The 230,686-nt window shown below is 68.6% G+C and carries 202 protein-coding genes and 13 pseudogenes (1 of these 215 running past the window's edge); 111 read left to right on the plus strand and 104 right to left on the minus strand.

The genetic code is table 11. The features are described from left to right. Positions 1–180 precede the first annotated feature (180 nt). The 3 genes from ABUL08_RS04190 to ABUL08_RS04200 all read right to left on the minus strand — a co-directional run bounded on the left by ABUL08_RS04190 (position 181) and on the right by ABUL08_RS04200 (position 1,398). Complete coding sequence (locus tag ABUL08_RS04190; protein ID WP_350934681.1) at positions 181–366, minus strand: hypothetical protein; 186 nt, start codon at positions 364–366, stop codon at positions 181–183. Between the two features lie 424 nt (positions 367–790). Continuing rightward, entirely contained in the window at positions 791–988 is a 198-nt protein-coding gene (locus tag ABUL08_RS04195) for a hypothetical protein (RefSeq protein WP_350934683.1), read from the minus strand. A 182-nt stretch (positions 989–1,170) separates the two neighbouring features. Then, positions 1,171–1,398, minus strand: a complete 228-nt coding sequence (locus ABUL08_RS04200; protein ID WP_350934685.1) for a hypothetical protein — start codon at positions 1,396–1,398, stop codon at positions 1,171–1,173. A gap of 269 nt (positions 1,399–1,667) precedes the next feature. On the opposite strand from ABUL08_RS04200, the gene ABUL08_RS04205 reads away from it, so the two are divergent. From ABUL08_RS04205 to ABUL08_RS04225, 5 genes are all read left to right on the plus strand, one after another. Then, positions 1,668–2,585: a tyrosine-type recombinase/integrase gene (locus ABUL08_RS04205; protein WP_350934688.1), complete on the plus strand. Its 918-nt coding sequence runs from the start codon at positions 1,668–1,670 to the stop codon at positions 2,583–2,585. Between the two features lie 97 nt (positions 2,586–2,682). Beyond that, complete coding sequence (locus tag ABUL08_RS04210; RefSeq protein WP_350934689.1) at positions 2,683–4,260, plus strand: type I restriction-modification system subunit M; 1,578 nt, start codon at positions 2,683–2,685, stop codon at positions 4,258–4,260. A gap of 88 nt (positions 4,261–4,348) precedes the next feature. After that, positions 4,349–5,515, plus strand: coding sequence for a restriction endonuclease subunit S domain-containing protein (locus ABUL08_RS04215; protein WP_350934691.1), 1,167 nt, complete (start codon positions 4,349–4,351; stop codon positions 5,513–5,515). Then, positions 5,490–8,591, plus strand: a complete 3,102-nt coding sequence (locus tag ABUL08_RS04220) for a type I restriction endonuclease subunit R (RefSeq protein ID WP_350934693.1) — start codon at positions 5,490–5,492, stop codon at positions 8,589–8,591. Before ABUL08_RS04215 ends, ABUL08_RS04220 begins: the two co-directional genes overlap by 26 nt. Before the next feature lie 439 nt (positions 8,592–9,030). Beyond that, positions 9,031–11,259 carry a GmrSD restriction endonuclease domain-containing protein gene (locus ABUL08_RS04225; RefSeq protein WP_350934696.1) on the plus strand — a complete coding sequence of 743 codons (2,229 nt, stop codon included), beginning with the start codon at positions 9,031–9,033 and terminating at the stop codon, positions 11,257–11,259. 305 nt (positions 11,260–11,564) lie between these two features. Here ABUL08_RS04225 and ABUL08_RS04230 read toward each other — a convergent pair whose 3' ends face one another. From ABUL08_RS04230 to ABUL08_RS04240, 3 genes are read right to left on the minus strand one after another with little or no spacing between them, the layout of a single operon-like run. Further along, positions 11,565–12,011 carry a DUF6527 family protein gene (locus ABUL08_RS04230; protein ID WP_350934697.1) on the minus strand — a complete coding sequence of 149 codons (447 nt, stop codon included), beginning with the start codon at positions 12,009–12,011 and terminating at the stop codon, positions 11,565–11,567. Further along, the gene (locus tag ABUL08_RS04235; RefSeq protein WP_350934699.1) at positions 12,008–13,186 is read right to left on the minus strand and encodes a ThiF family adenylyltransferase; all 1,179 of its coding nucleotides are present in this window, start codon (positions 13,184–13,186) and stop codon (positions 12,008–12,010) included. Before ABUL08_RS04235 ends, ABUL08_RS04230 begins: the two co-directional genes overlap by 4 nt. Then, on the minus strand, positions 13,161–13,436 hold the full coding sequence (locus tag ABUL08_RS04240) for a multiubiquitin domain-containing protein (protein WP_350934701.1): 276 nt from the start codon (positions 13,434–13,436) through the stop codon (positions 13,161–13,163). Before ABUL08_RS04240 ends, ABUL08_RS04235 begins: the two co-directional genes overlap by 26 nt. A gap of 335 nt (positions 13,437–13,771) precedes the next feature. Between ABUL08_RS04240 and ABUL08_RS04245 the strand changes: the two genes are divergently transcribed. The 5 genes from ABUL08_RS04245 (at position 13,772) to ABUL08_RS04265 (ending at position 17,839) form a co-directional block, all read left to right on the plus strand. Further along, on the plus strand, positions 13,772–14,134 hold the full coding sequence (locus tag ABUL08_RS04245; protein ID WP_350934704.1) for a hypothetical protein: 363 nt from the start codon (positions 13,772–13,774) through the stop codon (positions 14,132–14,134). After that, entirely contained in the window at positions 14,131–15,093 is a 963-nt protein-coding gene (locus ABUL08_RS04250) for a hypothetical protein (protein ID WP_350934706.1), read from the plus strand. The genes ABUL08_RS04245 and ABUL08_RS04250 overlap by 4 nt, the downstream gene beginning before the upstream one ends. A gap of 220 nt (positions 15,094–15,313) precedes the next feature. After that, positions 15,314–16,567, plus strand: a complete 1,254-nt coding sequence (locus ABUL08_RS04255; RefSeq protein ID WP_350934707.1) for a hypothetical protein — start codon at positions 15,314–15,316, stop codon at positions 16,565–16,567. Continuing rightward, positions 16,564–17,589, plus strand: coding sequence for an ImmA/IrrE family metallo-endopeptidase (locus ABUL08_RS04260; RefSeq protein WP_350934709.1), 1,026 nt, complete (start codon positions 16,564–16,566; stop codon positions 17,587–17,589). The genes ABUL08_RS04255 and ABUL08_RS04260 overlap by 4 nt, the downstream gene beginning before the upstream one ends. A gap of 73 nt (positions 17,590–17,662) precedes the next feature. Next, complete coding sequence (locus tag ABUL08_RS04265) at positions 17,663–17,839, plus strand: hypothetical protein (RefSeq protein ID WP_350934711.1); 177 nt, start codon at positions 17,663–17,665, stop codon at positions 17,837–17,839. 483 nt (positions 17,840–18,322) lie between these two features. Here the strand turns inward: ABUL08_RS04265 and ABUL08_RS04270 are convergent, their stop codons facing one another. From ABUL08_RS04270 to ABUL08_RS04290, 5 genes and pseudogenes are all read right to left on the minus strand, one after another. Next, positions 18,323–19,177 (minus strand): tetratricopeptide repeat protein, encoded by an 855-nt coding sequence (locus tag ABUL08_RS04270; RefSeq protein WP_350934714.1) that lies wholly within the window; start codon positions 19,175–19,177, stop codon positions 18,323–18,325. A 237-nt stretch (positions 19,178–19,414) separates the two neighbouring features. After that, positions 19,415–20,110 (minus strand): NB-ARC domain-containing protein, encoded by a 696-nt coding sequence (locus tag ABUL08_RS04275; RefSeq protein WP_350934716.1) that lies wholly within the window; start codon positions 20,108–20,110, stop codon positions 19,415–19,417. A 390-nt stretch (positions 20,111–20,500) separates the two neighbouring features. Further along, a complete protein-coding gene (locus ABUL08_RS04280; protein WP_350934717.1) occupies positions 20,501–21,058 on the minus strand; it encodes a DUF6879 family protein in 558 nt (185 codons plus the stop codon). Positions 21,059–21,065: 7 nt separating this feature from the next. Next, the gene (locus ABUL08_RS04285; protein ID WP_334615858.1) at positions 21,066–21,287 is read right to left on the minus strand and encodes a hypothetical protein; all 222 of its coding nucleotides are present in this window, start codon (positions 21,285–21,287) and stop codon (positions 21,066–21,068) included. A 358-nt stretch (positions 21,288–21,645) separates the two neighbouring features. Beyond that, positions 21,646–22,308, minus strand: a pseudogene (locus ABUL08_RS04290) (DUF6879 family protein). A gap of 352 nt (positions 22,309–22,660) precedes the next feature. On the opposite strand from ABUL08_RS04290, the gene ABUL08_RS04295 reads away from it, so the two are divergent. Then, the gene (locus ABUL08_RS04295) at positions 22,661–23,080 is read left to right on the plus strand and encodes a hypothetical protein (protein WP_350934719.1); all 420 of its coding nucleotides are present in this window, start codon (positions 22,661–22,663) and stop codon (positions 23,078–23,080) included. A gap of 879 nt (positions 23,081–23,959) precedes the next feature. On the opposite strand, the gene ABUL08_RS04300 is transcribed toward ABUL08_RS04295, so the two are convergent. Next, a protein-coding gene (locus tag ABUL08_RS04300; protein ID WP_350938488.1) for an IS5 family transposase occupies positions 23,960–24,759 on the minus strand; the annotation gives its coding sequence in 2 pieces (ribosomal slippage) (positions 23,960–24,423 and positions 24,423–24,759; 801 coding nt in all). Between the two features lie 540 nt (positions 24,760–25,299). On the opposite strand from ABUL08_RS04300, the gene ABUL08_RS04305 reads away from it, so the two are divergent. Next, positions 25,300–26,556 carry an ArgE/DapE family deacylase gene (locus ABUL08_RS04305; protein ID WP_350934721.1) on the plus strand — a complete coding sequence of 419 codons (1,257 nt, stop codon included), beginning with the start codon at positions 25,300–25,302 and terminating at the stop codon, positions 26,554–26,556. Between the two features lie 152 nt (positions 26,557–26,708). Here the strand turns inward: ABUL08_RS04305 and ABUL08_RS04310 are convergent, their stop codons facing one another. From ABUL08_RS04310 to ABUL08_RS04330, 5 genes are all read right to left on the minus strand, one after another. After that, positions 26,709–27,452 carry a LysR substrate-binding domain-containing protein gene (locus tag ABUL08_RS04310; RefSeq protein WP_350934724.1) on the minus strand — a complete coding sequence of 248 codons (744 nt, stop codon included), beginning with the start codon at positions 27,450–27,452 and terminating at the stop codon, positions 26,709–26,711. A 79-nt stretch (positions 27,453–27,531) separates the two neighbouring features. Further along, positions 27,532–28,608 carry a GNAT family N-acetyltransferase gene (locus ABUL08_RS04315; RefSeq protein WP_350934726.1) on the minus strand — a complete coding sequence of 359 codons (1,077 nt, stop codon included), beginning with the start codon at positions 28,606–28,608 and terminating at the stop codon, positions 27,532–27,534. A 383-nt stretch (positions 28,609–28,991) separates the two neighbouring features. Then, positions 28,992–29,378, minus strand: a complete 387-nt coding sequence (locus ABUL08_RS04320; protein WP_350934728.1) for a hypothetical protein — start codon at positions 29,376–29,378, stop codon at positions 28,992–28,994. Next, positions 29,281–29,883, minus strand: a complete 603-nt coding sequence (locus tag ABUL08_RS04325) for a helix-turn-helix domain-containing protein (RefSeq protein WP_350934730.1) — start codon at positions 29,881–29,883, stop codon at positions 29,281–29,283. Before ABUL08_RS04325 ends, ABUL08_RS04320 begins: the two co-directional genes overlap by 98 nt. A 452-nt stretch (positions 29,884–30,335) precedes the next feature. Continuing rightward, positions 30,336–30,926 (minus strand): carbohydrate ABC transporter permease, encoded by a 591-nt coding sequence (locus ABUL08_RS04330; RefSeq protein WP_350934732.1) that lies wholly within the window; start codon positions 30,924–30,926, stop codon positions 30,336–30,338. A gap of 8 nt (positions 30,927–30,934) precedes the next feature. On the opposite strand from ABUL08_RS04330, the pseudogene ABUL08_RS04335 reads away from it, so the two are divergent. The 7 genes and pseudogenes from ABUL08_RS04335 to ABUL08_RS04365 all read left to right on the plus strand — a co-directional run. Then, positions 30,935–31,705: pseudogene (locus ABUL08_RS04335) on the plus strand (SAM-dependent methyltransferase); the annotation flags it as partial. A gap of 64 nt (positions 31,706–31,769) precedes the next feature. Then, a complete protein-coding gene (locus ABUL08_RS04340) occupies positions 31,770–32,000 on the plus strand; it encodes a hypothetical protein (protein WP_350934733.1) in 231 nt (76 codons plus the stop codon). A 35-nt stretch (positions 32,001–32,035) separates the two neighbouring features. Next, complete coding sequence (locus tag ABUL08_RS04345) at positions 32,036–32,281, plus strand: hypothetical protein (RefSeq protein ID WP_350934736.1); 246 nt, start codon at positions 32,036–32,038, stop codon at positions 32,279–32,281. A 465-nt stretch (positions 32,282–32,746) separates the two neighbouring features. Then, positions 32,747–32,899 (plus strand): annotated as a pseudogene (locus ABUL08_RS04350) (gamma-glutamyltransferase); the annotation flags it as partial. A 358-nt stretch (positions 32,900–33,257) separates the two neighbouring features. Then, positions 33,258–34,574, plus strand: coding sequence for an NtaA/DmoA family FMN-dependent monooxygenase (locus ABUL08_RS04355; protein WP_350934737.1), 1,317 nt, complete (start codon positions 33,258–33,260; stop codon positions 34,572–34,574). A gap of 401 nt (positions 34,575–34,975) precedes the next feature. Beyond that, on the plus strand, positions 34,976–35,455 hold the full coding sequence (locus ABUL08_RS04360) for an IS110 family transposase (protein WP_350934739.1): 480 nt from the start codon (positions 34,976–34,978) through the stop codon (positions 35,453–35,455). 1,091 nt (positions 35,456–36,546) lie between these two features. Further along, positions 36,547–37,746: an acyl-CoA dehydrogenase family protein gene (locus ABUL08_RS04365; protein ID WP_350934741.1), complete on the plus strand. Its 1,200-nt coding sequence runs from the start codon at positions 36,547–36,549 to the stop codon at positions 37,744–37,746. 12 nt (positions 37,747–37,758) lie between these two features. Here the strand turns inward: ABUL08_RS04365 and ABUL08_RS04370 are convergent, their stop codons facing one another. The 7 genes from ABUL08_RS04370 to ABUL08_RS04400 form a co-directional block, all read right to left on the minus strand. Next, entirely contained in the window at positions 37,759–38,313 is a 555-nt protein-coding gene (locus ABUL08_RS04370) for a GAF domain-containing protein (protein WP_350934744.1), read from the minus strand. Between the two features lie 34 nt (positions 38,314–38,347). Beyond that, the gene (locus ABUL08_RS04375; protein ID WP_350934746.1) at positions 38,348–38,932 is read right to left on the minus strand and encodes a GTP-binding protein; all 585 of its coding nucleotides are present in this window, start codon (positions 38,930–38,932) and stop codon (positions 38,348–38,350) included. Further along, positions 38,910–39,278: a DUF742 domain-containing protein gene (locus ABUL08_RS04380; RefSeq protein WP_350934747.1), complete on the minus strand. Its 369-nt coding sequence runs from the start codon at positions 39,276–39,278 to the stop codon at positions 38,910–38,912. Before ABUL08_RS04380 ends, ABUL08_RS04375 begins: the two co-directional genes overlap by 23 nt. Before the next feature lie 5 nt (positions 39,279–39,283). Beyond that, positions 39,284–39,718, minus strand: a complete 435-nt coding sequence (locus tag ABUL08_RS04385) for a roadblock/LC7 domain-containing protein (protein ID WP_350934749.1) — start codon at positions 39,716–39,718, stop codon at positions 39,284–39,286. Between the two features lie 32 nt (positions 39,719–39,750). Continuing rightward, complete coding sequence (locus tag ABUL08_RS04390) at positions 39,751–41,382, minus strand: sensor histidine kinase (RefSeq protein ID WP_350934751.1); 1,632 nt, start codon at positions 41,380–41,382, stop codon at positions 39,751–39,753. 516 nt (positions 41,383–41,898) lie between these two features. Continuing rightward, the gene (locus ABUL08_RS04395; RefSeq protein WP_350934753.1) at positions 41,899–42,567 is read right to left on the minus strand and encodes a GOLPH3/VPS74 family protein; all 669 of its coding nucleotides are present in this window, start codon (positions 42,565–42,567) and stop codon (positions 41,899–41,901) included. A 202-nt stretch (positions 42,568–42,769) separates the two neighbouring features. After that, positions 42,770–43,210, minus strand: coding sequence for a helix-turn-helix domain-containing protein (locus ABUL08_RS04400; RefSeq protein WP_350934755.1), 441 nt, complete (start codon positions 43,208–43,210; stop codon positions 42,770–42,772). 239 nt (positions 43,211–43,449) lie between these two features. Between ABUL08_RS04400 and ABUL08_RS04405 the strand changes: the two are divergent. Continuing rightward, positions 43,450–43,731: pseudogene (locus tag ABUL08_RS04405) on the plus strand (cytochrome c oxidase assembly protein); the annotation flags it as partial. On the opposite strand, the pseudogene ABUL08_RS04410 reads toward ABUL08_RS04405, so the two are convergent. Together ABUL08_RS04410 and aroC are read right to left on the minus strand one after the other, a co-directional pair. Then, positions 43,721–44,226 (minus strand): annotated as a pseudogene (locus ABUL08_RS04410) (shikimate kinase). The pseudogenes ABUL08_RS04405 and ABUL08_RS04410 sit on opposite strands and share 11 nt — an antisense overlap. Positions 44,227–44,246: 20 nt before the next feature. Continuing rightward, positions 44,247–45,425: a chorismate synthase gene (aroC, locus tag ABUL08_RS04415; RefSeq protein WP_350934758.1), complete on the minus strand. Its 1,179-nt coding sequence runs from the start codon at positions 45,423–45,425 to the stop codon at positions 44,247–44,249. Between the two features lie 260 nt (positions 45,426–45,685). Between aroC and ABUL08_RS04420 the strand changes: the two genes are divergently transcribed. After that, positions 45,686–46,870, plus strand: a complete 1,185-nt coding sequence (locus ABUL08_RS04420; protein ID WP_350934761.1) for an MFS transporter — start codon at positions 45,686–45,688, stop codon at positions 46,868–46,870. A gap of 135 nt (positions 46,871–47,005) precedes the next feature. Here the strand turns inward: ABUL08_RS04420 and ABUL08_RS04425 are convergent, their stop codons facing one another. The 13 genes from ABUL08_RS04425 to ABUL08_RS04485 form a co-directional block, all read right to left on the minus strand. Continuing rightward, entirely contained in the window at positions 47,006–47,335 is a 330-nt protein-coding gene (locus ABUL08_RS04425) for a nucleoside triphosphate pyrophosphohydrolase family protein (protein ID WP_350934763.1), read from the minus strand. Between the two features lie 49 nt (positions 47,336–47,384). Further along, positions 47,385–48,095, minus strand: coding sequence for an SDR family oxidoreductase (locus ABUL08_RS04430; RefSeq protein ID WP_350934765.1), 711 nt, complete (start codon positions 48,093–48,095; stop codon positions 47,385–47,387). A gap of 277 nt (positions 48,096–48,372) precedes the next feature. Then, positions 48,373–48,711, minus strand: a complete 339-nt coding sequence (locus ABUL08_RS04435) for a helix-turn-helix domain-containing protein (protein WP_350934767.1) — start codon at positions 48,709–48,711, stop codon at positions 48,373–48,375. A gap of 47 nt (positions 48,712–48,758) precedes the next feature. Then, positions 48,759–49,706, minus strand: a complete 948-nt coding sequence (locus ABUL08_RS04440; RefSeq protein ID WP_350934769.1) for a pseudouridine-5'-phosphate glycosidase — start codon at positions 49,704–49,706, stop codon at positions 48,759–48,761. A 53-nt stretch (positions 49,707–49,759) separates the two neighbouring features. Next, positions 49,760–53,725, minus strand: a complete 3,966-nt coding sequence (locus ABUL08_RS04445; RefSeq protein WP_350934770.1) for an amino acid adenylation domain-containing protein — start codon at positions 53,723–53,725, stop codon at positions 49,760–49,762. Positions 53,726–53,749: 24 nt separating this feature from the next. Beyond that, entirely contained in the window at positions 53,750–54,667 is a 918-nt protein-coding gene (locus ABUL08_RS04450) for an EamA family transporter (RefSeq protein WP_350934772.1), read from the minus strand. After that, complete coding sequence (gene upp / locus ABUL08_RS04455) at positions 54,664–55,335, minus strand: uracil phosphoribosyltransferase (protein ID WP_350934773.1); 672 nt, start codon at positions 55,333–55,335, stop codon at positions 54,664–54,666. The genes ABUL08_RS04450 and upp overlap by 4 nt, the downstream gene beginning before the upstream one ends. Positions 55,336–55,338: 3 nt before the next feature. Further along, a complete protein-coding gene (locus tag ABUL08_RS04460; RefSeq protein WP_350934775.1) occupies positions 55,339–56,079 on the minus strand; it encodes a phosphoribosylanthranilate isomerase in 741 nt (246 codons plus the stop codon). A 205-nt stretch (positions 56,080–56,284) separates the two neighbouring features. Next, entirely contained in the window at positions 56,285–57,304 is a 1,020-nt protein-coding gene (locus ABUL08_RS04465; protein ID WP_350934776.1) for a branched-chain amino acid ABC transporter permease, read from the minus strand. After that, entirely contained in the window at positions 57,301–58,179 is an 879-nt protein-coding gene (locus ABUL08_RS04470) for a branched-chain amino acid ABC transporter permease (RefSeq protein WP_350934778.1), read from the minus strand. The genes ABUL08_RS04465 and ABUL08_RS04470 overlap by 4 nt, the downstream gene beginning before the upstream one ends. Further along, complete coding sequence (locus ABUL08_RS04475; protein ID WP_350934780.1) at positions 58,176–58,922, minus strand: ABC transporter ATP-binding protein; 747 nt, start codon at positions 58,920–58,922, stop codon at positions 58,176–58,178. Before ABUL08_RS04475 ends, ABUL08_RS04470 begins: the two co-directional genes overlap by 4 nt. After that, complete coding sequence (locus ABUL08_RS04480; RefSeq protein WP_350934782.1) at positions 58,919–59,668, minus strand: ABC transporter ATP-binding protein; 750 nt, start codon at positions 59,666–59,668, stop codon at positions 58,919–58,921. The genes ABUL08_RS04475 and ABUL08_RS04480 overlap by 4 nt, the downstream gene beginning before the upstream one ends. A gap of 5 nt (positions 59,669–59,673) precedes the next feature. Then, positions 59,674–61,008 carry an ABC transporter substrate-binding protein gene (locus ABUL08_RS04485; protein WP_350934784.1) on the minus strand — a complete coding sequence of 445 codons (1,335 nt, stop codon included), beginning with the start codon at positions 61,006–61,008 and terminating at the stop codon, positions 59,674–59,676. A 316-nt stretch (positions 61,009–61,324) separates the two neighbouring features. Between ABUL08_RS04485 and ABUL08_RS04490 the strand changes: the two genes are divergently transcribed. Further along, the gene (locus ABUL08_RS04490) at positions 61,325–62,218 is read left to right on the plus strand and encodes a haloalkane dehalogenase (RefSeq protein ID WP_350934785.1); all 894 of its coding nucleotides are present in this window, start codon (positions 61,325–61,327) and stop codon (positions 62,216–62,218) included. 53 nt (positions 62,219–62,271) lie between these two features. On the opposite strand, the gene ABUL08_RS04495 is transcribed toward ABUL08_RS04490, so the two are convergent. Together ABUL08_RS04495 and ABUL08_RS04500 are read right to left on the minus strand one after the other, a co-directional pair. Further along, the gene (locus ABUL08_RS04495) at positions 62,272–64,044 is read right to left on the minus strand and encodes a class I adenylate-forming enzyme family protein (protein WP_350934787.1); all 1,773 of its coding nucleotides are present in this window, start codon (positions 64,042–64,044) and stop codon (positions 62,272–62,274) included. Positions 64,045–64,085: 41 nt separating this feature from the next. Continuing rightward, positions 64,086–64,916, minus strand: coding sequence for an aminotransferase class IV (locus ABUL08_RS04500; RefSeq protein WP_350934789.1), 831 nt, complete (start codon positions 64,914–64,916; stop codon positions 64,086–64,088). A gap of 323 nt (positions 64,917–65,239) precedes the next feature. On the opposite strand from ABUL08_RS04500, the gene ABUL08_RS04505 reads away from it, so the two are divergent. From ABUL08_RS04505 to ABUL08_RS04535, 7 genes are all read left to right on the plus strand, one after another. Then, positions 65,240–66,415 (plus strand): sulfotransferase family protein, encoded by a 1,176-nt coding sequence (locus tag ABUL08_RS04505; RefSeq protein ID WP_350934790.1) that lies wholly within the window; start codon positions 65,240–65,242, stop codon positions 66,413–66,415. Beyond that, positions 66,412–67,659: an ABC transporter substrate-binding protein gene (locus tag ABUL08_RS04510; RefSeq protein ID WP_350934792.1), complete on the plus strand. Its 1,248-nt coding sequence runs from the start codon at positions 66,412–66,414 to the stop codon at positions 67,657–67,659. The genes ABUL08_RS04505 and ABUL08_RS04510 overlap by 4 nt, the downstream gene beginning before the upstream one ends. Positions 67,660–67,695: 36 nt before the next feature. Continuing rightward, positions 67,696–68,616 carry a sulfate adenylyltransferase subunit CysD gene (cysD, locus tag ABUL08_RS04515; protein WP_350934793.1) on the plus strand — a complete coding sequence of 307 codons (921 nt, stop codon included), beginning with the start codon at positions 67,696–67,698 and terminating at the stop codon, positions 68,614–68,616. Then, positions 68,616–69,881: a sulfate adenylyltransferase subunit 1 gene (locus ABUL08_RS04520; protein WP_350934795.1), complete on the plus strand. Its 1,266-nt coding sequence runs from the start codon at positions 68,616–68,618 to the stop codon at positions 69,879–69,881. Before cysD ends, ABUL08_RS04520 begins: the two co-directional genes overlap by 1 nt. Positions 69,882–69,933: 52 nt before the next feature. Continuing rightward, complete coding sequence (locus ABUL08_RS04525; RefSeq protein ID WP_350938490.1) at positions 69,934–70,536, plus strand: mycothiol-dependent nitroreductase Rv2466c family protein; 603 nt, start codon at positions 69,934–69,936, stop codon at positions 70,534–70,536. An 87-nt stretch (positions 70,537–70,623) separates the two neighbouring features. Then, the gene (locus ABUL08_RS04530; protein WP_350934797.1) at positions 70,624–71,484 is read left to right on the plus strand and encodes an arylamine N-acetyltransferase family protein; all 861 of its coding nucleotides are present in this window, start codon (positions 70,624–70,626) and stop codon (positions 71,482–71,484) included. A 2-nt stretch (positions 71,485–71,486) separates the two neighbouring features. Further along, the gene (locus tag ABUL08_RS04535; RefSeq protein WP_350938492.1) at positions 71,487–72,062 is read left to right on the plus strand and encodes a DNA-3-methyladenine glycosylase I; all 576 of its coding nucleotides are present in this window, start codon (positions 71,487–71,489) and stop codon (positions 72,060–72,062) included. Between the two features lie 6 nt (positions 72,063–72,068). On the opposite strand, the gene ABUL08_RS04540 is transcribed toward ABUL08_RS04535, so the two are convergent. The 6 genes from ABUL08_RS04540 to ABUL08_RS04565 all read right to left on the minus strand — a co-directional run bounded on the left by ABUL08_RS04540 (position 72,069) and on the right by ABUL08_RS04565 (position 77,149). After that, complete coding sequence (locus ABUL08_RS04540; protein WP_350934799.1) at positions 72,069–72,770, minus strand: ABC transporter ATP-binding protein; 702 nt, start codon at positions 72,768–72,770, stop codon at positions 72,069–72,071. Next, positions 72,751–73,509: an ABC transporter ATP-binding protein gene (locus ABUL08_RS04545; protein WP_350934801.1), complete on the minus strand. Its 759-nt coding sequence runs from the start codon at positions 73,507–73,509 to the stop codon at positions 72,751–72,753. Before ABUL08_RS04545 ends, ABUL08_RS04540 begins: the two co-directional genes overlap by 20 nt. Further along, positions 73,506–74,480: a branched-chain amino acid ABC transporter permease gene (locus ABUL08_RS04550; protein ID WP_350934802.1), complete on the minus strand. Its 975-nt coding sequence runs from the start codon at positions 74,478–74,480 to the stop codon at positions 73,506–73,508. The genes ABUL08_RS04545 and ABUL08_RS04550 overlap by 4 nt, the downstream gene beginning before the upstream one ends. Then, positions 74,477–75,364 carry a branched-chain amino acid ABC transporter permease gene (locus tag ABUL08_RS04555; protein ID WP_350934804.1) on the minus strand — a complete coding sequence of 296 codons (888 nt, stop codon included), beginning with the start codon at positions 75,362–75,364 and terminating at the stop codon, positions 74,477–74,479. Before ABUL08_RS04555 ends, ABUL08_RS04550 begins: the two co-directional genes overlap by 4 nt. Positions 75,365–75,394: 30 nt before the next feature. Next, positions 75,395–76,591, minus strand: coding sequence for an ABC transporter substrate-binding protein (locus ABUL08_RS04560; protein WP_350934806.1), 1,197 nt, complete (start codon positions 76,589–76,591; stop codon positions 75,395–75,397). Between the two features lie 132 nt (positions 76,592–76,723). Next, on the minus strand, positions 76,724–77,149 hold the full coding sequence (locus ABUL08_RS04565; RefSeq protein WP_350934807.1) for a PPOX class F420-dependent oxidoreductase: 426 nt from the start codon (positions 77,147–77,149) through the stop codon (positions 76,724–76,726). A gap of 175 nt (positions 77,150–77,324) precedes the next feature. Here ABUL08_RS04565 and ABUL08_RS04570 point away from each other — a divergent pair, with 175 nt between their 5' ends. The 3 genes from ABUL08_RS04570 (at position 77,325) to ABUL08_RS04580 (ending at position 79,286) form a co-directional block, all read left to right on the plus strand. Beyond that, on the plus strand, positions 77,325–78,317 hold the full coding sequence (locus ABUL08_RS04570) for a glycine betaine ABC transporter substrate-binding protein (RefSeq protein ID WP_350934809.1): 993 nt from the start codon (positions 77,325–77,327) through the stop codon (positions 78,315–78,317). Between the two features lie 212 nt (positions 78,318–78,529). Then, entirely contained in the window at positions 78,530–78,847 is a 318-nt protein-coding gene (locus ABUL08_RS04575; protein ID WP_350938494.1) for an MmcQ/YjbR family DNA-binding protein, read from the plus strand. A gap of 4 nt (positions 78,848–78,851) precedes the next feature. Next, entirely contained in the window at positions 78,852–79,286 is a 435-nt protein-coding gene (locus tag ABUL08_RS04580) for a hypothetical protein (protein WP_350934811.1), read from the plus strand. Positions 79,287–79,723: 437 nt separating this feature from the next. Here ABUL08_RS04580 and ABUL08_RS04585 read toward each other — a convergent pair whose 3' ends face one another. Further along, positions 79,724–81,010, minus strand: coding sequence for a cation:proton antiporter domain-containing protein (locus tag ABUL08_RS04585; protein ID WP_350934813.1), 1,287 nt, complete (start codon positions 81,008–81,010; stop codon positions 79,724–79,726). 591 nt (positions 81,011–81,601) lie between these two features. Here ABUL08_RS04585 and ABUL08_RS04590 point away from each other — a divergent pair. The 19 genes from ABUL08_RS04590 to ABUL08_RS04680 all read left to right on the plus strand — a co-directional run bounded on the left by ABUL08_RS04590 (position 81,602) and on the right by ABUL08_RS04680 (position 104,137). Then, positions 81,602–82,228: an FMN-dependent NADH-azoreductase gene (locus tag ABUL08_RS04590; RefSeq protein ID WP_350934815.1), complete on the plus strand. Its 627-nt coding sequence runs from the start codon at positions 81,602–81,604 to the stop codon at positions 82,226–82,228. A 55-nt stretch (positions 82,229–82,283) separates the two neighbouring features. Further along, positions 82,284–83,129 (plus strand): SDR family NAD(P)-dependent oxidoreductase, encoded by an 846-nt coding sequence (locus ABUL08_RS04595; protein ID WP_350934817.1) that lies wholly within the window; start codon positions 82,284–82,286, stop codon positions 83,127–83,129. 48 nt (positions 83,130–83,177) lie between these two features. Next, complete coding sequence (locus ABUL08_RS04600) at positions 83,178–84,251, plus strand: hypothetical protein (protein WP_350934818.1); 1,074 nt, start codon at positions 83,178–83,180, stop codon at positions 84,249–84,251. Continuing rightward, complete coding sequence (locus ABUL08_RS04605; RefSeq protein WP_350934820.1) at positions 84,251–85,618, plus strand: aldehyde dehydrogenase family protein; 1,368 nt, start codon at positions 84,251–84,253, stop codon at positions 85,616–85,618. Before ABUL08_RS04600 ends, ABUL08_RS04605 begins: the two co-directional genes overlap by 1 nt. After that, positions 85,605–86,429, plus strand: coding sequence for an acyl-CoA synthetase family protein (locus ABUL08_RS04610; RefSeq protein ID WP_350934822.1), 825 nt, complete (start codon positions 85,605–85,607; stop codon positions 86,427–86,429). The genes ABUL08_RS04605 and ABUL08_RS04610 overlap by 14 nt, the downstream gene beginning before the upstream one ends. 122 nt (positions 86,430–86,551) lie before the next feature. Then, a complete protein-coding gene (gene pdxR, locus ABUL08_RS04615) occupies positions 86,552–88,090 on the plus strand; it encodes a MocR-like pyridoxine biosynthesis transcription factor PdxR (RefSeq protein ID WP_350934823.1) in 1,539 nt (512 codons plus the stop codon). Between the two features lie 182 nt (positions 88,091–88,272). Next, complete coding sequence (locus ABUL08_RS04620; RefSeq protein WP_350934825.1) at positions 88,273–89,490, plus strand: 3-deoxy-7-phosphoheptulonate synthase; 1,218 nt, start codon at positions 88,273–88,275, stop codon at positions 89,488–89,490. 45 nt (positions 89,491–89,535) lie between these two features. Next, positions 89,536–91,611: an aminodeoxychorismate synthase component I gene (gene pabB, locus ABUL08_RS04625; protein ID WP_350934827.1), complete on the plus strand. Its 2,076-nt coding sequence runs from the start codon at positions 89,536–89,538 to the stop codon at positions 91,609–91,611. A gap of 25 nt (positions 91,612–91,636) precedes the next feature. Further along, positions 91,637–93,532: an FAD/NAD(P)-binding protein gene (locus ABUL08_RS04630; protein WP_350938495.1), complete on the plus strand. Its 1,896-nt coding sequence runs from the start codon at positions 91,637–91,639 to the stop codon at positions 93,530–93,532. After that, entirely contained in the window at positions 93,529–94,953 is a 1,425-nt protein-coding gene (locus tag ABUL08_RS04635; protein ID WP_350934828.1) for a class-II fumarase/aspartase family protein, read from the plus strand. The genes ABUL08_RS04630 and ABUL08_RS04635 overlap by 4 nt, the downstream gene beginning before the upstream one ends. Further along, entirely contained in the window at positions 94,950–95,996 is a 1,047-nt protein-coding gene (locus ABUL08_RS04640) for a nitronate monooxygenase (RefSeq protein WP_377522271.1), read from the plus strand. Before ABUL08_RS04635 ends, ABUL08_RS04640 begins: the two co-directional genes overlap by 4 nt. 25 nt (positions 95,997–96,021) lie before the next feature. Further along, complete coding sequence (locus ABUL08_RS04645; RefSeq protein ID WP_350934829.1) at positions 96,022–96,246, plus strand: tautomerase family protein; 225 nt, start codon at positions 96,022–96,024, stop codon at positions 96,244–96,246. Positions 96,247–96,301: 55 nt separating this feature from the next. Further along, entirely contained in the window at positions 96,302–97,264 is a 963-nt protein-coding gene (locus ABUL08_RS04650) for a PLP-dependent cysteine synthase family protein (RefSeq protein ID WP_350934831.1), read from the plus strand. 29 nt (positions 97,265–97,293) lie between these two features. Then, positions 97,294–98,583: an ATP-grasp domain-containing protein gene (locus ABUL08_RS04655; protein WP_350934833.1), complete on the plus strand. Its 1,290-nt coding sequence runs from the start codon at positions 97,294–97,296 to the stop codon at positions 98,581–98,583. Continuing rightward, entirely contained in the window at positions 98,528–99,847 is a 1,320-nt protein-coding gene (locus ABUL08_RS04660) for an ATP-grasp domain-containing protein (protein ID WP_350934834.1), read from the plus strand. The genes ABUL08_RS04655 and ABUL08_RS04660 overlap by 56 nt, the downstream gene beginning before the upstream one ends. After that, positions 99,844–101,163, plus strand: coding sequence for an MFS transporter (locus ABUL08_RS04665; protein WP_350934836.1), 1,320 nt, complete (start codon positions 99,844–99,846; stop codon positions 101,161–101,163). The genes ABUL08_RS04660 and ABUL08_RS04665 overlap by 4 nt, the downstream gene beginning before the upstream one ends. Continuing rightward, positions 101,163–101,834: a TRM11 family SAM-dependent methyltransferase gene (locus tag ABUL08_RS04670; protein WP_350934837.1), complete on the plus strand. Its 672-nt coding sequence runs from the start codon at positions 101,163–101,165 to the stop codon at positions 101,832–101,834. The genes ABUL08_RS04665 and ABUL08_RS04670 overlap by 1 nt, the downstream gene beginning before the upstream one ends. Before the next feature lie 50 nt (positions 101,835–101,884). Then, on the plus strand, positions 101,885–102,937 hold the full coding sequence (locus ABUL08_RS04675; RefSeq protein WP_350934839.1) for a type III polyketide synthase: 1,053 nt from the start codon (positions 101,885–101,887) through the stop codon (positions 102,935–102,937). 669 nt (positions 102,938–103,606) lie between these two features. Next, positions 103,607–104,137 (plus strand): flavin reductase family protein, encoded by a 531-nt coding sequence (locus tag ABUL08_RS04680; RefSeq protein WP_350934840.1) that lies wholly within the window; start codon positions 103,607–103,609, stop codon positions 104,135–104,137. Positions 104,138–104,225: 88 nt separating this feature from the next. On the opposite strand, the pseudogene ABUL08_RS04685 reads toward ABUL08_RS04680, so the two are convergent. The 3 genes and pseudogenes from ABUL08_RS04685 to ABUL08_RS04695 all read right to left on the minus strand — a co-directional run. Next, positions 104,226–104,465 (minus strand): annotated as a pseudogene (locus ABUL08_RS04685) (IS701 family transposase); the annotation flags it as partial. 125 nt (positions 104,466–104,590) lie between these two features. Then, the gene (locus ABUL08_RS04690) at positions 104,591–104,899 is read right to left on the minus strand and encodes an STAS domain-containing protein (protein ID WP_350934842.1); all 309 of its coding nucleotides are present in this window, start codon (positions 104,897–104,899) and stop codon (positions 104,591–104,593) included. Beyond that, positions 104,896–105,420 (minus strand): ATP-binding protein, encoded by a 525-nt coding sequence (locus ABUL08_RS04695; RefSeq protein ID WP_350934844.1) that lies wholly within the window; start codon positions 105,418–105,420, stop codon positions 104,896–104,898. The genes ABUL08_RS04690 and ABUL08_RS04695 overlap by 4 nt, the downstream gene beginning before the upstream one ends. A 211-nt stretch (positions 105,421–105,631) precedes the next feature. Between ABUL08_RS04695 and ABUL08_RS04700 the strand changes: the two genes are divergently transcribed. Next, complete coding sequence (locus tag ABUL08_RS04700; protein WP_350934845.1) at positions 105,632–105,874, plus strand: hypothetical protein; 243 nt, start codon at positions 105,632–105,634, stop codon at positions 105,872–105,874. A 249-nt stretch (positions 105,875–106,123) separates the two neighbouring features. Here ABUL08_RS04700 and ABUL08_RS04705 read toward each other — a convergent pair whose 3' ends face one another. Beyond that, positions 106,124–106,495 (minus strand): ArsR/SmtB family transcription factor, encoded by a 372-nt coding sequence (locus tag ABUL08_RS04705; protein ID WP_350934848.1) that lies wholly within the window; start codon positions 106,493–106,495, stop codon positions 106,124–106,126. Positions 106,496–106,667: 172 nt separating this feature from the next. Beyond that, on the minus strand, positions 106,668–107,015 hold the full coding sequence (locus ABUL08_RS04710; protein ID WP_350934850.1) for a hypothetical protein: 348 nt from the start codon (positions 107,013–107,015) through the stop codon (positions 106,668–106,670). A gap of 489 nt (positions 107,016–107,504) precedes the next feature. Between ABUL08_RS04710 and ABUL08_RS04715 the strand changes: the two genes are divergently transcribed. The 6 genes and pseudogenes from ABUL08_RS04715 (at position 107,505) to ABUL08_RS04740 (ending at position 111,571) form a co-directional block, all read left to right on the plus strand. Continuing rightward, positions 107,505–107,891 (plus strand): hypothetical protein, encoded by a 387-nt coding sequence (locus ABUL08_RS04715; protein ID WP_350934851.1) that lies wholly within the window; start codon positions 107,505–107,507, stop codon positions 107,889–107,891. 20 nt (positions 107,892–107,911) lie between these two features. Then, positions 107,912–108,415, plus strand: a complete 504-nt coding sequence (locus ABUL08_RS04720) for a hypothetical protein (protein ID WP_350934853.1) — start codon at positions 107,912–107,914, stop codon at positions 108,413–108,415. A 66-nt stretch (positions 108,416–108,481) separates the two neighbouring features. Continuing rightward, positions 108,482–108,805: pseudogene (locus ABUL08_RS04725) on the plus strand (NF041680 family putative transposase); the annotation flags it as partial. Between the two features lie 213 nt (positions 108,806–109,018). Further along, the gene (locus ABUL08_RS04730) at positions 109,019–109,987 is read left to right on the plus strand and encodes an ABC transporter ATP-binding protein (RefSeq protein ID WP_350934854.1); all 969 of its coding nucleotides are present in this window, start codon (positions 109,019–109,021) and stop codon (positions 109,985–109,987) included. After that, positions 109,980–110,780, plus strand: coding sequence for an ABC transporter permease (locus tag ABUL08_RS04735; RefSeq protein WP_350934856.1), 801 nt, complete (start codon positions 109,980–109,982; stop codon positions 110,778–110,780). The genes ABUL08_RS04730 and ABUL08_RS04735 overlap by 8 nt, the downstream gene beginning before the upstream one ends. Next, positions 110,777–111,571: an ABC transporter permease gene (locus ABUL08_RS04740; protein ID WP_350934857.1), complete on the plus strand. Its 795-nt coding sequence runs from the start codon at positions 110,777–110,779 to the stop codon at positions 111,569–111,571. Before ABUL08_RS04735 ends, ABUL08_RS04740 begins: the two co-directional genes overlap by 4 nt. A gap of 633 nt (positions 111,572–112,204) precedes the next feature. On the opposite strand, the gene ABUL08_RS04745 is transcribed toward ABUL08_RS04740, so the two are convergent. Further along, on the minus strand, positions 112,205–112,765 hold the full coding sequence (locus ABUL08_RS04745; RefSeq protein ID WP_350934859.1) for a helix-turn-helix domain-containing protein: 561 nt from the start codon (positions 112,763–112,765) through the stop codon (positions 112,205–112,207). Between the two features lie 216 nt (positions 112,766–112,981). Between ABUL08_RS04745 and ABUL08_RS04750 the strand changes: the two genes are divergently transcribed. Next, positions 112,982–114,736, plus strand: coding sequence for a hypothetical protein (locus ABUL08_RS04750; RefSeq protein WP_350934861.1), 1,755 nt, complete (start codon positions 112,982–112,984; stop codon positions 114,734–114,736). 98 nt (positions 114,737–114,834) lie between these two features. Here ABUL08_RS04750 and ABUL08_RS04755 read toward each other — a convergent pair whose 3' ends face one another. The 5 genes from ABUL08_RS04755 to ABUL08_RS04775 all read right to left on the minus strand — a co-directional run bounded on the left by ABUL08_RS04755 (position 114,835) and on the right by ABUL08_RS04775 (position 120,682). After that, positions 114,835–115,536: a hypothetical protein gene (locus tag ABUL08_RS04755; protein ID WP_350934863.1), complete on the minus strand. Its 702-nt coding sequence runs from the start codon at positions 115,534–115,536 to the stop codon at positions 114,835–114,837. A gap of 465 nt (positions 115,537–116,001) precedes the next feature. Beyond that, a complete protein-coding gene (locus ABUL08_RS04760; protein WP_350934865.1) occupies positions 116,002–117,309 on the minus strand; it encodes a toxic anion resistance protein in 1,308 nt (435 codons plus the stop codon). A 14-nt stretch (positions 117,310–117,323) separates the two neighbouring features. Beyond that, positions 117,324–118,466 carry a hypothetical protein gene (locus tag ABUL08_RS04765; protein ID WP_350934866.1) on the minus strand — a complete coding sequence of 381 codons (1,143 nt, stop codon included), beginning with the start codon at positions 118,464–118,466 and terminating at the stop codon, positions 117,324–117,326. Between the two features lie 9 nt (positions 118,467–118,475). After that, positions 118,476–119,075, minus strand: coding sequence for a hypothetical protein (locus ABUL08_RS04770; protein ID WP_350934868.1), 600 nt, complete (start codon positions 119,073–119,075; stop codon positions 118,476–118,478). Further along, positions 119,072–120,682 (minus strand): vWA domain-containing protein, encoded by a 1,611-nt coding sequence (locus ABUL08_RS04775; RefSeq protein WP_350934871.1) that lies wholly within the window; start codon positions 120,680–120,682, stop codon positions 119,072–119,074. The genes ABUL08_RS04770 and ABUL08_RS04775 overlap by 4 nt, the downstream gene beginning before the upstream one ends. Before the next feature lie 344 nt (positions 120,683–121,026). Here ABUL08_RS04775 and heR point away from each other — a divergent pair, with 344 nt between their 5' ends. Continuing rightward, entirely contained in the window at positions 121,027–121,557 is a 531-nt protein-coding gene (gene heR / locus ABUL08_RS04780) for a heliorhodopsin HeR (protein WP_458329390.1), read from the plus strand. Further along, complete coding sequence (locus tag ABUL08_RS30590) at positions 121,554–121,691, plus strand: hypothetical protein (RefSeq protein ID WP_458329391.1); 138 nt, start codon at positions 121,554–121,556, stop codon at positions 121,689–121,691. The genes heR and ABUL08_RS30590 overlap by 4 nt, the downstream gene beginning before the upstream one ends. Before the next feature lie 361 nt (positions 121,692–122,052). Here ABUL08_RS30590 and ABUL08_RS04785 read toward each other — a convergent pair whose 3' ends face one another. The 3 genes from ABUL08_RS04785 to ABUL08_RS04795 all read right to left on the minus strand — a co-directional run bounded on the left by ABUL08_RS04785 (position 122,053) and on the right by ABUL08_RS04795 (position 127,841). Continuing rightward, a complete protein-coding gene (locus tag ABUL08_RS04785; RefSeq protein ID WP_350934873.1) occupies positions 122,053–122,556 on the minus strand; it encodes a hypothetical protein in 504 nt (167 codons plus the stop codon). A 179-nt stretch (positions 122,557–122,735) separates the two neighbouring features. Then, complete coding sequence (locus tag ABUL08_RS04790) at positions 122,736–126,578, minus strand: nSTAND1 domain-containing NTPase (RefSeq protein WP_350934874.1); 3,843 nt, start codon at positions 126,576–126,578, stop codon at positions 122,736–122,738. A 279-nt stretch (positions 126,579–126,857) separates the two neighbouring features. Beyond that, a complete protein-coding gene (locus ABUL08_RS04795; RefSeq protein WP_350934876.1) occupies positions 126,858–127,841 on the minus strand; it encodes an endonuclease/exonuclease/phosphatase family protein in 984 nt (327 codons plus the stop codon). 235 nt (positions 127,842–128,076) lie between these two features. On the opposite strand from ABUL08_RS04795, the gene ABUL08_RS04800 reads away from it, so the two are divergent. After that, positions 128,077–128,748 (plus strand): HNH endonuclease family protein, encoded by a 672-nt coding sequence (locus ABUL08_RS04800; protein WP_350934878.1) that lies wholly within the window; start codon positions 128,077–128,079, stop codon positions 128,746–128,748. A 62-nt stretch (positions 128,749–128,810) separates the two neighbouring features. Here ABUL08_RS04800 and ABUL08_RS04805 read toward each other — a convergent pair whose 3' ends face one another. Next, positions 128,811–129,062 carry a hypothetical protein gene (locus tag ABUL08_RS04805; RefSeq protein WP_350934881.1) on the minus strand — a complete coding sequence of 84 codons (252 nt, stop codon included), beginning with the start codon at positions 129,060–129,062 and terminating at the stop codon, positions 128,811–128,813. Between the two features lie 467 nt (positions 129,063–129,529). On the opposite strand from ABUL08_RS04805, the gene ABUL08_RS04810 reads away from it, so the two are divergent. Next, entirely contained in the window at positions 129,530–129,886 is a 357-nt protein-coding gene (locus tag ABUL08_RS04810) for a hypothetical protein (RefSeq protein ID WP_350934883.1), read from the plus strand. Between the two features lie 368 nt (positions 129,887–130,254). Here ABUL08_RS04810 and ABUL08_RS04815 read toward each other — a convergent pair whose 3' ends face one another. Next, positions 130,255–130,644: a hypothetical protein gene (locus ABUL08_RS04815; RefSeq protein WP_350934885.1), complete on the minus strand. Its 390-nt coding sequence runs from the start codon at positions 130,642–130,644 to the stop codon at positions 130,255–130,257. Positions 130,645–130,964: 320 nt separating this feature from the next. Between ABUL08_RS04815 and ABUL08_RS04820 the strand changes: the two are divergent. From ABUL08_RS04820 to ABUL08_RS04850, 7 genes and pseudogenes are all read left to right on the plus strand, one after another. Then, positions 130,965–131,327, plus strand: a pseudogene (locus tag ABUL08_RS04820) (tyrosine-type recombinase/integrase); the annotation flags it as partial. Between the two features lie 32 nt (positions 131,328–131,359). Further along, entirely contained in the window at positions 131,360–131,974 is a 615-nt protein-coding gene (locus ABUL08_RS04825) for a hypothetical protein (protein ID WP_350934890.1), read from the plus strand. Positions 131,975–132,438: 464 nt separating this feature from the next. Then, complete coding sequence (locus ABUL08_RS04830; RefSeq protein WP_350934891.1) at positions 132,439–132,816, plus strand: hypothetical protein; 378 nt, start codon at positions 132,439–132,441, stop codon at positions 132,814–132,816. Positions 132,817–132,926: 110 nt separating this feature from the next. Then, a pseudogene (locus tag ABUL08_RS04835) lies at positions 132,927–133,235 on the plus strand (helix-turn-helix domain-containing protein); the annotation flags it as partial. A gap of 325 nt (positions 133,236–133,560) precedes the next feature. Beyond that, the gene (locus ABUL08_RS04840; RefSeq protein ID WP_350934893.1) at positions 133,561–133,689 is read left to right on the plus strand and encodes a hypothetical protein; all 129 of its coding nucleotides are present in this window, start codon (positions 133,561–133,563) and stop codon (positions 133,687–133,689) included. Positions 133,690–133,738: 49 nt separating this feature from the next. After that, on the plus strand, positions 133,739–134,101 hold the full coding sequence (locus ABUL08_RS04845; RefSeq protein WP_350934895.1) for a YciI family protein: 363 nt from the start codon (positions 133,739–133,741) through the stop codon (positions 134,099–134,101). Positions 134,102–134,193: 92 nt separating this feature from the next. After that, positions 134,194–135,414 (plus strand): RNA polymerase sigma factor, encoded by a 1,221-nt coding sequence (locus tag ABUL08_RS04850; protein WP_350934898.1) that lies wholly within the window; start codon positions 134,194–134,196, stop codon positions 135,412–135,414. Here ABUL08_RS04850 and ABUL08_RS04855 read toward each other — a convergent pair. Then, complete coding sequence (locus ABUL08_RS04855) at positions 135,377–135,652, minus strand: hypothetical protein (protein WP_350934900.1); 276 nt, start codon at positions 135,650–135,652, stop codon at positions 135,377–135,379. The genes ABUL08_RS04850 and ABUL08_RS04855 overlap by 38 nt on opposite strands. Positions 135,653–135,805: 153 nt before the next feature. Here ABUL08_RS04855 and ABUL08_RS04860 point away from each other — a divergent pair. From ABUL08_RS04860 to ABUL08_RS04900, 9 genes and pseudogenes are all read left to right on the plus strand, one after another. Next, positions 135,806–136,105: pseudogene (locus tag ABUL08_RS04860) on the plus strand (barstar family protein); the annotation flags it as partial. Between the two features lie 102 nt (positions 136,106–136,207). Next, positions 136,208–136,858 (plus strand): hypothetical protein, encoded by a 651-nt coding sequence (locus ABUL08_RS04865; RefSeq protein WP_350934901.1) that lies wholly within the window; start codon positions 136,208–136,210, stop codon positions 136,856–136,858. Between the two features lie 5 nt (positions 136,859–136,863). Beyond that, positions 136,864–138,726, plus strand: a complete 1,863-nt coding sequence (locus ABUL08_RS04870) for an Hsp70 family protein (RefSeq protein ID WP_350934903.1) — start codon at positions 136,864–136,866, stop codon at positions 138,724–138,726. A gap of 50 nt (positions 138,727–138,776) precedes the next feature. Beyond that, entirely contained in the window at positions 138,777–140,756 is a 1,980-nt protein-coding gene (locus ABUL08_RS04875; protein WP_350934905.1) for a hypothetical protein, read from the plus strand. Positions 140,757–141,458: 702 nt separating this feature from the next. Further along, entirely contained in the window at positions 141,459–142,292 is an 834-nt protein-coding gene (locus ABUL08_RS04880; protein ID WP_350934907.1) for a DUF4253 domain-containing protein, read from the plus strand. Between the two features lie 313 nt (positions 142,293–142,605). Next, on the plus strand, positions 142,606–145,572 hold the full coding sequence (locus ABUL08_RS04885) for a BTAD domain-containing putative transcriptional regulator (RefSeq protein ID WP_350934910.1): 2,967 nt from the start codon (positions 142,606–142,608) through the stop codon (positions 145,570–145,572). A gap of 85 nt (positions 145,573–145,657) precedes the next feature. Further along, positions 145,658–146,683 carry a DUF2637 domain-containing protein gene (locus ABUL08_RS04890; RefSeq protein ID WP_350934912.1) on the plus strand — a complete coding sequence of 342 codons (1,026 nt, stop codon included), beginning with the start codon at positions 145,658–145,660 and terminating at the stop codon, positions 146,681–146,683. A 587-nt stretch (positions 146,684–147,270) separates the two neighbouring features. Beyond that, the gene (locus ABUL08_RS04895; protein ID WP_350934914.1) at positions 147,271–147,471 is read left to right on the plus strand and encodes a hypothetical protein; all 201 of its coding nucleotides are present in this window, start codon (positions 147,271–147,273) and stop codon (positions 147,469–147,471) included. 44 nt (positions 147,472–147,515) lie between these two features. Continuing rightward, a complete protein-coding gene (locus ABUL08_RS04900) occupies positions 147,516–147,692 on the plus strand; it encodes a recombinase family protein (RefSeq protein ID WP_350934916.1) in 177 nt (58 codons plus the stop codon). 72 nt (positions 147,693–147,764) lie between these two features. Here ABUL08_RS04900 and ABUL08_RS04905 read toward each other — a convergent pair whose 3' ends face one another. From ABUL08_RS04905 to ABUL08_RS04930, 6 genes are all read right to left on the minus strand, one after another. Beyond that, a complete protein-coding gene (locus ABUL08_RS04905) occupies positions 147,765–148,226 on the minus strand; it encodes a DUF4262 domain-containing protein (protein ID WP_350934917.1) in 462 nt (153 codons plus the stop codon). A 4-nt stretch (positions 148,227–148,230) separates the two neighbouring features. Continuing rightward, on the minus strand, positions 148,231–148,602 hold the full coding sequence (locus tag ABUL08_RS04910) for a hypothetical protein (RefSeq protein ID WP_350934919.1): 372 nt from the start codon (positions 148,600–148,602) through the stop codon (positions 148,231–148,233). 174 nt (positions 148,603–148,776) lie between these two features. Continuing rightward, positions 148,777–149,370 carry a hypothetical protein gene (locus tag ABUL08_RS04915; protein WP_350934922.1) on the minus strand — a complete coding sequence of 198 codons (594 nt, stop codon included), beginning with the start codon at positions 149,368–149,370 and terminating at the stop codon, positions 148,777–148,779. A 32-nt stretch (positions 149,371–149,402) separates the two neighbouring features. Further along, positions 149,403–150,416, minus strand: a complete 1,014-nt coding sequence (locus ABUL08_RS04920; RefSeq protein WP_350934924.1) for a hypothetical protein — start codon at positions 150,414–150,416, stop codon at positions 149,403–149,405. 613 nt (positions 150,417–151,029) lie between these two features. Further along, positions 151,030–151,989 carry a hypothetical protein gene (locus tag ABUL08_RS04925; protein ID WP_350934926.1) on the minus strand — a complete coding sequence of 320 codons (960 nt, stop codon included), beginning with the start codon at positions 151,987–151,989 and terminating at the stop codon, positions 151,030–151,032. Between the two features lie 52 nt (positions 151,990–152,041). Next, positions 152,042–153,049, minus strand: a complete 1,008-nt coding sequence (locus tag ABUL08_RS04930) for a DUF4192 domain-containing protein (RefSeq protein WP_350934928.1) — start codon at positions 153,047–153,049, stop codon at positions 152,042–152,044. A gap of 108 nt (positions 153,050–153,157) precedes the next feature. On the opposite strand from ABUL08_RS04930, the gene ABUL08_RS04935 reads away from it, so the two are divergent. The 5 genes from ABUL08_RS04935 to ABUL08_RS04955 all read left to right on the plus strand — a co-directional run bounded on the left by ABUL08_RS04935 (position 153,158) and on the right by ABUL08_RS04955 (position 155,480). Further along, positions 153,158–153,544, plus strand: a complete 387-nt coding sequence (locus ABUL08_RS04935) for a hypothetical protein (protein WP_350934930.1) — start codon at positions 153,158–153,160, stop codon at positions 153,542–153,544. Between the two features lie 363 nt (positions 153,545–153,907). Then, positions 153,908–154,105 (plus strand): hypothetical protein, encoded by a 198-nt coding sequence (locus ABUL08_RS04940; protein ID WP_350934931.1) that lies wholly within the window; start codon positions 153,908–153,910, stop codon positions 154,103–154,105. A 304-nt stretch (positions 154,106–154,409) separates the two neighbouring features. Further along, positions 154,410–154,676, plus strand: coding sequence for a hypothetical protein (locus ABUL08_RS04945; protein ID WP_350934933.1), 267 nt, complete (start codon positions 154,410–154,412; stop codon positions 154,674–154,676). A 22-nt stretch (positions 154,677–154,698) separates the two neighbouring features. Then, positions 154,699–155,166, plus strand: coding sequence for a hypothetical protein (locus ABUL08_RS04950; protein WP_350934936.1), 468 nt, complete (start codon positions 154,699–154,701; stop codon positions 155,164–155,166). 131 nt (positions 155,167–155,297) lie between these two features. Next, positions 155,298–155,480, plus strand: coding sequence for a hypothetical protein (locus ABUL08_RS04955; RefSeq protein ID WP_350934937.1), 183 nt, complete (start codon positions 155,298–155,300; stop codon positions 155,478–155,480). 315 nt (positions 155,481–155,795) lie between these two features. Here the strand turns inward: ABUL08_RS04955 and ABUL08_RS04960 are convergent, their stop codons facing one another. From ABUL08_RS04960 to ABUL08_RS05015, 12 genes are all read right to left on the minus strand, one after another. After that, positions 155,796–156,884, minus strand: a complete 1,089-nt coding sequence (locus ABUL08_RS04960) for a hypothetical protein (RefSeq protein ID WP_350934939.1) — start codon at positions 156,882–156,884, stop codon at positions 155,796–155,798. Positions 156,885–157,221: 337 nt separating this feature from the next. Further along, complete coding sequence (locus tag ABUL08_RS04965) at positions 157,222–158,817, minus strand: VWA domain-containing protein (RefSeq protein ID WP_350934941.1); 1,596 nt, start codon at positions 158,815–158,817, stop codon at positions 157,222–157,224. A 12-nt stretch (positions 158,818–158,829) separates the two neighbouring features. After that, positions 158,830–159,951 (minus strand): AAA family ATPase, encoded by a 1,122-nt coding sequence (locus ABUL08_RS04970; RefSeq protein ID WP_350934943.1) that lies wholly within the window; start codon positions 159,949–159,951, stop codon positions 158,830–158,832. A 260-nt stretch (positions 159,952–160,211) separates the two neighbouring features. Further along, complete coding sequence (locus tag ABUL08_RS04975) at positions 160,212–160,523, minus strand: hypothetical protein (protein WP_350934945.1); 312 nt, start codon at positions 160,521–160,523, stop codon at positions 160,212–160,214. 36 nt (positions 160,524–160,559) lie between these two features. Next, entirely contained in the window at positions 160,560–161,456 is an 897-nt protein-coding gene (locus tag ABUL08_RS04980; protein ID WP_350934947.1) for a DUF4314 domain-containing protein, read from the minus strand. A 185-nt stretch (positions 161,457–161,641) separates the two neighbouring features. Beyond that, positions 161,642–162,754: a C40 family peptidase gene (locus tag ABUL08_RS04985; RefSeq protein ID WP_350934949.1), complete on the minus strand. Its 1,113-nt coding sequence runs from the start codon at positions 162,752–162,754 to the stop codon at positions 161,642–161,644. After that, complete coding sequence (locus ABUL08_RS04990) at positions 162,751–163,242, minus strand: hypothetical protein (RefSeq protein ID WP_350934951.1); 492 nt, start codon at positions 163,240–163,242, stop codon at positions 162,751–162,753. Before ABUL08_RS04990 ends, ABUL08_RS04985 begins: the two co-directional genes overlap by 4 nt. 140 nt (positions 163,243–163,382) lie before the next feature. Continuing rightward, complete coding sequence (locus ABUL08_RS04995) at positions 163,383–163,949, minus strand: hypothetical protein (protein ID WP_350934954.1); 567 nt, start codon at positions 163,947–163,949, stop codon at positions 163,383–163,385. Positions 163,950–164,035: 86 nt separating this feature from the next. Further along, complete coding sequence (locus ABUL08_RS05000; protein WP_350934956.1) at positions 164,036–164,671, minus strand: GGDEF domain-containing protein; 636 nt, start codon at positions 164,669–164,671, stop codon at positions 164,036–164,038. A 93-nt stretch (positions 164,672–164,764) separates the two neighbouring features. Next, positions 164,765–165,529, minus strand: coding sequence for a MarR family transcriptional regulator (locus ABUL08_RS05005; protein WP_350934958.1), 765 nt, complete (start codon positions 165,527–165,529; stop codon positions 164,765–164,767). Between the two features lie 568 nt (positions 165,530–166,097). After that, positions 166,098–166,676 (minus strand): hypothetical protein, encoded by a 579-nt coding sequence (locus tag ABUL08_RS05010; RefSeq protein ID WP_350934960.1) that lies wholly within the window; start codon positions 166,674–166,676, stop codon positions 166,098–166,100. 133 nt (positions 166,677–166,809) lie between these two features. After that, on the minus strand, positions 166,810–167,460 hold the full coding sequence (locus ABUL08_RS05015; protein ID WP_350934962.1) for a hypothetical protein: 651 nt from the start codon (positions 167,458–167,460) through the stop codon (positions 166,810–166,812). 885 nt (positions 167,461–168,345) lie between these two features. On the opposite strand from ABUL08_RS05015, the gene ABUL08_RS05020 reads away from it, so the two are divergent. Further along, positions 168,346–168,912 carry a hypothetical protein gene (locus ABUL08_RS05020; protein WP_350934964.1) on the plus strand — a complete coding sequence of 189 codons (567 nt, stop codon included), beginning with the start codon at positions 168,346–168,348 and terminating at the stop codon, positions 168,910–168,912. An 83-nt stretch (positions 168,913–168,995) separates the two neighbouring features. Here ABUL08_RS05020 and ABUL08_RS05025 read toward each other — a convergent pair whose 3' ends face one another. The 7 genes from ABUL08_RS05025 to ABUL08_RS05055 form a co-directional block, all read right to left on the minus strand. After that, positions 168,996–169,814 carry a replication-relaxation family protein gene (locus ABUL08_RS05025; RefSeq protein ID WP_350938499.1) on the minus strand — a complete coding sequence of 273 codons (819 nt, stop codon included), beginning with the start codon at positions 169,812–169,814 and terminating at the stop codon, positions 168,996–168,998. Positions 169,815–170,177: 363 nt separating this feature from the next. Next, on the minus strand, positions 170,178–172,619 hold the full coding sequence (locus ABUL08_RS05030) for a helicase HerA domain-containing protein (RefSeq protein WP_350938501.1): 2,442 nt from the start codon (positions 172,617–172,619) through the stop codon (positions 170,178–170,180). Positions 172,620–172,687: 68 nt separating this feature from the next. Continuing rightward, entirely contained in the window at positions 172,688–174,478 is a 1,791-nt protein-coding gene (locus tag ABUL08_RS05035) for a VirB4 family type IV secretion system protein (protein ID WP_350934966.1), read from the minus strand. Further along, positions 174,475–175,395, minus strand: coding sequence for a PrgI family protein (locus tag ABUL08_RS05040; protein ID WP_350934968.1), 921 nt, complete (start codon positions 175,393–175,395; stop codon positions 174,475–174,477). The genes ABUL08_RS05035 and ABUL08_RS05040 overlap by 4 nt, the downstream gene beginning before the upstream one ends. Before the next feature lie 35 nt (positions 175,396–175,430). Further along, complete coding sequence (locus tag ABUL08_RS05045) at positions 175,431–176,336, minus strand: conjugal transfer protein TrbL family protein (protein WP_350934969.1); 906 nt, start codon at positions 176,334–176,336, stop codon at positions 175,431–175,433. Between the two features lie 2 nt (positions 176,337–176,338). Next, positions 176,339–176,719: a pilin gene (locus ABUL08_RS05050; RefSeq protein ID WP_350934971.1), complete on the minus strand. Its 381-nt coding sequence runs from the start codon at positions 176,717–176,719 to the stop codon at positions 176,339–176,341. A gap of 669 nt (positions 176,720–177,388) precedes the next feature. Continuing rightward, positions 177,389–178,246, minus strand: coding sequence for a hypothetical protein (locus ABUL08_RS05055; RefSeq protein WP_350938503.1), 858 nt, complete (start codon positions 178,244–178,246; stop codon positions 177,389–177,391). A 725-nt stretch (positions 178,247–178,971) separates the two neighbouring features. Between ABUL08_RS05055 and ABUL08_RS05060 the strand changes: the two genes are divergently transcribed. From ABUL08_RS05060 to ABUL08_RS05090, 7 genes are all read left to right on the plus strand, one after another. Continuing rightward, entirely contained in the window at positions 178,972–179,865 is an 894-nt protein-coding gene (locus ABUL08_RS05060; RefSeq protein ID WP_350934973.1) for a hypothetical protein, read from the plus strand. Positions 179,866–179,899: 34 nt separating this feature from the next. Further along, a complete protein-coding gene (locus tag ABUL08_RS05065; protein WP_350938505.1) occupies positions 179,900–180,817 on the plus strand; it encodes a TRM11 family SAM-dependent methyltransferase in 918 nt (305 codons plus the stop codon). A gap of 48 nt (positions 180,818–180,865) precedes the next feature. Continuing rightward, entirely contained in the window at positions 180,866–181,405 is a 540-nt protein-coding gene (locus ABUL08_RS05070; RefSeq protein ID WP_350934975.1) for a DNA cytosine methyltransferase, read from the plus strand. 241 nt (positions 181,406–181,646) lie between these two features. After that, on the plus strand, positions 181,647–182,027 hold the full coding sequence (locus tag ABUL08_RS05075; RefSeq protein WP_350934976.1) for a hypothetical protein: 381 nt from the start codon (positions 181,647–181,649) through the stop codon (positions 182,025–182,027). A gap of 458 nt (positions 182,028–182,485) precedes the next feature. Then, entirely contained in the window at positions 182,486–183,247 is a 762-nt protein-coding gene (locus ABUL08_RS05080) for a helix-turn-helix domain-containing protein (RefSeq protein ID WP_350934978.1), read from the plus strand. A gap of 376 nt (positions 183,248–183,623) precedes the next feature. Beyond that, positions 183,624–184,094 carry a hypothetical protein gene (locus ABUL08_RS05085; protein WP_350938507.1) on the plus strand — a complete coding sequence of 157 codons (471 nt, stop codon included), beginning with the start codon at positions 183,624–183,626 and terminating at the stop codon, positions 184,092–184,094. Positions 184,095–184,496: 402 nt separating this feature from the next. Beyond that, complete coding sequence (locus ABUL08_RS05090) at positions 184,497–185,048, plus strand: YrhB domain-containing protein (RefSeq protein WP_350934979.1); 552 nt, start codon at positions 184,497–184,499, stop codon at positions 185,046–185,048. 213 nt (positions 185,049–185,261) lie between these two features. On the opposite strand, the gene ABUL08_RS05095 is transcribed toward ABUL08_RS05090, so the two are convergent. Further along, a complete protein-coding gene (locus ABUL08_RS05095) occupies positions 185,262–186,116 on the minus strand; it encodes a helix-turn-helix transcriptional regulator (protein ID WP_350934980.1) in 855 nt (284 codons plus the stop codon). Positions 186,117–186,371: 255 nt separating this feature from the next. Beyond that, positions 186,372–186,893: a hypothetical protein gene (locus tag ABUL08_RS05100; RefSeq protein WP_350934982.1), complete on the minus strand. Its 522-nt coding sequence runs from the start codon at positions 186,891–186,893 to the stop codon at positions 186,372–186,374. A gap of 115 nt (positions 186,894–187,008) precedes the next feature. Between ABUL08_RS05100 and ABUL08_RS05105 the strand changes: the two genes are divergently transcribed. Further along, the gene (locus tag ABUL08_RS05105; RefSeq protein ID WP_350934983.1) at positions 187,009–187,524 is read left to right on the plus strand and encodes a GNAT family N-acetyltransferase; all 516 of its coding nucleotides are present in this window, start codon (positions 187,009–187,011) and stop codon (positions 187,522–187,524) included. Further along, positions 187,521–188,060, plus strand: coding sequence for a DUF4265 domain-containing protein (locus ABUL08_RS05110; RefSeq protein ID WP_350934985.1), 540 nt, complete (start codon positions 187,521–187,523; stop codon positions 188,058–188,060). Before ABUL08_RS05105 ends, ABUL08_RS05110 begins: the two co-directional genes overlap by 4 nt. 171 nt (positions 188,061–188,231) lie before the next feature. Here the strand turns inward: ABUL08_RS05110 and ABUL08_RS05115 are convergent, their stop codons facing one another. Continuing rightward, entirely contained in the window at positions 188,232–188,750 is a 519-nt protein-coding gene (locus tag ABUL08_RS05115; RefSeq protein ID WP_350934986.1) for a hypothetical protein, read from the minus strand. A gap of 224 nt (positions 188,751–188,974) precedes the next feature. On the opposite strand from ABUL08_RS05115, the gene ABUL08_RS05120 reads away from it, so the two are divergent. The 3 genes from ABUL08_RS05120 to ABUL08_RS05130 all read left to right on the plus strand — a co-directional run bounded on the left by ABUL08_RS05120 (position 188,975) and on the right by ABUL08_RS05130 (position 191,581). Beyond that, positions 188,975–189,541, plus strand: coding sequence for an RNA polymerase sigma factor (locus tag ABUL08_RS05120; protein ID WP_350934989.1), 567 nt, complete (start codon positions 188,975–188,977; stop codon positions 189,539–189,541). After that, complete coding sequence (locus tag ABUL08_RS05125) at positions 189,525–190,562, plus strand: CU044_5270 family protein (RefSeq protein WP_350934990.1); 1,038 nt, start codon at positions 189,525–189,527, stop codon at positions 190,560–190,562. Before ABUL08_RS05120 ends, ABUL08_RS05125 begins: the two co-directional genes overlap by 17 nt. Positions 190,563–190,846: 284 nt before the next feature. Beyond that, the gene (locus ABUL08_RS05130) at positions 190,847–191,581 is read left to right on the plus strand and encodes a hypothetical protein (RefSeq protein WP_350934992.1); all 735 of its coding nucleotides are present in this window, start codon (positions 190,847–190,849) and stop codon (positions 191,579–191,581) included. A 228-nt stretch (positions 191,582–191,809) separates the two neighbouring features. Here ABUL08_RS05130 and ABUL08_RS05135 read toward each other — a convergent pair. Beyond that, a pseudogene (locus ABUL08_RS05135) lies at positions 191,810–192,065 on the minus strand (ISL3 family transposase); the annotation flags it as partial. A 93-nt stretch (positions 192,066–192,158) separates the two neighbouring features. Between ABUL08_RS05135 and ABUL08_RS05140 the strand changes: the two are divergent. From ABUL08_RS05140 to fxsT, 3 genes are all read left to right on the plus strand, one after another. Then, positions 192,159–193,472, plus strand: a complete 1,314-nt coding sequence (locus ABUL08_RS05140) for a M48 family metallopeptidase (protein WP_350934995.1) — start codon at positions 192,159–192,161, stop codon at positions 193,470–193,472. Positions 193,473–193,751: 279 nt separating this feature from the next. Further along, positions 193,752–194,678, plus strand: a complete 927-nt coding sequence (locus ABUL08_RS05145; RefSeq protein ID WP_350934997.1) for a hypothetical protein — start codon at positions 193,752–193,754, stop codon at positions 194,676–194,678. Between the two features lie 342 nt (positions 194,679–195,020). Continuing rightward, a complete protein-coding gene (fxsT, locus tag ABUL08_RS05150; protein ID WP_350934999.1) occupies positions 195,021–197,348 on the plus strand; it encodes an FxSxx-COOH system tetratricopeptide repeat protein in 2,328 nt (775 codons plus the stop codon). A gap of 13 nt (positions 197,349–197,361) precedes the next feature. Here the strand turns inward: fxsT and ABUL08_RS05155 are convergent. Next, positions 197,362–197,549 (minus strand): annotated as a pseudogene (locus ABUL08_RS05155) (IS110 family transposase); the annotation flags it as partial. Positions 197,550–198,248: 699 nt separating this feature from the next. Here ABUL08_RS05155 and ABUL08_RS05160 point away from each other — a divergent pair. After that, positions 198,249–198,746, plus strand: a complete 498-nt coding sequence (locus ABUL08_RS05160; protein WP_350935001.1) for a hypothetical protein — start codon at positions 198,249–198,251, stop codon at positions 198,744–198,746. A 165-nt stretch (positions 198,747–198,911) separates the two neighbouring features. Continuing rightward, positions 198,912–209,648, plus strand: a complete 10,737-nt coding sequence (locus ABUL08_RS05165; protein ID WP_350935002.1) for a LamG-like jellyroll fold domain-containing protein — start codon at positions 198,912–198,914, stop codon at positions 209,646–209,648. A 419-nt stretch (positions 209,649–210,067) separates the two neighbouring features. On the opposite strand, the pseudogene ABUL08_RS05170 reads toward ABUL08_RS05165, so the two are convergent. Both ABUL08_RS05170 and ABUL08_RS05175 read right to left on the minus strand, forming a co-directional pair. Beyond that, positions 210,068–210,319: pseudogene (locus tag ABUL08_RS05170) on the minus strand (IS3 family transposase); the annotation flags it as partial. Positions 210,320–210,490: 171 nt separating this feature from the next. Next, on the minus strand, positions 210,491–210,910 hold the full coding sequence (locus ABUL08_RS05175) for a DUF4259 domain-containing protein (RefSeq protein ID WP_350935004.1): 420 nt from the start codon (positions 210,908–210,910) through the stop codon (positions 210,491–210,493). A 77-nt stretch (positions 210,911–210,987) separates the two neighbouring features. Here ABUL08_RS05175 and ABUL08_RS05180 point away from each other — a divergent pair, with 77 nt between their 5' ends. The 5 genes from ABUL08_RS05180 to ABUL08_RS05200 all read left to right on the plus strand — a co-directional run bounded on the left by ABUL08_RS05180 (position 210,988) and on the right by ABUL08_RS05200 (position 221,026). Next, entirely contained in the window at positions 210,988–211,425 is a 438-nt protein-coding gene (locus tag ABUL08_RS05180; protein ID WP_350935007.1) for a hypothetical protein, read from the plus strand. Between the two features lie 13 nt (positions 211,426–211,438). After that, positions 211,439–212,107: a CbrC family protein gene (locus ABUL08_RS05185; protein ID WP_350935009.1), complete on the plus strand. Its 669-nt coding sequence runs from the start codon at positions 211,439–211,441 to the stop codon at positions 212,105–212,107. A gap of 96 nt (positions 212,108–212,203) precedes the next feature. Next, positions 212,204–212,485: a trypco2 family protein gene (locus ABUL08_RS05190; RefSeq protein ID WP_350935011.1), complete on the plus strand. Its 282-nt coding sequence runs from the start codon at positions 212,204–212,206 to the stop codon at positions 212,483–212,485. Positions 212,486–212,493: 8 nt separating this feature from the next. Then, positions 212,494–215,910 (plus strand): tetratricopeptide repeat protein, encoded by a 3,417-nt coding sequence (locus ABUL08_RS05195; RefSeq protein ID WP_350935013.1) that lies wholly within the window; start codon positions 212,494–212,496, stop codon positions 215,908–215,910. Positions 215,911–216,004: 94 nt separating this feature from the next. Then, positions 216,005–221,026 (plus strand): NAD-glutamate dehydrogenase, encoded by a 5,022-nt coding sequence (locus tag ABUL08_RS05200; protein WP_350938508.1) that lies wholly within the window; start codon positions 216,005–216,007, stop codon positions 221,024–221,026. A 1,161-nt stretch (positions 221,027–222,187) separates the two neighbouring features. Here the strand turns inward: ABUL08_RS05200 and ABUL08_RS05205 are convergent. From ABUL08_RS05205 to ABUL08_RS05220, 4 genes are all read right to left on the minus strand, one after another. Beyond that, positions 222,188–222,535, minus strand: coding sequence for a hypothetical protein (locus ABUL08_RS05205; protein ID WP_350935015.1), 348 nt, complete (start codon positions 222,533–222,535; stop codon positions 222,188–222,190). Between the two features lie 180 nt (positions 222,536–222,715). Further along, a complete protein-coding gene (locus ABUL08_RS05210; protein ID WP_350935016.1) occupies positions 222,716–223,378 on the minus strand; it encodes a hypothetical protein in 663 nt (220 codons plus the stop codon). Between the two features lie 168 nt (positions 223,379–223,546). After that, entirely contained in the window at positions 223,547–224,386 is an 840-nt protein-coding gene (locus ABUL08_RS05215) for a DUF4352 domain-containing protein (protein ID WP_350935019.1), read from the minus strand. A gap of 175 nt (positions 224,387–224,561) precedes the next feature. After that, a complete protein-coding gene (locus tag ABUL08_RS05220; RefSeq protein ID WP_350935021.1) occupies positions 224,562–224,849 on the minus strand; it encodes a hypothetical protein in 288 nt (95 codons plus the stop codon). 35 nt (positions 224,850–224,884) lie between these two features. Between ABUL08_RS05220 and ABUL08_RS05225 the strand changes: the two genes are divergently transcribed. Continuing rightward, positions 224,885–225,157, plus strand: a complete 273-nt coding sequence (locus ABUL08_RS05225) for a hypothetical protein (RefSeq protein WP_350935023.1) — start codon at positions 224,885–224,887, stop codon at positions 225,155–225,157. Between the two features lie 25 nt (positions 225,158–225,182). Beyond that, positions 225,183–225,806 (plus strand): ABC transporter permease, encoded by a 624-nt coding sequence (locus ABUL08_RS05230; RefSeq protein WP_350935025.1) that lies wholly within the window; start codon positions 225,183–225,185, stop codon positions 225,804–225,806. A gap of 246 nt (positions 225,807–226,052) precedes the next feature. Here the strand turns inward: ABUL08_RS05230 and ABUL08_RS05235 are convergent, their stop codons facing one another. Beyond that, positions 226,053–226,967, minus strand: a complete 915-nt coding sequence (locus tag ABUL08_RS05235; RefSeq protein WP_350935027.1) for an alpha/beta hydrolase — start codon at positions 226,965–226,967, stop codon at positions 226,053–226,055. Between the two features lie 108 nt (positions 226,968–227,075). Between ABUL08_RS05235 and ABUL08_RS05240 the strand changes: the two genes are divergently transcribed. Further along, entirely contained in the window at positions 227,076–227,489 is a 414-nt protein-coding gene (locus ABUL08_RS05240) for a MarR family winged helix-turn-helix transcriptional regulator (protein WP_350935029.1), read from the plus strand. A 379-nt stretch (positions 227,490–227,868) separates the two neighbouring features. Here the strand turns inward: ABUL08_RS05240 and ABUL08_RS05245 are convergent, their stop codons facing one another. Then, the gene (locus ABUL08_RS05245) at positions 227,869–228,711 is read right to left on the minus strand and encodes an aldo/keto reductase (protein ID WP_350935031.1); all 843 of its coding nucleotides are present in this window, start codon (positions 228,709–228,711) and stop codon (positions 227,869–227,871) included. Positions 228,712–229,524: 813 nt separating this feature from the next. Here ABUL08_RS05245 and ABUL08_RS05255 point away from each other — a divergent pair. Further along, positions 229,525–230,487 carry a LysR family transcriptional regulator gene (locus ABUL08_RS05255; protein WP_350935033.1) on the plus strand — a complete coding sequence of 321 codons (963 nt, stop codon included), beginning with the start codon at positions 229,525–229,527 and terminating at the stop codon, positions 230,485–230,487. A 24-nt stretch (positions 230,488–230,511) separates the two neighbouring features. Here ABUL08_RS05255 and ABUL08_RS05260 read toward each other — a convergent pair whose 3' ends face one another. Next, a protein-coding gene (locus ABUL08_RS05260; protein WP_350935035.1) for a hypothetical protein crosses the window boundary here: on the minus strand, positions 230,512–230,686 show its 3' portion. Its footprint extends 707 nt past the window's final position; only the last 175 of its 882 coding nucleotides appear in the window; the start codon falls outside the window, past its right edge; it ends in the stop codon at positions 230,512–230,514.

The raw sequence follows: 230,686 nt of genomic DNA on the forward strand, positions 1-230,686 counted from the left end.
TACCCCCAGCCGGTCTTCCCCAAGGTCGTGGGACCGAATTCGCCGCGCGACGACGACGTCGAGTCGGCCGGCTGACGCCGGGGGCCGCTTCTGAGTCTCCGGAATCCCGGCCCTCCCCCGGTCATGCCTGCATAACTGATCTTCTTGAGGCGCGGAGGTGTTCACGCCAGTGGTGGTCAGTCACGACGGCTGCTGGCCCTGATGGGCCCGCTCGCGGCGTAGCAGGATGCGGGAGAGCCAGGGCAGCTCAGGTAGGTGAACGGTGACGCGTTGGTGGGACCAGGGGCGGCGGAGCGCGAAGAGGCTGCAGAGGGCGACGCCGGCGGTGGTGGTGCGGGCAGGGCCGGTGGTGGTGGCCCAGACCATCGCTGTGGTGGCGGCGCCGAATAGGATCCGGTCGAGGCAGGCGGCCACGGCCTGCCAGAAGTGGCGAGAAGGAACAGGGCGACGCCAGCGGCGCACAAGTCCACCACCAGGAAATGAGGAAGGCCCACCCGCGACGGGAGGGAGACCCTCCCTGATCGGCTGATCGTCTACGGCCTCCTCGTACCGGTGTAAAGCCCAACGGCAATGCTGGCCAGAACTGGCCCCGCAGGATCGCCAGGCTGCTCGTGCCGACAACCAGTTGAACAGCGTTGCCGTCGATTCCGAGCTGGAAACACGCTGGCTCCTGGAGCGACCTGCGTCCCGAACTTCGCCGCCGAGCCGCCCTTAACGCCCAGTCGCAGGCACGCCCTGCCCGAGTACACGGGCGCGCGAGACCAAGGCCTCGACCTGATGCGCGGCTGGCTCACCTACGTCGGATGGGGATGATCGACAGGAGCGCGGTGAGTGCGCGGCGGGCGTCGGCGCGACGCTCCTTGTCGGAGTGGAGCGTGGCTACCAGGGTGGTTAGCGCCAGGAGTGCGGCGTAGAGGGCCACGGCGGAGCCAACGAGGTACGCCAGGACGGGCGCCGCCACGATGAGGTCCTGCAGCGATGAGGGCATGGTGAAATCTCCCTATTTCAGGGGTTCTCCCAGCTATCGCTACGGTCGAAGAGCTTACCGTACGATGTCTGCCTCGGCGCGCGACCGCGGTAGCCAACGTGCCCGAAGGTCAAGAGCTTGACGCTCTGAGCGTGACGAGGAAGGCCGCGGGAACGACCCCGGCCTTGGGCGTGCACTCCGGGTCAGGCCTGCTGTTTGGCCTTTTCCGCCAGGAACGTCTGCACCCATGTCGGCCAGTGGAAGGCGTACCCGTCAACGGACTCCACCCACCGGGCGCCAGCGATCGGCTGACCCGAGCTCGAAACTCGCTCCACCACCTCGGCTGGCAGCGGGTCGGTGTCGATGTGCTGGATGAACAGGTCACGGTCACCCTCGGGCAGGCTCTGCCACCAGGCATTGAGGTCGGTCATGCATTCCACGGTATCCGGCACGGCGTGCCGGACCCGGACAACACCATCGGGCGCCGTGCCTCTACGGCGGTGCTCGGGCCCAGTGCCGGGCGTCGACTCGCTGCCATCCGCTGGCGCCTCACTGTTTCGGTTCGTCGCCAAGCCTCTGTCACTGAGTGGATAAGCTGCCTTATCCGTCGAGTGGTGTGACCATCTCAGCGGATAACGTGGTTTCGCCTTAGCTGAAAGTCCGGGCGAAACTCAGCGGATAAGAGGGGCGGTGGACCACAGTGGCCCGGACCGCGACCGCGAAGATCATTCCGCTACGCCCCGCCGACCCGACCGCAGCGGTCGAGTCCGCTCTCGCGGCGCTGCACCGGCACCTCGACCGGTGCGCCCTGGCAGCCAACCCCGCCAAGGCATACCGGGCCCGCGCCCGCGCGTACGCCGCCTGGCTAGCCCAGCACGTCGGCGAGCACCCGGTCGCCTTCGTCGACCAAGTCGGCGCCGAGTCCGCCGTCCCCGCCTGGCGCCGGCACCTCATCGCCACCAAGGCCAGCCCGTCCACCGTCAACAAGGCCCTCGCCGCCGTCGACCTCCTCTACGCGGTCGGCGCCGGCTTGCGGCTGAAGATCAAGCGCGCCCGAGTGCCCCGCCCCGGCGAGCCCGAGGCGCTCACACCGAAGGAGCAAGGCGCGGTGGAACGTGCCGACGACCGCCGCGTCAACCGCGACGCCGCGATCATCGCCGTGCTGCTCTGCACCGGCGCGCGGGCGGAGGAGTGCGCCCGCCTCGATGTTGACGACCTCGCCCTCACCGCCCGTACCGGCACCATCCGCCTACACGGCAAGGGCGACGAAGTACGTCAGGTCCCAGTGCCGGCCCCGGCCCGCGATCGGCTCACTGCCTGGATCCGCCACCGCGGCGGCAAGCCGGGACCGCTGTGGACCGGGCAGCGCGGCTGGCTCACCACCTCCGGCATCACTCAAGTCGTCCTGACCGTCGGTTCCGACGCCAACCTTCCCGGTCTGCGTCCGCACCGCCCTCGTCACACTTACGCCACCCCACTCCGCCAAGGCGGAGCCGACCCGCCCAGGTGCAAGCCCTGCTCGGCCACGCCTCTCTCGACACCACCGCCCGCTACTTCCGTGCCGGCGCTGCAGAGCAGGCGGCCGTGGTGGAACGAATCTTCGACTGGGCACCGGTAACCGGTGCAGAGTCGGTTGGATCCCAGAAATAGGGTGGCCGGCAGGAACACTGCGGCCTTCGGGTCGCTCCCTTTGACGAGCAAGGACACCCCCACTGATGGCAGTGACCCAGCAGGAGATCGAAAACCGGCTGTGGGACGCCGCCGACGAGCTGCGCGTGGCGATGCCGGAAGCGCAATACTCCTCGGTCGTCTTCCCGCTGATGTTCTGGAAGTACCTCTCGGACACCTGGGAGCACCACCACCAGGAGTTCCTGACCGACAATGAGGGCCTCCTGGACGGCCTCTCCGCCGAGGAGGCCCACGAGATTGAATACCGCGACTATCAGTCGTTCGAGATCCCGTGCATCCACCCTGGCACAGTCCAGCAGCGTCGCGCCTCCTGGTCATCCATCCTCGCCACCATCACCCAGCCCGGCCTCGGCCAGCGTGTCCGCGCCTCCCTGCAAGCCATCGAGACGGCCAACCCTGACAAGTTCTCCCGCCTGTTCGGGTCCATGACTTGGACCTCCGAGGAGGTGCTGTCGGGAGAGGTGCTGGCGGCGGTCATGCAAGCGATGGACCGCACCCCGAAGATGCACGAGGGCAATATGTCCCACGACGTGCTCGGTGGGGCGTACGAGTACCTGCTGAAGCGGTTCTCCGACGGGTCCGGCACCCGCGCCGGCCAGTTCTTCACCCCGCGCGAGGTCGTCGAGCTGATCGTCGAGGTCCTCGCCCCCAAGAACCGCGAGTCGGTGTACGACCCGACCTGCGGGTCGGGCGGCATGCTCATCGCCTCCGCGAACCTCCTGAAGGCCCACGGCGGGCGTGGCTACACGCTCCGCCTGTACGGGCAGGAGGCCGTAGCGGACACCGCGGGTGTGGCACGCATGAACCTCTTCATGCACAACCTCACCCAGTTCCAGATCGAGGTCGGCGACACCCTGAAGGACCCACGCTTCAAGAAGCCGGACGGGTCCCTCGCACAGTTCGATGTGATCGTCGCCAACCCGCCCTACAGCCTGAAATGGAAGCCCTGGACCAAGGACCCGCGCGCCATCGGCGGTGTCGCCCCCCAGTCGTCGGCGGACTGGGCCTTCGTGCAGCACATGATCGCGTCGATGGACCCGAGGAAGGGACGCGCTGGCGTCGTCTTACCCCACGGCGTCCTCTTTCGCGGCGGCCAGGAAGCAGTCATCCGCCAGCGCGTGCTGGATGATGACCTGCTCGAAGCGGTCATCGGCCTGCCTGCCAACCTCTTCTACAGCACCCCTATTCCCACGGCGATCCTGGTGTTCCGTGCGCTCGGCACCAAGACCCCGGAGCGGCAGGACGGCGTGCTGTTCATCGACGCCTCCAAGCGATTCGCCAAGATCAAGAACCGCAACGTCCTCACCGCGACCGACATCGCGGACACAGTGACTGCTTACCGCTCGGACTTCGACGCCGACGGCAGCCCAGTAGACCCCGACGGTGATGGCGGCCTGGCAGCGCGCTTCGTGCCCACCGCGGAGATCGTGGCGAACGGGTACGACCTCAATATCGGGCGGTACATCAAGCAGGCCGCCGCTGAGAGCGAAGACCTTGGCACCCTCATCGACGCCTACAACCTCGCCCGCGCCGAGCGGCAGAAGACCGAGGATCACATGCTCGCCGTGCTCGCCGACGCCGGAATCGAGGGCTTCGATGAGTGACCCGACGAGCAATGAATATGCCCCCCGGGTCCAGATGGCTTGGCTTCGGGCGCCTCTGGCACGGTTCCTCACGTTGAATGTGGAATCCGTGGACGTGGATCCGGGACAGATGTACCCATCCGTGGGGGTACTGAACAGGGGGCGGGGGTTGCTCTACCGCGATCCTGTCGCAGGGAGCTCGACTTCCTACAAGCAGCTTAACCGGATCCGCCCAGGCGTGCTCGTCTACAGTCGGCTCAAGGCGTTCGAGGGGGCGATTACCGTCACACCCAACGACCTGCCGGAATCGTTCGCTTCACAGGAGTTCCCCACCTTTACCTTCGCATCCGAGGCGGACCCTCACTTCTTTCGCATCCTCACCACGACACAGGGCATGTGGGATGCCCTTCAGAGGGCATCCAAGGGGATGGGTGGCAGGCGTGAGCGGGTGAAGCCCGCTGACTTCCTCAACATTGTCATGGACATTCCTCCGCTGCCGGTGCAGGAACGGATCGTCGAAGTCATTGGCGTGATCGACGACCAGATCGCGGCACTCGACAAAGAGGCCGAGACGCTGGAACGCATGTCGATGGCCATTGCCGAAGACTTGCTCTCTAACGAACGAATCGTGGCGCTCGGAACGATGCTCGATGACATTCAAGGGGGCAGGAGTCCCCAGGCGAACACGAGGCCTCCGGGCGCTGACGAGGTTGGTGTGTTGAAGGTCAGCGCGGTCACGCCCTTCCGATTCCTGCCGGAAGAGTCCAAGGCCCTTCTACCTGGCACCTCCATGCCAAAGTCTGCGCTTGTTCAGCCCGGCGACGTACTCATCACGAGAGCGAACACACCTTTGCGAGTCGGGGCCGTCGCGCGTGTCCCTGATGATGTTCGGAACGGTCTCTACCTCGCCGACAAGACTCTACGACTCGTGCCGTCGCCAAAACTGGACCCCGATTTCCTCGTGGTGGCGATGGCGCTCAAGTCGGCGCGGACGCACCTCACCAGTTCGGCTACAGGCACCAGCGCCTCAATGTTCAACGTCAGCCAGGATCGCATTCGTGAGACGCCGATCCCGCTTCCTGAGCTAGACCGGCAGCAGGAGGTTTCCTCCGCCGTGCTGTCCGTTCGTGCGAACGCCGATGCGGCACGTGCTGAGGTCGCCAGTCTTCGTCGGGTTCGAGCCGGCCTACTGTCCGGGCTGCTGAACCGCACCATCAACATCGAGTCCGCCGAGCTTGGAGGTCTGATCCGTGGCGAAGGGCATTCGGGAGCGTGAGTTCCAGAACCTGGTGATCCAGTGGTCCCTGCCGATGGGCTGGCGTTTCACGGCGGGCAGGTCGCTGCCGCGTGAGACGACGCAGACGGTGGTCGCCGGCCAGCTGCGGGACGCCATTGTCCGGCTCAACCCAGAGCTGATCGACGGGTTCGACGTGGATGCAGTGGTCGAGGAGATCATCGCCACGGTCAACGCCGTGGAAGGCGGGCTGGTGCGGGCCAACGAGCAGGTTCTACACCTGCTGCGGGGGCATAAGGAGTTCCGGGACGCCAACGGCGTGTGGTACGCCTTGAAGATCATCGACGTCGAGCACCCGACCGCCAACACGCTGGTCGTCTCGGACGAGGTGACCATCACTGTTCCCGGTAAGACCTCCCGACGCTTCGACCTCGTGTATTGGGTCAACGGGCTGCCCTTGGTGGTGGTCGAGGTGAAGTCGCCGACCGCGAAGTCCGGGTGGGTCGATGCTGCCCGCGAGATCAACGACGTGTACGCCGCTGAGTACCCGTGGTTCTTCACCCCCAACGTCTTCGCCGTCGCCTCGGACGGGATGAAGCTGCGGTTCGGTGCCGCGGGCGCGCCCATGAACCTGTGGCAGCCGTTCCGGTCCACCGCTGACGACGAGAAGCTGTCCGCACAGGCCGACGTGCAGCGCTCGGTCGAGCTGCTGCTCAACCCTGCGACCGTCCTGGACATGCTCGCCAACTTCGCTCTGTTTGATACCTCCGGTGGTGGGGTGGACAAGAAGTACCTGCCCCGCTACCCGCAGATGGAAGCCGCCCACCTGATTCACGAGCGAGTCGTAGCCGGCGGCCAGAAGGGCCTGATCTGGCACCACCAGGGCAGCGGGAAGACTCTGCTGATGGTGTTCGCCGCCTCGCTGCTGCTGGCCGACACCCGTACCGAGTCGCCCACGATCATCCTGCTCTCGGACCGTACCCAGCTCGTCCGGCAGACCTCCGGGGTGTTCACCTCGGCGATGGGGCACGCCTACTTCCACCAGCCCGCCACCGGCCAGGAGTTGCGTTCCCTGCTGGCCGACGACGTGCGTGGCGTCATCTCCACGACCGTTCACAAGTTCGCCGACGTCGGCAAGGACCTGTCGACCCGGAACAACATCATCGTGCTGGTCGACGAGGCGCACCGCACCCAAGCCGTCAGCCGGGACCGGGGGAGACTGCCCGGCAGGCCGACCCTGGCCGAGCAGATGCGCGCGGCACTGCCTAATGCGAAGTTCTTCGGGATGACCGGCACCCCTCTCAGGAACCTCGCCACCGACACCTTCGCCCTCTTCGGCGAGGAGACCGACCCGGGCAGGGTGCTGCACCGGTACTCCGTGTCGAGGTCTCTGCGTGACGAGGCGACCGTCCCGGTCATGCTGGACCCGCACCCGGTCTCGTTCGAGATGAACGACCAGGAGTTGCAGGCCGAGTTCGACCAGTTCGCCGACGACTTCGACCTCGACGACCCCGACCGTGAGGCCCTGTCCCGCAAGTTCGGGCGCCTCACCTCGGTGTTCGCCAACCCCGACCGCATCCACACGGTCTGCCAGGACATCGTGGACCACTACCTGGCCGGCGCCTACCGCAACGGCCTTAAGGCCCAGGTTGTCGCCTACAACCGTGAACTGGCCGTGGCGTACACCGACAAGATCAACGAGCTGCTGGCTGGCTTCGAGGCCTCACAGGTGCTCGCCGAGGTCGGAAAACACGACCGGATCATCGCCGAGGTGAACATCTCCGTCTCGGACTCCAAGGACGAAGATCCCTCCCTGCGGCCGTACCGCCTTTCGGAGGCCGAGGAGGAGGAACAGAAGCGGCGGTTCCTCACCCCGGACGACCCGCTGTGCTTCCTGGTGGTGACCGCGAAGCTGATGACGGGGTTCGACGCCCCCAACGAGGGCGTCCTCTACCTGGACAAGCCGCTGAAAGCCCACACCCTGTTCCAGACGATCACCCGCCCGAACCGCACCTGGGTGTCCCCGACCGGGTTCGTGAAGACCTCCGGCGTGGTCGTGGACTACATCGGCCTGGCCGAAGAGGTGCAGCGGGCCGTCGTCGACCCCACCGCGGAGGGGACCGGCAAGGGTGGCGGCTTCCTCACCGATGTTTCCGAGCTGGTCGCCGAGTTCCGCACCACCTTCGCCCGCATTGAAGACCTCCTCGCGGACGTCGACGACCTGGACCTCACGGTCCACGGATACGAGTCCGTGCGGGCCATCAACGTCTTCCTGGACACCAACCACGGTGCTGCCGAGGTGTTCTCCAAGGACTACCGGCTCCTGGCCCGCCTGTACCCGCTCATCAACACCGACAAGCGGGTCGCCAAGTACCGGGACGGCTTCGGGCTGTTCGGGTCCGTGTACACGACCCTGTTTAAAAAGTCCTCCGACGAGGAGAGGAAGGAACGGCTGGCCGAGCTGGGACCGATGGTTCTGGAGATCATCAACGCCCACGTCCACTCCTTCTCCGTGGTCGCCTCCCAGGAGGAAGCCCTCGTCCTGGACGCCCAGGGCATCACCATCCTCAAAGAGCTGATGTCCCTCGTCCGCCCCAAGCCCGGCAAGGACGACGGCGACGACAAGAAACGCCCGTCTGCGGCGGAGATCCTGGACCACATCAAGGCCGCCCTCGACAAGGGCGTCGAACCAGGGTCCGCGAAGTACACCGCCCTCGCTGAGCGGATCAGGCTGCTGCGGGACCGGATCATCCAGAACGCCCAGGACGCCCTGGAGTTTCTGGCCGAAGCGCTCCGGATCGCCCGCGCCATCGTCAACGCCGAGAAACACCCCGACGAAGCCGTCGTCGTGCTGGACGACGACCGTGTAGGCGTGCTGTCGCGGATCATCCACGACCACGCGCCGTCCGGCCTCACAGTCACGGAGAGGAACCTGGCTGAGGAGATCGACCAGGTGGTCACCCGGACCCTCGCCCAATCATGGGACAACGCGGACGCTCGCAACCGAGGCGTCCGCCGCGCTACCGCTGCGGTCTTCCGCCGGTACATGTTGAAGCCGGTGGGGGAGCCGTATGACTCCACCGTCGCCTACATCGAGGCCCACTACCTTGTTGACTGACGAATGCAGGAAGTCCCGGCAACCTGTGGCGGTCGCGGGGACTCGTTGCACTGCTCGGGCGCCGGAGCATGGCCGCGGCAAAGTCGTGAAGGCGTCCGACTTGGGGGCTTTGGGGAAGAGGCGCCTGTGCTGTTGGCAGCAGGGCGGGCACGGCTCGGTTACTTGATCACCACTGTGCTCTACACACGGTTGTTCGTCCGAAGTGGTCTCGGGCGCTACGCGCCTCGCCATCATCGCTAATTCGTCAGACAAGGCGTCAGCGGATCATCGTCAGACGCGGCACCCCGCACGGCTCCGGCCTGGCATCCGCCGCTTGGTGCAGCACAGCGCCCCACGATGACGACACTCGTGAGGCGACGGCCGGTCGCCGTTGCGACAGTGGCGTCGTCCCCTAGCTACACTACGCAGCACTGCCATCAGCACTCCATGGAGGTGAACAGTGCCTGAGGCTCCCATCCGCGGCGACGGCTTCACCGTTCAGGGGCTGTTCAGTACCTTTCAGTTCCGGCTGGACTCGTTTCAGCGGGAGTACAGCTGGGGCCGCCAGGATGTTAAGGCATTGATCGACGATCTGTCGGGCCACTTCATCCGGCAGTGGTCACCGGGGCAAGAGCGCCGGGATGTCCGGCTCTTCGAGCCGTACTTCCTGGGCCCATTTGTCTACTATCGCGACGATGAGTTCGCCGCGCTTGTGGACGGACAGCAGCGGATCACGACTCTGCATCTGCTTCTGGTGCATTTGCGTCGGCTCGCTGCCGAGGCTGATCGCCGGGAGTATGGCAACGATATAGCGGCCCTTGATCCGCTCATCGCTGGAACGTCCTATGGGGAGCGAGCGTACGCCATCGACGAGCCTGAGAGGGTTCCGCTGCTGGAGTCCCTCCTCGACGGCACGCTTTTCAGCGTTTCGGCCGAAGCCAGCCCGTCTGTGACCAACCTGTATGAGCGCAGTCAGGAGATCGACGAGCTGTTGCCGGAGACTGTCCGCGATGAGGCGCTGCCGCTATTCATCCACTGGCTTCTCAATCGGGTATGCCTAGTCGGTATCGACGCCGTCAACCGCCGTCAGGGTTGGGCGATCTTCGAGACGATGAACGACCGCGGTGTGCAGCTGGGTCCCGCCGACCTGCTCAAGAGCTTCCTCTTGCGGCGGGCCGACAACGTGCACAACCGGGCACGGCTCGGCGAGACCTGGCGCTCGATGCTGACGAGGCTGCATGCTGTCGGCACCCAGGCTACAACGCGGTTCCTCCAGGCTCTTCTCGTGGGGAAGTACGCGATCGACCAATCCGACGTGACCGACATTGCTATTTCCTTCCACGGCTGGGTCCAGTTGAACGCCGAAAAGCGGCTTGGCCTCATGCATCCTTCGGAATTCGCGCGCTTCATTGAGCGCGACCTCCCGGCCTTCTCCCGTCGCTTCGCAACTCTCGCCGCCGCCTCCAGGCGGCCCGATCAGGGTCTTGATCCGGTGTTCTACAACGCGGTCAACGAGATTGACCAGATGCCCTTCCTGCTGGCGACGCTTGGACCCGACGATACCGATGCGCAATTCCGGGACAAGGCTCGGCTTGTGGCGGCGTTCCTGGATCTAACCTACGTGCAACGGTTGATCAACAATGGGGACGACCGCCCAGACGCGGCGTTGCCTGAGTTTTTGGACCTGCTCCGTGATCTACGCGGCTGTCGCGACATCGAACAGATCAAGAAGCTGCTCGGCGACCGAACGGCAGGCCTCGACACGTCGTTCTCAGTGGTACGGCAGTACGGGCTCCGGCCAGATAACCGGGCGCAGGTCAGGTATCTGTTGGCTCGGATGACCGCGTTCGTGGAGTTGGAAAGTGGACGCCCGGACCAGATTGCCCGGTACCTGGAGAAGTCCGAACCGTATGAGATCGAGCACATTTGGGCGAACAAATTTGAGAGGTATCAGGCGGAAGTTAAGACGGAGGACAAGTTTCGGCTTCAGCGCAATCGTCTAGGGGCGCTCCTGCTGCTCCAGAAGTCGCACAATGCGAGCTATCAGGCTGCGCCGTATGAGGAAAAGGTCGAGTGGTACCGCGGGCAGAACCACCTTGCCGCGTCTCTGCACAAGGTCAACCATCAACGCAACAGGCCGTTCACCGACGGCGTCGTCAAAAAGTATGGCCTGGAGAAGCTTTTCCGATCGTTCGACAAGTTTGACATGAGCGCCATCGAGACACGACAGCTTCTCTACCAGCGGCTGTGCGAGCTGATCTGGGATCCACAACGGCTGGGCTTCGTCGTGCCGCCGAAGGCTTCGTTGCCCGAGCGGGCCACCGCCCGGGCGGTGGCCCACCGGACCCGCGCTCACTATGGTGCGATCACCGTCGCCCGCTTGGTCGGGGCGGAGGCGCTCAGCGTGGGCGAGGAGTTGACCCTGGTCTACAAGCAAGTTCGCCACACCGCTCGAATCAGTCTGGGTGGCCAGATTGAGCTGGCCACTGGCGAGCGGTTTGATTCGCCCTCGCCAGCAGGCACGGCCGTGACCGGTAAGCGGACGATGAACGGCTGGAGCTACTGGAAGGTCGACCGGGCCGGCAAGGCAGTTACCTTGTTCGACGTGCGTTCAGACGCTCTCGAGCGCGGCCTCCTCGAAACAGAGGAGCGGCATCCCGAGCAACCAAGCTCCACCGGTCTTTTCTGAACTTGGTCGTAACTTGAAGCCACGACCCGTACGTCGCTTCGCGGTCGGCGCGCGCATCGTGACGATCCAGCTCCGCCAAGGTGCGTCGGCGTCAAGCTGAGCGACCCGCTGGGCCACCGACAGCAGCGCCGGCCACCCCCATCGGCATACCTCATCAACCCCGCCTACGCCCATGCCCGTCAAGATCACGCCGACACGCAGAACCGTAGAGGACAGATCTGGCTGTTCAACATCTGTAGGGATCTCCTAGGGTGAGCTGGTCTTTGACGGTCCAGCAGGCGTCCTGGACATCGGTCGGTCACCTGTCACGAGGCGTCATCGGCGCGGCCGTGCCGCCTCAGCCACGCCCGCACCGTACCCATGAGCCGAGGGCCTTTGCCCACCACAGCACCCCCGGGATCCTGATGTTGCCGACCTGGAGCCGTTGACCCAACGGCACTGGCCGAGCGATGCCGGTCGGGGCCATCGTGAGAACGGTCCTTAGCCCACTCAATCCGGTTGCGCCGGATCCAGTAGTGCGATCGGCACGGGTAGTTCCAGTTGCCCACCGAAGGGTGCAGCGTCACGGACACCCCGTCGAAGGTGAGGCTCCACCCCTCCCTGCTGATCGGGGTGACGATCTCACTGCTGCAGCCGCACGGGCACAGGTGCAGCGCTGTGGCGTAGCGGATCGAGACGTACAGCACGCCGTCGTCGAGGACGTCGGGGGCCGAGTCGACGAAGCGGTGCTCGATGTTGGTCCGTCGGGTCATGTCTGGTCATCACCGACCAGGCAGTTGGTGGTGATCGTGTAGACGCTGTGGTGCTCGTGCTCGATATCGGCGTAGAAGCCGCACCACTTTTTCCACCTGATCACCGCGTAGGTGGCGTTCAAGGCGTTGAGCTCGGCGATCTGGATGTTGGTGCCGTAGTCGTCGTCGCCGTCGTCCTCGAACGGGATCCGCCGCTGGTCCCAGATGTGGTCCCGCTTCTGCGGGGTGCTCGTGGTGGTCCGCAGGTGCCCGGCGATCATGTCATCGACGGTGTAGAGGCCCATGCCGACGTCGACGAACGCGACCCCGGCCGCCTCCATCGCCTTGATCAGGTACTGCTTGGGTTCGCCCTGGTCCATGCAGAGGAACACGAACGACATCGACTGCAACTCGTCGGCGTTCGTCTCGTGGAGAAAGTAGGGGTGGGCGACGATGCCGCGGCGCATCGCGCCGTACATTTCGGCGTAGTGGTAAACCTTCTTGGGCCGCTGCCGCAGCTGATCGAGCGAGGGCGCGCCGGGGGCCCGGAAGGCGTTGTGCTGCAACAAATCGTCACCGTCGAACAGGTGGATCTCCCGAACTGGCGCCTTGGCGATTAGGTCCAGCACGTAGGAGCCGCTGCCGCCGAGCCCGACGACCGCAACCCGGGGCAGGGCCAGCTTCGCGTTGATGGCCGCGATCCCGGCGCGGCTGCTGGCCGTGTCGAGGTAGCGGAAGACCGACTCCGACGCGTCGGTCTCCACGACCCGGAACGTTCGGGCGGTCACCGACGGGTCGACCGCGGCCGCGTGCGTGGCCAGGAGGGCCACGTAGGTCGTGATCTTCGCGTAGTAGTCCGGGTAGCCGGCGTCGGGCTTGTTGGAGAACATGAAGTTCACCGTCAGCCCTGGGATGATCTGCTCCTGGACCGGGCTGTGGATCACCTTGCTGAGCGGCTGTCCGTTCGCGTCGCAGGGCTGCTCGCCGGCGAAGTGGACCACGTGGGTCTCCGGTGTGATCGTGGTGTCGCCGGCGAGGCTGAGCTTGGACACCAGGGTGCCGAGCTTGACCTCCCGCTGCGCGTTCAGGTACGGGACGTGGGCGACCACGAGGTGACCGTGCTCGACGGTCACCTCGTAGCCCTCGTCACGCAACCGGCGCAGGTCGGCGCTACGAGCGACGAGTGCGAGTGACATCGAAAGCGGTTCCGTCCTTGATGGTGACCGTGCCGCCCTCGCTGAGGTTGCCGTCACGCTGTGGTGCCACCGCGCGGTGGTAGGTGACCGTGAAGACCACCTCGGTGTCATGGGCGCCCGGGAACGCGAGGGCGACGACCTGGGCGAAGGTGAGCTCGCGGTCGTCGACGGTCTTCTGGCGGGTGTTGATGATGATCGTGTAGCGGCGCTGGACCCGCTGGTCCTGGTCCGCGATGCCGATGTCCGACATCATGTCCTCCTTGATGGTCTGGTGTGTCCAGGCGCCGGTGGTCCCGGCGTCCTGCTTCCGCCGATGCCTGACGGCGAACCGTCCCCGGCTGTCCGATCCCGAAAGACCGCGGAGGATGTGTCGATGATCACATTCGTCCGGACGACGGTTCGACCGGCTGGTCGCAGGGCGCGCGTCCCGAGGTGGCGGTGGGTGCCGACCCGTTCATTCCGGAGTGTCGGCGGGACCGAACGCGCCCGTGCCGGTGGCGAGGGGGGCGAGCGCGCAGCACGGTCCGTATGCTGTACGTCGCCGTTCGCCGGTTCCAGCCGAGCGGTAGGTAGGAGTAGCCCACGATGACGTGGCCCGGCCAGAGGGTGTGGCGGCCGCCTGTCGGCCTGGTCGCGGTGCTACCCCGCGACTACTACAACCCGCGCGACCCGCACGCCCGCAGACCGACGGTGGTCGTGCGGGTCCTGCCCGCGGACCGCGCGTGCCTGGTCGTGACCCGGACCAGCGACACCATGGTCGCGCACTCCAAGGACATCTGGCACGACAAAGATCCAGAGCTGCTCTGCGACCGCCAGGGCTGGTGGCAGCCCCGGCGTGTCCACCGGGTCGACTTCGGTGCCTACGACGACGAGGACACCAAACCACACGTGATCATGAGCGGGGATCTTCTCGACCGCATCCTCGCCGCCTACCAGGAGTTTTCATGAGCGCATGGGAGGAGTTGCAGCGCGACGGCGTCTTCGGCACCGAGGCGACCGCCGAGCTGTACCGGTGCGTCCGCGCGGTCGCCCGGGCCGGCAACTTCCCGCCGCCGACCGGTTACCACCAGTGGACCTTGGACGCGATCGAGGAGACCGCGCACGAAGTGTTCGCCGATGCGAAGGGCCCACAGCGTCTGGTCGAACTCGCGGTGAAGGCGCACGACGACACGAGCTTCCGCCGGCTGCTGGAGCAGGTCGTCCGCAACTTCCTGCGGGATCGGGCCCGGGCCACGACCAAGGGCCGGCTGATCCGGCGGCTGCGGGAGGTCCTAGACGGTGATTCCCGGTTCCGGTTCGTTCCCGATGGGCGGCCCGGCGCCGGCCGCAACGTGGAACTGGCCGACGGGACCACACCCGGAGTCTGGAACGGCCGACTCACCGACCTAGTCACCGCGGCCTACAAGGTGACCGACGTGACGATCGTGCGGTGGCGGCCTGATGCCCGCCGGGAGTCGCCGGTGGCCGACGCTGACAGCTTAGCCAACGTCTGCGAGGCGACGCTGCGGGCTGCAGGAGCGTCGCTCGCGCTGGCGGACCTAGCCGACGTGGTCGCCGCCCGGTTCGCCGTCGGGCCGACCCCGGTGGTGACTCCGGTCGACGACATCGACCCCTGGTTGCCCGGCGTCGACACCATCGAACTGGCCCAGGCCGAGGCCGAGATCCGCGCCGGCGCCGATCGGCTGCTCGCCCAGCTCACCAAGCGGGAGCAGTTAGTGCTCGCCTACCTGGACCAGCCTGTCCGGCAGATCGCCGATCGCACCGGCCTGGGCAAAAGCGTCGCCGCGCAGGTTGCCGCCAGGGTCAAGGAGATCGCCGGTCAGATACTCGGCGCCGAACCGCGTCGCGAGGACATGCTGAGCCTGGCGCAGTCGCTGGCCACCCCGCGTCCGCATGACGAGCATTAGCATCTCGGCGAAATCGGACGCACATCACCATGGCGCAAAGAAGCGCCGGCCGCGGCCGGACAGACCACGACGGTGCGCCGTTTCAACTACGTACACAGGTCAGATGGAGAAGGCATGAGAGTGCGGGAGATGACCTGCGGGAGGGTAGAGGCATGGTGACCCATCAGCCCATTCGCTCACGACTGCGGCGGACCGTCGCCAGCCCGACTGGTGTACGGCGATGACCGGCATTCCGTCGAACGACCACGGCCCGGTGTGGCACGTCTTCGCCGACGCCGACTTGAATCCTCCGGTGGCAGTCGCCGGAGGGCACCTGCTCGATGCAGATCTGGAAACATCTGGGCAGGGCGACCGCAAGCACTTGGCCGAATGCGGCTGGTGCCAGCAGCGCCAGCAGGCTGCACGGCGGCACGGTGAGGACCTCGATGACGAGGCGTTCCTGCGCGCGGCACGGCAGCGTGCTCTCGCTGGCGGTGCGGCCGCCCTAGCGTCGGTCACCCGGCTGTCCCCCGAGGTGCACGCCCTGACCGTCGACACCGGCGTCCGGAAGGACGTCATGGTGGGCCAGTTGTGGCGGCTGCGGTGGCAGGACGTCACCGAACTTGCGTTGGTCGTCGACGTCGATCGCTGGTGGGTGACTGTCGCTCCGGTCACCACCGATGTGAGCGCCGCCGATGAGTTCAGCCTCATCCTGCCCACGACCGCCAGCGTGCTGAATACGGAATTCGCGGTCTGCTTCAGCCTGGAAAGCACGGTTCCGCTGTTCGTGTTCGATCGCGAGATCACACCGGCGAGCCGTCCGATGCTCGATGAGGCGAAAGCCGCCGCCCAAATTCCCCCACCCGAGACCATCCGGGACGTGTGGCGGGCATGGCGCCGCGGCGTCGCCGGCCCCGCCCATCTGACCTATGGCACCTCGGTCGACGAGGCAGACCTGGATCGGCGCGAGCTGCGCAACGCCGTCGCCGCCGGATTCACCCAGCTCGCTAGCGCCGCCGCCTGCGTCCCGGGTGACCCGGTCGGGGACGTAGTGCCCCTGCTGCAACAGGTCAAGAGCCTGCGCCTGCCGCCGGACCAGCTCACCGCACGCTCCGGCCTCGACATGAACGTCTTCCTGAGGATCAAGAAAGGCGGCCGCGTCACCCGCAGCGAAGCAGCACAGCTGGCACAGCTGCTCAATACCGACACCCGCACCGTTCTGGACGCGAACCCACCGTTCGACGACGCATTGATCGCCGAGGTCAGCCGGCCCACACATCGCGCGTCCCTGCGGTTGCTGGCCGGGACACACAGCTCCGAAGACGAACAACGCTGGGAGATGGCCGAGACGGTGGCACCACAGGCTGCGCGGGCCGTCAGCACGGCGAAACCGTCCGACAGCGGTGCCGGACGCACCGACTGGGCGGCGAAGGTGTCGGTCTATCTTCAGCAGCGCCTTACCGCGCTCGGTGGCTCCCTTTCGGACCGGCCATGACACGTACCAAACAAGCCCTGATCGATGAACTGGTGCCGGCGATGCTGGCACACCTGGCCAGCCTCGGCGTCGACGGCCGCAAATTGGCCGCCGACCCGGCCGCAGTAATCGTGACCATCGACGGCATTGTCCTGGACTGGGTCGAGCCCGCCGCACTCGGCAGCGGCTGCTCGGTCGCGGCGCTCTACAGCGGAGGGGAAACCCCGCCACGAATTGCGGTGTTGCGCGACACGTCGGAAGGCCGGCGCAACTTCTCCTTAATACACGAGTTCGGCCACCACCTATGTCCGAGCGTGACAGCGGTCGCTGCCGCCCTGTGGGAGCTTCCTGACGGCGAAGAAGGACCGTTCGAGGAAGACCTGGTCGACGCATTCGCCGCAGCAGTCCTACTGCCCACCGACATTGTCAGCCGGATCTTTGCTGACGGTGTCACCGCGGCGTCGGTGATCCGCCTGTGGCAGAGCACGACAGCATCGCGGGAGGCGTGCTGCGTCGCCGCCGCACACCGCCTGCCCGCACCGGGCTACGTCATGCTGGTCGAGCCGAACAGCCGTAGCCAGTTCGCCGCCCGCCACGGCGACGTCCTGCCGATCGCCCGCGGCAGTGTCCAGTCCGCCACCCGGCTGCAATCCGCGGTGCGCGGCGGTACCGCCCGAGGCGTCGACCGGCCGACCTTCCGCAGCGGCGTCGCCGGCCCGCAGATGTACCTCGACGCCCAGGGGACCGATGGTTACACCATCGCCGTGTGGGTCACCGACTCACCGGACTGGCCCTCCCTGACCGCGCCTCTGGCCACCGGCCCGGTCGGCCACGACGGGCACTGCGCGGACTGCGGCGAGGACTTCACGTCGTGGAAGAGGCCCTGCGGTACGTGCGGCGAACCGTTGTGTCCGCAGTGTGGGGCCTGCGAATGCGCGGCCGGAGGCCAGCGCCCCATCGCCAACCGGCTGTGTACGAGCTGCTTCCTCTCCCTGCCGCTAACGGCCTTCCTCGGCGACTCGACCACCTGCAACCAGCACTAAGTGCGTCGGCCAGCGGCGGCCGCCGACCAGCGGGCGGCGTCCGGGCCGCGCGTATTCACGTAGCAGCTTGGGGGTGCGCGATTTCTGGGATCGAGTACCGCTGGCTGGTGGCCCCACGGAGCTGATGGCCGAGGGGCTGCTCCACCTCGACCTGCCCGAGGACGTGGCAGGCTTCTTCCCTAACGGCCGGCCAATGAGCGACGGAACCGGCGCCCGGAACTCGAGCTACGGATTCGGCGTGCGTTTCTGACCTGGGGGTACGGCGCGCCCCCGCTACCCACACCGGGCGGCACTGCCTCGTCAGCCAGCGCTACCCGCAGCGGCGAATGCGAAGACGATGGAGGTGAAAAAGTTGCTGCTGTGCGCTGCCACGAGCGGCTGACGGCAGGAAGCTCAGCAGGTGGCGGCGCTCAGTACCGTTCGACCCGATGGTGTACCAATAATTGTCATTATGGATGAGCCGACGCGACGACCTCCTTTGGGCACGTCGGTTTGGGTTAGCGTGGCCGCGAGGCGCTGGCCTCCAAGTTGGCGTCGGGACCGCCGGTACGAGTACGGACACTTGATGATCCGAGGTGACACACCAGGGCGGGCAGGAGCTGGGAGCACGTCTTCGCCGCGATGCGTGTGCTCGGGCAGCGTTCCGGTGATGAGCGAGGAGATGTTCTCTGCTGTGCGCCGTGACAGCACTTCGTCGAGGTGCAGACGCAGGGTCCGGCCGACACGACCGAGGTCACCCAGAAGCTTCGTTAGCACCGTTGTTTTGGGCGACAAGTTGCCGGACGGTGCTTGCGTGGGGGTCTCCGAGTGGATCGAGGATCTGGAGTGCCTGCTGCCAGCTGCGCTGCGCGTCGTCGTGTTGGCCGGTGGCGTAGAAGGTGTCGCCGAGGGCGGCGAGGGTGAGTCCTTCGCAGCGTCGGTCGTCGAATCTGCGGAAGAGTTTCAAGGCCAGCTGGTGCTGGTTGAGAGCCTCGTTGTGTTGGCCGGTCTGCTGGTAGGCCAGGCCGAGGGGGTAGGAGGCCCAGGCGACGCTCCATTGGTCGTTGATGCCGTCGAGGATGGCAACTGCTTGCTGGTAGTGGGCGATGGCGGTGTCGAGTTGTCCGCGGGCGCGGTGGCAGTTGCCGAGGCTGAGCAGGGACATGCCTTCGCCTCGGGTGATGCCGTGGTGACGGAACACCTCCCAGGCCTGACCGTACAGGTTGAGGGCTTCGTCTATGTGGCCGAGTTCTTCGTGGATGAGGCCCTGGCCTCGGAGGCTGAAGCCTTCAACCCAGTGGTCGTTGACGTCGCGGCTGGCGTTGGCGCCTTGGCGGTAGCAGTCCAGGGCGGTTTCGCGTTGTTCCATTCGCCAGTAGGCATCGCCGAGGCAGCGGAGGTTGGCGGCTTCGCCGAGGCGTGATTTGGCGGTCCGGGCGGCGCGTAGGCCGGTGAGGTGGATGTCGCGCCAGTCGGCCCAGTACGACTTGAGTTCGAAGAAGCCGTCGCTGACGACGGGTAGCTGCCAGGCGATGTCGTGGTCGCCCAGCTCGTCTGCTTGGCGGATGGTGTCGAGGAGGTTGAGTCGTTCCCGCTCGAACCATGCCATCGCCTCGGCCACCGTGCTGGGTGGGGTGAGTGGTACGACGGGTCCGGCCGGGGGAAGGGCGATGGCGTGGGAGTAGGGGAGTATGAGCTTGCGGCCTTCCTCTGCCATCCACAGGTACCAGGTGTAGACGCGGCGTCGTGATTGGTGTTGTTGTTCGGGGGTCTCTTCGGCTTGCGCGCGTTCGAGGGCGTAGGCGCGCAGGAGGTCGTGGAACAGGTATTGGTCGCGGGCGGGGTTCTACACGAGGTGCGCTGCGGTGAGTTGGTCGAGGAGGTTACGGGCGCGGGGGATGCTGACGCCGGCGATGGCTGCCGCGGCGGCGGCAGAGATGTCGGAGCCGGCGTGCAGCCCGAGGCGGCGGAAGAACCGCGCCGTGTCCCCGGGCAATGCCTGGTAGGACCAGGAGAACACGGCTCGGACGTCGGAGAGTTCGTCATCGTCGACGGTGAGGGCGTCGAGTTGATGGTCGACGAGCGCGAGGTCGGCAACGAAGTCGGCGAGGGTGGCGTAGGGGGTGCTGGCGATGCGTTCCCCGATGATCCGCAGGGCGAGCGGGAGGTAGGCGCATCGTCGGGCGAGTTCGGCGGCGGCCTGTGGTTCGGCGCTGACGCGGTCTCCGCCGATGCTGTCGCGCAGCAGCGTGATCGCTTCGTCGGGGGACAGGACGTCCAGGGTCATGCGTGACGCTCCTTCCCGCGCGACGAGGCCGGACAGCCGGCTGCGGCTGGTGATGATCGCCATGCAGGTCGGTGTGGCGGGCAGCAGCGGCCGAACCTGGCTGACGGTGGACACATTGTCCACCACGACCAGTACACGCTTGCCGGTCAGGACGGATCGGTAGAGGGCGGCGCGTCCCTCGGTGTCGGTCGGGATCTGCTCGGCCGGCACGTGCAGGGCGCGCAGGAATGTGTCCAGCGCCTGTCCGACGTCCAAGGCCGGTCCGGGCCCGTAGCCGCGCATGTCGACGTAGAGATCGCCGTCGGCGAACCATCGCCGGACCCGGTGAGCCAGTGCACGGCCAACGCTGTCTTGCCCACGCCGGGGGCGCCCGCGATGGCCGCGACGGCCATTGGCGGGCCGCCCGTAGCCGTGGCGTCATCGTGGGCGGGCAGTGCCGCGTCAAGTCGGGTGAGGGTCTGCTCGCGGTTGACGAAGCGGGTCGCGTCGAGGGGCAGCTGACGAGGCGGGGGAGAAGGCGGTCCCGCGCGCCCGAACAGGTTGATGCCGCCGTGCACCGTTCCGGCTTGAACGACAGCTTCGGCATCGCCGGACGACTCGTTGTGCGTGGTGGGCACGCTGCCTCCTCCCCGACGAGCGGCGGATCTATGGAGAGCTGGGCTGGAGCTGGCCTGCGTACGTCCGGTAGGGGATTGACGCCGAGACGGCGGCGTCACGCCAGAGGTTGGCCTGCACGATCTTCTCCGGCTCGCTGATCAACTCGCCGGAGACGAACCGTCCCTCCTCGTCGTAGTGCATCGCCACGAGCTGCGAGGAGTCGAACAACCAGTAGTCGTAGTGCGGCAACGCGGCCGGCCAATCATCGCCGGAGACCGCGATGAGACGGACGTCCTCGCCCGCCTCGACCGTGTGCTCGTAAGCCCAGCCGCATTCGAACCGGACGTAATCCGACAGCGGCTCGGCGACGACATGGACCCGGTGCATCCGCTTGCCCGCTGACACCGCTGCCCGCACCGTGTCGCACCAGGCGGCGATTCCGGGAAACTCCCCACGGGCCTCGCCCGCCAGGAACCGGGCGAACTCATCCTGCTCGTACGACACGTCATAGCGCTGAAGCGTCTCCAACCGGTAGGCCGTGTACCGGAAGTCGCGGAACAGTTGGTTGAACTCGGCGTCATCCAGCGACGTGAACGATCGGGTCAACCCTCGCTCACCGCTGCCCGGACTCGCGGTAGCGCTCGATCGCACCGAGCACCACCTCGGCAGAGATCCGCACCGCACCCTCACCGGGAAGAACGTTCTCCAACTCGCCGAAGGTGTCGCCGTCGACCAAGTGCCCCTGGACGACCAGCTCGCCACTGTCGGCGAGGTAGACCGTCGGGCAGCCGTTGCCACCGGACCCAGGGTCCTTGTAGAGCTTGGTCAACTTCACCGCGACCTCCTTCGAATCAGACGGCCAGCAAGTGCCGCCAGTGAGGACAGTAGTGCGTAGAGTAGCGGCCGAACAAGTTAATATCGTCTATCCGATCTTGGCGTCTTGGGCACGCGCATTGCCGTACACGTCCCGTCTGAAGGTCGGCCGAGTACGGGCCGGAGCGGCTGGCTGGGTCCGGTCCTCCCGACACCTCGGGCCGGCTCTGGGGCATGACCCCGATTCGTTTGGCAACCTTCAACGGCGTGTTTGCAGTTGCTGCGGTAGCTCCCGGGGAGCCGCTTCGCCGTGGAAGTGCACGCGGCCGTACACGTCGCGGGCTTGGACCAGCTCCGCCGGCCGGGCAGGTCGGACCGGTTCACCTGAGCCGGCCCGTGCCTGGTCCCGTCCGGCCCGACGCCTTCCACGTGTTACCCCGCGCGGGGAGGCTCCAACGGCGCCACCGCACGGGCGAGAACTCGTCCAGCGGCTCACCGCCTTCGTAGAGCGACTCGATGAAGGCTTGGCAGTGTGCCACCAGCTCGAGGTCATGCCAGCGACGAGCGGCCGCCAACACGCCGTCGGCGTCATAGACCGCCTCGTACATCACCTCGTTGCTGAGGGTGTAGACCTCCGGCAGCGGACCGCCCAGCTCGGCTGCCGCCACCGCGTCCGTACCAACGACCCGGGTCAACCCTCCGTGCTCGTGCCGCAGTCGCAGCACGTGCAGCTCCCACTGGGATAGGGGGTGAAAAGTTCCTCAACGACCTGCACCCGCCGGGTGGCGAAACCGTTCTCGGTGATCCGCCGATAAGTAGTTCTGGAACTCGGGGCGACGCGCCTCGAGGATCCGCAGCGAATTCTCCCACCGCCCGTCGGCGAATGCCTGCCACCCTTCGTCCCCGGGTTCCTTGAAGGTCTGCTGCCGTTCCAGCTTCCAGAAGCCAGGGGCGATGGTCTTCCAGAACCGATTCTCGAAATCGGCCCAGTAGCCTGCCAGGCTCAGTCGCTCGCCGGGGTCCCCGCGGAACAGGCCATGCATCAGGTATGTCCACCTTCGCCGCGATCATGGTCGACCGGGGAATGATGATAAGCCGCTCGCCCGGGGCCACCGAGCCCCCACCGGAAGTCGCCCCTCGTAGGTCTCGGTGAGGTCCTGCCCGATCACCGCGATGTCACCGTTGCTCAACTCCCAGACATCGGGACAGCTGCCGTCGCCGGACGTGTTACCCAACTCGTGTGAGGACTTACCCCAGCGGCGCGTGAGCTCGGCGGTAGGGTCCGCTTCGCAACGCTGTGCACTCATGCCAGCCCCGGTCTTGGTGTTCGTCCGCGCACTCCGAGTAACATCGAACTCGCTTGATAGCTGGTGAGCGATGTGGGGAGGCGGACGAATGGCAGACCCGATCATGGTCACCGCCGCGACGACGCTCGTCGCCTGGGCGACCACTGAGCTGGCTCAGAGCGGGCGCGCCGCTGTGGCCTCCCTGATCGAATTTCTGCGAACCCGCTTCCAGCACGAGCCGGCGACTCGCGCGGTCATCGAGGGTGCCTTACGGCAGCCCTCGCCGGAGGCCGTCGGCCGTCTCGCCGAGCTGCTGGACCGCGAGTCGCGCCGCGACGCGGCCTTCGGGGCCGAGCTGCGTGCCCGGTGGTCGAGGGCCGACGCCACGATCGCCGAGGTGGCTGGCGGCGTGGCGAACTCGGTCTCCGGCGATGTGCACGGCTCGGTGGTGCAGGCGCGGGACGTCCACGGCGGAATCCACCTCGGCGACGGTCCGACTCGATCCCGACGAGAAGGCAGGCGAGAATGAGAGATCCGGAGGGGCAACTGGCCAGTTTGGTTCACGAAGCGCGGCAATAGGCCCGCGGGCACCGAACCGGGCGCCTATCGCTTACAAGCTCTGTGCGTCCGCGTCCGGCGACGGCTGCACGCTCGGACGTTTGTCCGTGTCGGTGCTACTCAGCGTGCGGCCGTCCAGTCGGCTTGCTGTCAGCGTTGCTGTCGACAGCCATTCGGCGCGCTGGTCACGCGCGTCGCCACCGATTCCGTGAGTCGGTAGCCGAGGTGCGGCACCGCATGAGGGTTCCGTCACTGGTGAGTCCCATGGCGCCGGATGGTGAACAGAAGGCGCCCGGGTGCACGCCCTTGCGGGTGTACTCCGGCTGAGGGGCTTGGGTGGTGGGCCGCTTCGTCGTCGGCCTCGGTGGCGGCTTGGTGGTGGTCTTGACGGGAGTAGGCTTCTTGGATCTCGTCGGCGATGGTGCCGGCACTGACTTGGGTGAAGGGCTGATGGTTGGGGTTGGAGAAGGTGCCCCGCCGAGGACGCCACGGGTCGGAGCCGTCGCGCCGATCGCCGGGGCCGCCTTCTTGGTGCTGTCGTCGTCACCGAAGGCAGCGATGCCGCCGCAGCAGCAAAGTAGCGCCAATGTCGTGCCGATGATCGTTGCGTTGAGTTTCTTCCGGTTCACGGCGCCTCTATCGTCGTCCCTGCAGCTCCGGGGACATCGTGGTCCACCGGCGCAAGGCGTGGAGGCCCCCTATCGGTCACGATGGGATAGCGGAGCGTATTAGTTGTCATGCCGCAAGTAGGATGCTGGATCCCCGTTACGTCACGCTCGGCTCCAAGAGAGCGGCGTGCCGTGGCTCCGCATCAGCATCGTCGCTGGGGATCCTTCGCACCTAAGAGCTCCTAACTCTTTGAGCGTTGGAGTCGGCGCCAGCAGATGATGGCGCAGGCGAGGGTGAGGAACGCTTCGTGGATGTCGTCGCGGATCTCCCAGCGGATCCGCAGGCGGCGGAACCAGTGCAGCAGGGCGATGGTCTGCTCGACGACCCAGCGTCGGGTGCCGAGCCCGGAGCCGTGACCGACGCCGCGTCGGGCGATGACAGGTGTGATGCCCCGCGTGCGTAGCTCGCGGCGGTACTTGTCGAAGTCGTAGCCACGGTCGGCGTGGATCCGCTCGGGTCGTTGCCGGGGCCGGCCGCGGATGCCCTTGATTCTGGGAACCTTGTCGACCAGGGGCATGAGCTGGGTGATGTCGTGGTGGTTGCCGCCGGTCAAGGCCGTGGCGAGGGGGGTGTCGCCCGCGTCGGTGATGACGTGGTGTTTCGAGCCTGGCTTGCGGCGGTCGACCGGGCTCGGACCGGTTTTGGGCCGCCCTTGAGCGCCCGGACGTGGGAGCCGTCGATCACCGTCCGCGACATGTCCAACTGCCCGGCGGCCCGGAGTCTGCCCAGCAGGACCTCGTGCAGTCGTTGCCACACGCCGGCGTCGTTCCAGTCCCGCAACCGGCGCCAGCAGGTCATCCCCGACCCGAAGCCCAGCTCTTGGGGCAGGTACTCCCACGGGATCGCCGTGCAGAGCACGAACAGGATCCCGCACCACACCTTCCGGTCATCGAGAGGCCTACGGCCCGGGTAGCGGTGCCTGCGCGGTGGTCGGGGTGGCAGCAGCGGCACGATCTCGGCCCACACCTCGTCCGAGACGATCCACGGCGGCTGCTCACCCCTCCTCACGTTCAGACAGAACGATCCTCACGTCCCGAGGACACCCCCAACATCATTTCGTTAGGAGCTCTAACACGCTTCCGGTGCTACTCGGCTGGCATAGCCTGGCGATCGCCGCCTACGTCGTCGCCCTGAGCCACCAATCGCACGCGGGGGCGAGCTATGAATACTCGGACTGGGAGAGGCTGTGGATCTTTGGGGTCACCATCGGTGCGCCGCTACTTTTCACCGCCCTGCTCGCCGGCCTTATCCTGCTCCGAGGGCTTCCCAGAAAGGGCTGGATCAGCTCGGCGTCAGTCGCGGAACCGTCGTCGCCGCACCGATGCTCCTGCTGGTTGCGGCCTACTTCGAGTCGAGGTAGTCCCCGGCACGTGGCGACAGTCAGGCACCCGGTGCTGCTCTTGCTGACAGCCGGTTGACCAGCGTTGCCGTTGATTCGGGATGGAAGTCACGCCACGCTAATCGGGCATGCCATACCCGTCCTGCGCCACGCGATGGCCGCGGGACGAGAGATGAGACGAGATGTTGAGTAGTCACGAGGCCCGCGTTCTGGAGGCGATCGACGATGCGGAAGCCGTGAACCTGCTAGCTGAGGCCGTGAGGATCCCGAGTGTTACCGGTACGGCCGCCGAGTGCGAGATGCAGCACTGGTGCGCCCGCCTGCTCACCGAGGCCGGCCTGGATGTCGACCTCTGGGAGCTCGACCTCGCCGGGCTGCGGGACATGGCCGGTTTCCCAGGTACCGAGGCCCCGCGCACCGAGGCGTACGGGCTGGTTGGCGTCCTCGGCGGTGAGGGCACGCCGGCGCTCGTGCTGCAGGGGCACGTCGACGTCGTACCCACCGGTGACCTGGCCCGTTGGGAGGGCAACGACCCGTTCACGCCCTGGTTCACCGGCGACACCCTGCACGGCCGGGGCGCCTGCGACATGAAGGCCGGCCTGATCGCCAACCTGGCCGTGATCCGCGCCGTGAAACGATCAGGGGTGCGACTCGCCCGCCCGCTGGCCGTGCACTGCGTGGTGAGCGAGGAGGACGGCGGCCTCGGCGCCTTCGCCACCCTGGCGCGGGGCCATGGCGGCGAGGCCGCGGTGATCACCGAGCCGACCAACGGCACAGTCGTGACCGCCAATGCCGGCGCGCTGACCTTCCAGATCGAGATCGCCGGCCGGGCCGCGCACGGCGCCACCCGACGGGAGGGCGTCAGCGCCGTCGAGGTGTTCTGGCCGGTGTTCGCGGCGATCCGGCAGCTGGAGGCCAGCCGCAACAGCGCACTGCCGGCCCTGTTCGCCGGCAACACCCAGCCTTACCCCATCGAGGTCGGCACCGTACGCGCCGGCGACTGGCCCAGCAGCGTGCCCGACCTGCTCGTCGCCCAGGGCCGGATGGGAGTGCGGCTGGACGAGGACCCCGCCGACGCCCGTGCCGCCTTCGAGCAGGCAGTCCACGACATCGACCATCCCTGGTTACGCACCCACCCACCTACCATCACCTGGCCCGGCGGCCAGTTCGCCAGCGGTCGCCTCAGCCCAGGCCATCCACTGATCGACGAGATCACCAGGGCCGTCGCCGACACCACCGGCGTCACGCCCCCGGCTGCGGCCGCGCCCTACGGCAGCGATCTGCGGCTGTACAGCGCGGGCGGGATACCCTCCCTGCACTACGGGCCCGGCGACGTCCGCTTCGCGCACGCCCCCCGCGAGCAGGTGGACCTGCGCGAGCTCAGGACGGTGACCCGGGCACTCGCTCTCCTGACGGTACGGCGTTGCGGGATTCGCTGAAGGCGGGCTGCGGTACACCGGCCGCACCCATCCACTAACCGCTGCCCGGCCGGCTTGAGGCGCTGGTCGTCCCTGGAGGCGCAAGCGCATCTGCGACGTCATGATCCCCGGCCGGTTACCTCCCCGGACCGTCGGCACGGTCAGTGCTTTGCCTACTCGCCTCGGTGCGCCCGGTGGGCCTCCTGTTGGGCGTACAGCGGCCACCGGGTCGGGTCGGCCCGCATTTCGGTGAGCAGCTCCGGCCGGCACTCGGCGAGCCGCCGGACCTGTCCGTCGTGCAGCCAGCGCACCAGCCACCCGGCGGTCGCGGTGGCCGTGCTTCCGTGCCGCCAGCTCACGGTCATCCTGATGCGAACGTCTTCGGCCAGCCGGACGGTGTGCATCGCCCCTGCCGGGATCATGGTGGCGCTGGTGAGGGCCACCGCCCCGCCGTCCTCCAGGATCCGACGGCCGCTCGGCCCGTTGAGCGCGGTGAACCGGATCCGTGGTTCGAAGCCGGCTGCTCGGCACAGCGACACCACGGACTGGTGGTTGCGGGTGCCGGCCGGGCCGGTGAGCCAGTCGAGGTCGGCCAGGGGAAGGTCGGCGTACACACAGATGTGGGCGGCGAGCATCGCGGAAGCCCAGCCGGGACTGGCGATGTCGACGATGTGCTGCCGGACGTCTACCAAGGCGTCGTCGCGGAGCGCGTCGAGTAGCCCGCCGTAGCCGAACTCACTGGCCAGTTGCAAAGTTCCGGGCGGCACCGGTCGGCGTTCGCGACCGGTGACCAGGGAGACCACCGTGGCCAGGGGCACGCAGGTGCGCGAGCAGTTCGGCCAGCAGGCGAGCGGGCTGTACGCCGCCCTGGTCCGGTCGAACAGGGCGGCCCGCCACCGCCGTTCGATCCGCGCCACGCGGGCACTCACCGACGGTCGCGGCAACCCCAGCGGCCCGAGCCGGCCTGCGGGCCACGAAGGGTCCTGGTGCCCGGCTTTAGGGCTGTCCGTAGCGGTGACCGGGCAGGATCTGGGGCGCGGTCAGCAGGTAGGCGCCGCGGGAGTCCCAGTTAACCCGCCAGCCGGCGGTGAACGCATGCTGGAGCACGGCGCCCACGATGTGCTGCCAGGTGCTGGCCGCAGCCGGGTCCTCCCGGCGCAACGCGGCAATGTCGGCCGGCACTGCAACGAGCGCGGAGCGAGCGAGGGACCAGGCGTGATTGAGCACTGGCAGTCCCTCGACGGCAGCGACGGCCCACACCGGCTCGGCGTTGCCGTTGTCTGGTGTTTCGGATGCGCCAGCGAGACGCCAGGTGACGAGCAACCGGTCGTAGGGGAGTGAGGTGGGGGTGTCGGCGTCACGGAGACCTTCGTAACCGGGTACGAAACCCGCTACGGTAGCGCCGAGCCGGCGCAGGTTGAGGTTGGCGCTGACGGCGGCCATCGCGTCGAACGTCCAGCGGATCTCGGTGACGCCTCGCTCGAGAGCCCACGCTCGCTGGGCGAGCTTCAACGCTACTGCCACACCGCGGCCGCGCGCGGTGGGCAGTACCGCCATCGGGCCGGACTGTACTAGCGGCTGACCGCTGGCGGTCCACCCCGGCACGGCGAGCACCACGCCGACCGGAGCGTCACCGTCCCAGGCCAGAAGCATCGGCGCGCCGGCGGCGAGCAGGTTGCGTAGCAGGCTGGGTGGATAGAAGTGGTATCCCCGGCCCGGGGCGAAGACCCCGTCCAGGACGGTGACAGCGGCGGCGACATCGGCGTGCGTCTCGATGGGGCGGATCCCGACGCCGGCGTGGGAGGCGGCTGCTGCGGCCGGCTCGGCCGGTGCGGAGCTGGCAAGGGCTGCGATCGAAGCGGCCAATGGGTCAGGCGCGAACACCTGCTGGTTCGTCGCTTCAACCAAGTCGGTGATGGCGGCAGCAGCCCCGGCCGAATCGGTGGTGAGCGCCTGCCGGTCCTCGACGTGCCGCAGGTCGGCGATGACCTCGCCGATGACAGCTTCCGACGCGTCCGCGCACAAGACGGCGACGACGGTGCCGGCAACAGGGTCGGTGACGAGCTCAGACACGGCGGCCTGCCTTCGGCGTAACGGGAGATGTGGCAACCCCGATGGCCGCAGCCGGGGCGTTGGTCAGTCACTGTCCCGGCGTTGGTCGTCAAGCTAGTGACCATGCGGTAGCCCGCCGGTGAAAGGTTCCGGGAGGTCGTCAACGACCATGGGGCGGTCAGCGGCTGCGGGCAGTGCTTCGTCGTGATTCGTGCGCTCGTGAAGCGTTTCGGTGATGACGGTCTGTGCCTGGTCGTGTGGTTCGACCGGAGCTGGTCAACGCGTAGGGCCGGGCGGTGGCCGGCTTAGGCTGTGCGATCTTGTCACCCACAGTCATCAGGAGCTGTTTGATGGTCTTCGCGCGATGCTGGAGGCGGACACATGGCAGATCCTGCGGCTTGGGTTCACTCGGTGACAGGCGCCAGGTGTGGCGGTTCGCCGCCGGTCTTGAGGAATGTGACCGCTAGTTGGATCGCCGTCTCGGGCCGAAGTTGTAGGTGCTCCGCCGGGTATTCGGTGGGCACTCCACCGAAATCGAAGTGGAGCCCTTCGGTCGGGGCATTCGCTGTGGGGTCGTGGAGGTAGCCGCCGTCGTCGGCGATGTGTACCGCGAAGGCGTGGGTGGGGTGACCGAGCCCGATCTGGACGCCGGGCGGCAGGTCGATGACGGCACCAGTGGGTGGCTGGGGAGCGTTACCGTAGGCCCCCGGCCAGCATTTCGGACCGGCAGGGCCCGCAATGTGTGGCCAAGCTGCCACGGTGGCGGGGGCAATGGTCAGCCGTGCGAGCAACGGAGGACGCTGCTGGGCGTCCTGCTGCTCCGCTCGCGGAGGAGGTCTGCCGCGGTAGACGGTTCCTGAGGGATAGCCGTCGCCCGGAGGGCACGCTGCGGTGGCCGCGGAGCTTCTTGTGGTCTTCCTCTGCTTCGGGTGACAGCCTATGGGTGTCACCCCTCGTGGCGTCGTCTGTCACCCCGCTGCGCGGGATGTCACCCCCTGATGTGTCCGGGCGTCCGCTCAGAAGGCGGTAGATTCGGGTGGCGAGGGTGGCGACCTGGCGGACGGCCAGCCGGCCGAGGTTCACCAGCTTCGCCAGGGTCCGTTGCACGGTGCGAACCGAGACGCCGGCGTAGTCGGCGATCGTGGCGACGGACGGCCAGGCGTCTCCATCGCGGTTGGTGTGCGCGGCGATGGCGACCATGATGAGCCGTTCGGTGGGGCGCAGGTCCTTGGAAGCCAGCAGGGCTGCCTTCACAGCGGCACCGCCTCCGAGGTGGGGAGAGCTTGAGACTGTCACTGTTCACGACTCCGATGATCGATCTTGTCGAGGCGGGCGCAATGGTGCAGCCCGCGCCGACGTGATCCACGCTCATCTCTGTGGCAAGGTCAAGTCAACGCGACAGTCAGCCAGCGGGGTTCTTGCTTGCGCTGTTTCGGCGCCGCTTCTTCCGACGGTAAGTCCGGCGGTGCTCGAAGAGATCCACTGGTCGGGGTTGACGCATGCCGACGGTCCAGCGGATGACAGTCCCGTGCTGCTATGCCATGCCGCTGACTCCTGCGACGAGCTGTGGGGGCCGCCTCTTCGGTGAGGGCGTCGTCCGTCACGGCGATCCGACTGTAGGAGTCGATCGGCTTCGCGCTACGCCGCCGCACTACGTTCCGGGCGGGGCGGACGCCCGACGCTGGGGAGCTCGGTGAGCGGAGTTGACATCGGTTGCGGCGGCTCCGCTTCATGGTCACGGGCCGCCGTTACCCCTTGACGGCTCCCGCGGTGATGCCGGCGATGAAGTGGCGCTGTAGGAGCGCGTACGCGATGACCATCGGTGTGGACGCGACGACCACGCCGGTGAAGAGCAGCGGATAGTCGGTGAGGTATTCGCCGGTGAAGTCCAGCAGTGCCAGCGGCAGGGTGCGTTTGGCCGGGTCGTCGATGAACAGCAGGGGGTAGAGCAGGTCGTTCCAGTGCATGACGAACAGGTAGATCGCGGTGGCGGCGAGCGACGGGGCGGGCAGTGGCACCGCGACCCGGCGGAATGCGGTCCAGGGGCCGGCGCCGTCGAGTTCGGCGGCCTCGTACAGCTCGGTGGGGAGGGTGCGCAGGAAGCCGGCGAGGATGAACACCGCCACGGGCAGGGTGACCACCACGTTGATGAGCATCAGCCCGGTCAGGCTGTCGCGGAGGCCGAGCCGGTCGAACTGCAGGTACTGGGGAATCATCACCGCCTGCGCGGGCACCGCCAGGCCGGCCGCGAACACCGCGAACAGCACCCGGCCGGGCCAGCCCGGGAGGCGGGCGATCGCGTACGCGACGAGGCTCGCCAGCACCAGCGTGCTCGGCACCGAGACCGCCTGCCCGCCGATACAACTACTGGCTCGGCGGAAAGGACAATTTCCACGCAGACCGGGAGTCCGGCGACGTCATCGCGGCTGCCTTCCCGGGCGTCCGCCTGGGCGTGATGGAGAACCGCCGCTTCCTGAAACGGGCCGTCACCCATCTGGTGCGGGATGCAGAGATCCGCCAGTTCCTGGACATCGGTACCGGCATTCCGAGCGCCGACAACACCCATGAGATCGCTCAGGCTCTCGAGCCGGGCACCCGGGTGGTCTATGTCGACAACGATCCCATCGTCCTGGCGCACGCGCGGGCGCTGCTGGTTAGCGCGAGCGAAGGCGCGACCGCATACCTCGACGCCGACCTGCGGCAACCGGAGAACATCCTCACCCACCCGGATCTGCTCTCGGTACTCGATCTGGACCAGCCAGTCGCCTTGATGCTGGTGGCCGTGCTGCACTTTGTCCGTGACGATGAGGACCCGTACGGTCACGTGCGTCGTCTGGTTGACGCCTTGCCGTCGGGCAGCTACCTCGCCATGTCCCATGTGACGGCCGACTACTTCCCGCCCGAGGCGGCCCGCGCGGCCCGCGGCAGCCAGTCGTTCGGCCCGCACGGTGTGACGGCCTTCCGTAGCCGGGACGAGTTCGCCCGCTTCTTCGACGGGCTGGACCCCCTCGACCCGGGTATCGTCTCTGTCGTCGAGTGGCGGGTGGAGGACGAGACCGTCGAGCGTCCCACCGCGGCTGAGGTCGGCATCCACGGCGCGGTCGCCCGTAAGCCCTGAGCTGCTCAGCCGTCGGGCTGTGTCCCGGGTGGTGCCGCGGAGACGCGGCGACCTGCCCCCGGGCGTGGACATCGGCCTGGTCCACGGCATGCGGGCCGGGACGATCGTGGACCGACGCGTCCTTGGCGGCGACCCGCTCGATGCGCAGCTCGTGGAGCGGACCGGTCTGGGCGGTGACGTGCGAGCCGCCTGGTCAGAGGCTCGGCTGATGTCGACGAACGAGGAGCCAGATCCGGACAAAATGCTGCCGCCTGTGCGTGACGGAACTACTACTACCCGCTTTATCCTTGCCTGACTCGTCGCTCGTGCCGCCGCGGAGGGAGGTGCGTGATGGGCTGGTCGCAGTGGCTGATCGGGGGCGGGCTGATCCTCGTCGACGTGTGGGGCATCGCGTACTGGATCATGTTGCGCCGCGCCGGTAGCCACAAGCCGTTCTACTCAGATGGCTGCCCGAAGCCCCTAGTGGACAGTCCATTCCGCGCCGACGGATCTCGCAAGAACATCCTTCCGAAACCAGGAGACGGGGAGGTCGACGATCTGGAGCACCTTCTCGAACACGAATGGGAACACAGATAACCTGCTGAATGCTGGGTCGAGCGGACGCAACCCCGGTGATGACGGTTCACCAGACCGCCGGAGCGTCGACAGTCAGGTCACGGGTCGCTCAGTCCCGTGACCGTTACCTTCTTTAGCGCGCCTTAGCGAGCATACGATCGACAGTGCTCCTTGCGGCAGGACGATCCCGGCCTGACCGGCGAGTGCGCTGCCGAGTTCACGCTTCACGGCCACCTGCCCGCGTATGCAGGTCTTCTGGTCGGCTCCACGAGTTGCCACCGGGCCACTCCCGGCGGTGGTGGCGTCGATCAAGGTTCACCGGGAGCCGGCGTCTCGTACCCCTGAACCGCAGGCCGTCCGGATCGTCGACGAGCACCGCCCCGTCGGCGCGCTGCGCGGCCGGGTCTCCTGCCGAGCACAGCCAGGGCCGAGACGGTTGCGCCGAGGGGTCAGCACCACGCCGCGTCGGTCTGGTTGCCGACCCCGAGCGGGTACGGGGGAGCCGTCGCCACCGTGGACGCGACCGCCACCGCCGTCGGACTCGACGTGCTCAGGCGTGGCGGCAACGCGGTCGACGCGCCGGTGGCCGCGGCAGCGACCCTCGGCGTCACCGAACCCTTCTCCGCAGGCATCGACGGCGCGGATTCCTCGTCTACTAAGACGCGCGGATCGGGCAAGGCGCAGAGTGCATCCAGCATCGTGTGCCGGATCATGATCCCTCCGTTGGCCGCCTTCAGCCCGCCGCCCTCGTCGAGCCGGCCGCCGTCGATCAGCCGGGCGAGCCCGCCAGGGCCAAGGGCGGCCGGCCCTGCCAAGACTTAAACCACCCTGCAACGTGTGCTGGTCACGGTCGTGTTGTCCTGGCGAGCGCGAACGTTCATACCGCCAAGTCGCGAGAGCGCTCGCAGTTCGTCAAAGCCCGGACAAAGACATATCTAACAAACCGAATCTGTCGGATATCGTGGTCGCCCTGGGTGTCGAATGAGGAGTTCCCGGCGTGACCGTGCGTCCCCTGCATTTCAACGCGTTCATCTGGCCCAACGGCTACCACGAGTCAGCCTGGCGAGTGGTCGACGACGACGTCCATGGCGTTCTGGGCCTCGACTACTACCTCGACATCGCCCGTATCGCCGAACGCGGGTTGATGGACGCTATCTTTCTTGCTGACACCCTCGCCATTGCCGAGTACCGGGTGACGCACCTGCCCCAGACACAGTTCGATCCGGTCGTGGTGCTGTCGGCGCTCGCCGCGGCGACGAGCCGGATCGGGCTCATCGGAACCGGCTCCACCACGTACAGCAAGCCGTGGGAGCTCGCGCGCCGCTTCGCGACCCTCGATCACCTCAGCGGCGGTCGCGCCGGTTGGAACATCGTCACCACTGTCACGCCGCTGGCTGCCGCGGCCTTCGGAGAGGCCGTCCACCTCGAGCACGGTGACCGCTACGTGCGGGCCCACGAGTTCGTCGAGGTCGTCCGGCAGCTCTGGGACAGCTGGGCGGACGACGCGGTAGTCGGCGACCGTGGTCGGGGCGTGTGGGCCGAAAGGAGCAGACTCCGCGACCCACGGTTCCACGGCGAGTTCTACGACGTCGACGGGGTGCTTCCGTTCCCCCGCTCCCCGCAGGGCCATCCAGTGCTGGTGCAGGCCGGCCAGTCGACGGCCGGCATGGGGCTGGCCGCCCGGTACGCCGAGTTGGTCTTCGCCACCCCCGCCACGCTGGAGGCCTCCAAAGCGTTTCGCGACAATCTCCGCGTCCAGGTGGCGGCGAACGGCCGTGACCCCGACCAGCTGTCGGTGTTGCCGGCTCTCATGGTGACCCTCGGCGGCACCGAGGCCGAGGCACAGGCGCGGGCCCGTCATCTAGAGGAGCTGGCGAGCGCGGAGTTCCACTGGCAGAACACCCTGTACCTCGCCGGGTTCGATCCGGACGACTTCGATCCGGACGCGCCGTTTCCGTCGAACCTGACGGAGAAGCCGGCACCTTCCAGCCTCGCCGAACGCCTCATCGCCGCCGCTCGGGCACGACCGGAGGCCCCTCTGCGCGAGATCCTGCGGGACCTCGGCGGCGGGCCCGGTCAGCTGCACTTCGTCGGCACTCCGGAACAGTTGGCCGAGCACATCATCGCCTGGCAGGACGAGGGTGGCGCCGACGGATTCACCCTCATGGGCTCGACCCTGCCCTACGAGTTGGCCACCTTCACCGACCACGTGGTCCCACTGCTACAACGGCGCGGCCGCTACCGCACCGAGTATCGCGGCCGTACCCTCCGCGAGCACCTCGATCTGTCGAGACCCGCCGGATGGGGACTGTAAGACGAACAGCACGTCTCTGTGTCAAGCCGCCGGGAGGAGACGGGAGGAGAGAGGTCATCAACTTGGTGGATCGGTGGCGGAGATCAGAGTCTCGAGCCATGATCTTCGAGGTAGTGGTCGGGGCCGCTCGAGCGACACCTGCCGCCCGTGGGCTGGCGGCCGAACGGCCTGCGTCCCGGTCACGACCGCCGGCGAGAGTGGCTCGAGAGAGGCCCTGTTTGGCCCGAAGTTGGTCTGCCCTCCTCCCCGGGCCCTCGCTCCGGTCACACGAGGAGAGTCTGTGCCCTCAGCATGTGTCCAGCGCCAGCCCCGGTCGTCATCGCGATTGATCCGCACAAGGCATCTTGGACCGCCGTCGCGGTCGACGCTCGCCTCCACCCCTCGGCGCCATCCGTGTCGGGGTGAACCGTGACGGCCACCGACAGCTGCGCCGTTTCGCCGGCCGCTGGCCACACGTCACCTGGGCGGTGGACGGAGCCGCCGGGCTAGGTGCTCCGTTGACCGCTCGGCTTGTCGCTGACGCAGTCGATGTCGTCGACGTTCCCGCGAAGCTGGCACGCCGGGTCCGGATGCTTATGGCCGGGCACGGCGGCAAGACCGAGGAGGTCGACGCACTGTCGGTCAGTATCGCCGCGCACACCGCCACCCGGCTCAACACCGCCGCGATCGACGAGGCGGTCGCCGTCCTACGCGCGCTGACCGAACACCGCGACGACCTGGTTCGCTCCCGCACCCAGACCGTCAACCGGTTGCACGCCCTATTGGCGCAACTCGTCCCGGCCGGGCTGCCCCGACGGATGACCGCCGACACCGCGGCTGCCGCGTTGCGCAGCATCCGACCGCGCGGTGCTGGGCCGCACTCTGCGTCAGGTCGCCGTTGAATGCTGACGAAGGTGCGTCGCCGCGACCGGTGCATCACCGAGGCGACCGCTGTCCGCCGCGGTCGCGGCATCCGGCACCACCCTGACCGAGCTGCACGGCGTCGGCGACGTCCCCGCCTCGAAGATCTTGGCCCGCTCTGGTGCTGCCAGCGGACCACTACCAGCGCAAACGCGCCGCGGGTAAGACCCGACAAAGAAGCCCTTCGCTACCTCAAACGACGCCTCGCCGACGTGGTCCACCGAGCCATGATCAAAGACGCGGAGGTCTCTCTCCTCCCGACGGCTTGACACGGAAAGGCGCCGTTCGTCCTACGGTCCCACTCGCGGACGTCATCCACGGCGCTGCTTAGCTCAACGATTCAGTGTCCGTGTCGAGGCCGGTTCCATGGGTGGATGCCGCCTCGTAGTCCGCGAGGGTGTTCGAGCTGACTGCCTGAGTAGTTAGCCATCCTGAGAGAGTGCTGATCGCCGAAGTATGGTCGCGCGGGGCCCTGGCTCAAGGAACAGCCTCTACGCGCTCCACGCAGGTTCGCTTAATTTGGAATCAGCGTCCCAAGTACTGATAGGAGGGTTGCGCTCCGTATCTATGTGGATACGATCATGGGCGAACCCTTGGGAGGCGGAGCGGATGAGACCGTCGACCTCTTCTGGTCGCTACATCTCTATCAAGCGTGGTCCGAGTTTGACGCTCCACGTTGGAACGCGCCCCCGGCTGCGGTCGCCCTCGTGAGCGGTGCCATGACGAGGCGCGTCGGTAGAGCCGGCACGCCTAAAGCCGTCGCAGGTGGCTATCTGTCCGGCTGCCCATTTGGTGGGTGCTGGTGCTGCAGCGGCAGGCCCATGGTGGAACGCGGCATCGGCACCGGTCTTTTGGATGGCCCTGCCGTGGCCGTTCGGCAGCCACACTCCGCGGTGGTGATTGGCCTGAGGTCAGGCTAGCTGGCACAGCGCGCAGGACTTGTCCCCGTCGAGCCGCTGGCGCATCAACGGCGATCCCGAGGATGTGCGCGACGGCGACGACCAGAGCTTCGTGGCTTGGCCGGATGCATCGAATCCGCCAGGCCGGCAGGCGACCACGAGGAGGTCTGCAGATGGATAGCTACTTCGCGACAAAACGTCACGAGGGTCTACGGCAAGAGGTGCGGACGTTCGCGGAGGAACAGGTGCGACCGCGGATCCCGGAAATGGAATCTTCTCGCTCGGTCCAGTACGAGTTGTCGCGGTTGATTGCCAGTCAGGGCTGGATCGGTGTCACGATCAGCCCTGACTACGGCGGGATGGGTCTGGGACATCTCGCCAAAACCATCATCATCGAAGAGCTGTCACGGGTCAGCGGGGCGATGGGTGCCATGGTCCAGGCCAGCCAGTTGGGCGTGGCCAAAATTCTGCACTTCGGCAACGACAGCCAGAAGGAGCGGTGGCTACCAGCGATCGCCGAAGGAAGCTGCCTGCCCACCATCGCGGTGACCGAGCCCCAGTCCGGTGGTCATGTCCTCGGCATGGAAGCCACCGCCGTACGTGACGGTGACGATTATCTTTTGAACGGCCGAAAAGTGTTCGTCGGCAACAGTCACGTCGGCGACCTACATGGCGTGGTGGCTCGCACCGGGCCGGGTTCTCAAGGGCTGTCGGCCTTCTTGGTCGAGTCGCACCGTCCGGGTTTCTCGCTCGGTCCACATCGCGCCGCTATGGGCCTGCACGGCTTCAGTTTCGGCGAGCTCATCTTCGACGACTGCCGGATCCCTGCGGCAAACATGCTCGGCGTCGAGGGCGATGGCTTGGCTGTCGCCTACTCATCCAGCATCCTGTACGGCCGACCGAACCTGGCCGCGGTATCCCTCGGCATCCACCAAGCGCTACTTGAGGAGTCCTCGGCTTACGTTACTGAGCAGCACCGCTACGGCAAGCCGCTGCGCGACCTTCTCCCGGTCAAACTGAAGATCGGGCAGATGCAGTCCCGGTTGATGACTGCCCGGCTGGCCGCCTATTACGCGGTCCACCTGTTGGATCAGGGCCTGCCGTGCGACGCGGAGCTGATGAACGCCAAACTGATCAACGTCGAGTATGCCCTGGACTCGGCGCGTAACGCGATGGAGGTGCACGCCGCCTGCGGGCTTTACCCCGACCGTCCCGTAGAGCGGTACGTACGCGACGCACACCACATCTTTGCGCCAGCCGGCACCTCCGATGTCCAACTGCTCCGGCTCGGGGAGGTGGCACTGGGCATGTCCAAGGGGCAGTGGTCGGAGCGGCTCGCCGCCCCTCTACTGGAGGCGGCGGCCACCTCCTGAGTCGCCCTATTGTCAGCTGCGCTGATTGATCCGTTCCGTCAGCTCGGCGGCCAGAGACTTGATGGTCTCAAGGCCCTGCCGCCCCCACGGTCGCGGCTCGGTGTCCACCACACAGATCGTGCCAAGCGTCGTACCGGTGTGGTCGATCAGCGGCGCGCCCAGATATGAGCGGATGCCGATCTCGTCGACCACGGGATTGCCGGCAAACCGCGGGTAGTCGCACACGTCGTCGAGCACCAGCGCTTTGCGGCGGACCACGACGTGCGGGCAGTAGCCATGATCTCGTGACATCACCCGGCCTGGCTGTTCGGTCAAGGTGATCTCGGGCGTGCTGCTGGCTCGCCCGACTGGCGCCGTGTAGAGGCCAGCGAAGTACTGACGGTCCTCGCTGATGAAGTTCACCATCGCGTATGGAGCCCGGGTGATATTTGCGAGCTTTTGGGCGAACTCGTCGAACTCGGGGTCCGGGTTTTCCCCAATACCGAGATCACGCAGCCGCTGAACACGGCGCGGCGCCTCCTGATCAATCGGCGTCAGCGACTGGTAGACCGGGCTTTCATAAATCATATTTGGCTCCATATCTGGCAGATGTGACACGTATTCACGCCGGGCGAGAGGTGACGAGTAGATGCTTCAGGAGCGCGATCAGCACCGTTGCGGAGGACCGGCTTTGACGGGCATCGCACATCACGATCGGCACATCCGGTCTAAGTTCAAGAGCGGCGCGCACTTCCTCGGGTTCGTAGTGGAACGACCCGTCGAATTCGTTCACGGCGACCAGGAATCCAATGCCACGGGACTCGAAAAAATCGACGGCAGCGAAGCAGTCCTGTAGGCGGCGGGTGTCGGCGAGGACGACAGCTCCGAGGGCGCCGGCGGACAACTCGTCCCACATGAACCAGAAGCGCTCCTGCCCGGGTGTGCCGAACAGGTACAGCACGTGGCGGGAATCGATGGTAATGCGGCCGAAGTCGAGCGCCACCGTGGTGGTGGACTTGTCCTCTACTCCTGTCAGGCTGTCAGTGCCCACGCCGGCGGTGGTCAGGATCTCCTCCGTGCACAAGGGCCGGATCTCACTGACCGCGCCGACGAACGTCGTCTTTCCCACGCCGAACCCACCTGCGATAAGGATCTTGAGCGCGGTGGGGAACACCGGAGACAGTTCACAGTCGTCGCTGTAGGCCATGGAGAACCGCCTCCAATACGGATGGATCAGTGGGGTCGGCGACAGGGCTGGGGGCTCGCGTGCTCACCGCGCCACAATCCACCAGGTCCGACAGCACCACTTTCGTGATAGCGGCGGGCAGTTTGAGGTGCGCCGCGACCTCGGCCACGGTGATCGGGCCGCCGCACAGGCGAAGGGCCCGAGCATGATCTAGCGCAAGGTATCCGCGAGGCCTTCGACCCGTGGCCATCACCCACGACAGCAACTCCATCTGGATACTGGGCCGGGTCCGCCCGTTGCTGACCGTGTACGGGCGCACCAGACGCCCGGCGTCGTCGTCGAGAAAGGGTTCGTCCTCGGCGCCCATGACGGTCACCGGATCATGTCACTCGAATCGATGGTGGCATGGCGCGTCGGTGTCGCCAGGAACGGACGTACACTCTTGACCATCTGTGACATCTCGTATCCCAGTACGCCAACATCTGCGTCCTTTCCTGCGAGCACCGCCAGGACGGCATTTGCGCCCGCCGCCGTGACGAACAGCAGCACGTCATCAAGCTCGGCGACCACCTGACGGACTCCACTACCGCCACCGAGACTGCCCCCAGCGCTACGAGCGAGAGAGAACAGTCCGGAGGCGATCGCCGCGAGATGGTCCGCGCCGGCCCGATCCAGACCGTGGACAGCTTTCGGTAGGCCGTCGGACGACAACAACAGGGCACTGCGAGTGTGGGGGACGCGTTCGGCCAGCCCGGACAGCAGCCACACAAGATCCTGAGATTGTCCTACGGGCGCATCGCTCCGCATGATAGATAACCTTCCTTAAGAGTGACGCGTGATCAGCTGGTACCGCCGAGGCGGTCTGCGGAGCCGTCATTCCCGCCAGCGTCAGCGGCGCCGTGAGTGAAAGCCCGCGTGAACGTGGCCATCAGAGTGGGGTCCGGCTCAGCGCCTTCCTGCTGTTGCGAAGGTGGCCTGGGTGCGGCTTGCAGCTGCGGGGCCAGATGTGCCTGCCTTTGCCGCCGCGGTAGGCGCGGACGCGCGTTGCCGCCGGCGAACGAGGCCGTGGTCGGCTCGCCGGCCCTGTTCACCTCCGCCGACTCGGACGGGATGACTTCGGCGGCCTCTCGGACCAAGGGCGAAGTGGCAGAACCCCGTTCGGGCAACGGTGCCATCGTCGCTCGCCGGGTCCCCTGGGGTATCGAAGGAGCGCCGTCGAGAGCCCGAGGCGAAGCAGAGGTTGGTACATGCGGCGGTGGAGCGGCCGGGGCATGGCCGGCAACGGCCCGGCTGGGCGGTCGGACGATGGGCTGCGGTTGTGTGTCGTGCCAGGATTCACGCCTCTGTGACGGCGCGCCGAGTAGTCCGGGAGGAAGGATAAGTACCGCTTGGATCCCGCCGTAGATGTTGGTCTGCAGCCGTACGGTGATGCCATGTCGACGGGCGATGACCCCGACGACGAACAGGCCGATGCGACCGTCGCGCAGAAGCTCACCGACGTCGATCCTGGTTGGGTCGACCAAGAGGCGGTTCACGCGGTCCTGGTCAGTGACCGGCATACCCAAGCCTCGGTCCTCAACTTCTACGGCGATACCAGCCGTGACAGTTTGAGCGCGCAGTAGCACCTGGGTGTGCGGGCCTGAGAAATTTGTAGCATTCTCAACGAGCTCAGCGACAAGATGGATGACATCGGCGACAGCGTGGCCTCCCACCGTGCCCTCGATCGGCGGCACCAGCTTGACCCGCGAATAGTGTTGAACCTCGGCGATGGCAGACCGTAACACCTCGGTCAGAGCTACAGGCCTGCTCCACTGCCGCCGTGAAACAGCGCCGCCTAGCACCGCGAGGTTCTCCGCATGTCGGCGGATACGGGTCGCAAGGTGGTCGACCTGGAACAGGCCCTTGAGGAGATCCGGGTCCTCCACCTGGTTCTCGAGGTCGTCGAGAAGCTGGATCTCCCGATGCACCAGGGACTGCAGCCGTCGGGCGAGGTTGACGAAGACCTCCACCTGGTGGCTGGAGTTGGCCACGGGTGGCGTGGTTTGCGCGGCTGCTGCCTCTACGACGGCGGCCTGGGCAACACGGAGGATCCCATCCAGCTCGTGCCGCAAAAGCCCAAATTCGTCGCTTGCCGTCAGAGGTGCGAGCTCCGCGGGTGGATCAAGTCGGTCACCGCGGCGCAACCGCTCGATGAGATTCTGTACCTCGACTCGACGCTGCGCGGTCTCGGACCGCAGGGCACCGATCCTGGCGATGATCAGACGGTCGACTGCAACGGCTCGGTTGGCGGCGACGGCGACGACCACCACGCATGCGACCCACGCCAGGATCAGCGCCGCGCCCATCCTGCTGGTTACCGCTTCCCCGGAGGCGACGAGCACAGAGAATACGGCGGCGGCACCGATCACCGTGACGACTGCGGCCGGGAGTACAGACAGCCACATCAGACGAGGCCTGAAGTCACTCGTCACGTCCCGATCAGGTGCGGGAGATTTGCGGTGGGGGTCGCCCGCTCGATGAGCGGCACGCGTGTCAGGAGGGGGAGACTCAGGCATCAATATCCTCGGACCAAAGGGGAACCGCAGGGGCAGGTGCGGGCTACCTCAAGGGACCCGCATCGTGCGGAGACGGGTTATCGCTCAGGCGCGGGCAGCCTGGAACGCCGTCCTCTCTGCTTCGCTCGCATGGACCATCACCTTATCCTATGTGGACGATTGGTTTGATCCGGCGGCTGCCGGCAAGTCGACCCCAGGGATGAAGACCAATCAGCCACTTTCATCGTGTGTAGCGGTTGGCTTCGACTGGGTGCAGAACGACGATGACCTGAACGATTGCGGTGGCGCGGGGTAGACACCGCCGACCAGCTCGACGACCTGGTGGCAACCGTCGGCCGCCACGGCGGTGCACTGCGCAGTGCGCCACGGTGGCGGTGAACGGTCGTTACATCGGTAGCGTGACCGACGCGATGACGTGCAGCGTGGTATTGCTCAGCGCGTCATCCTCGCCAGTTCTGCTACTCCCGCTGTTATGTATTGAATGGCTTTGAAATGCTGGCGAGCTATCGCGCTGAGGCGGTGCGACACCCGCTCGGGGTCGGAGCCCAGATGCAGCGCGTCTGTCAGTTGAAGTGCTACGATGAGGCCAGCCAATGCGGCGGAGTGATTGTTTGGATGGTCGTTTCCTGCAGCCAGGTAGCGGAGACAGGAGCGTGCCGCAACAGCGCGTCTAGAATCTGTGGCCAGATGGGCATCGATTTGCACCAGTCCTGCTAGTCGGCGGATCCGGACGCGCCGCATGACACCGGCCGCGATCAGGCTGGAGAGAGCCCGTTCGTACATGTCTTCGCTGAGCTTCTTCAGCCAGATGTGCAGGCTGGTCGGTTCTGCTCGGCGAATGTCCGTCGCCACGCTGTCCGCAAGGGTGTCGCCCAGCGGCTGGCCGGTCCTTGCCTGCACTGTCCTGTCGAGCGCGTGGTCCGACCGGCCGTGCTTCACCAGGGCGATTCTCTCTGCGAGGAAGAGGTCAATCAAGCTGGCCCCGGCCACACCGAGGGAAAGAGTTCGACGGTTTGTTATGGGCAGGCCCGTGTCGTCGTAGTGACCGAGAAGGAACAGCTCATCGCGGAGAAGTCGGCGCGAAAGGGCGTCTTCCACCATCACGACAGCCGATGAGTGGGGCGGTTGACGGCGGTCATGAATCCTCCTCTTGCCGTGCCAGCAACTTTGGCATGATGCGGTACGTCGTTGAAGTGTGACAGTCGGGGTATGTAGAAGAATTGCAGCTGACATGCTAAGCGCTCCCGGCAGGCAACGCCTTCGGTGGTGCTGGTACTCAGTTCGCGAAAGCCACAGAACCGTATCAGTGGGCTGTCGCGTCGGAAGGATCCACATGCCTTGGTCCTGTAGGGCCATTCACAGTGTGTTCCGAACGGATGCGGGTTGGTTTTCTGGGGAGGCCCTTCAGTGCTGATTCGATGACTTCCTCGAGGACGTCCCGGTCTCGTCGGGTGAGGTCTCGTCGCTTCCTCAGCAGTGCGCAGATCTCTACGAGCAGATCCGGCTGACTCTGCTGGGGGCGAGGGGAGAGTAGTTCGATGAACGCCTCGGCGGGCATCCGGAGCCAGGTGGTGAAGGTGAGAAACGTCTGAGTGTCGGGGCGGTGGCCTCGGGCGAGGCGGGTGATCGTCGATTGGCCGCATCCAATCTCGGTGGCGACTTGTTGCCATGTCATGTCGCGGTGGCGCCGTGCACGGTCGAGGCTGGCGTGGAGTTCCGACAGGTCAATCCGAATCTGGATCACTAAGCTGCGCCCTCCTGGCCGGGATTGATGTGTGGTTCGGCTCGTCGACGTGGTGGGCATGGGGGTTCTCCCAGTGTGACGGTCCGGTCACACCTAAGTACGAAGCGATATTAACGAATTATGCTTCGTGTCTCAAGGGCGGCGCCCGCGTATGACCGGATGCGGAGAGTTGGGTCGCCCCCAGATGACGCCCGAGCGCCGGCGGTGACGGGCGCTGCTGAGGGCTCGGCGGATACCTCTTCGCGTGGTCGATCGCCGGCCCCGACCCGGGCGCGCACCGGCCCCGCGTGCCGGCGCGCCTGGTGGTGCTCGGCCTCGCGGTGGTGGCGCACGCCACCGTCGCCCAACTGCTCTACGCCGGCCTGCTGGTCGACGTCCCGGCGACGGTGGGTGAGCTGCGCGCCGGGGCGATGGTCATGTACTACGGCGGTGACCTCGCCGAGATCCTGCTCGCCCTGGCCCTGCTCGTCACCTGGCGCCCGGAGAGCACGCGGGTGCGGCGGGCGGCGCTCAGGGCTTGAGCAGGGCCGCCACCTCGGCGGCGAGCTCCTCCGGGGTACGCCCGTCGGTGACCACGGTCGCCGTCGCCACCTCGGCGTAGAGCGGGCGGCGCTGCTCCATCAGGTGCTTGAGGGTGGCGCGCGGGTTGATCGCCAGCAGCGGACGACCCGCGCCCAGCCCGACCCGCTTCACCGCGTCGGGCAGCTCCACCGAGAGGTGCACCACGGTGTGCCCGATCAGCGCGGCGCGGTTCTCCTCGGCGAGGATCGCGCCGCCGCCGAGGGCGAGCACCCCGCCGTGCGACGCCAGCGCCGCCGCCACCGCCGCCCGTTCGAGGGTACGGAAGTGGTCCTCCCCTCGTCCACGAAGATCTCCGGGATCGGCTTGCCGGCCAACTGCTCGATGTCGGCGTCGGTGTCCCGGAAGCCGACGCCCAGCGCGGTGGCCAGCGCCTGCCCGACGGTGGTCTTGCCGGAGCCGGGCGCCCCCACCAGCACGCAGACCGGTCGGGTCAGCGGGACGCGCGCCCCGCCGGTCACCGGATCACCAGCGCGTCGAGGTAGCCGGTCAGGTTGCGGCGCATCTCCACGACCGAGTCGCCGCCGAACTTCTCCACCGCCGCCTCGGCCAGCACCAGCGCCACCATCGCCTCGGCGACGATCGCCGCGGCGGGCACCGCGCAGACGTCGGAGCGCTGGTTGATGGCGGTGGCCGGCTCCCCGGTGGTCACGTCGACCGTCGACAGCGCCCGGTTCAGCGACGAGATGGGCTTCATGGCCGCCTTCACCCGCAGCGGCTCACCGGTGGTGATGCCACCCTCCAGGCCACCGGCCCGGTCGGTGACCCGCCGGACGCCGGTCGCGGTGGGGATGATCTCGTCGTGGGCCTCGGAGCCCCGGGAGCGGGCCTGCTGCCAGCCGTCGCCGATCTCCACACCCTTGATCGCCTGGATGGACATCAGCGCGGTCGCCAGCCGGGCGTCGAGCTTGCGGTCCCACTGCACGTGGCTGCCCAGCCCCGGCGGCACCCCGTACGCCAGCACCTCGACCACGCCGCCGAGCGTGTCGGCGGCCTTCTTCGCGGCGTCGACCTCGGCGACCATCCGGGCGCTCGCCTCCGGGTCGAGGCAGCGCAGCGGGTCGGCGTCGATCCGCGCGGCGTCCTCCGGGGTCGGGCGCAGCCCCGGCTTGGCGGCGACCGGGCCCAGCTCCACCACGTGCGAGACGATCTCGACGCCGAGGGCCTGCCGCAGCAGCGCCTTGGCGACCGTGCCGACGGCGACCCGGGCGGCGGTCTCCCGGGCGCTGGCCCGCTCCAGGATCGGGCGGGCGTCGGTGTGGCCGTACTTCTGCATGCCGGCCAGATCGGCGTGGCCGGGCCGGGGCCGGGTCAGCGGCGCGTTGCGGGCCTGCGCGGCCAGCTCCTGCGGGTCCACCGGGTCGGCGGCCATCACCGTCTGCCACTTGGGCCACTCGGAGTTGCCCACCCGGATGGCGACCGGGCTGCCCAGGGTGACGCCGTGCCGCAGGCCACCGATCAGCTCGACCTCGTCCCGCTCGAACGACATCCGAGCGCCCCGGCCATAGCCGAGCCGGCGACGGGCCAGCTCGTCGGCGATCTCGGTGGTGGTCACCTCGATCCCGGCGGGCACCCCCTCGAGCATCGCGACGAGAGCGGGTCCGTGGGATTCACCTGCAGTCAGCCAGCGCAACACAGCCGTCAGTCTGTCACTGCAAGTAGTCCGGTCGGTACAGCACGGAGACGACGCGGACAAGCTCCGGACAAGCCGCCTCGCCAGCAGGGTCGGTTCCTATGGCAGGAGGAGCGCTGTTTTGTCCGCGTCCTCCGTCACGGCCTGGTACCCGTTGCCGACTCGGGGTGAAGATGTCATGACTGTCGAGTGGCCCGCTGGTCGATGCCGCGGGTGTGTCATCGGCGCGACCCGTCACGGGTGCGCGCCTTCCGGGAGAAGCAATGACGCGTGTCGAATCCGTCCCTGCCGGCTCCATGACGGCAGTACCCCGAGGGAGGTGGCTCGCCGTCGCCGCGGTCGCCCTCGGCACCTTCATCGTGGTGACCGTCGAGAACCTCCCCATGGGACTGCTCACCGCCATCAGCGGCGGTCTGGGAGTCTCAAACGCCAAAGTCGGCCTGCTGGTCACGGTCTCCGGCCTGGTGGCCGCCGTCACCGCGCCGCTGCTGCCGGTAGCCATCCGGCGCGCCGACCGGCGCGTCGTCCTACTCAGTCTGATCCTGCTCACAGTAGCGGCCAACGCCGTGTTCGCAGTCAGCTCCAGCTACCCGGTCATCGTGGTAGCGCGGCTGCTGATCGGCGTCAGTATCGGCGGCTTCTGGGCACTCGCGGCCGGCCTCGGCGTACGGCTCGTTCCACCCGCCGCGATACCCCGCGCCACGGCGGTGATCTTCTTCGGCGCCATGGCCGCGAACGTGGTGGGAGTTCCGCTCGGCACATGGCTGGGCGAGTTGACCAGCTGGCGGGCTACCTTCGCGCTGGTCGCGGCCCTGGCGCTCCTTCTGACCATCGTGCTGGGCATCCTGTTGCCGGCCATGCCACCGGACGAGCCGGTCCTGCTGCGCACGCTCGCCGCGCAGCTGCGTACCCCCGAGGTGCGCGCCGGCGTGGTGGTCACGTTCCTGCTGGTGTCCGGGCACTATGCCGCGTTCACCTTCATCAGCCCGATTCTCCAGGACATCTCCGGAGTCACCTCAGCGTTCCTCGGTCCGTTGCTTCTGGCCTATGGGGTGTGCGGTCTGGTCGGCAACTTCGCCGGTGGCGCCTGGGCTGCCCGCAACGTCCGCGCCGCCGTCGTCGCGATCAGCCTCGCCCTCGCTGCGTCCCTCGCGCTGTTCCCAGTGGTGGGACGGACTGTCGTGGGTGGCTCCATCCTGCTGCTGATCTGGGGCTTCGCCTTCGGTGGGCTTCCGGTCAGTGTGCAGACATGGATTATCAAGGCCGCCCCACAGGGCATCGAGGCGGCCACGGGACTGAACACCTTCATGTTCAACCTGGCGATCGCCTCCGGGGCGCTGTTCGCCAGTGCCGTAGCCGGCGCCATGTCCGTGACCGGGGTGGTCCTGCTCGCGGCAGGACTGGTCGCGCTGACTCCCGTCGCGGTGGCAACGGCACGCAAGCAGTGACAGTCGCGTGGTCGCCCAGCCGGGGACAGCCGGGCGGCCACGAGGTGAAATGACTAGTCGCCGTCCCCCGCCCGATGTTCGACGAGAACACCCGCCGTGCCCGGCACCGTGTGACGAACGCTCAGGGCTGCCGGCTCAGCGGTCGTCGCCGCTTCCACCGAGCACGCCACGGACCCGGCGGCTTGCGAGCTTGGCCAGATTGGCCGTCGCGATGTCGTCCAGCGACAGGTCGAGGTAGTCGGAGAGCACGGCCAGATACCACAGCACATCGCCGAGTTCCCTCGCGATGTCGTCCCGGTCGATCCGCGACTCGTCGCTGTCGAGGTCGCGGACCCACTTCTTGAACTTCTCCGCGATCTCGCCCGACTCACCGACCAACCCGAGTACCAGGTGCAGTAGTTCGTTTCTCTTGTCACGCGGGGCGGCAGTACGGAGGGCGCCGCGCTGGTACTCGTCCAGGTCCATGGCGGACCAGTATGGCCGAGCCTCCGACGACCGGTTGGTCTTGGGCTGGTCACTGCGGCGTGCGTTGTGGCTGGAGCTGGATATGGGTGGGACAACCCCGCACGGGAAACGAGGCGACGAATCGCACGGCAGCGGCGACGTCAGCCGGAGCGAGCAGCTCGTGCGGCCGGTTCTGCCCCGCTGTGGTGGCGAGGCTGGCACCGGCGGCGACCAGGCCCGGTGAGATCAGGCTGACCTTAACGTCACGATCACGTACATCGAGGAACACCGCTTCGGCCAGGCCGGCCAGGCCGAATTTGCTGGCAACGTAGGCAGCGTTGTTGGCGAATGCGCGGTGGGCGGCGCCCGAACCGATATAGACCAGGCTGCTCGGCGCTGCCGAGATCAGGGCGGGCAGCAAGCGCGTGGTGACGGTGGCGGCAGCGGTGAGATTGACGTCGATCACCTGACGCCAGGCCGCCGGGTCAGCGCGATCTGCCGGTGCCCAGTCGAAGACACCAGCCGCATAGACCACGAGGCTCAGCCGACCACGGTCAGCCAGGCCCTCAGCCGCATCGCGGACCGCAGCGGCGTCCGTGACATCTACAACGTCCACGTAACACCGCCGACCTGCCTCACGGCAGAGCGTTGCCGTCTGCCGCAGGCGTCCCTGATCGCGGCCCCACAGGCTCACCGACATGCCCCACAAAGCCATCTCGTGGGCGATGGCGCGGCCGATCTCGCTGGACGCGCCGATCACCAGCGCGTGTGACTCACTCATCCCTCCAGCGTGCCAGCGAGTCGCCCGGACGTGTGGTCAGCCGCTGGACCGATCTGGCGCACGGTCAAGCGGCTTCACCATGACACCTTCGGGCGGAGGTTCCGCCTGAAGACGCCCTTGCCCCGCGGGCGTGCTGGTGGACGCGGGCGCTGGGTGAGTCCACTGACGCGTCCCGGGTGAGCTGTCCGGCCGCGTCCGCAGCGTCTGCGGTGCGGGTCCACGCCGGGCGCTCACGCCAGATTCGGACCCCTGGTAGCGGCCTCGACGCACGCCCTACCTAGTCTGCGCCGATGAGCTCCCGCTCAGTTGCCTTCTCGTGCCCCGGCACCGAGCAGGTCGCCTCCGGCTGACGGGTGAGCGTCCACGCCTCGGCCCACAGCGCCCGCCATCGATCAACGTCGCCCCCACACGCCCGGACGAACGCTTCGGTGACGCTGAGGGTGGGCAGCTGTGCGCCGCTGGCGGCGGCGGACAGGCACGTCCGGGAGGAGTAAGCCTGGCGGGCCATCTGCCGGTACGTGGGGTTGCCGGCCGCGCGGCGTAGCTCGCGCAGCCGCTGGGCGAAGCCGACGACGATGGGGTTGTCGCCTCTGACGGGCTGTTCATGTCGACCCATGGTCATGTCCCTTCGTTGCGGTGGCTCAGCACTGCGGACGTGAGCGCTCAACGGATGTGGTCGGCGCGGTACCGGGCGTGTGCCGCGGCGAGATGACCTGCGGTATGGGCGGTGCTGATGAGGACCGACATGTTGGCCCGGGAGGAGCGCCCCTGCGTCGCCGTGTCGACGGCCCGCATCAGGTACTTGGTGATGGCGTTGCCGCGCACCCCGTCGCGTCGGGCAGCCGCCATGGCTTCGTCGATCGCCTGGTCGACATCGGCGTCGTCCACCGCGTCCTCGGCGTTGACGGGCGTGGTGATCAGAAACGAGCTGTGGTTGCCGAGCGCCCAGTGGTTTTCCACCGCCCGGGCGATCGTGGTGGCGTCGTCGAGGCGGCAGGGACTGGGGAAGCCGCTGGAGATGCAGTAGAAGGCGGGAAAGTCGTCCGAGCGGTAGGAGACGACCGGCACCGAGAGTGTTTCGAGGTACTCCAACGTCAACCCGAGGTCAAGGATCTTCTTGGCGCCGGCGCAGACCACAGCGACCTTCGACCGGGTGAACTGGATGAGGTCCGAGGAGATGTCCATGCTGGTCTCCGCGCCTCGGTGGACACCACCGATGCCGGCTGAGGCGAAGAACGCGATACCAGCGAGGTCGGCCGCGACCAGTGAGCTGGCGACCGTCATCGCGCCCAGGCCGCCGCGGGCGAGTACGGTCGGTAGGTCGCGGGCGCTGACCTTAGGTATGCCCGGTGTGGAGGCGAAGCGTTCGATGTCGGCGGCGGTCATGCCGACCCGGATGGCACCACCGTCGACGGCGATCGTCGCCGGTACGGCACCGCCGGATCGCACCGCCTCCTCCACCTTGCAAGCGGTGGCGGCGTTGTTCGGGTAAGGCAGGCCGTGGGTGATGACGTTGGACTCGAGCGCCACCACGGGCCGGCCCTCCTTGCAGGCGTCGGCGACCTCCTCGCTCAACTGCACCGGGATGGGGGGATGGGCGTGTTGCCTCATGTTCGCTCCTCGGTCGGGGGACGCTGGCAGGGTGTCGGACGGTCGGTCCGGGGTCATTCGTCGGCGACGGCCTCCAGCGCGATGGACACCGACTCCTCGTCGCATCCGAAGGCTCGGGTCATGGCCTGGGTGACGGCGGCCACCAGGCGGCTGTGCTGCTCGTCGGTCAGGGCGACCTGCAGGTGTGTGATGCTCACGTGTGGCCGGACCTGCCGGCCGGAAGGTACGGGAAGCGCGGCGATCAGCTCGTCGGCTCCCGGCTCCCGGAGCACGGAGTAGTGGTCGGCGGTCAGGTCGACGACGGTGGGGGCGAGACTCCTGCGGGCTGCGTCGGTGTCGAGGAAGGAGTCCTCGTCGCCGCGGGTGCGTAGAACCGTCACCGGGGCGTTGATCGGCCGTCGGGCGATCTCCACGTCGGTGTGGCGCAGGCCGTACGTACGCGCGACGACACGCGTGATGCGCCGCACGAGCGGAAGGTCGAGTCCGCCGAAATGACGGTGCACGAAGCGGGTGAAGGTGTCCTCGTCCACGACGGTGGTCAGGCACTCGTCCACCAGGGGGCCGGTGGCGGTGCCCGCGAAGACGGAGAACAACACGGCCAGATATCTGCGGTTGTCAAAGCTTGCGACGTCCTCGCCCGGCTGATTCGCCACCGCGCGCAGTCGGGGTGAGCCGGGGGCGATGAGGACGAGTTGGTCGACCTGTTGACCGGCCTGCTCCAGCTGGTATGCGGCTTCGTAGGCCACCCGGGAGCCGAAGGAGTAGCCCCACAGTGTGTAGGGGCCGTGGGGTTGCCGTTCCCGGATGGCGCGCACGTCCTCGGCGGCCATGCGGGTGATGGTCCGGTAGGGGTCCTCGCCGGCGTTGACGCCGTAGGCCTGCACGCCGAGGAAGGGTCGTCCGGCCCGCGTCGCCAGTGGCCGCAGGTTCATGGGGTAGCCGCCGAGGCCCGGCCAGCAGTAGACGGGTCGGCCGGCGCCGGTGGTGGCCAGGGGCACCAGTCGTGACCTGTTCACCTGGTCCCGGTCTTCGAGGCGCGAGGCCAGTTGCGCCACGGTGGGGCACTGGAAGATGACCTGCAGGGGAAGCGACGCGGCGAATTCCCGGTTGAGCCGGTTGATCAGTGCGACGGCCATGAGGGAGTTGCCTCCGCAGGCGAAGAAGTCATCGTGGATCGACACGGCGTCCTGTCGGGTGGCTTCCCCCCACAACTGTGCGATCTGCCGCTCCATGTCGGTGCGCGGCGTCACGAACGGTGGTCCTGTCTGCGTGGCGGTGGCCGCTGCGGTGGCCGCGAGCGCGGCGAGGTCGGTCTTGCCGTTCGCCGTGAGCGGCATCCGGTCGACGATGATCACCTTGTTGGGGATCATGTAGTCAGGGAGTCGCTCGGCCAGCTCGTCTCGGATGAGTTCCGCCGGCCCCTTCATGTGGACGGCGTCCTCCTTCATCCCGCGGCTGGCCACCTGGTCCTGGCTGACGAGGCCGCCGACGGCGAAATAGGAGGGCCCGCTGGGCTGTCCGCAGCGGTGCAGGATGCTCCGGATGCGATGGGCGGACGGCAGGTCGTGGCCGCTCTCGGAGCTGTAGCCGGATGACATGAACCCGAAGCCGAGGTCGTTCATGGACAACCGCTGCAGGACGCGGCCGAGGTCGATGTAGCGCCGCCATCGCGTCGACGTGGTGCTGATCAGGCTGATGCCGATGCTGGCCCGGTCGTACACCTGTTGGTTGATGGCGATGACGTGGTGTCGGAGCACCAGGGCGTCGTCGATCCGGGTGAGCTCGTCGTCGCGGTAGGCGTACTGGCCCGGGGGCAGGTCGACGTCGTGGTCCGGGTGCACCTGGACGTAGACGTCGATCTCGTCCCGTGGTGCCGGCGCGTGGGGCGTCAGGGTGAAACTGCCCAGGTACAGGTCGTCGGTGGTGCAGTCGAGGTGCCGCATCAGCTGCGGTGTGTGCTTCGCCGCGGTGACGGCGAGCCCATACTCGGGCAGGATCTGCTCAAGCATGCCGACCATGTGGCCGGTCTCTATCTCAAGGACCTCCCGGATGTTGTTCTTGTACACCGGTTCGATGGCGTGTCGCCTGCCGACGAAGTGCAGTCCCACCTTCGGCTCGGGCCCTGCGGCGAGTTCCCGTATCAGGACCAGCTCGTGCGCGATCGGGTGGTAGTAGTAGTAGCCGGACGGCTGCCCCCACAGGTGGTGGATCTCCAGGTAGAGCTGCGTGGCGTTGAGGGCTCCGGGGGAGGCGTAGCCGAACTTGGGCAGGAGCCGTTCGTCGCTGACGAACTGCCCGAGGTAGCGCATGATCTCACCGAAGGTGGACAGCTCGATCTGGTCGAGCCGGCGCGGCGTGTGTGGCTGCTGCAGGGGGCGCAGCAGGTTCAGCAGGGCGGCCCGGGACACGGGTGGGCCCTCGTAGAATCGGTAGGTCTTGCGCGCGAAGACCCGCCGAACCTGCTCCTGCGTGGGTTCCGCCCCCGGCAGGGCGAGCACCGGGCGGCCGGCGAGCTCCTCGGGAGTGCGCACTCCGGCGTGCGACAGCTGGGCCCGTACCTGCAGTCTGCTCTCCTTCGACTGATGGTGGGCGCCGTGCCGGCCCTGGTCCATCAGCGCCGCTTCGCGGGGGTTGAGTTCGACGAAGGCGAGCAAATGGGGTTGCTGGGTGCGGGGGTCGTCGCGGACGAGCAGACCGGCGTGTCGAACCCACTGGTGGGCCTCCACCGCGAGGCGGACCTCGTCCAATTCAATGCGGAAGCCGCGCAGCTTCACCTGGTTGTCGACACGTCCGACGAATCGGGCGGTGCCGTCGTCGTTCCAGGCGGCCAGGTCGCCGGTGCGGTAGAGCCGCTCCCTGGTGGTGGGGTCGGTCACGAAACGCTGCGCGGTCAGGGCGGGCCGGTGCAGGTAGCCCCGGGCGAGTTGGACGCCGCCGATGTGCAGCTCGCCGACGGCGCCGGCGGTCACCGGCTCCTTGTCGGGGCCGATGATCACGTAGTGGGTGCCGGTGACGGGTCTGCCGATCGGCACGGACTGCGCCTCGTCGTCAAGGGCGCCTGGTTCGACGGCGAAGGAGGAGGAGTTGATCGTGCATTCGGTCGGCCCGTAAAGGTTGACGAGCCTGGCGGAGTGCGCCTTGAGACAGTCGCCGGCCAGCGAGGTGGACAGAGCCTCCCCGCCGGTGAAGATCTGTCGCAGGGAGGTGCAGGTGCCCAGTCGTTCGGTGTCGATGAGGGCGCGGAGCAGGGTGGGCACGCACTGTAGGGCCGTGACCTGGTGCCGTCGGACGGCATCGATGATCCCCTCGGCGTCGCGGTGCAGTCCCGGTGTGCCGGCGGCGACGGTGCTGCCGCAGGCGGGGGCGAGGATCTCCCACTGGGCGGCGTCGAAGCTCATGGGGGTCTTCTGGAGGATGACCGCCTCACCGATGCGGTAGGTGGCGTGGAGCCACCGCAGCTGGCTGACGATGCTCCGGTGCTCGATCATCACCCCCTTCGGCTTCCCGGTGCTTCCCGAGGTGTAGATGACGTAGGCGAGATCGCGTGGTCCGGGCCGGTGGTAGGGCCCATCGGGCGGATGCGGGTCGTTCGCTGTGCTCAGTGGGACGAGGTGCGTGCCGGGCGGCACCAGGTCCGACAGCCGGTCGATGAGTTCGTCCTGGGCGACGATGGTGCGGAGCCGGGCGTCGGTCGCCATGTAGCGCAGGCGTTCGTCGGGGTAGTCGGGCGCCAGCGGCAGATAGGCCGCTGACGCGTAGAGGATTCCCCAGGCGCCGACGACGAGGGCGGCCGACGGCTCGGCGAACAGCCCGACGCAGTCGTCGGGGCCGGTGCCGAGCGCGCGCAGGTGCGCCGCCAGAGCCTTGGCCCGGTCCGCCAACGCGCGGCGGGTGATTCGTTCCGGTCCATGGATGACGGCGACGGCGTGGGGATCGACGTGTACCTGCTCATCGAGCAGATCGGGCAGGCAGGCGGTGTCAGGGTCAGGGGCTCCGGTGGTGGCTGATGTGGTGATCATGCTTCCCCCTGTGGTGGTGATGCTTCACCGGGAGGTCAGCGCCGGGGGAACCACCGGCGCTGGCGCGGGTGGCGTCGACGGCGGGGACGACCTCAGTTGGGCGAGGGCGACGGCGGCGATGATGATCAGGGCTCCGATGAACTGGGTCAGGTTGAGCCGTTGGTCGAGGAAGATGAGGCCCAGAACGCTGGCGACGATGGGGCTGACCAGGCTGAGGAAGGAAACGGCCAGGGCGGGCAGGCGATCGATGCCGCGGAACCACACGGCGTATCCGAACAGTGAGCCGGCGACCGCAAGGTAGGACAGTCCGGTCAGATTCCGTCCCGTCAGATGGCTCGGTAGTCCCTCCACCGCGAGGGTGACGGGCAGCAGCACGAGGCCGCCGGCGGTCAGTTGCCAGCCGGTGAACTGGAGCACGCCCACTCCGGCCGGTCGCGCCCACCGTTTGGTCAGGACGATCCCGGACGCCATGCTGGCGGCGCCGGCCAGGGCCGCCGCGACCCCGATGGGATCCAGGACAGCGGTCGGACGCAGGACCAGCAGGGCGACGCCGGTGGCCCCGAGCAGGCAGGCGGCGAGGTGTAAGGGGCGGATCCGGTCGCGCAGGAGCAGGGCCGCCAGGACGAGCACGAGCATCGGCTGGAACGACATGATCAGGGCCGCCACGCCGCCGGGCAGCCGGTAAGCGGCGATGAAGAGGAGCAGGAAGAACAGCCCGATGTTGAGCGTGCCCAGCACCAGCGCCCGCCAGATCCACGCGCCTCTCGGCAGGACTCGACCGAAGGCCAGGAGGACCAGTCCGGCCGGCAGTGCGCGTGCGACGGCGGCGAGGTACGGGCGGCCTGCCGGAAGCAGTTCGGTGGTGACGAGGTAGGTGCTTCCCCAGATCGCGGGGGCTAGGGCGGTGACGCCGATGTCGCTGACGATGCCGCCGCGTCTCATCGCGGTTGGTCCGTCCCGAAGTACCGGTCACCGAAGTCTCCGATGCCGGGAATCATGTAGGCGTCCTCGTTGAGTCGTTCCTCCACGGCAGAGGTCACGATCCGCACTCGCGGGTGCTGTGCGTGGACGGCGGCGATGCCTTCGGGTGAGGACAGCAGGTTGACGAACACGATGTCGTCGTCGGCGACGCCGTGCTCGCCGAGGACGGTGATTGCCGCGAGCGCGGTGCCGCCGGTGGCGAGCATGGGGTCCAGCAGCAGGACGTGGGAGGTCGCGATGTCCGGCGGCAGGGCGGCGTAGTAGAAGCGCGGGAGTTTCGTCACCTTGTCTCGCTGCAGGAGGATCTTGCCGATGCGGGAGTGGGGGAGCATGGCGCGCAGTTCGGCTTCGATGCTCTCCCCGGCGCGGGCGACGGACACGCCGCACGTGGGTGCGGCCGGTCGTAGTCCGCGATAGGTCTGCCCGACGGGAGTGCGTACCTCTCGGGGCTCGACGGGCAGCAGGTCGAGGGCGGTCTCGAGGAGCAGGCGGAAGATCTGCGCGGAGGTTTGTACGAAGTCCGCGCGGGCGGCGTCGCGGTCCCGTATCACGGTGTGCAGCGACCGCAAACGGTTGGTCTGGGGCAGGAGGTGCAGCTGCGTGACCGGGGCGGTGGCGGTGTCGGGCATGGTTCAGTCCCGTTCGGTGAGGGCGGCGAACGCCTGACGCGCGGCGGAGACGAACTGCCGCACCTTCTGGCGGTCCTTTCGGCCGTGGGAGTCCTCGAGTCCGGTGTGCGCGTCGACGGCGGCCGGGCGGACCTCGGCGATGGCCGCGGCGACGTTGTCGGGGTTCAGGCCGCCGGCGAGCATCAGCGGCTTGGGGGCGACGCGGACCAGTTCGGCGCTGATGGACCAGTCGTGGACGAGGCCGGTGGCCCCCTTGGCGCCGGTGGCGGGGTTGAAGGTGTCGGTGATGTACATGTCGACCCACTCGGCGCTCTCATCGACGATCTTGACGAGTTCGTCGATGTTGTCCGCCTTGACCACGAGGCTCTTGAGGACGGTCAGCTCGGGGGCGATGTGGCGCAGCTGCCGCAGCTGCGTCGGAGCGACGTCGCCGTGCAGCTGCACGGCCGTGACGCCGAGCTGCGCGCAGAATTCCTTGATCTCCTCGGCCTCGGTCAGGTAGGTGATCAGGACGCCGCGGTGGCGGGGCTGGATGGCCTTGACGATGGCGGCGGCTTCGGCCTCGGACAGGTCCTCGTTCTTCGCCGGGAGCCGCAGGGCGAAGCCCAGCCACTCGGCGCCCTCCTCGCAGATCATGTCTGCCTCGTCCTGGTCGATGATCCCGGCCACCTGGATGAGTCCCTGCATCTGCTGCTCCTTCTGATGAATGCCGGCCGGATATTCATCGGCGGATCGCTCCGACACGGCGCGCCTGGAAAGTCAATCGCATCGATTTCCGCCGGCTGATGCCCAACGTTATATCGACTTATGTCAATCGAACAAGGGTTTATGTGTCCGTCTCGGTCGGCTGTCACTTATCGTGGGACGCGCCAGGGCGCGGCCGCCGTCGGGCGTTGCAGCCCGGCCGGCGCGGCATGCCCCGAGGCTGATTCCGGGAAAATCAAATGGTCTATCCGCGCTCCGTGGTGGTGAGGTGATAGCGCAGCGGGAACAGCGACAGGGTGTCCCGGCGCGAAAGTCCGCCCCACAATCCGCGGGGAACGAACAGGGTGAAGAAGATTGCCATCACTCCAAGGCCCACCAGATACCAGGCGCCCTGATCGCCGAAAGCCGACTCGACCGCGAAGAACGCGACAGCGCCCAAGACCGGCCCTTCGAGCGTGCCGATGCCACCGACCAGGACCATGAAGATCAGATAGGCCGACCAGTGAGCGCCGAAGATCGATCGTGGCTGGACAAAGAGCGTGTTTGCCAAGGTCAGCGCACCGGCGGCACCGCACCCGACAGCGGCGAGCACGTACACGCGCACGCGCGCGGACCAGGTCCGCACCCCCGCGGCAGCCGCCGCCTGCTCACTGTCCCGCGCCGCCTGCAGGGCGATCCCCGAGCGGCTCCGCAACAACAGGAACAACGCTCCGAACAGCAGCACCGCGGCGGCCAGCGCCAACCAGTAGGTGTAGGCGTGCCGAACCGGCGGGGGATAGGCGTTCAACCCGCGCAGCGACGTGCCCGTGCCGCCGCCGAGGTCATCGTCGAGCATGACGAGCAGCGCGGCGGTCTCGGCGATCACCCAGGTGCCGACCGCGAACTGGCCGCCCCGCAGGCGCAGCACGACCGGTGCCAGCACCACCGCCAGCACGCCGGCGGCCAGCGGGGCCAGCACGATCGCCGCATACGGCGCCAAACCCTGCTGCGTCAGCCAGATCGTGGCATAGGCTCCCACCCCGATGAAGCACTGCTGGCCTACCGAGACCAGGCCCGCGTAGCCGGCCAGGGCGTTCCACATCGTGGCGAGCAAGATCAGGGTCAGCAGCTCGGTGCCCTGCTCGACGACGGTGAGGCCGAAGACCTGCGGCACGGCCGCGGCCATCAGCAGCACTGCGGTCAGAAAGATTCCCCGGGCCCGCCAGGACCGGCTTGACCTGCGGACCGTCGGGGCGGGCGTGGGCATCGATGCGACGGTTGTCATGCCCGCACGCTCCTGAGGACAGTGAGCCGTCCGCGAGGACCGGTCAGGACGGCGAGGAAGACGAGATGGCCGGCGAGGATCGCGTACTGCGGATCGATCGTGGCGCCGACGGTCTGCGCCACACCGAGGACCATGCCGCCGACCAGCGTGCCCCGCAGCGACCCCAGGCCGCCGATGACCACGGCCTCGAACGCGAAGATGAGCTGGGTGGGACCGCTGGACGGATCGAAGGTGGCGTGCATCGCCAGGAACGCCCCGGCCAGGGTTGCCGTGCCCACCGCCAGCGCCGTCGCCTTGGCGTACACCGACTCCGCCGGTATCCCCACCAGCTCCGCGGTCTCCGCGTCCTGTGCGGTCGCCCGCATCTCCCTGCCGGGCCGGGTCCGGCGGAGCAGAATCTCCAGACCGCCCAGCAGGGCGACTGCCACCGCCAGGACAAGAAGTCCGAAGTACGGCACGGTCAACTGGTCGTTCACCCGCCAACTCCCCACCGAGATCTCTCCCGCCGCGGCACCGAGACTGCGCACGTCCGGGGAGAAGATCTGCAACATGAGGTTCTGCACCACGATGGCGAGGCCGAAGGTGGTCAGCAGCGGGGTGAGCTCACCCCCGCGCAGACTGGGCCCCAGCAGCACCCGGTGGAGGAGGTAACCGAGGACCAGCATCACCGGCAGGGCCACCGCGAGGGCGAGGAAGGGGGACACCTGTGCCTGCGTCGCGATCAGCCAGACCGCGAAGGCGCCGAGCACCGCGAGGTCGCCGTGGGCGAGGTTGATGATCCGCATCACCCCGAACATGAGAGACAGTCCGCAGGCGAACAGCGCGTACAAGGCGCCGAGCAGGACGCCGTTGATGACGGCGTTGGCGATGGTCATGTCCGCTCCCTCGAGGCGTCGGCCGGTACCGCCGACTCCCGGATCCCGAAGTAGGCATCGACCACCTGCTGCCGGGTCACTGCGTCCGCCGGCTGCGCGAGCACCATCTGGCCCTCGCGCAGACACACCACCCGACCAGCCGCGGACATCGCCCGGGTGAGGTCCTGCTCGACGAGGATCATGGTGACGCCCTCCGCGGCGAGGGTGGCGAGGCTGGCGTAGACGTCGGCGACGGCCGCCGGTGACAGGCCGAGCGACACCTCGTCCACCAGCAGCAGCCGCGGGCCGGTCAGGAGTGCCCGGGCGATGGCGGTGGCCTGTTGCTGACCGCCGGACAGCGACGATGCGCGCTGCCGCAGCAGTGGGCGCAGCATGGGAAAGGCCGCCAGCACCCGATCCAGGTCCCAGCGCGTCGTCCGGGAGCGGCCGGCGGCGACGAGGAGATTCTCCTCAACGGTCAGGTCCGGGAAGAGCCGGCGGCCCTCCGGAACCAGGGCGATGCCCTCCCGCACCCGCTGGTACGCGCGCATGCCGGTGACGTCCCGCCCGCCCAGGGCGATGTGTCCCGCCGTCGCCGGGTGCGCGCCGGCGATCGTCCGCAGCAGGGTCGACTTCCCGGCGCCGTTCGCGCCGACGAGACTCACCACCTCGCCGGCCCGCACCGTCAGGGACATCTCGCGCACGGCGGTGAGCAGGCCGTGCCGGGCCGTCAGGTGTGTCACGGTCAGCAGCGGCCCGTTCACGGCGTACGCTCCTTGGCGTGTACTCCCGGTTGCGGGCCCAGGTAGGCCCCGACCACCACGTCGTCGTCGAGCACGGCACGCGGCTCACCGTCGGCGATGACCCGACCTCCGTCGAGGCAGACCAGGCGGTCGACGACCCGCAGCAGGACGTGCATGACGTGCTCGATCCACACGATCGACGTGCCGCCGGCGCGGACTTCGAGGATCAGGTCGACGAGGTCCTCGGACTCGGCGTCGGTGAGCCCGGCGGCGATCTCGTCGAGCAGCAGCACGCGCGGCCCGGCGGCCAACGCGCGGGCCAGTTCCAGACGCTTACGGTGCAGCAGGCCGAGCGTGTCGGCGCGTCTGTTGGCCAGCGGCAGCAACCCGCACCGCTCCAGCACCGTCACGGCGCGCTCGTACGCGCGTGCGGTGGGCAGCTGCGCCCCGTGCATGGCGGGTACCAGGACGTTCTCCAGGACGGTCAGGACGCCGAAGGGGCGGGGGATCTGGAAGGCCCGGCCGATCCCACGCCGGCACCGGGCCGCCGGGTCGAGCCGGGTGACGTCCTCATGGGCGAGAAACACCCGGCCCTGCGCGGTGGCGACCGCCCCGGCGATCACGTTGAGCAGCGTCGTCTTCCCGGCGCCGTTGGGGCCCACGACACCGAGCGCCTCCCCGTCGGTGACCCGAAGGTCGACCCCGTCCAGAATGCGTACGCTGCCGTAGCTCACGACCGCGGTCTGCACGCGCAGGATGTCGGTCATCGCGCTCACCGCAGGGGCTGCAGCCGTGTGGTGACCGGCACCATCGGGTCCGACGAGTTCTCACAGAGGACGAAGTCGAGGGGGAACTGGCTACCGGCGGCGGACGCGCGCCACTGGCCGCCGAGAATGGGGGTCGCGACGACGTTGGCGTTGGGCCCGCTGCCCCAGTGCAACCGACCGACGGGCGTCTCCACGTCGAGGCGGGCGATCGCCTGGGCCACGGCCTGGCGATCCTGCGGGTCGCTCGCGGCGGTGAACGCCGCCGCGGCGGCGTCGAAGAGGGCCAGGCTCGGACCGAGCTGCTGGTTCCACTGTTTGCCGGCGGCCTTTTGATAGCCGTCGCCCAGCCGCTGGGATGACACCTTCGTCAGGGAGGAGGTGTACGGGAAGGCGGGCGTCCAGTAGGCGGCACCGGCGAGGCCGACCCCGATCGGGCCCAGGGACTCGACCTGTGAGGGGAACACACCGGTCTTCGCCGTCTGGGCGATCTTCGGGTGGTAGCCCTGCTGGATCGCCTGCCGCCAGAACGTGGCGAAGTCGCTCGGGATCGGGAACGTGCTGAAGATGTCGCATCGTTCGGCCTTGAAGCGGGCGATCTGCGACGAGTAGTCGTTGGTGCCGTCGGTGTAGGCGCCGGGGTCGACGACGGTGTATCCGCTCTTGGTCAGCAGCGGGCCGAGGGTCTGCCGGATGGCGTTGCCGGTGGAGTCGTTTGGCCACAGCACCCCGACCTTGCGGTTGGTGGCCACCTGCGGCCACAGATGGGTGTAGGCGTTGTGGAACTCGGCCACGCCGAAGCAGAAGTGGTAGGTGTAGGTGAAGGCCTTCTTCTGCTCCGGCTTGCCGCCCCGGCCGAAGTACCAGGACTCCCACGGCACGACCGTCGAGATGCAGGGCACCCCGGCGGCCTCGCAGGCGTCGGACACCGGGTTGACCGTCTCCGCGGTGGAGGTGGCCAGCATAAGGTCGACCTGGTCGGAGTTGATCAGGTCGTTGGCGACCCGCGCGCTGTGCTGTGGATCGGACTGGCCGTCGCGGTCGAGGATCTCGACCTGGTAGGTGTTGCCACCGACGGCCAGTCCCGACGCGAGCGCGGAGCGCGCGAGCTCCAGCACGTAGCTGTCGGACTCGCCGAAGGACGCCGCGGGTCCGGTGCGGGGACTGACGAAGCCGATCTTCAGGCTGCGTGAGCGGGCGCTGCTCTTCGCCCCCGCGCCCACCTGGCAGGCGGCCAGCGCCGGACTGGACAGGGCCATTCCGGCGGCGGCGAGGCCCGCCGTGCGGAGAAGTCGGCGGCGATCGTATGTGCCGTGGATTTCGCCACGGGGCATCTTGCTCATGTGATCTCCAGGTGGCCGGAGCAGTCGGTTCGACGAAAGAACCGTAGGAAGTGCTGACGCGGATGGACAGGCCCATGTACGCCGTCACGCAGGTGCCACTTTCACGGGTAGTCGCATCTGCGGCAGGCGCGGTGCTAACTGCGGAGGTCGGCACGTGAATCACATTCGAGATGTCACTTGTGGAATCCTCGGGAACTTTTTATTAAGAAGCGCGGGCGGCTGAGCGTGAAACGGCGTCGATCGGCGGACACGCCGTTTCTTGGATGCGCCGGAGACGGCGGTTCGAGTTGTTATCAATGCGGCGAGGAGGTCCACTGTGACGCACAGTTCCATGCCCGCCGCGGCCATTGCCGCCGTCGATCCACACCCGCGTAGCCAGATCGCCCTGCGCGGTACCCATATCGAGTACGTCGACGTGGGGAGCGGGGATCCCATCGTCTTTCTGCACGGGAACCCCACCTACTCGTATCTGTGGCGCAACATCATCCCATCCGTCACTGATCAGGGGCGGTGTCTTGCCCCCGACCTCGTCGGCATGGGCGGATCCGGCCCGGCGCCGGACGGCCTGTACCGCTTCACCGACCAGGTCGGCTACCTGGACGCCTGGTTCGACACGGTCGTCGGCGACCGGCCCGTCACGCTGGTGCTGCACGACTGGGGGTCGGCGCTGGGCTTTCACTGGGCGGCCCGCCACCCTGACCGGGTCCGGGCGATCGCCTACATGGAGGGGATCGTGCAGCCGCGGCTGTGGAGCGACTTCGAGGCCGGCCGGGACCAGCTTTTCCGCGCTATGCGCTCACCGGACGGCGAGCGCATGGTGTTGCAGGAAAACTTCTTCGTCGAGGTAGTTCTTCCCCGCAGCGTCCTGCGGTCTCTGTCCGACGTGGAGATGGACCACTACCGGCGGCCCTTCCGCGACCCGGCCTCCCGGCAGCCGACCCTCATGTTTCCCCGGGACCTGCCCATCGAGGGTGAGCCGGTGGATGTGGCCGCGATCGTCGAGGAGTACGGCGCCTGGCTGGCCACGTCGCCGGTGCCGAAACTGCTTGTGGTCGCCCACCCGGGGGCGCTGCTGACCGGACGTGCCCTGGCCTTCGCCCGCACCTTCCCCAATCAGCGCGAGGTCACCGTCGCCGGGAGTCACTACGTACAGGAGGACTCGCCCGCCGAGATCGGCCGCGCCCTGCGGGATTTCGTGATGAGCCGGTGAGACCGAGCCGGGGCGGGGCGGGCAGGGGGACCCGACCCCGCCCCGGTGGTCGCTCATGCCGACGTGGTGGCCGCGTCCCGCTCGGCGGCATCGGTCGCCGGTCGATTCGTCAGCTGTCGCAGGACCGACTGCTCGGTACGCGTGCGCGCCACGTCCAGGCCGCCGTCGTCGTCGGTCAGCAGCAGGTCGGCGAACTGCGCGCGCACCTCCCGCTTGAGCACCTTGCCGGTGACGCCGAGGGGGATCTTGTGGTCTCCCTTGGAGATCACCGCGGCGGCCAGCTCGTGCCGGCCGGCTGCCCGCAACGCGCGGTTGACGACGGTCAGTAGCTCCTCGGCCGACATGTTCGCCTGGTCGATGAGCCGCAGGGCGGCGATCGGCGCGAACGAGGTCGGCTCGATCGGGTCGATGACCCCGACGACCGCGCAGTCGACGACGAGCCGGCACGCCTTGAAGATCTCCTCTTCGAGAGTAAGGCTGTACACCGGTCCGCGCCGGGTCGTGATCACGTCCGTGGTGCGGTCGTAGTGGTAGAAGCGACCCTTGTCGTCCTTGAAGCCCACATCGCCGGTCAGCCAGTAGCCCTTGCGGATGGACTTGTGGGTCAGCTCGTGATTACCCCAGTACCCGAGGGTGACCGTCGGCGTGTGTACCGCCAGGTAGCCGACCTCGTTGGGGCCGAGTTCCCGGCCGTGCTCGTCGAAGACCACGGCGTCCTCGACGATGGGCTCCGGGTAGCCGACGCAGCGTCCGTACACGTTGGTCTTGGGACCGTGAATGTTGAGGAACAGGGCCATGCCCATCTCCGAGGCGCCCAGCCCGTCGAGGTACTGCGATCCCGGCCGCCAGCTGCCGTTCTCCCGGTGCCGGCCGAGGCGCACCAGCTCCCGCACGTGCGCTTCGTGGGAGGCGTCCGCGGTGCTGATCCACGTGGTCACGTGCGCCGCCGCCGACGGCTCCAGGCCCAAGGCGATCATCTCGCCGAACGTGATCGGGAAGCCGGTCACCACGCTGGGCTTCCACCAGCGCATCGCCTCCGCCACCGTGGCCCCGTCCTGCGACTCCATCACGAGAGTGGGCAGGCCGATGAGCGTCGCCATCATCATGTAGCTGTAGCCGGACGAGTGCGACGCCGGGAACGCCAGCAGCATCCGGTCGTCCGGGCCCGACGGCAGCGTCATGATCCGCGGCCGCTTCCCGGCGAAGAACTGACGGTGCCCGAACGTGGCGGCCTTGGGCATGCCGGTGGTGCCCGAAGAATGCGAGATGAGCACCGGGTCGCGGTCGCCATGGCGGTAGGGGTAGACACCGGGCAGCGGCCCGGCCGGTGGCGCGGCGTGCATCTCCTCCTGCGAGGCGGTGAACCGGAAGGGACGGGCCCCTTCCATACCGGTCAGCAGGGGACCCAGCTTGTCGGCGTCGACGACGACACCCACCGCGTCGAGCCGGTCGAGGTACTTCGCGGCGGTGTCCGGCACCATGTTCGGGTTGATCACGGCGGGGATCGCCCCGATGCTGTTGAGAGCCAGGAAGTGGATGAAGCTGGCCATGCCGTTGCGGGTGAACACGCCGACCCGGTCGCCGTGGGTGACGCCGGCGTTGTGGTACCACCGGGCGTAGCGTTCCGTCTCGTCCCGAAGCGTCGCGAGGCTGTAGACGATCAGGTCATCGGGTCCGCCGCCGGGCGGGAGGTGGTGGAACAGGGCGGCGTCATGATCCTGCCCGCGCTCGAGGGCGTGCCACAGGAAATCACCCGCACCCAGCTGGCGGGTGGCCAGGAGCTCCAGTCGGGCCCGCAGTCCCCGGTGCGACCGGCCGAAGTGCATGCGCGGGACCGATGCCAGATGACGCTGTAGTGACCTGAGCTTCATGGTGCCTCCTCGGTGCTTCGGTGCGGCCAGATGGCCTCGGGGTCGGGGATTGGTTCCTTCAGCGCGTCGAGGTGCGCGCGCCACTCGTGCAACCGACGCTCCTGAGGGGGAGCGGTCGGCCGGCCGTTGATGTGCGTCAGGACTCGGATGCCGTGCAGGGCGCTGGTGATCCACACCTCGCTGTCCAACAGCTCCGCCACACTGGGCAGCCGGTATCGCACCGGGATGCCGAGTTCCGCGCAGCGGGCCAGGATCAGCTCCCGGGTGACGCCGGGCAGGATGCGTCCATCGTTCGGTGGCGTGTGCAGCGCGTCCGACGCCCACCAGTAGATGCTGCTGAACGCTCCCTCCCGGACCAGACCTGTGTCGTCGAGCAGCAGCGCCTCGTCGGCGCCTTCGTCGTGGGCGGCGGCCCTCACCTTCTCCAATTCTTCGAAGTCCGGCCCCTTGATGTGGGGCAGCCGCCGGGGATCCGGGTGCGGCCACAGCCACCCCCGTGCCTGGATGCCCAGCGGTGGCGCGGGACGCAGCCGCAGGGCCAGGCGTTGAGTAGGGCCGAGATGCAGTTCGATGCGGGGAAACCACACCCCCGAGCGGGGCAGGGCGGTGGTGACGGACGCCCCGAAGCGCGCCACCCGGCGCGCCGGGACACCGAATCCCTGCACGGCGGAGCAGAAGCGCCGCCAATGCAGTCGGTAACCCCGTGTCATTCCGTGCTGCAGGAGCCAGGAGTCGGCGACGACGGGTCGGTACCGACTGTCCTCGAACCCTTCGCGGATCTCCGTTTCCCACAACAGCAGGGGGGTGACCCGAGTCGCCGGCGGCATCTGTCCCTCCGGTCCGCAGTGGATCGGCGATTGGCTGGGCCGACCATAGGACCGGCGTTCGTCGCCGTTCCAGTGCCACGTTGCGGGGCATACCCGGGCCACTTGGCCTCACGTCGCTTTGGTTCCTCGGGCACGAACGATGTGGCCCTGTACCGCTGGTAGCCGGATGCCTATCGTCGCCACTTAGCGTGACTGCTGTTCACGTTCGCCGCTATCAGCAGGTCCTTGCGGTCCTGTCCGGCCGTGCGTCGCATTCCTGCGAATCGACAGCCCGGACCGCGGCCCGAGCCGCTGCGTTTCCAGCCAGGAGAGGGGAGATCGCCGTGACCGCCGTCATCGAACCGAGCCAGGACGTCTACCGGGTGGAGGAGTTCGTCGAGGCCGCCCGACAGCGCGCCGGAGTCTCGGATTTCGAGTTCGCGCACCTGGACGCCCTCGAAAGGCTGCTGCGGGCCCTGGACACCGAGGGCGGCCTCAACCCGGCCGGCCGCAAGTCGGTCCGAGGCGCGCTCGTCGCCGCGTTGGCGACGCAGGCCGCGGCGCACCGGGCGCGGGAGAAGAACCCGGAGATCGCGTCGGCTGAGATCCACAAGCCGGTCTTCATCACGGGCATGACCCGCAGCGGGACGACGTTGATGCACAACCTGCTCGGCCAGCACCCCGACCTGCGCTATCCCGAGCTGTGGGAGCTGATGGCGCCGGCGACCGACGACCGCAGCGAGGCGACCAGGCAGGCGCTGATTCAGGCCGCCGAAAATTTCTGCGTCGACTACTACACCGTCGCTCCCCGGCTCAAGGCGGTGCACCTGTGGGAGCCGCGCCGCCCGGACGAGGACCACCGGCTGACCGCGCCGACGTTCAAGACGATGGCGTACGAGCTGCGGTACACCGTGCCCAGCTACGGCGAGTGGCTCAAGACCCAGGACCAGTACGACGCCTACGACTACCACCGCTACCTGATGCAGCACATCGTCTGGCGAGTGCCCACCGACACGCTCGTGCTGAAGGACCCCTTCCACCTGTGGCGGGCCGACGCCCTCATGGGCACCTACCCGGACGCCCGCCTGATCTACATGCACCGCGCTCCGGGAGTCACCATCCCGTCGACGTGCAGCCTGACCGAAATCATCCGACTCGCGCGTGCCGACGAGGTGGACCGTCTTGCGCTGGGTAGGCTCTGGACGCAGCGCTTCGCGGAGATGCTCGACCTGTTCACGCAGGCCGAACGGGATCACCTGAACAACACGCCGGTACTCGACATCGACTACCAGCGCCTGATGGCCTCGCCCATCGCGGTGATGGCGGACATCTGCGACTTTCTCGGCGCCCGCTGGGATGGTGAAGTCGAGAAGGCGTTCCGGGACTACCTCGCCGAGAACCGGAAGGACAAGCTCGGCAAGCACGTCTACCGGGCCGAGGACTACGGCCTCAACGCCGACGAGCTCGACGAGCGCTTCTCCGGATACCTGACCAAATACAAGATCGGAGGCCGGGCGTGAGCTCTTCCTCGGGAAACACCGCGCTGGAAATGGTCAGCGAGGAGGTCCGCTCCTTCGCCGAGTCCGTGCAGGACGCCGACAAGGTCACCGTGGGCATCGTGACGCCCCTGTCCGTGCCCGGCGATCCGACCGCCGGCACGTTGACCGTACGAGGTGCGCTGATCGGCGCCGAGTATGTACGGGACCACGGCGGCATCCGCGGCGGGCAGCAGTTCGAGTTCGTCGTGCGCGACGACCAGGAAACCGTCGCCCTCGACGGAGGGACGATGCCCCGCTCGGCGGTCGGCGCCATGGCGAAGGTGGCGATCGTCGACCGGGCGCTGGCCATCCTGGGACCCTGGCACCTGCGGTACACCGAGGAGGTCGCCGAGTTGGCCGACCGGATCGGCGTCCCCCTGTTCATCGAGAACGCCCACCCGGCCGTCACCGCGAAGAAGCACCGCGTGGTCTTCCGGACGTTCACGTCGATGGCCGAGCGGGCCCCCGTGCTCATCCGCTTCGCCGCTGACCAGGGCTTCAAACGAGTTGGCCTGATCCACGCCAACACCGTATTCGGCAAGATCGCTGCCGGTCTGCTCAAGGCGGAGGTGGAGGCTGCCCCGGAGTCCATGGAGCTGCACTCCATCGAGTTCGACCAGGAGTCGACGCACGACCTGCGGTCGGAGCTGCGGGCTATCCAGCAGTGGAAGCCCGACGTGGTGATCAACGTCGGGGTGGTGCGGACCAACCATCTCATTGTGCGGCAGGCCGCCGAGGTCGGGCTTCTGCCCGACGTGCCGATGTTGGCGCCGTTCCAGTGGCCGCTGCGCGCACCGGACTATTGGAAGGCGCTCGGCGAGCACGGCCTGCACATGGTGTGGCCGGCCACCCAGTTCAGCCCGAGCTGGTCGGGGCTCACGTCGATCGGACGATGGTTCGTGGACCGTTACCGGACCGTCTACGGCACCATGCCACCGGACACGGCGCTGAACGCCTTCACCGACATCACGATCATCGCGCAGGCCCTCGAGAAGGCGGAGCGGGTCGGTCGCGAGGAACTCATCGACGCACTGGAGAACGGGACCTTCGACACCTGGCGCGGACCGGTCTCCTTCCAGCGGGGCGAGACCCACTGGCACCACAGCCCACCGCCGGTGGTGCTGCAGCAGTACCAGGAGATGGACCAGGACATCTCCACCGTACCGATCGTCTACCCGCCCGACCTGCGTACCGCCGCATATGCGCGGCCCGGCAACCCGTCCTGACCGGCTCCATCGCCGGCACCCGTGGGGAGACACACCATGGCGTTCAGTCAGACCGGATCTCAACTGCGCATGTCCTACCTCGACGTTCTCGAGGCCGAAGCGGTGCACATTATCCGTGAGGTGATGGGAACCCTGGATCGGCCCGTGCTGCTCTTCAGCGGCGGCAAGGACTCGGCCGTCATGCTGCACCTGGCCCGCAAGGCGTTCCTGCCCGGGCTCCTGCCCTTTCCCGTGCTTCACGTGGACACCGGACACAACTTCCCGGAGGTCATCGAATACCGGGACAAGGTGGTAGCCGAGCACCAGCTCACCCTGCGGGTAGCGCACGTACAGGACTACATCGACGACGGGCGGCTCGCCGAGCGTGCCGACGGCAGCCGCAATGTGCTGCAGACCGTTCCGCTGCTCGACGCGATTCAGCATCACCGCTTCGACGCCGTGTTCGGCGGTGGACGACGCGACGAGGAGAAGGCGCGGGCCAAGGAAAGGGTGTTCTCCCTGCGTGACGAGTTCGGCCAGTGGGATCCCCGCCAGCAGCGGCCCGAGCTGTGGAACCTGTACAACGGGCGGCACGACTCCGGCGGCCATGTCCGGGTGTTCCCGCTGTCGAACTGGACGGAGCTCGACGTGTGGAACTACATCGCCCGGGAGGGCATCCCACTGCCGTCCATCTACTTCTCGCACACCCGGCAGGTCTTCCAACGCGGCGGGATGTGGCTGGCGCCGGGGGAGTGGGGTGGCCCGCGCCGGGGTGAGCAGCTGCAGGAGCGCCGTGTCCGCTACCGCACGGTGGGCGACATGTCGTGCACGGGTGCGCTGCCGTCCGAGGCGTCCACCATCGAGGCGGTGATCGCGGAGATCAGTGTCTCGCGCATCACCGAACGGGGTTCGAGTCGCGCCGACGACAAGCTGTCCGACACCGCCATGGAGGACCGCAAGAGGGAGGGGTACTTCTAGTGACCGCGACCAGCGTCGAGGCAGCCCGGGACAGTGGGCTGCTGCGACTCGCCACTGCAGGCAGCGTAGATGACGGCAAATCGACCCTGGTGGGTCGTCTTCTCTACGACTCCAAGTCGGTGCTCGCCGACCAGATCGAGGCGGTCGAGGCCGCGAGCCGTGCCCGGGGTTACGAGCAGGCCGACCTCGCTCTGTTGACCGACGGACTGAGAGCGGAACGGGAACAGGGCATCACCATCGATGTCGCCTACCGCTACTTCGCCACCGGGAGCCGCCGGTTCATCCTGGCCGACACCCCCGGGCACGTGCAGTACACCCGCAACATGGTCACGGGCGCCTCGACCGCCCACCTCGCCGTGATCCTCATCGACGCTCGCCATGGGGTGGTCGCCCAGACCCGGCAGCACACGGCGGTGGCGGCGCTGCTGCGCATCCCCCACGTTGTGCTCGCGGTCAACAAGATGGACCTGGTCGGCTTTGACCAGGACCGGTTCGCCGAGATCGACGAGGCGTTCCGCCGGCTGGCGACCTCCTTGGGGATCGCCGACGTGCTCTCCATACCCCTGTCGGCGCTGCGCGGTGACAACGTCGTCGACGCGTCGACCGAGATGCCCTGGTACACCGGTCCCACACTCTTGCAGCACCTCGAGCAAGTGGGGATCGACGACGACCTCACCGCACTGCCGGCCCGGCTGCCCGTGCAGTACGTGATGCCGGGCGACGGGTCGTTGGCCGGTCAGCTCGTCGCGGGTGAGCTCCGTGTCGGGCAGGACGTCCTCGTCATGCCCGAGGGACGACCGGCGGTGATCACGGACATCCACTGCCTCGGCACGGCGACGACCTACGCGCGGGCCGGTATGTGCGTCAGCGTCCGACTCGACGGGGCGGGCGAGGGGCGGCGCGGTGACATGATCGTCTCGACTCTGCAGCCGCCGGCGGCGACGCGACAGATGACGGCGACCGTCTGTCACGTCGCGGAGCGCCGTCTCGCGGAAGGCGCGCGGGTGCTGGTGCAGCACCAGACCAGGGTCGTGGAGGGGAAGGTGACGTCGATCGTCGACCGGCTCGACCTCGCGACGCTGGAGCACACGGCGAACTCGGAAGCCCTGCGCGTCAACGACATCGCCACGGTGGTGGTGGACCTCGACGAGCCCATCGCCGCGGATCCTTACCGGCTCATCCGCGCAACCGGGTCTCTGCTGATCATCGACCCACGTGACGGAGCGACCCTCAGCGCCGGACTTGTCGGTCCGGCGTTCCGATGAATCAACAAAAGGATGTATGTCGGTGCCCGAAGTGAACCGAATCCCGGTGGACATGTTCGTCGACCCTGTCTGCCCGTGGGCCTGGCTGGCGTCGCGCTGGCTGCTGGAGGCCGAGCAGCGGCGTCCCCTGGACGTCCGTTTCCGCATCATGAGCCTGTCGGCTCTCAACGAGGGCCGGCAGGATGTGGACAAGTTCTACCAGCGCAACATCGGGCCGTGGCGGCGGCCGGTCCGAGTGCTGATGGCAGCTAACCAGCACCACGGGCAGGACGCCGTCCGTCTTCTCTACACGGCGATGGGTACCCGTCGGCACGTCAAGGGCCAGCTATACGGACCGGGCCTGTACGAGTCGGCACTCACGGAATGCGGACTGCCTACGAAGCTGGCCGCGGCGGCCGACGACTCGAGCCTCGACGACGCGGTCCGCAAGAGCCATCAGGAAGGCATGCAGCCGGTCGGGCTGGACGTCGGCACGCCGACGATCCATGTGCACATCCCGGGCGGTGAGACCGTGGCGCTGTTCGGGCCGGTGGTCACCCCGGCACCCACGGGGGAGGAGGCCGCCCGCCTGTGGGACGGCTTCCTCCTGGTCGCCCAAACGCCCGGATTCTATGAGCTCAAGCGCAGCCGGACGAGCGGACCAGCGACCCGTTGACGGAGCGTTGAGGGCGGTGCCATCGCCGTGGTGGCACCGTCCTCGCGTCGTGGGCACGGTGACTGTCCTGGAAGGGGACATCGGGCGGTGACTCCGATTAGCGACGAGGTTCTTGCGCGCTACCTGGCCCGGCTGGGCGTGCCCGACCGGCCGGAGCCGAGTCTGACCACACTGATCCGACTCCATGAACGTCACGTTCAGCGGATCTCTTACCACAACCTGGACATCCAACTGGGCATACCCACCGGCGTGGATCCGGTTGCCAATGCTGGGCGGCTCGCGGGTGGCGAGGCCGGCTACTGCTTCCACCTCAACGGGGCCTTCGCCGCGCTGCTGTCGGCGCTGGGCTTTGAGGTGACGCTGCACCGGGGGCAGGTGAAGAAGGGCTCCGCCTTGCCCGGCGGTGTCGCCTTCTCCAACCACCTGGCCATGACCGTCAGTCTGGAGGGCCGCCGGTGGTTCGTCGATGTCGGGCTCGGCGACGGACTGCTGGTCCCCGTGCCGCTGCAACCCGGCGTCGTCAGTCAGCCGCCGTTTCGCTTCGAGTTGGCCCGCACGCCGTGGGGCTGGCGGTTCACGCACGACCCCCGGGGATCGTTCACCGTCATGGACTGGGAGGACCCGGCGGCGCAACCGCAGGACTTCGCCGAGGCCCACCACGCCTTGTCGACCGACCCGAACTCCACGTTCGTGCGCCGGTTCATCGTGATCAGACGCGAGGCGGGGCAGGTGCTGTCGCTGGTGGACTGTGTCCTGACGCACATCGACGAGACGGGCGTGCAGGAGCGGGCGCTGGCCACCTTCGAGGACTGGCGCCGGGAGTTGGAAACCACCTTCGGCATCGAAATCACCGCCAGCAGCACCGCCGCGCTGGTGAACCTCTGGCAGCGGATGCAGCACCGCGTCTCCGCTGCGAGGCAGCGATCCTGGTCCATGGGGCAGGAGTGACGATGCAGATCAGCACAGGACCCGACGGACTACGACGCTGCGGCTGGTGCACCAGCACCGCCGTGTACATGGCCTACCACGATGACGAGTGGGGTCGGCCCCTGCACGACGACGGCCAGTTGTTCGAGCACCTGGCCCTGGAGGTCTTCCAGGCGGGCCTGTCGTGGTCGACGATCCTGCACAAGCGCGACACCTTCCGCGCGTGCTTCGACGGCTTCGATCCGCAGGTGATCGCAGGGTACGACGACGAGGACGTCAGCCGGCTGCTGGCAACCGACGGCATCGTCCGGAACCGGGCCAAGATCGAGGCGACGATCAGCAACGCGCGGTTGGTCTGTGACCTGCCCCAGAGTCTCGACGCGCTGCTGTGGTCGTACCAGCCGACCGGCGGCCGGCGCCGTCGCCCTCGATCGACGTCGGAGGTGCCCGCCCGCACGGCGGAGTCCACCGCGATGGCCAAGGACTTGAAGCGGCGCGGGTTCCGGTTCATCGGGCCAGTAGGCGCGTATGCCTTCATGCAGGCGGTCGGTATGGTCGACGACCATCTGCTCGGCTGCCACCGCGCGGCGCGGGAGTGATCGCGGTCACGCCGCAACGCCGAGGAGTTTCTGCATCGTCGGCAGGTCCTGGCGAAACTCAGCGGTGGGACAACGGTGCGCGATGCGTCCGCGCACCATAACCGCCACCTCCTGCGCCGCGTCCAGCGCGAGGTGCAGGTCGTGCTCCACCAGGAGCAGCGTCAGACCCGCCTGCACCATCGCCCGCAGCGCGTCGGCCACGTGGTCGACCACCACCGGCGCCAAGCCCTCGGACGGCTCGTCCATGAGCACCACCTGCGGATCTGTGGCCAAGGCCCGGCCGATGGCCAGCATCTGCTGCTCGCCCCCGGACAGCTGTCCGGCGAAGTGGCGGCGCCGCTGACCCAGCCGGGGAAACAGCTGGAAGACGCGTTCCTGCGGCCAGATACGACCACCGTGGCGGGTAGCCAGCGCGAAATGCTCCTGAACGGTCAACGCCGGCCACACGCGCCGGCCCTGCGGCACCAAAGCGACGCCTGCGCGGGCTAGCCGGTGAGGCTGCCACCCGGTCACGTCCTGACCGTCGAGCAGCACCCGGCCACCGGTCGGCGGCAGCAGACCCGCCAGGGTCGACACCAGGGTGGTCTTGCCGACCCCGTTGCGGCCAAGCAGAGTCAGCGCGCCTCCCGCCGGTAGGTCCAGGTCCACGCCGTGCAACACGCGCCCCTGTCCGTAGCCGGCGGACAGCTCACGCACCTCGAGGAACACCTGGTACCTCCTCCCTCCGGCCGCCGAGATACGCCTCCTGCACCTCGCGGCTCCGTCTCACTTCCTGCCCTGTGCCGGTGAGCAGCACCGCGCCGAGGTGTAGGACGCTGACGCGGGTCGCGACATCGAACACCACGTCCAGGTCATGCTCGACGAAGACGACCGTCACGGTCGGCGGCACCGCGCGGAGGAGCTCCACGAGGGTGCCGCGTTCCTCCCCGGACATGCCAGCCGCGGGCTCGTCGAGGAGCAAGAGCTGCGGTCTCGCGGCGAGCGCGACGGCGATCTCCAAGCGGCGACGCTGGCTGTAGGACATCGCGGCAACCGGCACGGGCGCCATGTCGCGCAGGCCGACGGAGCCCAGCGCCACGTCCACCTCGGCGAGCCGGCGACAGTCGCCCTGCCGGGCCAGCAGGCGGCCGCCAGTCAGCGCCAGCGCGACGTTCTGTCCGGCGGAGAGCGATTCCAGAAGGGTCGAATGCTGAAAACCACGGCCGATGCCGATGCGCGCCCGCCGGTACGCCGGATAGCGGGTGATGTCCTGGCCGCGGTAGTGGATCGACCCGCCGGACGGACGCTCCTCACCGGCGATCAGTTTCAGCAGGGTGCTCTTACCGGCACCGTTCGGACCGATCAGGGCATGCCGTTCGCCGACGGTCACCGCCAGCTGCACACCTCTCAGAACCTCCAGCGCGCCGAAGCGGTGCTGCACGTCGCGACAGTGGAGCAGCGCGGTCACGACACATTCCTCCTCGCGCGGAAGCGGGCGATTCCCGCGGGCATCAGGTAGACGACGAGGACGAACATCAACCCGAGGGCGAGGGGGCCGTGTCCGTCGATGCTGGCGCCGAGCATGTCCCGGATGACGATGACGAGGGCCGCCCCGAGACAGGGACCCCACCACGAGCCGGTGCCGCCGATCACCACAGCGAGCAGCGCGAGCGCTGAGGTGGTGAATCCGACGTCCGCCGGTGTCACGAGCCTCTGCTGGGCGGCGAGGAGCCCGCCGGCGAGTCCGGCCACGGCGCCGGCGACGACGAAGGCGCCGAGCTTGACGCGCGTCGTCGGGTATCCCAGGGCCCGCATCCGGATCTCGCTGTCGCGGACCCCCCGCAGGACCATGCCCGGGGACGATGTGGAGGCGAGGCGTAGGACGACCATTCCGAGGACGAAGAACGTCAGCACATACCAGTACGTCGTCGCGGGCTGGTCGACGACGTGCCCCCACAGCGACGGCGCGGGTACGCCGTACAGCCCGTTCGACCCGCCCGTCACCGATGCCCAGCTGTCCGCCGCCTGCTGCATCAACTCGCCGACGGCGAGAGTCAGCATGAGGAAGAACACGCCGCTCGAGCGGACGGCGACCGATCCGGCCACCAGGGACACGACGGCGGCGGCGAGAACGGCGACCACGAGCGCCATCGGGGAGGCGGTGCTGTGGCCGGCTGTCCAGGCCGCGGCGTAGGCGCCGACCCCGAAGAACGCCGCGTGTCCCAGCGACGGCAGCCCGACGACGCCGACCAGCAGGTCGAGGCTGGCGGCGAGCAGCCCGAAGATGAGGATGCGGGTGAGTGTGGTCGTCGCGTACGGAGCCAGGTACAGCGGCGCAGCGGCCAGCACGAGCGAGGGGCCTGCGATCACTGTCGCCGTCCGGGCGGCGCGTCGGGTTCGCAAGTGTGTGGTGTTGTCCGTGCGAGCGGCGGCTGTCATCGTCGCGCTCCCGAGGTGAGGACGAACAGGCCGCGGGGCCGCACGGCCAGCACGGCGGCGAGCGTGCCGAAGAGCAGGAAGGATGCCAGCCCGGGCAGGACAGCCCGTCCCACGGACTCGATCTGGCCGAACAGCAGCGCCGCGACGAGCGGCCCGCGGATGGAGCCGAGTCCGCCGACCACCACGACGACCAGGGCGAGCACGAGAATCGTGGTGTCGAGGCCGGGGCGCGCGTGGTAGATGGGTGCGCCGAGCAGCCCGGCGACGGTGGCCAGCACCGAGCCGAGCACGAACACGCCGACTCGCACGAGGCGGGGGTCCACGCCGGTGGTGGCGACCATATCCCGGTCGCTGACCGTCGCCCGGAACAGGGCGCCCATGGAGGTCCGCTCGATGGTCCAGTACACCCCGACGGTGATCAGCGCGGCGACCCCGATGAGGACCAGTCGATAGCGGGGGTAGGTCCAGCCGGCGATGACCACCGTGCCCCCGAGACCCGGTGGCGGCTCGGTCGCGTGGACATCGTCGCCGAACAGCGCCGACAGGATGTCGGCGGCGACGAGGGCTATGCCGAGGGTGAGCAGTGCCTGCTCCAGATGTGAGCGGCGGGACAACGGCGCGGTCATCAGCGACAGCAGCCCACCGGCCGCCGCCCCGACGACGATCACGGCGACGACGGCTCGGGCGAGCGACGGCCAGGTCTGCTGTTCCCCGCCGAGCCACCAGGCGAGGTAGGCGCCGGTGAGGAAGAGGGACCCGTGAGCGAGGTTCAGCACGTCCATCATGCCGAAGATCAGAGACAGGCCGGCGGCGATGATGAACAGAAGGAGCCCGACGGCCAGGCCGTTCACCATCGCCGTCACGGCGATCTGCGTAGTGGGCATCGTGGATGCTCCGTCCGGCGGTACGCGTCGCTACGACTGGGGGTCGAGGGGGCCGAGGTCCTTGATCACCGCGTTGACCCGCTCACCCGCATTGGTTTGCACCCGGCGCAGGTAGAAGTTCTGCCGGGGCGACTGTTGGACGAACGACCAGGGGCCGCGAGGGCTGTCGGAAATGACACCGACTCCCTTGAGGGCCTTGGACAGGCGGTCGCCGTCGACGGCGTTCACTTGCGCGACCGCTCGGGACAGCACTGCAGCCGCGTCCCAGGCCTGCACCGCGTACACCGTGGGTGCGGCGCCGTAGGCGGATCGGAACGCTTGGGCGAACGCGGTGTTGGCGGGATTATCGAGTTCGGAGGTGTAGTGCAGGGTCGACAAGATCCCGTCCGCGGCGTCGCCCTGGGCCTTCAGCACGCCGCCTTCGACGAGGAACCCCGACGCGTACAGCGGGATGGTGCGGGACACCCCAAACTGGCTGTACTGCTTCACGAAGGCCACAGACTCAGCGCCGCCGAAGAAGCAAAAGGTGCCCTGTGCGCCGGAGGACTGGATGCGGCTGAGGAACGGCTGGTAGTCCTGGGTCTTGCCGAACGGCGGTTGGCTCTGACCGGCGATTGTGCCGCCTCCGGCCCGGTAGGCCTTGCTGAAGCCGTTGATGGCCTCGGTGCCGGCGACGTAGTCGGGCGCGATCGCGTAGGCCCGGCGGACGTCACTGCCGGCGAGGTGAGCGCCCATGGCGGCCGCGACCTGGGCGTTGGTGAACGAGGTGCGCCAGATGTAGGGGCTGCTGTTGCCGGTGGTGATGGCGCCCGCTCCGGCGTTGGCGATGAGGAGCAGCTTGCGGGCGCTGGTGACGAGGTCGCGGACGCCGAGGGCGGTCGCTGAGCTGACAATGCCGACCAGCACGTCGACCTGGTCGTTCTGGAGCAGCTTTTGGACGGCGGGGACTCCGGTCTGTGGTCCTTCGCCCTCGTCCGCCACGACTGTCGTGACCCGGCGTCCGCCCAGCTTGCCGTCGTGCTGCCGCAGCCAGAGGTCCCAGCCGCGCTGAATGTCCAAGCCCAGCGGGGTGTACACCCCGGCCTGTGGAATGACGAGACCGACCTTGATCGCGTTGTCGTCGCTGCGGGCCGCGGCGGCGTCGAGGCTGTTTCCGCAGCCCGCGATTCCCGCCGCGCCCAGGCCTGCGGCGATTCCCAGCAGGGCCCTCCGGTTGATCCCAGCCATGGCCAACTCCTCGAAACACATCGAGCAGGATTAGTGGCCTGAAGGTAGGGGCCGGGTCGAGCAGGCGGCCAGAGCCACATGGCGGGCTGGCCCGGAACCACTCGCGGAGAGGGACCTACGGCCGGCACCGCGTCACAGGGCGATGTCGGTGGCGCCAGTCACCCGGTGGGGGGTCAGGCGACACAGCAGTTCGCCAGGGACGGCGTTGCGGCGTCCGTACGACTCCTCCTGGCCGGCGGGGACGTAGCGGCTGGCGATGCGGGTGGTCCAGGCCAGCAGGTCGGGGGCGTCGGAGGAGACCTCCACCTCGCCGCGCACGGTGACGAAGTCGTACGGGTACTCCTCGGTGTCCACGCACAGCGCGGCGTGGCCACCGGTGCGCAGGTTACGCCCTTTGACAGTGTCCGCTCCGGTGGTGAACACCAGCATCCCGTCGACGACGACGAACCAGATAGGGGCGACGTGCGGGATGCCCGCCGGTGAGGTGGTGGCGAGCTTGCCGGTGCGGGTGCCGTAGGCGAGAAAGGTCATGGCTTCCTGGCGGGACATCTGTGGCATGCCTGCCAGCATGCAGTTCCGGGCGACTGTCCGCCAGACCGTTCGGCTCCTTATCGGTGACCGACCGTCAGGGCGGGCAAGTGGCCCCGTCAGGTGGGGACAAGTGGATATTCCACGAGCACGGCTCGGGCTGCGACGCTGCTCCTCGCAAGATTGACACAGACGAGGAGTGTTAGTGCGCGCGTACGGTGGGTTGGTCGGGGTAGCTCTGGCGGTGGTGCTCGCCGGTTGCGGTGGAGCGGGTTCGTCCGGAGCGAAGGCGCCAGCGTCGGCCGCGTCCGGCGCAGGCTGCGCTCCCGTCGCCGGCCAGGATTTGATTGTTCTGGCTGATGACAAGAAGCTGCAGAACACCGACAACATCATCCCGGCGATCCATGCTCCGGTGGCTTCTGCGCAGCTGGTGGCCGCGCTGGACCAGGTTTCGGCTGCGCTCGACACCAACGGGTTGATCGCGCTCAACCGCTCGGTGGATGTCGAGCGGCTGACCCCGCGGGTGGCGGCGGAGCGCTTCGCCCGCGAAAAGCAGCTTGCCACCGGCGCCGGGACGGGAGCGGCAGGCCGGGTAGTGGTCGGGGCAGCGAACTTCAGCGAGAGCCAGACGTTGGCCGAGCTGTACCGACTCGTCCTGGCCGCTGCCGGGTTCGAGGTGCGGGTGCAGCAGATTGGTAACCGGGAACTGTACGAGCCGGCACTGGAGAAGGGGCAGGTGCATGTCGTGCCGGAGTACGCGGCGACGCTTGCCGAGTTCCTCAACACCCGCATCAACGGTACGGGCGCTACCGCGGTGTCGAGTCCGGATCTGACCAGAACCTACTCGGCCCTGACCGCGTTGGGCCAGCGACGGCACCTCGTGTTCGGGAAGCCTTCCGCGGCGCAGGACCAGAACGCGTTCGCGGTCACTCGGGCTTTCGCCGACCGTTACAGGGTGCGAACCCTGTCCGATCTGGCCCGGGTCTGCTCGGGCAGCGCCACCGTGCTGGCCGGGCCGCCTGAGTGTCCGCAGCGGCCGAAGTGTCAAGCGGGTCTCGTCGCGACCTACCGCTTCTCGGCAGGCTCGTTCAGCTCGCTCGACGCGGGCGGCCCTCAGACCAAGAACGCCCTACGCAGCGGCGCGGCCAGCGTCGGGCTCGTGTTCTCCTCGGACGGCGCCCTGTCCCCGACCTCGTGAGGACAGCCATGCCGCGCGGCGACATCCCGGGTTCCCCCCCGAGGTGTCGCCGCGCTCCGTTGCCGGACCTATGACCGGCGCGTCCGTTCACGCAGTCCAGGGCATCGGTCGTCTAATGGTCGATGCCATTCCGCTGCGGCCTCCTCGGTTCGCCCACACGGAAAGAATTGACGGTGCTCACTCCTGAACAAGTGCGAGAGTTTGCCCTCGAGATGCCGGAAGCCGTGGAACAGGAGACGTGGGGACATCCTACGTTCCGCGTCCGCGACAAGATCTTCGCCAGTACATCCGCTGACGGTGTAGTCGCGATCATCAGGGCGTCTAAGGAGGACCTAGCGGAGTTGATGGCAGCCGATCCGGACGTCTACGACCCCGCGGACTACTTCGGCCGGTTCGGCTGGGTCCGCGCGCAGCTCGCTTCCGCGGACCCGCACGAGATCCGCGACCTGGTGGTGGAGGGATGGCGACGAGCGGCGCCGAAGCGGCTCGTGGCGCTCTACGACGCCGGTGTGCAAGAGCAGGGACGGTAGCCGGATGGCAGCGATCATCCTGGGTTGGAATCCGCAGCGGTGGAACGGGTGGACGCCGAGTTACGAGGAGTTGACGGGGCGGGTGTCTCCGCAGCGCACGCTGGCGGGTTCTTGGACGGTGGGTCGGCGGGTGAATATTCCGCTGGGTGCGGATGCCTGGCTGCTACTGCAGGGTCAACGGCGCGGCTTGGTCGGGCACGCGGTCGTGACTCGGGCGCCGTATTCCGGCCCGCACGACCAGGACCCCGCGCTGACCACCAACTTCGTGGATGTGGTGTGGGATGCGTTGCTGCCTGTGGAGAGCCGGATCGAGCCGTATGTGCTGAAAACGGAGGCCCCGGGTGTCGCCTGGAGTTACGTGTTCACATCCGGAACGGGGGTGCCTGCCAGCGCCGAGGAGCAGGTCCACCAGCTGTGGCGGCGGCACGCGCTCGCCTGATCCCGAGTGTCCGCTGTCGGCCCGACACCGGTGGGACGGCAGCCGGTGCCGGCTGGTGCGCCCGGCGGACCGACTGGTGTCGGCCTGTCCGCAGGGTCGGCGAAGCAGCACCCAGACCAGCAGCCCTGTGAGTGAGCCAGTGGTTTCCGGAGCTGGCGACGCGCGAACTGCTGCTGTGGATCGTCGCGACTGAAGTCCGGGCTTCGGAAAGGCGTCGATCAGTGATGGTCGGAGGTGGCGGCAGGCATGGTGAGGTGCCTTCTGACCTGACCACGTCATCGTCGGTCGCGTCGTGGTCGCGTGGCTTCGTCGGTGCTGCGGATGTGGTCGTATGGGTGAGCGGGTCACCCCGCCCTGGCCGGGCATCGGTGGTGGCCAGGGCGGGATTCGATTCGTCCGTTGTAACTCTCTCGTGCTGTTGCGGTCTTGGTGGTCGTTCACCTGCTGGTTTGTAGGGCCTCGGTGGGCATGGTCGGGGCGTCCTCGTGGGACGGCGTGTGCGACTGCAGCAGGGGGCCGGCCATGGCGGTGGTGACGAGCGCCATGATCACCATCATGGTGAACATCTGACTGTCCAACACGCTCAGGGAGACGCCGATGTTGAGCACGATCAGTTCGGTGAGTCCTCGGGTGTTCATGAGGATGCCCAGTCGGCGCGCGTCCCGCCACGGCAGCCCGAAGGCTCGGGCGGGAAGGGTGGCGCCGGCCATCTTGCCGAGGCAGGCGACGAGGATGATCGCGGCGAGCTCGAGGAAGTTGGTCACGGTGAGCGCGGCGATGTCGACACCCAGGCCGGTGACAATGAAGAAGACCGGCAGCAGGACCAGGCCGATGTTCTCGAATGGCACGCGGATGTGCTTGCTCAGCGGTTCCACGGGCTGTCGGGGCATGACGAACCCGAAGGCGAAGGCACCGAAGATGGCGTGGATGCCGACCCAGGTGGTGGCGTAGGAGGAGAGGAAGACGCCGGCGGCGGTGATAGCCGCGAGCTGGTAGGTGTTCGGGCCGATCCGACGGACGAGGGCGGCCAGCGCGGGGCGTACGACGAGAGCCATGACCGCGACGTAGCAGGCGGACATGAGCACGACCTGGATGAGGTCCGTGGTGTCGCGGGCTGTGGCCACCGCGGCGACCACGGCGAGAATGCACCATGCCAGCACGTCGTCAATGGCGGCGCTCGCCAGGGCCAGCATGCCGAGGGGGGTGTGCGACAGGCGGCGGTCGCGCAGGATCCGGGCGAGGACCGGGAAAGCGGTGATGGCCATCGCGGCGCCGAGGAACAGGGCGAAGGCGAGGAAGGGGACGTGCTTGCCGGCGACGGTCGAGTGCCGGTGGTAGATGATGCCGGCCAGCCCGATGCCGAGGGTGAAGGCGAGGGCGATGGAGGAGACCGAGACGGAGAGGGTGAGGGTTTTGCGTCGCGCGATCATGCTCCGGTCGAACTCCCACCCGATCAGGAACATGAACAGCAGGAGTCCGACCTGGGATATGGCCGAGAGGTAGGGCCGCGCCGCCGTGGGGAAAAGGACGTGGGTCAGGTCGCCGGGGAGTAGGCCGAGCAGGCTCGGGCCCAGTGCGATGCCGGCGATGATCTCGCCGATCACCACGGGTTGGCCTAGGCGTCGGGCGATACCTCCGAACAGGTGGGCCACCAGGAGGATGAAGGCGATGTCGGCCATCACGATCGCGGCAGTGAGTTCGGTCGGGGTGGCTACGGACTTCATGAGGTCTCCGGTTCGTCACGGGAGAAAGTTGCCGCCGCTGTCCCGGCGGCGCGGAGCTACAGACCGTAGCAGTGGTGTCTACGCGCCGCCATGTCCATGTTTGCCAGGAGGAGGGGGCCATTTTCGGCGAGCAGCATGGGTCTGCCAGGTTGGTTCTCGTCGATCGGAAAGCGCCCATTGCTCGCCGATTTGTCGCTTAGCATTTCTGCTGGCAGGGAGGGTCGAATGCCGACTCGTGATTGGAGGGTCGGCTTGCCGACATCTAGGCGTAAGGCTGCTGTAAGTCTTTGCGGCGTGGGCCATTGCTGTGATTGTCGCCTATGGCCCGATTTCCTAGCGCGCTGGTAGATTACGCTTAGTGCCCGATCCGCAACTTCTTGGAATCACTCCTGGCAGAGGGGCGTGTCAGTGGCACTGTGGGGGATCAAAAAATGGCTCTGGCTGCCCCGCAGCGGGTGGGTTAATCTTCCTGACGTTCCGTTCCCCCGTTGCCACGGAGAGTGCATCTATGGGAACTGTCTCGACCGTCCGCTGCCATCGGGGCCTACCGAAGGTGACTCTACGTTGCCCTGACCGGTCAGAGGGTCAGAGGTGACGCGACTGCTGTACGTCAAGGCGTCCCCGACCGGCCCTCGCAGCCGGTCGTCGTCGGTGGCCGACGCGTTTGCCGACGCATTCCGTGAGCGGTATCCCGACATGGCCTTGGACGTTCTGGACCTCTCCACGACTGCCCTGCCGCCGGTGGGCGCCCCCGCGGTGGCAGCGAAGAAGAACGCCATGTCCGGCTCGCCGAGCGTGGGTGAGGAGGCATTGGCCTGGCAGCGGACCCGCGACCTCGTGCGTCGCTTCACTGACGCCGACCACTATCTGTTCTCCGTGCCCATGTGGAATTTTGGAATTCCCTACCTGCTCAAGCACTTCATCGACATTGTGACCCAACCGGGCCTGACGTTCCGGCTCGATCGGCAGCACGGTTACCGGGGCCTACTCGCCGGTCGACGGGCCTGTGTCGTATACACCAGCGGCGTCTACACGCCAGGCTGTCCTCCGTCGTTCGGCGTCGACTTCCAAGCCGCCTACTTCAACCACTGGCTGGCATTTCTCGGCGTCGATCCCGTCATCGAGGTGCACCTGCGGCCCACCGACTTCACCCGATCGCTCGCCGCGGACCTCAACCGCGCACGCGAGGAGGCCAGGAAGGCCGCCCACACCATCTGACCGCGCGGCGACCGAGGTCGCATCGCACTCCGGCTCGCACAGAAGGGGAAAGAGCATGTCCGTCTGGTTCGTCACTGGCGCCTCTCGGGGCCTCGGCCTAGAGATCGTTCGCCAGCTGTTGGCGCAAGGCGAACAGGTCGTCGCGACGGCCCGCGACACAAGTAGCCTGGCCCATCTGCCGCAGTCCGACCGTTTGCTTGTGGTCCCGCTCGACGTTACCGACCAGTCCCAGGCCGCGCGCGCCGCGGTCGCGGCGGTGGAGAGTTTCGGTGCCATCGACGTACTGGTCAACAACGCCGGGCGAGGGCTGCTTGGCGCTGTGGAGGAGGCCACGGACGTCGAGACGCGGGCGGTGTTCGACACCAACGTGTTCGGCCTGCTGAACGTGACGCGCAACGTGCTGCCGGTGATGCGCCGGCAGCGTCGAGGCCGGATCCTGAACATCAGCTCGGTGCTCGGCTTCAGCGCCAAGATGGGCTGGGGTATCTACGCCGCTACCAAGTTTGCGGTGGAAGGCCTCAGTGAGTCCCTGCGCCTGGAGTTGGAGCCGCTTGGCATTCAGGTGTGCTTGGTGGAGCCCGGCCTGTTCCGTACCGACTTCCTCGACCCCTCGTCGCTGCGTCTGGCAAGCCGCGAGTTCGACGACTACGCCGGCACATCCGGGAAGATCCGCACCTGGTCCGCAGCGCACAATCACGCGCAGGCCGGCGATCCGGTCAAGGCCGCTGCGGCCATCATCGAGCTCGGTACCGATCCTCAGCCCTCCTTCCGCCTTCCGCTCGGCGCGGACTCGGTCGCGCGAATCGGCGAGAAGCTGGCCGAGGTGACGAGTGAGCTCGAGGCCACCCGGGAGACGGGTCTGTCGATGTCCTACCCGCAGCCGGCGGCCGCCGCCCGCTGAGGCGGCGCGACGGCTCCTGTCGCACCAGCGGATCGAGGAGGAGTAACGATGGATACGGTGACCATGGCCGACGAACGTGTCGAAACGTTCGACGAGCGGGTGCGACGTCTCTTGCGATGGCACTTCGACCCCGAAACGGGGTCCACGTTCTGGTTGCAGCAGCGAGCCAAGCTCGACTTCGATCCCCTCACGGACGTCAACGACGCGGCCGGACTGCTGCGCTTTCCCGACCTCACCGACGAGCTGCGGCATGTCCCGGTTGATGAGCTGATACCCCGAGGCCTGCGGGGCACGGGGTTCCAGGTGTACGAATCGGGCGGCACCAGCGGGGCGCCCAAGCGGATCGTCGACCGCGAATACCGGCGGCGGTTGCTGTCCTGGGCGATGGGACGGCTGCGCGCCCACCACATCCCGGAGCCAGCCAACTGGTTACACCTCGGCCCTACCGGTCCGCATGTCTTCGCCTATGACTGCTCCCGCTACGCGGCCCTGGGCAAGGGCATGTTCCACACTGTGGACTTCGACCCCCGGTGGGTGAAGAAGCTCGTGGCATCCGGTGACGTCGACATCGTCAAGCGGTATGTGCGGCACCTGCTCGACCAGGCGGCGGAGGTGTTGCGGTCACAACCGATCAAGGTTCTCAGCACCACGCCACCGCTCATCGAGGCCATCTGCGCCGACGCGGAGCTTCACGCCTTGGTCGAGCGTAACGTCGAAACGATCATCTGGGCCGGCACGTCGTTCAGCTCGGAAAGCCTTCGGCAGGTGGAGGAGCTCTTCTTCCCGGAGAAGACGATTGTGGGGATCTACGGCAACACGCTGATGGGCGTGGCACCCCAGCGACCACGACGCCACGATGACACCCATCTGTGCGTGTTCGAGCCGTACGCGGAATCGGTGCGCATTGACGTCGTCGATGACGACGGCGCGGTCGTGGAGTACGGACAGCGGGGCCGCGTCCGGCTCAGTCTCGTCAGCGAAGAGATGTTCCTCCCCAATGTCATCGAGCGCGACACCGCAGTGCGGGTGGAGCCGGCCGACCACGGCGCTGTCGACGGTCTAGCCGAGGTCGGCACCGTCGCCGCCGTCGGTGACGTGCGGGTCATCGAGGGGGTGTACTAGTGGCTGATGCCGTGGTGGAACCGATCGTGTGCGGTCGCACCGTCCGCAGTCTCGACCGCACCTGGCTCACCGACGTGCGAGGAGGCACGCTGGCCGAGGTAGGGCTTGCGCCCAGGCTGATGGCCCTGGCGGCGGTCACCCAGGCCAGGCGGGCGGCCGACGGACGGCCGATCGACCATGAACTGCTACTGCGGGCGGGGCAGCTCTTCGCTACGGCGGACCTCGATGGGGAATCGCCCCTCGAGTACGAGCGGCGGGTCGCCCTCGCCGCTGGCCTGCCCCGCGTCACGATCCGCAACGCCCGCGCCGACATCGTGCGGAGTATCACCCAGCTGCCTCTCACAGTGCGCGGCGAGCTGCCCGACCCCCGGATCGGTGACGGCTATCAAACAGCATGGGTGCCGGCCGGACGGCTCTTCACCGCGGTGATGGCCAGTAACCATCCGGCGCCCAACGACGCCTGGCTGCATGCGCTGGCGCTGGGCTACAGCGTGATCGTGCGGCCGGGCACGCGGGAGCCCTTCACCGCCCGGCGGCTCGCCGTCGCCCTGATCGAGGCCGGTCTGCCGCCGCACCGGATCTCCTTCCTGCCGTGCGAGCGCCCGGTGGGGGAGTATCTGCTGGAGGCGGCTGACCGGGGCATCGTCTATGGCGGCAGTGACGCCGTCGCACGCTGGTCCGGCAGCGCGTCGGTCACCACTCGAGGGCCCGGCCGCAGCCGGGCGTTGCTCGACCGGACGTTGACGACCGACGTGCTCGAGCACCTCACGGTCAGTGCCGCGTACGACGGAGGAACTCGGTGCAACAACATCTCCCTGGTGCTGACCTCGCAGGACCCCCGGGAGGTCGCCGACGCCCTGGCCGCTCGCTTCGACGCCCTGGACAGCCCGGAGGTCACGGCTGTCGACGCCACCCTGCCCGTCGTCGACGCCGTCCGCGCCGAGTCGTTGACCCGTCAGATGACGGGGCTGGCGGGCGAGTTGACCGTACACACGGCGGGTGGGGGCCCGGTGGTGCGGTTGGACGACGGGTCGTACCGGCCCGTCCCGACGGTCCTGTCGACCACCGACCCGCGTCATGCGGCGGTGGGGGTGGAGCTACCGTTCCCCTTCGTCGTGGTGGCTCCCTGGCAGCGCGAGGACGGCGCTGCCCCTCTCGGCGGTGCGCTGGTGGTCAACCTGTTGACCGACGACGTCGGTCTTCGGGCCGACGCGGTGGCCGATCCGACCATCCGTAAGGTCACCTGGGGGCTTACGTTGCCCTGGGATTCCGCGCCCGGTATCCCGCACGAGGGGAATCTGTCCATGTTCCTTCTCCAGGCCAAGGGCGTCGTATCGACGGGAGCGAGGGATCATGCGTTGGCTTGAGGATTTGCTCGCCGACGGGTGGTGGGCCACTGGTCGAGCCGTGCGCTTCCAGCTGCCCAATCAGAGCGAGTCGACGATCACCTACGGCGACCTGTGCCGTCAGGCGGCGACGCTGGCGGGGCGGATCGGTGAGTCTGGTGAAGGGGCGCAGATCCGTCTGGCCATCCTGACGATGGGCAGCGCGGAAGGGCTGGTTGCGCTGCTCGCCGGCCTGATCGTCGGCGCGGTGGTGATCTCCACGCCCATCCAGACCACGAGTCCATGGTCGGCGGACCTGCTGGGCGACCCTGACATCGTGTTGACCGACGCCACGGGCGCCGCGGTGCTGGAGTGCCACGAGAGGCTGATCGGCGTGCAACCCCGCTACCGGGTACTGACCGTCGACCTGGCAGAGCCGGCGACGGCGACCGTCAGGCCCAGCATCTGCTCGGATCAGGATGATGTCTGCAAGATCGCGTACTTGGACTCGGGTCGGTCACCGCTCGTGGTCGCGCTCACCGGCTTCGCCCTGGACACGGCGGTACGCCAGCAGGGCGGTCGGCGGTCAGCCGCCGGCGGTGCGCTCAGTAGTCTTACCGGGCAACTGGCCACCTACCGGACCCTGCTGGCAGGTGGTGTCGTCGATCTCACCGCTCATCGTCCGGCCGCCTCCTCGTTGCTCAGCCCGATGCCGGAAATGGGAGTCCACCGGCCGAGCGGATCTTCGGACCGATCGGCCGATCCCCTGCCGTACATCGTGGACAATTTAGCGCGACTGCATGAGCTTGTGTCGGAAACCGCTCCGCCCGAGAGGTCCGCAGTGCTCTCTTGATTAGCTATGTTGGAGGCACGGCTACTATTTTCTACAGTCGGTAGGCGCGGGGATGGATTTCCAGAGCGGGCCGGGAAACAAACGCACTGCCGAGCTCGCCCGAACGGGCAAGGGACGAATGTATGCCACGAGAGTCTCCCGCACTGCCGGGAAGCGGATTCCTCATCGACCGTCTTTCGGCAGCGCCGCTCTACCAGCAGTTGTATGAGCAGCTTAGGTGGAGTATCGAGGCGGGACAGCTCGCCCCGGGCACCCGCCTGCCTGCTACCAGGACGCTGGCGAAGGAACTGGGGGTTTCCCGCAACACGGTGCTTGTCGCATATGACCGGCTCCTCGCCGAGGGTTACCTCGACGGTCGGGTGGGATCCGGGACGCGGGTAGCGACGCGGGAGAGCGTTCAGGAGCTGGAGGCGCTGCCGGCTCGACCGGCCGCGCAGACACCCGTGCGGATCACCCGGGCGGCGCGTCGCATGGCCGAGGCTGCCGCCTTCTTCACGCCGGCGCACGATCAGCTGCGCTATCCGGATCGACCGTTCACTCTCGGAATGCCCGCCCTGGACCTCTTTCCCTCCAAGGTCTGGGGCCAAATCATGTTCAGCAAGTCCCACCAGCTGACGAGCGCCCTGTACACGCACCGCGACCCGGCCGGCTACTGGCCCCTACGGAAGGGCATCGCGGCCATGCTCGGGCTCATGCGGGGTGTGCGCTGCACTCCTGAGCAGGTGATTATCCAGCCGAGTGCGCAGATCGCCGTGCACGTGACGGCGCTGACGTTGTTGGAGCCCGGGGAGAAGGCCCTGGTGGAGGATCCGGGACTGCAGGCGATCCGCGGTGCGCTGCACGCCGCGGGCGCCGACACATGCCCGGTGCCGGTCGACGGCGAGGGGATGCGCATCGCCGTCGGTCAGGAACGATATCCCGACGCGCGGATGGCGCTGGTGACGCCTAACAACCAGTTCCCACTGTCTATCCGCATGTCCACTGCGCGTCGTCGCGAGTTGCTGGCATGGGCCAGGGACAACGACGGTTGGATCATCGAGGACGACTACGACGGCGAGTTCTGGGCGGACAACCCTGGGCCGCCGCTGCATCAGGCTGACGAGCACGGTCGGGTCATCTACGTCGGCACCTTCAGCAAGGTGCTGTTTCCAGGCCTGTGCCTGGCCTATCTGGTGGTGCCGCCCGACCTCGTGGACATCGTCACGGTGGTGCAACGGGCGACCGTCAACTCCCTCAACATTCTTACCCAGGCCGCGCTCGCCGAGTTCATCGAGGCCAACCATCTCGCCCGGCATGTACGACGCATGAGGGACGTCTATCGGGAACGCGGCAGCACTCTGGTCGATGCCCTGCGCACGAAGCTCGACGGTTTTGTCACGATCGACACCGCGCCCCGGGGTACGCACCTCGTTGCGAACCTTGCCAGCGCGGTCGATGACCAGCGCTTGGCTCGAATGAGCAGAGAATTGCGGCTGCGGGTGTATCCGCTGTCGTCGTTCGGCGACGAGATCGAAGGCGCGGGGCGGGGTCTCGTCCTCGGCTACGCTGCCACGCCACCTGAGAAAATCCTTTCCGGTGTGGATCGGTTGGCGACGGTTGTAGAGCAGTTCAACGCCCGTGCGCGCACTAGCGGTCCAACTGTATTGCGGAAGAGCATATGAGGTAGCCCGTCTAGGTCCAAAGGTCCATGTTCGCCTATTGGCAGGAGCCATTCTTAGTGGCACTTGCCGGATACCGTACATGGCCCTGTGCCAACCGTGGTGACGCCTATACGTTCCGTACCGGATCGCGGCGCCAGAGAGGCAGCCGCACCGGCCCCGCACAATGTAGGGGGAGAGACTGTATGACATCGCCACGGCTTCTCGCGCGGCGCTCCGACGCGCCCACCACCGACAGCTGGAGTCCGGCAAGCTGGCGCACGCTGCCCATCGAGCAGCAGCCACCCTGGCCGGACCGAGACGAACTCGAGGCTGTCGCCGACTATCTGCACGGCCTTCCCGCATTGACCCCCGCCGACGAGATCCTGCGACTACGCGAGGACCTGGCCAAGGCCAGTGCGGGGCAGGCGTTCCTGCTTCAGGCCGGTGACTGCGCCGAGCCGCTCGGGCTGGCGGCCACCGCGTCCGCGCGGATGAAGCACACGGTCATTGCGTCGCTCACCGCTCGCCTTGAGCGGGAGCTGCACCGGCCGGCGGTCGGCGTGGGACGCCTCGCCGGCCAGTTCGCCAAACCACGCTCTGAACCCTTCGAGTCCGTCAACGGGCAGCTGCTCCCCGCCTTCCGTGGCCTGATGGTCAACGAGCCGGACGCCAGCTCACAGGCCCGCCTACCGGACCCGTACCGACTGCTGTCCTGCTACTACACCGCACGGCAGGTCGTCGCCGAGCTGGCGGCGGCCGGCGGCGGAGTGCGGACCAGCCACGAGGTGCTGATCCTCGAGTACGAGCAGGCACTGACCCGCTACGACGAGGTCACCGACCAGTGGTTCCTGCGCTCGACTCACCTGCCCTGGGTCGGCGACCGCACCCGCCGCCTGGACGGCGCTCACCTGCACTTTCTGGCGGGCCTGGCCAATCCGGTGGCGGTCAAGGTCGGCCCCACCGCCACGCCCGAGCAGGTGGTGCAAATGTGCGACCTGCTTGACCCTCACCGTTTGCCGGGTCGGCTCACCCTGATCAGCCGGATGGGTCACCGCCACGTCACTGACCACCTGCCGCCTCTGGTGCGGGCGGTGGCCGACGCCGGACATGCGGCCGGGTGGGTGTGCGACGCGATGCACGGCAACACCGTGCGGGGGGCCGGCGGGGTGAAGACGCGCCACCTGGACGCCATCGTGACCGAGTTGACCACCTTCGTCGAGGTGTTGCACAGCCACGGCAGGGAGCCGGCCGGCCTGCACCTCGAACTGGCCGCCGACGACGTCACCGAGTGCGTCGGTGGAGTGAGCGTGGCAGACGAGAGTCACCTCAGCCGCGCCTACCGGTCGCTGTGCGACCCCCGGCTGAACAACGAGCAGGTCGAGATGGTCGTCGACGCGTTCATCGCCGCGATGCACCGCTGAGCATCTTTCCCGCAACTCAGTGACCCGAGCGGAGGAGGCATCCCCGTGCGCACCCTGCTGGTCGACAACTACGACTCCTACACCTACAACCTGTTCCAGCTCATCGCCGTCGTCAACGGCGCCGAACCGACCGTTGTGCGCCACGATGACCCGTCCGTGGAGACGCTGGACCTGCGCCAGTTCGACAACGTCGTCATCTCCCCCGGCCCGGGACGCCCCGACCGGGAAAAGGACTTCGGGTTCTCCGCGCGGGTCATCGCGGACTCGCCGGTGCCCGTGCTGGGCGTCTGTCTCGGACACCAGGGCATCGCCTCCGCGCACGGCGCGGCGGTCCTGTCCGCGCCGGCGCCGCGACACGGCCACCTGACAGCGGTCACCCACGACGGGACCGGCATCTTCGCCGGCATCCCGCAGAAGTTCACCGCCGTCCGCTACCACTCGCTGTGTGTCGAGAACCTTCCCCCTGAGCTGATCGCGACGGCCTGGGCCGAGGACGGGGTGATCATGGGACTGCGGCACGTTAGCCGCCCCATGTGGGGCGTGCAGTTCCACCCCGAGTCAATCTGCACCGAATACGGGCAGGGCCTGCTGGCGAACTTCCGCGACCTCACCCTGGCGAACCGAAGCCGGGAGACTGTCCACGCGTCCGCCCCATCCACGACCACTGGGCTCCGGCTGCACGTGCGCTCCCTGGACTGGGAGACCGACGCGGAGGAGGCCTTCGGTCGGCTTTTCCGCGACTCCTCCCACGCGTTCTGGCTCGACAGCGCCCGGGTGGAGGAGGGCCTGTCCCGGTTCTCCTATCTCGGTGACGCCTCAGGTCCGCTGTCCGAGATCGTCCGCTACGACGTCGGCGCCGGCGAGGTCGAGGTCACCGCGGCGGGCGGGCAGTCGTCGCGGGTGCCGGGGACCGTCTTTTCCTATCTGCGGCAGCGGTTGTCCGAGATGCGCGTTGACTCGGACGCGCTGCCCACTGACTTCACGTGCGGCTACGTCGGCTACTTCGGATACGAGCTGAAGGGCGACCTCGGCTCGCCCGTCCCGCACCGCGCCGACACCCCCGACGCGTACTGGATCTTCGCGGACCGTTTCCTCGCCGTCGACCACCGGGACAAGCAGACCCACCTGGTCGCGCTGTCCGACTGCAGTGAGGCCGCTGACCAGGCCGCGCAGGAGTGGCTGCGTGCCACCGCCGAGCAGCTGACGTCGATTCCCGAGGCGCGACCGACGGTGGCGCAGATCCCACCGTCGGTCGACGCAGCGGCGCTCACCCCGTCGCTGGTGCGGAATCAGCAGCAGTACCTGGCCGACATCGACTCCTGCAAGCGGGAGCTGGTGGCCGGTGAGAGCTACGAGATCTGCCTGACCAACTCTCTGCTGCTGCCCCGGCCCAAGGACGGTTTCGCCTTCTACCGGGCGATGCGCCGGTACAACTCGGCCCCCTATTCGGCCTACCTCCGTTTGGGCGACCTCGAGGTGGCCTGCTCCTCCCCGGAGCGTTTCCTGCGGCTGACTCCGGACGGGATGGTGGAGACGAAGCCGATCAAGGGGACGGCGCCCCGGCATCCCGATCCGGAGGTCGACGCGGCCCTCCGCGACGAGCTGACCACCAGCGACAAGACCCGCGCGGAGAACCTCATGATCGTCGACCTGCTCCGCAACGATCTCGGTCGTGTGTGCGAGGTCGGCACCGTCACGGTGCCCAAGTTGATGCAGACCGAGTCGTACGCGAGCGTTCATCAGCTCGTCTCGACCATCCAGGGCCGGCTGCGGGCGGGCTCCAGCGCCGTCGACTGCGTCGAGGCGTGTTTCCCCGGTGGTTCCATGACCGGAGCGCCGAAGCTGCGCACGCTGCAGATCATCGACGGGCTGGAGACCACCGCCCGGGGCATCTACTCCGGCTCGTTGGGCTTCCTCAGCTGCAACGGCACGGCGGACCTGAACATCGTGATCCGCACCGCGGTGCTGGCTGGTCAGCAGATGCACGTCGGCGCTGGGGGCGCCATCATCCTCGACTCCGACCCTCAGGGCGAGTTCGACGAGATGCTGTTGAAGGCTGCCGCGCCGCTGCGCGCACTGCTCAGCGGGGGCTACCAGGAGGACATCGATGTCTATCAGTGACCCTCTGTCTGTGTGCATCATCGGCATGGGCCCGCGCGGACTGTGTGTCCTCGAGCGTCTGGTCACCAACGCCGCCGCCACCCCGGACCGTCCTGTGCGCATCGACGTCGTGGACCCGTACCCGCCGGGGGCCGGTCGGGTCTGGCGCGCCGACCAGTCCGACCGGCTGCTGATGAACACCGTCGCATCCCAGGTGACCGTCTACACCGACGCCACGGTCGACATGGCCGGCCGGTTGGCGGAGGGCCCCAGCCTCTACGAGTGGGCCCGCTTCCAGGTGCTGATGGGCGACCTCAAGCAGTTCCCGTCCGATGTGGCCGATGAGTTGCGCGGTGTGGGGCCCGACACCTACTCCACCCGCCGGCTGTTCGGTCATTACCTCACCTGGGTCTACCGGCGGGTGGTCGCCACGGCGTCGGCGAACGTCACGGTGCGGGCGCACGACACGGTCGCGGTGGCCGTGTGGGACGAGCCCCACGGCGGGCAGTGCGTCCAGTTGCAGACCGGTGAACGCCTGCCCGGCCTGGACGCGGTGGTGTTGGCGCAGGGCCACTACCCGGTCACTCCCACCGTAGAGGAGCAGACGCTGGCGGCCTTCGCCGTCGAACACGGGCTGACGTACATCCTGCCGGCCAACCCGGCGGATGTGGACCTGACGATGGTGCGCCCCGGCGAGCCGACTGTGCTGCGTGGGCTCGGGTTGTGTTTCTTCGACTACATGGCTCTGCTCACCGAGGGACGCGCCGGTCGCTACGTCCGCGGCGATGACGGCGTCCTGACCTACCTGCCGTCCGGTCTGGAGCCGCGCCTGCTGGCCGGGTCCCGTCGGGGGATCCCCTACCGGGCGCGGGGCCGCAACGAGAAGGGCGCGCACGGGCGTCACGAACCCCGCATCCTCACCGTCGAGCTGGTCAATCAGCTCCGTGGGGCGTCGGGCGCGGCACCGATGGACTTCATGACCGACCTGTGGCCGCTGATCGCCAAGGAGGTGGAGACCGCCTTCTACGTCGCGACGCTGCGCCGCTCCGACTGCGCCTGCAACGGTCAGCGGTTCGAGGCGGAGTACCTGGAGGTGCCGTGGGCCGACGACCAGGAGGAGGAGATCCTGCGCCGGCACGGGATCACCGACCGGTGGGACTGGAACTCGGTCTTGAACCCGGGGCACGGCGACACCTTCACCGAGACAGCGGCGTTGCAGGAGTGGATGCTGCGCTATCTGCAGACGGACCTGGCCACAGCCGAGGAAGGCAATGTCAGCGGACCGGTGAAGGCGGCCATGGATGTGCTGCGTGACCTCCGTAACGAGGTGCGCCTGGCGGTCGACCATGGGGGGCTGCGCGGTGACTCGCACCGTCGGCACCTCGACAGCTGGTACACGCCCATGAACGCTTTCCTCAGCATCGGTCCGCCGGCCCAGCGGGTGGAGCAGATGGCGGCGCTCATGCGCGCCGGTGTGCTGGAGGTCATCGGCGCGGGCATGCAAGTGTCGCCCCATCCGGAGCGGGCCGCGTTCCTCGTGGAGTCCACGCAGACCCCCGGCGTCCAGCATGTGGTGACCGCGATGATCGAGGCCAGGTTGCAGGAGGTCGACCTGCGACGCACCGCAGACCCGCTGCTCGGGTGGATGCTGGCACACCGGTCCTGCACCTACCATGTGGTGTCGGATCCGGGGTCGCAGCCCCACGTGACCGGTGGAGTGGCGGTCACCGGCCGGCCGTTTCACCCGCTGTCCGCGACGGGAGATCGGCACAGCCGACGGTTCGTGTTCGGCGTGCCGACGGAGGGCGCCCACTGGGCGACGGCGGCGGGTGCGCGTCCCGGCGTCAACTCGGTGATGTTGGGTGACGCGGACGCGATCAGCTTGTCCGTGCTTGCCCTGTCCCGGGCGGCGGCGGAGACGACGGAGACGGTGACGACATGATTGGCGGGCACGGTTTCGACCGGGGACTGCTCAGCCCGAGCAGCGCGGGTCGGGCGATCGAGCACGCCGTCGGCGACGACGCCTTCCTGCAGGCGATGCTCGATGCGGAGGCCGGTCTCGTGCGGGCTCAGGCCCGGCTGGGGGTGGTGCCGCAGCAGCACGCGGACACCATCACCGCCGTCGCGGACGCCCGCCGACTCGACCTCGACGCCATCGCCCGCCGCGCGACCGAGACGGCGAATCCGGTGGTCGCTCTGGTGGCCGCGCTCACCGCGGCGGTCGCCGCGGTGGAGCCGGCCGCCGCCGAGTACGTCCACCGGGGCTCCACCAGCCAGGACATTCTCGACACGGCCCTGACGATGGTGGCCCAGCGGGCGCTGCACATCATCGACGCGGACCTGGCGGCCACCGCCGATGCGCTCGCCCGGCTCGCCGACCGGCACCGGGGCACGGCGATGGCGGGGCGAACGTTGACCCAGCATGCCGTGCCCACGACGTTCGGGCTCAAGGCCGCGACATGGCTGTCCGGGGTGTTGGACGCCCGGCAGAGCATCGCCGTGCTGCTGCGGGACGGGTTGCCGGTGCAGCTGGGTGGCGCCGCCGGCACCCTGGGCGCCTACCTGGAATTCGCGCGGCTGGCCGGCGACACCGGCGACACGTACGCGGCGAAGCTGATGCACGCCTTTGCCGATGAGCTGTCCCTGGCGGAGCCGCTAGTCCCGTGGCACACCGTCCGTACGCCGTTGCACGCGGTCGTGAGTGCGCTGAGCCTCACGACCGGTGTCCTGGGCGCTATGGCGGCCGACGTGCAGGTCATGACCAGAACCGAGATCGGGGAGCTGGCGGAGCCGACCGGGCCGGGGCGTGGGGCTTCCTCCGCGATGCCGCACAAGCGCAATCCGGTGCTGGCCACCCGGATCCGAGCGGCGGCCGCGCAGGTGCCGATGCTCGCCGCGACAGTCGGGTTGTGTCTCGTCGCGGAGGACGAACGCCCGGGCGGTGCGTGGCACGCCGAATGGCAGCCCTTTCGGGAGGCGTTACGGTTGACGGGGGGAGCGGCCGACGCGGCGTCGGAGCTGTCCGACGGCCTGACGGTGTTCCCTGACCGGATGCGGCGCAACCTGCACCTGGCCGGGGATTTCATGACCTCGGAGCGGCTCGCTGTCCGACTGACCCCGCTGCTGGGCAAGATCGAGGCGAAGGACCTGCTATCGACGTTGACCACCCGGGCGCACGAGAGCGGGCAGCCGCTGCATGCGCTGGTGGCGGCCGATGACCGGGTCGCGGCGGTCCTCGACCCGTCGGAGGTGACCGCGGCGCTGGATCCGGCCGACTATGTGGGTGCCGCCGGTCTGCTGGTGGATCGGGTGCTGCACCGCCACGAAATGTCCGCCGCGTCGCCGCCGGGCCCACGCCAGTGAGCGAGCCGGACCCGCTGACACGTCCCCTGGTGGGCGCGCCGATGGCGGGCGGTGTGAGCACTCCCGCGCTCGTCGCCGCGGTCAGCGACGCCGGGGGACTGGGGTTTCTGGCCGCCGGGTATCAGCACCCGGCCGACCTGGCCGCCGACATCACCCGGGTGCGTCGCGCTACCGACGCCCCATTCGGCGTCAACGTGTTCGTGCCGGAGTCCCGGCCAGTCGACCTGGACGCCGTGGGAGTGTTCCGGCGCGCGCTGACGGCGGAGGCCGCCCGTTGGCGGGTGACATTGCCCGAGCCGGTGGAACGGGACTCGGACTTCTTCGACGAGAAGGTCGACATCGTCGTCGCCGCTCGGGTGCCGGTGGTCAGCTTCACCTTCGGCTGCCCACCCCGCGCGGTCGTCGACCGGTTGCACTCCGTGGGGACGCGGGTTGTCGTGACCGTCACCGACGCGCAGGAGGCGATCGAGGCCGCCGCGGTTGGTGCCGACGCCCTGTGCGTGCAGAGCGCCCACGCCGGCGGGCACCGCGCCACCTTCACTTCCGCCGAACGGTGCGACACGCGGACGGGTACGCCGGAGCTGGTGGCGTCGGTCCGGCAGGCCGTCGCGGTGCCCTTGATCGCGGCCGGCGGCATCGTCCGGCCCGAGGAGGCCGCCGCGGTGGTCGAGGCCGGCGCGTCGGCGGCGCAGATCGGCACCGCCCTGCTGACCACGCCGGAAGCCGGCACCCACGCCGCGCACCGGGCCGCCCTGACCGCGTCCGACCGTGGCACCACCGTCACCCGGGCGTTCTCTGGCCGTCTGGCCCGAGGACTGCGCAACCGCTTCATCGACTCGTTCGGCGCGCTCGCGCCGGCGGCGTATCCGCAGGTGCATCACCTGACGAAGCCGCTGCGCGCGGCGGCGGCGGCGCGCGGCGACGCGGAGGGCATGGCGCTGTGGGCGGGGACGGGTCACCACCTCGTCCGGGCGGAGCCCGCGGCGGCGGTCGTCGCCCGCCTGGCCGCCGTCGTGGCCAGCCGCCGGCCGGAATCACGTTGATCAATCGAGACACGAGGAGGATCTGATGCCCCACATCAACATCAAGTTCTTTCCGGTAACCCTGCAGCAGGACACCGAACAGCAGCTGATCACCGACCTGACCGAAGCGGTCACCACCGCGTTCGGGTGCAGCGCGGATGTCGTGTCCGTCGCCTTCGAGCCGATCGAGGAGCAGCGCTGGCAGGCGCAGGTCTACCAGCCGGAAATCATCGAGCGCCGGCACCTGCTGCGAAAGCTGCCGAACTACTGAGTCGTCGCGTCGACCGACCGGCGGGCCCGGTCGCTTTCAAGGGGGGGACACCGTCATGGCGCAGCCAACCTACGCGCTCGCACCGAAACCATTGCCGAGCATCGCCGACGGGATTGACGACCTCGTCGGCAACACGCCGCTGTTGCGGTTGCCGGTCCCGCACCGCGCGCCCGGCGCCGATCTGCTGGCGAAGCTCGAGTACGCGAACCCGGCCGCCAGCGTGAAGGACCGTGCCGCGCTGTACATGCTGCGCGCTGCGGAGGCCGACGGCCGGTTGCGGCCCGGTGGTGTGGTCGTGGAGGCGACCTCCGGTAACACGGGTATCGCCTTGGCCGCGCTGTGCGCGCCGCGCGGGTACCGGTGCATTATCGTGCTGCCAGACAACGCCACGCCGGAACGGATCGGGCTGTTGCGTCGCTTCGGCGCGGACGTGGTGCTGACTCCACGGGAGGCCCGCTATCAGGGCGCCGTGGACAAGGCCGAGGAAATCTGCGCGGTGACGCCCGGCGCCTGGTTCGTCCGGCAGCACGACAACGAGGACAACCCGCGGGCGCATCTGGAGACGACCGGGCCGGAAATATGGACCGACACGGGTGGTCAGGTCGACATCCTGGTCTGCGGCGTCGGCACGGGCGGCACGTTGTGCGGCACCGCGACCTACCTGAAGCAGCTCAATCCGGGGCTGCGCGCAGTGGCGGTCGAACCGTCGGGGTCGCCTCTGCTGTCGGGGGGGCAGCCGGGCACTCACGCCATCCCGGGCTTCAACGGCGGGTTCGTCGCCCCCACCACCGACCTCAGCGTCATCGACGAGGTGATCACCGTGGCTGACAGTGAGGCGGCGGCGACGAGCCAGTGGCTGGCGCGTCGGGTGGGGGTTCTCGCCGGGTTGTCCTCAGGCGCGGCGACGCACGCGGCGTTGCGGGTCGCCCGCCGCCGTAGCAGCGCCAACCGGCGGTTGGTTGTCATCCTCCCCGACACCGGGGAGCGCTACCTCAGTATGTGGACGGAGCGTCCGTGAGACGGTCGCGAAGCGGGGAAGGTGAGCCGTTGAGGACACTGCTTCTGGTCGGCGGCGTCGACGACACGGTCGTCGCGGCGAAGGAGCTCGGCCTGCGAGTGGTGCTGCTGCAGCACCCCACCAAGATCACCGGCCGGCAGCGGGAGCTGGCCGACGTCACCGAGGTGCTGGACTACACCGACTGGGCGGCGACGGCGCCGGTGGTGACCAGCCTGCACGAGCGGTGGCGTATCGAGCGGGTCGTGTCGCTGACCGAGCCGGGCCTGGACATCGCCGCGCAGATCAGCGATCTACTCGGCTTGGGTGGTACGACGTTCCAGGTCTCCCGCCTTTTCCGGGACAAGCTGGCGATGCGCCGCCACCTGGTGCGCCGCGACGCAGAGGCGGTAGCGGCGACCCCGTTGCACGACTTCGACGACCTGCCCGCGTTCGGCGCGCGTCACGGCTACCCCTTCGTAGTGAAGCCCGCGGCGGCCACGGCCAGCATCGGGGTGTTCCGCGTCGCCGACCCGTCCGACCATGACTTCGTCTGGGAGCAGGTGCGCCGGCTGCGGGGCACCCGTACCGACCGCGTGTCGACACTGCTGATGATCGACGACTTCTTCATGGAGGAGTACGTCCACGGGCAGGAGTTCAGCGTCGAGTCGTTCAGCTTCGGTGGACGACACGTGATGGTGACGATCACCGAGAAGATGACCGTCCCGGGCCACTTCGCGGAGCTCGGTCACGCCGTGCCGGCGCGGCTGACAGAGGATGCGTGGGACCGGGTCGCCGAGTGCGTCACCACCTTCCTCGACCACATGGGATTCACCGACGGTCCCTGCCACACCGAGGTCCGCCTGTCGGGTACGAGAGCGCGCATCATCGAAAGTCACCACCGCTACGGCGGTGACGCGATCCCGGAGCTCGTGCGGGCCGTGTACGGCATTGATCTGGACACCCTGGCCGTCGGCTGGCCCTTCGGACTGGTGGACCCGCTGCCGGACGATCCGTGTCCGCGGGGTGGCGCCTGCGTGCGAGCCATCGTCGCCGCGCCCGGTCGGGTGGTGTCCATCGAGGGTGTCGAGGAGGCGCGCCGCCAGCCGGACGTCCTGGCGGTGCGGATCAGCGTCCACGCGGGTGACGAGGTGCGTCCGCTGCGGGACAACTGGGACCGGCTCGGTCTGGTCGCCGCCACGGCGGCCAGTCCGACCGCCGCAGCCGTGCGGGCCGCTCAGGTCATCGACGACTTCATTCGGATCCGGGTGCAGGACGACAGCGGGCGTGTCCATCTCGCGCGGGTCGCGGAGGTTCACCGAGTGCCGTCGGGGGTGGGCTGACATGAGTGTTCTCATCCTGCACCGCAACCCCCTGGAGCCTTTCCCGTATCGAGCCTGGCTCGCCGACTATGACGGTCCGATCGTGATGCTCGCCGCCCGCGACAAGATCGAATCCTTCGGTGAGCAGGTCCCCGACGACGCCGCCGGGCTGTCGCATCTCGGGGTGCTCGACCACTACGACCGGGACGTGGCGGCCCGCGCCACGGAACTCGCCGAGCAGTACCACCCTCGCCACGTCGTCGCGCTTCACGAGGCGGACCTGGAGCTCGCCGCGGACCTTCGCGAGCGGTGGAGGCTACCGGGCCCCCGGGCCGCTGACATCCGCCCGTTCCGGGACAAGCTGCTCATGAAGGAACGGGCGCAGGCCGCGGGCATCGAGGTGGCCCCCCACAGCTTGGCGACCACGGCGCAGCAGGTGGAGGCTTTCGCTGCCGAGCACGGCTACCCCGTCGTGCTCAAACAGCGCGCCGGCTACAACTCCATCGGCCTGCGTATCAGCCGCTCATCCGAGGCGCTGCGTGCTCATGTGGACGCCCTCTTCGCCGGCGGTGCCCGCGACGACATCATCGTGGAGCAGTTCGTCGCCGGCCGGATGTGCCACGTCGACGGGTTCGTCAGGGGCGGCCGGACCGTGCTGGCCTGGCCCTCCCAGTACCAGTACGACCTGGCGTCCTTCGGCAGCGACCCGGGCCCGCGCATCGATCTGACCCTCGACCCGCACGACCCGCTCACCACACGGCTGCTCGACCTGGTCGACGAAGTCCTCGCCGCCGTCACCCGCCGGCCCGGTCATCTCACCGACCACGCTTTCCACGCTGAGGTCTTCCACACCCCTGACGACCGGCTCGTGCTGTGCGAGATCGCTTGCCGCAGCGGCGGGGCGAAGATCCGTGAGGTCTTCGAGGTCATGTTCGGTGTCAACCTGGCCGAGCTTGAGATCCGCACCCAGCTCGGTCTGCCCGTCCCTGCACTCGACCACCTGCCGGCCGGAGTCCGCCCGCAGCCCGGCAGCATGTCCGGACAGATGCTCATGATGAAACGGCCCGGTCTCGTCCGCGCAGTGCCGGCACGGCCGACGGAGCCGTGGGTGCGCCGGTTCTGGTGCTGGGCCCGCCCCGGTCAGGTGATCCCGCCCGCCGCAGGATCCGCGGACTTCCTCACCGCCGCCATCGCCGCCGCACCGACCCGCGCCGAGTGCGAGGCGCGGCTGCGGTCGCTCGGTGCGCGTATCGCCGATCAGTTCCACATCGCGGAGGCATCGTGACGTCCAAGGGGATCCAGGCCCGGTACATGGCCGGGATGGTGATCGACGCCACCGGCAGCGGCATGTATCTGCCCCTGTCGCTGATCTACTTCCACCACACCACCGGCCTACCCGTGGGGAGGGTCGGTGCGATTGTCAGCGCCGCGGCGATCGTGGGGCTGCTGGCCAACCCCCTCACCGGGGTGCTCGTCGACCGGTTCGGCGCTCGCGCAGTGGTCGTCGCCGGTTACCTCCTCCGCGCCGCCGCGTTCGCCTGCTACCCCTTCGTCCACTCCGCGGTGCCGCTGTTCCTGGCCGTGATGGTGGTGGCCTTCGGGGACGTGTCGTTCTCCCCATCCGTGCACTCGCTCGTTGCTGACATAGCCCGCGGCACCACCCGCGACAAGCTAATCGCCGCGCAGCGCAGCCTCCGCAACGCCGGACTCGGCGCGGGTGGTCTGCTCGCTGGTGCCGCCCTGGCCGTCTCCGACGCCCGCGCGTTCACGGTGATCATTGCGACCAGCGCGGTCGCCTTCACGGTGGCGGCGGCACTGATCCGCTCTATCCCCGTCCGCCGTCGGCAGCCGGACGCCGTCGCCGACACGGCGCCCGGCGACGGGGTGGGCTACCGGCTGGTCGTCCGGAACCGGCCGTTCCTCGCTCTGGCGCTGCTGAACATGTTCACCGCGTTCGGATACATGGTGCTGTCAGTCAGCCTGCCCATCTACGTCACCATGAGCCTGGGCCAGCCCCCCTCACTGGTGGGCGCCGTCTACGCGGTGAACACCATCGGCATCGCGGTGGCGCAGATCCCGGTCACCCGCGCGCTGGCCCACGTCCGCCGATCCAGAGCTGTCGCCACCGGCGCGAGCATCTTCGGCGTGTCGTTTCTGTCATTTGCGGTACTGGGCATGACCGCCGGCGGCGCTGTCCTCATGGCCGGCATCTTCGCGGCGACAGCCATTTTCACCGTTGGAGAACTTTTGCACGGCGCGACCATGTCCGCCCTGGTCGTCAACGCCGCCCCTGAACAGACCCGGGGCCGGCACCTCGCGATCTACCAGCTGTCCTGGGCGGTGCCGAGCGCCCTGGCGCCCGCGGTCCTCACCGCGTTGCTGGCTTTCTCACCCACCGGCATGTGGTTCGTGCTCGCCGCAGGGGTGGCCGTCACCGCCGTCGGGGTGCTGCGCCTGGAACCACACCTACCGGCGGAGGCGGTACATCCGCAACCGCCTGACGCGCCGCCCCCGCCGGCCGCTCTGGAGCCGGACACCGTCCGGCCCGAGCTGCGTGAGGCGACCGCGGCGCAGCTCGTGAGAACCAGGAAGGAACACTGATGGCAGTAGCAAGCTGGGTGGTACTCACCGGCGACGACCCGCAGCACGCGCTGCCGGCGGCCGCCGGTCAGTGCGGCTGGGTCAGCCAGGTCGCGCCGCTGATCACCGAGTTCACCCGGCCCGGTGATCTCGTGTTCGATCCGTTCGCCGGGTGGGGCACCACGCTCGTCGCGGCGTCGGTCACCGGCCGGCGGGGGATCGGCCTGGAGATCTCCCCGGACCGGGTCACGCAGGCGGCACGCCGCCTGCGGGACTATCCCGGGCAGGTCATGATCTGCGGTGACGCCCGCCGCCCCCCGGTGCCTGACGGCAGTGTCGACTTCTGCATCACCGACCTGCCGTACTTCGGCACTGCCCTTGACATCGACTCCCCGGTCGACGGTCAGCTGTACGCGGTACGTGACTACTCCGCCTACCTCACGGCCCTCGACCACACCTTCCGCGCGCTCGCCCGGGTCCTGAAACGACACGCCTACGCTGTCATCGCGGTACAAAACCGGCGTGTTGACGACAAGTTCGTCCCATTGGCATGGGATGTTGGCCGGGTGCTCAGCGGACACTTCACCCTCGGCGACGAACGCATCCACCTGTATCCGCGTCCGGTCAGCGAGGGCACACCGCTCGTCAACAACCGCGCCCACGAGTACCTTCTCGTCGCTCAGAAGCGGTAGCGGGCGCAGCGGACAGACCCTCGCGGCACCCCTGCTGGGAAAGGTGAAGAATGGTCGTACCGGTCATCGCGGCGCTGGGACGCGCCCAACCCCCTTCGGCAGATCAGGGCGAGTTGTGGGAGGGCTTCTTCGCGGAGCGCTTCGCCGGACCGCAGCGGACGTTCGCACAGCGCATCTTCGCCAACTCGGGGGTGACTCGCCGCTGCGCCGCCGTCAGCCCCCTCATCGAGGACGTCTCCGACTGGCCCACCTCCCGCCGCATGCAGCGGTACATGGTGGAGGCGGTGCCGCTGGGCAAGGACGCCGTGTCCCGGGCACTCGCCTCCGCCGGTCTGCGGGCCGACGAGATCGGCATGTTCATCGTGTGCTCCTGCACCGGCTACGCCACCCCCGGACTGGACCTCATCCTCGCCCGCGACCTCGGAATGGCCCCTGACACGCAGCGCCTGTTTATCGGCCACATGGGCTGCTACGCGGCCCTGCCCGGGCTGCGCGCGGCCGCGGACTACGTCCGCGTCCATCAACGCCCCGCGGTGCTGCTCTGCGCTGAGATCACAAGTCTGCACATCCAGCCGTTCGGCGCCCGGATGACCGCCGAGCAGATCGTGTCCCATGCCCTGTTCTCCGACGCCGCCGTGGCCGTCGTCTGCACACCCGGCGGCACGGGATACGCGGTGCAGTCGGTGGAGTCACTGACCGACGCCTCCACTGCGGACTACATGACGTGGGACCTCACCGACACCGGATTCCGCATGTCTCTGTCGGTCAAGGTCCCTGATGTGCTCGCCGAGAACGTGCGACACCTAGTCATGCCGACGCTGGCCGGACACGGCATCACCGACGTGCGGCACGTCGACGGATGGGCCGTCCACCCCGGTGGGCCGCGGATCCTCACCGTGGTGGAGCAACAGCTCAGCCTGCCGCCAAACGCGCTCACACCGTCACGTCGCACGCTCGCCGATGACGGTAACTGCTCGTCGGCGACTGTCCTGCTGGTCCTGGATCGGCTCATGCGCTCCCCGCAGCCCATGCGGCAGGTGGCGATGCTGGCCTTCGGGCCCGGTCTCACGCTGTACTCGGCGAACCTGGCCTCGACCAGCTGACAGTGCGGGCCGGTTTCCGGCCTGCACCCTGCGCTACCGGCGTTGTAGCCGGGGGGTCGCATGCCGTACGAGGCGTAGCTCAACTGCTGTCTCGTCATAGTCCGCATCACCGCCGGATCACGATGACGCCTTGAAATCCTACAGTTTCGATAGGAAAGTCGATGGTATGCCGAGCGAGCCACTGCTCACCTCCTCCCGGGACGTCGACCTGAGGCGGGTCGCCTCGCAGCGCTGTTCCAGGTTGCGCCGACCATCCCCGCCGCGCATCACGCCGCCGGCTGTCTTCCGCATGCCTCCCCAGGACGGCGCGACCTCACCTTGAGAGATGCAATCCGGCCCTGCAGCTGGACCGCTCGTGCTTGACGACCTCGCCATCCTCGCCATCCGGACTCAGGAGGGCCCGGATGACCGCCGGTGTTGACTCCTTCGCCCAACAGTGGCGGGACTGGCACCGCCAACACGAGGAGACCTGGGCGGACCCGCACGGTTTCCTGGCCGTGACCGGGCTGCACCGGCTGGGCCCCCCGCGCTACAGCGTTCCCCGGCGCCTCTCCCGCCTGGCGCAGCGAGGCCGACGACGTGGTTGTCACGCTGGCATCGGAGGAAGAGATCCGGCTGCTGCCCTTTCGACCGTAGCTTTCTGCTCAGCTGCTCTTGGGGAGGAATGTCATGACCGAGCACGCCCACAATCCCTCGCCGGTTGACGCCGACGCCCTGCGGGCGTTGCTGCGCCATCAGGCCAGTACTGTCACCGTGGTCACCGCGCCCGGCGCTCCGGCGATCGGTTTCACCGCCACATCGTTCACGTCGGTGTGTTTGGAGCCACCGATCGTCTCGTTCTGCCTGAATATCGCCTCGTCGAGTTGGTCCACCGTCTCCGAGAGCCGCTACGTGGGAGTTCACCTGCTCGCCCATCACCAGCAGGATTTGGCCCGGACCTTCGCGACCAGCGGGATCGACCGGTTCGCGGCGCCGACCCGCTGGCGAGTCGGCCCGGAGGGGGTGCCACTGATCGAGGACACCCTGGCATGGCTCCTGTGCCGGGTGATCGACCGGATAAGCGCAGGCGACCATGCCATCGTTCTCGCCGAGCCCGAACTGCTGCGGCACACCGATGTCGGCTCGCCGCTGCTCTATCACCGGGGTCGGTACGCAACCCTGGCCGAGCACGTCGAATCACCGACTCGGCGCGCCGCTTGATCCTTGCCGCCGTGCTCCTCGGCGGCCGACCTGCAGCGAGGCACTCGGCCCGGTCAGGCTACGTCGTTGACGCGTGCGAGTCGGAAGGCACGGGCACCCGCGCCCACCAGTACTCCCGGGGGCCGTGCGCGCCGGCGCCGGCGGACAGCCGGCACCACGCCTGAGCAGGAAGGTTCCCGATGAGCTGGTCGGCGCGGGCCGTTCCCATCGTGGTGGTGATCATGTCGTCGTTGCGGCGGGTCGCGACCACATAACCCACATCCCGGTGTTCCAACCAGACCCGCAACGGCTTCGACTGCCCGTAGGCCTCGTCCATCGTCACCCACCCATCGGCCCGTCTACGTCGTGGTCGGTATGAGTCTCGACGGGGAACGCGAGGTCCTCGGTATGTGGGCCGGCAACGGCGGGGAAGGCGCCAAACAGCGGGCCGGCTACTGCCTGTGCGGCGACCGGTCAGACCGTAGTCAGCACGTCGAGGACTCCGGTAACGCGCATGACCCGGCGGGTGACGCCTCGTGGATTGACCACCTGAAAGGCGACCTGGCAGGCGATGGCCGCAGCCCGGGCGTCGACCAGCGCGCGGATGCCGGTGGAATCACAGAACGTCAGGGCCGCAAGATCGATGATCAGAAGCTCGGGTCTGTCGGAGGCGAGCGCTTGGTGGACCTGCTCGTGCAAGGCATCCGCGGAGGCCATGTCAAGTTCGCCGCTCAGTGCCAGCCGCGCGACCCCTTGGTCGTCGGCGCATGGAGTGATCTTCACTCAGGTATCTCCCTTGAGCTGCTCGTCTGCGCCGCGCAGACGACTGGGTGGGTGGTCAGTTCGACCCATACGCGCTTCCCACCCTCATGGTCATGGACGCCCCAGCTGGTAGAGATCGCTTCGATGACGGCCAGGCCGCAGCCCCCGATGCCATCGGGATCGCGGCGGCGGGGCACAACCGAGGAGCCATCGGCGACCGACACCACGACCCGACCGTCGTGGGACTCGACGCTGAAGTCGACGCAGCCTCCGCCGTGTCGCACCGCGTTGGTGATCAACTCGCTAGTGACCAGCGCCGCCGTCCCGAGCCAATCTTCGTCGCAGTAGCCCCAGCCTTGTAGGACGGCAACGAGAGCGCGGCGGGCCGTGCTGGGCGCGTTGACGCCTAATGGCACGTCGAGACGGGCGGTCAGTTCACTCATGGCCGGTGGATCCTGTCCTGCGGGCACAGCCAGCGTGTGCAGCGGCTCACCATAGCCGCTGCGGAACAGCGACAGACAAATTTCGACGCACGCCAACACCGGCTGGCTCCAGCCCTCACTGCGTCGTTCTCGCTCGTCAGGAAGGCCACCAGCCGTGGAGGGCAGCCCCAGTGGCTCCGCAGGTCGGTTACGTCAAGGGGAGTGGTGTGCGACTTGCCGGTGATTGACCGGTGATTGGCGTGTTGCGAAAGTAGGAGGTGGCCATGGCGTGATCCTTCGAGGCGACCAAGTCCTGAAGGAGAGGAACGCGATGGCCGCATCTGACGGCGTCAAACCTGCTGAGCTGCTGCGCGAGCAGATCGAGGTCGCGACGCTGGATGTGCTGCAGGCGATGGTCAAGGCTTTCGCGCAAGCGTTGATGTCCGCCGGGACCGATGGGATCTGCGGTGCCGCCTACGGGCAGCGCAAGCGACGAGCAAGTCAACTCCTGCAACCGATATCAAGCGGACCGCCCGCGTGCACGACGCCCATGCCGCCACAGCCGCGGCGTTGATCGGGCCGAACGCCGTCAGCCGGCCCAGCGTCCTTGCACCATGTCACTCCTACCTGTGTCAGCGACATACCGACGGCCGTATCCAGGAGTTGCATTGGTTTCGTCGCGTCATCCGCCGGGGTTGCCTGGCTCGCTGCCGCTGATCGAGAAGCGTGATCACTACCTGGGTAAGGCGGACAAGCCGATTACGCCGCCCGCACCACGGCTGTCTTCACAGGAGGTGCCGGCGACGGTCTTCGAGGGTGTCGGTCAGCGGGCCTTTGTCGTTGCTCGCTTGCGGGGTGGGGTAAGCAGGTCGGCGATCGTGGCGATGGCGGACGGCACAAGGCGGTAGTACGCCCAAACGCCGCGCTTGTCGCGTTCGAGCAGGCCGGCCTCGGTGAGGATCCGCAGGTGGTGGCTGACGGTCGGCTGGGAGAGTCCGAGCGGCGCGGTGAGGTCAGTGACGGACGCCTCGCCCTGCGGGGCGGACTGGATCAGGCTGAGCAGTCGCAGCCGGGCCGGATCGGCGAACGCCTTGAGCACTCCCGCGAGCCGTTCGGCGTCTGCGCGGTCGATCGGCTCGCCGGCGAGGGGCGAGATGGCGGACGTAGCACTCTTCACGGTTCCCACGTCATGCATCGTTGCAGGTCACACCGTCGATCGGCTGATAAACAGGGCAGGACCACCGTGAGTTCGCGTGCGGCGCACTGCTCCCGCTATCCCCGCATGATGATCTGCGGACCGAGGGAGGTGTCGTACGGGTGGGTCTGCTCGCCCGTCTTGAGCCTGGTGCCGTCGGTGGGCTACGTGATCAGGCGGCGCGACGGACCGGGCGGAGCAAGGTGAGCGCGCGAAGGGCGTCGGCGCGGGAGATGGGCTGATCGTCGTCGGACTGCATGGTCAGGACGATCTCGATGGCTTGGCGGATCCAGGCGGTTTTGGTGACGCCGGCGTCCTTGGCGGCCGCAGTGACGGCGTCATCGAGGTCGGTCGGCATGCGCAGGGACCGCACGACCATGACCTCGGCGCCTTCTGGCGGGAGGGAGGAAAGCAGCTCCGCCTCCTGTTCCGCTGTCGTCGGCGCAGGGTCGAAGGTGAGGTCGTTTATCAGTGCGGCGGCCTCTTCCGGGGTGCGCGGCAGGTGCTGGTTGTCGCTCATCGCGTCTGCTCCCATCGAGTGAAGTCGGTACGTTCGGTGTCGCTCATGTCTCGCGCACCGATGATTGTCCAGACGAAACCGTCAACGTGGTGCACCGCCACGATCAGAGGCCGACCGTTGCGCGTGCGCGCCCACACGGTCAGCACCCGCAACCCGGTGGCGTCAGCGCCGGAACGCGGCCACCGCTGCTTGGCTTCCAAGACTTTGCGGACCTAATAGGGCTGGATGCCCGCCAAGGCCTGTAACGCCCACTCTTCCCACTCGTACGGCACCAGGCAAGTGTAATACACGCGTATTCTAGCAGCTAGGCCTACGGCTTGAGCAAAGATCACAAGGGTGACGCCGTGTGGAGAGCGTAAGTGAACGGTTCGAGCGGAGGTGCAGCAAGAAATTCGGACCCGTCGCCACCTCACCTCTGCGGTGTTCGCGGGCGGCGCCGCGATAGTCTGCAACGGATGAAGCTGTCGGCTCGAAGGTGAGGCCTGCCCGATGGGTGCCAGCTACGAACCGATGAGTCTGGCCAGGTTGGCCACCCATCTGGTATCCGCGGACACCGACCAGATTCGCTGGAAGCTCGTATGGGAGTTTCTGGAGGAGTACCGCTGGGAACCCGCCGAAACCAGGGTCGCCCTGTTGAGCGACGAGCCTGGGCTGACGGAGGATCCGCGGTGGGATGCGCTGCTCGCCGCTGTTGCGGAGCATCTGCTGGCTCAGGCGGATCTTGGTCCGCCCGCGTGGGTCGACGCCCGTGTGCTGCGCCGGGCGTGGTTCCCGGCCGAACTGGCCATCCACCGGGCCGACGCCCTGGCATGGGCCCCGGCTGCATTCCGGAAGCACGGTGTGTACCTGTCCGTTCACGACCTGGCTGCGGCGTGAGCGGGTCAGGCGGCGTCCTGATGGGGCGCGCGGAACTCGAACGCGCGTTCACTCACCTGGGCGAGCGGCTTGTCCGTCGCGGGGTCGTCGCCGACATCTTCGTCGTGGGTGGTGCCGCGATGGCGCTCGCCTACGATGCGAAACGGGTCACCAGGGACGTCAACGCGATGTTCGTCCCGCACAGTGTCGTCCTTGACGAGGCGCGTGCAGTCGCCGACGAATTGGGTCTGCCGCCGTGGTGGCTCAACGAGCAGGCCAGCGTGTATGTCTCCGGCAAGGACGACCCAGGCAGGCGGCGGGTTTTCGACCACCCAGGCCTGCGCGTGATGGCGGCCTCGCCGGAGCACATCTTCGCCATGAAGGCGCTCGCGGCGCGGACCCGCGACGTGGACGACCTTCGCACCCTGGCAGCGCTGGCCGAGGTGGCGACAGTCGATGACGCCCTACGTCTGTGCGGCGACTTCTACCTTGACGAAGTCGTTTCGCCGCGGGCCATGGGAGTCATCCGCGAACTGTTCGAGTAGGTCCAGCGCTCCCGTCGAGTGCGCAAAAGACGCCGACAATGGCCGTCTGCAAGTGGTTGGCCTGCCTGGCTGATCCTCGCCGCCTACACCCAGCTCCGCCTGGCCCGCGCCCTCGCCGCCGACCTGCGCCGGCCCTGGGAGAAACCTGCCCCACCGCAGCGTCTGTCACCCGCCCGCGTCCGCCGAAGGTTTCGGCACCTCCGCGCGAGAGTCACCTGTCCGGTCGGTGCACCCAAACCCTCCCGGCCAGGACCCGGGCGGCCACCCGGCCGCCGCAACACCCACCCCACCCAGCGCTACGACGTCCACACCGCGACCACCACGAACGCCAAGACACCGGCTGCAAAGAAGACCAGGTCTGCCAATCCCCGTCCACGCCGTACGGGTTAAAGATCAAGCTGAATGAAGAGCCGGACCTGAGGATCGTCGCCGCCGGCGCTCGGACGAGGTGATGCTCGCCGCCGGCGACTGTCCTCTCACCCGCTGCGGTTGATCACCCCACCTAGTCGGTCGGGTTGCGCCGCGCCGTGGCAGCGGTGCCCGGCGTACCAGCGGCGGCATCGCCGAAGTGCAGGAGGGTGGGTTGCGGGCTAGGGTCGGATGATGATCGAGGTAGGCGATCTGGCCAAGCACTTCCGGGTGCATCGGCGTGATCCGGGTCTGCGGGCTTCGATGCGCTCCCTCATCCGCCGCGACCACGTCACCGTACGCGCGGTGGAGCAGGTCAGCTTCACCATCGGTGAGGGCGAGGTGGTCGGCTTCCTGGGCCCCAACGGCGCCGGGAAGACCACCACGCTCAAGTGCCTCACCGGCCTGCTGCATCCGACCTCCGGCGAGGTACGCGTGCTCGGACACATCCCGCAGCGCCGGGAGCCCGCCTTCCTGCGCCGGATCTCGTTGGTGATGGGGCAGCGCAACTCGCTGTTCTGGGACCTGCCCGCAGCCGACGCCTTTGAGGTCAACCGGGCCATGTACGGCCTGGCTGAAGGCCCGTACCACTCGGCGCTCGACGAGCTGGTCCATCTACTCGACCTGGAGCCGTTGCTGGCCAAACAGGTCCGCGTGCTCAGCCTCGGCGAGCGGATGCGGTGCGAGCTGGCCGCCGCGTTGCTGCACAGGCCCGACGTGCTCCTGCTCGACGAGCCGACCCTGGGGTTGGACGTCAACGGGCAGGCCGCCATCCGGGCGTTCGTCCGCGAGTACACGGACCGCAACGGTGCGACGGTGCTGCTCACCAGCCACTACATGGGTGACGTGACAGCACTGGCGAGCCGGGTCCTGGTCATCGACGGTGGAACCCTGCGCTTCGACGGTGACCTCGCGGCACTGGTCGAGGCGCACTCGCCGCACCGGTTGCTGCGGATCACCCTCCGCGAACCCGTGCCGGTGTCGACCTGGGTCGACTTCGGGACGGTGACCGAGATCGACGGCGCGATGGTGACCCTGCAGGTACCCAGGGCAGAGACGGCCGCCGTCGCCGCCCGGCTGCTCGCCGCCCTCACCGTCGACGACGTCGGCATCGAGGACCCGCCGGTCGAGGACATCATCCGAGCGGTCTTCACCCATGCGTGACGTGCTGGCCGCCTACCCACCGCTCGTGCGCAGCGCCGCCCTGGTGGCGCTGACCTACCGCACTCGACTGGCGCTCTGGGTGCTCGCCGGCTCGTTCCCGCTGCTCACCATGGCGGTCTGGCTCACCGTCGTCGCCGAGGGCGGCCCGCCGGCCGGCTGGAGCACCGGCGACTTCCTCTCCTACTACGCCGCCGCCCTGGTGCTGTGGAACCTCTCCGGCCAGCACGTCGTCTGGGAGTGGGACAGCGACCTGCGCAGCGGCGACCTGTCGGTGCGCCTGCTGCGGCCGATACACCCTTTCCACCAGTACGTCACCAGCGACCTCGGCCACCGGCTGCTGTTCCTGGTCACGCTCCTGCCCGCACTGGCACTAGCCGCGCTGCTGGTGCCCGGCCTCGACTACCCGACCAGCCCTGTCCGCCTTGTCGCGGTGGCCGCCGCCGGCGTCCTCGCCTACGCGCTCGGGATCATGATGGCCTCCACCTTCGCGCTCCTCGGCTTCTGGAGCACCCAGGTCCGCAACGTGTGGATGCTGTGGTGGGGTCTCGGCTCGTTCGCCTCCGGCTGGGTGGCGCCGCTGCCCCTGATGCCCCACTGGCTGCGCACGGCAGCCCTCATGTTGCCGTTCCGCTCGACCATGGGCTTTCCCGCCGAACTGGCCACCGGCCGCCTCGACGCGGCGCACGCCGGCTACGGCTTCGCCGTCGGCCTCACCTGGCTGCTCGCGTTCGCGCTGCTCTACCGGGTCGGCTGGCGGCGAGGCATCCGCCGCTACCAGGCGGTCGCCGGATGAACGGCCTGACGGCGCAGGCACGCATCATCGGCATCTGCTGGCGGGCCGCGATAGCCGCCGAGCTGGAATACCGGGTCAACTTCCTCGCCACCCTCGCGGTCAGCACCTTCTGGCTGCTCTGGGCAGCCGCTGGCGCGTCCGTGTACTTCCGGTTCACCGGCACGGTCGCCGGCTGGACCCACGCGGAGGTGCTCGTCGTCATCGGCCTGTTCTTCGCCCTCAACGGCCTGCGCCAGACCGTGCTGCAACCCAACCTCGACCAGATCACCGAGTACGTGCGCCGCGGCACCCTCGACTTCCTGCTCACCAAACCCTTCGACGCGCAGCTGCTGGTCAGCCTGCGACGACTGGCCGTCGGCAACCTGCTCGACCTGCTGCTCGGGCTCGGTCTGGCCGGCGTGGGCGTCGCACTCTCCGGGCACGGACCGTCGCTGGGCGCGCTGGCGGCGTTTTTGGTCCTGCTCCTCGCCGCCATGGGACTGCTCTACGCGATGACCGTCCTGCTGATGGCCCTCGCCATGGTCACCATGGCCGGCGAGGAGCTGGCCGGCATCTCGTTCGGCGTGGTGGAGCTGGCCCGCTTTCCGGTACAGCTCTACCGCAACCCGATGCAAACCGTGCTCACCGTGGTACCCGTGGCGTTCCTGACCACGTACCCCGCGCAGGCGCTTCTCGGCCGACTCGACACCCGGTCGCTGCTCGTCGCGCCGGTTCTCGCCGGCGGGGCGCTGGTGCTGGCCCGACTGGCGTGGCTGCGGGCGTTACGGGGATACACCGGCGCCAGCGCCTAGGAGCTGTTTTGATGGTCTTCGCGCGATGCTGGAGGCGGACAGATGGCAGATCCTGCGGCCTGGGTTCACTCGGTGGCAGGCGCCAGGTGTAGCGGTTCGCCGCCTGTCTTGAGGAACATGACTGCCAGTTAAATCGCCGTCTCGGGCTGAAGTTATAGGTGCTCGGCCGGGTAGTCGGTGGGCACTCCACCGAAATCGAAGTGGAGCCCTTCGGTCGGGGCATTCGCTGTGGGTCGTGGAGGTAGCCGCCGTCGTCGGCGATGTGTACCGCGAAGGCGTGGGCGGGGTGACCGAGCCCGATATGGACGCCGGGCGGCAGGTCGTCCGGGTCGTTGGCGTCGCTGAAGAAGGCAAGACGACGGGCTCGCCGGCTGCTGGATCTCGCGGAGGAGGGCTCGTGGGTCGTTAGGGTCGGTCAACTCGACCTTGTAGTTGTCGCGCTGGTCGCCTCGGTCGTAGGTCCAGGTCACCTTCATACGGACGCCTTTCCCTTGCAGATGTAGGTGCGCCAATGGCGTACCCGCCCGTCATCGTCGCGACGTATACGGCCAGCTGCGAGCCGGCCGGCAGGAGCCGGGAGAGGATTGCCCAACTGGTCGGAGATGACGGCACCAGTAGGTGGCTGCGGGAGCGTTACCGGATGTCCCCTGCCAGCAGTTCGGATCGGCAGGGCCCGCAATTGGCGGCTAGGCTGCCACGGTGGTGAGGGCACTGGTCAGCCGTGCGACCGACCAAGGGCGCCGCTGGGCGTGTTGCTGCTCGGCTCACTGAGAAGGTCTGCTGCGGTAGACGCTTTCTCCAGGGAAGCCGTTGCCCGGCCGGCACCGTGCGGTTGCTGCGGAGCTTCTTGTGGTCTTCCTCTGCTTCGGGTGACAGCCCCTGGGTGTCACCCCTGGTGGCGTCGTTTGTCACCCCGCCGCGCTGGCTGTCACCCCCTGACGTACCCGGATGCCCGCTCAGGAGACGGTAGATCCGGGTGGCTAGGGTGGCGACCTGACGGACGGCCAGCCGGCCGAGGTGCACCAGTTTTGCCAGGGTGCGTTGCACGGTGCGAACCGAGACGCCGGCGTAGTCGGCGATCGTGGCGACGGACGGCCAGGCGTCTCCATCGCGGTTGGTGTGCGCGGCGATGGCGACCATGATGAGCCGTTCGGTGGGGCGCAGGTCCTTGGAAGCCAGGAGGGCTGCCTTCACGGCGGCGCCGCCTCCGAGGTGTGGAGAACTTGAGGTCTTCACTGGTAGCGACTCCGATGATTGATGCTGTCGAGGCAGGCACATTGGAACGCGCCTGCAGACGTGATCCACGCTCATCTCTGCGGCAAGGTCAAGTCAACGCGACAGGGCAGCCGGTGACTGGTTCTGACCTGCGCTGGTTCGACGCCGTTTCTCCTGCGACGGTAAGGTCCGTCGGTGCTCGAAGAGATCGACTGGTCGGGGTTGACGCACGCCTACGGTCCCGCGGATGACGTTCCCAAGCTGCTACGCCATGCCACCGACCACCTCGACGAATTGTGGGACCGCCTCTTCGGTCAGGGCGTCGTTTATCCCGCGACCGTGGCGGCCGTGCCGTTCATTGCCGATCTCGCCCGGACGGCGCCAGCCCGGCGAGCCGAGTTCGCCTGGATGTTGGGGATGCTCGCTGATCCCCGGCACGCCTCCGGCGACTCCTTCGAAGCCGTCCGCGCGGCGGTGACGGCTCAGCCGCCGCTGCCGCTCGACGACCCGGATCCGGAGGTCCGGGCGGCCGCAGCATACGTCCTGGCCCAGACCGGAGGCCCCGCCACAGCGCTGCACGAACGCGCGGGCGTGGAGGAGGACCCGAAGGTCCGCGCATCGCTCATGCTCGCACTTGGCAAACTTGACCCCGACGGCACGGCCGGTCGCTTCGCGCACTGCAGGTCCGCCGAGGAACGGTTCGCCGCAGCGCTCGCGGCGACCCGCGCCGGCCGCCCGCTACCGGCCGGCGCGGCGGCTGCCGTGGCAACGGCGATCAGCGAGGGCATCGATGTCGACTACGCGTGGATGGACGGGGAACCAGCCGACGAGCTCATCGTTCCCGCCACCGACCCGATGGCCACCGACCTGGTCTCCGCACTGACCATCAGCCCTGATCCGGAGATCCGACAGGCTGCGGTCTTCGCCGTGTCGGAGCGAGCCTTGCGGCGGCGGTCGACGCCCGCATTGCTGGTGCCGCTGGTGGCCCCATTGCTGGCCGACCCGGATCCCCGTGTGCGCCGCGAAGTGATCAGCACTCTGCGCGGCTGCGGTGCGGCCGCCGCCCCGTACCGCGAGGAGATCGCCGCCGTCGCCGCCCGCTACCCGGAAATATCCGGATCCCGAGCGATCACCGCGGAGCGCCAAGCGCTCGAGACGTTGATCTGGCTGGGCGACCCACGCTGGGTCGACCTGGCCCCGACCGCTCGCGACACACGTCGAATGACCTTCACACCCGAAGCGCTCGACGCTGTCCGCCGTCGCCTCGTCGAGCACCCGCACCTCGCCCACGTGCTCGGCTCCTGGGGTCACCACGCCGCGGACGCCGTGCCGGAACTCCTTGCCATACTTCCCCGCGCAGGCCGAGCGGCGTCGCTGGCACTGGCGCGAATCGGCCACCACGTGGCCGAGGCGCTACCCCATCTGCGGGAACCCGCGGTCGAGGGCGACCTGGACGCGGCTGCGGCGATACGCCGACTCACCGGCGATACGCAGCCGCTGCTCGACGCACTCGACGCGGCGTTTCGCCGGCCCTCCAGTACACGCTGGCCGGCCGGCTTGGATGACGCCGGTGACGAACTCCGCCCGTTGGTTCCCGTCGCGTTCCCGCATCTCACTGGCGAAGCCGCGCAGACCCATGCTGAGCGCATGACCCAGATCCTGGCGGCCCGGCTGGCTGCGGCCACCGGAAACACCGGCGGAGCCCTACCGACCCTGCGGGCTCTCGTGACGGACGACGGGCACCATGCGATCGGCGACGCCGCCGAGCTGCTCGCCGATCTGGGCGGTCCCGACGAACGGCTCGCTGAGCGGCTCGATGAGCTCGTCACCCGAGAGCAACGACTCATCGCCTCAGGTGTTGCCGCCGATATTGTGTGGCATGACGAGGCCCTGTCAGAGCGGCTGCGCGCTGCGGCTCGGCGCGTACGGCAGGTCGGGAGCAGCTCATGACATTGGCCCGTGTTCACCCAACGATGGGGACGGCATGTCGGCGCAGCAGGCTGGCCGTCGGATAGCTCTGCGGCCGACCCGAGGCCGGTGGCTTTGTCTCAGGCGCGTGGACGATGGTTGGCTCGGATCAGCAGTTCGGAGGCTTCCAGCCGCTTCGGAATGACTTCAAGTTGCACGATCATGTTGCCGGATTCCTGCTGTCGATCAGTGAGGGGAACGCGCCACGATTCCAGCCGGATCCGCTCCCAGTGTCGGGTGACGTGGATGTGGTGTGCCTGCAGCCGGGCAAGGTCGTCGATGCCGAGCCTCAAGCAGGCGCACGAGGTGGCGATGGCGACGGCAGTTTCCTCGCTCAACTGCGACAGTCGGTCACGCTCGCGCTGTTCGATGTCGGCCTTCGCTGTGGCCAGCGTCTGTTCCAGCAGGTCTCGCGCGGCGTTACCCGCTCCGTCGTTGTGTGTGCCTGCGGCGAGGAACGTGGCGATCTTGATCCAGTCGAGATACCGCGCATGGGTCGGATCCCGGTCCTGCCGTAGCCACAATTCGGTGGTCAGCGGTTCGACAGCGTCGAACGGTTCGTCCTGGCCGGCGTGGCTCCAGCCGCCGAATTGGTCCGCCCTGGCGGTGAGGTAGACAGGGAATGCGCCGTTGACGAGTTCTGGGTGGTGCTGAGCGAGGATCACCTCGACGGTCTCCCGGGCCGTCAGGCCGCGAGGGACGCCCACGCACCGCAACAGCTCGCCCCGAGGGCCAAGAACCGTGAACTCCGGATACACCCCGCCATGGCTCATGCCAGACATCCTCGCAACACCTTGAACGCATAGTCGACCGTGTTCGCCGCGGCGAGCGACCACGGCGACCTGCATTCAGTTGCTCCGCTGCGACGGTGAGATCCGAAGGCGGTGACCCTGCTGGGCTCCCGCTTGTCAGGCGGGCGATCTCCGGACATGTAGCCGAACGCCTCCACCGCACCCCGCCTGGCCCCGACGCTCAATGCTGCGGAAGCCGTGGTCGAGCCGGCCAAGCGCACCAGGCTCCAGCGACGAAGCGGCGGGGACCCCGATCGAGGTAGGGCGCTGAGTTCAGTAGTGCGAGGCCCCGGACTCTTCTGGCAGCGAATAGCGTGCCACCGCCGCGTTCCCACGGCTGAGTAGGACCTGATCTCCCACACGGGCTGCTACGTCCGTAGAGGAGCCGGAACGAAGCGCGGCGCTGATTCGCGACGTCGACTGAGGTGTCCTGACGTCGACCGCGGACGCGCGGCATCACTGGGCCGGGGAGACGATCGCCGGCGCCTGCTCCAAGACCGCGGCCGGCAGTTGCGGTCCACCGGGCAGTGCCACCGGCTTCTTGGCCTGGGTGACCAGCTCGATCACGGTTCGGCTGAGCCGCTCGGACGATTCCGACATGGACTGGTTCGCGGTGACGATCGCGCCCACCACCTCGGCTCTCTTCTGCTGCCCGTAGCGGACGGCGTCCTCGATCCCTCGGGCCTGGGCGTCGATGGACTCGGCGACCTCGAGGATGGTATCGGGGCGGATGGTGGGGGTCTGGATCACCTTGGCGATCTGCGGCACGGCGGTCTTGGACGCCGCCGCGTACGCGGACAGCACATCGTTGGCGCCGTCAGCAACGGCCTGCTGCATGTCGGCGGCCTGATTGGCCTGCAACAGCAGGGCCCACTGGGCGATGGTTAGCTTCATGGTAGGGATGGTGAGGTTCATTAGCAGGGCCAGCCGCTGCCCGAGGCCGTAGTTGAGGGTGCGGATGTTACGTACCTGTGGGGAGGTGGACCAGGCGACGAAGAGGCGCTGCTGGAACTCGTTGATCCGCACTTCGAGGGCCTGGCTGAACTCGGTGATGAGGGAGAGCCGTTCTTGCTGGTCACGTTCGTCGGGGGCACCGGGGGTGACGGTGATCGTGCGGGCGTCGGCGAGGGCCACGTCGCGGATGAGTTCCATGACGGCGATGGCGCCGACGAGTTGGCCGATGGCGGCCTCGTTGGCCTTGTAGAGCTCGTCGCAGAGCACCACGTTACGGCGCAGTTGCAGCTGCTTGTCGCTGAGTTGCCCGGCGACCCGGTCGAGTTGCTGTTCGACGCTGCGGGCCTCCTCGAAGAGCATTTCGAGCAGGTTCCGGCCCTTGCGGAACAGGCCGCGGATGGCGTCGGAGAACTTGTTGAACGTCTCCCGGACCTTGGGGTCGCTAGGATCGAACCGGCGGCGGAAGCTGCGCATCCGGTCGTTGATTTCGTGCATGATGCCGGTCAGTTCCGGAATGTCGACCCGGCCGACCTCCCGGAAGATCCGGCTCACCTGCGCGTTGACCTGGTCGAGCGCCTGGTCGCCGAACGAGGCCAGGGCGTCGGTGTTGGTCAGCATGGTCGGGTAGAGCTGGCGGGCGGCCTGCTCGGCCTGGGTGCGCTGAGCCGGGCTGAGCAGGGCGACGCAGGTGAAGGTTTTCGGTTCGGCGGTGGCCAGGGCGGCGCTGATAGCCGAGTCGGCGGCGCCGGCGGGCGGCTCGGCGGGGCCGCCGACGATGGTGCCGAAGTCGATCTGGAGTCCCTCGGACATGGGGCGGGTCCCTTTCACTTGCAGGCGGTGGTGTCCTTCATGCAGCTGAGCAGTGCGAGGGTCACGTCCGCAGCGGGCGCGGGCGCGGCTCGCAGCTGGTCGGCCAAGCCGATGCCGGGGAAGTCGGCGACGTTGTTCGCGCCGACCTGCACGGCCGAGCGGAAGCCGTACCGCTTCCAGGCGATGGTTTGGATCTTGGGGTCCTTGAGTGCGTCGATGAGCTGGCCGGCGGCGGGGTCGAGGGCAAGCACCGGATGGTCGCTGTAGATGGTGGGGTCCGGGTAGAGCACACGGACGTTTTTCAGCAGGGTGGCGCTGGTGTCTCCGCTCTGTACGACCTGCTGGATGATCTGGTTCTCGTATCCCGCGTAGAGCGGGGCTTTGAATTCGCCGCCCTGGGTGAGCCACTCCCGGAACCCGGAGTCGGAGCTGCGGGACTGCAGGCCCTGGGCATCGTGCAGCGCACGCATGGTCGGCAGCGCTTTCCGGGCCTGGGCGAGGCTGGGGGCGGAGAAACCGTCGGAGGTGGCGACGATGTTGAGCTGCAGTTGGGTCAGCGTGAAGCCGCTGTTGGACTTGGCCGGGTCGGTGCTGGCCACGCTGATCGGCCCACGCAGGTCCGCGGCGCCCAGGGCCTCCCAGGTGTTGTGCTTGACGACGTGGTCGAGGAGCAGGCCCTTCATATCGACGACGAAGTACCGGTCGCCGCGTCGCTGCACGATGCCCTTTCGCAGGAGCGCATCCGTGCCGCGTGGCCCCGCGTAGATGACCTCCGGCGACTGCAGCAGGTTCTCCGCCCGGTAGTCGGGGAATGCCCCGGTGTGCTGGGCTTCGAAGACGCTTTGCGCGCTCGCGCTGGACGGCCAGAGGCAGTCAAGCTTACGCGCCTTAATGTCGGCGGTGCTCAGCTGCACCTGTTCGTAGGAGCCCACCGGCTGGAAGCGCACCTCCAGCCCGTGGTCCTCACGCAGGATGCGTTTCACCTCCGGATCGGCCATCAGCTCGGACTTCTCCGAGCCGCCGAGGCACGTGACGGTCGTGGGCGGCGCGGCGGTCGCCGGAGTGTCCTGCGACCGCTGCCACAGCAGCGCCGCGACGACGCAGACAGCGATCACGGTGACCAGCCCGATCAGGAACCGCGTGCTGGGCAGTCTCAACGTGACTCCTTATCGGCCCAGGTCGGGCAGGCGGGGTGGGGCGACGGTGTCGAGGTTCGCGGTGTACTGCGCGATCTCGCCCTGGTTGAGAAGCCGCACGCTGTCCAGCGCGAAGTCGGCGAAGCGGCGGAACGCGTCCTCACCGGCGCGGCGCAGCCGCTGCGGGTCGTGGTAGAGCATCGGCTGCCGCTGGATGTCCAGGTACTGGCGTACCGCGCCGTCGAGGCTGCGCAGGTGCCCGCCCATCTGTGCGGCGGTGGAGTAGAGGCTGTTCGGGGAGCGGTCGCGGACCCGGTCGAACAGCTCCGGCACGTAGCGGCAGGCGTCGGTCAGGGCGCGACGGGCGTCGGGTTGGTCGACATCGCGGGTGAGCCGCTCGATCCCGCGCAGCACCCGCAGCGCCTCCGCCACGCGGTCGCGGGCCTCGTCGGCGTACGCGTCCTGGTCGGCGTGGACTCGGGTGCGGTCGTCGAGCATCAGGTAGAGCCCGAGGCCGCTCCCGGCGGCGAGCAGCGGCGCCCAGAGCAGGCTGCTGGTCAGGGCGAAGACCAGCGTGAAGGCGGCGACCGTGGCGGCCAGGGCGACCGGCGCGGCCAAGTGGCGTCTCACTTGTACCCCGCCGCCTGCCGCAACGCCGCCACCAGGTCGTCCTGCCGGACGAAGCTGCCGCTGGTGGCATCCGCGACCTCCTTGAGTTGTCTGGGGTCGGCGTCGCTGCCGAAGGCGATGGCCACCACGGGTACCCCGGCGGCGCGCAGCGCGGCCAGGGCCCGACCACGTTCGGTGGTGTCGGACTGCCCGTCGGTCATCAGCACGACGAGGCGTTTGCGGTCACCGGGTTGGGGGCGGCCGAGTTCGTCGGCGGCGCGGAGAAGGCAGGCATACATGTTGGTTCCGCCGTCGGGCTGGTAGCCGGTGATCCGGCGCGCCAACTCGCGCAGCGCCGTCGGGTCGTTGCCGGCCACGTTCCAGGGGCTGCCGGCCGTGACGTCGTTGTTGAAGATGGTGACGGTGGTGCTGTCCTGCGGGTGGGTTTGCAGGAAGTTCAGGGCGGCCTGGTCGGGCTCGAAGATCTGCCCGGCAGCGGCCTCGATCCCGGTCCAGCCGTCGTTGTCTCGCATGGAGCCGCTGCCGTCGAGGCAGTAGTGCACGGCGACGGGCCGACGGTAACGGGTCTGGTAGCGGTCGAGCGCGGCCTGGATGACCGGCGCGGACGGGAACTGGATGGCCTGCTCGTTGATGGTGGCCTGGATGCCCCAGGCCGGGTTGAACACGGCCGCGTCCGGGTGGTCGAGGCTGAGGCCGACCCCCGTGGCGGGGCGGCGGCCCAGCTTGCGCAGGGCGGCCTGCGCACCGGGATCCTTCAGCAGGTGGTTTTGCAGTTCGGTGAAGACCCGGTGGGCACCATCGTTGCCCGGCTGGGGCAGAAAACCCAGCGGCGCGTCGCTGACCGCGAGGGAACCCTTCGGATACGCGACCAGCAGCGGCTCCCGCCCAGCCTTGACCAGCTCGGTGTTCTTCTCGATGACCAAGTCCTCATAGGTGAACATGGCCCGGCACTGGTCGGTGTGGGCCAGACAGTCGGCCATCAGGGTGCCGGTCGAGGGCGGCGTCTGCGCCATCGCCTTGACGAACCGGGTCACACCCTGCTCGACGGCCGGCGAGTCGAGCTGCTGCTGCGTGAGCGGCGTGCCCGGACCGTTGCCCGCGAAGTAGTTGAGAAAACCGAAGAGCACGGTGGCACCGGAGTTGGACTGGGTGGGGTTCGTGATCCACACCTTGGTGCGGTCCGACTCGACGGCACGCAGGATGTCCGCGATCGGCACATCGGAGCGGCCAGCGAAGCCGAGCCGGTCCATCTCGGAACGCCAGGCGGCGAAGACCACCGGGGTGAGGAACATCGGCTGTATGTCCCGCAGGGCACTGGCCCGGTCACCCAGTTGCAGGAAGACGCTGGAGGCGAACCAGTAGGCGTCGTAGTCGTGGTTGCCGGCGCCGAGGAGCCGGGCCTGGTCAACCGAACCCTTGAAGGTGACCTCGCACCGGTAGTGCCGGTCGGCGCACCACGGCTTGACGATCGTGTCGATGACGCTCTGCTGCTCGCTGCCGGCGACCAACCGCAATGTGCCGCTGGTCGGTGCGCCCGTGCGCCGCGCCTGCGGATCGCCTGCCGTGCAACCCGCGACCAGCATCAGCAGCGCCGCGGCGAATGCCACCGTTCTTTTGCTCCGCACCTGCACCCCGTTTCGGTTCACCGGACGATCAGCTTCGAAGCTGATCAAGGTCTTGGTAGCACCGGCAAACCAACGCGACGGCCAACAATGGATGAACACTGGGTGCCGTGACGCGCCGTTTCGATTGGCTGAGGAACCAGCGTCCGCGTGGAGCGACGCGATGCCTCTTCGCGTCGCGCGATGTGTTCAAAGCCGGACGGACAGCCGAGTCGGGCATCTATCGTGGCGCCCATGGAACAGCACGCGGGGTCCGGCGGCGACCGTTACCGGCGGTTGCGCCTGTTCAACGTGCTCGTCGGGCTGGTGCTGGCCGCCGAGGGATGTGGGTGGGCAGCAACGCCCTTTCCCTGCCGGTCACCGCCTCGTACCTGACGGCCGACCCGGTGACGCTGCGGGACGCCGCACTGCCGGAGGTGGCCTTCCGCGTTCCCATCGGACCGGCGGTGGCGGTATTCCTGCTTCTCGCCGCGCTCGACCGCTTCGTCACCGCTGCCCCAGGCGTGCACCGCTGGTACGAACGAAACCTCGACCGAGGCGCCAACTACGCTCGTTGGACCGAGTACTCGGTCAGCGCGTCGATCATGATCGTGCTGATCGGCCTGTTCGTCGGAATCCGCGATCTCGCGGCGGTCATCGGGATCTTCGCCGCGAACACCGCGATGATTCTGTTCGGCCTGTTGATGGAGCGGCAGCAGAGGCCCGGGAGGGCGGACTGGAGCGCCTTCTGGTTCGGCTGCCTGGTCGGGATCGGGCCCCGGATGGCGATCGGCGTGTACGTCACGCAACCGCTGCAGATCCCGGCTTCGTGTGGGCGATCATCATCGTCCAGTTCCTACTCTTCGCCAGCTGCGCGGTGAACATGGCCCTGCAGTACGGCCGGCGCGGTCGCTGGCGTGACTACCGCTACGGTGAGGTCTCGTACATCCTGCTCAGTCTCGTGGCCAAGTCCGCCCTGGCCTGGTTGATCTACGCCAACGTGCTCCGTAGTTGAGGGGCCCGATCGACATCAGAGCGCCCAGGCATTCTGATGCGGCGAGGCGCCTGCCCGGTGGTGCTGGCATCCGCGGTGGATGAGGCCGCGTTGGTGCAGTGCGCTGTACCTGGGGACGCGGGCGTGGTGGTCGTAGTCGACTCCGCGATGCCGACGCGTTGATTTATCCCTCGGCTCCTTCGAGGTTGTCGAGCAGCGACTCGGCCAGGTGGCCGCGGACATCCGCGCCCTCCTGGCGGGCTGGGCGACCACGTGCGCGGCGAGGTAGGCAAGGTCGCGGACGCTGCCGTCGGCCAGGACTGCGTGTACAACGCCGCGGCGCGGGCCGGCGGAGGGTGTCCGCCAGCCCGCGTCGCTCCAGTCAGTAGCAGCCGAGGTAAAACCAGTCGACGTAGCTGCCGTCGCTTCGGTACAGCTGCACACCTCCGCATCCGGTCCGGTACCGCATGCTGCCGAGCTGGTAGGTGTACGAGAGGCCACCGCTCGTGTACGCGGCGTAGAGGTCGGTGCCGGACTGGTTCTGCAGCCAGATCGACGGGCTGGGCCGGTAGCCGCTGTTGTAGTGCACCGTGACCCACTCGGTGTCGCAGCCGCCGTTCCAAGAGGAATAGACGATGTATGCCGTTCCCGCGACGGCCTTGTTCACCGGGTCGACCATGGTGAGGTTGTTGTGTTGACTGGTGGCCCGTGAATCGCAGCCGGTTGCTGACGGGTCACCCGCACCGGTCCCCGCGTACGCGGCGGTGGGGAAGACGAGGGCGAGGATCGCGGCGGTGGCGAGAAGCCCTCCTCGCAGCCATCGGAGACGCCGCTTCGGCGGCGCCCAGGGGATCGGCTGCTGGAGTGCTGTCCGTGAGTGGGTCATGGCAGGTTCCCTTTCGACTGGCCGTGGGTGGCGGACGCCGCCCGGAACCAGCAGAACCAATGAATCCCTCGAGCGGATAGCCCCAGGCACGCAGGCCGGACAGGTCCGGACGGGCCGGAGCGTACGGGCGTGTCCGGAGAACCGTGGTGAGCTGCGTCGATGGTCGTCGTGGGGTGGGTTCAGCAGGGCGGGCTGTACGGAACGCCGCCGGCGAACTGCGCCCATTCGTCGGTGGTGACCGGCGCGCCGACCGTGGCGCAGATGTCGTCGCGGAGCCGCTCCGTGTCGAGCTCCCAGAACTGGACGGTGTTCTCGGCGCCGCCGGCGGCGAGGGTGTGGCCGTCGGGGCTGAAGTTGACGACGTAGAAGGCCTCGTCGGCGTGGGCGAGAGCCGCCACGACTGCGGGTCGCCTGGGGTCGGTGACGTTCCACAGCCAGATGGTGCCGTCGGTGGAGGCAGCCGCGATCGACCGGCCGTCGGGGCTGAAGGCTATCCAGTACACGTAGCTGGTTGGGCCGAGGAGTGGCTGCGGGAGCGGTGTGGGGTGATCAGGTTCTGTCACTGTCCACAGCCGCACCGTCTTGTCCGCGCTGCCGGCGGCGAGAAGGGTGCCGTCCGGGCTGAATGCGACGCTGTAGGCGTACCCGGAGAAGGGGGTCAAGGGATTGCCCAGCTGGATCGGTCGGCTCGGTGTGGTCACGTCGAACAGCCGTACGCGTCCTTCGGTGTCGGCGACGGCGAGTAGCGGCTGGCGTCGGTTGAACGCCACGGACAGGACGAGGGCTTCACCGCTCGGGATGGTGGCGGTCAGCCGTGGATTGTCCCGGTCGGTGAGAGTCCAGAGATGGACCTGGCTGTCGTCGCCACCGGCGGCGAGAAGGGTGCTGTCTGCGCTGAATGCGAGGGTTTCGATCAGGGCGCCGGCCGCCAGCAGCGGCGGTCCCAGGCGCGTCGGTCTGCGGGGTTGGCTGACGTCCCACAGTTCCACGGCCCCGGTACGGCTCCCGACCGCGATTGTGCGCCCGTCGGGGCTGATCACGGCGGTGCCCGCATACCCGTCGCTGCCCGCCGGTCGTCGTAGTGGCCCAGTCAACGGGGCCGGCCGTCGAGGGTCGCCGGTGTTCCACAGTTGCAGGGTTTCGTCGCGGCCGGCCGAGACGAGCATCGAGCCGTCCGGGCTGAAGCTGGCCGAGAAGACAGCCCCGGTAGCTCCGGTGAGTACGGGTCCCGGCAGTGCCCAGTACCTGATGTAGCCGTCGGTGCTGCTGCTGGCCAGGGCCGATCCGTCGGCGCCGAACGCGAGTGCCGTCACCGGCGCCGGGTGTGGAAGGTTCTGCAGGATACGTGCGGTGGCGACCTGCACCAGCGTGATGGTCTTGTCGGAGGAGCCGATGGCCAGTATGCGCCCGTCCGGGCTGAAGGTGATCGTGTTCACCCAGCTCGACGGCCCGGTGAGCGGACTCCCGCGCAACACCGGCCGGTGAGGGTCCGCGAGGTCCCAAAGGCGGATGCTCTGGTCGCCGCTGCCGCTGGCCAGGAGCTTTCCGTCCGGGCTGAAGGCGACGGCGAGAACCTTGCCGCCGTGCCCGCTCAACGTGGTGAGGACAGTCGGTCGATGGTCCTCGGCGATCGTCCAGAGGTGCACCCGACGATCGGCGCTGCCCGCCGCGAGCAGGGCGCCGTCGGGGCTGAAGGCCACGGCTTGGATGGCATCGTCCGCCCCGTCGAGCGGCGGCAACGGGCGTGCCACACCTGACTCGTTGATGTCCCACAGCCAGAGCCTGTGGTCCGCGCTCCCGGCGGCCAGGAAGCGACCGTCGGGGCTGAAAGCGAGAGCGTAGATGGTTGATGCCGGGCCACTGAGCGGTGCGAGCGGACGTGGGTGTGTGGCATCGTCGAGGCCCCAGAGATGGACGGTCCGGTCGGCTCCCGCGGCGGCGAGGATCCGGCCGCCGGGATGGAACGCCACCGCGTAGAGGGTGCCGGAGAAGCCGGTGAGCGGTGAGCCGACCGCCGTCGGGGCGGGCGCAGTGGACACGTCCCAGAGCTGCACCGCGCGGTCGGCTCCGCCGGCCGCCAGAAGTCGCCGGGCCGGGCTGTACGAGACGGCCTGCGCGGCGTTGGAGAAGCCGGCGAGTCGGGTTACGGTCGGCGTGGCAGCCGCGTCCAGCAGGCTCGACCGGGCCTCCGCGGTGGGCGCTGTCTGATATGCGGCGAGGGCGAACTGTCGAGCCAACGCGACGTCTCGGCTACGCATTCGGTCGGCGCGGCCGGCGAGCTGACGGGAGACCGCCTCGTTGCGTTGGACGACGGCGAGGCGACGTTGGTTGTTCGCGGTGGCGCGTTCTTGAAAGGCATAGCCAGCCAGTACGCAGGTGGCCAGTGCCAGTACGGTCAGTGTCGCGGCGGCCTGGTAGAGCCGGCGGGTGCGGCGCCGTTCGTGGCGGGCGCCGGCGTCGAGGTACTCCCGCATGAGGGGGGAGACCTCGTCGGGATGCTGGCTCGCCCATCCTTGTGCAGCCGCCAGGCGGGGGCCCGCGTACAGCAGAGCGGGTTCGCGGTGCTCGGCGTGCCAGGTCGTCGAGGCTGCCGCCAGTTGCTGGCGCAGCAGGAGTCCTGCGCGGTCTGCGGCGAGCCAGTTCCGGAGTGTCGGCCATGCGGTGAGCAGCGCCTCGTGGCTGATCTGCACCGTCATGGTGTCGGCGGTGATCAGGCGATGTTCGATGAAGACATCGATTATCCGTTCCGCCTCGGGTGCCGTCGTCCCGAAATCGCCGAGCAGTTCGGTGGGGGAGACCACCCGGCGCGTGTCGGGGGTGTCAGCGCCGACGTGCACCAGGCTGAGGAACAGCCGACGGGCGAGCCGCTGCTGGGCAGGGTCGAGTTGGTCGTAGACGCGGGTGGCCGTAGCCGCCACGCCGCCGGCCACTCGGCCGACCTCCCTATATCCCAGACAGGTTAGCCGCCTGCCTCTGTCGTGACACCAGGTCGCGTACAGGGCGTGGGACAGCAGTGGAAGGACGCCTGTTTCTGGCTGGTCGGTCTCTGCGGTCACGGCGAGGTCGCCGAGGAGCAACTCCACCAGGCCGTCCTCGATCTCCACCCCGGCGCGGTGAGCCGGGCCGATGATGACCGCCCGGAGTTCCTCGGCCGAGAGGGGGCCGACGGTAATCTGACGGTGCTGAGCCGCCTCAAGCAGGGGTGGGAATCGCAACGCGTGCCCGTAGAAGTCAGCACGAATACCCACCACCACGACCGCACTGCTCAGTGCCGCGAGTTCGTCCACGAAAGGTCCCGGATCCGGGGCCGCGTCGGTGGTGAACAGTTCCTCCGCCTGGTCGACCACGAGCAGGGCCGGTCCTCCTCCGTTCCCGATGCGGGCCGCTCGGGGCGCCAGGTCGGCCAGGGGAGTTGGCCCCGGTGTCATCAACTCGATGGTCCACTCGTCCCGCCTGGCCGGATGGGAGGATATAGGGCCCGGGGTCGCGGTTTCGGGGTTCATCGAGCGCAGAGAAGCGATCAGGCCGGCGCGCAGGAGCGAGGACTTCCCCGATCCGGACGCGCCGACGACCAGCAGTAGGCCGCCGCCGGCCTCGTGCAGGGCAACGACGGCCTCCACGAGTTGGGCAGTGGATCGGTCGCGTCCGAAGAACCAGCGCGCATCGTCGGGTTGGAAGGACGCCAGACCTCGGTACGGCTCCATCCCCTCGGCGCGTCGACCGGGACCGCGTCGTACTCGCCGCCATGCCACCAGCCAGGCGTCGATCTCGTCCGGCCGAACTCCGCAGATGCCGAGCACCTTCACGAAGAGGTCCTGTGACGCGACGGACGGCAGACCGCGGCCTGCGAACCAGTCACCGATCGTGCTGCTCGCGCTGTGCGCGCCAGCTCTGACCGCCACCTGGCGGACCGTGAGGCCGGACCGTTCCCGTAGGCCGGTCAGTGCGGCGGCGAAATCCGCCCGTCCACCGAGCTGTGCCGGATCGACCGCGTCGCTTGACGACTGATTCACGTGGGGCATCCGCACCTCACAAGCACGCAAAGTGAAGAGAAGATTACGCATTGATTGGCGTGAGGGCTAGACCGGCAGTCTGCCGGCCGAAGCTGGGTTAGCCGTCCACTGTCTCGAGGTCAACTGCCTCCGACCCGGGTGCGTGCTGTTGCGTACGGGATGGCACCTAGAGCGCCGACAGGGTTCGCGTGTCGACGAGGACCGACAGCAGTCGCGAGCCCGGACATCGCGATCGTGGGCTACGCCGAGACGCCTCATTCGTGCCCTCAGCGATCAGCTAGCCCCGTGTCACGAACCTGCGAAGCGAGCGACGACCGGGGCGTGGTCGGGCACGATGGCGGCCTCGCGGCTGCGGGTGGACGCGCCGATGGAGGTGATGTCATCGACGAGGGAGTCGATGCTGATCAGGCGTAGCTGGAGGTCCCGGGTGGCGAGGATGTGGTCGATGAGTTCCCCGTGGCCTTGGTAGATGCGGGAGTAGGCGCGGGCGGCGGGCAGGCGGCGCCCGAGGTTGTACAGCCGGACCGAATCGCCCTTGTCGGGATGGTGAACGTCTCCGTCTGCGGGCCCTTCTAGCAGGACGGTCGTCACGGCGTCGGGCCCATCATTGAGGTCCCCGCACAGGATCGTCGGCACGCCGGGCTGCCCGTCAAGAGCGGACGCGGCAAGAACATCGTTGAGGTGCACGCGCAGGGCGACGGCTTCGGCGCCGCGTCGCAAGAGCGCGTAGCCGGCGCCCCGGGCGCGTTCGTCTTCGTTGAGCGGGTAGCGCCTCCCGCCCGGGTAGGTGAGCAGCTTGCTTTTGAGGTGAGCGGTGACCAGCCGCAGGCCTCGGTCACCGCAGTCGACGTGCACCTGCACCGCTCCGCGACCCAGCTGCGTGAGCGTCTGGCCGTCCACGTCGGGAACCGCCGGTAGGCCCGCCGGCGGCAGCGCGGTAATCTGCGCCTCCTCAGTGAGGGGGTGCCGGGCGAGGACGGCGACGCGGATCCCACGGTGGTCCGGGCGGGCCGAGAGGACCGCTTGCCACGTCTCGCCCAGGGCCGCCCGGAGATCCTCCGCGGCCTCCGGCGAGCCGATCTCTTGCAGAGCGACAACGTCAGCGCCGGTGCCGCGGATGAGCCCGGACAAGTAGGACAGCTTCGCCGAATAGGTTTCCGCCGCTGAGGTATCGGCGCTGTTAGGCCGGAACAGGTTCTCCACGTTCCAGGTCATCACGATCAGGCCGTTGGCCACCATCGATCCCGCCTCCAGGTCTGCGACCAGCCTCAACACCGCACTGTAGGCCGCAGGGGAGAACCTCCGCTCCCGCTGCGTCGCCATACCGACAACCACCGACGGACCAGCCGCCCGAGAGCGTGAGGCGCCGGCCGGCCGTGCACGGGGAGAGGTACGGAAATCAGTCTTCGTGGAAGCGCCGCCACCTCTTCACAAGGACGACCTTCGATGGACATGATCGTCCGAGATGGTCGCTGTCCACCCCCCCAGGCTGCCCAGGAGGCCCCGTATGCGCGACACCCAGCTTCCCACCCCAACCTCGCTGCGACGCCGTGTCGCCGCCACAGCCGCCGCAGCAATCGCCAGCGCGAGCCTGGTGGCCGTGACCGCGCAACCGGCGATGGCCACGCCCCCGGGAATCCCTTCCAAGGCGACGGCCCAGTCGCAGCTCAACGCCCTGACCGTCGCGGCGCAGGGCTCGACCAGCGGCTACTCCCGCGACCTGTTCCCACACTGGATCACCATCAGCGGCACCTGCAACACCCGCGAGCAGGTCCTCAAGCGTGACGGCACCTCCGTCGTGGTCGACAGCTCCTGCGCCGCCATCTCGGGCCGCTGGTACAGCCCCTACGACGGCGCCACCTGGACGGCCGCCTCCGACCTCGACATCGACCACGTCGTACCCCTCGCCGAGGCGTGGCGCTCCGGCGCCAGCTCCTGGACCACCAGCCGCCGGCAAAGCTTCGCCAACGACCTGACCCACCCACAGCTGATCGCCGTCACCGACAACGTCAACCAGGCCAAGGGCGACCAGGACCCCTCCACCTGGCAACCGCCCCTGTCGTCGTACCGGTGCACCTACAGCAAAATGTGGATCACCGTGAAATACACCTGGGGCCTGACCCTGCAGTCGACGGAGAAGTCCGCGCTGCAGACCATGCTCAACACCTGCAGCTCCTGACCGCGGTCCCGGCCGGCGGCGCCGCCCTGCGCGGGTGCGACCGCCGGCCGCCGCCGAAGGGATCACTGGGGCGGTGACGAGGCCCTGTCGCCGTCCTGCTTGCGCCAGATGCCGCCTGTGTCGGCCGCGAGGAGACGCTGGACCAAGGCGAGCGCTTCCGGTTCAGTATCAAACTCCCACCGCAGCACCCGGCCCGTATCGACGTCGCCAGCGCGGGCGATGACCTTCCAGCGGACCTGGCGGGTGAGCCACACGTCCCGTCGGCCGAGGCGCCCCCAGATGCCGTTCCACCAGCGTCCTACCACCTCCTGCACCACGTCATCGTACATATGTGCGACTTGCTTCGTCGGGGCTAGTCGTCACGCCGCATCTCGACCGCCGGCCAGTGTGGCCCGGACCGCATGCCCACGCCGTCCTTCCGCGGTGCCTGATAGCGGAGTGCGGTGTCGATGCTGTTTACCTCCACTCGGCGTGGTGCGATCAAACTGGCGCACCTTCGACGACGAGAGTTGGCGCCCGGCCGGCATCACGCCGACCCGGGCCACCGGTGTGCACGCGCTCCGCCACTTTTACGCCTCGTAGCTGCTCGACGCGGGGAGAGCATCGAGGCCCCGGTGTCGTCCTCGATCACGCCGATCCTGGGTTCACACTCCAGGTGTACACGCACTTGTTGCCGGCCAGCGAGGAACGCACCTGGCGCGCGAGCGATGATCTGCTCGCGGCGTCATGGAGCCCGAAGGCGCCGTGACCCGAGGTACGCCGACAGGCAGGATGCGAACAGGTGGACGGACAAGCCCTCCGAATCGGTGATCACGTCGAGCTTGCCTGTGAAGCGATCGAGTGGGTGGACCGGACCTCCTTCCCGGCCGTGGTGCGCGTCGTGTTCACCGATGCGAAGGGCCATGCATGGTCGCTCGTCGATAAGGCGCCGATCTTCGGTAGCGACCTCGATCCCGAGTTGGCGTTGCCGAGGCCGGCTGCGGTGCGGTGCGTCGTCAAGGAGTTCCGCGACGTGCCTGACGCCTCGGTGGTGCCGCTGGCCCTGGTCTCGACCGAGCCTGAAGGCGTAGCGGCCGAGGACGGAACGGCCCTCTTCCTCGTCTCCGTGGACCTTCTGCACCCGGCGGCACCCGGATAAGTGGCGGCGCGATCCGGCTGGCTCGTGACCGGCGGAGCTGCCAATCGTCGAGGCTCCCCGCCTTTCACCAGACGCCCTGGCGACGCCTGAGGGGGGCAGAAAGGTAAACACCTGTTCAGAGTGCGTATATCTTTCATAATTCGGCGTACAGGTCGACTCGTCCGTCGCCCACAAGCTCAGAGCCGTGGTCAAGGCTCTGAGCTGGTCGTTTATCCGGCGCCGTTGGTTGACCTTGGTCATCGTTGGGTGGAATTTGACGGCCTGGCCACGGCCTGAGACGGCCTGGAGACGGCCTGAGTGTTGGCTCAGCAAGCCTCTCCCGGCTTGGCCGCTGCGGCACGCGCGGGAGCAATCCGCCATAGCCGTCACTACAACTCGCGCCACTCTCCCGCCCGACGAGGATCACCCGTGCGGACGAACCCTTCGAGAACCCGCCAGGCGCGGTCGAGGTTGAGAACGAAGTCCGCGGTGAAGTCGACCAGGTCGTCCAGCACCACCACTGCCGCATCTGCGTCCGCCGGTTCATCGGCGGCCAGGAGGGACATAGCGTCCTCGTCCGTCATCAGATGGACGACCGCCACAGAACCCGCGAATCCGAGCGTCAGCACAGGAAACGCGGCGCTGCCCCGTACTTCGAGGTAGCCGCGCCCCTGGGCACGCAGTTCGTCGAACCGCTCGACGAGGCCGGCGAAGTCCGACCGTTCCACCGGAGCGAACTTCCCTGACGTCGGAGACGTGGCGCTCCACGAAATGGTCACCCGGCAACCTCCTCGACGACCACGAGGGTACGGCTGCGGAGCGCGATTGGGGCTGGGGCGCCTCCTGACGTGCTCCCGGTGATCCGGTGGCAAGCCAGTCCTGGGGTTGGACTGGCGCGGCAGGCGGAAGCCCCGACCATCCGCGCAGAGCGGCCACGCAGGCTTCCGTCACGGCCTGGCTTGGAGCTGGTTCCTACTCCGGGTTGGGGGCGGTCTCCCGGCGGCTGTCGGTGGCTCACCGCCCCGGCGCCGTAGGCGGCCGGGGTGGCTTGCCGCCGGCCGGGTTTGCCGCCCCGCACCGCGCGGAGCGCGGTGCCTTGATCACTCTGCCGTGGGAAGACCCGTTCAGCGACGAGCGGGTGACGGTACCGCTGATCTTCACTACCGCCCGGCGAGGTGCGCTCAAGCGGGCCACCTTCGACGGCAAGAGCTGGCGCCCGGCGGTCGAAGCGGCCGGCATCGTCCCGACCCGGGCGACCGGGATGCACGCCCTGCGCCACTTCTACGCCTCGGCGCTGCTCGACGCGGGGGAGAGCATCAAGGCCCTTGCCGCGTACCTCGGGCACTCCGACCCGGGCTTCACCCTCCGGGTCTACACCCACTTGATGCCGGCCAGCGAGGAACGCACCCGGAACGCGATCGACAGCCTGTTCGATTCGGCTGCTGGGGAAACGCGTCCGTGACAGCGGCCTACCCCGGGCTCAGACTCATCCGGGTGGAACTTGTTGAATTGGGTGCTATCGCGGCCCCGTCCGGTGTGCTGGTTCTCGCGACAGTCAGTCACCTCGACTACATCTGGCCGAACATTGGAGAGCGGCTCTCCGATCGTGCGAGGGCCGTCGCTGCGGCCGGTGGTGGACACATCCACGAATGGCTGTTCGAAGCGGTCGCCGTACCTGTCGACCCCGGCCGTCGTCTCCCCGTGCTGGCGGCTACCCAGCCGTCTCCGTGGCTCGGCGTGCCGGCCATCACGATGCTTGAGGTTCGGCTCGGCGGGGACACGTCCACCCGGCTGCTCGGTGATCTTCCCGCCGATCGATGCGGCATGGTCCTGGGCGACGCCGTCGCCTTGGATTCGTGGGTCGGCCGCGACTTCGACAACTTCCATCGTTCCGCCGCCAACCATCCGCTGCGTGTCGTCCCGGTCGAGGTTTCCGGCTGCACCGTCCTCGGGGTCGGCTGGGAGGAGGGCGACCATTCGATGCGGCACCGGGGTGAGCGGGCCTACGGTCACGTCTACCCGGTAACGGTCGTCGGCGATCACCAGTCCGGCAGCGCCTTCCGGTGGGATGTCGACCCCGCCAAGGTTCGGCCGCCAGCGGCTCGATGATGGCTTCGAGGTGGCTCTGACGGCCTGGCGACGGCCTACAGCGGTCTTCGCCAGGCTCCGCCCCTGGTCAACGGGGGCGCGATGATCTTAATCCGGCGTACAGGTCGACTCGTCCGTCGCCCACCAGCTCAGAGCCGTGATCAAGGCTCTGAGCTGGTCATTCATCTGGTGACATTGGTTGGCTTTGGTCATCGTTGAGTGGCGTTGACGGCCTAGCGACGGCCTGAGTGCTGAGTCAGCTGGCCTCGCCTCGGCCTGGTGCGCACTGCCGCCGGAGGGCTCTTTCCGGCCGGCGCTTGGGGCCTGAGTCGATGGCCGGCGGCTGCAGGGGAGGCTCGCTACGTCCTGGCCGTGGAACTGGTGCCGTGACCGAGGAGGCGGTGGCAAGCCAGGCCCCACGACCAGGCCGACTCGCTGGCTTCCGTAGCGGCCTCAGTGGTCCCATCCGTGGATGGGATGAGTGCGTGCCGGAGCTGTTTGCGCACCTGGGTGAGATGGGCTTGGTCGGGCTCGTCAAGATTGACAGGGAACGGAAGCACAAGCCCTGGACGGTGGTGATCACGGGTCAGCGGCTCAATGCTGCGGCGATCAGGGTCGACGGCAACAGCCTTGACTACTGCTTGCGCTATGCGGTCGCCGCGCTTCGTGAGCGCTTTCCGGACGAGACCGCGCTCGGCTTTCCTCCGCTCGGCAGGGGGCGGTGTCCCGGCGGCTGTCGGTGGCTCACCGCCCCGCACCGCGCTCCGCGCGGTGCCTTGATCTACAAGAGAAGAAATCAGCAGTATGTTCTCTTGATCAGATGTCCTCCGTCGGCTGATGTGCGACACGCGTCCGCCAGCTGATCTGCGACAGTGGTCCGTTTCGGCACTCTGAGCCCGACGTCTCCGCGGGGCGTCGGGACTCGGGGAGGCCGGGATTGGCGCTGGTTGTCTTGTCGGTTGTCGAGCAGCGGTTGGACGCGGTCCGTGCGGTGCTGGCCGGGTCGGATGTGATGGAGGTGGCCGCGAGCTTCGGGGTGCATCGGTCAACGGTGCATCGGTGGATGGGCCGGTATTTGACGGAGCAGTTGGCCGGGTTGGCCGACCGGTCGCACCGGCCGCACTCATCGCCGGGTCAGGTGGCGGAGGCGGTAGAGGTCGCGGTGGCGGAGATGCGTCGGGAGCATCCTCGGTGGGGATCGCGGCGGATCCGGTTGGAGATGCTGCGCAAGGCCGGCCCGTGGCTGGTGGAGGATGTGGCGGTGCCGTCGGAGCGGACGATCGATCGGATTCTGCAGCGGCAGGGTCTGCTGCGGGTCCGGCCCCGGAAACGGCCGAAGGACTCGTATCAGCGGTGGGAACGGTCTGCCCCGATGCAGTTGTGGCAGATGGACATCGTCGGTGGAGTGCAGCTGGTCAACCCTGTCACCGGTGTGCTGCGGGAGGCGAAACTCGTCACCGCATCGCGACTACGTCTACCGCGGCACCGTCGACATCGCCGCCATCGGCATCTGGCTCCGCGACCCCACCACCTGATCTACAAGATACGCTCTAGGCGTCGGCGGGTGGCATCCCGTCGCGCCGCTTCGCAGCGGGACGGAGCGTCGGGTGGGGCTGCTGGAGTGCACTTCAGCACGCAAAGCGGACTCCGGCACGCACGGCGGCGGCGCCGGAAAAATCTTGAAGAAGATCCAGGCCTGGCTGTCGATCCGGCGGCAGGGTGTTCGTCGTCGCTGATGACGGAGCCGGACAGGTCGGCCCGCGACCCAGTGCAGGAGGCAGCTCCATGGCCAAGTACGCGATCCTCATCTACGAGGACCCGGCCTACTACGCGAACATCTCGCCCGAGGCATGGCCTGCGATGGTCGACGCGCACAACAAGTTCGTCGAGCAGATCTTCGCACTCGGTGGGTCCCTGGCGGGCGGGGAGGCGCTCGCGCCCCCGACGACGGCCACCACGGTCAAGGGTGGCGGCACGGTGACGGACGGCCCGTTCGTCGAGACCAAGGAGACCCTCAACGGCTTCTACGTCGTCGAGGCGCGTGACCTCGACCACGCTGTCGAGATCGCCAAGCTGTGCCCAGCCCCGGCCCCCGGCGGCGGCGTCGAGGTCCGCCCGGTCGTGGACCCGACGACGAACCCGTTCTGATCGCTCCCAACGACGAGCCGACCGCGTCCGCCAGGCAGGCGGACGCGGTCGCTGCCGCGCTGGCGCAGGCCCACCGCACCGAGTGGGCCTTCGTGCTGTCCGCCACGGTGCGCGTCGCGGGCGACCTGGACGTCGCGGAGGAGTGCGCGCAGGAGGCGTACGTCAGCGCGCTGCAGGCCTGGACCCGGGACGGCGTCCCGGATCGGCCCGGCGCGTGGCTGACCACGGCGGCGCGGAACCAGGCGCTGGACCGGTTGCGTCGCGAGGCCACCCTCCGGCGCAAGCTCCCGCTGCTCGTGGAGCCGGCGACCGTCGATCCGCACGACCCGGCCGACCTGGACACGCCCGACGCCGCGGTGCCGGACGACCGGCTCCGGCTGGTGTTCACCTGCTGCCACCCCACTCTCGCCCCTGAGGCCCGCGTCGCCCTCACCCTGCGCCTGGTCTGCGGCGTTCCCACGCCCGACGTCGCCCGGGCGTTCCTGGTGTCCGAGCCGACGATGGCGGCACGGATCACCCGGGCCAAGAAGAAGATCTCCGAAGCGCGGATCCCCTACCGGGTCCCGGGCCGGGCGGAGCTGCCCGAACGCCTGGACAGCGTGCTCACCGCCGTCCACCTGCTCTTCAGCACCGGCCACACGGCCGGCGAGGGGGACGCGCTCGTCCGTGAGGACCTCTGCGACCGGGCCCTGCACCTCGCGCGCACCCTCGCCGCGCTGCTCCCCGAGCAGGCCGAGACCCGCGGCCTGCTGGGCCTGCTGCTCCTCACCGACGCACGTCGGGCCGCCCGGACCGCCGAGCAGGGCCGGCTGCTCCCGCTCGCCGACCAGGACCGGACGCGGTGGAACCAGCGCGCGATCCTGGAGGGGCTCACGGCGACGGCCGGGGCGCTGGCGTCCGGCCCACCGGGGCGGTTCACCCTGCAGGCGGCGATCGCCGGCGTGCACGCGATCGCGCCGTCCCTGGAGCAGACGGACTGGCCGCGCGTCGTGCATCTCTACGACCGGCTGCTGGCGGTGTGGAACACCCCGGTGGTCGCGCTCAACCGGGCCGCCGCCGTGGCGTTCGCCGACGGTCCGGCCGCCGCCCTGCCGCTCCTCGACGAGCTGGCGACCGATCCCCGGCTCGCCGACTACCCCTACCTTCCCGCCACCCGCGCCGACCTGCTGCGCCGCCTCGGCGACGCCGCCGGCGCGGCCGAGTCGTACCGGCGCGCGATGGAGCTCACGGCGAACGCCGCGGAGCGCGCCTTCCTGGAGCAGCGCCTGGCCGAGGTCAGCCGCGCCGCCGGCGCCGAGCCCGCGCCCGGCTGAGGACGGCGGGCTCGGCGGTCACCCCGCCGAGGCCTCGCCCAGGGCTCCCGCGTCGCGCCCCTGGGCTCGGGTTCTCCCCCGCGTGCCGGTCGTCGCCCGAGGGCTCGAAGGTGCCGTGCTGGTCCGTCTCGCGGTGGCGCAGGCCCAAGCCCTCGTTGTCCTCGCCCCGGTCGGAGGCCTCCTTGGCCTCGTCGATGCGATCCTCGACGGCGTCCAGCCGCTCGTCGTCCGTGCTCATCTGCGCCTCCTGGGGTGCGTGCCCCACGTCGGCCATCTCAGATATAGGAGACTTTGCGGGGCCACTGTGACCTGGGGCGATGCCAGGGGCCGACGGCCTGCCATCCGTCCTTCCCGCCGCTTCGGCGGACCCACGCCTCGAGGTCTTCCGCGGCATGCCCTCAATGACTGCATGCGAGACGTCGTCAGCCAGGACTACGGCTGGGCGCCGAACACCACCGGCCTGGCGCTGGTGTTCACCGGGTACTACGCTTTCGCCGCCTCCTGCCCTCGTGCGGCTCAGATCGTGCTCGACATCATGGCTGACCATTCACCCAGCGCCGCCCTCGTCGGCCGCCGCCTAATCTGCCTGGTGCAAAGCAGCGACCCGCGCATCCGATTCGAGCCTGCCGGCGCGACGCCGTTGATGTGGAACGACGCTGAATGGCTCGACTCCAAGCGCCGCACTGACTGAGTCGCTCGAGTGACCGCTTCTGAAATCACGGCCTAGGCTCCGAGGTGCTGTCCTGTGTCTCTCTTGAGCGGTGCCACATGTGAGTTCACGCCGATCCGGTCGATGTTCGTCCTGCAAGATGCCGACCTGTTTGGTCCCGACCCAGACGACGGTGAGGCCAGGCGGGCGGCAAGACACGTCGTCGCGACGGCCAACGCACGTCAGGTCTTCGTCCACACTGCGCAGAGTGCTGCACGAATCGCCGTTCACATCGAGGCCTGGGGCACGCGGCCCGAGTTTCGGACAGGTTGGGACGACGCCATCGACGTGACCTTCTCCTGCCCGTCGCAGCGCCTGGTCCTCGATTCGCCAACCGCGGGAATCATGCCTCTGCGTGCGACGCTCTCAGCGTCGACTCGCTCAGGCGAGAGTGAAGGGGAGCTGCGCAGCTTGGCGTTGCCCTTCGGCTCGGACCAGCTCGCTGCGAGGGTGTACGCCAAGGGCCAGGACGACACCGCGGATGATGTGCTGAACGCTATCCAGCGGGGGAACCGAGAGGGCTCGACCAATCCTGACGAACTGATTCGGCACCTTGACCTTCAGGAACGGTACCTTGTCCAGGTATGGCCCCGCGGACGGCCATCAGCAGGCTCAATAGCTCGACCTCGTCTTGCGATGGCAGGGCTGGGGCAATCCAAGCCTCAATGCCTGTCCTTGCGTTGCAGTTCTCGAAGATTCACGGGTGACGTGAACGTGATCCTCATGTTTGACTGAGATCTATGCAAGCGGGGCAGGCGCGGCTGGCGATCGACTGGGGTAGCGCCAATACCACCGCCGTGTTGGCGTGGCCGGACGGCAGGTGGGTGCCGCTGCTGTTCGACGGTGAGCCGGAACTGCCCAGCGCAGTGCTGATTAACCCTGGCGGGGACGTGTCGACCGGCCATCAGGCATGGCAGGCGGCCGCGACCGCCCCGGACCGTTTTATTCCAGCCCCGCGCCACTCGCCAGAGCAACGCTTGAACGTTGCGGGCGCTGAGATGGACGTCCTTGACCTTGTTGCCTCGACGCTGCGGCGGGTCGCCGAGCAGGCGCAGCACACCGCGGGTCTCCGGGTGGAAGACGTGCGAATCGTGGTGCCGGCCGGGTGGGGCCCTCGCCGACGTACCTGGCTGCGCCAGGCAGCGCACCGTGCAGGTCTCGCCCAGCCGCAGCTGGTCGAGGCGCCGATCGCGGTGGCCGGGCACCTGCTCACCAGCGGGGTGAGGCTTCCGGTGGGCTCGTTCATCGTGGTCTGCGATGTCGGGGCCGGCGCGGAGGTCAGCGTTCTCCGCCGCGGTCCCGGCGGGTTCGAGGTTCTCGCTACCCTGTCCGACCCGGCCGCCGGCGGTGCGGCGATCGACGACGCCGTCGCCGCCACCGTCGCCGCCCACACCCCGCCAGCTGATGGTGGTGACCGGTGGGCGCTGATGGCCACCGTACGGGCCGCGAAGCACGCGCTGGCCGACCGCGCCGCGGTGATGGTGCCGCTGCCCGACACGTCGGCGACGGTGCTGACCGTTGGGCTGCTGGAACAGGCGGCCTATCCGGTCCTGCAGCGGGTTGCCCAGCTGACGGTGGAGGCAGTCGCCGCGGCGGAGGTCAATCCCCAGGACCTTGCCGGGGTGTACTGCGTTGGTGGCGTTGCCCGGTTGCCGCTGCTGCAGAAGGTGCTCACCGACGCTCTTCCTGTCGCCCCGACCGTGGTCGCGGACCGTGTGCTTGCGACGGTACGCGGCGCCGCGGACGCGGGCGCCGCCACCGCGGGGGAGGTGACGCCGCTGCAGGAGGTGCCGGTGCCGCCGGTGCGGCGAGCGGCCGCGATCGCGGTGCCCGGTTTCGCGTCGCTGGGCCTGGTGTCGCAGTTCCTGCTCACCGCGGAGTGGAACGGCGCTCTGATGTACCGGATGGCGCTGCTCAACTGGGGTGAACTCGCGGTCGCCGCAGTGTTCGCTCTGGTGGCCAGTCTGAGCGCCGGCACCGTGTTGGCGTCCGCGATCGCCGCCCGTACCAGCCTCACCGGCGGCACCTCGGTGACCCCTGGCGTGCAGACGGGCACCGGGATCTTGGCGTCGGCGTCACTCGGTGTCGCGGTCGCCGGCATGTACGCGGTGGTGGGCAGCCTGTACATCGGCGACCCGGTCGCCGGGTTCCTGCGGTGGACGCTGCTGCCGGTCGCCCCGATCGTCGCTGCTGCCGCGGTGATGGCCCTGGTCGCCGCCCGGCAGTGGCGTGTCCCGCCGGGCGGTTGGTCGCAGCTGCTCGCGTTTCCGACCGGTTCGGTGGTCACCGCCGGCTTGGGCATGGCGTTGATCCAGTACTCGCTGACCGCCGACCGGTGGCCGTCCCTGGCCCTGTGGATCGACATCGGCGGGCGGGTAGGTGGGTTGCTCCTCGGCGTCGGGACGGTCATGGCGGTGGTGTCCGCACCGATCCTGCGGCTGATCCTTGGGGTGCCTGTGGCGGTCATTGCTGCCGCGTTGGTGAGCTGGCCGGCGTCGGGGATCCTCGGGGTGATCTACGCGCTCGCCGTGGCGGTGTGGTGGCTGCGTCAGCTGTGGACCCGCCTGCTGCGCCCCGGCGTCGCCGGCCGGCAGGTCCGATGAGCGGATCCGCTGCCCGCGCCGACCGTTCTGCCGTGGGGGAGGGGTAGGGGGTGAGCTGGCCCAGGCGAGTGATGGGCGCCGCGCTGCTGACGGCGGTGCTGGTGCTGCCGCCCTGGCTGCTGGCCAGATACGCCGGTCCGCTGCTCCCCAGCTGGCCGACCGCCGCGCAGCTGCGCGCCTGGGTCGCGGACCCGCTGACCGCCCGCACGGTCACCGTGGGGCTCGCCGCCGGGGCGTGGCTGCTGTGGCTGGGCGTGGTCTACACGGTGGCGGTGACCGCCGCCCGGCGGCTGCGGGCGGGAGCTCGCTGGGTGCGCCGCCTGCCGCTGCCCACCCCGTGGCAGGCTGCCGCGACGAGCATGGCCGGCGCCGCCGCCCTCACCACCGCCCACACACCCGCCCCTGCCGTCGCTGCCTTGCCAGTAGCGGCGTCCACCGACGGCCTCCACCACCACCAGCCGGACACCGTGCGGGCACACACCGACACGGGGGTGACGATCGCCGGGGGCTGGCTCCCCGACGAGACGGCCCGGCAGGTCACCGCAGCGGCAGCCCTGGTGTGGCTGCGCCGCCGCCGCGCCTACCAACCCGGCCAGAAATCCCACAATGCGTCAGCGCTGACACCGCTGCCGGACACGGTCACCGCCGTGCAGGCAGCGGTCGCCGATCAACCGCCACCGCCGGCCACCCCCACCAGAGCCGCGATGCCGGACCTGCCCGCTACCGGGGTGGCTTTCACCGGCGACGGCACGACCGACGCCATCCGAGGTGTCCTCGTCACTCGACTGCTCGCCGCACTGCGTGACCCTGCAGACGGTGTGCGGGTGCTCGTCACTCGCCGCGCCTTGGCCGCCCTGCTACCCGACCTGCCCGCAGCGTCTGAAACGATCCCCGGCTTGCACGTCGTCGACACCGCCGACAAGGCCGTCGGACTGCTGGCCTCCGCAGCCCACACCCCCGCACCGTCCGATGACAGCCTCCCGCCGGCACCGGTCCTGATCACCGAAGGGAGCTCCGCCGCCGCGACTGAGCAGCTGACCGCCCTGATCGCACACCGGGTACAGGTCGTCACGCTCGACACGAGGGCCGTCGGACACACCTGGCACGTGGACCGCCACGGTCACACCCGCGACGAGCGCACGGGCCGACCCGGACCACGGCTGTGTGTCCTCAACCCCACGGCCGCGACAGACCTGCTCACCGTCCTCGTCGGCCCCACGACTACCGCGTCCACCAGCGCCGCCGCGAAACGACAGCAGTCCGCCGTCGGCACGCAGGCTCGGATTCCCCGCCAACCTGGCAGGGACACCCTGCGCACGACCACGTCACGCCCGGCGGTGTTCGAGCTGCGGGTGCTCGGTCGCCCTACCCTGCACGTCGAGGGGCAGCCGGTGACGATCCGCCGCAGCGCGGCCCTGCAGGTGCTGGTCTTCCTCGCCGTGCGGCCCGACGGCGCCACCACCACGCAACTGGTCCAGGCCATCTGGCCCGGCCTACCCGTCCACACCCTCACCAGCCGCCTCTACACCACCCTCAGCGACCTCCGCGCCAACCTTCGCGCCGTGACAGACCTGGAAGTCCTCGGAACTGTCGACGACCGCTACTGCCTAAACCCCCAGCAGGTCGACGTCGACCTGTGGCGGCTGCACACCGCCGCCCACCACGCCGCCGCCACCCTCACCGATCCGACACTCGCCTGGCAGACGGTGATCGACGCCTACACCGGTGACCTTGCCGCAGGCCACACCTGGCCGTGGATCGACCAGCCCCGCGAAGTCACCCGCCGGGTCGTCCTCGACGCCTACGCCAGCCTCGCGGCGGCGCACACCGACCCGCACGACCGGCTTCGACTCCTGCAGGCGGCGATCCGCATCGACCCCTACAACCAGGACCTGCACCAGCGCGCCGCTGACGAACTCACCGCGCTCGGCGACCCCGCCGCCGCCCACCGGCTCCTGCACACCCAGCGGAAACTCTTCCCCGACGTCGCCCCTGCCGGCAGCGACCTACCAGTCGACGTTCGCCGCTGACCGACTGACGAGAGCTCACCGTGTGACCAGCTCACCGCGCCCCTCGCGGCCCCGTAATACCGGCACCCCGCGTCACTGCAACTACTAGGAAGCCTGTGCGCGCGAAGCAGGATCAATGCCCGTCGCGGCCCTTGCGATAAGAAGCCACGAGCCATCCGAGGAGCCCGACCAGCAAGAGGACCATGACGATGACACTGACCTGCCACGGCTTCATGCGTGAGAGCGTAGGGGACTCCGGGCAGGAAGTGGTATGGATACGGTCCGGCGGGGGAGAGGCTGCTCGACGACCCCGCGGCGACTGGGAAGGCGAAGCGGAGGCACCTCTTGAACAGCAGGGGGCGCTGGGGCGTCGCACTCGTCGGCGTAGCGATGCTGATCGCGGTACTGACTGTCGATCGGGTTGGTCGCGACCAGGTCGCGATGCTTCTGTCCCTTGAACTGGCGGTCCTCGGCGCGGCGTTCGTGGCATCGTCACGGCCATAGCTACCACCCCGGCCCCAGTGCTGACGGTCCGCTCAGCACCTCACGAAGCCCGCATCACTGCGCATACCGATGCCAGCGCGGCTCCGCCAACCTCACCTCAATCACCTGACGTGTCGTTGCTCTTCCCGTAGACACTATGGACGGTCCCACCGGCCAGCTCCGCTATGAGGAAGGCGGCGCCCCGCCGAGCGCTCCAGTGGCTAGAATTACTGTGCTCGTATGGCTGCAGCGATGGACGACGCCCGCGACATCGCGACCGCACTGCGAGGATCTGTTCTGCAGGGCCACCCCGTGGAGGAGGGGCCCGGCCACACCTTCCTGGTGAGGAAGGTCGAACCTGCTCGACTACTCGATGCGTGGCATGCCGCTCACGCGGTCATGCCGGTTACAGGCCGGTGGCCCGTCTTCACGTTGCCGGACGGCCTCTACGACGAACCGGATGCTGTGTACCTCGCTGATCTGGACAGGGCGGCTCGGACGCTGGATCCGTGGTCGGTGTATCAGCGCAGCAGTGAGGTCCAGGACCACCAGAGCGTAGAGCGCTATGTGCAGACGTTTCTGGGCCCCGAGATGGTCGCCTCCGCCTTCGAGCAGCTGACCCTACCGACCACCTCGACGGCTCTGCAGCGGTGGACCTATGACACCCTCCTCGCCGACTCGAAGCTCGCCGCCCGCGCCTTCAGCGGGTCCAAATACCTCGTCGGCACCAGCAGATGGCACACCTGGCCCGAAGTGCATTTGGTGCTACTGCCCACAACGTCACAATGTCTGGCCCCTGCCTGGGTGCCCTACTTCGGCGCCACCCGCGACAACTGCATCCCGGCGTTGGCAGCGGCCCTCCGGCAGTGGGACCAGCGGTGGGGCGCCGCTCTCATCGCCGCTTGGGGAACCATGCTGCAGCTCACCGCGCAACACCGACCTCAACCGGGCTCGCAGGCGTGGGAGCTCGCCGGGCAACTCATGGCCGTCGGTGGCAGCCTGCAGTGCGAACAGTGGCAGCTCGCCATCGCGCTTACCCGGGGCGACGCCTGGTTCCTGCACGACCGTCCCTGATCGTTCCTTGCTTATCCCGCCGCCGGGCTGGCTGCAGCGCTCCCACCAGCAACTCCTCAACAACGTCGGGACGCCGACCTGCCTGTCGCTAACCGGCTGATCACCGAGGCGCGCCGCCGCGATCCTCTCGGCTGGACCCGCGCCTACCGCCACCGCTCTGACCTGCTGGTGTGAGGTCGTGTCAGGTCGTGTGAGGCGCTGTCAGGTCGCACCCCACCCCACTGGCACCTCGGCGGCCATACCGTCACGGCACTGTCCACCCCGCCCCGGCCGGCCACACCCGCCGCCGGCCGGGGCAACGAACGGAGGCCAGGTGACAATCCACGCCCGCACCCTCGCGATCGGCACGAGCGTCCTGTCCACGACCGCCGTGCCCGCCGTCCTCGCCCTCACCGGCACGTGGACACTGTCGCTGCCCGCACCGGACGCCGTCCGGCAGTGGATCGCCCAACCAGTGGGCACCGGCTTCGTCACGGCCCTCACCGCCACCGGAGCAGTGGCCATGTGGCTGCTGCTGGCCACCGCCGTGCTCACCCACGCCTACCGCGCCCTCGGCCGGAGGCTGCGCTGGATAGCCACGCTTCACCTACCGGGCCCGTTCCAAAGCCTCACGGCTGCGCTGCTCGGCGCGACCGCCGTCACCACCGCCACCGGTGCCACCGCCCACGCCGCCCCCGTCACCCACAGCAGCACCGACCTGGCCGTCTCCGAACCGGCCACCGCGGCACTCTACCCGCCGGCCACCGGCCGTACCCGCACGGATCCGCCACCGGCCAACGGGCCGGCGGCCACCTATACCGTCCGCCGCGGGGACAGCCTCTGCAGGATCGCCGAACAGGAACTCGGCGACGCTGACCGGTGGCCGGAAATCTATGCCCTCAACCGCGGTGCCCGCTTCCCGCGCACCGGCGGCACCCTGCAGGACCCGAACCTCATCTACCCCGGCTGGACCCTCGCCCTGCCCGCCGACGCCACCCCACCCACCAGGCAGAAGCCCCGCACACCCGTCACCCCGCCGCCCAGCCCAGACAAACCCGACGGGCAGGCGTCGCCGTCACCTCCCGGCACACCCCCTACCAGTCCGTCACCTCGCCCGCCGTCGCCCGCGACACCGGCCACCCCAACACGGGACAGCAGCAGCATCCCAGCGCCCGCACCGACCTCCTCCGACGAGAACCCCGCCAGCCCCGCGGCGGAGGACACCAGCGGTGCCGTTGAGCGGGCGACCCGCGGCGTGTGGTTGCCCAGCGGCAGCTGGGTCGACATCGGCCTAGCCCTCGCGATCACCGCCGCGGTCGCGCTGGTCTGGGCCCACCGCCGCCATCGCTACGTCCCCCGCAACCCCACCAGCGCAGCCGCACGGGTGGACGACCCTGACCTGGCACCCATGCCCCGAGTGGTCGGGCAGATCCGCCGCGGCCTGCGCCGCGCCGCCGCCGGCGAGCCCGACCCGTACGCACCCGCCCCCCGACGTGACACCCACGACGACGAGAACGACATCGACGACGAGCCCGCACACACCGGTGATGACGACCGGGACGCCGATGCTTCCGCAGCCCACGCACCCGCGATGTCCGACGATGCGCGCGGCGTCGATGCGGCAGTGCTGCCAGTGGTGCCGGCCCTGGACCACCCATTCGCCGCTCGGTGGCCCGCCGCCGGGCTGGGACTGACCGGTCCCGGCGCACAAGCTGCCGCCCGCGGGTTCCTCACCGCCGCCCTGGCCACCGGCGGCGTGAACCACCCGCAGGCCCGCACCGAGGTAATCATCCCGTCGCCGACCGCGGCGACACTCCTGGACGCCGCCGCAGCCGACCTGCCACGCACGCCCCGACTGACCATCACCACCACCCTCGACGACGCCCTGAACCTCCTGGAAGCCCAGACGATGCGGCGCACCCGCCTGGTGTGCCGGCACGACGTCGACAGCGTCGCCGAGCTACGCCGCACCGCGCCCCACGAAGCACCTCTACCTCCGATCATGCTGCTGGCCGAGGCCACCGACCGCCACGAGCGAGCCCGCATCGCCGCCCTCCTCGCCCAGGGACAGCACCTCGACATCCACGGGATCCTCCTCGGCGCATGGCCCGAAGGCGACACCATCACCGTCGCCGCCGACGGCACCACTGCCACCAGCGACGAGAGCCCTTTCTGCGGCGGCCACCCCGCGGATCCAGGTCGTCTCGCCGTGCTCGGCCCGACCGAAGCCGTCGACCTGCTCACCACCCTCGCCGAGTCCCACACCGGGCAACCGCCCGCTCCCACCGACCAGCAGCACCTCTCTCACGCACACCCGTCTACCCCCCACAACCCGCCGCCTCCCGCACCCCGCTCAGCGCTGACAGCCGCCGCGCAACTCGCACCCCAGGCCGATAGCGCACAGACTCCGGCTCACCGCCAAGAGGTGAAGCTGGCCGCCTCCGATGAGGCGGCTGCGGTCGACGGCCGAAATGACCGCGTCAGGCACCTCCCGGACGACGCCACGGCAGGCGCCAGCGCCGACACCCCATCCGGGCAGGTGCGCGTGCGGGTACTGGGAACCCCGGCAGTAATCGACGGCGACCCGCAGCGCACACCACGCGCCAAGTCCCTGGAACTGCTGGTGTACCTCGCGGTCCACGACGGAGCAGCCTCCACCGACGCCATCCTCGACGACCTCCTACCCGACGCCCCATCCAGCAAAGCCCACGGCCGGCTCTACACCTACGTCTCCGGCCTACGCGCGGTCCTACGACACACCGGCGGACCCCGCACCTATCTCAGCCACCCCAATCACCGCTACCTCCTGCACCCAGACACCCTCGACATCGACCTATGGCGCATGCGCGAAGCCATCCGAGAAGCCAGCCACACCACCAACCCCCACACCCGCACCGCCGCACTGCGCCGCGCGGTCGACGCCTACACCGGTCCCCTCGCGCAGGACTGCGACTACGAATGGATCGAGCCCTACCGCGAAGCGGTCCGCCAGGAAGCTATCGACGCACACCTCGCCCTCGCTGACACCCTGACCGACGACCCGGCGCAGCAGCTCGCCGTCCTCGACGCCGCCATCGCCCACCACCCCCACCACGAACCCCTGTACCAGCAGGCGATGCGCGCCCGCGCCGAACTGGGGCACCTCGACGCGATCCGCACCCTGCGCCGTCAGCTGACCCGAGCCCTCGCCGAGATCGACGCCGAACCCCGCGACGACACCCTCGCCCTCGCTGACCGGCTCATCGCCGCGGTCACACGCTCCGGCAAGCCCAGCCAGAAGCCTGAAAGCCGGACCGCATGAGCACCACGACAGCGCACGCCACCCAAGCCGGGGAGCGAGAGCGGGAGTGGCGCCATCTACGGCGGCTGCGGTGGGGGTCCGCGCCGTGCTCGCCCTCGGCATTACCGCGTCCATCGCCGCGAACGTGCTTCACGCCCGCCCCAGCCCGGTCAGCCAAGTCATCTCCGCGTGGCCGCCCCTGGCGCTGATGCTCACCGTCGAGCTGATCTCCCGCGTGCCCACCCACCAACGGCTACTGGCAGCGGTCCGGATGATCGCCGCCGCCCCGATCGCCGCCATCGCGGCCTGGGTGAGCTATTCGCACATGGCCGGCGTAGCCGCCCGCTACGGCGAGACCCAAGCCGCCGCTGCATACCTGCTGCCCCTGTCTGTCGACGGACTGGTCGTGGTCGCCAGCGTCAGTCTCGTCGAGATCACCGGCCGCCTCCGCACCGCCACCACACCCTCCCCAGATGGACTGTGGAAGCAAGATTCGGCCCTGTATCGGCAACCCGACGATCCGAGCTACATCACGGCCTTGACCGTCGCGTCCCAGGCACCGCATCCCAGCGGCCCCTGCACCGCCCGGAGATCTGAGCCGATGGAGGATACCCGGCCGGCAAGGTCGTCTGTGGCTTCAGCGCCATCCACTCCCGCCGTGCCGCCACCGTCCACGGGTTCGGAGGGCACGCCGGCCGGTGACAAGACCCGAACGCCTACCGAGCGCCGGCCAGAACCGGGATCTGGCTACCAGGGGGCCATCGCAGAAGAAGGCGATCGGACCCAGAACGGGGAGCCCGGCGTAGAGGGCCGCGCTGAAGCCACGCCGAGGGCCCGGTGCCGCATCGCAGCATCCACCGCCAGGTCCACCGAACACCCGCCATCGCCACCTCACGGCGACCCTGCCGACGGAGGACACTCGCACCGTCGTGCTGGCGGCCACGAGGAAGCCGTGCCCTCGGACACAGCCTCTGCGGTGGCGTACTGGCACCGCCGCGACCCAGGCCTGCATCCGGCGCAGATCGCCGCGCGGATCGGCAGATCCGAGCGCACCGTCCGGCGACACTGGCCGCTGCCCACCAGCGACACACCCCACGCCAACCGCAACGTGGCCAACTCCGTCCATCGCTGAGGATGCCGGCCCGAAACGTGAGAACCACCCGACATGATCCGGCAGGGGCAAGGCATTCCATCGCTGACTCGCCCGCGGGGCCAGAAGGTGGCAAGCTGCCGCATCCGCCGCGCGATCATGCGGGAACAAGAATTAGCGGGAACGCTGAGAGGGTCTGGCATGCTCGTCGTATGGAGCCAGAACAGCGAAGAAGCATAGTGGAAGCTCTGTGGAACGCGCTCTTCAACAGGCCCAATCCGTTCGCGGCGCCTCGCCACACGCCGCGTCGTACCTTTCGAGGCCATCCCGTCAGGTGGGCCCTCGTTCGTCCTCTGATCGGCTGCTGGTACGTAGTCGAGACATATCTCTTCGTCTTCGAGGAGGCGAAGGCGCCATCAGCAGGACGCCTTCCGCGTCCGGGCGGATCCATCACTGCTCAGAGCGACAAGTCCCGGTTGATAGCACCCCCGGGCCGCCTTGTCACATCCTCTGGCCGCCAGCTGCGCGGTCCCAACCTCGCAGGCCGAATTCCTGCATGTCCTTCGGCCTCCGGGGCTGCCGTCGTCTGATCGCACGACGCGCTCCCCGCCCTTCCTCGGGAGCGTCCCTTGCTCGACCTGCTCAAGCCTCTCGCCGACACCACCGGCCCAGCCGTGTGGATCATCGTCGGTGTCGTCTTCGCCTTCCTGTTCTTCGTGGGAGTCACGCTCTTCGTGGCCCTGTTCTCGCCGGACAAGGTGCGTGCGGAACGCGCACACCGCATCCTGCGCGAGTTGTTGGTGGTACTCACCCTCCGGCGGCGACAGTGAGCGCCCGCCCTTACCGAGGGCGGCCCTCCTCATGCCCTCCACAAGTGCTCCAGAAGGTGGTCACCATGCGGCGGGCCGGCAGTCGGCTGGTCGACATCTGCGCGGCGATGAACGAGGCAGAGATCCCCACCCCGGGCGGGGGACGCAAGTGGTGGCCCTCTCACGTCTCCCGGTTGCTGTACACCCGAGCAGCCCAGCGGCTCGACGGCGGCGAACCGTAGCAGTCGTGCTGGTCCGGACACCCGAAAGTGTCCGGACCGGCACGATCGCAGAGCCTCGTGCCGTTGGAATGGCTATGGGCGACCGATCACCGGTTGGACCTTCGCCCCGTAGGCGTAGTCAGCGTCCCAGGGAAAGCATCCCCGGGGATCGGGCCACACGATCTGCTGCACGCGCACCCGTTGGTGGCCGTAGCGGCCGTAGGCGGCACCCGGGTACAGCGGATCATCGGCGTCGCCGTCGACGATAACCGCGTCGTAGCCGGCGATAAGGTCGTTGATCCGCTGGCCGTGACCGAACCGTTCGACCTTGTCGTAGACGCGGCCGGCGAGGTCGTTGAGCAGTGCCTGCGAGGTTGCAGGATCGAGGCCGGCGATGAGCAGTTCCGGGTGATCGTGGGCGGTGAGGCCGACGGTGTAGGCGAACGGAACCGCGTGGCCGGGCTCGTCGTCGGCGGCGTGGACGAAGGTGACCGACCAGCCGACTCTGTCGATGATTTCGCTCTGGCGGCGCATGAAGTTCTCCATGCTGGTCATCGGTCTACTCCTTCGGGGATGCGGTGGGGGTGTGAGGTGGCTGGGGCGGGTCGATCTCGACGAAGCCGAAGAGTCGTTCGATGAGCTGTAGAGCCTGGGTGTGGTAGCGGTCGGCGAAGCCGCGGCAGATCGCCGGCTTGGCCGCGGGATGCCGGTAGTGGGGGAGTGTGTCGTGGCAGACGATGAAGGACTCCCGGCGGCGCGCTTCGGTGACGAGGTCACGCAGCCGGCCGGCCGCGAGGTGCATTCTGTTGCCGGGAGCGAAGATGCAGGTGTCGCACTGTCGTGACAGCAGCCGGGACTTGCCGAGGGCCGGGTCACCGACGCTCAGGTCGGCGCTGCCGTCCGAGCTGTCGGGGGCGGGCACGGGTTCCATGAGGGTTCCTCCTGCTGGTCGGTAGGGCTGCGCGTCGTCTCAGCGGCGGCCCTTGCTGTACGTGCCGTGAACGTGGTCCGCGGCGGGCAACGAGTCGGTGCGGGTCGCGCGGGGACACGACAACGCCGACCCCGGGGACGGGGCCGGCGCCGAGAAGAGGCATGAAGGGGCCGGTCAGGCGGACTCGGCGGCGGGTGGTTGCAGGGCGACGGTGAGGCGGTCGATGGTGGGCCATCCGTCGGTGTCGGATTGCCACGCCTGCGCGTCGCCGGAGGTGGGGAAGGGGCCGACGACGGCCAGTTGGGCGCGGTCCCGGTCGAGCAGCACCAGGCCGACGCTGGTCGTGTCCCCCGGTGGGGTGTGGGCGGCTGATGCGATGTCGGGCGGCACGGTCAGCCACTCGTCGGGGCGGATGGTGGGGGTGTCGGGGTGGTGCAGGGCGGCGGGGGTGGTGGCGGCGACGCGGGCGTCGCGCATAGCCAGGTGGGGGGCGTAGTCGGCGGCTGCGGCGCGGCCTCGGATGGGGCCGTGGAGGGACAGGGCGGCGTCGGTGGTGACGGCGAGCAGTGCGTGCGGCTGGGGGTCTTCGTCGGTGTCGAGCAGGGCGACGCTGAACGCGTCGCGGCTGCTGATGTCGATCAGGGTGAGCAGGGCCGGTCGGCCGGTGGTGGTGTCCCAGCGGACGACCTCGAAGTGTTCACCGGTGAGGGTGAGGAACCGCTGGTAGGCGTGGTTGTTCGCGTCGAACGGGTATGGGGTGTTCAGCATGATGTCGCTCTTCCGGTGGGTTGGGGATGGGCTTAGCGGGCGAGGACGGAGACGGTGTCGCCCAGGAGCAGGGGCGCTCCGTCAGGGCCCTTGATGTGGGAGTGGATCCAGATGCGGTAGGGCCGGCCGTCGGCGTCGACCAGGCGCCGCCAGTGGCCGCGCACGATGAACCGGACGCGGTAGTGCCACTTCGCCTCACCGGTGGGTTCGGCAGCGGGTTTGGTGCGGCGGAGCATGACCACGCGGGTGTCGTGGCGGATGCTGGCGCGTAGCGCCCGACGGCGCGCGGGCCGGTCCAGGGGTGGGCGAGCGACGGTGGCGATGGGTTGTTCCTGTATGCGCCAGAACGCGTACAGCACTGCCGCGACGGCCCTGACGCACAGCGTCGACTCGTCGATACATAACCGGCCGTCGGGCGCGCTCTCCCAGTCGACGTCCACGGCCTCGGTCAGGTCGTGGTGGCCGCGGATCGGGGTGCCGATGGGGAGCTCGGCGAAGGTGTTGAGCACGTAGGGGCCGAACTGCGCGGCGAGTTCCGGTGCCTCGGCGAGCTGGTCGCGGCGGCGGGCGGCGGCGGGGTCGAGGGGGTCGTCGCGGTCGGCCCACCCGGTGATCCACCAGCTGGTACGGCCGCTGTCACGGTTGTGGACCTTCGCCCAGGTGATCGCGCCGATGGACGTGACCTGGCCGCTGACGGCGCGTTCGTAGATCGGTTCGGGGAGGAAAAGCACCCCGGTGTCGCTGGGCGCGATGTCGCTGCCGATGGTGTCGCCGGTCAGGTCGAGGGCTTGGGCGGCGGCGGCGATGATCGCGGTCATGGCGGGGGCGAGGACGTAGGGTTCGCCGTCGTGCCACGGCTGGTGCGCGATGCGGCTGAACGCGTCGATGACCGTCTCGTTGCCGATCGTGTCGTCGACGCGGGCTTCCAGCCAGGCTCGCAGGTACTGCTGGGCGAACCGCCCACGGCAGTAGTCGGTCATGCGCAGACGTAGGTCGACCGCCGCGCGGGCGTAGCCAGCGAGTGTCTTCTCGGTCTGGAAACTCAAGTGATTCTCCCTTGTCAGGTGGGGTGCCGCCGGTCAGTTCGGGCCTAGGTCAGGGCTCAGCGGTTGACGGCGGCGGCTGGTCACGCGGCGCGCGGCCAGAGCGCGCGCCGCTGCCGTGGTGGTGCTGGCGGGGGCGTCATGGGGTGGAACCAGCCAGCGAATCGGGTCGCTGCGGCGGCGGCCGGTACGGCAACTCGTGCGCGGCCGCGGGCCAGGAGTGTGGGTCTGGTGGCGGCGTGGCGGGCCCGCTCGGCGTCGCGTGCCGGCGGGCACGGATACGCCTCGCCGGCGCAGCGCAAATTCCCGCAGCGGCCCGCCCTTCCCGGATGGGGTTGGTGCGCGGCGGCGACGTCGGCGGCGAGCAGCCACAGCAGGACGTCGGTGACAGTGCGCGGGACGGGGCGGCGGTGCGACATGGCGGGGCTTGTCCTCTCGGAACTGGTGTTGGCGCGGGTGGTCGCCGCCCCGGCCAGCGGTGTGGGGATACCGCTGTCGGGTCCGCCCGGGGCGGCGACCGGATGCAGTGACGCTCGACTTTCCGCATTGATCAAGTCGTCCACGGGCGGAGACGGCCGGGGCGCGGTGCGTGCCGTTGGCCGCTGCGCTGCTTGTGCTAGTCGTCGCGGTGGATGAGGCGGCAGTCGGGTACGGCGGGGTCGTCGTGGCGGTAGTCGTCGAGGCGCTGCTCGTAGTGGGCAGGCTGATCGCAATGCCGGCAGCGCAGAGGCACGGCCACGTCGAGGTCGACACCGTCGGGCCCTTGCCTGGTCGTGTGGTCATGCGCGGCGAAGCGGCAGGTGCCGTGGGTGCAGAACGTTCGGCCGGGTGCGCGCAGGCGGGCGACGACCAGGCCCTGCACCGCGACCGTGAGGCCGATGCTGTCGTCGGTGCCGTCGTAGGGGACACCGGCGGCGATGAGGTAGTCGCTGCCGTCGAGGTAGCGGTGCAGGTCGGTGGAGGAGCCGACGCCGGCCGGGACGATCCCTTCGCTGATGTCGTCGTCGATCGCGGCGACGATCCGCTCGGCGAAGCGTCGTATCGGCTCGGCCCGATCGGCGGTCGGCGGCGGTGCGGGTTGGTGGTGGGCCAGCCAGATCCGGATCAGGGCCTGCAGGTGACCGATCTGAGTGGCGCGCTGAACGGTGAGGGCGGACAAGCGTGGGCCATGGCCGTGCAGCACACCGAGCGGATCGAGAGCGGGCGCCGGCTCCCCGGGCCCGACGGCCAGCGCGCAGCGGACATCGGCGAGGTGCGCGGCGATGGTGTCCGTGTTGCGGGTGAGAGCGGCTTCGGTGCTGCTCAGGGCGTGGCAGGTGTCGTCGATCGCGGCGGCGATCACCGGCAGCGCGCCGGTTGCGTGTCGAGCGGCGGCGACCGCGTCGTCGGTGATGTCGTGGCCGGTGTACTTGCGGATGAGATCAGATGTCACGGGGTTCTCCTGGCGGCGGCCGTTCGGTACAGCCGGGTGCATGAGGGTGTCGCCGGTGCCGCGATGTCGCCGATGCGCAGGCTGGCTGCGTACCCGCGGCAGTTGTCGGCGCTGCCACGAGCCGGTCGGCGCAGCCAGTCGCACGCGGGCCGGCAGACGACGCGAGGCATCCAAGACACGGGAGATGGGGGTGAATTCACGCGGTGGGTTCACCTGTGGAGGGCCACTGCTCAAGGACGGCAGGTGGGATTCCGTCGCGTAGCGCACGGTCGAGGATGTGCGCGAGGCGGTAATGCGGGTCGGCGGTCAGGGCCCGGTCGAGGGCGACCGCAGCCAGCGCGCCGAGACCTTCACGCCAGGCGGCGAACGCGAGAAGGCTCGCCGGGGCAGCGGCCAAAGACGGGTCAGCCCGGCGGGTGAGGTCGGTCCACACGGCCATATGCCAGGGTTGGGTGCCGGTGGTGGCCTCCCAGGCGATGTCCCGCACGGCGATGTGCGTCAGCAGGACCGTCAGCCACGCCACCTCGTCGTCAGCGGCGACGTGCTCGTCGCGGTAGCGGTCGAAGGTGTCCTCGACCGCGGCGCGCCCGAGGCGGATGACCGCCGCCCGACCGCCTGCCGCCTGCACTGCGGTGAGACGCTGGCGGGCACGGCGGGTGGCGGCCGTCATGGCATCACGGGCAGGCCCGGTGACGGCAGCGACGCTGGCGACGAGGGCGGCCCGGTCGGGTAGAGCGACCTGACCGGCGGCGATGGCGCGTACAGCGGTGGCGGACGTGGTGGGGTCGAAGGGCAGGCCATCGACGGGACAGCAGCGGGGGTCACGGCACTGATAGGAGTAGAAGCGGCCGTCGGTGACGCGCAGCGTGTCCAGCAGATCGATCCCTGCCGCCAGCAGCCGCGGACGCAGCACGTCCACCACAGGAGTGACAATGGGAGCGGCCCCGTAACCGACCACAATTACGGCGGTAGCGGACACGTTGCCCAGCACCACGATCTGCTGCGGGGCAAAGGCGTTGACCCATCTGGTTACCTCCGCGGGATCGGGCAAGTCGGCTCGGCTGACCACGGTGACCTTGGTGCCGGTCAAGCCCACGGTGACGACGCTGTGGGTGGGATGGAACCCGAGCAGGTAGGGCACGGCGGCGAGCACGTCCGCAGGAGAGGCCAGGGACAGCCGAGCTGGTAGGTCGTGATGGTTCACGGTGGTGGAACTCCTTCGAGTGAGGGTGACAAGGCCCGGCAGGGGTTCGCGGGCGGCCCGCGGACCCCGGTGCGGGGGTGTGACCAGGTGCAGGGGGTGTGTTGTGCGGTGTCCGCCGCCGCGGTGGCGCCGGGCGGCGACGGGTGGGTTGTGGCCAGCCGAGACGGCGGCGGGGACGCCGGTGCCGCCGAGGCCGAGACGGGCGCCGAGGGTCCGGCCCCGGTGAACGGCGACGACGGCGGTAGACAAGCGGCGTTGTTGCCAGGCGTGCAGCGCCGCGACGAGGTCGGCGCGGTAGCGGTGGTGTTATGCGAGAGCAACGACCAGGCCAGCGGTCTGCTCGATATCGGTGTTCCCGCCGCGCGCAGTGTGGGCTTGCTAGGGCGAGGGCGTGACATGCATGGCCGACAGGAGCCGCGCAGCGTGCTGGTCGACGTGTGCACGGGTGGTGGCGCTGACGTGCTTTGGCAGGGCGCACATCCGCCGCTCGGGTAGGGTCGGGTGGGTGGCCGAGGTGCGCGACGTAGCTGGCGTAGCGCGGTTGCCGGCCGGGCCGAACAGCCGCTGGCTGCTGTCCTCGCACGGGTCAACGTGAGATGCAGGTCCAGGCGGACGGCGACAGAGTCATGCAGGTGGCATAGGCACGTCCGAGCCTTCAACCGCGGTGAAAGGGCCAGCGAGTTCAGCCGGACGGCGCAGGAACGGGCAGGGCGGCATCAATCACGTTTCTCTGCCCGTGGGTCGGGCGTCGAGGGCACTGTGTGCATCCATACCTGTCGACAAAGGTGAAGTTGTGGAGCGGGCGACATGCGATCAGCAGGTACCAGCAGTGCGATGTCTGCTCGACGAGGTGCTGGGATGACTCGTGTGACCGCCGACCGGCCGATGCTCGTCAGCGTCGTGGATCACTGGTTCTATCTGCAAAGGCCGACCTTCATCGACGTTGAGCAGACCTATTGGATTGATCATGAGACCAGCGAGTTGTGTGTGGATCGAGGCGATGACCGTGTAACCCGGCACGAACGTGCCCGACACGCCGATTGGATGGGCCGGTAGTCGAGATGTCGCTCGTCAAGGTCAGCTGTCCGATGCGGGTGCGGCGTGTAGCGTTGACCGCTTATGGCCCGGGGCCGGCCGGTTACGAGGCGGTGCGGCCGAGCGACGAGGGGCTATCGCGCGTGGGCATCGTTATGCGGATTCAGGCAGCCGTAGCGCTGTAGCAGGTCGGCGTGTCGTCAGGCGCGGTCGATCTCGCGGAGCATCAACGCGTCAATCGCTCTGTCCTGTGCTGCCGTGGTGGCCGCACGCGACGCCCGCCACCGCCGGTCCGACTGTCACGCCCGGAAGAGCCACAGCGGGGATGCTGTTTTACCCGTCGTCGTTCACGCTCTCTGGTTCGGGTACGACGAACGGGTGGAGCCGAGGGACCATCGCCATCCACGGCTACCTCTACCAGCCGTCCGGGGCCCTGGACCGGCAGTACGACAACTCCTGCGCCAACTCCACCTACTGCACGCTACCCACCTGGTCGTTCTGCCCGGCGATCCCTGGCCTTTGGCGCTACGTCGTTCGCGGCAGCGGGCCGGGCGGCACCGCGTCGGACAGCGCGACCGCTATCGTGCCGTAGGGGACACATTCAGGAGCAGACCATGACGCATCAGGCACCCCAGGTTGACTTCACGGTGTGGGACGTGGACGAACACCCGCCCATGAGCCCTCTGGAGGTTTCGACCCTTGACGCGGGGACCGGCACGCCTAACGCCGTAGGGCTGACCCGGGGTGCCAACCCTGGCGAAGGCCCTGGGGTGACGGTCTGGTCTTTCGCCCCGCAGGCCATCGAACAGTTTCCGCTCTGGCTGACGCAGCACGCGGCCATGGCCTTCGTAGCGCCCTACGCCGCTGCTGTCGGCGTCACGCACCGGGAAGCGACCGACCGTATCCGCCTTCTTCTCAAAGAGGGCGAGCCGACCACCCTTACCGTTGATGGCTCACCCGTCGCGGCCGTGGCCTACCAACTTCACGACGACTGGCAGGCAATCGCGTCCCGCGACCCGGCCGTTCCGGTGACGGTGGCATGCAGCGGACGCGACCGCCCCGCGGCGCTCTCCACCGCCTGATCCGGCCTGCTCGAACCGGTTCGCCCCGGCCCATCTCCTTCCCCCGTGGGAGACGACCCGGGGCGGCCTCTATCTGCCCTGAACACCTCCGTCCGCACCGGCCACTGGCCGGCACGGTCCGGGAAGGCCCCATGAACCCGGCTACCGCCGTCCTGGTCGAGCGCCTGTGCGAGGCGAGCGCCATCGACCATCCATTCTCCGCCGCGCCGCGCCGCGCCGCGCCGCGCCTGAGCCTGAGCCTGAAGCAGCACGACGCGGGCCCGCAGGTGCTGCTATCCCTGGGGGACCTGATCGAGTCATTCATCGACGCCTGAATGGTGCGGCCCACGTGTCCGGCCTGCTTGATGCTCTCGCCGAGTCGCGCCCGCGCCACCGTCACTGACGCCATCGAGGTGGCCGGGATGATGCAGAAGCCTCCATCGGTCATCTTCGATTACACTGACCGCAGGGCGAAGGCATGACCGTTACACGCCGCCGGGGCACGCTCCCGCGCTGGCCTTCACGATCAACGCGAACACCGATGAGGAGATCAGCACGCACGTCTTCCCCGGAGCCGTGACGCGCCTGCGCGCAGGGTGCCAGCGACCTACCAGGTCAAGTGTCACCAGTTACAGACGCGCCGTCCGTGGTCATGCGGGTAACAATCCGGCGAGATCGGCGCGGGCCTGTGCCAGGGTCTCCGTCGCCGGTTGAGACGCCCCCCACCAGGCCTGGAGGTCACGCGCGACGAGCAGATCCAGCTGGCCGACATGGTGCACAAGCCATCGATCCTGAGGGACACGCACCATCCTGGTGCGAGGGACCAGTTGCGCGCCGAAGGCGTCGAGGAGGGCGTGCTCTTCTATCTCACGGTGGCTGTCCTGGCCGGTCTTCCTCTCTGGCAGGCCCTGCTGCTCCTGTCTGAGCTTCCACTCGCTGCCGAGGCCGAGCAAGCCGCGACTACGCCGGACGAAGCCGTAGCAGGCCCATGATGCGCAGGCCTGGAGAGCGTCGAGCGCCGCGGCCACGTCGGCGTCCGAGGCCGGCCGACCGTCGGGGAGGGGCCCGACCGCGAACGCCACGTGGCCTTCGTGGGGAAGGAAGCTCACCGCACGGAACCGAGCACCCTTCACAGTGACGAGGTGGTCACCCCGGGCACCGGAGACGGCCAGACTGGCCGGGAGAAGAGCCTCGACCAGTTCCTCGTCCGCCACGGACCACCTGACGGTCCCGGTCGTCACATGCGTGTCCGCCCAGCGGGACGACGCTAACCAGGAGAGCCCGGATCGCACGGCGTCGCGCAGTGCTTCCGGAGACGTCTGCCAGTGCGGGATGTCGGCGAAGCCGTCGTGCTCCGCCGGGATCGTCACCCGGCACTCCAACAGTTCCACCTCGAGATCTGCGCGCCGCACCCGTGCCGGGCTGACCGGGTACGGGACGAAAGCGCCGCCGATGTGGGCCCGGGTCAGCTCGACCGCGACGGGTTCGAGCAGCAGGCGCAGGTTGTCCCCATCCGCCACCACCAGGCAGACCCCGTCGGGCGTGGCAACGACCTCTTCCACCACCGGGATGTCTTCTTCGCTGCCGTCGAGGTCGTCGGTCACTCGGTCGACGATCGCCTTGACCCGGGGCAGCAGTCCGACCGTCTCCGCTGCTCCCGCCAGGAGCAGAGTGACCCCCGGCTCCTCCCGTGCATCGTCGAACCAGGTGTCCCACACCGCCTGCTCAATCCTGGCCATGGTTGAGGTCGCCCCCACCCTTTCCGGTCGCTCTGGCACTGATGCCACGCGTTCCCTGCGGATCCTTTTACCCCTCCAGCGTCGGTCGGCCGAGCTAGTAGATACCAGTGGAACTGTCCTGCGCGGTGACGACAAGCCGCCAGGAACCTGCGGAGAGCCCGCCGGTGCGGTCCCGAACAGTCGCCGCTCGCAACGACTCTCCTGCCGTAATCGGCTACCTTCAGTTCAACCCCGTATAGACGCTCTGGGTAGGACAGCCCCGACGAGGGCGGTTGCCCAACGCCAACAGCGGGACGCAATCCACTCATGCAGCTGCCCGGCGAGCATCTGCGTGTTGTCAGGCGCTGTCGAGGGCGGCGACGGCGGCGTCGGCGATGACGCCCACCGCGTGCACCGGGTCGTCAACGAGCAGCGTGGTGGTGTGAGCGAACGTGTGCCCGGTCAGCTTCGCGGGACGAAGCCACAGCACGGTGCAGCCGCTGTGGTGCAGGGTGCTGATGAGCTTCTGCGCGGCATCCGGGTCGGGCAGGTCCCCGTCGGAGACGACGGCGAGCATCCGCAGCGTGGAGCGGTGCCGCAAGTTCAGGAGGGTGTCGGCGAGTTTCACCGCGTCGACGAACGCGGTCGTGCCGCCGGCGGCTGCCATTTCGAGCACCTGTGTGGGGTGGCGGCGGGGTGCGGTGAGCAGGGTGGCGGTGCTGCCGAACGCGATGGTGGTAGTGGCCGCATGGGTGGTGTGGGCGGCGTGGGCGAGGATCCACCCGGCGGAGGACATCGGCGCGGCGTAGGAGTGCATGGACCCGGAAGTGTCGACGAGGACGGCCAGGTGCAGGGTCGGCTTGTGCGGCGGCAGTGTGGTTCGCCGCTGCCATGGGGTGGCGGTGGGCATGGCTCCGGCGGCGATCTGCGCCTGAGCGGTGATCGCGTGGCGGGTGCGCAGCCGCCCCGGTGGAACGGTCGTAGGTCGGGTCGCCGGTTCCGGGTGCCGGATCCGCGCTTGCCGCAGCCGGGCGGCGAGGTGGCGGGCGGCGCCGCGTTCGGCGTCGCTGGGGTCGCGGCGTGTCCACGTGGCGGGGGCGCGGTGGTGGGATTCGATCTGGCGGGCGGTGTATTCGGCGGAGGTGAGTCCGGCGGCGTGGGCGAGGTATCCGGTCAGCGCCTGGGCGAGGTGGCCGGCGAACATCCCCGAGTCGGCCGCGGGTGGTGTGGGCTGCTGGTCGGGGTCGATGCCGAGGACGCGGCACCACCGCCACGCGAGGGTGATCATCTGTGGGGCGTCGGTGTCATCGACGGTGTGGGCATGCCGCCAGATGTCGCGCAACGCCAGGAGGCGCTTGCGGCCGAGGACGGTAGTGACGGCGGCGCGAACCCCTCGGATGTCCTTAGCGGTGATGATGCGGGCGTCGACGCGGGCGAGGAGCAGGGCAGCGAGTTGTCCGGCGTGCCACGGATCGTCTACCGGTACGCCGTCGGGGTTCAGCAGGTGGGTGACGGTGTGGCGTAGCCACCTGCGGTCGGCGCGTCGCCGGGAACGCTGGCGGTGCTCGGCGCGGGATTCTTCGAGAAGGTCGGCGACGGTGGCGACGACGGGTGGGGTGCCGGGCGGGGTGGTCCACAGGCTGTGGGTGGCGTGGGCTGCCTCGTGGACGAGCAGCCCGTAGGCGGTAGGTACGAGGCGTTTGTGGCCGGCGCGGGCGGGATTGGTGATGTCGGGGGCGCCGATGTGGATGGCGTCGACCTCGATGCGACGGGCATCGGGGTAGAAGCAGGCCGGTGCGCCGCCGCCCGCGCCCGGGGCGACGGTGACGGTCAGATCGTGCCGGCCAGTCAAGGTGGGGATGTGCCGGGTCCAGGCGTCACACCAGGCCTGCCAGTCCGGGTCGGATGCGGCCGTGGGGCTGCCGGTGCGCAGGTGGGTGGGGGAAAGGGCCATCAGGTTGTCCTTTCAGCGTTGCTTGCCGAGGGTCAGAGCGGTGATGTCGGTGCCGAACTGCTGCCGGAGGGCGGCGAGGACCTGCTCTCGGTCGTCTTCGGGGGCGCGGCCGGCGAGGTTCGCGACCGCGGCGGGAAGCCCGAGGGTTTTCCGGACGCGCGCGAAGCCGAGCAGTTCCCGCAGCTGCGGCGCCCACGACACCCGCCCCGCCGCCAGGTCGGCGTTGAGCGCGATGGCGGCCTGCACGGCCGGGGCGGGAACGCCGAGGTGGCGGGCGAGGTCCCAGTCGGTGGTGACCTCGATGTGCACGTCGAAGCGGGAGGCGAGGGCTTCGGTGAGGATCGCGCCGTGCACGCCGGGGTTGTGGCCGGCGATGACGTAGAACCCGTCGGTGGCGTCGACACGTTCGTTGCGGTAGCCGGGGATGGTGATGACACGGCGTCCGTCCATCGCCGGGTACAGCACGGCCAGGACCTTCGGGGGGATGAGGGTGGCGTCGTCGACCAGCAGCGCCCGCCCCTCGCGCATCGCGGTGACGAGAGGCCCGTACACGAACTCGTAGCCACCGTCGGGCAGTGGAATGAAGTTGCCGAGGAAGTCCTCCACGACGGTGTCGCCCGTCCCGGCGACGGTCAGCAAATCGGGGAACGCGGCTTCGACGAGGGCGGTCTTGCCGGTGCCGGGCGGCCCGTACAGCAGCACGGGGATACGCTTCTCCCGTAGCCGGCGCAGCACGTCCACATCGGTGGCGCCCGCGAGTTTGCGCGGGAAGTAGAGGTCTCCGTTGGGGCGGGTGACCGGCTGCCGCCGACTCGTCCCGCGGCCACTGCGGGGTGTACGCGGGGCGGGCGGTGGCATGCTGCCGGCGGCGTCGATACCCGCCTGGGTGATCTGGAAACGGTGCGGGCCGATGTGGTGCGTGGCGTACCCGGCGGCAGTCATCTTCTTCAACGCCTCGAACACCGCGCCGCTGGAGCGGGCGGCGATCGCGGTACTGATCTCACCAACCTTCAGCACCTTGTCGGGGTGCGCGGCGAGATAAGCGGCGACCTGCCGGTATAGGTAGCCGGGCCGGCGGGCGTCACCGGAGTCGAGCGGGACGTCGACGCTGGTGGGCGGTGGTGCGGGATTCATATCGGTGCCTCCTGTCAGGGGTGTGGCCCGCGCGCCCGTCTCCGGGTGCGCGGGCGGTGGTGCGGTGTCCGCGTGGTGGAGACGGGCGGTAGCGGGCAGCCCAGGGCAGGGACGGCCGGCAACCACCGTGTGGTGCTCACAGCAGCGGCAGCCCAAGGGGTGGGCTGCCGGTCAGGGTGTCGCCGCCACCGGGTGGCGACGACAAGGAACGCACCCGACCGCCGGCTGATCAAGTCGAGCCAGGTCGGGCCACGGGATGCTTAGCGGCGGCGGAGGGTGACCTCGTCGCGGGGCCGCCGGTTGATCTGCACGGTCAGGCCGAACACGCTGCCGTCGGACAGCTCCAGCCACACACCCCGATCGAGGGTGAGCACTCCCGCGTCGCGGTAGGTGCGGGCCGAGTCGATGGCCACGGGGGTGCCGTCGTCGTGGGTGAGCTGCGGCAGGTCGGCGTCGTCGCACAGCTGGTCCAGGTCAGCGGCGGTGAGCAGGTGCCGCATCAGGGCTTGCAGGATCTCCTCGTGGCTGTGCTCACCGAACTCGTCATCGGCGTGGGCGTCGAGCATGGTCATGGTCCTTCCACAGGTGGGATGGTTGCGGGACGCAGGTCAGGTCTGGGCTGGCGGCGGGTCGGGCAGGTCGCCGGCGATGCGGTCGCAGTCGTAGGGGTGCACGGCGGTCCAGGTCCAGGCCCGACCCATCACCGTGTACCGGCCGTCCGCGTCGGGACTGATCCGCTCGACAGCCTCGGGATCGTCGTGCACGAGGGTTTCGTCGGCGACGATGACATCGCCGTCGAAGCGCAGGCGGGCCAGGGACTCCTCCACCATCCGCTGTAGGCGTTCCCCGGTGATGCCGTCGGCGGCGAGCTGCCGGCGGTAGCGGTCGCGGGCGGCCTGATGGTCCGCGACGATCGCTTCAGCCACCTGGCGGGTGCAGGCGAACACCGCCCACCCGTTCCACGCGTCGACCAGGGTCCCGGCGAAGCCGACCGGGATCCGCAGGATCCCTTCGGCGTTGGGTGTCCACGCCCAGTCCTCGGCGAACACGCCGGGCCCGCCCAGGCATATCTGGTCGGGGTGCAGGTGCCGGACGTCCCGGTCGTCGCCACCCGGGTGCAGGACGATGCGGCACCGCCGGCCGGCTTCGGCTTCAGCGGCCTTGTCGAAGCCGTCGCACCACGCCCACCGCGTCTGCTCGCGCTGGTAGGCGGTGACCTCGTCCCACGCGGGCGCGCCGTGCGGGGCGTGCGCGGCGTACCGGTCTCGGTCCTCGGCCGCGATGTCCCGGTCGGCGAACGGAAGCCCGTCGGTGACCGCCGGGTCCCCGTCGTCGAGGCCATCGAGGACCCGCCGAGCGGTCTCGGACACGTCACCGGCGGCGCGGCCGCCGAAGGTGTACTGCGCCCACCACCGGGCCGCGTCGCGTCCGGCGACGCCACCGGCCGTGTGCAGCGCGTCGAGCACCTGCTGCCAGCCGTCATCTTTGGGGGGAGAGTCGCTCATCAGGTTGTCCTTCCATCAGTGTTCTGCGAAGTGGGAAGTTGGAGGCGGAGTCGGCCAAGCGGGATCGGCCGAAAAGGGCTGCGCCGTCGGGTCGCGTCGGCGGGTGTGGCCGCCGGACAGCGGCTGCCGTACGGGGGACAGCGGAAGGAAGCGCCGCGCGTCTGCGCCGTCGCAGACGGACGCCCTCACGGCGGGGTGACGGGGCGGCGTACGGCGGCGAGCTGACCGGACCACGCGGACAGGCGGCTGATCTTGACGACGTCGCCGCTGTGCGGGGCTTGCACAATCAGCCCCTGCCCGAGATACAGGCCGACGTGGCCGGGACGGGCGGCGCTGCCCCGGCTGCCGGGAATGAACAGCAGGTCTCCCGCCCGCAGGTCCCGGTAGTCGCCGACCGCGGTACCCGCGTGGACCTGCTCGCTGGTGGTGCGCGGAAGGGCGATACCGGCGGCCCGGTACGCCTGCTGGATGAGGGACGAGCAGTCGCACTGGCGTCGAGCGACGCCGGAGCGCGGCGCGGTGCAGTCCCCGCCGAACGTGTAGGGGGTGCCGAGCTGGGCGAGGGCCCAGCCGATCGCGGTCACGACGGGCAGCGGCGTGTCGGGCGGCAGCGCGAACCCGGCGGGCAGGGGCACCTGTTCACTGCCGGCCTGCCCGTCGCCGCCGTCGACCAGGCACAACGGGTTACTCATCGCCTGCTCCAGATCGCCGGCGACGGGGCCGGCGGGGGTGCCGCCGGCCAGGACACGGATCAGGGCGATCGCGTCGTCTTCCCACGCCGCGTACGCGCCGGGAAACGCGGAGCGCTGCACGGCCTGCGCGGCGTCGGTCAACGCCATGGCCTGCCAGCCGTCGACGGCCAGCAGCGCCGTGTAGAACTTCCCAGCCGCGTAGCGGGGGTCGCGCAACTGGGTAGGGCTGCCCCACCCCTGGGACGGGCGTTGCTGGAACAGCCCGACGGAATCGCGGTCCCCGCCGGGCAGGTTGCGCAGGCCGGACTCCTGCATCGCGGCCGCCAGGGCGATGACCCAGCCGCGCGGCGGCACCGTCAGCTCTTCGCCGACCGCGACGATCACCGCCGCATTGGCCGTCTGCTCGCTGCTCCACCCGCCGGCCGCGGTGGCGGCGGGCGGGGCGGTGAGGGTGGGCAGCAGCGGCAGCCCGTCCGGGCCGACCGTGCGGTAGCAGGCGGCGGACGCGGTGCCGCCGCCGGTGAACAGGGCACCGATGGCGGCCGCGCACAGCACCAGCACGGCGATCACCCCGACGGCGACAGCGGCCAGAGCGCGGGCGGTCACGGGAGCGCGCCTGTCGTCGGCAGACCGCAGAGCCGCGGAAGGCCGTAGCCGGGCGCGGAAGGCAGGCAACCGGCGAGCGGGTAAGCGCCGGCGCACATGCCGTCCTCGGTGTACACCCTGATCGTGTCGGTGTCCTGCTCGATGAGGTAGATCCATGCGGCGTCGAGGTGCCCGGCGTGGCACAGCGGGAACACCGAGACGGGCTCTGGCACGTCGAAGGGAAGGGGAGCCAGGGGCATGCCGACGCCGGGCACCGGCTGCTGCCCACCGACTCCGGCGGTGGGGGTGGGGTGCGGGTCGAGGTGGTGCCAGTCGCAGGCGAGGATCGCGGTCACCAGCGCCCGCGTGTCGCGGCGGGCGTGACCGGCCCAGATCGCGGCCAGCATGGGCAGCACGACGGCCGGGTGGCCCCCATCGAGCAGGAACCGGGCGTGCACGAGCTGCGCCCTGTGGGGGTTGGCGGCGCCGATGTAGCAGTGACTGTTCACGGGACAGGGCTCCTTCAACGAGAGGGGGTTGACGCGGCGGGACGGGCTGTCAGGGCTGGAGGTGCTCCGGCAGGGGCGGCCAGGTGGTGGGTGGCGCGGCAGCCGACGACCGGCTGGTCGGGCCCGGGCCGGTGGGTGGGTCACGCCGTGCCCCCGCACGTCGTGGGACGGGTGTCCTGTGCGGTGGCGGCCAGGAGTGCGGCCAGACCGGGACGGGTGCCGGGCGTGCCGGGGTCGGGGGTGTCGTCGACGAGGAGCAGCGGGTGGTCCTCGCCGCGCAGGTGAGTCAGCTGGTAGGCGCGGCCGTCGATGTCGACGGCGTCGATACGGCGCGCCGGGCCGCCGAGGGTGGGGATGTCGTCGTAGCAGGCGGCCCAGGCCAGCAGCCGTGCGTCCGGCGCACATGCCCGGATGCGGCCGCTGATGGCGGCGAGGGTGGCCCGGTAGGGGGCCGTCGCGGACGGGTAGTGCAGAGCGTCGGCGAGGCGCTGCAGCAGGGTAGGAAGCCCCGTCGCGTCCGTGGGCAGGTCTTCGCGGCGCAGCGGGAACTCCAGGCTCCGTATTTCGCGCAGCCCCGCCGGCCCGGCGGCGGGCTGGTCGTGGAGGAGCAGCAGCGTCGCGGGCTGGCCCCAGCCGAGCAGGTCGGCGTCGGCGTTCGCGGCGAGGAGGCAGGCACTGAGGGTGTGGACGACGGTGAAGGACAACACTCCGGTCCTCCTTGCGGGCGTAGGTAGGGAAAGGACCCCGCAGCCGGGTCGGCTGCGGGGTCCTCGGTGGGCCGGGGAGGGGCGGGTCAGCGGAGGTGACGGTCGCGGCTACGCGCGGTGGGAGTGCGGTGCGGCTGGTACTCGCACACGCCGCTGCCGGTGTGTTTCGCCGCGTACATGGCGGCGTCGGCCTGCGCGAGGAGCTGCCGGGGCGTGGCGGAAGGCTGGTGGAGGTGGGTGTAGCCGACCGACGCCGTGACCCGAAGGGGGCCGTTGACCACGCGGATCGGTTCCGCGGCGATCACCTGCCACACCGTGTGGGCGACGGCGGCGGTGTCGTCCCGGTCGCCCGACACGAGCAGCGCGAACTCGTCGCCGGAGAGTCGGGCCGCGATGCGGACCGGGGTGGGGATGCGGGTCAGGAGACGGCCGATCTGATCGAGCAGGTCGTTGCCGGCGTCGTGGCCGAGGGTGTCGTTGACCGTCTTGAACCGGTTGAGGTCCAGCAGCACCACCCCCACGGGCGTGGTGTCGGCGAGCGCGGCGCGCAGATGGGTGAGGAACAGCCGCCGGTTCGGCATGCCGGTGACCTCGTCGTGGGTGGCCTCGTAGCGGGCCGCGGCGAGGGCTTGCTGCTGGCGCCACAGCAGCGCGCCGGCGAGGGCGAGACCGGCGAGGATCCCGCCGACAGTGGTGACGATGACGTACAGGGTGGGACACACTGAAGTTGCTCCTTCGGTAATAAGGAGCACCGGGGGCGGGCGTGAGTCGCCAAACTTCGACGTCCGCCCCTGGGCTACCTGACAGGGGTCGGGCTATCGGCTGACGGGCGCGTACTGGAAGGTGGCCGGCTTCTCCACGGTCTGGACCGCCGTGCCGGCGGCGGCCAGCTTGACCGCCGCGTTGTACACGGCGCCGGCGCTGGCTTTCTTCGTCCCGGACCCGGCGTTCGCGGCGTCGATGAGCTTGCACAGCTCACCGGTCTTGTACTGCCGGTCGGGATGGGCTTCGAGGATGTCGAGCACCGCGCCGGACAGCGACCCCTTCGGTCGACGGCAAGATGTCGCCGAGGGGCCCTCACCGCGGGCGTCGGCGTGGCTCTCGGCGGGATCGGCTACTCGGTCGGCTGCTGAACCCTGGTCCGCGTCCGCCGAGAGTCGGGGTTCCTCGTCGTCACGACGAGGTGGTGCCGTGACCGGCGCGGTGAGCGCACTGGCATCCGGCCCCGAGGCTTCCTCGCCGATGTTCCCGTCTGCCGGAATGATCTGCTCGCCCTCCGGCCCTGGGGAGTCGGTGGTGTCCGGTGTGGCCTGCTCCGGCTCGTCATCGGGCCCGTCGGCCGATGCTTCAGGGGAGAGCGGGTCGGCTTGCGTGTGAGCGCGGCCGCTGTCGGTCAACCGCCACAGGGCGCGGTTGCCGTCGGTGGAGAACTTCTCGACCTGGCCGGTCTGCTCCCAGGCGCGCAGCTTCGCCGTCGCGGTGGAGTAGCCGAGCCCGGCGTGGGTGGCCACGGCTGCGGCGCTGGCCTCGCCGAGAGCGCCGAGCGCGGCGAGGACCTTGAACATGGCGTGCGCCGGCACCTGCTCTGGGGTATCGGTCATGGGCGTGTCCCTTCCAAGGGGTGGAGGTCAGCACTGATCCACGCTTCGAACGCGGCGCCGATCAAGTGCACGGGGATCTAGAACGGGGATTCGGCGGGAGCGGACGTCGACCGCGGCGCCTGCGGCGGGCGGCGTTCTCCCGGGTGCGGCCGGCTCAGTTGCTTAGGTGCAGCCGCAGCCGTAAACGGAGAGGCGTCGAGGTGGTGTAAGTCCCAGGACCAGTGGTAGGCGCCGATGCTGTAGTAGCCGTTTCGGTCGGGGCCACCGGAGCATGGGAAAAGGGAAAGGGCGGCCTGTTGCCGGCCAGGCGTGGGTGCGGCCCCCAGCCCGGGGCGTCCCGGCCGGCCATCGAGCTCTGTACGGGCACGTGTGGCCATACGGCGTGGTGTCGGTCAGGCCAGGTGCTGGTGGATGCCCGCGCGCGGAGCGGCAGCAGCGAGCGGTCGAAGAGGCGTTGGCGGCCGGCGGCAGCCGGGACCGCGTACCGGATCGGCCGGTGCGTCCGAGGGACCTTGCCGCGTCCCAGCCCGGGGATGGTGTAGTTCGGTCAGGCACGCGCCGCGGTGAGCAGGTGGCGCAGGCAGGCCGGGATGACGGTGGCCCGCACCCGTGCCGGCGGGTCGTCCAGCACGACGGTCGTGGTGGTGTCGAGGCCTCGGTACCGCAGGATCTGGTAGTGCCGGCCGTCGACGTCGCAGGCGGTGACCGCCCGCACCGGGATTCCCTCCTCGGGCGTCGGCAGCCCCTGGGCGGCGGCCTGGCGGCGGCCGGCGTCGCTGGTGTCCAGGCCCTCGCCGAGGAACGCCATCCCGAGCAGCCGCCGCTGCCCGGCGCGCGCCCACTCCGTCAGCAGCGGCGCCGACTCGGCGGTGGTGAGGTGGGTGGTGAGGGTCTTCAGACCGACCCAGTAGGGCAGCCGCATGCCAGGGATGGTCTGCGCGTGCAGCCACCAGAACGCCGGGTCAATCGTGAGGGCGTCGGTGTCGATGCGGGGCTGGTGACGGTGGGTGGTGGCGTCGAACAGGCCGAGCAGCGCCGGCAGGGCATCCCAGCCTCGGGTGTCCGCGTCGCGTTCGACGGCGGTGAGCGCCGCACGGATGGCGGCGGCGCGGTGTCGTGACCTCATCAGAGGAGACCTCCTTGTGTGAGGGGTGCGCAGGGTCAGGCCTGCGGTGTCGGGGTGCGGATGCGCAGCGGCCGGGCGGCGCGCCCGGCTTCCCTCGCGTCCAGGGGCCGGTGCGCGCCGTCCGGCCGGAGGGTTAGAGGGCGACCGCGAGCAGCCGCTGGTCCGGCGCGACGGAGTCGAGATGACGCAGGGCCTGCTCCAGGTAGGTCACCCGGTGGGCGAACGCGTCACTGACCGGGGCCAGCTTGCGGCCATCGGCGGTGAGCAGCGCGTCACCGACGATCGCGCTGGTGGCGTGATAGTGCTGGTACGCCATCTGGCCTGCCTGATACATCTCCAGCTCCCTCGTGTGGGGCTGGCCAGGACCGGGCGTCGCCGCGGCGTGCATGCGCATCGCGTTGACGCGCGGCTGCGCGAGGAAGTCGGCCGTGGCGGCCTCGAACGGGTATTTCTGCGGGTCGGTGAGATGGCGGCTGGCGAACACCGGCCACGGAATGGCCGGGCGGGTGCCGTGCACGACCTGCTGCCAGATCTGGTAGCGGATCCCGGCACCAACGCCAGCGGCGTGGCGCATACCCTGCAGGTCCAGCAGCCTGACCGGTCCGCCCGCGCACGGCGCGGGGCGGCCCTTGCGCAGGCCGATCATCTGCTGGCGCTGCCACAGCCGCAGCTGGGCAACTGCCCAGAACTGGGGCTTGAGGGTGCCGGCAACCCCGAACCGTGTGTGCAGCTGATGCGCGGTGAGCGCCTCGGCGGGCAGCTCGTCGGGCAGGCAGACGATCATCGTGGCGATGGTCGGCGCCGGCGTGACGGTCTTCGGGACGACAGTTGCCGGGGTGGGAGCCGGCCGGCGTAGGGGCGTGGGAGTGGCCCTTCCGGCGGCCGGTGGGGAGGGTGTGGCGGGCACGCGGCTGCCGTGACGGGTCAGCGGGGTGCCGTTCAGAGCGGACATGCGCAGGTCCTCCTTCGGTGCGTGTGGGCACGCGGGATTGACCGGCCCACCGGGTACATGGGTCGGGTCAGAGCGGAAGAGAAGAAGCGGTGCAAGTGGTTGGTGCGACCTCGAGGGCCGTCGCGCGGGGCGCGTGCCGACCGGCCGGAGCGGGTGGGCGTCGCGTACCGCGGGGTGCGGCGGAGTGTCCCTGAGGTGGGACCGAACCGGGGGTGGAGCGATCTGTGGGGTGTGGTGTTGCCGGAAACGGTAACGGTGATGTCTGTCAGGGCCTGCCGCCCACGTCGTGGATGCACACCGCCTCTGAGCAGCGCTGTCAGGCGCCGCAGCGCCAGCGTGGGCTGGTGAGGCGAAGTCACTGTCAGAACCAGCAGTTCTGACAGACGACGGTGTCGGTTGTCAGAGGGCGGAGACGCGCAGCGGGTCATCCACCACAGCAAGATCGGTGACCGCGGCCCCAGCAGCGGGTGATGCGCGACGACGGTTGACCGAGCGAGGCCATCACGGGCCGCGAGAGCGCCGTATCCTGCTGCGGTGCCGCTCCCCTGGTCGACTGCGCTCCGTCTTCTGCCATCTCCGTACGCGAACCGTGCACCGCACAGAGTGGTCGCCGGGCTCCTGGCCGGCGTGCTGCTCGCAGGCTGTGGGCTCGTCACTGGGAAGGGCCCGACCGCCTTGTTGCGGTTCGCGTTCGCGGCCACCACGGGGGACGGGTTCATGAACCAGTTGCTCACGATCTACAACGACGGCCCCACCATGCTGGCCCCGACGCTGGAGTTCACGGCGCTCGACGCCCACCGGCGTCCGCTGCCGACGGTGAGGGTGACCACCGCCTACGGCAGTGAACGTGGTGAGTTGGTCATCCCTCCGGGCTTCGGCACGGACGTGCTGATCTTCACAGGGGAGGAAGCCCAGGCGGCGGAGGATGTGACTGTCTCCGTGCGCACCGCGGAGACGGTGAACGCCCCACGGGTCGACATCGAGCCCGTCGTCACCCCGATGGACGACTCTGGTCGCGTACTCGACCGCAACAGCAGGTTCACCACTGTGTCGTTGAAAAACGATGACAGCGAACAGATGAGCGTCCGACTCGTGTACATCATCTGGACATGGCCCGAGAAAGACGAGCGTCAGCAGCCCGATCGCGTGGTACCGGTCGGTGACCTGGTAGTCATTCCACCCAAGCAGACGATGCTCGTGCCGGTGACCGGGGAGGCGCAGGCCGCCGTGGCGAGCACTGCGGGACGCATACCGGCCAGTATCAAGGCGTACCTGTCCCGGTAGGCCCCATGCCGTCGGCTCACCTCGCACCAGCGGGAGCAGTTCGGGTACCTCGACCGTCGGCGCCATCTCGAGGTGCTCCCCGGCTAATGGCTGGTGTCGGGGCGGGTGAAGCGGTGCGGGTTGGTGGCGGGGCTGTCGGGGCCATGGTCGCTGGGCAGCTCGTGCAGGCGCCGCCGCCGCCCCGGGTCGGTGGTGAGAGTCCACGCCGCTGCAGCCGGATGCTCGTCGTGCACGCCGGTGACGACCGGCATGGCGGTAGGGACGCCTGCCAGGGCATGCAAAAGGTTCGCCTCACGACGGCGGCTGCGCACGCGCAGCAAAACCGGGTAGCAGGGGCCCCCTTCGGCAAGACGCTCGTAGCCACGCAACTTCCGCAGCACCGTCGCCAAAGGCTCCGTGCCGTTGTCGTGCTCGAGGAAGAATCCCACCTCCCGTCCTTCGGCACGCCAGATGCCGTGCCCGTCCGGACGAACGCCGGCCATGGCGTAGGCGGCGGTGGCGTGCTGCTCGGACCACCACCGCGCCAACTCCACGTCGTCGCGATCGCGCGCGTAGGCGAGGAGGTCGGTGAAGAGTTGGTTGGTGCCCAGCAGGTGCGCCAGGCGACGACTCGCGACGATACGTTCCGTCCGGTCGATGCTGCTGCGCGGCGGTCGGGCATCGAGTCGGTCGGGATCGTTGTAGGCGGTGGGGTGGACCAGCATCCCCAGCGGTCCGAGGGCGTACAGGTATTGGCTGTCGCCGGTGGTGATGTCGACGAACCGGCTGACGGCGTCGATGGTGTGCAGAGTGGCCAACCGTAGGCGGGCAGAGCGGGGCGACGGGAACAGCGCCTCGGTGATCTGGTCGGTGGACAGCACGTAGTGCTCGGCGAGCCACGCCAGGAGCTGCCGGTCGCGCATCGTCAATCGGCGCAGGTTATCCAGCCGGGAGCGGCGGCTGCTGACGCTGCGGGAGGCCAGAAGGCGAGGGTGCAGGGAGGGTGGGTGGAAGACCGGACGATCGGTAGACACGATGCTTTCCCTTCAGGGGAATGGATGGTCCCCTCCTGTGGGAGGGGTGTCTGGAATCTGCACGCGCGTGACCGTGGCCGGCGGCAGGCGTTTGAGCAGCACTGACAGGCCTCTGAGCGTGGCGGTCGCGGGTGGCCGGAGCTGACGGCTGATGGAAGGAGAGGTGAAGGGCCAACGGATGGGGCGGCGTCAGCTCGCCTCGGTAGCGCGGCGAGCGCAGAACACTCGTCGCCCTTACCTCGGCCGTCTCTGTCAGGAAGTGCCTCTGCCGCCTTTGGCCTTGGCGCTCGTGTCCTTGCGGGCATGCGACCACCGGTCCACCAGGGCGTCGATGGCGCTCGTGTTCTGCGGCCGCACCGTCCGCGCGGCGATCTCCCGGATCGCGGTGGCCTCACCGACGACCGGCTGAGGTGGGCGGGTACGCAGCGTGAACGCCGGGGTCTGCCGGCCGTCCACGACGAGACGGGTCGCAGCGGTGTACGCGTCGAGATGGGTCAGGTCGTGCTCGTCCAGCTCGGGCAGCGTGTGGCGGGCCAGGACACGGGCGTCTTCGGGGGCGCACGAGAAGTAGATCTTGTTGCGGGCGTTCGCCGACGCGGCGGCGAGGAGGTCCTTCGGGAACTGAGCGAGGTCCTGATGCGACAGCACCAGTGACAGCCGGTACTTGCGGGCCTCGGCGAGCATCGTGTCCAGACTGTTGGCCAGCGTCAGGAAGTTCTGCGCCTCGTCGATGATCAACGTAGCGTCGCGCCGCTTCTCCGGGGCCGTTCTGGCGCGGGCGGTGGCGGCCTGCCACACCTGCGCCAGGATCAGGGAGCCAAGAAGCTTGCTGGTGTCCTCCCCGAGTTGGCCCTTAGGGATCCGGACGAGGAGAGCTCCACCGTCGAGGACCTTGCCCATGTCGAAACTCGACTGCGGGTAGCGCATGGTGCGTTTGACGAAGTCGCGCAGCAGGAACGCCCGCAGGCGCGCCAGGACGGGCCCGATAACCTGCGACCGTAAGGCCGGGTTGAGCTCGTCGTACCACTGCCAGAAGCCGGACAGGCCGGCCGGATCATCGAGGTCGACGGTCATCGCCGACCGAAACTGCGCGGAGTTGAGCAGCGGCGGGATGTGCTGCAGGGTGACGTTGGCGTGCCGCAGCAGAGTCAGACACGCCACCCGCATCACGTCGTCCATGCGGGGCCCCCACGCCTTCGCGAAGATGTTCCCGAAGATCGACACCAGGTTGTCGACCACGAGGTCGGGGTCGTCACCGGACAGCGGGTTGAGGGTGGGTGGATTCGGCTGGTCGGGGTCGAACAGGACGAGGCGGTCCGCGACCGAGGCGGGCAGCCGGTCCAGGATGTCCAACACCATGTCGCCGTGCGGGTCGATGACGACGGTGCCGCGGCCGGCCTTGATGTCGTCGACGGCCATGTTGACCAGCAGTGTCGTCTTTCCGCTGCCGGTGGAGCCGACGACGTGCAGGTGGTAGCGAGCGTCGGGGACGGCCAGGGCGACACCATGGCCGCCGACCTGCGCGTCACCGATCATCTTCGTGCCGCGCCCGCCCGTGGGCACCGCGACGGGGGTGGGCATGGACTTCGCCCGCGCCCGGTCCAGGCCGGGCACCGCCAGGTCGCGGGGCAGAGCGGCGAGGGCGGCCAGCTCGGGGGTCGAGGTGAGGAACCCAATGCCGAGCCGCCGCCGGGCGAGCACCGCGGCCGGATGCGGCATGCGGGTGCGGTGGGTGAGGCGGTTGCGGCCGGAGTAGACCGCGAAGGACGCGGCGACGGTGTCGGCGATACCCCGCAGCCGGGGCCGCTGGTCGGTGGCAACCCGCCGGCTGTCCTTACCGATGGCGTACCGCACGGCGGTCTCCCACAGCGGGTGGGATGTCTTGTCGAGGATCGCCCGCACGTCCCGCTCCACCCCCGGATCCCGCCTTCCCACGGCGGGGCCGGACCGGGGTCGGGCGGAAGGTCCCGGTAGGAACACCTCGATGACCGCGAGCAGCGCGGCTGCCGGGTTGATGGTGGGGATGGGGGTCTTCCCGTCGCGCAGCCGGGCGGCGGCGCGACGTGCGCGCCGCACCCGGCGGGGTGCGGCGGGGCGGGCGAGGACCTGAACGCAGGCGTGCTCGTCGGCGCGTAGCTGGGATCCTGCGGACATCAGGGCCCGCAGCGGATCGTTGTCCTGGTCGGTGTCGAAGGGCAGCCATTCGGGGGCGGTGGGCAGCAGGTGCCCGCCGACTGCCGTCGGCACGTCGATGGGTATCGGTGGTGGGGGTGTGTCGTCGGTGGTGCAGGCGGCGCCCGGCCAGGCGGCGCGGACGGCGGCTTCGACGGCGCCGGGTGGGACGGTGCCGGGCACCCACATCGAGATGAGCAGCCGCCGGCCCGTCCAGGTGTACTGCCACACCACATGGGGGCTGCCGTAGAGGAGGCGGCGACGTCGGGACGGGGTGAGGGTGCCGGTGAGGTTCGCCCACAGGGCCGGCGCGCTGTGCGGGTCGACCTCCGGTGGCGGGGCGATCGTCACCAGGCGGGCGCCGTCGGCGTGCCGCCGATGCCGCCACCCGGCGAGCAGCTGGCGTCCGGCGACGGCGGCGATCAGGGCGGCGGCGGCCACGGCCAGCAGCCAGGGCCGCTGCTGCGCCCACCCAGCGGCGTCGAGGACCCACCGGGCCGGGACGCTCGAAGGCGCGACCACGCCGACGCCCGGCCCGGGCGGACCGGGCGTCGGCGTGGCGGATGAGAGAGTGATGCTGGCGGCCGTGATCACAGGTCGTCTCCCTCGTCGTCAAGATGAGCGAGGTCTGCCGGGCGGGTGGTGCACAACTGGTGCTCGGTGTCGGAGGCGATGGTTTCGAAGCTAGTCCGGTTGGTGCCGCAGATCAGCAGCCCTCGACCGACGCGCGCGGACAGCAGGAGCCGTCGTTCGCCGGCGGTCAGGCCGAACGGGTCACCGATGGCGTCGATGGCCTGCGGGGCCTGCTTGAGCAGCACCTGCGTGGCGGAGTTCGCGACGACAGCCTGACCGAGGTCGCTGCCCAAAACGTCGGCGACGTCCTGGGTGATGACGGTCAATCCGGCGTGGCGCTTGCGGGCGGCCTTGGACATGCGGAACAGGAACCGGGCCCCTTCGCCGTCCCGCATGAGCAGCCACGCCTCGTCCACCACCACCAAACGGCGCACCAGCCGGCGGGGGGCGTCGACCTGCCGCCAGATCGCGTCCAAGGCGAGGAGGGTGCCGATAGCGCGCAGCTCGTCGGGCAGGTGCCGCAGCGACCACACCACCAGGTGCCCGTCAGGGCGGGTGGTCGTTGGTCCGTCGAACAAGTTCGAGAACGACCCGGCCACCCAGGGGGCGAGGCGCGCGGCGAGCTGCCCGGCGGCAGGATCATCGTCGGCGTGCAGACGGTCCGCGAGGTCCCGCAGCAGCGGGGCGGGCCGGTGATGGGTAGCGGGGTCGGCGGTGATGCCCGCGGCCCGGTAGACGGCGAGGATCGCCCGGTCCAGGGCGGCCCGCTCCCCGGGTGGCGGCTGCTGGCCGAGCAGCACGCTGACGAGGGTGTGCAGGAACAGGCCCCGACGGGTGAGCACGTCGGGGCGGGTGTCCCCGGCGGGCAGGTCGAACGGGTTGACCTTCACCCCGGCCGCTCCGAGGCGCACCACGGTGCCGCCGACGGCGTCGGCGAGGCGCAAGTACTCGTCCTCCGGGTCGATGACGGCGACCTGCACCTGCTGGTACAGGTTCCGCAGGATCTCCAGCTTCACGAAGTAGCTCTTGCCGGCGCCGGAGCGGGCCAGGACAACGGAGTTGTAGTTCTCCTGGGCCCAGCGGTCCCACCACACGATGCCCCCGGAGTCGGGGTTGACGCCGTAGAGGATGCCGCCCTCGGCCGGGGGATCGCCGGGCAGCGGCGCGGGCAGATCCGCGCAGGCGAGCGGAAACGCGGCGGCCAACGCGGCGGTGTCCATGGTGCGGCGCACCTGCAGCAGGTCGGTGGCCAGGGGCAGGGTGGTGGTCCAGCCGGCGAGGTGCCGCCACGTGGCGGGCTGCACCTCGATCAGCGTCGACGCGGCGGCGGCTTTCACCTGCGCGCACGCGTCGAGGAGTTCGGCTTCGGTGCGGGCGTGCACGGTCAAGTAGAGCCCGACACGGAACAGCTTCGCCACGCCGCGAGCGAGCCGCCGGGCGAGGTCCGCAGCGTCATCTGCGGCGGCCTCCATCGACGGGTCGGACAGCTTGCCGGACTCGGCATCAACCCGCCGGGAGGACTCGAAGCGGGCCCGCTGGTTCCGCAACCGGGACGCGGCGACCGGGGCGGGCAGAGGTTCGATGTGCAGGGCCAGGTCGAGGCGGCCCGGCCAGGACAGCAGCGGCTCCAACCAGGCCGGGCCGACCTCGGCCGGGTAGCCGGTGACCACGAGGGTCGCGGCGTAGCCGTCGCCGACGCGCAGCATCCGCGGTGTCACCTCGACCGAGGCGGGAGCAACGGTGGCCGCCAACGCCGACGACTGCCGGCCACCGACGGTGGACGCACGGAAACGGGTGAGGGCCTTCATCGGGGATCCTTCTTCCTGACGGTGGTCGTGTCCGGGCCGGTGATGACGGTGTCGGGGGCGGCGAGGCCACCGGGTCGCGGCGGCCGGTACGGGTCGGCGGCGGCGGCGACCGCCGCCGTCACGGCAGCGCCGTCGAGGGCGCGGGTGGTCACCCCGAGACCGGACAGGGCGCGGACGGTGTCGTCGGCGCGGCGGCGAGCGGCGTGCTCGCCCCGCTCGCCGGGGCTGGTGCGGGTGACGATGAGGACCTGCCGGCGCAGCGGGTCCCTGCGGGCGGCCAGGTCGTCGAGAAAACGGCCGTGGTCGGCCGCCGCGTCGGCCAGGGCCGGATGCGCCAGCGTGTTCGCCGCGCTGGTGAGAGCGCGGGCGGCCGAGTGCAGGTCCACCGGCTGCGCCGACACGACGACCTGCGTGGGCGTGGCCAGGCTGTTGAGCCAGCGGCCGAACGTGTCGACCAGGGCGGCCTGCTCGTCAGGAGTGCGCAGGGCCAGGTTGACGGTGGTCGCGGCGACCATCGCCGCCCGCGTCCCACCGAGCCGGATCTCCCCACCGTCGTCGATCGCGTCGGCGGGCAGCCTCAGCGGCGCCGGCAGCATCACCTGCGCCTTCGGCGCCTGCACCCAGTCGGGGGTCTTCGACGTCGTGTCGGTGGTCGACAGCGCCCGAGAGGCCCGGCGGTAGCGGACGGCGGCCAGCAGCCACACGTCCAGCGGCAGGCCGTCGCGACGGCCGACCGCGACACCGAACACCAACCCACCGACGACCACGCCGCCACCCATAAGCACCGACACCGGCACGACGGTGTGCAGGCACCGCCACACGCCGTAGAAGGCGAGGGCGGCGACGGCGACGATCGCCAACTGCCGGAACGTCAGCCCGTAGGCGACCGTGTCGGGGGCGTCAACATCAGCGGGCATCCGCGCCCGACCGACGTCACCTGCGTCGCGGGGCGTCACCGGGCCACCGCCCGCAGACCGGGAACCGCGCGGGTGACCTGCTGCACCAGGATCACCCGCACCGCGGAGCCGACCATGTTTGTCCCGCCGCCGCCCGACGTGGACACGACGCGGCGCATCAGCGCGGGAACCCGCAGCGTGGTCCACAGCATGACCATCACGACGAACAGGTTGATCACCCCACCGGGTTCGACCGGCAGGCCGAGCACCGGCAGCAGATGGTCGGGGTCGGTGAGCATCCACTGCCCGGCATACAGGGTGAAGCCCTGCACCACCGGCACCGCCAACGCGCCAATGTAGGAGCGCCACCACAGGCGGGCGACCGCATCGGTCTGCGGGAGCGCGTGACACGCCAAAGCCAGGGGAGCGAACGCGGTCAGGACGAGAACAACAGCGAAGCGAACAATCACACTGAACGCGGTCGATGCCACGAGGACGGCGATGATCGCCACGCAGACCACGAACAACAACACAACGCTCGAGTCCTGCCCGGCGGTAATGTGGGTCCTGATCGCCCGAAGGGCACTGTCGGTGTCGCCCTCGCCGGCGGTGAGGGTGGCGGTGAGGGCGTTGGCGAGGTCGATGACCATGTCGCACCACAGCTGCGAGAAGTGCGCGGCGACGAACCCCACAATCAGGCGGGGGAGAAGGTCCTTGACCGTGTAGCGGGACCGCTCGTCACCACCGGCGGTCAGGGTGAGCACCCCCACGGCGACGAACGCGAGAACGAAGACGGTGTCCACGACAAGAACCGAACGGCCGGTCAGGGCCTGCACCTGCGGCAGGCCGGTGACGTTCGGGGTGACCAGCAGGGCGCTGCTGATCACACCGAACAGCGCGTCCAGGGCCGCGAGGATTCCCGTCGCCAGCCAGTCGAGGATCTGGTCGAGCAGCCAGCCCATGGTCAGCCCCCGACGATGCCCTGAACGACCTGCAACAGCACCGGCGCCAGGACAGCCAGGCCGTAGCCGACCAGCGCGTTCTTCAACGCGCCCTTGGCCCGCTCGACCTGCGCCGGGTCACCGCCGGCCGTGGCCCAGTAGACACCCGCGAGCACGAGGAACAGGGTGGCCAACCCGGCGAGCATGCCGACCAGCCACACCTGCAGGTTATGCACGACCACCGGCAGGGAGTTCACCGCCAGCACCGGCGCGCCGGTGTCGGCGTACGCGGCGGCAGGCACGCACAGGACCAACACGCCGGGGCCGGCAACAGCGGCGACGCGGCCCGCGACACGGGTCATAGGGGAGTGGAGGAGGACACGACAACGAAGGATGCGGAACATGGGCGGGTTCACCTCCGGCTCCACCCCCGCCAGGGGTGGAGCGTCGAAACGGCGGGCATGGATGCCGCCGCCGGGCCCGGGAGACAGGGCGTCATCGAACCGCGACAGACCCCGGGAGGAGCACGTCCTCCCTGTCGGATGTACGGGTATCGGTGAGGTGTCAGCGCACCAAGACGGCGCGGCACCCGAGGTGCCCGGCTCGCGTCACCCCACCTCGGGGCCCGGCGACGGACGGAACCTCCCGAGCGGCACATCAGCACCGTAGGAAAGGTTCCGCACCCTCAAACCGGCGTTTGTCAGCTCTGGCGGACACCCCCCGACCTGACGGGCGGCTGGCAGCGGGGCGGCACGTCTGACAGCTCCACCGGATCGCATCTCCGAGACGGGTGGGTTGCGTTACGGACAGCGCGACGGTCAACTCCCGGTTCGGGTCAATCGGTATTGGTGTCCTGTGCCAGGCCCCGCCCGTCCGATCGCGCCGAGGCCCACGACACAACCCGCGATCCCGCGTCGCACCAGGTCCCACAGCGAGGCTGGCTACCAGGTCCAGCCCGGTGCGGCGCCGAGCTGGACCGCCACGCTCGCGCGTACTGCGGTAGGGAAGGGCGGCGACAGCAGAGGCGGGGTCCGAGCTCGCGCTCGGACCCCGCCTCGAGAACATCTCCCAGGTCAGGCAGCGGCGGCCGCCGGGCCGGACGTGGTGGTGGCGCGGCCCGCGCGGGTCCGCTCCCGGTGCACGGCCTGATTCTGCAGCTGCGCCCGGGCCGCCGGGGACACCACGCTCGTGAGCAGTCCCTTGGCGAGGGCATCCGCGATCCGCTCATCGATGCCGTTCATCCGTTTGCGCAGCGCGTCGACGGTGATGCCCAGACGCGCGGCGATCGGTTCGATCGCCCTACGGCCGAGCCGCAGGTCGATGTACGGGTCGAGGTCGGTGTGCTCGAGCAGCCCGAGTCGGGCGGCGCGGCGCACCAGCAGGTCGGGATGGCCGTAGGGAACGTGGGGGGTGCGGGGGCCGGTGACGTGCTCGACGTCCTCCACCGGCACGGCAGGGCCGGTGCGGCGCAGCATCTCGTGTCCGGCCCGCCACGCGGCCATGCACAGCGCCGCGTGCGGGGCAGGCTTGGCCAGGTCGACATGGTCGCGCAGCGCGGTGAGGAAACCGGTGAGGATCTCCGCGTCGAGGTCGTCGGCATCACCGGACCAACCGGCACGCAGGTGACCGGCGTGCCGGCGCAGCGCGGGCATCGCCATCGCCACCGCAGCGATCACCCACGACGGGCCGTCGAGACGGGCGCGACGGACCAGCTCCCGCCACACCGCGTCACGCGCCGCGTAGGCGTCAGGACGGCGCAGCAGCCAGTCCCGCAGCGCCGGAAGTGCCATGACACCAGCCGGTAGGCCCGTGTCATGGCCGAGGCTGTCCAGGTCGAGTGTCATCGGGGCGGGACCAGTGGTCAACGCCGTGAAGGCCGCATCGACGGCGTCAAACGGCGAGGCAGGCCAGTCCGGGTCGGACACGGTCATGTCCACACACTCCATGTCATCGATGAATAGCCGAGGAGGTGGGCCCCGGCGCCGAAGGCACTGATTGCGCCACAACGACCTCACAGGCCTCTGACAACAGGCCGAGGCGTCGAGGACGCCACGGGCCGCGCGGACCTGACAGACACCGGCGGCCACCGGCGTCGACTCTGACAACGGTCTGACAAAGTGGCCTTGACCTGCGAACTGACACTGCCAGACTGATGGTGACAGCAGCCGCGCCCATGGATTGGACAGCCGCGCCGCGCGCCCCCGCAGGGCCGGCAGCGGTCTGACAAAACTTGGCCGTGACGGCCCGGCCGCCTCTGACAAAACGCCGGCGTCAGACATCGCCGGCCTGACGGCGGCATGCCACTCCGCGGGGCGAACCGCTCGGACAGCAGCGCCGCCGGACGACATGACACCGCCGCGCTGTCATCGACGACACCATGCCGGCATGACACGGCGCGGCGCCGGCCGACAGCGCCGGCCACGCATCGGTGTCACAGGCATCCGCCGTGTCCGGGGCGGGATTGTCGGTCATCTTCTGTCAGGGCCGTGTCGTCAACTGCCGCGCCGCCGGTCCGTGCTGCACCCGAACGGCCTGCCTACGGTCCCAGCGGTGGTGCTGTCAGACCTCTGTCAGATCGAGAGGTGTCCGCCAGAGCTGACAAACGCCGGTTTGAGGATGTCAGCGCACCACGGCGCGGCGCGGAGCCCACATCCAGATGAGCGAGCACACGCCGCAGCCCCACCCCGACCCTGCCCCACCCGTCGACCCCCACCAGGTCGACCCGACCCTGATCGACCTGGTCGCCGGCGACCCGCCGGTACCCATCACCGTGTGGCGCACCGCCCGCACCGACGCCGACACCGGCCACAGCATCGGCGCCCGCCTGGCCTACCGGCTCGTCGCCGCCTACAGCCGCCCCGGCGACGCCGTCATCGACCTCACCGGCGACCACGCCCTGACCGCCGTCTGCACCACCGGCGCCCGCCGGCACCACCCGGGCTGGTTCACCGACGCATCCAGCCTGACCATCGGACCGGCCACCCCGCCCACCCGCCCCGACCCGACCACCAGACCCGATGACAGCAGCGGCGACCTGCCGGACATGAGCACCTGGTTCGGCGACGACCTCACCGACCCCGACCTGCCCACCAGCCACCCCGGTGACACGGCACTTGCCGAGGCGACCAGCCTGGTCGTTGCCTGCTGGCCCCTCGACCCCACCGACACCACCAACCGGAACCGCCTGGCCTGGCTGCTGACCGCATGCGCGCGGCTACTGCGCCCCGGCGGCTGCCTCGTCCTCGTCGTCACCGCCCCCCACGGCGGCGTCGCACCAGAGGACTTCACCCCGGTGACCACCGCCGCCGCAGCCGTCGGCCTGGGCTACCTGCAACACCTCGTCGCCGTCGCCGCGGACACCGACGGCGACACCTTCGTCTACCACGTCACCGACGAGGAACTCCTCACCCTCGCCCAGCAGGCCAGCCACCCAAGGACGGTGGCGCACCTGCGCGTCCACGCCGACCTGCTCGTGTTCAGCCCGACCACACCACCATCCCCCGCCTCGCAGAGGCAGCGCCGCCGGAAGGGCGGTGACCACCGTGGCTGACACCCCTTCCCCCGCCGACCCCAGCCAGCCGGCGATCCCGGCGCAGGACACCCAGCACCACGACGACGCCCACCGCCACACGCCCGACGGGCCGGGGGACCTGTCGGTTTGGGCGACCGCGCAGCGCACCGGGCCGGTGCAGCGCCGCGGCCGGTACGTACCCGAATCGGTGAAGCATCCCGCGCGGATGCTGCCGGCGATCGCGGCGCACGCCGTGCACGCCTACACCCGGCCCGGGGACCTGGTTCTCGACCCGATGTGTGGGATCGGCACCACCCTCGTCGAGGCGGTCCATGCGGGCCGCGACGCGATCGGTGTGGAGTACGAGCCGCGCTGGTCGAACATCGCCGACGCCAACATCACCCACGCCCACCACCAGGGTGCCACCGGCCGCGCCTCCGTGGTCCGCGGGGACGCCACCCGGCTGCGGCACCTTCTGCCCGCGGCCCTCACCGGGCAGGTGGCCCTCGTGGTCACGTCACCGCCGTACGGGCCCACCGTCCACGGCCTCGTGCGGCCCGGCGTCGACGGGGTGACGAAGTTCGACAACGCCTACAACGACGGCACCGACAAAGGCAACCTCGCCTACCGGGACCTCACCGGCCTCACCGACGGCTTCGCGCACATCCTGTCCGGCTGCGCGACCCTGCTGCGTCCGGGCGGCACGGTCGTGGTCACCGCCCGGCCCTGGCGGAAGAACGGCCACCTGGTCGACCTGCCGTCGGCGGTCATCGCCGCCGGCGTTCGCGCCGGCCTGACACCGACCGAACGGTGCGTCGCGCTCCTGGCCGCCGTCCGCGACGGGCACCTCGTCGCCCGCCCGTCGTTCTTCCAACTCCAAGCCATCCGAAAGGCCCGCACCGCCGGCACCCCCCTGCACCTCATCACCCACGAAGACGTCCTGATCTTCACCAAAACCCAGCCCGACGCGCCCGGGGCCGCCGATGACTGACGACCAGCCCCGACGCACCGACACCCGCCAGACCGCGCGGGAGGTGGCGTGAGTGACCTCCAACCCGGGCCCCGAGTCGGATCGCTGTGCACCGGCTACGGCGGACTCGACCTGGCCGTCGAACTGGTGCTCGGCGGCCGGCTCACCTGGTACGCCGAAACCGACCGACACGCCCGCACCGTCTGCGCCCACCACTGGCCCGACGTGCCGAACCTCGGCGACATCCGCACCATCGACTGGACCCACGTCGCGCCCGTCGACGTCCTCACCGCCGGGTTCCCCTGCCAAGACATCTCCAACGCCGGGAAACGCGCCGGCATCACCGGCCCCCACTCCAGCCTCTGGTTCCACATCACCGCAGCCCTTCGCGTTCTTCGACCACCGGTCGTCTTCGTGGAGAACGTCGCCGCCCTGCGCCGACGCGGACTCGACACCGTCCACACCGACCTGGCCACGCTCGGGTACGACACGAGCTGGCTATGCCTACGCGCATCCGACATCGGCGCACCCCACCGACGCGACCGGCTGTTCCTCCTCGCCACCACCGGGGGAGAAGCCCCCCACACTGCCCACACCCTGCGCCCGTGACGGCAAAGGACCCGGCCACCACCACGGGCTACCCGACCTCATCGAACCCCACGGCACCCGTCACCACCTACTCCCGACACCCCGCGCCACCGACACCGGCACCCCCGGCCGCCGCGCCGGACCCGGCTTCCGACCACCCCTGTCCCAAGTCCTACTGCCCACACCCCGCGCCACCGACGGACACAAAGGCTGCCCCGGACAACGCGGCTCCCACGGAGACCTCACCCTGCCGTCGGCCGCCGTGCACCTGCCCACGCCCCGCGCTTCCGATGCGCACGGCGCCGGACACCACGGCGACGGCGGACCCGACCTACGCACCACCATCGCCCACCTCACCCTCGGTGTCGTCGACGACGCTACGTGGGGCGCCTACGCACCCGCCATCGCCCGCTGGGAACTCCTGACCGGCCGCCCCGCCCCCGCACCCACCCAACCCGGCCAGCACGGCAAATCGGTCCTCGCCCCACCGTTCGTGGAATGGCTCCTGGGCCTGCCCGCGTACTGGGTCACCGATCCCACGCTGGCTCTGCCACGAACCGGAGCGCTGCGCGTCCTCGGTAACGGCGTCGTGCCCGCCCAGGCGGCCGCCGCCCTGAATCTTCTCCTGAACCGCCACCGCTGATCTCCACCCGCCGCCCGAGGGCTCTCGTCAGGCACGTACGACGGCCCCACGCAGATCCCTCGGGCGCGCGGTGAACCCCGGACTTCTCGTCACCTCGCACTTCCGGCTCGGCGCGAAGCACCACCTGGAAAGGCGCCTCACCGACCGCCCGGAGAAGCCGGTACGGCAGACGCCACGCTACGACTTGACCTTGGCGGGGAAGGCAGACGTCAATCAATCACCTCCCAGTCAGGACGCCACAGACGGGCTCTGCCCACCGTCCCCACACCGAGAAGATAGAGACCATCCATGACTCAGCGCCCGCCCCTCACCGCGACCCCATCACGGGGTGAAGCACTCCGGAATACGCTCACCAACTGCGTCGACCGCCACCACCACGGGCGTGCCCCGCTACCGGCACCAACAAGCCGACACGGTGGAACCATCACGCGGAACACCCACACGACACAGGCGGCCTGATGAGCATCGAGGCCGTCACCTGGGCGCTCGCCCACGCACCCAACGTCCCCCCGTCCTGTCTCGCCGTGCTCATCGGCTTGGCTAACCACGCCGACGATGCCGGCCGGGGCGCCTTCCCCCGCCAGGAACGCCTCGCCTTCTACGCCCGCAAAACCACCCGCTCCGTGCAGAACGACTTGAAAACCCTCGAAAGTCTCGGCCTGATCCGCCGCGGCGACCAGACACGCACCGCGTTCCTCCCCCCGGACCGCAGACCCGTCGTCTGGGACCTGGCACTCGAACACCGCAGGCCGCTCCCCACCCCCCACGAACCTCTCGCGCATCCCCAACCAGGCGAGTGCCAGCAACCCTGCCGACTCGACGACACCCCTACACACGACCCGACCACGCCGATCCACCCGGGCACCGCTTCCCTGCCGACGACACGAAACGCAGCTCCAGACGGCCCGAAACGCACGTCCGCACGGGGCGAAGCCCACTACCCCACGGTACGAAGCCCACTACCAGACGGCACGAACCCCACGTCCGCACGGGACGAAGCCGGCTACCTGACGGCACGACGCACGCTACCGACCGGCACGCACCGTGCTTCAGACGAACCGTCATTAACCATCAAAGAAAAACCCGCGCGTCCGCGCACGCGACCGTCGACCAGCAATCGCGCCGACAGTCCTCGCACCGACCACTGCACTCGACATCGGGGCAGTCCCGCCCGCAACTGCGGCCCCTGCCGCGCTGAGGCGCTCGGCGGAATGAACTGATCCATCGACTGGCCGCGCTTGCTATGACCCTGACGGCGAGTTCGATCGCGGCGGTCGGCTCCCGTCCACCGTTGCCTGGGCAGCATCGACCACCGCGGTCGCCCCGACGGCCAGCTCCCTGGAGGCCACAGACGAAGCGTCCGCACTGCGGTTGCTACCGCAGCCGTCAGCAGGTGTTGGTAACCGGCGCGCGACGACCATATGCAGCAAAGGTGTATATATTAGATGATCGCTTCGCTAGTCGAAGCTTCCTTGTCGATAACAGTCCTTCTGCCTACAATCCGCCGCCGGATCGGAGCTAAGTGTGAGCCAACCGGATGACACTGTAGGTCGACTAGCCGATTTGGTGGGATGGGGAGGATTCGCTCGCAGCGAGGTGGATTGGTTGAATCTCACTGAAGCGTGCGGTCACAACTTCCCACCGGACTATCGCCGATATGTCGAGCGATTCCCGCCTGGCGCCATTGGTCCCCTCACGGTTCATCATCCTCTCCGATGGCCAAGCATTCAGGACTTCGTCGATTATGCGGCAAACCATCATGATGTAATGAATGACAGAGCCGAAATGGAGGGTGGTTATCCCTATCGCTTTGGCAACTCTGTCGGCGACCTATGTATGTGGGGCATCATCCAAGCCGACTACCTACTCTGCTGGCGCATAACAGCTGATTCTCCCGCTGGCTGGCAAACCGTAGTCTGCGACATCTCGATGGACGATTCGCCGGAGTCCTACTGCGGCACCCTGACGGAATTGCTGCTGGACCTTGGCGGGCGGCGAGAACCGGTGCCTGTGATCAGCTATGTCACGGAAACAAGTTTGCCATACAAATTCCATCCCTTCAGATAACTCTACTTGGACGTTCGGATTCGTTCTCGCTGAGGCCCATCTGCCGGCTCGGTGTGCACCGAAGTGAGAAGGCTGTCGAGCGGGCGCGGCGGTGACGCGGGCAGGTCGAACCTTCGTTCCATGCCGAACCGTGGCGCCCGGTTGTCGGTGACCATGCCGGAAGCCGCGGTCGGCACGCCAGCGAGAGTCGCTACGCGGGACGCGACGGCTAGCAAGTGCAGCTTCGTGACCTGCTCGGCGGATCCGAAGGCACCCACTGTGTTGGGCTGCCGCTTGTCAGGAGGGCGCTCTCCACAGACGCCGATGACAGGACGTCGACGGGAGCAGTGAGCCCTCGATGAGACACGGGCGCGGGTTCGAATGCGGTTGGTGTGGTGGTCGTCGTGATGGATGATGCCGGTTGTGATCACCAGGGAGCGCGCTGTCGCGCTTGTCGAGGCTTTGCTGGTCAAGCAGCGACGGGAGGGCTGGCTGGCCGATGTGCCCGAGGTCGCGGTCTCCAGTGTCGAGGAGCACACGCTCGGGTGGTTGATCTCCTGGCAGTCTGTTGAGTACCTGCGTTCCGGTGATTTCGGACGGATGCTGGTGGGGCAGGGCCCCTACCTCGTAGATGGGGAAGACGGCAGCATCCACCACATCCCGGTCGCGATATGCGGCTCGGACCGGTGGGCTGAGGTATATCTGCGGCAGTACAGGGGCGTCAGGCCTGTGGATCCGTTGCTCGCCGACGTCCGTGCCCTCGTGCAGGGTGGGGACAGGATGTCGGCGCTGCGGTATGTCCGCCGGCAAGCGCCGCGGATGGGCCTACGGGATGCCAAGGCGTACGTCGACGCGGTCAGCGAGGGAATTGAGCCGTCGGAGTGCTTGGTGAGCCTCGCGCGGGTGGAACCGGAGCCGCTGCCGTTAGCGATCGAGACGCTTGCGGGCCCGTGTCGCCAGGAGGCTGAAGCGTAGGCCAACGGCTGAGGAGCCGTCCGACCGGACACGTCTAGCACCTAGCCGCAGCGATCGCCGCCAGGGCAGAGAGCGTCCGGCCGCAGTACCGGCAGCTGTCGATGAGGCACCGGATGCGTTTGAGCCTCTTGAACGAGGTGCCGGCCGCTGAAGTGCGGGGGAGCCCTCAGCGGCCGACGTGGTAGTGGACCTCGCGGATCGGGCGCCCGCGCGTCATGTGGCCGTGGGTGTGACAAGACCCGACTCGTAGGCTGCGATGACAGCCTGCACCCGGTTGCGACAGCCGAGTTTGCGCAGCACTTCAGACATGTGAGTCTTGACTGTCTCCTCACTGATCACCAGATCAGCGGCGATCTCAGCGTTGGACAAGCCTCGTGCGGCGGCGAGCAGCACCTCTTGCTCGCGTCGGGTGAGGGTGGCAATCCGCTGGGCCCTCGGCCCGGACGGGGCCCGTTCGGCGGGGCGTGATGGCACGCCGTCGGCGGGCGCGGCCGCTTCGGCGGGTTCCGCCGCTGGCGGTACGGAGATCGACGCGGCATGAGTGGCCCGCAGCCGTCGCTTCACAGCTCTGGCGAGGACGGCCGTCAGCACGACGGCTGCTACCGCGCCCAGGTACGCCGCAAGGTAGAACAGTCTGGTGCCGTCGAACCACCGACCCGGGTCTCTGGCGTACAGGTGGATCGGTCCGACGAGCGGCACGCTCCAGTACACCCCGCTTGTGCAGTAGATCAGTGCCAGGGCGATCGCCAAGGCTGCGATCCACAGCGCGCGTCGGCGGACACCGTCAAAGACCGCTACCCCGAGTACGGCCAGGTTTGCCAGCCACCAGCCCCACATCATTGTTGTCGCCAACGGTGAGAGCACCCAGGGGATTGTGGTTAGCACGGTCGCTAAGCCGAGGCGATGGCGCGACACTACGACCGCGATGGTCGCGGCGAGGTTGGCGAGCCCGAGCGCGATGCGGCCCACACTCGGCACCACGTTGGGAAGGTCGCCGACTGCCTGTGCCGACGGCAGCCGGGCCGGCGTTGCCAGCAACACGAGCCCCACGATGATCGCGAGCGTCAAAGGTGTAGCCCACTCGGCCGCGACGGTCCGCAGGACGGTCCCAGCCATGCAGAATCCGACCGAGCGCCTTGTCTGGGTCGCACCTGAGGACACATGTGGAGGGTCAGGATTGGCCATGGCGGCGAGCATGCCAGCGATCTGGTACCTCACGCCTCCCGGACAACGAGGGTTTCTCCTCCCTCGTAGGGGGGAGATCGTGCCGCTGCCCCTACTCCGCCGACTCCAGTGCGGGCCTTCCGGGTGACCGTGCTTGCTTCAGGCGATTCCAGCTTTTGTGTCACCGACCAGGCGTCGCGCCTCGGCGACTACGTCCGTGTCGATCTTCGCAGCCGCCGCGGTCGGATATTCCTGCCCGTCGTAGATGACGGCCTCGACATACTCGTATGTGTTGTCGAGGTTGATGAGTTCGTCTGCCAGGGGAGTGCCCTCCCTGGTGATGCGGAGATAAGCCCAGGACGTGAGGTCGCGGGGCGTGATGGCCTGGGCGAGCAGCCGGCGGGCCATGATTCGGACGGCTTCGTCCTCGCCCGCTCGACTGCCCTCCCGGTAGTAGGTCAGCGAGAGCTCCGAGAGAGCGTCTCCAAGCCAACGGCGCAGTTCGTCACTGTCGCTGCCCGGCGCCGAGGAGATGCCGGCCAGGATCCGAAGAGACGGACCGTCCACGCCTGCTACAAGACAGTCACAGGCCGCCTTTACCACGTCCGCAGGGGTGGCCTCTCCGACGCTCCAGAGGACGGCGGCGTCCTGAAGGCGGCTGAGCGCATCCTTGTGTAGCACCGGTACATGGTCCGCCTTCGACCTGACGTTGTCTCTGGCTTATCCGGCCCTTGAGGATCGATGTAACCCGCGTCCGCACCGTCGAATGAGCGAGGGACCTGTGGAGGATGACACGATGAATACCGAGTCGGACGAGGCGTTGGCCAGTACGGAACGCCTCGTACTACGGGAGGTCCGGTCACACGACCTGGCGGTGCTTGAGCGGATGTGGCAGGACCCGGTGATGCGCCGCTACCTCGGCGGCCCGGTGCCTGACGAGGTGGTGGCCGAACGGCGGGTGGGTGACCACACGGGCAGCCTGATGGTGACGAAGAGGTCCGGGGAGATCGTCGGCTGGTGCCGCCTGGGCCGGTACCGGACGGGAGACCTGGAACTCTCGTACGCATTCCTGCCGGAGTGGTGGGGACGGGGCTACGCCCGAGAGGGGTGTGCGGCGGCCGTCGGTCTGGCCTTCGACCGGTTCCCGGACGCAACCCGGCTGGTCGCCGTCACGCAGGAGGCGAACCGTCGATCCGTCCATCTCCTGGAAGCCCTCGGCATGGTCCGGGTCGACACCTTCGACGAGTTCGGCGCGCGCCAGGTGATGTATGCGGTCGACCGTCCGCACAGCATCGACGGGGAGACGAGATGAGCCGGAAGTTTCAGGCACAGCAGGGGAAGATGGCGGCCATGCCTGCACCCGACCGGGACCTTCCTGCCGGAGACCAGCTGATCAAAGTCTGGTTCAGGCTCGTTCCGCGGGAGGGGTGGCTTCCCTACGACACTGAGGGCTTGTGGGGTCTCGCTGTCGGTCCCGACACGGCTCGCATCTGCAACGTTCCGTTCCTTCAGGACGGCGTGCCCGAGGGAGATGTCGTCCGCTTCGCCCTCGGCCCTGACGGACTTCCCTGGGCAACCGAACGGGTCCAGCCGTCGGGCAACTGCACGGTGAGACTTCTGCCGAATCCCCGTGGCCCGCTCGGACCGAGCGCCAAAGCCGTCTACGACCGCCTGGCACCCTTCGGTCTCGGCGGCGAGACGTTCAGCGCGGACCTGCCTCTCGTTGCCTTCACCGTCCCCGCGAGCGCGAATCTCCTCGAGGCCAAGGCGACTCTGCGACGAGGCGAGGCGGAGGGCTGGTGGAGCGTCGAGGTCGGGTGCGCAACCGATCATTGGTTGGCAGCGTGAACAGCGGGCGTCGTCCCAACGCCGGTGCCCGGGGGCGCGGGCACAAGTCGGCGGCTGAGCGGCCCTCATTGGTGAGATGGCTTTGGCGGTGATGCGGTCGGCGGACATGCGATCCACCGCTTGGTACCGGCGCATGACGAATCCTCTCCCGATCAGCGTTCGGGGAAGTGGTCATGAGGGCTCCCACTCGCTCGGACGGAGCCAGGTCTGCTCATCGCCAGGCCGGACCCGCACGGAGTCGCCTACCTCCAAGGCGGCGAGTACTCCGAAGATGGCGTCCAGGACGGCCCGCCTGTCCGCTGTCGCACGGACGTCGACGTCGAGAAGAGAGCCACTCTCGCTCGTTCCGGCGCCGGTGACCTCGCCACGTCCGAGGAGAGCACGGTTGAGCTCATCTTCGATGTCGTCGCGGTCGACGGCGAGTGGACCGTCGATCATGAACTCCACGAAATCCATCACGCCACCTCGGTCGCGTGGAAGCTGAGGCGAGTCAACATTCCACCGACGGTACGGGCCACGCCAGAGATGTGAGCACATCGACTTGAGGCGGACACCGACGGTCAGGAGATGGATGGCATCGGTGTCGGCCGAGAACGTCACCCTCACACCGGAGCGGACCAGGCCTAGCGAGAACTGCTTCACGGCGACCTGAAGGCGCCGCGACGGCGGCACCACCAAATCGAACTCCACAGCCCCAGGCGTAGCCGGCAGCGGCAGCGGAACGGGCGCGTGGACGAGGACCGCCTAGTCCTGCGCATGAGTGAGTCGCGCCGGCAACTTCACCACATACCTGCTCCGCGGCGAGGGCGAGTCGCCTCACGCCCAGGGGCGAGGCAGGGCCGGCGGGGGCGGTCCTTTCGTCCCGGGAGTGTGACGTTCGGTCCGGTGCCGGACATAAGCACGTTGGAGGTGCGATGGACTCTGCGAAGGAGCAATTCACCGGGCTGTACGAGCGTCATCACGGTGACGTGTGGCGGTACGTCGCTCGGCGGGTCATCGCGTCTGACGTTGGTGATGTTGTCGCCGAGGTTTTCCTTGTGGCGTGGCGACGCTTGGGTGATGTGCCGGACGGGTCGGCGTTGCCGTGGCTGTACGGCGTGGCGCGTTTGGTGCTTGCCAACGAGTCCCGGGGCCGTCGGCGGTGGCAGGAGTTGACGCTGCGGGTGGCGTCGGAGCCGGGTCAGGTGGTCGTGGTGGATCATGCGGACGGGGTGGCAAGCCAGCGTGACGTCGCGGTGGCGTTCCACCGGTTGCCTGTGGGTGATCGGGAGATCCTGCGGCTGGTGGCGTGGGAGCGGTTGACCCTTGTCGAGGCGGCGGCCGTGCTGGGCCAGTCGCGGACGACGTTCGCGATGAGGCTGATGCGAGCCCGCCGTCGGTTACGAGCGCAGCTCGGCGCGGCGAGCGACGAGGCGGGGCGGACGCCGAGTGTGGCGCCGTCGTTGTCGAGTGGGGGTGTGAGGCATGCGGGCCGTGGATGAGGTGCGCCAGTTGTTGGGTGGCTTGGACCCGGCCCAGAACGCTGGGCCAGCCGAGGACGGTCGTCGTGAACAGGATCTGGCTCGGATTCTCGCCAGCGATCGTGGGGGAGGCGCGGCGCGAGGGGCAGTTCCACGTCGTCGTTCCGTGTTGGCCGCGGCCGGCGTGTTGGTCGTGGCGGCGGTCAGCGGTGGGGTTGCGACCGAGATGTCCCGTCGGCCGCGGCCTGCGTACGCGGTCACCCCGGCGATCCTCAGCTTCGGTTCGCCGGCGAGCGCGGAACCAGCCGGCATCCGGCTTCGGAGCCTGGCTGCCGTGGCAGCGGCGCAGACCATGCCACCTCGGCCGGCGGGCACGGTGGAGCACTTAGAGTCGGTGAACTGGTTCCTGAACTTCTCGACCTCAGGCGGCCGGACGGTCTCTGCTGTGGTGCCTCAACAGTGGCAGTCCTGGCGGACCGATGACGACGCCGGCCGCATGATCAAGAGGGATTTGTCTCCGGTCTTCCGTTCGGACGCTGACCGCAGGCAGTGGCAGAAGTGGGGTGGCCGTGTCACATCGTCGGAGGAAGTGCACGACTATCCGGCTGGCGGATTCTTCAGCAGGTTTCGGGGTGCGGTTCCGGCGGATGCCGCCGTGTTGCGCGGCTGGCTGGAAGCGGGCACGTCCGCTAATCAGGCACCGGTGCAGTACCTGGAGGACATCGCCCAGCTCGCTGGCATGCGGTTGCTGAACCCCGCTCAGCGCGCTGCGACGCTGAGACTGCTCGCGGACCTTCCGGGCATGACGGTCACCGGAACCGTCACCGACCGTGCTGGACGCATCGGGGAAGCCTTCTCAATCACGACCGACGCTCACGGCCTGCCGGCCAAACATACTGTGATCGTTGACCCGCGCTCCGGTGCCCTGCTGGGATACGAGGAGATGCTGACCACCACGGCGGGGAGCCTGAATGTGACGACCCCTGCGGTGATCAGCTACCGCTCATACCTCACGGCTGAGTACGCCGCCGTGCCACGCTAACGAAGCTGGCAGGGCGAGGTCGGTAGCTTACTCGCACTTCTTCCCACCTAGGTCACGGTTCGTCAGGAGCGAACCCACGCTTCGCCGGACGGGCCGCGCGTGGCTAAGCGATGTCTCGTACCGCGTCACCGACGGCAACCAGCTCCTCACCTAGGCCCCACCACCACCGAGACCATCGCCCGGTGCAACGTTCGTAGACCGAAACCACCGCTGAAGACGACGGCCGGTAGGAGAGGCGGACATTGCCTTTCTACTGCCAGGGCGGCCGATGCCATACTCCTCGGATGCCAGACAGAGCCGCAACGACTCGGTTGGTCGCAGCGGCGGCACGGCATCATCTGCAGCCGCTCGGACTGCATCGGCGAGGCGCTTCACGCGTTTGGCTCGACGATCGGGGATGGTGGCTGGTCATCGTTGAGTTCCAGCCTTCCCGCTCGCACGGCACCTACCTCAACGTCGGCCCGATGTGGCTGTGGCACGAACGCGACCACTGGTCATTCGACGACGGTAGCCGCGTCTACTGGCGTCATGACGCCACCTTCGTGGCACAGCCGCCGATCGGCGAAGCCGGATGGACAAGCTTTCTTGACTTCGTCAACGCCGAGCAATTCACCCGCGACATGGACACGCTTGCCGGTGTTGCTGCCCAACGGGTCGAGCAACTGCGCAGCCAGTTTCGCGACCCCGCAGCCACCGCTCATGAACTGATCTCCTGTGCGACCGGGCGCAGCGAGTCGCCCTGGTGGCAGGCCTACCACGTGGGGAGCGCAGCAGCCCTGGCCGGCGACCCCGACGCCGCACGTCACGCATTCCGGCGCATCACCGTCGGCAATCTGGACCCGAACTGGGCCCATGACCTCGCCCAGCACGCAAGCCATCTAGCTGACCTTGCCGACGACCCACATGCTCTGCAGCAGCGCGTCATCGAAGCCATCCATGCAACCCGCCAGCTGCTCGAACTACCACCGCTCCCACCCAGCCCATGCCCATACCGTGTGCCTAGCGGCGGGGGCGAGTAGGCCATCCTCGCCGGCTTGACGTTGTAGCGGCGTGCCGTACACCTGGTCTGCGACAATGGACAACATGGTCGGGGCAGACGCCATGAGAGCGGCGGCCGGCTCGCCTGGCCGGGCCAGGCCGCGGTCGTTTTGGACTACCTGCGTATCTCAGCTCTGCCCATCGGTCACCAGTCGTCCTGCCACATATTCGGCAGAAGGGCGTGGCAGTGTGGGGAGTACCCGCCGGTCATGGACCTGGTGCCAGCGTTTCACGGTCGTCCGCGCGCGGAGCCCGTCATAGATGGGTGCGTCGAGTACGCCGGCCCAGCAGGTGCTGTGCGCCTTCACCCCCTCAGGGCGGCTTCGCGGAGGTTGTGCCATAGGCGCCATCTGTCGGTGACCTGCACGCATTGGGCAGAGCGCGGCGGATGGCCTCGGTGGAGCTCCTCGCAGTCATCCATTGCCCCTGCCGGTCCTGCCGTCGTAACCACCCGTCAGTTACATCGACAACGATGCTGATCCCCACGGCTGGCGCGCGCTCGGTGGTGCGCCAGCCGGGGGTACGCGCGCCTGTCACTGAGATCTACACTCCACCCTCGTGCCGATCAAGACGACGACGCCGAGTAGGTGTCCGGTCTGTGCCGACGACCTGGTCCTGCCGGAGGCGGGGGCTCTTCCCTGGTGTCCTGCGTGCCGGTGGAACCTGGATGTGTACGACCCAGCGTTGGGCCCGTGGCGCGGCACCCGGATGATCAGCCGGTGGGGGTTCCGGCGAGGACTGGAGGTCGACCGGGCGACGCATGAGCAGCTGCTGGCCGACCCGGAGGCGCCGCCGGCCGGGACGTCGTCGGGCGAGACCTGGCTGATCGTGGTCTCCGTGGTGCTGGCCATGCTGGGGGTGGCGGCGGTGGGCTACCTGGTCTGGCTCTTCGTGGCCAGCGACCTGCCGCCGGGGATCCGGCTGGCGCTGGCGATCCCCGCTGTGCTCGTCCTGCTGTTGGTCAAGCCGTCGTTCGGGCGGGTGCCGAAGTACGGTGTGCTCACCGACCGCGAGGCACCGCAGCTGCACCGTCTGGTGCGGGAGGTCGCCGAAGCCGCCGGCACACCGGTTCCGGACGTGATCTGTGCAGATCTGAGCCTGAACGCCGGTGTCGCCCAGCTGGGCTGGCGGCAGCGCTCGGTCCTCGTCATCGGAGTTCCCCTGTGGGTGATGCTGCCGCGGCCGGCCCGGGTCTCGCTCCTCGCCCACGAGCTGGGACATCTGGCCAACGGCGATCCGCTTCGGGTGCGGAGGACCGTGCTGGCGAGGACGTTCGGCAGCCGGGCGGTGGCGGCCACCGGCGGGCGGAACCCGTGGCGACGCGCCGTTCGCTCGGCCGACGCGTTAGCCGAGCAGACGACGGGGACGGTCGTTCTCCTCGGAGTGATCGTGCACGGAATCGTTGCTCTGGCCAATGTCGCCGCCGCGACCGGGCAGCTGCTCGTCGACAGCGCGGCGATGCCCGACATCCGCCGCGCCGAGTACCGGGCGGATCTCGTCGCCCGCCGGGTCGCCGGCAGCGCGGCCTTCCTTCAGTCCTCCGAGACGGTCCTGCTCGCCGGTCGGATCTGGCAGGACCTGTGGCATCTGGCGCCGCGTATCGACGGCGAGCAGTTGGAGGCGATGGCCGCTGAAGCCCGGGAACGGCTGGCTGCTCGTCTGCCACTGGCCCGTCAGATCAGCCGGCGCACCACCGACCTGTGGAGTACCCACCCGGGCGAAGACCAGCGTATGAGGCTGGTCGAGGCCCTGCCCGGCCTCGACGGAGCTCTCCGCGTCGACGACAACCGTTGGGACGGGATCGACACCGAGCTCGCGCCATGGCGCCGCGCCGCGCACAACGCCCTTCTGGGAACCCGGGACCGATTCTGAGGAGCTCGCGCAATCCGGGCGGCCCCGTAGTGCGCGGTCCTTGCCTCGTTCGGTCACGTAGCGGTCCGTAATGTCAGTCCGCAACTAGTTCACGTCTCGTGCCGTGACAGCCCTGTGGAGCTGGTGGCAACGGTCGAACGGTTGGCCCAGGGATCGACACGACCGCGGAGCAATCTCTCGCCGAATCATTCGGTTCCGCTGGCCGGCGCGTCCGTCCGGCAGCGATCGCATGGACGACACAACGTGAACCTCCCCGGCGAAGCTCGGTACCTTCGCAAGATGCCAGCTCCCAGGGCCCGGCGCAGGCGACGCCGGGCCGGATCCACGGCTCAGGCGGGCGGCGACGCGCCCAGGACGATGCACGTCCACGCCAGCGGCGACGTGTACGTCGACAACAGTCTCAGCAACAGGACCAGTGTCAGCAGCAGTACCGTCAGCTACGCCCCGGATCAGGCGACCGTGGCCGACGACCTGATGCCGGCCGTGCTGACGGCGCTTCCGCTGCTGCTGGTACTGCTCCTGCTGTCGTTGACCGGTCAGCACGTCCTCCTCCGTTCAATCGTGCAGGAGGGAAACCCGCTCGGCCTTACGGCGCTGCTGCTGCCGCTGTTCCTGCCGACCGGCGCGGCGTCGCTCGTCTACCTCGCCCGGCAACGCGGCTGGCTGGACTGGACCCTCCGTGCCACCAACTGGGCGGCGACCGGCCTCGCCGCTGGATTCGCGATCTTCGTTCCCTTGAACTACCTGCTGTTACAGCTCATCGCGTTCCTGGCGAGCCTCGGGTGGATCTGGGGCCGGCGCCGGCTGGTGCGGCATCGCCGAGGCATCGCCATTGTCGCGATTACCGTGCTCGCGGCTCTGGTCGTCGAGGAAGGGCTCGCCGAGTCCGGTTGGCCGCGCTACAGCCTGTCCCGGATCGCCGTCGGACGTGTGGCGGACGGCCTGACGCGGATGAACCTCGGAAGTACCGACGCGAAGCCGAAGCGTTCCGTGCTCGTGGTGAGCGTCAACGACGGCTACGCGATTGTCGCCTCGACCGGCTATCCACCCAGGATGGAGAGCGTTGCCCCGAGCGAGCTGGCAGGTGGCCGGATCTGCCAGCTCAGGCCCCGGGGGATGCAACTCAGTCTCTTCCAGTGGATCGGCAGAGTGATCCCCGCGAACCTGCGGACGCGCCCGGTCGCGGAGTACTGCCTCGGCCCGTAGCCCACCGGCATGCTGCAACCGGGGATGGTGCGCAGGGACACGTCGCGGACGGTGAGGGCTCCGGCGAAGGCGGCGTACCGGTCGCTGCGGAGCAGCCATCCGCGGTAGACCGCGACGCCGCCGGCGGGCACGGCTGCGACGGCGCGGTGCGGGTCGTCGCGGTCAACGCGTCGTGGTCGACCACCGCGAAGTTGATCCCGGCTTCACAAGCAGCGTGGGCCCCTGTGCTGTGGGAAACACTGCTCTGGAGTCCGCCCTGTTCACCGCCGTACGGGTAGCCCTGGTTCCGGGATGCCTGGATGAGTTGTACCGCAGAGTCGTGAACTGTGGTTGCGTGAGGCCATGGATGCGGAGGCGGCGGTCGGAGTGGTTGGCGCATGTCTGACCACGGTCGGTGTCGTGGTCGCATACCTGCAACTGCGGCGGACGCCGCGGGCGTCGGCCCTCACCCAGCAGCCAAGCCGGTCGGGCCCCGGCGCGCAACTCGTTATCGGTGACATCCCGCGTGAGCCGCTGGCGCACATTCGCCGCGAGGGGTTGTTGGCCAGCCTCGAACGGACCGCTGCGTCGGGCAAGCTGTGCTCGCTGGTGGGCGGACGTGGGGTCGGCAAGACGCACCTCGCGGCTACGTATGCGCGCGATCGGCTGGCGCAGAATTATGCCTGCCTGGTGTGGATCGTTGCCGATGATGCCGCTGCGGTAGTCACCGCGCTGGCGGAGGTGGCCAAGCAGGCCGGGGTGACTGACGATGTTGTGGACACGGAGCCGGCGGCGAAGGCCGCCCTGCGCTGGCTTGAGCAGTTGCGCGCGCCGGCGCTGATCGTGCTGGACAACGCCGTCGCCCCGGATGTCGTCACGCCGTGGCTGCCCCAGAGAGGCAACGTCGAGGTTGTCATCACGACGACGATGCACGAATTCGCCGTGCTCGGTGCTGAGCTTCGGGTTGACGTGTTCACGCCGGAGCAAGCAGCGGCCTTCCTCTGCGCCCGCGCAGGGCGCGACGATCTTACTGGCGCCGCGCTCGTCGCCAGTAAGTTGGGACAGCTGCCGCTCGCGCTCGCCCAAGCGGGCGCGGTGATCCGCGGGCGCCGGCTGTCATTCGCGGAGTACCTGGACGGCTTCCCCTTCATGCCGTTGGGGTCTTCGCTTCCACGGGTTCCAGGAGAGGGATATCCATTCAGTCTCGAGCAGACGACGCTGCGGTCGATCGCGGAAGCTGAGAACGGCGGCTCCGGGAGCCTGGTGGCCCAGATTATTGATCTTATGGCCGTGCTGTCAGAAGTTGGCGTGTCCCGCACCCTGCTGCACCAACTGCCGGCAGAGCGAGCGGATGTGGACGCCGCCCTAGGCGCGTTGGCTAACGCTTCCCTGGTGGGGTTTGACGTTAATGGTGCGGTGGTGGCAATGCACCGGCTCACCCGCCAGGTGGCCGTCCAGCGGTTACACCGCGAGGGCCGGCTCCAACCCGTGGCCTCGCAGGCCGTGGCGATTCTCAACGCTGTCACAAATTCTGAACCGGCACCTGGTATCGACGTCATCGACCACATCACTGAGCTGTGGGCCCAGGCTCGCGTGGTCGCCGGGTCAGTAGACGAGCTTCTGCGTGACCTGCTCAGCCTGCGGCGGTGGAGCGTGCAGCGGCTATCCGATATGGGTGAGTTCGCCAAGGCGGTCGCGACCGGCCTAGCTGTGCTCGCGGACCACCAGGCCGAGCTACCGGCTGACCATGCATCGACCGTCGAGGCGCGCAGTTGTCTCATCGGTGCGTATCTCGAAGCGGAGCGGGAAGCCGAGGCGGTCCCGTTCGCCGAGCGGGCTCTCGCTGATTGCGTCCGCCGGGTCGGTCCGGACCATCCCAGCACGGTCCGGGCCCGCAACCGCCTGGGCTACTGCTGTGAGTGCGCTGGACACCTTGACCGTGCCCTGGAGATCCACCAGTTCAACTTGGAGGAGAGCCTGCGAGTATGCGGTCCTGACGCGCCGGTCACGATGGGTGCGAGGATCAACCTTGCCAGCACGTACCGGTCGGTCGGCCGGCTGGCCACCGCGGTCCCTCTGTTCGAGGAGAATCTGCAGGAGAACACCCGGGCGTTCGGGCTCGATCATCCGTCAACGATCAACGCTCGCGGTGAGCTAGCCCGCATCTACGTTCGGACGGGGCGGGCTGAGGAAGCCATAGAGCTGCACGAGATGAATGCCACATTGCTACAGGACAAGCCCGAGGACACCGGGTTTGCCTGGTGGCCGCAGTACCGGGCAGTGGCCTACTCAGCTGCGGGCCGCCACAGGGAAGCAATAGTGATGCTTCGGTCTGTCCTTCGGCGGTCAAAGCGGGTGATGCCTCGCGACAACCCACGGACCATACGCCTCCGACTATTCCTCGCTCGAGCGCTGCTGGCAGCGGGGCATCGGAGGGAGGCCCTGAGGCTGTTCGAACAAGTCGTGGCAGACCGGGAACGGGTGTTGGGTACTGACCACCCGGCGTCGTTGAACGCGCGACGCAATCTTGCGCTGGCGCTCGCTGTCTGCGGGCGCCGACGCCGAGCGCGTAGGCTCATCATCGCCGTGTTGGCCGACTACCGCCGCGTGCTCGGCACCGAACATCCTTACACCCGCACCGCGCAAGCGAACCTCGTCGAGTTGTCTTCAGCGCGAGAGTTTCCGCTCTGACCAGCGGCGCAGGGGCGGCACCAGCTATGAAATAGGCGTCCCGAGCGTCGGTCCTCGCGGTGCCCGGATGCAGTTCGGCGATGCAGCCATCGCCAGGCCGGGCAGATAGGCCACTTGATGGCCAGCAGCATGGGCCACCGCGCGCGGCTGGGCGCCGATCGCGGCCGGGTGGGAGACCGCCACCAGCACGCGGCCGTGGCGGATGCGGCCGGCGACCCGGTGGCCAGGGGGCTGACGACGGCAGCCGACAGGAAATCGTCCCCCCGTTTACGCCCCCGAAAACCCCCGCCGACGGGTGACAATCAGTGACAAGGTGCGCCCAGTGGCTGGTTGTGTCTGTGCAGCTCAACGCCCACTTTTCTGGCAATGAACGACAAGTTGGACTCGGACACGAAGGGTAACAAGGGGTTTTGACAACCAATGACAAGTCCTGAAGAGGGCTCGACAAGAAGTTGTTGTGGGTTCAATTCCCCTCGTTCTCAAGGAAGGTCGCGCGGGCCAGTGCAGCGCTGCCACAGTAGTCGATACGCATAGGAGGAGTGAATTACAGGGAGCCTGGACCCCGAATACCTCGGCAGGCTTCCAGCGGGCCCCGTAAGGCCTCCTAGCTGCTGGGGGACCTCAGCTCGCACTTTGGGCGAGAAGACGGCTGATCTCCGCAGCCAGATGCTGGGGATTCGGCGGCCTGGAGGCGTAGCTGCGCGGTCGGTGCATGGTCGATGGCTAACAGCTGGGCGGTGATGTCTCCAACCCGTCAACGCTGCCGGCTTGCCCGCCGCCCGCCGGCCTGCCGTCACAGCGATGCCGAGACTTCCTCAACCGGCCGGCTGGCCGTCATGGCAGCGAGCGCCGTATCTTGCTCCCGCCGGGTGTCCGTCCCGGCGTGAAAGGGGTCTCGCGGTGGTCGTGGTGCGTAGGCGATGGCGGCTGTTCACGGCTTGCGCGGCGGGGCTGCTGGCGGCTGCGGTGCTGATCTGGCTGTCGTGGCCTGAGCCCGCCCCGCCGCGAGAGCGGCATTACCGGGCATTCACGGCTTGCCTCCTGACCGACCAGCGAGGGCTGTCGGGCCCTGACGCCGCAGCCAGTTGGGCGGGTATGCAACGCGCGTCGCTGGCTACATCGATCAAGGTGCAGTACCTGTCGGTGGTAGGGGAGCAGACGGCGGAGAACGCTCAAGGGTTCTTCAACACTCTCGGAGTGCAGCACTGCCGTCTGGTGGTGGCAGTAGGTGCCGCGCCGATCGCGGCCCTGGTCGCGGGCTACCGACGGTTCGCCGATTCCCGTTTCCTCGTCGTCGGTGTGTCGCCGGACCCGGCCGTGCCTGCCGTGCCGGCTGGCACGGCCGCCGTCGTGACGTCCGGGGTGGAGCGGCAAGTGACTGCGGCTGCCGCCGAGTGATCTCATAAATTTAAATATTGCTTTTTCAGCGAACGTCCAGGAAGCTTCTCGCGGGTTTGATCACCAACGGGGAGGGCTGCCATGGGCGGTCAGCGTGTTCATGCCGCGCGTCGTGGGGCGACCGGGCAGAGTTCGGCCCGGTCCGGCGTCCGTCGCCTGGCCACTGTGCTGGTGGTGGTGCTGGCGCTCCTCACAGCCGCGCCCCGTCAATCGATGCCGCCCACCGTTGGTAGTGGCTGGCCGCTTAGCTGGTTGACCAGCGTGTGGTCGCTGCGTGCGTCCTGGGGCGCTGAGCCGTCCACCCCGCAGCAGAAGTCTGGTAAGGCGTCCGGCGGGCACTACGTGCCGGCGGCTCGGGTCCGCGCCCGACCGAGCGGAGAACGGGCCAAGGGCGAACTCGCCCGCTTCCAGCCGCACCGGCCGACCTCTCAGGTGCGGACGACCGGACCCGGCCGGCAGGGCTACAACGTCCGCACCAGTAAGCGGTTGATGCCGGCCTCCACCGCCACCACCGACGTCTTCCAGAATGCTGATGGCTCAGTCACCCGGCGCGTCTACCAACGGCCGGTCAACTGGCGTGACACCGACGGCACCTGGCACGCCATCGACTCGACGATCGTTCAGCGACCCGACGGCCGCTTCACCGTCAAGGCCCACCCGCTCGGCGTCACCTTCGCCGCCACCGGTACGACCGGGCAGCCCCTGGTTGATGTAGCGCTCGATAGCGACCGCAGCCTCGGCTATGACCTGGCCGGTGCGACTCTGGGCACCACCCGGGTCGACGGCACCGAACTCACCTACGAGCGGGTCCTGCCCGATGTGGACGTCCGGCTCGCAGCGGCCGGCACCGACATCAAGGAGAGCCTGGTCCTGCGCTCGGCGCAGGCGCCTACCGAGTACGTCTACCCGCTGCATCTGCGCGGGCTGACCGCCCGCATCGACGAGGACGGCAACGCCGTGTTCGTCGGGCCGGACGGTTCGGAGGCCGCCCGGATGCCGGTCGGCTACCTCGAGGACGCCAGCGTCGACGCCTCCGGCGTCGGCGCCATTTCGCACGCCGTGCGATACGACCTCGTCCCGTACGGGGCCGGGCAGGCGCTGAAGGTCACCGTCGACGGTGCTTGGTTGCGCGATCCGAAGCGGAAGTTCCCGGTGCTGCTGGATCCGTCCACCGGGACGATCAAGACGGCAACCGGCGACACCTACGTGCAGTCGGACGTCACGGAAAGCCAGCGCTACACCGAGGACAACGTGGCCGCCGGCACGTTCAACGGGACCGCCACCGGCAAGGCGCGGGCCCTGCTGCCGTTCTCCACCTTCGGTACTACGTACGCGGGCAAGAAGCTCAGCGCGGCCGACCTGAACGTGTTCATGAGCTACCAGGGAATCGGCAACGGGGTTTGCGTCGCCCGCCGTTTCGACGTCTATCGGGTGACGCAGAACTGGTGGGCCTCCAGCGTCAAGTTCAACACGTTCCCTTCACTGTCGGGCTCCATCGGCAATGCTTCGCCCTCCAGTACGGCCGCGTGCGGAAACAGCGCCAAGACCCGAAACGTGGGTACGTGGGTGTCGGTGCCGTTGACCGTCAGCGAGGTCAACGAGTGGGTGACCGGCGGTGGCACCTACGGGCTGGCAATCCAGGCCAGTGAGACAGACACCGCGGCGTGGAAGCGCTTCACCTCGGCGGACTCGCCGCTGAACTGCACGCACGCCACCTACGGCACGATCTCCTGTACGCCGTTCATCGACGTCACCTACACCGACAACGTCGCCCCGCAGGTCGACGTGCGCTACCCGGCGGACAACTACACCGTCGGCACGCTCACTCCGGAGCTGGCCGCGAGCGGTCACGACTCCGACGCCTGGCCGAATAAGGGTTTGCGCTACACGTTCGTGGTCAAGGATTCCGCGGGCACCCAGGTCGCGACCTCCGGCTGGGTGACGACCGGGGTCTGGAAGGTGCCAGCGGGCGTGCTGGCCTGGGGCAAGACCTACACCTACACGGTGCAGGTCAACGACTGGTCCACCACCGGTCCGGCCTCGCCGGTGGCATACGCCTTCACCACCGCGGTTCCGCAGCCGATGATCAGCGCGGATCTAGCGCAGAACGGCGGTAAGGGTTACGAGGCGAGCACCGGCAACTACACCACCTCGGACAGCGACGCCGAGGTCGCCACCGCCGGTCCCGCGCTGTCGATCAGCCGTGACTACAACAGCCGGGACGTTCGGGCCGACAGCGCGTTCGGCCAGGGTTGGTCGTCGCTGCTCGACATGCAGGTGCGGGAGGAGCCTGACCCGACCGGCACGGTGCAGACCGTCGCGGTGCGGTACCCCTCGGGGGAGGAGATCGCGTTCGGCCGCAACACCGACGGCACATTCACACCGCCGTCCGGCCGCTTCTCCGTATTCAAGCCGATGACCGGCGGATACTCGCTGACCGACAAGGACGCCACAGCCTACGAGTTCACCCGGTCGGTCGGCGGGGGCGTCTACCGGCTCACCCGGATCGCGGACGCGTCCGGCCGCGCCGAGAACCTGCGCTACGACACCAACGGACTGATCGACCTGATCACGTCAGCCTCATCGGGGCGAACCCTGGCCGTGACCTGGTCCACCCCCACCGGCGCCGCCGACCCCCACGTGGCGACGGTCACCACCGACCCTGTCACCCCAGGCGATTCCACCACTCGTCTGACGTGGAACTACGGGTATGACAAGGACCTGCTGACCAGGGTATGTCCCCCCGGCACGACCACCGACTGCACCCGGTACGAGTACACCAATGCATCGCAGTACGAGGCGACCACCCTCAACGCCGGTCCGTACTCGTACTGGCGGTTGACCGAACCGGCTGGTGCAACCAGCGCGATGAGCGCGGTCCTCTCCAACGACGGCGCCGACAACGCCACCTACAACAACATCACCCTCGGCACGTCCGGCCCATTGGCCAGCTCGGCGGCGACAGCGGCCACCTTTAACGGCACCAGCTCCAGCATGCAGCTCCGGCAAAAGTTGGTCACCGAGGCGTCGTACCAGTCGATGAGCCTGTGGTTCAAGACCAGCACAGCCGGCGGAGTGCTGCTGGGCTACTCAGACGATGCGGTCGCGCCGGGCGCCACGACGGCTAAGGCGTACGTGCCGGCCCTCTACGTCGGCACCGACGGCAAACTGCGCGGCGAGTACTTCGTGAACCCCACGTCGGCGATGGCCTCCAGCACCGTCGTCACCGATGACCGATGGCACCACGTGGTGCTGGCCGGTAGCGGCGGCAACCAGACCTTATACCTCGACGGCGCGGTCGCCGGCACCCTGACCGGCACCATCAACATGAACTTCACCGGCATCCCGAATGTCTACGTCGGCGCCGGCTTCCTCGGCGGCGGTTGGCCCGCCCAACCGAACACCACCGGCACCGCCTCGTTCTTCAACGGGTCGATCGCCGAGGTGGCAATGTTCAACAAGACGGTGACCGCGGACACCGTCACCGCGATGTGGAACAGCGGACGGACCGCAGCCCCCTCACTGTCACAGATCACCAGCGAAGCCGGCCGCGTCCAGGCGCAGGTGACCTACGCCCCGGTCTCCGGCCGGGTCGGCCAGATCACCGACGAGAACGGCGGCACCTGGCAGATCGGTGTACCGCAGGGCATCTCGTCCAGCCAGGGCTACGTCTCCGCCGTCCTCGGTACCCGCCCGCGCGACTACTTCCGGCTCGGCGACATCGACGCCCCGGCCGACGCGGTCAACGAGGTCGCCGGCGGCTCCATGCAGTACCACAACGTCACGTTCGACACCACGCAACCGAACACCACGAGCCCGTTCCCCGACCGCTTCGGCGCGGTGTTCAACGGCACCTCGTCGTATGTCAGTGGTACCGGGACCGCTGCGGTGGGCACCACGGACAACCCGGCCTCGGTGGAGATGTGGTTCCGCATCCCGGCCGGCACCGCGAGGAGCGGCGTGCTGTACAGCGTTAACAGCACGCCCACCAGCTCGTCGAACGTGCCCGCGCTGTACGTCGGTTCAGACGGCATCCTGCGCGGGGGCCTGGAACAGACTGGCGCTGCCATCACGATGACCTCCGGCACCACCAAGGTCAACGACGGCAAGTGGCACCACGTCGTGCTGGGCAAGAGTTGGCCCTATGCTCAGGCGCTCTACCTGGACAACAAGCTCGTCGCGAGCACGACCCAAACCTCTCAGGGCGGTGCAAAGCCGGCCTATATCGGCGCCGGCTACACCTCGGGCCTGGCCGGGTCGTCCGGCTCGACCAGTTACTTCACCGGTGACATCGCCGAGTTCGCGTTCTACGACAAGCTGCTCACCGCTGCCCAGGTCAACGCTCACTACGAGGCGTCGAAGGCGGTGGGGTCCCCCACGGCCGACACCACCGGCCCGACCCTGACCCCGGTCTCCAAGGTCACCGTCACTGACCCGGGCGGCAAGGTCGCCACCCGGTACTTCGACCTGGTCAACGGCAACCGGCTGATCGCCGACACCGATGTGCTGGGCAACACCACCAGCTACGGCTACGACGTGGGCGGCTTCGCCTCCGTCGAATACGACCCGCTGGGCCAGCTCACCGAATCCGGCAAGGACGTGCGGGGCAACACGATCCGCTCGACCACCTGCGCGCGACCGCACAACGACGAACTCAGCGAGTGCGACACCACGTACTACAGCTACTGGCCGGACGCGACGACCATCCAGCTCACGCCGGACGCCCGCAACGACCAGATCACCGACATCCGCGACCCGCGCTCACGCAACGACAAAGACGAGCGCTACCGTACGAAATTCACCTACGACACCGCCGGCAACCGCACCTCCATGGTGTCGCCGCCGGTGGCCGACTTCCCTGCCGGCCGCACCGTGTCGATGACCTACACGACGGCTACCACCGCCGCCCAGGGTGGCGGTGTCACCCCGCCGGGACTGCCGGCTACCACCACCTCGGCCGCAGGCGCGGTCCAGCGGACCGACTACAACTCCGCCGGCGATGCCGTACGGATCACCGACGCCTCCGGACTGATCACCGAGTTCACGTACGACGGTCTCGGACGTGCGATCACCCGCAAGGTCATCTCCGACACCTACCCAGCCGGGCTAGTCACAACGTTCCACTACGACGCCGACGGTCAGGTCACCGAGTCCACTGAGCCGCCGGTAACGAACCGAGTGACCGGCGCGGTGCACACGCTGCACACCGTCGACACCTTCGACGCCGACGGCAACGTACTCACCCGCACCCAGCAAGACCTCACCGGCGGCGACGCCGACCGGACCGTGACCAACAGCTACGACGAACACGGTCGGCTGGTGAAGGTCATCGACCCCGTCGGCACCGTCACGCTGCAGGACTACGACGCCTACGGCAACCAGGTCACCGAGACGACCTGCGACAGCGACCCCGTACCGTCCGCACCCTGCCCCGCCGCTGACGTCCTGCGTCAGCTCCGCAGCACCTACGACGGCGAGGGTCAGATCCTCACCGCCACCCTCACCGGCAAGGACGGCAGCACCACCCAGCTCATGTCCCGGGCCTACTACGCCAACGGAGACCTGGCGTCCGAGACCGACGCGATGAACTGGACCACCAAGTACGACTACTACAGCGACGGCAAGCTGAAGAAGGTCAGCCGGACAGACGGCGTCACCACCCAGGTCCTGGAGGAAAACACCTACGACCAGGCCGGCAACCTGGCCGTCAAGAAGGAGAACAACGGCGCCACCACCACCAGCTACCTGTACGACCCCGCAAGTCGCCTGGTCTCGTCGACCGTCAGCCCCGACGGAGTCGACCGCACCAGCACATACCTGTACGACGGCGACGACCACGTCACCGCGACCCGCACCCTGTCCGGCGCGAAACGGTCGGTGCTGACCACCACCCGCACCGGATACGACCCGATGGGCCGACCCACGTCCAGCAGCATCGGCAAGACCGCCGACAGCGGCCCGGTCGGCTGGTGGAAGCTCGACGAAACCAGCTACGACGACAACGCAGGCTTCCTCGGCGCCCGGCCATTCGTCAGCTACGACTCCTCCCCGTCGCACAACGACATGGAGTTCACCGCCTCAACGGTGTCCACCAGCGGCGGCGCGGCGACGTTCACCACCGCAGGGAACATGCAGACCCCGAACAAGGTGCTCGACACGACCGGGTCCTACTCGGTATCGGCCTGGGTGAAGGCCGGCAACCTCACCGCTACGCAGACTGCGCTCGGCCAGGGCGGCACCAACAACGCCGCGTTCTCCCTCCAGTACAACAGCAGCCTCGCCAAATGGGCGTTCAGCGCACCCGCCACGGACTCGGCGACACCCTCGACCACCTACTCGGCGACGTCAGCGACCGCTGTCGCCGCCAACACCTGGGTACACATGGTGGCCGTCTTCGACGCCGCCACCAAACGGATGTCGCTCTACGTCAACAACGTCGCCGGCACCTCGGTGACCAACCCGACGCCGTTCGCCTCCGCCACAGGGCTGACCATCGGCGGCAACTCATGGAACACCGGCGGCAGCACCTTCGTCGGCTCGGTCGACAACGTGCAGGTTTACCAGCGGGCGCTGTCCACCGCCGAGGTGTCAACCCTCTACAACGGCGGCAACGGACGCGCCGCAGCGGCGCTGTGGACCAACGAGCTGACCACCGTGAACACCGTGGACAAGCGCGGTCTCACCACCGCCGTCCAGGACCCGTTGAACAACGTCACCAACTACGACTACGACGAGGCCGACCACGCCGTACAGACCGTCGCTCCGACGGTCACCACGGAGTCGTTCGGGGCGGCGACCGTCAACGCCCGCCCGGTGAGCCGGATCGGCTACAACGCCTTCGGCGAGCAGGTCGAGGTGCAGGACGCCAACGGCAACGTCACCCAGAGCCGGGTCGACGCGCTGGGCCGCCCATACCAAATGATCATGCCGGACTACACCCCTCCTGGCGGCGGCACCCCGATCCTGGGTGCCCACACCACCACCACTTACGACAAGCTCGGTCAGGTCTCCGCCAGCACCGACCCGCTAAACAAGACCACCACCTTCGAGTACGACGCGCTCGGCAACGCCACGAAGGTGACCGGGCCGACCGGCCAATTCGCGACCGCGGCCTACGACAAAGTGGGTGACCTGCTCGAGTCCGTCGATGCGACCGGCGCGAAGACCACTGCCACCTACGACATGCTCGGCCGCACGCTGACCAGCAGCGACGTGGTGCGCCAGCCGACCCCGGTCACCAACACCACCACCTACGACTACGGCACCGGCGCGTACGGCACCGGACCGTGGCTGCAGAAAGTCACCACACCCGAGGGCGTCGCCACCTCCTACGGTTACAACTCCGTCGGCGAGACGATCAGCGTCAAGGACGGGGCGAACAACACCACCCTGATGGACCACGACGGCCTCGGCCGGGTAGCCAAGACCACCAACCCAGACTCCACCAAGCAGGTCCTCACCTACGACGCCGCTGGCCGGCAAACCCGAGCACAGCAACTCGACCCCGCCAACGCGGTTCTGATCACCCAGTCGGCCGGCTACGACGACAACGGCAACCTCACATCGACCACGGACGCCCGCAACACCACCACCACGTTCACGTACGACGCGATGGGCCGGATGACCGGCGAGAACCAGCCGACCACGGCCACCACCTCGCTCCAGACCTCCTTCGGCTACGACGCGGCCGGCAACCGCACCCGATTCACCGATGGTCGTGCCGTCAGCTTCTGGACTACGTACAACTCCTGGAGCAGGCCAGAGTCCCGGATCGAGCCGACCACCGCGGCATACCCGGACCTGACCGACCGCACATTCAGCGTGGCCTACGACGCGGCGGGACGGGTGACCGACCAGCTGGCGCCGGGCGCGGTACGCGTACACAACGACTACGACGACCTTGGCCGGTTGACCGGGCAGACCGGCACCGGCGCTGAGGCAGCGACCGAGAGCCGCAGCTTCGGCTACGACGACGCCGGCCGAGTCACCTCGCTGTCGGTGCCCTCCGGAACCAACACCATCACCTACGACGACCGAGGGCTGCCCCTGTCCATCAGCGGCCCACAGGAGAGCGTCTCCTTCGCGTACAACCGGGACGGCAACCTCAGCTCGCGGACCGACGCAGCCGGCGCCACCACCTTCGGCTATGACGGCGCCGGCCGATTGCGCACCGCCGCGAACACCACCACCGGCGTCAACCTGACCGTCGGCTACAACCCCATGTCACAAGTCGCCTCCGTGACCTACGGCTCGGGCAACGTCCGGACGCTGGGCTACGACTACCTTCACCGCCTGAAGACCGACACGCTCAAAAACGCGGCAGGCACCACCACTCTCGGCTCCATCACCTACGGCTACGACAACAACGGCAACGAGACGTCGAAGGTGACCACCGGCTTCGCCGGCTCCGGCTCGAACACCTATACCTACGACCTGGCCGACCGGCTGACGTCGTGGAACAACGGCACCACCACCCTTGGCTACGCCTACGACGGTGCCGGTAATCGCACCCAAGCCGGCTCGAAGACCTACACCTACGACGCCCGCAACCAGCTCCTGACCGGCAGCGGCGGCGTGACGTACGCCTACACCGCGCGGGGCACCCTCAAGCAGACCTCGTCCGGGACGGGTGTACTCACCACAGTCTCAGATGCGTTCGGGCAGGTGCTCTCCCAGCAGGCGCAGACTGGTACCAGTACCTATTCGTACGACGCGCTGGGCCGAGCAAGGCAGCCCAGCTTCCGATACAGCGGGCTCGGCAACGACCTCGCCCAGGACACGGGCACTACGTACACGCGAGGCCCGGGCGGAGAACTGCTGGCCGAGGGCGCCGGCAACGGAGCGAACTCGGTATACGCCTGGACCGATCAGCACGACGACGTAGTCGGGCAATTCACGGCCACCGGCACGACGCTGAGCGGCTCGCGAACCTACGACCCACTCGGGGCCGTCATCGCGACCTCCGGACTGCTCGGCAACCTCGGATACCAGTCCGAGTGGACCGACACGACCACAGGCCGGATCAACATGCTGGCCCGCTGGTATAACCCCGACACGGGACAGTTCGACATCCGCGACACCGCGAACAACGACCCCACCCCGGACTCGATCAACGCCAACCGATTCCAGTACGGCGACGGAAACCCGCTGACCACCACCGACCCCACCGGTCACTGGGGCTGGCCCAGCTGGAAGTCCGTGGTCAACGTCGTGACCCACCCGGTCGCGGCCGTGCAAGCAGTCGCGACGTACACCTACAACACGGCCGTTAGCAACTACCACGCGGCGGTCAACACCTACCACTACGTGGCATCCGGCAAGGCGTGGAAGGACGTCAAACGGGGCGCGAAAAAGCTCGGCCACAAGATGAAGCGGGCCTCCCACTTCGCATGGGAAACCACCAAACGGTGGGCGAAGAAGAAGGCCCAAAAGGTTGTCGACGCCTATCACGCTACAAAGAGCTGCCTGGCCAAGGGCGCCTCCAAATGCGTGACGACAGCCGCTAAGAAGGCCGTCAAGCAAGCCGTAACGAGCGCCAAGTCCACGGTCGCTGCGATCAAGAAGGACCCGTGGAAGTTCGTCGCCACCGCCGCGGTGGCCATCGCCGCCACGGTCGCGGTAGGCGCGCTGTGCGCCACCGGCGTCGGTTGCCTGATTCTGGCCGGTGCGGTCGCCGGAGCCGCCTCCTCCGGCGCCGGCTACATCGTGGACGTCGCCCGCGGCGACGAAGAGTTCTCCTGGAGAGGGCTGGCCGGCACCATGATCGAGGGCGGCCTGGACGGTGCCCTGTCGGCCGGCATGAGCAAGTTCACCGGCGGTGCCACCAAGCTGCTCGGCGGTGCGGCCAGCCGGGTGCCAGGCATCGGGTCCAAGCTGCCATCCCTGGGGCGCGGCAGGAACCTGCACGGCGGGGATGAGCCGAATCCTGCCGCCCGGCCCCGCTCCCGCGGGGAGGAGCGGGAGCCCTCGTCCGGCGGATCCACCAGCAGATGCCCGACGCCTCACAGCTTCGATCCGGACACCCGGGTCCTGATGGCTGATGGTTCCAGCAAGGCGATCAAGGACATCGATCTGGGCGATAAGGTTGCAGCTACCGACCCCGAAGCGAAACGAACCGAGCCGAAGCCAGTAACCGCCCTGCACCACAACCAAGACCGGGACCTGACCAACGTCACCGTCAAGGACGACGAGTCGGGCAAGACGACCGAACTGAAGACCACGCAGCATCATCCGTTCTGGGACGTCACCGATGCCACCTGGGTTGACGCGGCTGAGCTGACCGTCGGTCACCAGTTGCTCGCGCACGACGACCAGAAGCTGGAGGGTGATGGCACCGGCGCAGGCATGGGAGGCGGCGGGCCTGGAAAGCAAGTCAGCGTCGTCGCAGTGGAGAACCACACCGGCGAAGAGGACATGCGCGACCTGACGGTCGCCGACATCCACACGTACTATGTGCTAGCCGGCACCACGCCGGTGCTCGTCCATAACGTTGATCTAGGTGCCCTGAATTCCTGTCCCGTTTCATCTACAACCCACTGGGCGGACGTAACGGTAACGGATTCTAGGGGAACCATTGTCCACGATTACTCGATCCGGAGTGGAGCGCAACGCCCATCGGAGGCGGCCATCGGTCGGGGTGGGGAGACTCTGAGTCATACCGAGAACCGCGCAGCGAGAATGTCTGGCGGTGTTCCGAGCTACGGTCTCCAAATCGTTCGCGATGATGAATTCTTTATGGAGAGGCCCGCGCCGCTGGATGGCCATGTAGTGATTCAGGGGACTCGGCCGCCCTGTTCGAGTTGCCAGGGTGCAATGAATCGCGCGGCGGAGGATACCGGTGCTACCTTCACGTACTTCTGGGAGCATGAAGGTGAAGTCCGAGTCTGGCAAAGTACGAGATAAGCCGTGCTTGAGCAGCTATTCGGAGGTGGAGATGGCTAACGAGAGCCGTGTGGATCCGGTTGAAATTCTGGCCCGGGTTGGAGGGGTTCTGCCCGGTATCGGAGGCAGCGAGAGGGCATTTCAGGTTGTGTTGGATAAGATTCGCAAGGCGGGATGGGAGTTAAGTGAATCGAGTTATCGCGACGCTCCTGGATCCACTGAATGTGGATCTGTCCTGATTGAAGGAATTAAGTACCTCGTCCACTATGGTCCTCGGGTGCGCCGAGACCTGATCGATGATTCGGGAGGAGAGCTTACGCAGCGCCCGATCCTTGGGTACGCGGCGTGGGTGGAACCCAGCCTCAGTGACTACAGTATCGAATAGAGCTGTTGAATCGGGCGCGCGTCGGGTCTCCTGCACCGATAGGTGACAGTTCCAGTCACGCGGCCTGACTGGCCGGTCGAGCCAGGATGGTTTCGGACCCGATATGGGTCATCCGGGACAGGGCTCGTTGGCGTCGACGGCGATGGTGGGTCCGTTCGACCGAGGTCCCGATCGCGGTCCTCAACTGCTGCCGGGTCGTCTAGGCTCGGCGGTCGAGGACGTTGTTCTGCAGGGGTCCGAAGAGCGATTCCATGACGGCGTTGTCGTCGGCGGCGCCGACTCTGCCCATCGACCCGGTCACGTTGTGTTGGTTGGTCACGGCCGCTGCTCCTGGCCGTTATGGCGCGGGATCGCGCGCGAACTCGTCGGCGCTGCGCCGCCACGGCATGCCCATGCCCGTCACCAAGGTCCCCGGCCGCTTCGGACGGAGGTACGCAGCGATAGCTGCGTGCCGCCGGGACGTTGCACCAGCTGCCCACTACGCCGTCAGGACTCTGCTCAGGCCGCGGACGGTGTCGAAGGCCGGGTTGACGTCCCCGGCGTTGGTGTCCTGCCACAGGTCGCGCCATTCGGAATCCGCGGCCATGATCCGGTCGAGGGCCCTCACTGCGAGTACCGCCAGGTCGTCGGGCAGATCGAGCCGGCCGCCGTTCAGCAGGAAGTCCGGCGCGTACGGGGAGGTGATCGGCTGCCCGCCGGGCTGCTGCGCGGCCACGATCGCGGCTGCGGCGATCGCCTCGCAGGCGATGTCGGCGTTCAGGTAGCCGTCCTCGCCAGCGGCTCGGTTCAGTGCCTCGCGGACCAGCACCGGGCGCTTGGCCACGTCGGCGTCGTCGAGGTCACCACACCAGTCAGCAGCGGTGTCGTTGTCGAACGGTCCGCTGTCCCAGGTCCCCACGAAGCCTCCAAGATCGGTTGCGCGGCATTCTCGCACCGGCCACCGACAGGTTGAACTAAGGCGGCTATGGTGCGCGGATGGCGATCGACGGGTCGGGGCCGCGGCGGCCGGGGACGGCAGCGGCCGAGTTCGACGCGTATCTGCGGGAGTTCCGGGCGGGCGGTTATCCGGTGGCCCGGGTCGTCCACGTGGCGTGTGCGCGGTGCGGCGGGTCGGAGTTCGGGGTGCGGGTCGACGACGAAGCCGGCTACGTCGACCGTACCTGCCACTTGTGCGGTGACCGGTGGGTCATGCTCGATGCCCTTGACGTCGCCGAGGACGCCGATCCCGGTGACGCCGCTTGCCTGTGCGGCGGTGAGCGGTTCGACGTTGCGGTGGGGTTTGCGCTGCGCGAGGACGGTGAGGTGCGGTGGGTGTCGGTGGCGTTGCGCTGCACCGCGGACGGCGTCATCGGGGTCTACGCCGATTGGAAAATCGACTACTCGCCCAGCGGTCACCTCATGGCCCGGGTCTGACAGGAGTGGTCGAGTGCCACAGCCCCGGTTCCGTTACCACCCCGATCCGGTCGCGACCGGATCGGCCGTTCCCACGGTTGAGGCGTGCGTACTGTGCGGGATTGCGCGTGGCTGGCGGTACGCCGGGCCGATCTACGGCCGCCAGGTCGACGTGCTCTGCCTGTACTGCATCGCCTCGGGTGAGGCGGCGCGGGCATTGACGGGCGGCGTCGACTTCCCGTGCATGTTCACCGACGCGACCGACGTGCCACCAGGCGTTCCGTTCGCGGTCGTGGAGGAGGTCACGCAACGCACGCCGGGGTTCGTCTCCTGGCAGCAGCCGAGCTGGCTGTATCACTGCGGCGACGGCGCAGCGTTTCTCGGCGCGGCCGGATACGAGGAGCTACGCGCCCACCCTGATGCGTTGGAGATGATCCGGGACGATCTTCACCGGCTCGGGTGGCCGGCGGATCAGGCCGAAGCGATGCTGCGGCGGATGGATCGCAGCGGTGAGCCGGCGGCGATCCTGTTTCGGTGCCTGCACTGCGGCGTGCACCTGGCCTCCTGGGAAATGGTACATGCTGACGTCGAGGCGAGCGTGCAGGTGCTCGGCCCGGGTCATGAGACGACCGTCGGGCGGCACGCCGGAGCTGTCGGCTACCGGACATGCCCATACGCGGGCCGCCCCCGCATTCCTGCTTAGGGTGGAACTCCCGAGTAGTTCTACCCCGGGCAGGCACCTGCTCTTGCTAGCCCCACTGCCCCTCGACCCCTTGGAGGAGCCTTGCAGAAAATCGGCTTGGCAGACGCCATCACGGCCCTACGCGAGGAACTGACGACAGCCATCGAGGCAGCCGGAGCAGAGAATCTGCGGTTCAAGGTCGGCGAGATGAGCGTCGAGTTCGAGATAGCCGTCGAGCGGACGTCAGGTGGGCGAGGTGGGCTGAAGTTCTGGGTTATCGAGGCCGGGGGTGAACACAGCCACACCGGCACGCGGACCCACCGCATCACCGTGCCCTTGACGCCGGTACGCGTAGACGGGCTCCCTGTTCTTACCGGGGAGCAGCAGTTGCCGGGCTAGACGCTGCCATGTTCGACTTTCGACGTGCCGTCGAGGTGCTGGTCGTTCCGAAGGTGGAGGATGCCCGGCCGGGATACGGCTCGGGATTCGGATTGGGTGCCGGCCTCGTCCTCACCTGCGCGCACATCTTTCCCGCGGACAGGGCAGCATACGATGTGGTCCTGCGCGACACGGCCGGCGCACAGATTCCCGCATCCGTCGCCTGGGTAGCCCGATCAGTCGATCTGGCATTGCTGCGATTGGTTAACCCGACGGCGCTGCCCACATCAACTGTGCCGATCCGGGCCCTTCGCCCCGGCACCGGCAGCCGGCTCGACTTTGTGATGTACGGATGGCCTCGCGCTGGTGACGTCGCGGGAGCGGCACTGACGCGGCGCGAGCCGGTGGAGGTCACTGGAGAGATCCGGCTCGCGGAGTTCGCGGGCACGAAGACGGGTCTGCTGCGGTTGCGGCCCACGGAAAGCTACCCGTCGATGGACGACGGGAGCTACTGGCAGGGGATGTCCGGCGCGGCCGTCTTCTGCCAGGGAGCAGTGATTGCCGCCCAGGTTTCCCAGCCCCAACGACCGCTCACTGGCTACCTGCACGCCCGACCACTTCTACCCGAAGGTTTGGCCACTCCTGACGACGATGGCATGTCAGGACTTGACCTCCTTGCCGATGCTGGTAGCCGGGTCGATCCGCACGCCTTCGTCGAAGACCCGGCCTGGGCCGACACGCTGCAACACCACCGCAATGTCCTCTTCGGTGGTCCGCTACCGGAGGCGCCTGCCCGCCCTGCCGATCCGCTCCCGTCCTGGTTACTCGATCCACGCAATCACGCAGTCGATTTCATCCCCCCACCTGAGTTCGAAGAGATGCTGCACTGGTGCGTCGACGAAGTCGCGGAATCCCCGCCCGTGCGGCTGCTGTACGCCCCCGGAGGTACCGGCAAGACGCGCTTCGGCATCGAGCTCGCTGTCACACTGCAGCGCCGGGGTTGGACAGCAGGAGTCGTTTCCAGCAAGGACACATTCGACAGGCTTGTACAGCATCTCCGGTACGCGACCGATGAGGGAGTTCGGGTCTTCGTGGCCGTCGACTACGCCGAGACGGGCATAGATCGGCTGAGGGATCTCCTGACCACGCTGGCGGCGACCCGCTCCGGGGCAGCACGCGTGCTGTTGCTCGCACGGTCCCCCGGTAGATGGTGGGACGGCTTCGCTGTCGGCACGAGTGCCTACAACATGATGAACCCAGAGCCGTTCACACTCACCACCGTCGAGCTGTCCAACGCCAGCCAGGTGTTCTCGGCAGCCTACGTCCAGTTCCGCCGAGAGTTGCTCAATAGTGTTGAAAAGCGAGAGGCCCCTGCGCTTCCCGACGTGGTACATCCCCGCGTCCTCGACCTGCACGCTGCTGCGCTGGCGAAGGTCCTTGACGAACGCCGAGGCACGCACACGCCAGGTCAGGCGGGGCCCCTGGAGTCCGTGCTGGCGCACGAGCGGCACTACTGGCGGCTGGCACTGCTGCAAGAAGGGGTCCACCTATCGCCCAATGACCGCCTTCTCGACCGCTTACTAGCCGCACCCACACTGCACCCGGCACGGACGTTCGACGATGCACACGACACCATCTCCCGGGTGATGGGCAGTCGAACGTTGTCGTGTCCTACCGAAGACCTCACCCGGCTGCTTGCGGAGTTGTACCCTCCCGACGACGACAGGCATTACTGGCGAGCGATCGTCCCTGACCGGCTTGGTGAGGCGCTGATCGCCCGTACCATGGCTGCGGCTCCCACTGTGGCTATCGCCAGTCGGGAGAGCGCGGAACTCCTGGATGGCGCCGACGTGGAGACGGCAATCCACGCCTTGACCGTTCTGGCGCGGGTCGCGGGATTCAGCGACCAGGCCTCCGCCGCGGAGACGTCCGTCATCCCGGTGACCGAGGTCATCCAACATTTGCTCCAGCGAGAGCCGGAGGCATTCCTTCCCGCTATCGTCGTGGTCGCTGAATCGATCGGACATCCGTCGGAGCTGTCGGACCTCGCAGCAGCCAGCGTCCACACTGTTGATCTTGCCACCCTCAACAACACCGCCAGGCGACTCCCGCCATTCCACACGGGCCTACTCGACCTAGCCGTGACCGTCGAGCGCGAGCGCGTTGCACGGCTCGCGCGGCACATCGACGATAGGGGTACCAGGAACCAGACCCAAGCACGTGTGGACCTGGCGATCGCCCTGAATAACCTGGCGCTTCGCCTCGCCGCCGTCGGCAAGCAAACAGAGGCGTACGCCCAAGCGGAGCGGTCGTTACGCATCACCGAGCAGGCGGCTGGCAACCTACCCGAGGTCCGGCTTCTCGCTGCCGAGGCGGCTGCGCTGGACACACAGGCTCGACTGCTCTCCGCAACAGGCGCCCTTGAACAGGCTGTCCATACCGCCGGAAGAGCCGTCGGCATCTACAGGAAGCTCAGCTCAGATGACCCCGCCAGCTGGGTGCCCCACCTCGTCACGACCCTGCACAACCTGGGCATTCAACAAGCCTCGTCCGGCCTACACCGCGAAGCGCTGACGACGATCGAGGAAGCTACGTCCCTGTACTGCCAGCTCTCGGCCACCTCCGCCCGATGGAAGGGGGAATTGATATCCGCCCTCAACTCACTCGGAGACCTGCTGGCCCAACTGGGACTTCCGGCGGAAGCACTGACTATCTCCGCCGAAGCCGAGCGACTCGCCCGCGCGAGTGCCGAGGACAGTCCCGCGGTATGGCTGCCGGACCACGCGAGCGCTCTCAACTGGCTGGCCATACGACTGGCGGCCATGCAACGGTACGAGGAAGCCGCGTCGGCCAGCGCCGAGTCCGTTGAGCTCTTTCGCCGTCTGGTGGACGTGAACCCCGCCGTCTGGCGAGAGGAACTGGCCACCGCCCTCAACAACCTGGCACTACGGCACAGTGACCTGAACGAGACCCTCCTGGCGCTGGAATGCGCGGAAGAGGCCGTACGCATCCGTCGTATCCTCCGGCGGGACGACGCCGTAACGGACACAGTGCGTCTCGCGCAATCCCTGGGGAACCTTGCGAACTGCCTGGCCGCGCGTGACCGGTACGCAGAGGCGCTGGCAGTCGTCGACGACGCCATTGAGCTGTGCCACGAGCGCCACCGCGCCCGAAGGGGCGGCTCTGCCCTCGATCTGCCGATGATGCTGGCGAACCGGAGCGTCTACCTAGCGGCCTTGAACCGGCATCGGGATGCCATGTCGGCCGTCACGGATGCCCTGGGCGCCTTCCGGGCCGCAACCGACGACACAGCGGTCACGGCTCCCGAACTGTCGGTCCTACTTCGGACCGCCGGTCACCGGCACCGTGCCCTGGGCTTACCGGAGGAATCAGAGGCCCTCCTCAACCTGGCCGCACGCATGGAAGCCGGATTTGCCAGTGCGTGACCCGTCCAATCTTCGGCGCAGCCAGACCCATGCAGCCTCGGAGCCGGTCGACGACAGCGAGGTTTCCGCGCCCGAGCCGGCCAACGGCCACACCGTGGCTACCAGCGTCGATGCAATCTATGATCTCGACGTGTACCCCGAAGCGCTCGGCTACGGCATAGGAGACGCCGAGCCGGACGACCCGGTACCCAACGCGGAGCGCCTGGTCGCCCAGGCGGTTGCGTTGGCCGGTGAGGACCACGACGAGGCGACGCTGGTGGGTCGCTTCTGGCGGTTCGCACGGGACGAGGAGCTGATCGACTTCACCGCCGAGGAGATGCTGGCGGCGGCCCGGGCCCACCGAGACCTGGCCCAGCAGCGGGTGCCGGGCGAGCTGAAGCTGCGCATCCACGAGCCCGACGCCGACCAGCACCACACGGTGGTCGAGATCGTCACCGACGACATGCCGTTCCTGGTCGACTCGGTGACGGCCCTGCTCAACACCCACCACCTCGACGTGCACCTGCTGGTCCACCCGCTGGTGGTGGTCCGCCGGGAGCCACTGGGCCGGCTCACCGAGGTCTCCGCCGACATGGAGCCGGACGACGCGATCGCCGGCGACCTGGTCGAGAGCTGGATGCGGGTCGAGATCGACCCGGTCCGGGACCCGGCCGAGCGGGAGAAGCTCCGCAGGGAGCTCCAGCGGGTGCTCACCGACGTCCGCGAGGCAGTGGAGGACTGGCCGAAGATGCGGCAGCGGGCCCTCGCGCTCGCCGACGAGCTGGCCGCCGCCCGGACCTCGGACAACCGCCCGCCGGTGCCGGAGAAGGACATCACCGACTCGGTGGAGCTGTTGCGCTGGCTCGCGTACGACCACTTCACGTTCCTCGGCTACCGGGAGTACCGGCTGGTCGATGTGCCGACCCAGCCCGACCGCCGCCGGGCTCGCGCTCCCCGACAAGCAGACTTCGGTGGCCAGAGCAGCATGGCGGGTAGCAGAGGATTGCAGGCGATCTCCGGCACCGGCCTGGGGGTCCTGCGGTCCGACTCGCCGGAGGCCCGGGCGCTGTCGTCGATGACGCCCGAGGCGCAGGAGAAGGTGCTGGAGAAGCGCCTCCTGATCATCACGAAGGCCAACTCGCGGGCCACCGTGCACCGCTCGGCCTACCCCGACTACATCGGCTTCAAGATCTTCAACAAGGCCGGCGAGGTGGTCGGGGAGCGGCGCTTCCTGGGCCTCTTCTCCACCGCCGCGTACCGGACCAGCGTGCGGGAGCTGCCGGTCGCCCGACGCAAGGTCGCCGAGGTGCTGGACCGCTCGGGCCTGAGCACGCGCAGCCACTCCGGCAAGGAACTGCTGCAGATCCTGGAGACCTACCCGCGCGACGAGCTGTTCCAGATCAAGACCGACGACCTCTACCACGCGGTGATCGGCGTGCTGCGGATGGCCGGTCGGCGGCAGCTGCGCGTCTTCCTGCGCCGCGACGCGTACCGGCGGTTCATCTCCTGCCTGATCTACCTGCCCCGGGACCGGTTCACCATCCAGAACCGGCTGCGCATGCAGGACACCCTGCTGCGCGAGCTGAACGGCGTGGGGGTGGACTACACCACCCGGGTCACCGAGTCGATGCTGGCCCGGGTGCACTTCATCGTCCGGACCGACCCGACCGACCCGCCAGGGGAGATCGACGCCGACCTGCTCGCCGAGGAGCTGGCCGACGCCACCCGGCTCTGGGCCGACGACTACCAGCTGGTGCTGGCGCGCAAGCTCGGCGACGAGCAGGCCAAGTACCTGTTCGCCCGATACGCCGACGCGTTCCCGGAGGGTTACAAGGACGGGCACACGCCGTACGAGGCGATGAAGGACCTGGCCAAGCTGGAGCTGCTGGAGGAGCCCGGCCAGCTCGAGACGCATCTGTTCCGCAAGCTGGTCGCCCACCGCGCCCCCCGGCTAGGCCAACACCTGGAAGAGGCGGAATCCGAAGAGCCGATGGACGTCCGGTTCAAGGTCTACCGGTACGGCGAGCCGATGATGCTCTCGGCAGTGCTGCCGGTGCTGCACTCCCTCGGGGTCCGGGTGGTCGACGAGCACCCGTACGAGGTGGACCGGGTCGACGGCCGGGTCTTCCTGTACGACTTCGGCCTGCGCCTGCCCGAGGGGCACCAGGAGCTGGCCGAGGTCCGCCCGCACGTGGAGAACGCCTTCGCCGCCGCCTGGCGGGGCGAGGCCGAGGTGGACGGCTTCAACGAGCTGGTGCTGCGGGCCGGGCTCACCTGGCGGCAGGTGGTGGTGCTGCGGGCGTACGCGAAGTACCTGCGCCAGGCCGGCACGGTCTTCTCCCAGGACTACATGGAGTCGACGTTCATCGCCTACCCGCAGATCGCCAAGCTGCTGGTCGAGCTCTTCGAGACCCGGCTGGCCCCCGGCTCACAGAGCGCTCAGCAGCGGCGACGGCGGATGGCGGGCTTGGTGGAAGTCATCGACTCGGAGCTACGCCACGTGGCCAGCACCGACCAGAATCGGATCCTGCGCTCCTACCTGACGTTGATCCAGGCCACCCTGCGGACCAGCTTCTACCAGAAGCCGGTCGGCGGGCGACTCAAGTCGTACGTGGCGTTCAAGCTGGACCCGCAGGCGATCCCGGAGCTGCCGGCGCCGCGACCCAAGTTCGAGATCTTTGTGTACTCACCCTGCTTCGAGGGCGTACACCTACGCTTCGGGCCCGTGGCCAGCGGCGGTATCCGCTGGTCCGACCGACGCGAGGACTTCCGCACCGAGGTGCTCGGCCTGGTCAAGGCGCAGATGGTGAAGAACGCCGTGATCGTGCCGGTGGGCGCCAAGGGTGGCTTCGTGCTCAAGCAGAAGCCGGGCGACCGGGACGAGGCGGTGATCTGCTACAAGGAGTTCGTCGGCGCGCTGCTCGACGTCACCGACAACATCTCCAGCGGCAAGATCGTGCCGCCGGAGGACGTGGTCCGGCACGACGCGGACGACCCGTACCTGGTGGTGGCGGCGGACAAAGGCACCGCGACGTTCTCCGACATCGCCAACGAGATCTCCGCCGCGCACGGTTTCTGGCTGGGCGACGCGTTCGCCTCCGGCGGCTCGGCCGGCTACGACCACAAGAAGATGGGCATCACCGCCCGGGGCGCCTGGGAGTCGGTGAAGCGGCACTTCCGGGAGCTGGGGCACGACACCCAGAGCCAGGACTTCACCGTGGTCGGCGTCGGGGACATGTCCGGTGACGTGTTCGGCAACGGGATGCTGCTGTCGCGGCACATCCGGCTGGTGGCCGCCTTCGACCACCGGCACATCTTCCTCGACCCGGATCCGGACTCGGCGAGGTCCTGGGAGGAGCGCAAGCGCCTCTTCGACCTGCCCCGCTCGTCCTGGGAGGACTACAACGCCGAGCTGATCAGCGAAGGTGGCGGGATCCACCCGCGTACCGCCAAGTCGGTGCCGGTCTCGCCGCAGGTACGCGCGGTGCTCGGCCTCGACGACGACGTCACCCAGCTCAGCCCGCAGGAGCTGATGAAGGCGATCCTGACCGCACCGGTGGACCTGTTCTGGAACGGCGGCATCGGCACCTACGTGAAGGCGTCGGCGCAGACCAACGCCGAGGTGGGGGACAAGTCCAACGACGCGATCCGGGTGGACGGCAAGAGCCTGCGCTGCCGGGTGGTCGGCGAGGGCGGCAACCTGGGCTGCACGCAGCTCGGCCGGATCGAGTACGCGTTGACCGGCGGCCGCGTCTACACCGACTTCATCGACAACGCGGCCGGGGTGGACTGCTCCGACCAGGAGGTGAACATCAAGATCCTGCTGAACACGGCGGTCGCCGACGGGGCGCTGACCGTGCCGGAGCGGGACGAGTTGCTGGCGCAGATGACCGACGAGGTCGCCGAGCTGGTGCTGCGGGACAGCTACGACCAGGCACGAGCGATCAGCGACGAGGCAGCCGAAAGCACTTCCTTGCTTTCCGCCCATCGCGGCGTCATCTCGGACCTGGAGGCTTCCGGGATGCTCAACTCCGCCGTGCTCTCGCTGGGGAGCAGCCGCGACCTCGACAGGCGGGCGTTGGTCGGGGACGGACTCACTGTGCCGGAGCTGGCAATGCTCCGCGCCGCTGTCCTGAACGCGCTGAAGGCCGACCTCGCCTCCGGGACGATTACACAAGAGGCATGGGCGAGAGAAGCGCTAATCGGATATTTCCCACCATCGGCACGTAAGCTGACCAGCCAACATATTGTTGGCCATCCACTCCGCCACCACATCGTTGCCGCCGAGTTGTCACGGGAGGTTACAGACCGGGCGGGTCTATCGTTCGTCCACCGTATGAAGTTGGAAACGGGCAGTGGATGTGAGGACATCGCCCGCGCGTACATCGTTGCGCGAGACGTCTACGACCTGCCTAGCCTCTGGCAGGAGACCGACGACGCCGAGGAAACCGTCGTCCACGATCTCCAACGGGTGGTACATGCCCGGACCAGCCGCCTGCTGCAACGGGTGGCACGCTGGCTGCTTGTCAACCGCCACTCACCGATCGACGTGTCCGCCGAACTGAACACCCTCAAAGTTCCGGTCCACAATCTCCTCGCTTCACTCGACCACGTCTCCAGCGAAGCGAGGAGAGCCCGCCGGCGGAAGGATGTCGAGCACCTCACAACTCTAGACGTGCCGCCTTCGCTGGCGCAGCGTCTCGCGACGCTCAACGACGCGTACAGCGTTGTCGACATTGTCGGACTCGCCGTTGGCCTCCAAACGGACCCCGCAGAGGTGGCAGAGGCCTACTTCCTGGTCGCCGACCGGATTCACCTGGACAACCTGCTGGCCCGGGTGGCCGCCTTGTCCCGGAGCGACCCGTGGGACAGCCTCTCTCGCGCCGCGTTGCGATACGGTCTCTACGACGCCCTCACCGCATTGACCGACAAGCTCCTATCCGAAACGCCGTCAAACGCCAGAAATGTCACCGCTGAGAAAGTGAAGCGGTGGGAGCAGGCAAACTCGGCGACGATCGCGCGGGTCCGCAACTACGCACACGATCCACGCGAAGAGGGCGAAGATTTGGCTCACCTGTCAATGCTCTTGCGGCAAGTGCGCGCACTGGTGCGGACGACTGCAGCAAAGAAGCCGTGACGGAATGCCGATCGGCTCGCTCAGCACGACGAGCTCGGCAAACGTCTGTGCCCGCTGCTCCCGCAGCCAGGCAATCGGAACGACGCGTTTACCGCACCTCGGGCGTCGACCAGAAACTGGATGGCCGGAAGATCGACCCCATCCCGCTGGGCGGGTTCCAGTACTTGTGGCAAGGCGCCTGGTCATGTCGGCACGTAGGGCGACGAAGGGGGTGAAGCGGGTCGGAAGGCGCTGCCGGCGTCCTTGCCCAGCCCGCATGATCATTCCGGGCGGGGGTGCATCCAGTTGTGGCGATTTGGGATGGAACGACATGGCAACCACTTGACCGTCCCCCGTAACGGACCCGGTAACGAAGACGGCGTTCGCCCGAGGAGCCGCTGACATGAGCTGGCACTGAGACGTGATGCCTGATGCCGCTCCGTCCGCATCTGCGTATGTATCGAGCAGTTCTGGCATACCGTGACATAATCGTTGTAAAACTGGGGGTCAAGGGGTCGTCGGCTCAAGTTGGACTGTCACGACGAGCGAGGGTATCCGCAGGCCAAGACTCGCGGATACCCTCGATCGCTTTGGTCGGATGCTGGTCAGTGGCGTCGAACACGCTGCTCGATACGGGTGGGCTGGCCCCTCGATCCCGTGGAACCGGGCCGATCGCCAGATGATGGTCACGGCACCGGCGGGGCAGGCAGTGTCGCTGATTCCGGAGGACCACTGACGGCCAACGTCCCCTCTCACTCCGCCTCCGTCCGGTGTCAACGCTGGCTCAACCTTTTCAGGCGGAGCCGACATCCGGATGTGTGTGGATTCGGGTGGAGGTCGGCCGAGCTCTTTCGGTGCGAGTAGGGTGAGTATCAGCCGATCGGGATCGCGCCGACAACGCGTAATCCGCGTTGGGTATCGGTTTGTGTCGATCCTCGGACACCAATCGAACAAAGCAGGCTTTGGGCCGCTGACCGGATATTACTCAGGTCGGCGGCCTTCGTCGTTTCCTGAGTTGGTGCCGCCGTGGGAACACGGGCCTGGACGAGCCCCGCAGTTTGGGCGATCTTGCGACGGTCGGGCGAGACGATTACGGTCCCGCTGTTGCGTATAGGTGCGTCGGCGGCAGCGCCCGCAGGACACCGGGTCGAGCCGCCGCGTTCACGTGGAGGAACGGTGGCATCAGTCGGCGCTGATGATCGGGCCGAACTGCATGTGGGGGCAGCGGCGGCAGCGCAGCACCAGGTGCCCGCCGCAGGAGCAGTGCCACCAGTCGCGCACCGGCCGCGTGGCGGATCCGCCTGCGTAGGCGTGCCCGGCGAGGCAGTTGGTCGTCTCGTCGCCGACCAGCTCGCGGACCTGGCGGTAGGGGAGAAGGCGATCACGTGTGGGTCGGCGCGGGCCAACGCGAGCAGGCGCCGCAGATGGACGGGGGTCGTCCACGACGCGTTCGACCACGGTCACATTGGCGGGCGAGTTGTCGGCCCGGTCCCAGCGAATCGTGGCGTGCCAGCGCGTTCGCCACTCCATGCACGGAGGCTATCGAACATATGTTCGAGCAGTGCGGCGCATTCCCATATGGTGGGCGTAATTGTGCGGCACCAGCGATGTTTCCTGCGCTGTCGGTGGTGACCAGTCGGCTCGACCGACCGAACGGTCAGCGGTTGGGCAGCAGCGCTGCGAGCTGCGCCAGCCCGGACGCAGGCTACCTCACACCCGGATCCAGGCCCCGCAGCCGCGGCTCGTGAACATCTCGTCGGATGAACGGATCGTGACGGTCGCCTTCTTCGTCGCGGTGATGAAGTTGTTGGCGATGATGTGGCCGTTGGTGCCAGTCCGCTCCCAGTAGCAGTCCTCCACATGGCCGCCGCCGAGGTGCGCGATCGTCTGGTAGGTGCCGGGCTTGATTTCGCTGCCCACCTCGTAGGCGCCGTCGAGGAAGCCGGTCTTCGCCTTCCTCCAATCAGCCAGAAATTGCGGGCAGTCGCGCAGGCGCTTCTCGTTGACGTAGTCCTTGCTCTCGATGAACTGGTAGAGCACTACGCCGTTCATCTGCTTCGAGTAGTACGCAGCGTCGCACGTGTCTCCGCCGAGGAAGTCGTTGTCGCAGCCGCCCTCGTAGCTCTCCAGAGATGTGTTGCACGGGGTCCACGCCGGTACCGGCTTCGGCGGCGGTGTCGGGCTCAGGCTGACGGAAGGGGTGGGCGACGGCGTCAGGGACGGCGTGGGGCTGGCCGAGGTGGCGGCGATCGAAGGCGAGCTGGTGGCCGCGACCGCTTGGTGCTGCTGCCCGCCGCCGCAGCCCGCGCCTACGAGCAGGGCGACGGCCGTAGCCGTGATGCTGAGGGCTCGTCGGAGGTTCTGGTGGATCATGGGAAAGTTCCTTACTGCAGCCCTCAGTGAGGGCGCCACGAGGGGAAGGTACTCGGCGACGCCGACTGCTCGGGTCGCCCTTGGCTCTGGCTATCAGCGACAGCCCCGGAGGATCTCCGGGGCTGTCGGCTGTCTTTGCCAGGTCACGCTTCTGTGCCGGGCGGCCGGTCAGAGGGTGACGACGGCGTCCTCGGCGAAGGTGAACAGGCCGGCGTCGAAGGTGATGGTCTTCAGCTTGGTGCCCTTGGGCACGTCGAAGTAGACGTTCGCCTTCACCGAGTTGCCCGGGTTGATCTCGTCGAGGAAGCCCTTGGCGTCATCGTTGCCGTAGATGGCGGCCTCTCCGTCGACGTCGTACTCCCGGCCGGAGGCGTCCTGTGCGGTGATGGTGCCGTCGGCGTGGAACAGCTTCGCGCTCTTGGTGACGTTCTTGGCGGTCACGCTGAGCCGGCAGAAGGTGCCCTGCGCCTTGTGGTTGAAGTAACTGCTGCCAACCTGGGAGATCCCGCACTTCACACTGTTGACGGTGAACTCGAAGTCGCCGCCGCGCACCTTGTCGCCGATGCCGAAGGTCTTCGGCTTTGCCGGCGCCGGCGCGGCGGTGGTCGTCGCCGGCGCGGGCGCTGCGGAGCTCGTCGTCGGGGCCGGGGCCGCCACACGCGGGGCCGAGGTGTCGGGGCTCACGGCGGGGATCTCCTTGCCGGCGGAGACGCCGTCGGTCTTTTTGTCGTCGCTGGCCAGGCCGATCACCATCGAGCCGCCGCAGCACAGCACCACGAACACGCCGAAGCCGATGAGGGTCGGAAGCAGCCATGAGGGACGCTTCTTGGCGGCGGGAGGCGGCGGGAACTGTCCGGGAGGCGGCGGTGGGTACTGGCCGGGAGGCGGCGGTGGGTACTGGCCGGGCGGCGGCGGGAACTGGCCGGCGGGGACCTGCGGGAACTGGGCGGTCGGCGGCATCGGCTGCTGGCCGGGCTGGTTCTGGGCAGGGTCGTAGGGGGTTGTCATGGGTGTGAGGTCTCCCAGCTTTGGTGTCGCGCTGCCCCGTACTGAGCGCAATACGACCGACGCTCTCACAGCCTTTTCACAGAAGCCCTCCACCAGCAGTGCTGACATCGACGCCGGTTGCCTGGGGCAACATCCGATCGGCCGACCCGCCGTCCGACGATGAGCCACCGCTACGTCACGCTCCGGTGGCGGCGTCCCATAACGGGTCTGGCTCGTCGCCGAGCAGCAGCGGTACGTCGTACACCGACGGTCCAGCCGCAGACGCAGGAACCAGACCGGGGGGCCATCGTCGCAGGGTGGCTTCGGCGGCGACCTGTCCTGCTTGGACTTCGGCGATCCACCGGCTCACGATGGCGGGGTCGGTGCCGGTGTCCAGGTCGGCGCGGTTGCGGTCGAGCCGGGTGGCGCAGTAGGCGGCCTTGCTTGCTTGTTGGTCCGTGTCGCCGTGCTGTGCGTAGGCCATCGCGGGCACAGCAGCGCGCGGACCGCATCGGACTGATGCACCCGGGCACCCTGCACCGCGAGGGCACCGTGGCCGAACTGACCCGCACCCTGCCGGCTGTCATCCGCTTCTCCCTCCCGGCCGGAGCGCCGGCGCTGCCGCTGCAGGCTGCGGTCAACGCCGACGGAAAGGTGGTGGTCGAGACCTTAGGACTGCAGAAGGACCTGTACCTCCTGCTCCGGTGGGCCCAGGACCACGCCGTCGAGCTGCAGGGGCTGGAGGCCGGCCCGACCCGCCTCGACGACATCTTCCGCGCCATCAGCACCTGACCCGCCACCCCGACAGGAGCACATCGTGTTGTCCATCGCCGCAAGCGAGCTGATCCAGATCATCCGTAACCGGCTGGTGCTGGTCACCAGCCTCATCATGCCGCTCGCGGTGTGCGCGTTCTTCGTCGGTCAGCACGAGACCTTCGCCGCCATCGGCAGCCTCGGCTACATCGCAGCGGTCATGATGTTCACCGTCGCCGCGTTCGGGCTGTACGCCACCGCCGTCACCACCCTGGCCTCCCGACGGCAGAACCTCTTCCTCAAGCGGTTGCGCTCCACTGCCGAAGGGGACCCGGTTATCCTCGCCGGCCTGCTGCTGCCTGTCGTCGTCCTCGCCGTGGTGCAGGTGACGGCGATCCTGACCGCCTTGGCCGTCGTCGCCGGCAAGCCGGCCGAGGTTGCCCTGCTCGTGGTGGCGACCCTCACGACGCTGGCCATGATGATCGGTCTGGCCCTGGCCACCGCCGGACTGACGAACTCACCCGAGCACGCCCAGGTCACCACCCTGCCCGTGACGCTCGGCGTGATCGCCGTGGCCACCTGGGTGGGCATCGCCGGCACCGAGGATCTCACCTGGTTCAAGCGGCTGCTGCCCGGCGGTGCCGCGACCGAACTGACCATGAACGCCTGGAACGGCGGGTCGCCGTGACCGGCTCCCTGCTCCTGCTCGCGCCGACGCTCGGCTGGGTCGCCGTCGCCGTCGCCGTCGCCCTCGCCCTCGCCCTCGCCACCCGACTCTTTCGCTGGGAACCCCGCCGATGACCACCGAACAGCGGTCGGCCACCCCGACCGTGGTCGAAGACCTTTTCGCGCTGCTGTTCCAGCCCATCTCCAAGAGCGGATATCGGTCCTTCCGCCAGTGCTGTGACGGCACAGGTTCGCCGGGTTGGATGCCTTACAGGTTGTTGACGTAGAAGGTGGTGAGTCTTTCGATGGCGGCGTCGACGTGTGCGGGCTCGTCGTACATCTCGTAGTGGCCGGCGCCGTCGATCATCATGAGGTCGACCGGGTTGGGGGCCAGTTTCCACAGCTGCATGCCGGTGTCGTAGGAGCCGGTGTTGCCGATGCGTCCGGCGACGATGACCTGCAGTGGCTGGGTCATGAGCTGATCGGCCAAGTGGAAGGCGTCATAGCCCAGCAGGAGGGAGTCGCTGCGCAGGAGGCGCCGGTTCGTGGAGTGTGCGTTACCGCCGCGCTCGGTGCGGTAGTAGGTGACGGCCTGAGTGGTGTCGATGTCGGTCAGGCCCGCTGCCGCGGCGTCCTCAAGGGTGTCGGGCAGCCAGTTCACGCGGGTCATCTCGCCGGAGCGGGCCTCTTCGGTCCGTGCCTCCGCGAGGGCGTCGAGTGCGGTGGCCGGACCGTCGGGGGAGAAGCTGCGGAACGCGGCGCCGATGTTGACGGGGACGACCGTGCCGACCGCCTTGATGCGGTGATCCGTGCGGGCGGTGTGCACGGCGTAGCCCCCACCGGCGCAGATGCCGAGGACGCCGATGCGCTGCGGGTCGATGCCGGGGGTCGTGGTGAGCATGTCGATGGCGTGGGAGATGTCCTCACCTCGGCGGTAGGGGTCTTCGAGGTCGCGGGGCTCGCCCTCGCTCTGGCCCTGATGGGCGGGGTCGAGGACGAGCGCGGCGATGCCGCGGGCGGCGAGACGGGAGGCGTAGTTGGCGCCGATCTGCTCCTTCACGCTGCTGCCCGGGGTGGAGAGCACCACGGCGCGCAGCGGTGCGCTGCTGTCGGCGTTGTCGGGCAGGTGGAGGTTTGCGGCGAGGTTGATGGGACCGCGCGGGATCGTGAGGTGCTGAATCATGCTCGGCTTCCTCCGTGAGATTGTTGTTCCAGGAAAGTCCAGTACAAGGCTACAACTTGTACGATATGAAACTAATACGAAACTGTACCACCTGGATGGAGGGGCCGCATGTCGGTCGACGGGGCGCAGCTGTGGACGCTGAACCAGCGGCTGCTGGCAGTCGTGATGGATGCCTGCACAAAGGAGCTGGCCGAGCTCGGGTTGGAGACGAAGGAGTTCTTCGTCCTGGCCGAGGCGGAGACATCGCCGTACCCGGCCGAGATCGCGACGGCACTGCTGCTGCCCAAGGCGAGCGTGACGGTCTACGTCCGAAACCTCGTCGCCAAGGGCTTCATCCGCCGCGAGATCGACGAGGCGGACCTGCGGCGTCACCGGCTCGTACTGACCGCTGAGGGCACGGCGGCCCGGGATCGTGCACTTGCAGCCCTCGCAGCGGAGTACGACCGCAGGTTGGCGAGGGTCAACCCCCAGGACCGCACCGAGCTGAAGCGCATCCTTCAGGAGATGCTCTCGCCCGCATGAGTCCACGGTCACGAGCGGTCCGTCTAGCGAGAATAAAAGCACGACGCGTCATGCCATTTTTCGCGTCGCATTCTGCGAACGGTCTTCGGTGTGCGGATCGGCAAGCTGGAGGTCCGAGACTCACTACCTGGCCCGGCGCCCCGACCTGCTGAAGGGACAGGCGAAGCACGAGTTCTTCCGTGTCGAGCGAATCCGGGCCGTCGCCGGGGTCGTCCTGTACGTCCTCGCGGGGCTGGCGGCTACCTGGTGACGCCGCTGGTCGGCCTCGTCATCTTTCTCCGCCCGCCCGTCTTCTACGCCGTCACCAGCGCCGGCTTGTACCACTTTCGGCTGACCCGCCGGATCCGGCACCGCGCTCCGCCGCGATCCGACTAGGGGTTTACAACATCTCCAGCGGCTGCGGGCCGGCCGGCGGCGGGAACGCCGTGTCGAGTGCCGCCATGTCCTCCTCGCTCAGCTGCAGCTCGCGCGCTTCCGCGTTCTCCCGCGTGTGCTCGGGGTTGGATGACCGAGGGATGGCTGCGACCGCCTCCTGTCGTAGCAGCCAGCCGAGTGCGACCTGAGCGGGCGTGGCGTCGTGCCGGGCGGCGATCTCCGCGACCTGGGGATGGCCGAGCAGGCGGCCCTGCTCGATCGGGGAGTACGCCATCACCGGGATCTGGTGCTCGCGTAGCCACGGCAGCAGGTCGAACTCGGGACCCCGGCGGGTGAGGTTGTACAGGATCTGATTGGTCGCGCAGGAGTTCCCGCCGGCCTCGATCAGGTCCGTCATGTCAGAAGGACCGAAGTTGCTCACGCCCCACTGCCCGATGTCACCGGCCTCGACGAGTTCGGCGAACGCCTCGATCGTCTCCGTGAGCGGATGCCCGCCGCGCCAGTGCAAGAGGTAGAGGTCGATGTGGTCGACGCCGAGTCGTTGCAGGCTGCGGCGGCACGCCTGCACGGTTCCTTGACGGCTGGCGTTGGACGGCAGCACCTTGTCGACCAGAAAGACGTCGGCGCGGCGTCCGCTGATCGCCTCCCCGACGAGTTCCTCGGAGGCGCCGTCACCATACATCTCCGCCGTGTCGATCAGGGTCATGCCCAGGTCGAGTCCGGTGCGCAGGGCGGCTATCTCGTCTCGCCGCCTCGCGGGGCGCTCGCCCAGGTACCAGGTCCCCTGGCCGAGCGCGGGCATCGTCTGTCCGGACGGCAGTTCGATCGCGTCGGCAGCGAGGGTCATGTCCTGACCTTTCCGGAGCCGGGATACCAGATGGTTGCCTCGTTACCCGCTGCGACAGCCAGCACACCTCTGAGGCGCTTCTCGACGCAGGCGCTGGGCACCGGGCGGGATGGGCCTCATGGTCCGCCTTCGAGCGGCGTACGTCGGCCTGATCACCTTTGCCCGCGCCGGGCAGGCGACCGCGAGCGAACGATGCGCCGCTAACGGATGGCCATCACCATGCCCACGATCAGTCGTATCGAACATCGGCGGTCGTGCACCAGGGACCGGAACACTCGGCACCAGCCGTGAACGGTCGGGGCTAATACGGAAATTCCTCCGGAGACTTGAAAGCCTGTCGAGGAGCCCGGGCCGGTGATGCTCGCGTCTCATCATCACGCTCAGGAGCGCCGGCCCGATGCTCATCGCCGTTCCCGAGCTGGTCCAGGACCACGCGCATCCGCGTCGCGACGTCGGCGCGGGGCAACTCCACGTACGTGCCCGCATGAAAGTGCTTCAAGATCCTGTGCGACTACCGCCGCGCCGCGCACACAGTGACCGACACTGCTTCCGGCATCGCCCACCTCCACAACATCATCCTCGCGGGGTGACACCAGCGCCGGTGCCGGGCAGCGACTTCACCGAGTTACGAGAAGTCCTTCAGCTTCGGTGCCGGCGTTGAGCGTGCTGACCAGTGCTGCTGCCACCCCTGCCCGTGCGACCAGGTCGGGGGCTAGGGCCGACGAACGTTCCCCGCGGATTCTCGCGCTGGCCAGCTCGGTCGGGCAGCATAGACGTATATGTATTGCTTTTCGAGGGGCGGGTGCGCAGAGGATGCCGATCAACGGTGGCTCCGGCATTGACAGCAGGCGCCTGCGGGCCCTGCAGGCGGTCGGCCAATCGGGATCGCTGGCTGCGGCGGCCCGACGGATGCGGATGTCGATTTCCGGTCTGCGGTATCAGCTCGATGAGTTGGAGCGCTCGGTGGGTGTGCCTCTGGTGCGCACCTCGCCGCAGTCCGGGGCGACGCTGACTCCTGCGGGGGTGGTCCTGGTGGACGGTTCGTCCGCCGTCCTAGCGGAGCTGGACGAACTGGTGGACCGGGCTCGCAGGGCCGAGGGTGACAAGCGGCGTCCGCTCCGGGTGGCCGCGCCGTGGACGGTGGTCGCCGGTCTGCTCCTCGACGCGGTGGCCAGTGATCTGCGGGTTGGTGGTCCCGGTTGGCAGGTGGACGTGGCAGCCAGTCGGGACGATGCGCTGATGGCGGTCCGTGACGGCGCGGCGGACGTGGCGGTGGCGGCGGACTGGGCCAGGGACCGGGCCGACAGCGGCGGGCTTGTCTGCCGAGAGTTGTTCTCCGCCACGTACCTGCTCGCGGTCGGTGCCGGCAGCGACCTGGCCGGTGGTGGCTCGGTTGACGTGCGTCAGACGGCGGGTCAGGCGTGGATCATGGGTCCGAGCGCAGGCACGCGGAGATTCCTGGACGTCCAGCTCGAATCGGCCAGGGTGGTACCGAAGCGCATCGTCACCAGCGATTCCATGGAGTACATGACCATGATCGACGCCGGCGTGGGCGTCGGTTTGGCGGAGCCGATCCTCACCGGTCTGCTGCGGCCCCGTACGGTCCTGGTCCCGCTGACCGGCGTGACCTCGTACCGGTACTTCGCCGCCTGTCCCGACGGTCGCCAGGATGATCCGCAGGTGCGGGCTCTGCTGGCGCTGCTGACCCGCGCCGGCCGGCGCCAGGTGGACCTTGCGGGGTGGAAGGCCCACCGTGCGCCGGAGGCGATCAGGTGAACGGCGAAGCATGCCCTCGACAGGTCAGAAGCCGATAACACTCAAGGTGGTGATCCAGTCCGTCTTCCGGGCGTGCACGCCGTCATGGACGACATAGCGGTACCGGACCTGCACCGGCGTGCCGGCGTCGTTGTAGGAGACGGTGAACTCGGTGTCGCGGATCGTCCCCGTGGTGACGATGGCGTGACGTTGCAGCTTG

This window comes from Micromonospora sp. CCTCC AA 2012012, assembly GCF_040499845.1.
Lineage (GTDB): Bacteria > Actinomycetota > Actinomycetes > Mycobacteriales > Micromonosporaceae > Micromonospora > Micromonospora mangrovi.

What these genes read in the sequence shown, in the direction of transcription:
- ABUL08_RS04190 (WP_350934681.1), bottom strand. Translation starts at nt 366, where the DNA reads ATGGTCTGGGCCACCACCACCGGCCCTGCCCGCACCACCACCGCCGGC.
- ABUL08_RS04195 (WP_350934683.1), bottom strand. Translation starts at nt 988, where the DNA reads ATGCCCTCATCGCTGCAGGACCTCATCGTGGCGGCGCCCGTCCTGGCG.
- ABUL08_RS04200 (WP_350934685.1), bottom strand. Translation starts at nt 1,398, where the DNA reads ATGACCGACCTCAATGCCTGGTGGCAGAGCCTGCCCGAGGGTGACCGT.
- ABUL08_RS04210 (WP_350934689.1), top strand. Translation starts at nt 2,683, where the DNA reads ATGGCAGTGACCCAGCAGGAGATCGAAAACCGGCTGTGGGACGCCGCC.
- ABUL08_RS04230 (WP_350934697.1), bottom strand. Translation starts at nt 12,011, where the DNA reads ATGACCCGACGGACCAACATCGAGCACCGCTTCGTCGACTCGGCCCCC.
- ABUL08_RS04235 (WP_350934699.1), bottom strand. Translation starts at nt 13,186, where the DNA reads ATGTCACTCGCACTCGTCGCTCGTAGCGCCGACCTGCGCCGGTTGCGT.
- ABUL08_RS04240 (WP_350934701.1), bottom strand. Translation starts at nt 13,436, where the DNA reads ATGTCGGACATCGGCATCGCGGACCAGGACCAGCGGGTCCAGCGCCGC.
- ABUL08_RS04245 (WP_350934704.1), top strand. Translation starts at nt 13,772, where the DNA reads ATGACGTGGCCCGGCCAGAGGGTGTGGCGGCCGCCTGTCGGCCTGGTC.
- ABUL08_RS04250 (WP_350934706.1), top strand. Translation starts at nt 14,131, where the DNA reads ATGAGCGCATGGGAGGAGTTGCAGCGCGACGGCGTCTTCGGCACCGAG.
- ABUL08_RS04255 (WP_350934707.1), top strand. Translation starts at nt 15,314, where the DNA reads ATGACCGGCATTCCGTCGAACGACCACGGCCCGGTGTGGCACGTCTTC.
- ABUL08_RS04260 (WP_350934709.1), top strand. Translation starts at nt 16,564, where the DNA reads ATGACACGTACCAAACAAGCCCTGATCGATGAACTGGTGCCGGCGATG.
- ABUL08_RS04270 (WP_350934714.1), bottom strand. Translation starts at nt 19,177, where the DNA reads ATGGCATGGTTCGAGCGGGAACGACTCAACCTCCTCGACACCATCCGC.
- ABUL08_RS04295 (WP_350934719.1), top strand. Translation starts at nt 22,661, where the DNA reads ATGGCAGACCCGATCATGGTCACCGCCGCGACGACGCTCGTCGCCTGG.
- ABUL08_RS04305 (WP_350934721.1), top strand. Translation starts at nt 25,300, where the DNA reads ATGTTGAGTAGTCACGAGGCCCGCGTTCTGGAGGCGATCGACGATGCG.
- ABUL08_RS04345 (WP_350934736.1), top strand. Translation starts at nt 32,036, where the DNA reads ATGGGCTGGTCGCAGTGGCTGATCGGGGGCGGGCTGATCCTCGTCGAC.
- ABUL08_RS04365 (WP_350934741.1), top strand. Translation starts at nt 36,547, where the DNA reads ATGGATAGCTACTTCGCGACAAAACGTCACGAGGGTCTACGGCAAGAG.
- ABUL08_RS04370 (WP_350934744.1), bottom strand. Translation starts at nt 38,313, where the DNA reads ATGATTTATGAAAGCCCGGTCTACCAGTCGCTGACGCCGATTGATCAG.
- ABUL08_RS04375 (WP_350934746.1), bottom strand. Translation starts at nt 38,932, where the DNA reads ATGGCCTACAGCGACGACTGTGAACTGTCTCCGGTGTTCCCCACCGCG.
- ABUL08_RS04380 (WP_350934747.1), bottom strand. Translation starts at nt 39,278, where the DNA reads ATGGGCGCCGAGGACGAACCCTTTCTCGACGACGACGCCGGGCGTCTG.
- ABUL08_RS04385 (WP_350934749.1), bottom strand. Translation starts at nt 39,718, where the DNA reads ATGCGGAGCGATGCGCCCGTAGGACAATCTCAGGATCTTGTGTGGCTG.
- ABUL08_RS04395 (WP_350934753.1), bottom strand. Translation starts at nt 42,567, where the DNA reads ATGGTGGAAGACGCCCTTTCGCGCCGACTTCTCCGCGATGAGCTGTTC.
- ABUL08_RS04420 (WP_350934761.1), top strand. Translation starts at nt 45,686, where the DNA reads ATGACGCGTGTCGAATCCGTCCCTGCCGGCTCCATGACGGCAGTACCC.
- ABUL08_RS04425 (WP_350934763.1), bottom strand. Translation starts at nt 47,335, where the DNA reads ATGGACCTGGACGAGTACCAGCGCGGCGCCCTCCGTACTGCCGCCCCG.
- ABUL08_RS04430 (WP_350934765.1), bottom strand. Translation starts at nt 48,095, where the DNA reads ATGAGTGAGTCACACGCGCTGGTGATCGGCGCGTCCAGCGAGATCGGC.
- ABUL08_RS04435 (WP_350934767.1), bottom strand. Translation starts at nt 48,711, where the DNA reads ATGGGTCGACATGAACAGCCCGTCAGAGGCGACAACCCCATCGTCGTC.
- ABUL08_RS04440 (WP_350934769.1), bottom strand. Translation starts at nt 49,706, where the DNA reads ATGAGGCAACACGCCCATCCCCCCATCCCGGTGCAGTTGAGCGAGGAG.
- ABUL08_RS04445 (WP_350934770.1), bottom strand. Translation starts at nt 53,725, where the DNA reads ATGATCACCACATCAGCCACCACCGGAGCCCCTGACCCTGACACCGCC.
- ABUL08_RS04450 (WP_350934772.1), bottom strand. Translation starts at nt 54,667, where the DNA reads ATGAGACGCGGCGGCATCGTCAGCGACATCGGCGTCACCGCCCTAGCC.
- upp (WP_350934773.1), bottom strand. Translation starts at nt 55,335, where the DNA reads ATGCCCGACACCGCCACCGCCCCGGTCACGCAGCTGCACCTCCTGCCC.
- ABUL08_RS04465 (WP_350934776.1), bottom strand. Translation starts at nt 57,304, where the DNA reads ATGACAACCGTCGCATCGATGCCCACGCCCGCCCCGACGGTCCGCAGG.
- ABUL08_RS04470 (WP_350934778.1), bottom strand. Translation starts at nt 58,179, where the DNA reads ATGACCATCGCCAACGCCGTCATCAACGGCGTCCTGCTCGGCGCCTTG.
- ABUL08_RS04480 (WP_350934782.1), bottom strand. Translation starts at nt 59,668, where the DNA reads ATGACCGACATCCTGCGCGTGCAGACCGCGGTCGTGAGCTACGGCAGC.
- ABUL08_RS04485 (WP_350934784.1), bottom strand. Translation starts at nt 61,008, where the DNA reads ATGAGCAAGATGCCCCGTGGCGAAATCCACGGCACATACGATCGCCGC.
- ABUL08_RS04495 (WP_350934787.1), bottom strand. Translation starts at nt 64,044, where the DNA reads ATGCACTTCGGCCGGTCGCACCGGGGACTGCGGGCCCGACTGGAGCTC.
- ABUL08_RS04500 (WP_350934789.1), bottom strand. Translation starts at nt 64,916, where the DNA reads ATGCCGCCGGCGACTCGGGTCACCCCCCTGCTGTTGTGGGAAACGGAG.
- cysD (WP_350934793.1), top strand. Translation starts at nt 67,696, where the DNA reads ATGGCGTTCAGTCAGACCGGATCTCAACTGCGCATGTCCTACCTCGAC.
- ABUL08_RS04525 (WP_350938490.1), top strand. Translation starts at nt 69,934, where the DNA reads ATGTTCGTCGACCCTGTCTGCCCGTGGGCCTGGCTGGCGTCGCGCTGG.
- ABUL08_RS04535 (WP_350938492.1), top strand. Translation starts at nt 71,487, where the DNA reads ATGCAGATCAGCACAGGACCCGACGGACTACGACGCTGCGGCTGGTGC.
- ABUL08_RS04550 (WP_350934802.1), bottom strand. Translation starts at nt 74,480, where the DNA reads ATGACAGCCGCCGCTCGCACGGACAACACCACACACTTGCGAACCCGA.
- ABUL08_RS04555 (WP_350934804.1), bottom strand. Translation starts at nt 75,364, where the DNA reads ATGCCCACTACGCAGATCGCCGTGACGGCGATGGTGAACGGCCTGGCC.
- ABUL08_RS04560 (WP_350934806.1), bottom strand. Translation starts at nt 76,591, where the DNA reads ATGGCTGGGATCAACCGGAGGGCCCTGCTGGGAATCGCCGCAGGCCTG.
- ABUL08_RS04565 (WP_350934807.1), bottom strand. Translation starts at nt 77,149, where the DNA reads ATGCCACAGATGTCCCGCCAGGAAGCCATGACCTTTCTCGCCTACGGC.
- ABUL08_RS04575 (WP_350938494.1), top strand. Translation starts at nt 78,530, where the DNA reads ATGCCGGAAGCCGTGGAACAGGAGACGTGGGGACATCCTACGTTCCGC.
- ABUL08_RS04580 (WP_350934811.1), top strand. Translation starts at nt 78,852, where the DNA reads ATGGCAGCGATCATCCTGGGTTGGAATCCGCAGCGGTGGAACGGGTGG.
- ABUL08_RS04585 (WP_350934813.1), bottom strand. Translation starts at nt 81,010, where the DNA reads ATGAAGTCCGTAGCCACCCCGACCGAACTCACTGCCGCGATCGTGATG.
- ABUL08_RS04595 (WP_350934817.1), top strand. Translation starts at nt 82,284, where the DNA reads ATGTCCGTCTGGTTCGTCACTGGCGCCTCTCGGGGCCTCGGCCTAGAG.
- ABUL08_RS04600 (WP_350934818.1), top strand. Translation starts at nt 83,178, where the DNA reads ATGGATACGGTGACCATGGCCGACGAACGTGTCGAAACGTTCGACGAG.
- ABUL08_RS04610 (WP_350934822.1), top strand. Translation starts at nt 85,605, where the DNA reads ATGCGTTGGCTTGAGGATTTGCTCGCCGACGGGTGGTGGGCCACTGGT.
- pdxR (WP_350934823.1), top strand. Translation starts at nt 86,552, where the DNA reads ATGCCACGAGAGTCTCCCGCACTGCCGGGAAGCGGATTCCTCATCGAC.
- ABUL08_RS04620 (WP_350934825.1), top strand. Translation starts at nt 88,273, where the DNA reads ATGACATCGCCACGGCTTCTCGCGCGGCGCTCCGACGCGCCCACCACC.
- ABUL08_RS04630 (WP_350938495.1), top strand. Translation starts at nt 91,637, where the DNA reads ATGGGCCCGCGCGGACTGTGTGTCCTCGAGCGTCTGGTCACCAACGCC.
- ABUL08_RS04635 (WP_350934828.1), top strand. Translation starts at nt 93,529, where the DNA reads ATGATTGGCGGGCACGGTTTCGACCGGGGACTGCTCAGCCCGAGCAGC.
- ABUL08_RS04645 (WP_350934829.1), top strand. Translation starts at nt 96,022, where the DNA reads ATGCCCCACATCAACATCAAGTTCTTTCCGGTAACCCTGCAGCAGGAC.
- ABUL08_RS04650 (WP_350934831.1), top strand. Translation starts at nt 96,302, where the DNA reads ATGGCGCAGCCAACCTACGCGCTCGCACCGAAACCATTGCCGAGCATC.
- ABUL08_RS04670 (WP_350934837.1), top strand. Translation starts at nt 101,163, where the DNA reads ATGGCAGTAGCAAGCTGGGTGGTACTCACCGGCGACGACCCGCAGCAC.
- ABUL08_RS04675 (WP_350934839.1), top strand. Translation starts at nt 101,885, where the DNA reads ATGGTCGTACCGGTCATCGCGGCGCTGGGACGCGCCCAACCCCCTTCG.
- ABUL08_RS04680 (WP_350934840.1), top strand. Translation starts at nt 103,607, where the DNA reads ATGACCGAGCACGCCCACAATCCCTCGCCGGTTGACGCCGACGCCCTG.
- ABUL08_RS04700 (WP_350934845.1), top strand. Translation starts at nt 105,632, where the DNA reads ATGGCCGCATCTGACGGCGTCAAACCTGCTGAGCTGCTGCGCGAGCAG.
- ABUL08_RS04705 (WP_350934848.1), bottom strand. Translation starts at nt 106,495, where the DNA reads ATGCATGACGTGGGAACCGTGAAGAGTGCTACGTCCGCCATCTCGCCC.
- ABUL08_RS04710 (WP_350934850.1), bottom strand. Translation starts at nt 107,015, where the DNA reads ATGAGCGACAACCAGCACCTGCCGCGCACCCCGGAAGAGGCCGCCGCA.
- ABUL08_RS04715 (WP_350934851.1), top strand. Translation starts at nt 107,505, where the DNA reads ATGGGTGCCAGCTACGAACCGATGAGTCTGGCCAGGTTGGCCACCCAT.
- ABUL08_RS04720 (WP_350934853.1), top strand. Translation starts at nt 107,912, where the DNA reads ATGGGGCGCGCGGAACTCGAACGCGCGTTCACTCACCTGGGCGAGCGG.
- ABUL08_RS04730 (WP_350934854.1), top strand. Translation starts at nt 109,019, where the DNA reads ATGATCGAGGTAGGCGATCTGGCCAAGCACTTCCGGGTGCATCGGCGT.
- ABUL08_RS04735 (WP_350934856.1), top strand. Translation starts at nt 109,980, where the DNA reads ATGCGTGACGTGCTGGCCGCCTACCCACCGCTCGTGCGCAGCGCCGCC.
- ABUL08_RS04740 (WP_350934857.1), top strand. Translation starts at nt 110,777, where the DNA reads ATGAACGGCCTGACGGCGCAGGCACGCATCATCGGCATCTGCTGGCGG.
- ABUL08_RS04755 (WP_350934863.1), bottom strand. Translation starts at nt 115,536, where the DNA reads ATGTCTGGCATGAGCCATGGCGGGGTGTATCCGGAGTTCACGGTTCTT.
- ABUL08_RS04760 (WP_350934865.1), bottom strand. Translation starts at nt 117,309, where the DNA reads ATGTCCGAGGGACTCCAGATCGACTTCGGCACCATCGTCGGCGGCCCC.
- ABUL08_RS04785 (WP_350934873.1), bottom strand. Translation starts at nt 122,556, where the DNA reads ATGACCCACTCACGGACAGCACTCCAGCAGCCGATCCCCTGGGCGCCG.
- ABUL08_RS04790 (WP_350934874.1), bottom strand. Translation starts at nt 126,578, where the DNA reads ATGCCCCACGTGAATCAGTCGTCAAGCGACGCGGTCGATCCGGCACAG.
- ABUL08_RS04800 (WP_350934878.1), top strand. Translation starts at nt 128,077, where the DNA reads ATGCGCGACACCCAGCTTCCCACCCCAACCTCGCTGCGACGCCGTGTC.
- ABUL08_RS04845 (WP_350934895.1), top strand. Translation starts at nt 133,739, where the DNA reads ATGGCCAAGTACGCGATCCTCATCTACGAGGACCCGGCCTACTACGCG.
- ABUL08_RS04855 (WP_350934900.1), bottom strand. Translation starts at nt 135,652, where the DNA reads ATGAGCACGGACGACGAGCGGCTGGACGCCGTCGAGGATCGCATCGAC.
- ABUL08_RS04865 (WP_350934901.1), top strand. Translation starts at nt 136,208, where the DNA reads ATGTTCGTCCTGCAAGATGCCGACCTGTTTGGTCCCGACCCAGACGAC.
- ABUL08_RS04870 (WP_350934903.1), top strand. Translation starts at nt 136,864, where the DNA reads ATGCAAGCGGGGCAGGCGCGGCTGGCGATCGACTGGGGTAGCGCCAAT.
- ABUL08_RS04880 (WP_350934907.1), top strand. Translation starts at nt 141,459, where the DNA reads ATGGCTGCAGCGATGGACGACGCCCGCGACATCGCGACCGCACTGCGA.
- ABUL08_RS04905 (WP_350934917.1), bottom strand. Translation starts at nt 148,226, where the DNA reads ATGACCAGCATGGAGAACTTCATGCGCCGCCAGAGCGAAATCATCGAC.
- ABUL08_RS04910 (WP_350934919.1), bottom strand. Translation starts at nt 148,602, where the DNA reads ATGGAACCCGTGCCCGCCCCCGACAGCTCGGACGGCAGCGCCGACCTG.
- ABUL08_RS04915 (WP_350934922.1), bottom strand. Translation starts at nt 149,370, where the DNA reads ATGCTGAACACCCCATACCCGTTCGACGCGAACAACCACGCCTACCAG.
- ABUL08_RS04940 (WP_350934931.1), top strand. Translation starts at nt 153,908, where the DNA reads ATGACTCGTGTGACCGCCGACCGGCCGATGCTCGTCAGCGTCGTGGAT.
- ABUL08_RS04945 (WP_350934933.1), top strand. Translation starts at nt 154,410, where the DNA reads ATGCTGTTTTACCCGTCGTCGTTCACGCTCTCTGGTTCGGGTACGACG.
- ABUL08_RS04950 (WP_350934936.1), top strand. Translation starts at nt 154,699, where the DNA reads ATGACGCATCAGGCACCCCAGGTTGACTTCACGGTGTGGGACGTGGAC.
- ABUL08_RS04955 (WP_350934937.1), top strand. Translation starts at nt 155,298, where the DNA reads ATGAACCCGGCTACCGCCGTCCTGGTCGAGCGCCTGTGCGAGGCGAGC.
- ABUL08_RS04960 (WP_350934939.1), bottom strand. Translation starts at nt 156,884, where the DNA reads ATGGCCAGGATTGAGCAGGCGGTGTGGGACACCTGGTTCGACGATGCA.
- ABUL08_RS04965 (WP_350934941.1), bottom strand. Translation starts at nt 158,817, where the DNA reads ATGGCCCTTTCCCCCACCCACCTGCGCACCGGCAGCCCCACGGCCGCA.
- ABUL08_RS04970 (WP_350934943.1), bottom strand. Translation starts at nt 159,951, where the DNA reads ATGAATCCCGCACCACCGCCCACCAGCGTCGACGTCCCGCTCGACTCC.
- ABUL08_RS04975 (WP_350934945.1), bottom strand. Translation starts at nt 160,523, where the DNA reads ATGACCATGCTCGACGCCCACGCCGATGACGAGTTCGGTGAGCACAGC.
- ABUL08_RS04980 (WP_350934947.1), bottom strand. Translation starts at nt 161,456, where the DNA reads ATGAGCGACTCTCCCCCCAAAGATGACGGCTGGCAGCAGGTGCTCGAC.
- ABUL08_RS05010 (WP_350934960.1), bottom strand. Translation starts at nt 166,676, where the DNA reads ATGAGGTCACGACACCGCGCCGCCGCCATCCGTGCGGCGCTCACCGCC.
- ABUL08_RS05015 (WP_350934962.1), bottom strand. Translation starts at nt 167,460, where the DNA reads ATGATCGTCTGCCTGCCCGACGAGCTGCCCGCCGAGGCGCTCACCGCG.
- ABUL08_RS05020 (WP_350934964.1), top strand. Translation starts at nt 168,346, where the DNA reads ATGAACCAGTTGCTCACGATCTACAACGACGGCCCCACCATGCTGGCC.
- ABUL08_RS05025 (WP_350938499.1), bottom strand. Translation starts at nt 169,814, where the DNA reads ATGCGCGACCGGCAGCTCCTGGCGTGGCTCGCCGAGCACTACGTGCTG.
- ABUL08_RS05035 (WP_350934966.1), bottom strand. Translation starts at nt 174,478, where the DNA reads ATGAAGGCCCTCACCCGTTTCCGTGCGTCCACCGTCGGTGGCCGGCAG.
- ABUL08_RS05040 (WP_350934968.1), bottom strand. Translation starts at nt 175,395, where the DNA reads ATGCCCGCTGATGTTGACGCCCCCGACACGGTCGCCTACGGGCTGACG.
- ABUL08_RS05045 (WP_350934969.1), bottom strand. Translation starts at nt 176,336, where the DNA reads ATGGGCTGGCTGCTCGACCAGATCCTCGACTGGCTGGCGACGGGAATC.
- ABUL08_RS05050 (WP_350934971.1), bottom strand. Translation starts at nt 176,719, where the DNA reads ATGTTCCGCATCCTTCGTTGTCGTGTCCTCCTCCACTCCCCTATGACC.
- ABUL08_RS05055 (WP_350938503.1), bottom strand. Translation starts at nt 178,246, where the DNA reads ATGACCGTGTCCGACCCGGACTGGCCTGCCTCGCCGTTTGACGCCGTC.
- ABUL08_RS05060 (WP_350934973.1), top strand. Translation starts at nt 178,972, where the DNA reads ATGAGCGAGCACACGCCGCAGCCCCACCCCGACCCTGCCCCACCCGTC.
- ABUL08_RS05080 (WP_350934978.1), top strand. Translation starts at nt 182,486, where the DNA reads ATGAGCATCGAGGCCGTCACCTGGGCGCTCGCCCACGCACCCAACGTC.
- ABUL08_RS05105 (WP_350934983.1), top strand. Translation starts at nt 187,009, where the DNA reads ATGAATACCGAGTCGGACGAGGCGTTGGCCAGTACGGAACGCCTCGTA.
- ABUL08_RS05110 (WP_350934985.1), top strand. Translation starts at nt 187,521, where the DNA reads ATGAGCCGGAAGTTTCAGGCACAGCAGGGGAAGATGGCGGCCATGCCT.
- ABUL08_RS05120 (WP_350934989.1), top strand. Translation starts at nt 188,975, where the DNA reads ATGGACTCTGCGAAGGAGCAATTCACCGGGCTGTACGAGCGTCATCAC.
- ABUL08_RS05125 (WP_350934990.1), top strand. Translation starts at nt 189,525, where the DNA reads ATGCGGGCCGTGGATGAGGTGCGCCAGTTGTTGGGTGGCTTGGACCCG.
- ABUL08_RS05130 (WP_350934992.1), top strand. Translation starts at nt 190,847, where the DNA reads ATGCCAGACAGAGCCGCAACGACTCGGTTGGTCGCAGCGGCGGCACGG.
- ABUL08_RS05145 (WP_350934997.1), top strand. Translation starts at nt 193,752, where the DNA reads ATGCCAGCTCCCAGGGCCCGGCGCAGGCGACGCCGGGCCGGATCCACG.
- fxsT (WP_350934999.1), top strand. Translation starts at nt 195,021, where the DNA reads ATGGATGCGGAGGCGGCGGTCGGAGTGGTTGGCGCATGTCTGACCACG.
- ABUL08_RS05180 (WP_350935007.1), top strand. Translation starts at nt 210,988, where the DNA reads ATGGCGATCGACGGGTCGGGGCCGCGGCGGCCGGGGACGGCAGCGGCC.
- ABUL08_RS05195 (WP_350935013.1), top strand. Translation starts at nt 212,494, where the DNA reads ATGTTCGACTTTCGACGTGCCGTCGAGGTGCTGGTCGTTCCGAAGGTG.
- ABUL08_RS05205 (WP_350935015.1), bottom strand. Translation starts at nt 222,535, where the DNA reads ATGGAGTGGCGAACGCGCTGGCACGCCACGATTCGCTGGGACCGGGCC.
- ABUL08_RS05210 (WP_350935016.1), bottom strand. Translation starts at nt 223,378, where the DNA reads ATGATCCACCAGAACCTCCGACGAGCCCTCAGCATCACGGCTACGGCC.
- ABUL08_RS05215 (WP_350935019.1), bottom strand. Translation starts at nt 224,386, where the DNA reads ATGACAACCCCCTACGACCCTGCCCAGAACCAGCCCGGCCAGCAGCCG.
- ABUL08_RS05220 (WP_350935021.1), bottom strand. Translation starts at nt 224,849, where the DNA reads ATGGCCTACGCACAGCACGGCGACACGGACCAACAAGCAAGCAAGGCC.
- ABUL08_RS05225 (WP_350935023.1), top strand. Translation starts at nt 224,885, where the DNA reads ATGCACCCGGGCACCCTGCACCGCGAGGGCACCGTGGCCGAACTGACC.
- ABUL08_RS05235 (WP_350935027.1), bottom strand. Translation starts at nt 226,967, where the DNA reads ATGATTCAGCACCTCACGATCCCGCGCGGTCCCATCAACCTCGCCGCA.
- ABUL08_RS05240 (WP_350935029.1), top strand. Translation starts at nt 227,076, where the DNA reads ATGTCGGTCGACGGGGCGCAGCTGTGGACGCTGAACCAGCGGCTGCTG.
- ABUL08_RS05245 (WP_350935031.1), bottom strand. Translation starts at nt 228,711, where the DNA reads ATGACCCTCGCTGCCGACGCGATCGAACTGCCGTCCGGACAGACGATG.
- ABUL08_RS05255 (WP_350935033.1), top strand. Translation starts at nt 229,525, where the DNA reads ATGCCGATCAACGGTGGCTCCGGCATTGACAGCAGGCGCCTGCGGGCC.